Below are 222,428 nucleotides of genomic sequence, written 5' to 3' on the forward strand. Positions count from 1 at the left end.
CCCGGGAAATTGTCGGATGCCGGCCCGCTGGGGGCTATGATATGGAAGCAGGCGCTATATAGAAACCAGGCTCGGAAAAGCAACGATTGCGAACATGGCCTCCGATTTCATCTACCTAGACCACCAGGCGACGACGCCGCTCGCCCCCGAAGCCCTGGCCGCCATGCTGCCCTGGCTGTCCGGGCCGGAAGCGCCGGGCTTTGCCAATCCGCATTCGATGCACCGCGCAGGCCGCGCGGCGGCCTCTGCCGTGGAGGTGGCGCGCGAACAGGTCGCGGCGCTGCTGCCCAAGGGCGGCCGGGTGATCTTCACCAGTGGCGCGACCGAGGCGATCAACCAGGCGATCCGCGCCAATCCGCGGGGCGATGTGGCCTGTTCGGCGATCGAACATTCCGCCGTGATCAATGCCGCCGTGGCGACCGGGGCTGCGCTGCACGAGCTGCCGGTCAGCGCTGAAGGGCTGGTCGATCCCGAAGTGGACCTGCCCCAGGGCGTCGGCCTTGTCGCGGTGATGCAGGTGAATAACGAAATCGGCACGATCCAGCCGGTCGCCCGCCTCGCCGAGCGCGCGCACGATGCAGGGGCGCTGTTCCTGTGCGATGCGGTGCAGGGGGCAGGCAAGATCGCCCCGCCGGAAGGCGCGGACCTGATCGCGATCACCGCGCACAAGCTTTACGGCCCCAAGGGGATCGGCGCCCTGTGGGTGCGCGACGGCGTGGCCATTGCGCCCTTCATGGCCGGTGGCGGGCAGGAAAGCGGCCTGCGATCGGGAACGCTCAGCCCGGCGCTCTGTGCCGGGTTCGGCGCGGCGGCGGCCCTGGCGAAAGAGCGCATGGATACCGATTTCCAGCACCTTTCCGGACTTGCCGGCCTGGCCCGTTCCATCCTGCATCGCTGGACGGTGAACGGCAGCGAGGAAGCGCGCTGGCCGGGCAACCTCAACCTGCGGCTCGATGGCCTGAACTTCCCGCGCCTGCTCAGCGATTGCCGCGATATCGCCTTTTCGGCAGGCTCTGCCTGTGGCAGCGGCACCGGGGCGCCCAGCCGCGTGCTTTCCGCCATCGGCCTGCAGCCGGCGGAAGCGCGCAATTCGATCCGTATCGGCTTCGGCCGCTATACGACGGCGCAAGAGGTTGAAACCGCATGCCGGGCGCTGGAAGCCGCCGCGCAGGCACAGGGAGTTTGACGTTCATGGTCCGCGTAACCTTCATCACCCCCGAAGGCGATCAGGTGAAAGCCGAAGCGGCGGCAGGCACGCGCCTGCTTGAGGTGGGCCAGGCCGCCGGCATGCCGCTGGAAGGCACTTGCGAGGGCCAGATGGCCTGTTCCACCTGCCACGTCATCGTGGGGGCAGACTGGTTCGACAAGCTCGACCCCGCCAGCGAGGACGAGGAGGACATGCTCGATCTTGCCGCCGGTGTCGCGCGCACCAGCCGGCTTTCCTGCCAGATCACGCTGAGCGAGGCGCTCGACGGGATCGAGGTGCGGATACCGGGCGAAAGCCGCGACCTGCAGCGGCTGTGAAGCCCTAGCTGATGATCGCGATCACAATCAGCGCGATCACCAGGGCATGGGCCGCGAACAGGCCCACGCCCTTGACGAAGCCGTGATACAGTTCCTCGTGGTAGTGGCGGTCCTTCACCGATTGCATGGCATTTCTCCTCTGGCTGGAGCGATCGGGCCCGCCGGTGAAAACAGATGGCGGAAAATCCTGTTCCCGAGGTGGTTCGCAGTGCAGCAGGTTGCTAAGGCTCTGGCGCAATGACCACCGAGACCACCGAACCCGATCCGTTTGACGCCATCGTCGATGCGCCGTTCGATTCCGCGCTTTCCGAGCGCTACCTGGTCTATGCGCTGTCCACCATCACCGCGCGTTCGCTGCCCGACCTGCGCGACGGGCTGAAGCCCGTGCACCGCCGCCTGCTTTGGGCCATGCGGCAACTGAAGCTCAACCCCAACGACGCCTTCAAGAAATCGGCGCGCGTGGTGGGCGACGTCATCGGCAAGTACCACCCGCACGGCGACCAGTCGGTCTATGATGCGATGGTCCGCCTCGCGCAGGATTTCTCGCTGCGCTATCCGCTCGTCGAAGGGCAGGGGAACTTCGGCAACATCGATGGCGATAATGCCGCCGCCTATCGCTATACCGAGGCGCGGCTGACGAAGACAGCAATCCAGCTGATGGCCGGGCTGGATGAAGGCACGGTCAACTTCATTCCCACCTACAACGGCGAGGAAGAAGAGCCCGAGATCTTCCCGGGCCTTTTCCCGAACCTGCTGGCCAACGGTTCTTCCGGCATCGCGGTCGGCATGGCGACGAGCATCCCCAGCCACAACGTCCATGAAATCATCGATGCCACCCTGCTGCTGATCGACAACCCCCATGCCGAGCACAGCGCGCTGATGGAAATCTTCCAGGGGCCGGATTTCCCGACCGGCGGCGTCGTGGTGGATAGCCCGGCGGTGATTTCCGCCGCTTACGAGACGGGCAAGGGCGCCATCCGCGTGCGCGGCCGCTTCTCGACGGGCAAGGACGCGGAAGGCAACTGGGAAGAGACGGGGATCGAAAAGCTGCACGGCGGGCAGTGGCAGCTGGTGATTTCCGAAATCCCCTACATGGTCGGCAAGAGCAAGCTGATCGAACAGGTTGCCCAGCTGATCGCCGACAAGAAGCTGCCGATCCTGGAAGACGTGCGCGATGAATCGGACGAACAGATCCGCATTGTCTTCGTGCCCAAGAGCCGCAACGTCGATCCCGAACTGCTGAAGGAATCGCTGTTCAAGCTGACCGACCTTGAAAACCGGTTCAGCCTCAACCTCAACGTGCTGGATGATAGCCGCACCCCCGGCGTGCTTTCGCTGCGCCTGCTGCTGCTCGAATGGGTCAAGAGCCAGATCGATATCCTGGTGCGCCGCAGCCAGCATCGCCTGGCCAAGATCGCCGACCGGCTCGAACTGCTCGAAGGCTACATCATTGCCTATCTCAACCTCGACCGGATCATCGAGATCATCCGTACCGAGGACGAGCCCAAGCCGATGATGATGGCCGAATTCCTGCTGACCGACCGGCAGGCCGAAGCGATCCTCAACATGCGGCTGCGTTCGCTTCGCAAGCTTGAGGAAATGGAGCTTCGCCGCGAACGCGATGACCTGCTGGCCGAGAAGGAAGAGCTGGAAAAGCTGCTGGAAAGCCCGGCCCGCCAGCGCACCCGGCTGAAGCGCGATCTGGCGGCCCTGCGCAAGGACTATGCCGAGGATACCGCGCTGGGTCGCCGCCGCACCACGATTGCCGAGGCCGCACCGACGGTCGAATTCAGCATGGACGCGATGATCGAGAAGGCGCCGGTCACGGTAATCCTTTCGGCCAAGGGCTGGATCAGGGGCGCCAGCGGGCACGAGGCGCTCGACAAGGAATTCAAGTACAAGGAAGGCGATGGCCCTGCCTTCGCGCTCCACGCGCAGACCACCGACAAGCTGCTGGTCGCCTGCGACAACGGGCGGTTCTACACGCTGGGCTGCGACAAGCTGCCTTCCGCGCGCGGCTTTGGCGAGCCGATCCGCACCATGGTGGATATCGACGCCGGGGCGGAGATCGTCGGCCTGCTCGTCTACAAGCCCAAGGCGCAACTGCTGCTGGCATCCACCATCGGCCGGGGCTTTGCGGCAGAAGCCGATGAACTGCTGGCCGAAACACGCAAGGGCAGGGGGGTGATGACCACCAAGCCCGGCGTGAAGCTGGCCGTGGTCCGCGAAATCCCGGCCGAGCACGATCACGTCGCCGTGGTGGGCGAGAACCGCAAGCTGGTGATCTTCAGCCTTGAAGAGCTGCCGGTGCTCGCCAAGGGCCAGGGCGTGACCCTGCAACGCTACCGCGACGGCGGGCTGGCCGATGCGACCACGCTGAAGCTCGATGAAGGCCTGTCATGGAAGATGGGCGGCGAAACCGGGCGCACCCGCACCGAAAGCGACATGCGCCTGTGGAAGGTCGCCCGCGGCGCAGCCGGCCGCCTGCCGCCCACAGGCTTCCCGCGCGACAACAAGTTTTAGGCCGGGTCTGCCGGGCTCGCGGCCTGCGGGTTTTTCGGTTCCAGAACCAGCGTGCGGCCTTCCACGCGCCAGCCCTTGAGGCGCGAGAGGAAGTTCATGCCCAGCACGTTGGTCTCGCCCAGGCCGGGGGCGATCACCGCGTCGAGATCGCGCGCGACGATATTGCCGAAGCGCAGCTCACCGATTGTCGCAAGTTCGGCCATGGCCTGGCCGTTGGCGGTGCGCAGCACGATCGGTGCGCGCATCGGCTGCCTTTCCAGCCTTGCCTGTTCGGCCACGCCGGGGGACAGGGCGGTCAGCGTCGCGCCGGTATCGACCATGAAGCGCACCGGCGTGCCGTTCACGCGCGTGCGGATCCAGAAATGCCCGTCGCGCGACATCTGCACGCGGGTTTCGCGGCCTTCGACCACCTGTTCGGGCATGCCGACGCCGGGCAGGGTGATTTCCGCACCGGGATTGAGCCGCGCCACCTGCGCGATCGTCAGCAGCAGCGCCGCGACAAGTCCCAGGTTGCCGATGCCGCGAACGAAGCCACCGAAACGGGGCAGGCTGCGGCGGATCATGCCGCCCAGCACGGTGACGAACACTGCCGCCAGTGCAAGGCTGAGCAGCGGCTGCGACTTGAGGAATTCGAGCAGGCCGGCCGGGGTCATCGTGCCATCCTGCCAGACTGCGGCTTTCGCTTAGCTGACCGAGGCAATCGCGGCATCGAGCAGGGCTTCGATCCGGTCGTCGGCAAAGCCGGCGGCAACCCACTGCGCCTCCACGCCGCGCAGGATGCGGGCCACCTCCGGCCCGGCCTTTACGCCTCGGGCAACGATCTCGCCGCCTTTCAGCGGGAAGACGGGAATGGTCCAGCCCTCGAGCGGCTTCGCGTCAGCCCCCGCAAGCAGCAGCCGGTCAAGCGCGCTGTCCATGCCGAGGCGATAGGCCAGCGCGCGCGCATCCTGCACCGCGCCATCGCGCGCCGCCGCGGTTGCCAGCCGCTTCTTCTGCGCGCCCGACAGGCGGAACCGGCTTGCCACCTGTTCGGACAGCGCCGCATCGGCGGGCAGCAGCGCGGCAAGGCGGCGCACGGGATCGGGGGCAATGGACTGGCGAGCCTCTTGCGCCACCAGTGCGGCAAGCGCGGGAACATCTGCTTCGGGCAGGACGACCGCCAGCACCCCCAGCTCTGCCATGCGCGCAACGGTCGGTGCCGGATCGGGCAGGCCGAGCAGGTTCAGCATCTCCATGCCGATCCGCTCGCGCGACAGGCCCTTGAGTGTTGCCGCCAGTTCCGCACAGGCTTCTTCTGCTTCCTTGTCAGCCGGTTGCGAACCAAACCTCGCCTGGAAACGGAAATAGCGCAGGATGCGCAGGTGGTCCTCGCGGATGCGCTGGCGGGCATCGCCGATGAAGCGCAGACGGCGCGCTTTGAGGTCGGCGACGCCGCCGAACCAGTCAAAGATCTCAAGCGTAGCGGGGTCGGCGTAAAGCGCGTTCATGGTGAAGTCGCGCCGCGCGGCATCGTCCTGCCAATCGCTGGCAAAGGCCACCGTGGCGCGGCGGCCATCGGTGCTGACGTCATGGCGCAGCGTGGTGATTTCCACCGGGCCAAAGGGCAGGACGGCGGTGATCGTGCCATGTTCGATCCCGGTCGGCACATTGCGGATGCCGGCGGCGGAAAGGCGGCGGATCACCTCGTCGGGCAGCAGCGGCGTGGCGATGTCCACGTCCTTCACCGCGATCTCCAGCAGGGTATCGCGCACCGCTCCGCCGACATAGCGGGCATTGCCTTCGCCCAGCACGGCAACCAGAGCGGCGATGTCGTCGCGCCGGGTCCATCCGGCAGGGGGCAGCCGCTCACCCATGCCAGCGCAGCCGCTTGGCGAGGTTGACGATGATCGCCGCCGTCACGCCCCAGGTGTTATGGTCCTGCCAGGGAATTTCGTAATAGGGCCGCATGCCGCCTTCCCATTGCACCCAGCGTTCAAGGTGGTTGTCGTCGTGCAGCATATGCGAGACCGGCGCTTCGAACCACTGCGCGACTTCGGTGGGGTTGGGGACAATTTCGATATCGGCGGGAACGGTTGCCAGCACCGGGGTGATCTCGAAACCGGAATGGGCGCGATAGACATCGCCCTTGCCCACCACCCGCACCTTTTCCGGCCGGATGCCAAGCTCTTCCCACGCTTCGCGCAGGGCGGCTTCCTCGGGCGTCTCGTTGCCGTCGATCTTGCCGCCGGGAAAGGCGATCTGGCCGGGATGGGCGCGCATGTTCGAGGGGCGGTGCAGCAGCAGCATGCCGGGCTCATCCCGCTCGGTCATGGCGACGAGGACGGCGGCGGGGCGGAACTCCTCCACCACCACGGCGCTCCAGTCCTCGAACAGCCGGGGCGGCGGCGATCCGTCGTAACCGGCGCGATAGAGCGCCGAGAGCCGTTCGTGCACCCGGCTCATGCCGGCACCAGCGAAAAGCGCTGCCCCATGCTGGTCACGCTGAGGTCATCACTGGCGAGGGCGAGGTCGACCAGCTGGGCATAGGTGGAACGGTTCAGTCGCGCCTCGCAGCCGTGGCGCACACCAAGGTAAAGCGCGGGCACCTCTGCATCGCCGCGCGCGATGATCGGATGGGCGGCATCGGCAATCACGGTATCATCGCTATTGAGCCGGAAGGCCAGCGCCTCTCCCTGCTGCACAAGGTCAACCGCGATGAAGGCGGCATCGTCCACCGCGATGGTCAGCATTTCCTGCGGCGTGACCAGCCAGTGCTGCCCGTCCGCATCGCGGCGCAGCAGGGTGGAAAAGGCGCGGACCATGGCCGGGCGGGTGATCTCTCCGCCCTGGTGGAACCAGCGGCCGTCGGCGGCGATCCGCATTTCGCTGTCGCCGCGCTTTTCCGGCTGCCATTGGTCGACCGGCGGCAGCTTGCGCTCGGCCACCAGCGTCGCGATCTGCGTCAGGGAAAGTCCGGCAAGTTCTGGCGGCGGTTCGTAGGGCATCTGCAAAAACCGATGCCAGATCGCGTCAGCCGAGCCAAGGCCCCAGCATGCCTTCGCGCGGCAGCACGGCGTGGTTTTCGCAGCGGGCCAGCAGGCGGTGCTGTTCGAACGGGCCGGGAAGCTTCCAGCCGCCGGTCGCCTCGTTGGAGAAGCCCCAGAACCGGCCGTAATATTCGGGATCGCCGATCATCACCTGCGGCAAGGGCGCGCGCGGGTCGATCGCGGTCAGGCTGGCCGTCATCAGCGCCTTGCCGAAGCCGCGCCCCTGGTGTTCGGGAAGCACGGCCACCGGGCCGACCATGATCATCGGCACCTTGCGCCCCTCGGGCGTGGTCAGCGCCACGGGCCAGCACTGGATCGTGCCCGCCAGCAGGTCGTTATCGTCCAGCGCCGCGAAGGAAAGGCCGGGCAGCCACTCGGTCCCCTCGCGCACCTTGTAGGCGGTGCGCGTCTTGCGCTCAGGCTCGAAGGCCCGGTCGAGCAGTTCCTCGACCAGTTCGGGCGCAACATCGGCAAGGGGAATGAGGTTTGCCATGAAGCGCGGGCCGATAGGGCCAAAGTGCACAGGTTGCAATTGCGGAATGGCGCTATCGCCCTAGCGCGGCAGCAGCTCCAGCAGGCGGCCGCCGGGGCCATCCTCGATCATCCACAGGCTGCCGTTGGCGCCTTCGGCAATCCCGCGCATCCGGTGCTCCATGTTAAAGCGCTCTGCCTCGCGCGCCGTTTCGCCATCCAGGCTGACGCGGACAAGGCCCTGCGCACCCAGCGCGGCGATCAAGGCATTACCCCGCCAAGCGGCAAACTTCGTGCACTTGCAGACGATCATGCCGCCCGGCGCGATCACCGGGTTCCAGCTGAGCGCGGGGGCGGCAAGGTCAGGCCGCGAGGCATGGCGCGCGATGGCGCGGCCATCGTAATGATCGCCGTTGGATACCAGAGGCCAGCCATAGTTCTTGCCGGGCTGCACCAGGTTCAGCTCGTCACCGCCAGCGGGGCCGTGTTCAAGATCCCACAGCCGGCCCGATCCGTCGAAAGCCATGCCCAGCGGGTTGCGATGGCCGTAAGACCAGATTTCCGCCGATACGCCGCCTTTGTCGGCAAAGGGGTTGCCCGGCGCGGGCTTGCCGTCGCGGGTCAGCCGCAGCACCTTGCCCAGCGTCACCGAAAGGTCCTGGGCCGGGGTCATCTTCTGGCGATCGCCCGAAGTGAGGAACAGGTGCTGGCCATCGGGCGAAAACACGATGCGGTGGGCATAGTGGCCGCGGCCGGTCACCTTGGGGCTTTGCCGCCAGATCACCTCCAGCCCCTCGATCCGGGCGGAGCCGCCCTCGCGCACCAGCTTGCCGCGACCCATCGCAGCACCCCGCGTATCGCCATCGCCCGCTTCGGCCCATGTCAGGTAGACCAGGCCATCGCGCACGAAATCGGGCGACAGCACGACATCGCCAAACCCTCCTTGCCCGGCATAGGCGACCTGCGGCGCACCGGAAACCTCGCTTACCGCGCCAGAGGCCAGGTCAACCAGCTTGAGCTTGCCCATCTTTTCGGTAACCAGCGCCTTGCCGTCGGGCAGCAGGGCAAGGGCCCAGGGCTCGTCGAGCTTCGCCACCTCCCGGGCGGTGAAGGGGTTGGCCTCGGCAAAATCGGTCGATCCCTGGATGGTGCTATCCCCAGCGGCGGTCGCGCCGCAGCTTGCGAGGGGGACGAGCAGGGGCGATAGCATGAGGATGAGGTTCTGACGTTTCATGGACACGAAGATGGGCCAGCCAATCCTGCTTGCCAAGACCGGCTCGACGAATGACCGGCGCGGGCCGCTGATCGGCGTGGACGAGGCCGGGCGCGGTCCGCTCGCCGGGCCGGTGGTTGCCGCCGCAGTCGTTCTGTGCAGCCCGCGTCCGGCGGGGCTGGACGATTCCAAGAAGCTGTCCCGCGATGCCCGCGCCGTGCTGGAAGAGCGCATCAAGCGCCGCTGCCGCTGGGCCGTGGGCGTGGTCGATGTGGAGGATATCGACCGGCTGAACATCTTCGGCGCAACCATGCTGGCGATGACCCTGGCGGTGACGGCACTGTGCGAGCAGCTGGACGAAGACCCGCACGAGGTGCTGGTCGATGGCAACCTCACGCCGCATGGCCGCCGCCCGGAATGGCGCTGGCCGGCACGGGCCATCGTTGGCGGCGATGCCATCGAACCGTGCATTTCCGCCGCGTCGATCATCGCCAAGGAGCACCGTGACCGGCTGATGCGCGAAGCGGCGCAGCAGCACCCGCATTACGGGTGGGAGCGCAATGCCGGCTACGGCACCCCCGAACACCTCGCCGCGCTGCGCCTGCACGGCCCCACGCCCCTGCATCGGCGCAGCTTCGCCCCCGTTGCGCAACTGGAATTGGCGATTTAACCTGACGGGAAAGAGCTCTGGGTTAAATAGTGCTTCTTCTTCTGGAGAGAAAAAAGGGAGTATAGCAATGCTCAGGGCTGCGATCACGACAATGATAGTCAGCGCATGTTTCACGCCTGCGGTTGCCCAAGTTAACCTTTCCGGCGATTGGCGTCCGACTGGCAAATTTGCCACAGAGGAAAAATATATTGACGTAGCCTCCATTGACTATGCCAAATCGGAAGTTCGAGTTGCGAGACTGGAATCTTCACCTCGAGCACTCGTTACGGTATGGATCGACGTCAAACACATCGACTGTGCGGCAAAGACCCATGCCACAACATACGGGCTAATGATGTATCCTGGCAGTACCGAGATGCGGGGCATGAACGTATTCGACCCCCAATATCCAATAAATTTCGCTCCACGCGCTGGTCTTGTTGGACAAGATGTCGAGATTGCAGCGTATAGAGCTGTCTGTTTACGTAAGTTGCCATCGAAGGATGTCAGCTTTCCTGATTTTAGCACGCTTTATTGGGATTGGCGACGTCGAAATCCATGACGAACTGACAAACTTGGAGGGGATGAGTGTCAGGATTTACCGAGGCCGACGTGCCCAGCCAGCAGGGCCGCACGATCATCGTCACCGGATCGAACACCGGCATCGGTTTCGAAGCCGCGCGGGCGCTGGCGGCGAAGGGCGCACGGGTGCTGCTGGCCTGCCGCAGCCGCGACAAGGCCGAAGCGGCGATGGCGCGCATCGGCGCGGTCGTACCGGGGGCGGACCTTGCGTTCCTGCCGCTCGACCAGTCGGACCTGGCATCGGTGCGCAAGGCGGCGGACCTGGCGGCGCGGGAAGCGCGGCTGGATGTCCTGCTCAACAATGCCGGTGTCATGATGCCACCGCTATCGCTTTCGGCGCAGGGGCTCGAGCTGCAATTCGCCACCAACCACCTCGGCACCTTCGCGCTGACCGGGCTGCTGCTGCCCAAGCTGGCGGAAACCGCAGGATCGCGCGTGGTCATCACCGCCAGCCTCGCGCACAAGCGCGGGCGGATCGATTTCGGCAACCTCGATGCCGGCAAGGGCTATGGCCGCGGCCGTTTCTACGCCCAGAGCAAGCTGGCCAACATCCTGCACATGTTCGAGCTGGACCGGCGCCTGCGGGCGGCAGGCTCGCCGGTGACGGCCGTGGGCTGTCATCCCGGCGTGGCGGCGAGCGAACTGGTGCGGCACATCCCCATGGGCAATGCCATCGGCGGCTGGTTGCTGTCGAAATTCCTCAACTCGTCAGCCAAGGGGGCCTGGCCTGCCTTGCAGGCGGCGACCGATCCGGCGGTGCAGGGCGGCTCCTACTGGGGGCCGCAGTTGCGTTCGGAAATGGCTGGCCCTTCCGGCCCGGCAAGCCGCTCTGCCGGCGCCACCGATGCGGCAGTTGCCCGGCAGCTGTGGGACAGGTCGATCGAACTGTCCGGCGTCGATCCGGGCCTGCCGCCAGCCGATTGACGCGGCGGCAGGCCGGACAGGGTCAGCGCATCCAGCGGCGGCACTTTTCCGCGCCGTGGACCTCGAGTGGCGCCACGCCCGGAGGCGCGAAGGCGATGCACAGGCCGTCACCGTAACCGGCGCTGTCACCGGCATCGTGGCCGCCGGTATCGTCCAGCATGTCGGCCAGCAGCTTGTCGGTGGCCATGGCCGATCCGACACTGGCGGAAGGACGCAGCTTCAGACCGTTGACCGGCGAGCGGCGGGCCGAGAACCAGTTGTAGAAGTCCCTCGCCATACCGATGCCCTTTTCGCGCAGTGCAGGGTTCTTCGGAGCAGAGCTTTCGTTGGACTGGCCCGAGCGGATGCCGTCCTTCGGCCAGACGCTGTAATGGAAGCTGTGATACTGCGTGTTGCCGGCCAGCGGGCAATCCTGCGCGGCAAGACGATAGACCGGGCTGTAGATGCGCGTCTTCCAGTTGTCCTGCATGTCATCCAGCTGGACCTCGTACTGGATGAGGCAGTCCTTGGGGCTCTTCGCCCGCTTGACCGGATCCATGCGCAGTACCTTGAAGGCGGCAGGCTCGGCGGAATTGCACGACCAGACGCTGTTGCTGCAGGTGGCCGCGCCGCCGGCATAGCTGGAGCATTCCGAAGCTGCGCGGGCCTCTGCCGCAGCCTGCGTCGGCGCGGCACCCCAGCCATAGGCGGAACCGTTCTTCGCATCGATCGTGCGATAGGCGGCGCAGCCCGGACCGGAAAACGCGATGACTACGGCACAGTTGTCTTTGTGTTATAACTGTTTGACTTAAAACCTCTGAAATTACTTTAAGTTATGAGGCCGCGGCTTGCGCAATCGCGAGGAAGGCCATCGCTCGGCGGGCCGGGCGAAAAAAAATTCGCCGCCGAGTCCTGACAGCCACACCACTACATCTGGAGTCCCGGTTGAATCGACGGACTCCATATCCTGTGCCGGACTCCTTTCGTTCCGCTTTCGCAAGCCGCGCGAAATCCATGAATCGCAAGGATTCCCGGCGAGTCGCGGGTTGACGTGGGCCTGTGGATAACTCACCCTAGGGGTTCGTGTTCAGGATCAGGGGCAAGGAATTTCATGGCGCAGGCATTGTTGAGAAGGCGCGCGGAGCCGCAGTTGAAGGCCGATGTGCGCGCATCGCTGCCGCTCGGCCAGATCATTCCCGGCGATTGCGTCGAGGCCATGCGCTCGCTCCCGACCGCCTCGGTCGACCTCGTTTTTGCCGATCCGCCCTACAACCTCCAGCTTGGCGGCGACCTTTCGCGCCCCGATGGCAGCCATGTCGATGCTGTGACCGATCACTGGGACCAGTTCGACAGCTTCGCCGCCTATGACAAGTTCACCCGCGAGTGGCTGACCGAAGCGCGCCGCGTGCTCAAGCCCGATGGCGCGATCTGGGTGATCGGATCCTATCACAACATCTTCCGCCTGGGCGCGATGATGCAGGACATGGGCTTCTGGATCCTCAACGACGTGGTCTGGCGCAAGGCCAACCCCATGCCCAATTTCAAGGGCACCCGCTTTACCAACGCGCACGAGACGCTGATCTGGGCGAGCATGGGGGAAAAGGCGCGCTACACCTTCAATTACACGGCGATGAAGACGCTCAACGACGAGCTGCAGATGCGCTCTGACTGGGTGCTGCCGATCTGTTCGGGGCAGGAGCGGCTGAAGAAGGGCGGGCACAAGGTCCACCCGACGCAGAAGCCCGAAGCGCTGCTCTATCGCGTGATGCTGGCAACGACCAACAAGGGCGATGTCGTGCTCGATCCCTTCTTCGGCACCGGCACCACCGGCGCGGTTGCCAAGCGCCTCGGGCGCGAATGGATCGGTTGCGAGCGCGAAAGCGACTATCGCGAAGCTGCGCTTGAGCGCATCGAGATGGCCCTGCCGCTCGATGAATCGGCGCTCAAGACGATGCAGAGCCCGCGCGCCGCGCCAAAGGTGGCCTTCGGCACCCTGATCGAAACCGGCTGGATCCAGGCGGGTACCGTGCTGACCGACAAGAAGCGCCGGATGAGCGCCACGGTCCGCGCCGATGGCTCGCTCGTCTCGGGTGAACACACCGGCTCGATCCACGGCGTCGGGGCCAAGCTGCAAGGCGCGCCCAGCTGCAACGGCTGGACCTTCTGGCACATCGAGCACGAGGGGCAGGTCAAGCCGCTCGATGCGATCCGTCAGCTTTACCTGCTGGCGACCGAGGACTGATCCGGGCTGGCGGGCTGCGGGGAGGCGCTCTCCGCAGCCGCGCCGCCATCAGGCGATGCTGCGGGCGTTTCCGGCCGGGCTGCCGGCACCGGCAGTGCCGGGACCGAAGGGGCGTCGGGCGGCGTCTTCTTCGCATCGGCGAGCGGGCCGCGACCGTGCAAGGCCTCGATCTCGTCGCGCCGCTTGCCCAGATACCATTCGCGCTCGGCGACATAGGCATCGCCGGTTGCGCGAAATTCCTGGAACTTCTCGTCCAGCTCCACCCGGTCGTCGAGCGATTTGACCACGCCGGTGCCCAGCGCATAGGCCGAATTGGCGAAAGGCTCGCCCACGGCCGCAGGCAGGAATGACTTGTCGAGCACCCAGCCGACAAGGTCGCGTGCCGAGGTCGGGCCGATCACCGGTAGGAACATGTAGGGGCCGGCCCCGATCCCGTAATAGCCGAAGGTACTGGCAAAGCCGTTGGCGCGATAGGGCAGGTTGATCGTCGGGGTCTTGGCGACATCGATCAGCCCGGCAACGCCCACCGTGGAATTGATGCCGAACCGCCCCACCGTTTCGAAGGCCTTGCCGGGTTTGAACTGCAGCATGAAATTGAGGAAGTTCACCGGTTCGGTGAGGTTGCGCAGGAAGTTCCTCAGCCCCGTCCGCGCCGGGCTCGGCAGGGCCTTTTTGTAACCCATGGCCAGCGGCGCGACGACGGCATCGTCCACGGCCGTGACGGCTTCGAATGCGGCAACATTGATCGCCTGGCCCGGGTCTTCCGGCACGTTCTGGCGGGCGGTAACGACAATCGCGTCCTGGCCCTGCGCGGCAGTGTCTTCCGGCGTTGCGGTGGCAGGCGGGGTGGCCGGGACAGGCGCTTGCGCCTTGGCTTCCGGCGCGGTCGAGGGCGCAGCGGCTTCAGGCTGGGAGGCGGCGGCCTGGGCCGTGCCAGCAGGACTGGCCGATGTCAGCAGCAGGGCAACCAGAGGGGTATTAAGCAAGCCGGCATCCTTCCAATCGCGGCGAGATAAACGCGCGCCGTCTCGTGGCGCAGCGGGCGTTGAATGTCCACGCAATGCCATAAATAAATTGAGAGAATCGCGCGTTTCCCATCCGGGTTTGTCCACCGTCTGCGAGGCATCAGGAACGGGCGTGCGCGCCGCTGGTTATCCGTGCAAACAAGCTGACGGAGATGGATGGATGCAGCGGCTGTTTGCGCGCATCGCTTCGAAAAGTGCATTCCTGATGGGCCATCCCGCCGCCTTCCTTGGCGCTTCGGCGGCCTGTCTGGTCTGGGCCGTCACGGGGCCGCTGTTCCATTATTCGGATACCTGGCAGCTGGTGATCAACACCGCCACCACGGTGCTGACCTTCCTTGCCGTGTTCCTGATCCAGAACAGCCAGAACCGCGATGGCGCGGCGATCCAGGCCAAGCTGGACGAGATCCTGCGCGCCGTGGCCGATGCCCGGTCCGGCTTTGTCGGTATCGAGCGGCTTACCGAGGAGGAAATCGAGCAGATCAGGAGCGCGCTGGAGCGCGAAGTGCTCCAGACATCGGGGGGTGAACCGGATAGCGAGCACCCCTCTGTCGACGAACTGCTCGATCACCGTCCGGAGGATTGCTAGGCGGCGGAACGGCTGTCCTACAGGCGGCGGGGCTGATACCCTGCGCGCATGCACGTTCCATCTCATCCGCACGCCTTTGCGCTGCCCGCCATGCGGCACCGGCCTTGCGGCTTTGCGCAGCTTTTTTATTTTTTCCGCCGCCGGCAAGCTTGCCAAACCCCTGCAAAGGCGCAGAATTGCAGCGCTGCACGACCTCGACGCGAGGTTTACACCGTGTCAACCTTGTCAACCTCAATCCAGCCGCGGAAGGCCTGAATGTCCCAGTCGATCTACCTTCGCCCCATTGCCCTTGCCGAAAGCCCGCAGAGCGAGGAGGGCGATGCCGTGCGGCTCGGCGGGGCCATGGTCTGGGCCAGCCGCTTTGCCGTGATCGAGCGCGAAGGCACCCGCGTGGTGCGGCGCGAGCGCTATGGCGTGCGCGAGCTTGAGGCGGCGCTGCCCGGCCTGCCCGCCGAAGCGGCAGAGCAGTGGGAGAACCTGAAGCGGGCCCACGCGCCCCTGCAATGCGGCAGGCGGACGGTGCGGCTCGATCAGCCGCAGGTCGTGGGCATCCTGAACGTCACGCCGGACAGCTTCTCCGATGGCGGGGAATTCCTCGACAAGCCCGAAGTGGCCAATGCCCACGCCGCCCGCATGCTTGAGGCAGGCGCGGCGATCATCGACGTTGGCGGCGAAAGCACCCGGCCCGGCGCGGCGGCGGTGTGGGAAGGGGACGAGGTGAAGCGTGTGGTCCCGGCGGTAGAAGCGCTTGCCGCCATGGGCGCTGCAATCAGTGTCGATACCCGCCGGGCCGGGGTAATGGAGGCGGCGCTGGAAGCCGGCGCCCACGTGATCAACGACGTGTCCGGCCTGCGCCACGATCCGCGAGCCATGGAACTCGCCGCAGCGGCCGCCGCACCCGTGGTGCTGATGCACGCGCCGGGCGAGGGCGAGAACCTGCACGAGGGCGGCACCTATGGCGATGTCGTGCTCGACGTGTTCGACTGGCTGAAGGCCCGGCGTGATGCGGCGCTGGCAGCGGGCATTGCGCGCGAGCGGATCGTGCTCGACCCCGGGGTCGGCTTTGGCAAGACGCTGGCGGAAAACCTGGCGCTGATCAATGCCCTGCCGCTGTTCCACGCGCTTGGCCAGCCGCTGCTGGTGGGAGCCAGCCGCAAGCGGATGATCGGCGCGCTGTCCAACGAGGCACCGGCGCACCAGCGGCTGGGCGGCTCGCTGGCACTGGCGATGAAGGCGATGGATGCCGGCGTCCACCTGCTGCGGGTCCACGATGTGCCCGAGACGGTGCAGGCGCGCGATGTGTGGCGCGGGATGCGCGATGCGGCGCTGACCGATTTCGCGCAGTTGCCGGCCTAGGGCGGCACCCGGCGCAGCGATCAGGCGGCGCTGTCTATCCCGAGGTCGGAGAGCTTGCGGTAAAGCGTCGAGCGCCCGATCCCCAGCCGCCGGGCAACCTCTGTCATGCGGCCGCGATAGTGGCCGATGGCAAGGCGGATGACGTCGGCCTCGATCTCTTCGAGCGGGCGCAGGTTGCCGTCCGGCGTATAGAGCAGGACGCCCGAGCCTTCCTGCATCGGGTTGAGCGGCGCATGCGGCTCGCTGCCGATGAGGTTGGACAGCTGGGGAAAGTCCTCGCTGGTCAGGGCATCGCCATCGCAGAACACGGCGGCGCGGAACAGCACCGCCTGGAGCTGGCGGACATTGCCGGGCCAGTCAAAGGCGGCCAGCAGCGCCAGCGCGCTGTCGGTAATGCCCAGCGGCCGCAGCCCCGGCTGCTCGCCGATGCGGGCCAGGAAGTGGCGAGCCAGTGCCGGGATGTCGCCCGCGCGCTCGCGCAGGGGGGGCAGCACCACCGTGGTGTGGGCCAGCGCCTGGTGCAGTTCGGGCAGGAAGTGGCCGGCCGATACGAGGTCGCGCAATGGCAGGTTGCTCGCCGCGATCAGGCGCACGTCGACGCGGAAGGAGTGGCGGGCACCGATCGGGCGCACGTCGCTGCGGGCGATCGCTTCGGCCAGCCGCTCCTGCACGTGATCGGGCAGGCGGTCGATCTCGTCGAGCACCAGCGTGCCCCCGTCGCAATGCTGCAGCGCGCCGATCTGGCGGTCGAAGGCGCCGGGAAAGGCCCCGCGCTCGTGCCCGAAAAGGACGGATTCGACCGAGTTGGCCGGCAGACCGCCCACGTTGACGATCCGCATCGGCATCCGGGCGCGCGGAGAGGCGGCGTGCATGGCGCGCACCAGCATCTCCTTGCCGGTGCCGCTCTCGCCCTCGATCAGCACGGGGGCATGGCCGCGCGCCGCCTTGGCCGCAACGGCAAGCGCGGCGCGGAAGGTGGGAGCGGCGCCGATCATCGAATCGAAGTCGAGGCTGGCCGCCATCTTCTCGGTCAGCGGGGCCAGCTCGTCCTGGGGCGTCTCGCGCGTGGTCGCGGCGCGCAGGGCCTGCATCAGCCGGTCTGGCGCGACCGGCTTGATCAGGTAGTCGGTTGCCCCTGCGCGCATGGCCTCGACCGCGAGCAGCGGCGATGCGCTGGTGGTCAGCATCAGGATCGGCAGGGCGGGGCGGCGGCTCTTGAGTTCGGCGATGAGTTCGCAGGCATCATCCCCCGGAACCCACTGGTCGAGGATGATGGCATTGAGCTGCATCCCCTGGCGCGTACCGAGCGTGGCGATGGCCGTCTCGCTGTCGCGCACGACGATCGTGCGCCAGCCTTCCCGCGCGGCAAGCGCAGAGATCAGCCGGCACTGCGCCGGCTCGTCGTCGATCAGCATCAGCAGGCGCTGCTCGATCTCGGCCATTCGTTCCCCGTGCGTAACCCCACGCGCGCAGGACCATACCCGCACGCTCGTTCGGCACCGACTTAACGCGTGTGGGTAAAGAGCCGATTAAGCCTGTTAGCGCTTGAGCCCTGAGTGCAGGGGCGATAGAGGCAGGCTCTCAATTCAATAGCCCGTCACGGGCGGCAAACATGGGGATTGGCTGGAAAATGGCATCCGGTAACAACATGAAGGCTCACGAAGCGACCTACGGCAGCTTCCTGGGCATGCTGAAGGTCTCGATTCCGGTACTCACCGTAATCACCATCATCGTCATCGCGCTGGTCGCCTGATCCGGACATGGCCGAAGCCTTGCGGATCGCGGTTCTGAAGGAACACGCGAACGGGGAAACCCGCGTCGCGGCAACGCCGGAAACGGTGAAGAAGTTCATCGCCCTGGGGGCCGCGGTCGCCGTCGAGGCGGGCGCAGGCGCGGGGGCATCGATCCCCGATGCCGACTATGCCGCTGTCGGCGCCGAGGTGAAGTCCGGTGCCGTGACCGGCGCGGACATCGTGCTCGGCGTGCAGGGGCCGGAACCCAAGGACCTTTCAGGCGTGCGCGCCGGGGCCTGGATCGTCGCCACGCTCGATCCGTTCCGGGAACGGGCACGGGTCGATGAATATGCCAGCCTCGGGCTTGAAGCCCTGGCGATGGAGTTCATGCCGCGCATCACCCGTGCGCAGTCGATGGACGTCTTGTCCTCGCAGTCGAACCTTGCAGGCTACAAGGCCGTGATCGAGGCAGCGAACCTTTACGGTCGCGCCTTCCCGATGATGATGACCGCCGCAGGCACGGTGAGCGCCGCCAAGGCCTTCGTCATGGGTGTCGGCGTTGCCGGCCTCCAGGCCATCGCCACCGCCCGCCGCCTTGGCGCGCAGGTATCGGCCACCGACGTGCGCTCGGCCACCAAGGAACAGATCCAGTCGCTCGGCGCCAAGCCCATCTTCGTTGAGAACGTGGCAGGCATCGAGGGCGAGGGCGCAGGCGGCTATGCCACCGAGATGTCGGAAGAGTACCAGAAGGCGCAGGCCGAGCTGGTCTCAAGCCATATCGCCAAGCAGGACATCGTCATCACCACGGCCCTGATCCCGGGTCGCCCCGCTCCGCGCCTGATCTCCGACGCGCAGATCGCCTCGATGAAGCCCGGTTCGGTGATCTTCGACCTCGCAGTGGCGCAGGGCGGCAACGTGGAAGGCTCGGCCGCGGACCAGGTCGTCGAGAAGCACGGGGTGAAGATCCTCGGCTATTCGAACACCCCGGCCAAGCTGCCGGCGGACGCCTCGGCGCTCTACGCCCGCAACCTCTACAACTTCCTCTCCGCCTTCTGGGACAAGGAACAGGGCAAGCCGGTCCTCGACGAGGAAATCGGCGATGCCGTGCGCCTGACGCGCGACGGCAAGGTGGTGAACGAGAGGCTTCTGGGGGCGTAACATGGACTTCATCTCAATCCTCTCGATCTTCGTCATGGCCTGCTTTGTCGGCTATTACGTCGTCTGGTCGGTTACCCCGGCGCTGCACACGCCGCTGATGGCGGTGACAAATGCGATTTCCTCGGTGATCGTCGTCGGCGCGCTGATTGCTTCGGCGGCGGCGGGCTCTGCGACCAGCAAGTGGCTCGGACTGCTTGCGGTGGTGCTGGCAAGCGTCAACATCTTCGGCGGCTTTGCCGTGACGGCGCGCATGCTGGCGATGTACAAGAAGAAGGAGCGCAACTGATGAGCCTTGCGCTTCTGGCTGCTGCCGCTGCCGATGCGGCCCATGCGGTGAACCCGTGGGTGGCGCTCGCCTACCTTGCCTCGGGCGTCCTCTTCATCCTCGCCCTGCGCGGGCTGTCGAGCCCCTCCACCAGCCGCGCGGGCAACCGCTATGGCATGATCGGCATGCTGATCGCCGTGGTCACGACGCTCGTCACGCACGAGATTGCCAGCCTGCCCGAGATCGTCGGCGCGCTCGCCATCGGTGGCGCGATTGGCTGGATCATCGCGCGCAAGATCGCGATGACCGACATGCCGCAGCTCGTCGCCGCGTTCCACAGCCTTGTCGGCCTTGCCGCAGTGCTCGTCGGCTGGGCGGCATACCTCAACCCCGAGGCTTTCGGCATTGCGGGGCCTGACGGAGCGATCAACCCGGTCTCGCGGCTGGAAATGGGCCTTGGCATCGCCATTGGCGCGATCACCTTCTCTGGCTCGGTCATCGCCTTCCTCAAGCTCGCCGGCAAGATGAGCGGTGCGCCGATCCTGCTGCCGCTGCGCCATGTGATCAACCTTGGCACCCTGATCGCCATCGTGGGGCTTACCGGCTTCTTCATGACCGACCAGAGCCTGTGGGTGATCGCCACGATCACGGCACTCTCGTTCATCATCGGCTTCCTGCTGATCATCCCGATCGGCGGCGCGGACATGCCGGTGGTCGTCTCGATGCTCAACTCGTACTCGGGCTGGGCAGCGGCGGCGATGGGCTTCACGCTGCACAACACGGCAATGATCATCACCGGCGCGCTGGTCGGCTCGTCGGGCGCGATCCTCTCTTACATCATGTGCAAGGCGATGAACCGCGGCTTCCTTTCGGTCATCGCTGGTGGCTTCGGAGCCGAAGCGGCAGCGGGCGACGGCGCGGCGCGTGAACAGCGCCCGTGGAAGCGCGGCTCGGCCGAAGACGCGGCCTACATGCTGGGCGAGGCCGAGAAGGTCATCATCATCCCCGGCTACGGCATGGCGGTTTCGCAGGCCCAGCACGCGCTGCGCGAAATGGCTGACCTGTTGAAGGCCAGGGGCGTCGAGGTGAAGTATGCGATCCACCCGGTCGCGGGCCGCATGCCGGGGCACATGAACGTGCTGCTGGCCGAAGCCAACGTCCCCTATGACGAGGTGTTCGAGCTGGAGGATATCAACTCCGAATTCGCCACCGCTGACGTTGCCTTCATCATCGGCGCGAACGACGTGGTGAACCCCGCCGCCAAGACCGACAAGTCATCGCCGATCTACGGCATGCCCGTGTTCGACGTCGACAAGGCCAAGCAGGTGTTCTTCATCAAGCGTTCGATGGGCGGCGTGGGTTATGCCGGGGTCGACAACGACGTTTTCTACATGGACCAGACGCTGATGCTGCTGGCCGATGCCAAGAAGATGGTGGAAGACATCAACAAGGGTCTGGCGCACTGAAGCCGGCGCTCATTGCGGGTTCAGGCTCCGCCCTGCATGGCGGGGCCTGAAGGCTTGAATTGTCGAAGGTATCCATGAAGCGCATTCTGATCCCGGTCCTGGTCCTTTCCCTCGCGGCCTGCTCCACTGGCAAGCTCGGCGAGGGGCGGGTGCGGTCGGCGCTGATGGATGCGGGGCTGGACCAGGCGAATGCCTCGTGCATGGCCGAACGGATGAGCGACCGCCTTTCCCTGGGCCAGCTCAAGCGGCTGGAAGCGCTCAAGACCGAGAAGCGCAGCCTTTATGATTACGTCGCGGCCGTGAAGCGCCTGTCCGACAGCGAGCTGTTGCAGGTGACGAGCAGTGCCGCCGCCCTGTGCATGACCGGCTTCGCCAAGGAAAAGCGGTAAGCAACCCTTCATAGGCGGTGGAATGCGCCCGGCCATGGCTGGACGGGTGGCGCACCTTTGCCTAATGCCCGCCCGCAACGGGGGGCTATCCAATCAGCCCTGGGAGAATTGGCGTTGCGCAAACTCGGCCTTATTGGCGGCATGTCGTGGTTCTCGACCCGCACCTATTACGAACACATCAACCGCATCGTGCAGAAGCGCGCGGGGCAGCGCCATTCCGCGCCGCTGCTGATCGAAAGCCTCGATTTCGCAGACCTGCAGCGCCTGTCCACCGCCGATGAATGGAAGCGCGCCGCAGAAGTGCTGGCAAAGTCCGCGCGCCGGCTGGAAAAGGCCGGCGCGAGTGCCATCGTCATCGGCGCGAACTCGATGCACAAGGTCTATGACCAGGTAGCCGCCGCCGTCGAAGTGCCGGTGATCCACATCGCAGAATGCGTTGCCGATCGCGTAGCGCGCGATGGCCGGCGCAAGGTGGCGCTGATCGGCACGCGCAACGTCATGCTGGAAAGCTTCTATCGCCAGAAGCTGATCGAGCGCGATATCGAACTGCTGCCGCCGGAAATGGCATTCGTCGATACGCTCGATCACGTGATCTACGATGAACTGGTGCTCGGCAAGGCAAGCCGCAATGCGCAGCGCGAGCTGAAGACGATCCTTACCAACCTGGGCCAGGATGGCGCGCAGGCCGTGGTCCTGGGTTGCACGGAACTGGAAATGCTGGTTGACGTCGATGCCTCGGTCCTGCCGGTCTACGATTGCACCCGCATCCATGCCGAGGCGGCGGCGGAGTGGATCCTGGGAGGGGAATGAGCCAGCGCGCGCCCTATGCCTGCGATCCGGCGCATAGCCGGGGTCGCGAATTCGCTGCGGCGGATGGGCTGACGCGCGGGCCGCGCGGGCCGTTCCAGCGCGACCGCGACCGGATCATCCATTCGATCGCCTTCCGCCGGCTGCGGCACAAGACACAGGTGTTCATCGCACCCGATGGCGATCATTACCGCGTCCGTCTTACGCACAGCCTGGAAGTGGCGCAGATCGGCCGCACCGTCGCGCGTGCGCTCGGCGTGGACGAGGACCTGACCGAGGCGCTGTGCCTTGCCCATGATATCGGCCATCCGCCTTTCGGGCATTCGGGCGAGGACGCGCTGGACGAGGCGTTGAAGGAGCACGGCGGCTTCGATCACAACGCCCATTGCCTGCGCACGCTGATGCGGCTGGAAAGCCCCTATTGCGAGTTCGACGGGCTGAACCTGACATGGGAACTGCTTGAAGGGCTGGCCAAGCACAACGGCCCGGTTAGCGAGCCGAACTGGGCCCTGGCCGAGCTGGATGCCGCATTCCCGCTGGGCCTTTCGGACTGGTGCGGCCTTGAAGGTCAGGTGGCGGCGCTGTCGGACGACATTGCCTATGACAACCACGATATCGACGATGGCCTGCGCGCTGGCTTTCTCGAGCTTGACGACCTGCTGACGCTTGATTTCGTGGCCGACCACTGGCGCGCGGTCGAGGCCCGCTATCCCGGTGCCCCGCGCGACCGACAGCTGCGCGAACTGGTGCGTAGCCAGATCGGCTGGATGGTAAACGATCTTGTCGCGACCACGCGAGAGAACGTGAAGGGGCTTGAATCGGCCGATGCCGTGCGCAAATCGGGCAGGATGCTCGCCTGCTTCTCACCCGAGGTGGCCGAGCAGGAACGGCAGCTGAAAGAGTTCATGTACCAGCGTCTCTATTACCACCCCGAACAGATCGAAACCGCAGAGCGCGCCCGCCGCGTAACAGCCGGTCTGTTTGCCGCCTATTCCGCCGATCCGGCGCTGATGGGCGCTGCCTGGGCGCAGCGCAGCCACGAGGCCGAGCCCGATCGCAGCCGCCATATTGCCGACTACATCGCCGGCATGACCGACCGCTTTGCCATTTCCGCCTATGCCCGCATCTTCGGCGAGACCCCGGAGGGCCTGAGCAATGTCTAGGCAGGTGCGCATCTGTCTGGTCGGCGCGACGGGGCTTGTCGGATCGGCGCTGATCGAAGCCTGTGTCGGGCGCACCGACGTGCGGCTGGTGGCCGTATCGCGCAACGAGGCGGATCTGCCCAAGGGCGCGCGGATGGAAGTGCTGCTGGCGCCCACGACCGGCTGGCAGGACGCCATTGCCGCGGCCCAGCCGGACGTGCTGGTGATCGCGCTGGGCACGACCTGGAAAAAGGCCGAAAAGAGCGAGGCGCAATTCCGCCTGGTCGATGAAAAGCTGGTGCTCGATTGCGCCCGCTGGGGCCTTGCCGCCGGTGCGCGGCAGGTCATCCTGGTTTCCTCGGCGGGTGCGGCCCGCAATGCGAAGTACCTTTACCCGCGCGTGAAGGGCGAAGTGGAAGACCAGCTGGCCCGCATCGGATTCCATCGTGTCGACGTGCTGCGCCCCGGCCTGCTGATCGGTCCGCGCAAGGAATTGCGCCCACTGGAACGGATCGCGCAGTTCCTCAGCCCTGTTCTCGATCTGCTGTTGCAGGGCAAGTACCGCCGCTTCCGCTCGATCCACGTCGATGTCCTGTCGCAGGCCATCCTGGCCCTGGCTCACCAGAAGGTGCGCGGTCGTTTCATGTACGAACATGACGAGATCCTGCGCGCGATCCGCCGGCAGGCGCTGGAGCAGAGTGTGCGCCGCGCGGTCCACGGGGTGGCTGTGGAATAGGCCGGCGCGCGGTTGACTCTCACCGCGCGGGAAGCCAGAGCCGGTCCGTCGCTGGACGCGCGGGAGAGATCCTGTGATTCGTCACCGGACGCCGAAGGAGCAACCGCCCCGGAAACTCTCAGGCACAAGGGACCGCGCCGGCCAATAGCGACGCTCTGGAAAGACCCCGGACCTGATCCGGGGCGCCGAAGGGGTAATGCTCTCAGGCTTCCGTGACAGAGGGGGCACCGAATGGTGTGCTGACTGTTGCGGAGCCGTGTCTTGAGCGAAGCTAACGATAACATTGATGAAGATGCGGTCGAAGTACTGACCCTGCCGCTCGATGCCTGGCATCGCGACAAGGGCGGCCGCATGGTCGAATTCGCCGGATACTGGATGCCCGTCCAGTACGAAGGCATCATCGCCGAACACCTCTGGACGCGTGAAAACGCCGGCCTGTTCGACGTTTCCCACATGGGCCAGCTGCTGCTCTCGGGCGAAGGCCTTGAAGCCGCCGTGGAAGCGGTGCTGCCGATCGACCTTTCGACCCTGAAGCTTGGCCAGCAACGCTACTCGCTGCTGCTCGACGAGGAGGGCGGGGTGCTTGACGACCTGATGGTCCAGCGCTGGCCCGACAAGCTGTACATGGTGGTCAACGGGGCGACCAAGTGGGACGATATCGGCACCCTGCGCGAGGCCCTGCCGGACGAAGTCACGATCAACCACCTGGACGAGCAGGCGCTGCTGGCGCTGCAGGGGCCCAAGGCCTCCGCAGCGCTGGAACGCCATGCTCCCGGCGTTTCGGCGCTGACTTTCATGAAGCTTGGCCATTTCACCATTGCCGGCCATCCCGCCACGATCAGCCGTTCGGGCTATACCGGCGAGGACGGGTTCGAGATTTCGATCCCGGCCGAGGCGGCAGCAGAAGTGGCGGGCCTTTTGTGCGGCGAGCCGGAAGTGAAGCCCATCGGCCTTGGTGCGCGCGACAGCCTGCGGCTTGAGGCTGGCCTGCCGCTCTACGGCCATGACCTTGGGCCGGATACCTCGCCGATCGAGGCAGGGCTGATTTTCGGCATCAACAAGCGCCGCCGTGCCGAGGGCGGTTTTCCCGGCGCGGAGCGCATCCAGCGCGAGCTGGCCGAAGGCACTGCGCGCCGCTGGGTCGGACTTGCGCTTGAAGGCCGCCAGGCCGCGCGCGAGGGCGCGGAGGTTTATGCCGGCGGCGAGCTTGTCGGCAAGCTGACCTCGGGCGGCTTTTCGCCCAGCCTCAACCACCCCATCGCCACCGCCTATGTCGCCAGCGAATTCGCGGCCGAGGGCACGGCGGTGGAGATCGACGTACGGGGCAAGCGCCTGCCTGCCCGTGTCGTTCCCATGCCTTTCGTACCCCATCGCTATCATCGCTGAGGAGCAGTTCCATGGCCCGCTATTTCACTGAAGAACACGAATGGATCGACGTTGTCGGAGACCTCGGCACCGTTGGCATCACCGATTACGCGCAAGGCCAGCTTGGCGACATCACCTTCGTCGACCTGCCCGAAGAGGGTGCAAGCTTCGCCAAGGGCGACAGCGCCTGCGTCGTCGATTCGGTGAAGGCGGCGAGCGACGTCTACACGCCGGTCAGCGGCACGGTCAGCGCGGTCAACGGCGCACTTTCCGATGCGCCCGAACTGGTCAACGAAGATGCCGAGCAGGGTGGCTGGCTGTTTCGCCTGACCCTGTCCGATGCTGCCGAGCTCGATGGCCTGATGGACGAGGCCGCCTACAAGGACTTCATCAAGGGGCTCTGAGCCAATGCGTTACCTTCCCCTGACCCCGGCCGAACGCGCCGAAATGCTGGGCGTGATCGGCGTGGACAGCGTCGATGCGCTGTTCGAGGATGTTCCAGCCGCCGCGCGCCTTCCCGGACCCGTGCCCGGGCTTCCGCTCCATGCCAGCGAGATGGCGGTGGAACGGCACATGTCGGCCCTTGCGGCGAAGAACCTTTCGGCCGGCGCGGCGCCGTTCTTCCTGGGGGCAGGGGCCTATCGCCACCATGTGCCGGCTTCGGTGGATCACCTGATCCAGCGCGGTGAATTCCTCACCGCTTATACGCCCTACCAGCCGGAAATCGCGCAGGGCACCTTGCAGGTGCTGTTCGAGTTCCAGACCCAGGTCGCGCGCCTGCTGGGCACCGATGTGGCCAATGCCTCGATGTACGATGGCTCGACCGGGTGCTGGGAAGCCGTGGCCATGGCCGCCCGCGTCACCCGGCGCAGGAAGGCCGTGATCTCGGGCGGACTTCATCCGCATTACGTCGAAACTTGCCGCACCATGGCGCACTTCACCGGCGACGTGATCGATGCCCGTGCGCCGCAGCTTTCAGGCTCGGCCGACGATGCCGAGGTGATCGCCGCGATCGATGGCGAGACAAGCTGCGTCGTCGTCCAGTATCCCGATGTGCTGGGCCGCATTCCCGATCTCGCCGCGATTGCCGCGGCTGCCCAGGCCAAGGGTGCGCTGCTGATCGCTGTGGTGACTGAGCCGGTCGCCCTCGGCCTGATCGAGGCGCCGGGCCATATCGGAGCTGATATCGTCGTGGGCGAGGGGCAGTCGCTTGGCGTCGGGCTTAATTTCGGCGGACCTCACCTTGGCCTGTTCGGCTGCCGCGAAAAGTATGTCCGCCAGATGCCCGGGCGCCTCTGCGGCCAGACTGTCGATGCCGAGGGCAAGCGCGGCTTTGTCCTGACGCTCTCGACGCGCGAGCAGCATATCCGCCGCGAAAAGGCGACGAGCAACATCTGCACCAACGCGGGCCTCTGCGCGCTGGCGTTCAGCATCCACATGACCCTGCTGGGCGGAGAAGGGCTGGCGAAGCTGGCCCGGCTCAACCACCAGGCCGCGCGCCGCACCGCCGATGCGCTGGCGGCGATTCCGGGCGTGAGCGTGCTCAACGATGCCTATGTCAATGAATTCACCGTCGTGCTGCCGCGCGATGCGCGTGAAGTGGTGCGCGAACTGGCGGATCGGCGCGTCCTGGGCGGCGTTTCGCTGGGTCGCCTCTATCCCGGGGAGACGTCGCTGGCGAACGGGCTGGTCGTCTGCGCCAGCGAGCTGACCACCGATGAAGACATTGCCGCGCTGGCCTCGGCGCTCAGCGAAGTGCTGGAAGGAGTCCCCGCATGAACGCCGTGAATGCATCCGGCTGGCGCCCCGAGATGGGCGCAGCAGGCGAAGACCTGAACCTTGCCACGGCGAGCGGGGACAGGGGCCTTGCGCTTGAGGAAAAGCTGATCTTCGAACTAGGCCGCCCCGGCACCTGCGGTGTCGACATGGACGAGCCCCGGGGCGAAGTCCTGCCCGGGCTGACCAGGTTCCTGCGCAAGGCGGCACCCGCGCTGCCCGGCCTGTCGGAGCCGGAAACCGTGCGCCATTACACGCGCCTTTCCCGCCAGAACTACGCCATCGACCTCGGGCCGTTCCCGCTCGGTTCGTGCACGATGAAGCACAACCCGCGCCTGAACGAGAAGATGGCCCGCCTGCCGGGCTTTGCCGACGTTCACCCGCTGCAGCCGCAGCAGACCGTGCGCGGCGCGCTTGAGGCGATCAACGAGTTGGCCCACTGGCTGATCGAGCTGACCGGCATGCACGGCGTTGCCATGACGCCCAAGGCCGGCGCGCATGGCGAACTGTGCGGGCTGCTGTGCATCAAGGCCGCGATCGAGGCGCGCGGAGAGGACCGCAAGCTGATCCTCGTGCCGGAAAGCGCGCACGGCACCAATCCGGCGACTGCCGCTTTCGCCGGCTTCTCGGTGGAGAGCATCCCGGCGACCGAGGATGGCCGCGTTGACCTGCAGGCGCTGATCGGCCGCCTCGGCCCGGATGTTGCGGGGGTGATGATCACCAACCCTAACACCTGCGGCCTGTTCGAGCGCGACATGAAGGCGATCTCCGACGCGGTCCATGCGGCCGGCGGCTATGTCTATTGCGATGGCGCGAACTTCAACGCGGTGGTCGGCAAGGTGCGCCCCGGCGACTTGGGCATCGATGCCATGCACATCAACCTGCACAAGACCTTCTCCACCCCGCACGGCGGTGGCGGTCCGGGTTCGGGGCCGGTGGTGCTGTCAGAAGCCCTCTCGCCTTTCGGACCGCTGCCGTTCACCGCGAAGACTGCCGATGGCGTGGTCCATCTCGTCGAGGAAGAGGACGCGGAAGGGTTTGGCCATTCGCAGGCATTCGGGCGCATGGCTGCTTTCCACGGGCAGATGGGCATGTTCACCCGCGCGCTGACCTATATCCTCGGCCACGGGGCCGATGGACTGCGGCAGGCGGCGGAAGACGCGGTGCTTAACGCCAACTACGTTCTGCGCAGCCTGGAAGATGTGCTGAATGCCCCCTTCGCCAAGGCGGGGCCATGCATGCACGAAGCGCTGTTCAGCGACGATGGCCTGCCCGAAGGATTCACCACGCTCGACATCGCCAAGGGCCTGATCGACGAGGGCTTCCACCCGATGACGGTCTATTTCCCGCTGGTTGTCCACGGCGCCATGCTGGTCGAGCCGACCGAAACGGAAAGCAAGGACGGGCTGGATCGCTTTATCGGTTCGATGCGCAGCCTTGCCGCTCGCGCACGCAACGCCGATCCGAGCCTGAAGAGCGCGCCGCACCATGCCCCGCGCCGCCGACTTGACGAGACGCTGGCGGCGCGTAAGCCTGTGCTGACTTGGAAGGAGTCGGCGGGGGAATAGCGGCGCATGGACAAGCACCAGATTCTGCGATCGCTGATACCGCTGGTGATTGCCGCTTTTGTGATGATCCTTCGCTGGCGCAGCATCAAGACGCCAGTGCCACTGCATCCGCAGCGAATGTGGCTGGGGCCGGTCGTCTTGGCTGCTCTGGTCGGTTTCGCGCTCTATGTCGTGCCGCCGGGAGGGCAGGGCTGGGCGGTCTTCGCGCTCGGCATCGTGCTGGGGCTGGCGGTGGGCTGGCAGCGCGGGCGGATGATGCGGATGGAGGTTGATCCGGGTAGCGGTCAGATCATGGTGCGGCAGTCACCCGCGGCCTTCCTGTTCATCCTAGCGCTGTTCTTTCTCAAGCGGCTGTTCCTGCCGCAGGGAGGTGGTCAGCCTTCTGGCGCCTACGCCGGGCCGCCGGCGCTGCCGCTGTTTACCGATGCCCTGCTGGGCTTTGCCCTGGGCATGGTAATCGGCATGCGGCTGGAGATGTGGCGCCGGGCAGTGGCCCTTTCCGCCAATCGCTAATCCGAAAGGGCCGACGGTTCGTCCGGCCGCCGCTTGGCCAGACGTTGTTCGCGAAAGGCGATGATTGCCCCGGCAGCGATGATCAGCGGCGCGCCCAGGAACAGCGTGGCATTGGGGAACCGGTCCCAGACAAGCCAGCCATAGATCGTTGCCCAGATCAGCTGGCTGTAATCCATCACGATCACGCTGGCGACCGCGCCGTGACGCAGCGATGCCGTCAGCAGCATTTGGCCGATTGCCCCGGTTACGCCCATCGTCAGGACCAGGAACCACTCGAAGGGTGTGTAATCGGTCATGAAGAAAGGCATCAGCGGCGCCATGAGCAGCGTGCCGAACAGCGAAAACCAGAAGACGATGCAGGCAGAGCTTTCGGTGCGGGCAAGATCGCGGATCTGGAAATTGATGATGGCGATCAGGAAAGCGCCGGTCAGCATCAGCCCGACGCCCAGCGAGGATACCGGCTCGCCCCCCGGTTGCGCGACGATCACCACCCCGGCAAACCCGAGCAGGACGGCCGACCACCGCCACGGGCCGACCTTGTCCTTGAGGAACAGGGCGGCGAGCAGCACGGCGAACAGCGGCGAGGCGAAGCTCAGCGTTGTCGATTCGGCCAGCGGCAGCAGGACGGTGCCGGTGAAAATCAGCGACATGTTGGTCATGCCCACCATTGCGCGCCCGGCGTGATTGCCGATGCGATTGGTGCGGATTTCGTGGAAGTGCCCCGTCAGCCCCAGCCACAGCGCGATCACCGGCAGGCAGGCGGCCTGCCGCCAGAACATGATCTCGGGCACGGAAATGCCGGCCTCTCCGGCATATTTGATGACCATGAACATCGTGCCGAAGACGAAGGCCGCCCCCAGCCGCAGGACAAGGGCATAAAGCGGGCGCTGCGGACGTTCCATGGCCCGGCCATAGCGGCACGGGCCTGCGAAGCAAATTCGCCCGTCGCAATTCCCTGTGGCGCACCGGCCCGTGCTGGTGCAGGGCGCTGGCATGGTGCCTGACTGGCTGGATGATGATCGCGTGCGCTGGCTGCTGTTGCCCGGCCTGCTGGCGCTTGGCCTCGCTGCCTTTGCATGGTGGCGCGATTACCGGCGTCGGCACCGGACCAATCCCGATGCCGTCGGCGTCATCGATTGGACAACGCTGTTCTTCTGGACGCTGCTGATCGGCTGCGTCCTGCTGGTTGCCGCGCTGAAAAGCTGGCTCAGGCCTTAGAGGCAGGCCTCCAGGTAAGCCTGGTCGAAGCCGAACTGGCGGGCCTTTTCCAGCGTGTAGGGGCGCAGGCCCGAACTGCGGAATTCGCCAATGATTTTGCCGTCTTCGGATTCGTCCAGATACTCGAACTTGAACAGTTCTTGCGTCACGATCACATCGCCTTCCATGCCGATAACCTCGGTCACGTTGGTCGTGCGGCGCGAGCCGTCGCGCAGGCGCTTGACCTGCACGATGAGGTCTACCGATTCCGCGATCTGGCGGCTGATCGCCTCCTTCGGGATCTTGATGTCGCCCATCATGATCATGTTTTCCATACGGCCAAGGCATTCGCGCGGGCTGTTGGCGTGCAGCGTACACATCGAACCGTCGTGACCGGTGTTCATCGCGGCGAGGAGGTCGAAACACTCCGCGCCGCGGATTTCGCCCAGGATGATGCGGTCAGGACGCATACGCAGGGCGTTCTTCACAAGATCGCCGATGGTGATCGCGCCCTGGCCTTCAAGGTTCGGCGGGCGGGTTTCGAGCGGCAGCCAGTGCGGCTGTTGCAGGCGAAGTTCGGCCGCGTCTTCGATCGTCAGCACGCGCTCGCCCGGGTCGATCATCTTCGACAGGGCGTTAAGCATGGTCGTCTTACCCGAACCGGTACCGCCCGAGATGACGATGTTCATGCGGCACGCGCCGGCAATCTTCAGCGCCGTGCACATCTTCTCGTTCATCGAGCCGAAGTCCTTGAGCATATCAAGGGTGATCGGCTTCTCGGAGAACTTACGAATAGAGATGGCGGTGCCGCGCAGCGACAGCGGCGGTACGATGACGTTGACACGGCTGCCGTCCTTGAGGCGGGCGTCGGCGAGCGGCGTGGTCTGGTCGACACGGCGGCCGACCTGGTTGACGATGCGCTGGGCGATCTGGAACAGGTGCTGTTCGTCGCGGAAGCGGATGGTCGAAAGGGTCAGCTTGCCCTTCTTTTCGATGTAGGTCTGGTCCGGGCCGTTGACCATGATATCGGACACGTCCGGATCGTTCAGCAGCTCTTCCAGCGGTCCGAAGCCAAGCAGCTCGTCGATCAGCACCTTTTCCAGCGCGAACTGTTCGCGGCGGTTGAGGGTGATCTTCAGTTCCGCGAGCACCTCAAGGATGATCGGGCGGAATTCTTCGGAAAGCTCGTCCTTGGTTAGCGTGGCCGCCGCCTCGGGATCGACGCGTTCGAGCAGGCGCGGCAGCACCTGTTCCTTGATCTTGTGGACCGAGGCCTCGAAGCCTTCGAGCTGGGACTGGTTCTCGACAATGCCGTTGGCGCGATCGGCCAGGCGCGTCATCGCGTCTGCCTTCAGCGATCCAGTATCGGCAGGGCGCGATTCTTCCGCAGAGGGCAGGGGCGGGAACTGATCGCCACCGGGCAGGCCACCCGGCATCGGCACCGAACCCATGCCTCCGGGGCCGCCGGGCACGCCGCCCATGCCCGAATCGGGCATTCCGCCGGCTCCGCCGCGCATCGGCTTGGCCACGCCGAACTGGGGCCGCGCCCCAGGCGACATCGCGCCTACACCAGTTTTCCGCCCGAATGCACTCATCTGCCCGTCCTTGCTGCCTGCCGGCACCACCGCGCACGGGGATGCAGCAAGCCCATATGATGGGTGGCGATATATGGTTGAAACTTTGAAAACTTCCTAAATGCCCGGCCAAAGAGTTGCCCGATATGGTTTGCTGGCTGTAAACGGGTGAAAATTTGGGGGCCCCGGGCCTCCGGGAGATTGCCGATTAGCCTGCACCATACCGAACGCAGCGGCCTGGCCTGGGCGCTGGCCGGCTTCGTCCTGCTTTCCACCGGCGATGCCGTGATCAAGTCCATCGCGGGCGCCTGGGCACCCACGGCGATCGCGGCGACGCGCTATGTTCTGGGGGCCGCTGGGCTGGGCCTGCTGCTGGCCTGGCGTGAGGGGCGCGAGGGGTTCGCCATGCCAAGCCCGGCGCTGCAGGCGCTGCGCGGTTTTGGCGTGGCGATTGCGACCCTGGGGTTCTTTTCGGCGGTTTTCCTGATGCCGCTGGCCGAGGCAACGGCAATCACCTTTACCAGCCCGATGATCACCGCCTTGCTCTCCGCGCTGTTCCTGGGCGAGCCCGCCCGCCGCGAGACGTGGCTGGCGAGCGTCCTGGCCTTCGTCGGCATGCTGATCGTGCTGCGGCCGAATCTCGCGGAATTGGGTCTGGCGGCGCTGCTGCCCCTGCTCAGCGCCATCGGCATGAGCCTGCTGATGATCGGCAACCGGGCCGTGGCGGGCAAGGCGAGCGCGCTTGCCTCGCAGTTCTTCGTTGCGATCATGGCCGCGCCGCTGCTTGTCGTGGCGACCTTCCTGGGCACCTTCACCAGCGAGCCGCGGCTGGCCGTGGCCGTGCCTGACTGGACCATCCTTGCCCGCTGCGCCGTGGTTGCCGTTTCCGCCAGCGCGGCGCACTGGGCGATTTTCAAGGGCACGGCAAGGGCAGGGGCTGCGGCGATCGCACCGATGACCTACGTGCAGCTCCTCGTCGCCACCGTGCTGGGCATCGTGCTGTTCAACGACTGGCCTGACGGACCCACCCTGTTCGGTTCTGCCCTGATTGTCGGGGCAGGGCTGTGGCTGTGGCGGGCAGGAGCGCGGCAGGCGGCGCATGAAGCCCGGTGATCGCCGGGCGGATCCCGCGCGCTGCTGGCTCTGCAACCGCGACCTAGGCCACCGCATCGAATGGCACCACCCGGTTCCCAAGAGCAAGGGCGGGCGCGAAACGGTGGCGTTGCACCCGATCTGCCATCGCACGCTCCACGCCACCTTCAGCAATACCGAACTTCAACGCATGGGCGCAGAGCGCGCCTTGCTGTGCCTCAATCCGGCAATCGCCGGCTTCCTCAAGTGGATCGAGAACAAACCGCCAGATTTCCACGCGCGCACTTCTCCCCGTCGTTAAGGCCGGGTTTATCGCCGTGCCCGCAGTGCCTATGTTCCTGCCATCTGTTTCAGGGGGATGCCGATGAAAACCGGTTCGATGATCGCAGCGCTTGCCGCCCTGGCCCTGGTTCCGGCCGGTCCCGCGCTGGCGCAATCGGCAGACGATGGCCTGCCCGAATGGATGGCCGGTACCTGGACGATGCAGGATGGATCGATATGGGGGGACGAGGTGTGGATGTCTCCGCGCGGCGGCGTGATGATCGGCATGGCCCGCATCGGTTTCGGCGCGCAGCTGGACACCTGGGAAGTCACCCGCATCCAGCGCAAGAAGGACGGCACGATCGCCTTTTTTGCCCAGCCGTTCGGCCGCCCGCCCTCGGAATTTCCCTTGGCGGTGAAAAGCGAGAATGCGATCGAGTTTGCCAACCCGGCGCACGATTATCCCCAGCGCATCCGGTATTGGCGGCAGGGCCAGTTGCTGATGGCCGAAATCTCGAAGATCGACGGATCGAAGGCCGTGCGCTTCAATTACCGCCCGGTTGCGGCCCCCGTGCTTGAAACGCCGCCACCGGCTGTGCCCTGATTCTTGCCGCAAAGGCCGGGAGGCCGGGACACTGAAAACGAAAAAGGCGGCCCGAGAGCCGCCTTTTCCCTATCCCGTGCTGTCTGAGGGATCAGCCCTCGACGTGCTCGGCAAGAACCGTCAGGCCGGTGTCGCCAACTTCGGCGAAACCACCCTGAACGCGGATCTCTTCAGGCGCGGCGCCGGCGGTCTTGTAGACCAGCAGGGCACCGTCGCGGATCGTGGACATCACCGGGGCATGGCCTTCCAGCACGCCGAAGTCGCCCTCGGAACCGGGGACGACCACCATGTGGACGTCCTCGGAGCGGACGAGCTTTGCCGGGGTGACGAGTTCGAAGTGCAGGGACATGAGTGATTACGCCTCTTCGGCCAGCTTCTTGGCCTTTTCGATCGCTTCGTCGATGCCGCCGACCATGTAGAAGGCGTTTTCGGGAAGGTGATCGTATTCGCCATCGACAACCGCCTTGAACGAGCGGACCGTGTCTTCGATCTGCACGAACTTGCCGGGGATGCCGGTGAAGACTTCGGCGACGTGGAACGGCTGCGACAGGAACTTCTGGATCTTGCGCGCGCGGGCAACGGTGAGCTTATCTTCTTCCGAAAGCTCGTCCATGCCGAGAATGGCGATGATGTCCTGAAGCGACTTGTACTTCTGCAGCGTTTCCTGAACGCGACGCGACGTCTCGTAGTGCTCCTGGCCGACGACGGCAGGGGTGAGCACGCGCGAGGTCGAGTCGAGCGGGTCGACGGCCGGGTAGATGCCCAGTTCCGAGATGGCGCGGTTCAGCGTGGTCGTCGCGTCAAGGTGAGCGAACGAGGTAGCCGGCGCAGGGTCGGTAAGGTCGTCGGCCGGCACGTAGATGGCCTGAACCGAGGTGATCGAGCCCTTGGTGGTCGAGGTGATGCGTTCCTGCAGCGCGCCCATGTCGGTCGACAGGGTCGGCTGGTAACCCACGGCCGAAGGAATGCGGCCGAGCAGAGCCGACACTTCCGAACCCGCCTGGGTGAAGCGGAAGATGTTGTCGACGAAGAACAGAACGTCCTGGCCTTCCTGGTCGCGGAAGTATTCGGCCATGGTCAGGCCCGAGAGAGCGACGCGAGCGCGGGCGCCCGGGGGTTCGTTCATCTGGCCGAACACGAGCGCCACCTTCGAACCTTCCGAAACGGCGTTGCCGTCGGCGTCCGAGGCGATAACGCCGGCTTCGAGGAATTCGTGGTAAAGGTCGTTACCTTCACGGGTACGTTCACCGACACCCGCGAAGACCGAGACGCCGCCGTGGCCCTTGGCGATGTTGTTGATCAGTTCCTGGATGAGAACCGTCTTGCCCACGCCGGCGCCGCCGAACAGGCCGATCTTGCCGCCCTTGGCATAAGGCGCGATCAGGTCGATGACCTTGATGCCGGTGACGAGGATCGAAGCTTCGGTCGACTGGTCGACGAAGGCCGGTGCCTCGGCGTGGATCGGCGCGGTCATGTCGGTGGCGATGGGGCCACGCTCGTCGATCGGCTCGCCGATGACGTTGAGAATGCGACCGAGCGTCGCCGGACCGACGGGGACCGAGATCTGCGCGCCGGTGTTGACCACCGGCTGGCCGCGGGTCAGGCCGTCGGTCGAGTCCATGGCGATGGTGCGCACGGTGTTCTCACCGAGGTGCTGCGCCACTTCGAGAACCAGGCGCGAGCCATTGTTGTCGGTTTCGAGCGCCGAAAGGATCGCCGGCAGTTCGCCTTCGAAGGTCACATCGACGACGGCGCCGATGACCTGGCTGATCTTGCCGGTGGCAACGACGTTCGCGGCAGCCTTGGTGGCGGCCTTCTTGGCCGGAGCCTTGGCGGCGGGGGCCTTGGTGGTCTTGGTCTTGGCTGCGGTGGCCATGGTCTCTTCCTTGCCTTGAAATGCTTAGAGCGCTTCAGCGCCAGCGATGATTTCGATCAGTTCGGTGGTGATCGCGGCCTGGCGGCTGCGGTTGTACTGGATGGTCAGCTTGTTGATCAGCTCGCCCGCGTTGCGCGTGGCGTTGTCCATCGCGGTCATCGAGGCGCCCTGTTCGGAAGCCGCGTTTTCCAGCAGCGCGCCGAACAGCTGGGTGCGCAGGTAGCGCGGCAGCAGTTCGGCGAGGATTTCCGCTTCGCCCGGTTCGTATTCAACCGATGCACCGGCGGATGCAGCCGCTTCCGCCTTGGGGGCGGGGACGGGGATGATCTGCTGTTCGGTCGGTTCCTGCACCAGCGCCGAGCGGAACTTGGCGTAGAACAGGTGTGCGACGTCGAACTTGCCTTCGTCGTACATCGCCATCAGTTCGGCAGCGACCGAGCTGGCTTCCTCGAAGCCGGGCTCACGCACGTCGGAGGTGTCGAACATGGCCGCGATATCCTTGGGGAATTCGCGGCGCAGCACGGCGCGGCCCTTCTTGCCGACGAGGTAAAAGAGCACGGTCTTGCCCTCGGCCTTCAGGCTGAGAGCCTTGGCCTTGGCGGCCTTGACGATGTTCGAGTTGAACGCGCCGCACAGGCCCTTGTCGCTGTTGGCGACGACGAGCAGGTGCACCTGGTCCTTGCCGTTGCCGGCAAGCAGCTTGGGCGCGCTGTCCGATCCGGCGACCTTGCCGGCGATCGAAGCCATGACCGAAGCCAGGCGGCCCGAATAGGGGCGCGCAGCCTCGGCAGCGGCCTGCGCCTTGCGCAGTTTCGCCGCCGCGACCATCTGCTTGGCCTTGGTGATCTTCTGGGTCGACTTGACCGAGTTGATCCGGCCCTTGAGTTCCTTCAGCGAGGCCATGACGGCTCCCTAACTTAGTTCTTCAGGGCTCAGGCGAACTGCTTGGCGAAAGCGTCGAGCGCGGCGACCGTCTGCTTCTTGGCATCGTCACCGAAATCGCGGCTGTCGCGGATCAGCTTCAGGACGTCGGCGTGCTTGTCGCGCATGAAGCTGAGCATTTCGGCTTCGTAGCGGGTCACGGCGTCGGTCGGGATGTTGTCCAGGTAGCCGTTGGTGCCGGCGAAGATCGACACGGTCTGCTCTTCGAAGGGCAGCGGCGAGAACTGCGGCTGCTTGAGCAGCTCGGTCAGGCGCGCACCGCGGTTGAGCAGCTTCTGGGTCGAAGCGTCGAGGTCCGAACCGAACTGGGCGAAGGCCGCCATTTCGCGGTACTGCGCCAGCTCGAGCTTGATCGAGCCCGAAACCTTCTTCATCGCCTTGGTCTGCGCGGCCGAGCCGACGCGCGACACCGACAGGCCGACGTTGATGGCCGGACGGACGCCCTGGTAGAACAGGCCGGTTTCAAGGAAGATCTGGCCGTCGGTGATCGAGATCACGTTGGTCGGAATGTAGGCCGAAACGTCACCTGCCTGGGTTTCGATGATCGGCAGAGCGGTGAGCGAACCGCCACCCAGCGAACCGTTCATCTTCGCGGCGCGCTCAAGCAGGCGGCTGTGGAGATAGAACACGTCGCCCGGGTAAGCTTCGCGGCCCGGAGGACGACGCAGCAGCAGCGACATCTGGCGGTAAGCAACGGCCTGCTTGGAAAGGTCGTCGTACACGATCACGGCGTGCATGCCGTTGTCGCGGAAGTATTCGCCCATGGTCACGCCGGTGTAGGGCGCGAGGTACTGCAGCGGAGCCGGTTCCGAAGCGGTTGCGGCGACGACGATGGAGTATTCCATGGCGCCGTTTTCTTCGAGCTGGCGCACGATCTGCGCCACGGTCGAGCGCTTCTGGCCGACGGCGACGTAGATGCAGTACAGCTTCTTCGATTCGTCGGTGCCGGCGTTCGCTTCCTTCTGGTTGATGAAGGTGTCGATGGCGACGGCGGTCTTGCCGGTCTGGCGGTCACCGATGATCAGTTCGCGCTGGCCACGGCCGACGGGGACGAGCGCGTCGAGAGCCTTGAGGCCGGTCTGAACCGGTTCGTTGACCGACTGGCGCGGGATGATGCCCGGAGCCTTCTTTTCCACGCGCATGCGGGCTTCGGCCTTGATCGGGCCCTTGCCGTCGATCGGGTTGCCGAGCGCGTCGACGACGCGGCCGAGCAGGCCCTTGCCGACGGGGACGTCCACGATGGTCTGGGTGCGCTTGACCGTGTCGCCTTCCTTGATCTCGGCGTCCGAGCCGAAGATCACGACGCCGACGTTATCGGCTTCGAGGTTGAGCGCCATGCCCTTAACGCCATTGGCGAATTCGACCATTTCACCGGCCTGGACCTGGTCAAGGCCGTGGATGCGGGCGATACCGTCACCGACCGAGAGCACCGAGCCCACTTCCGAGACCTGGGCTTCATTGCCGAAGCTGGCGATCTGGTCCTTGATGACCTTCGAAATTTCTGCCGCGCGGATTTCCATGTTCAGCCTTTCATCGCGTTTGCGAGAGTGTTCAGACGGGTGCGGATCGAGCTATCGATCTGGCGGGAGCCGATGCGCACGACGAGGCCGCCGAGGATGGCGGGGTCGACGCTGGCCTTGAGCTTGACGGCCTTGCCCTCACGCTCCTTCAGCTTGGCGGAAAGCGCCTTGAGCTGGGCATCGGAGAGGGGGTGGGCGCTGGTCACTTCGGCGGTCACTTCACCACGCTGGGCAGCAGCGATCGCACCGAAGGCGCGGACGATCTCGGGCAGTGCGCCAAGGCGGCGGTTGCCGGCGAGAACGCCGAGAAAGTTCTGGGTGAGCGGCGAAAGCTTCAGTGCCTTGGCCAGGTTGGCCATGGCCGCCGCTGCCGCTTCGCGCGTGACGCGCGGATTGCGAATCAGTCCGGCGAGTTCAGGGGAGACCTTCACAGCCTCTCCCAGCTTGTCGAGGTCGCCCTCGACCGCGGTTACCTTGCCCTGTTCGCTGGCCAGGTCGAACAACGCAGAAGCATAGCGCCCCTGCAAGCTCGCCGTAATGCCGCCGGAATTTTCCACGCGCGTCGGTTCCTTCATACCGGGTGACGGACAGGGAGCGATAACGAGCACCCGCGAGAGGCGAACCCCCTGTCGACGGGGGCGCGCATAGCATGAAATTGCTGCGATGCAAGGTGGCGGCGGCGCGAAGTGGGCCAGCAAGTGCGGATCACCGCACTGGCGGGGGAAATCCTTGCGTAATCCTGCCGGTTTCGTGGCGCAATCGCTGCTGCGATTGCTGGACCTCCGCCGACCGCGCGAATCACGGCTTGCCCCAATCGTGGCTGCTCCGGCAATCCTTAACGCCCGTGACCGCACTGTCCGGCGTCGCTATGCCTGTTCACTCAATCTTGGATGCGGAGAGTCATATGGTCAGGGTGTTCGGTCAGGTCGCGTTGTTTGCCGGGTTCGCCCTCCATGGTGCCGTGGCCATGGCGCAGCCGGTCGATTCTGCCGATCCGGCGCGGCACGATTTCAGCATTGGCACCCAGAATCTCACCCTTCCGGTGCCGGCAGGATACTGCAAGCCCAGCGGACTATCCGCGGAAGTGGCGAGGCAGACGGCCCTGGCGGACGAACAGAACATCACGCTCGCAACCTTCTATCGGTGCAACCAGGCGGGCACGATCTCGGCTGAGGAATATGTCCTGATCAAGGTGCCCAAGATGTTCATGTCGGTCGAAAGGGAAAAGCAGTCGGCGCTTGCCGCGCTGAGCGAGGTGATGACCGCGCCTAATGCCCCGAAGTTCGATGGTCCCGCACAGCGGGAGGCCGAGAAGGGCATCAGCAAGGTGATCGGGAGCGAAGCGAAGATCGGCGGCCAGATGGGCTACATGGGCACCGATGCCGATTGCGTTTACATCGGCGGGACCGTCACGGTGTCTGCCGCCCAGGGCTCGGTAAACGGAGCCTGGACGGGCTGCATGACGGTTGCCGCGAAGCGGATGTTTGCCGTTTATGTATACGACTTCCGCGCCAAGCCGGCTTTTGAGGATCTGAAGACGAAGGCGGGCCTCATCGCGGCCAGCGTCCGCGCGCTGTAAAGGCGGTTTGAACGCAAGCATCGGGAAGCGGAACCGGCGGCCACCTGCCAAGGCTTGTCTTCGCTAGGAGACCTGCCATGAACCATGCAATGGACGCCGCCGCAAATCCGCTTGCCGATGACGAATGCTGGACGGCGGTGCTCGCCCGCGATCGCGCCTATGACGGGCGCTTTGTTACCGGCGTTCTTTCAACCGGTATCTATTGCCGGCCATCCTGTGCGGCGCGGCACCCGCAACGAGGCAATGTCCGCTTCTTTGCCGATGGCGCGGCCGCCCGGCAGGCGGGACTGAGGCCGTGCAAGCGCTGCCTGCCTGACGATGTCAGCCGCGACGAAAAGGCCGTGCTGGCGGCCATCGAGACGATCAAGGCCAGCGAGGAGGTGCCCGCACTGGCCGGGCTGTCCGCCGATGCCGGCTATTCGGTGTCGCACTTCCAGCGGATATTCACCCGGATGACCGGCCTTTCCCCTGCGGCCTACAGCCGTGCCCTGCGGCTTGAGCGGGCACAGGCCGCGCTGACGTCCGGCGAACGTGTGACCGATGCCATCTATGATGCAGGATTTTCCGCCCCGTCCCGCTTCTACGATGCGAGCGAAAGACTGGGCATGGCGCCTTCGGCCTGGGCCAACGGGGGCAGGGGCGTGACCATCCGCTGGGCGCAGGTTGAAACCTACCTTGGCACCATGCTGGTCGCGGCGACGGCCAGGGGCGTGTGCCGGCTTTCGTTCAACGAGGGCGTCGATGATCTGGCCGCGCGCTTTCCGCAGGCAGAGCTCGTTGAGGGCGGTGACGATTTTGCCGCCTTGCTCGCGCAGGTGGTGGCCGCAGTTGAGTCACCGGGCCAGCCGCATTCGGTGCCGCTCGACGTGCGCGGAACGGCGTTCCAGGAAGCGGTCTGGCGGGAACTGCGGCGCATTCCGGCGGGCGAGACGCGATCCTACTCCCAAATCGCCGCCGCCGTGGGCGCACCGCGCGCAGTGCGGGCCTGTGGTTCGGCCAACGGGGCGAACAATGTTGCCGTGCTGATCCCCTGCCACCGCGTGGTCCGCAGCGATGGCAGCCTGGGCGGCTATGCCTGGGGGCTCGACATCAAGCGCAAGCTGCTGGCGCGCGAGGGCAAGGAATAGGCGCCTCTCGACATTTTGGCGCCGCTCGACAAGACTGCGGCCAAGGGGAGGGCCATGACCATGCCGCAGATCGATCATGTCCAGCCGCAAGGGGCCAGCCGCTCCATCTGGCGCGCCATCTGGGATTTCCCGCTCGTGGCGATGATCGTTGCGCTGGGCCTGCTTGCCGGGGTGATTGTCGGCGTGGGCAAGCTGCTTTCGGGGATGCCTGCGGTTGCCAGCCCGGCGGTTGCCATGCTGGTCCAGACGATCACCGCAGTGGGGCTGGTGTTCTTCGTCACCAAGTTCATGATTGCGCGGCTTGGCGAGCGCAAGCACGATGACCTGCCGCTGGCCCCGGCGCTGGGCGATCTAGGCCGGGGCGTGGCGCTGGGCTTTGGCCTGATGGCGCTGGTTGTGGGCATCGCGGCCGTGCTGGGCGCCTACCGGATAACAGGCTGGGGCAGCAACGAGGACGCGGTGCGGATCCTGTTGCAGGCCGGGCTGTTCGCCGCCTTCGTCGAAGAGGTGATCTTCCGCGGCGTCCTGTTCCGCTGGATCGAGGAAATGCTCGGGTCCTGGGCGGCGCTGGCGATCACTTCGGCGCTGTTCGGCATCGCGCATCTGGGCAATGCCAATGCGACAGTGTTTTCCTCGGTCGCCATCGCGCTCGAAGCCGGCATCCTTCTTGGCGCCTGCTATATGCTGACGCGGTCGCTGTGGCTGGTGATCGGGGTGCACATGGGCTGGAACGTGACCCAGGGCTACCTGTTTGCGGTTCCCGTTTCCGGCCACCCCGTGCGCGGGCTGGTTGAATCGGAACTGAGCGGGCCGGAACTGCTTTCCGGCGGCGCTTTCGGGCTTGAGGCATCGGTGATCGCATTGTGCGTGGCCTCGCTGGCCGGGCTCTGGCTGCTGCGCAAGGCAATCGCGCAGGGCCAGTTGCGCCGGCCGATGTGGGTGAAACCGGGGCGTTAAGCCGCCCCGGAATTGCCCGACAAGGAGTTAGTCCTCGCCGCCCTTGTCCTTCCCTTTGTCCTTATCCTTGTCATCGTCCTTGGGTTTGCCCTTTTCGTCGACAAGCCCTTCCATCTTGTCGATCTCCTTGTTCAGGATCTTGAGGCCCTCGGCCGCTTCGTTGGCCTGCAGCTTGGCCATCACCTTGCCGGGAATGTTGCGTTCCTGGTCGCGCCCGTCGAACGAATAGGCGAGCGGTCCCAGCACCTGAATGGCCTGCGGAACGCGACCCTCCTCAAGCAGCTGGCGGGTGAGGATCATGCGGAAGTAGGAATCGTGCCGGGCAAGGTCATAGGCATTGTCCAGCGCGGCTGCGGCCGAATCCGGGATCGGACGCTCCGGCGCACGGCGGTACGAGGCATAGTACTGGATGAGCGGACGCGGATCGTCCTTGTCCACCCCGCGCGCCTTGACGAGGTAAGAGCGCGCCTGCTTGAAGCGTTCGGCCGGGCCTTCCTTGGGTTCGATAAGGGTGCGGGCTTTGTAGATCAGCGCTTCGATCGAGTTGGGATCGATGGCAAGCGCGCGATCGGCGGCCTGTGCGGCTCCGACAAAATCCTCGGCATCGAGCCCGGATTCGGCGGCGAGCAGCTGTGCCGGCAGGCTTTTTGGTTCTGCCGCGGCGGTGGCAAGCAGGTCCGGTGCCAGCTTCTTTGCCTGCGCGCGCGACACGCCGCGAGCCAGCTGGATGCGCTTGAGGACATATTTCTCCTCGATCGCGTCCAGTCGCCGCACCTTCACATCGGGCATGCGCGTGTTCGCCGGCACCACGCGGGCGGCGGGCATGTTGGTAGTCTTGTACTTGATCAGCTCTGCATTGAGCTTTTCGAGATCGCCGAAGGCCTGTTCTGCCGCTTCGAGGCCCGGCTTGCCCTCGCCCAGCAGGCGCAGGTACGTCTTGAGCTGGCCGCTGCGCGACTTGTTGAAGGTCAGGTAGTGGGTCAGCAGCCAGCCGACGCTGTACTTCTGGACGACGGCGATGAAGTCTTCGTACTTGAAGTTCGGATCGAGCAGCTTGCGTACGTGCAGCTGCGGCAGGCGGAACAGCTCGGTCGAGCGGTGGTTCGCCGGCAGGCCGACCATGAAGGTGCCGTCCGGGTTGAGGTCGATCGTGGCGTTCACCTCGGCGAAGCCCTCGATATACCAGCTCGGATAGGTAGCCGGGAACGTGTGCAGCATGAAATGGTGCGTGTATTCGTGGAACAGCACGGTTTCCGGCTTCAGCTTCGTGCGCTCGTTCCCGCGTTCGCGGCGGCCCGGTTCGAAATATTCGCGCGCCGGCGTGAAGGCCACGGGATAGGCCGCGCGCGGGATGTAGAAGCCCGCGACGCCCATGCTGCCCGCCAGGTTGCCGATCGTGCGCGTGTCGCCATAACGATAGACCATGACCTTGCTGGCGTCCGGCACGGCCTTGTCGGCGGGCAGGTTCTGCAAGTTGCGCAAGGCATTGTCGAAACGTTCGAGCCGCTGCGCGAAAGCGACCGTCTCGGTCTCTGTGCCTTCGGAAATGATGATGAAGTGGTTGGTGCGTGCCTCGTACCATTCCGCGCTTGCTGCGCTTGAAAGCAGTGCAGCTGTGGCGACGACGGCAAATTTCATGAGCTTCATGCTGGACAACCCCGATGCGATAACCCTGCAGCAGGTTCTAAGCAGGTTTCCAGTTTAAACAAAGCTGTAAGGATCGATATCCACCGCAACTCTTACGTCGCGGGAAAACCGCAGCGGCTCAAGCCATTGGCGGATCACGTGCTGCAATTCGGCCGATCGGCGCGCGTTGATCAGCAGGCGATAGCGATAGCGCCCGCGCAGCAGGCTGAGCGGGGCTGGGGCGGGGCCGAGGATCAGAACGTCGGGCAGGTCTGGCCGCGATGCGCCGATGGCCCGGGCGGCATCGCGCGCCTCTGCCTCTTCCTCGGCGGATACGATGATCGAGGCCCAGCGACCGAACGGGGGTGCCATGGCATCGCGGCGCGCCTCGGCCTCTGCGGCGTAGAAGGAATCGCGATCGCCGCTGGCCAGGGCTTCGATCACCGGTGCATCGGGATGGCGCGTCTGGATCAGGACTTCGCCCGGCTTTTCGCCGCGGCCCGCACGCCCGGCAACCTGGGCGATCTGCTGATAGGTCCGCTCGCCTGCCCGCAGGTCGCCGCCTTCCAGCCCGAGATCGGCATCGACCACGCCGACCAGCGTCAGTTCGGGGAAGTGATAGCCCTTGGTGACCAGCTGGGTGCCGACAATCACGTCGATCATCCGGTTTTCGGCTGCCTCGACGAATTCGGCGATCTTTGCCGGGCTGTTCAGCGTGTCGGAGGTTACCACGGCGATGCGGGCCTCAGGCAGCAGTTCGCGCACCTCATCGGCAATGCGTTCCACGCCGGGGCCGCAGGCAACCAGGCAATCGGCCGTGCCGCATTCCGGGCAGGCTTCGGGAATGCCGGTTTCATGGCCGCAATGGTGGCAAGCCAGCCGCCGCGACAGGCGATGCTCGACCAGCCAGGCCGTGCAGTTGGGGCACTGGAAGCGATGGCCGCAGTTGCGGCAGAGCGTCAGCGGCGCATAGCCGCGGCGGTTGAGGAACAGCAGGCTCTGCTCACCGCGTTCCAGCCGCTCCTTCAGTTCCTTGACCAGCCTGGGCGCCAGCCAGCGCCCGCGCTCCGGCTGTTCGCTGCGCAGGTCGACGATTTCGACATGGGGCAGGGTCGCGCCGCCGAAGCGGGCGGGCAGGTCGATCTTCTCGTAAATGCCTGCCTCTGCCAGCTGCATCGATTCAAGCGCCGGGGTTGCGCTGGCAAGGATTACCGGGATCTGTTCGAACCGGGCGCGGATCACCGCCACGTCGCGCGCGTTATAGCGCACCCCGTCATCCTGCTTGAAGGAAACCTCGTGCGCTTCGTCCACGACGATCAGGCCCAGCCGCGCATAGGGCAGGAACAGCGCCGAACGCGCGCCGATCACCACCTGCGCCTCGCCCGAGACGATCGCCCGCCAGGCGCGCCTGCGCTCGGTGCTTTTCAACGAGGAGTGCCACAGGACAGGAGGCACGCCGAAGCGCGCTTCGAAGCGGCGCAGGAAGTTCTCGGTAAGCGCGATTTCGGGAAGCAGGACCAGCACCTGCTCGCCCCGCCGGATGGCTTCGGCAACGGCCTCGAAATAGCACTCGGTCTTGCCCGATCCGGTTACACCGTCGAGCAGGAAGGGCCGGAACCCGGCGGAGCGAATGGCCCCGATGAAGCGATCGGCGGCAGCCTGCTGGTCCGGGCTGAGCACCGGCTCGGCAAATTCCGGGCGGGCGCGGGGGTAGGGGCGGTCAAGATCGACGACGACCGGTTCAAGCAGCCCGGCACCTGCCATGCCGCGCAGCACGCCTTCGGAAACGCCGGCCTTCTCCGCCAGTTCGCGGATCGTTGCCTGCTCTCCCTCCAGCGCTTCGATCGCGGCGGCGCGCTGCGGGGTCAGGCGCGCGGGCACTTCGCCGGTGAGCCGGTATTCGGTCATCGTGCCGCCGCCGCGCAGGGCAGCCGCCGAGCCCAGCGCCATGCGGGCAACCGAGGTGAGCGAGGCGCAGTAATAGTCTGCTATCCACTCTATCAGGCGGCGCAGGGGCGCGGGCAGGGGGGGCACCGGCAGCACCTCGATCAGCGCGCGCAGCCGGCTTTCCGCAACCTGGTCGCCGGGCAGGCGTTCGGGTTCCCAGACGATTCCAAGCACCTGCCGCGGTCCCAGCGGCGCGACGACTACGCTGCCGGGTTCCACCACCATGCCATCGGGCACGCGGTAATCGAGCACCGGCAAGGCCTGGTTGAAGACAAGGAGGCGAACGCGAGACATCGGCATCCCCTATATGGGGTGGCGCGAGGCTGCGACAGGGCTATAGGCTCATCCACAAGATTCGAGACGATGGAACCTGCGCCATGAAATTTTTCGCCGACACCGCCGAAATCGCCGACATCAAGGAACTGGCTGCTACCGGCCTGCTCGATGGCGTGACGACCAATCCCTCGCTGATCATGAAGTCGGGCCGCGATTTCATGGAAGTGACCAAGGAGATCTGCGGCATCGTCGACGGCCCGGTCAGCGCCGAAGTGGTTGCGCTGGACCACGAAGGCATGATGCGCGAGGCGGAAGTGCTGCGCAAGATCGCCGACAATGTCTGCATCAAGGTGCCGCTGACGATTGACGGCCTGAAGACCTGCAAGGCGCTGACCTCGGACGGCACCATGGTCAACGTCACGCTGTGCTTCTCTGCCAGCCAGGCGCTGCTTGCCGCCAAGGCGGGGGCCACCTTCGTTTCGCCCTTCGTCGGTCGTCACGATGACAACGGCTTCGACGGCATGCAGCTGATCAGCGACATCCGCCTGATCTATGACAACTACAACTTCGGCACCGAAATCCTTGTCGCTTCGGTCCGTCACGGCATCCATGTTCTCGAAGCCGCCAAGATCGGCGCCGATGTGATGACGGCGCCCCCTTCGGTCATCAAGGGGCTGGTGAAGCACGTCCTGACAGACAAGGGCATCGAAGGCTTCCTGGCCGACTGGGCGAAGACCGGGCAGTCGATCTAAGGGACGACCTTGGCAGACGAATCCCCTCTCGACCGGTTCAAGTCCGTCCTTACCGGCGCCAGCCGCGCCATCGCGCGCGAGCCGGAGCTGGAAGTTGCCTGGACGGCCGACAATCCCGTCATGGCGGGCAATACGATGCGCGTGCCCATGCCCGGACGCGCCTTGCCCAAGGGGCAGGTTGCCGAAGTGCGCGGCTTTGCCGACAGTTTCGCGCTGAAGCTGAGGCACCACAACGAAGTGCTGCACGCACGCGCTGCGCCTTCCGAGCCTTCAGCCCGCGCCTGCTACGATGCGATCGAAGCGGTGCGGTACGAGGCGCTGGGCGCGCGAGCCTATCCGGGCATGCGCGCCAACCTTGATGCCGCACAGGCCGTGCGCGTGGGCAGCGATCCGATCACCCGTGCCACGGCATCGTCCGAAGTGCCGATCCAGACCGCGCTTTCGCTGATGCTGCGCGAGCACCTGACCGGCCAGCCCGTGCCCGATGCGGCGCGTGGCGGCGTGGAAATGCTGCGTGCCTGGATCGAGGAGAAGACCGGCGGCGATTTCGATGCGCTCGCCGCAACGCTTGATGATCAGAAGGCCTTCCAGGGCCTGGCGCTGGACATGCTCCAGCATCTCGAACTCACCCGCGCCGAACCGCTCGAACAGGAACCGAACGAGCCTGATGACCAGGATGGCGAGGACGAGACCGAAGATGAAGAGGACGGCGGCGAAAGCGGTGCCGAGCAGCAGCCGCAGGAAGTCGCCGCCCAGCCGAGCGAGGGCGAGGACGAGAACGAGAGCGATTCGCAGCGCGAGGAAGGCGACCAGCCCGAAGAAGCCGAACCCGGCGACGAGGGCGAGGAAGGCATGCTTCCCGTTCGCCCCAACCGGCCGTGGACCGAAGATCCTTCGACCTTCGATTACAAGGTGTGGACCGACAAGTTCGACGAGGTGATTGCCGCCGGCGAACTCTGTGACGAGGAAGAACTGACCCGCCTGCGCGCCTATCTGGATGCGCAGCTGAAGGGCCTGCAATCGGTGGTCACGCGCCTCGCCAACCGCCTCCAGCGCCGCCTGATGGCGCAGCAGAACCGCTCTTGGGATTTCGACCAGGAAGAGGGCCTGCTCGATGCCGCGCGGTTGGCGCGCGTGGTGATCTCGCCCGGATCGTCGCTGTCCTACAAGGTGGAACGCGATGTCGAGTTCAAGGACACCATCGTCACCCTGCTGATCGACAATTCGGGTTCGATGCGCGGGCGCCCCATTTCCATCGCCGCCATCAGTGCCGACGTGCTCGCCCGCACGCTGGAGCGCTGCGGCGTGAAGACCGAGATCCTCGGCTTCACCACCCGCGCGTGGAAGGGCGGGCAAAGCCGCGAGGCATGGCTGGCCGGCGGCAAGCCCGCACAGCCCGGCCGCCTCAACGACCTGCGCCACATCGTCTACAAGAAGGCGGACGAGCCCTATCGCCACGCCCGCCGCAACCTTGGCCTGATGATGCGCGAAGGCCTGCTGAAGGAAAACATCGACGGCGAGGCGCTGCTGTGGGCGCACACCCGGCTGCTCGCCCGGCCCGAGGATCGCCGCATCCTGATGGTCATCTCCGATGGCGCGCCAGTGGACGATTCGACGCTGAGCGTGAACTCGGCCGGCTACCTTGAGGCGCACCTGCGCAAGGTGATCGACTGGATCGAGCGGCAGTCACCCGTGCAGCTGGTCGCCATCGGCATCGGGCACGACGTGACCCGCTATTACCGCCGCGCCGTGACGATCATGGACGTGGAGCAACTGGGCGGCACGATGATCGAACAGCTGGCTGGCCTGTTCGAAAGCGATTGACGGTTGTTGGCTGGCAGGTCGGGAAATCACCAGTCATACAAGCACTTGCTCTTGCATTGAACGGGGCGTCTGGCAGACTGCCAGAGGGAATGATCGGGGGGGCAGGGGTGCACAGGTTTGCCATCGGCGCGGTTCTGGCCGCATTGGCCGTGGACGCGGGCAGCGTGCAGGCATCGGCTGATCCTTCTGCCGTATCCTGCACGGACTGCGTCCCTGCACTGACCCCGGTCGAACTGATGATCGACGCGCACCTGGGCAGCAAGCTGAGCACCACGGGCGCGGTTTTTCCGCTGCATCTGGCCAAGCCGATTGTCATCGCCGGTCGCGAAGTGGTCGCCGCCGGGGCAGTGGGCGAGGGCGAGGTGATCCACGCCAAGAAGGCCGGGGGCATGGGGGCTGCGGGCGAGCTGGTTCTGGCCGCCCGCTTCATCACGGTCGATGGTCGCCCGCTCAGGCTGCGCTCGATGCGCATGGCCATGGCCGGCAAGGATGCAATCCATACGGTGGATACGATCAATGCCGCTTCGGCGGCGAGCCTGCTGCCAATCGGGCTCGTCGGGTTCTTCATGAGCGGACGCAATGTCGTGGTGACCAAGGGAACGGTGGCCGAGGCCAAGACCGCGGCGGACTTTCCGCTCTCGCCACCGGGGCCTGACGCCACTGCGGCGCCAAAAATCAATGCGGAACCGGCGCCTGCCGATCCCGCCAAACAAGGGGAATGAAGGATATGAGGATGCTGGGCATTTCGGCGGCGGTTGCGCTGCTTGCAGGGGGGCTGGTTTCCGCCCCCGCGCTTGCCGGAGACAAGAAGGAGCCAGTCGTCATCCCTAAGCCGCCGGCGGGCAAGGGCCAGATTGTGTTCTATCGCACCGGCACGATCATGGGCGCGGCCATGGGCTGTTCGGTCAATGAAAAGGGCCAGAAGATCAGCTCGCTGGGCGCAGGGCGCTATTTCATCCTCGTCACCGATCCGGGCCGTCACGAATACATGGTGAAGAGCGAAGCCAAGGATTTCCTGGCACTCCAGGTCGAGCCGGACGAGACCCAGTACGCTATGTGCAAGATCAAGATGGGCATCATGGCGGGCCGGCCCGACCTGCAACCTTCGACCGAGGCCGATTTCATCAAGGCGGGCACGGACAGGCTGGTCGATGCGGAAGACATGGGCCCCGGGCCGGGTGCTCTGCGCCCTGACGAGGTGAAGGCAGCGCTGGCCGCACAGGCACCGGCCGCCAACTGATCGAAGAGCGAGCCGGGCGGGGTGCTGGTCTTCGATGGCAGCGCCCCGCTTGACCTTTCGCGCGCCTGCCGTAATCCGGCGCCGCCATGACCGATCCAGCACCTCTCCGCCTGTTCAACAGCCTCACACGCCAGGTTGAACCGTTCCAGCCCGTCCATCCCGGAGAGGCGCGGGTCTATTCGTGCGGGCCGACGGTCTATAACTACCCGCATATCGGCAACATGCGCGCCTATGTCTTTGCCGACGTGCTGGGCCGCACGCTCAGCTTCAAGGGCTACAAGCTCACCCATGTCATCAACATCACCGATGTCGGCCACCTGACCGACGACGCCGACGCCGGCGAGGACAAGATGGAGAAGATGGCGGCGGCGAGCGCGAAGTCGATCTGGGACATCGCCGAGCATTACAAGCAGGCCTATTGGGCAGACGTGCGCGCGCTCAACATCCGCCAGCCGGCGCAGTGGACCGTCGCCACCGATTACGTTCCGCAGATGATCGAGTTCGCCAAGGGCATTGCCGACAAGCACTGCTACGAGCTGGAATCGGGCCTCTATTTCGATGTCTCGACCGTCGCCGATTACGGGCGCCTTGCGCGCGCCGTCACCGAAGAGGGCGAGGGCCGGATCGACGAGGTGGAAGGCAAGCGCAACGCGGCTGACTTCGCCATCTGGCGCAAGACCCCGGCGGGCGAGAAGCGGCAGATGGAATGGGATTCACCCTGGGGCCGGGGCGCGCCGGGCTGGCATCTGGAATGCTCGGTCATGTCGGGCGAGGTGCTGGGCTTCCCGTTCGACATCCACACCGGCGGCATCGACCACCGCGAGATCCACCACCCCAACGAGATCGCCCAGAACCAGGCGCATTGCTGCACCAATGGGCTGGACGAAGCCGCCAATTCCGGCGCGAAGATCTGGATGCACAACAACTTCCTGGTCGAGCGCTCGGGCAAGATGAGCAAGTCGTCGGGCGAGTTCTTGCGGCTGCAACTGCTGATCGACAAGGGCTATCACCCGCTCGCCTACCGCATGATGTGCCTGCAGGCGCATTACCGCAGCGAGCTGGAGTTCAGCTGGGAAGGGCTGCAGGCGGCGCTGGTGCGGCTGAAGCGCCTGCTCATGGCTGTTGCCGGGCTGCGCGCCCAGACTGTGCCCGCCGACGTGGCCGGAGCGAAGTTCACCCCGTTCCTCGAACGCTTCGATGCCGCTGTTGCCGACGATCTGAACACCGCCGTTGCGCTTACGGTGCTGGAAGACGTCGTTTCGCTGAAGAAGGTGGACGCGGCTGAAAAGCTCGCTGCAATTGCGGCGATGGATGCCGTCCTGGGCCTGAACCTGATGGCCACGGCGCGTGAAGACCTGCGCATCCGTCCCAAGTCTGCCACCATAGACGAAGCCGAAATCGAGGCCACGCTCGCCGCCCGCAAGGAAGCGCGCGCGGAGAAGGACTTTGCCCGTTCCGATGCCCTGCGCGACGCGCTTGCCGCCCAGGGGGTCGAGGTGATGGACGGCGATCCGCTGGGCTGGGAATGGAAGCTGGGGTGAGGGGGCAATGACCGTCGCGGTGCTCAATGGCCTGATCCGCCCGCTGCTTGAAGGGCGGCTGCCGGACTGGGTCGAACCGCGCTGGTTCCTCTCCACCAAAGAGCTGCTCGCCCTCGCGCCCGAGGCGGAGATCGGCTGGTTCGATACCTATGACCTGCCGGCCCGCGCCGAATCCGCGCGGCGGGCAGTGAAGCTCAGATGGATGAACACCCTGGGCGCCGGAGTGGAAGAACTGCCGCTCGACGTGTTCCGCACCAATGGCGTGATTCTGACCAACGGGGCGGGGATCAACGCGGTGACCATCGCCGAATATGCGGTCATGGGAATGCTGGTGATGGCCAAGGGCTACCGCCAGGTGATCCGCGCGGCTGACCGGCAGGAATGGCTGACCGATTCACCGGGCAAGGCCGAACTGCAGGGCAGCAAGGCGCTGGTGATCGGCGCGGGGGCCATCGGCGGCGGCATTGCCGAACGGCTTGCGCCCTTTGGCGTCGCGGTGACGAAGGTCCGCCGGCATCCCGGCGAGGGAGAGCTTGGCCCGGACGACTGGCGCCCCCACCTTGGCGAGTTCGACTGGGTAATCGTGACCGCGCCTTCCACCGCCGAAACGCGGCACATGATCGGCGAAGCGGAACTGGCCGCGATGAAGGCCACCGCCGTGCTGATGAACTTCGCGCGCGGCGATCTGGTGGATCAGGAAGCGCTGGTTGCGGCGCTGAAGGGCAGGCGCATCGGCGGGGCATGGCTGGACGTGACCGATCCCGAACCGCTGCCGCCGGGCCATGAGCTGTGGACCGTGGAGAACGCGCATATCTCCATGCACCTTTCGGGCCGGGCACAGAACATGATGTTTATCCGCAGTGCAGAGCGGTTCCTTGCCAATCTTGATCGCTGGCACCGCGGCGAACCGCTGCACCATGTCGTGGACCTGGCGGCAGGCTATTGAGCCTGCCCGCGCGGGCGGTGGAACCAGCAGTTCACGGCAAAGCGCGCATCTTCGAAACGGTCACCCTCCGGCGTCGAGATCGGCTTTACCTCGTGCATGGCAAAGCTGGGGAAGGCGACCAGCCGGTTGTCGGCGGGATCGATCACCAGCGGCTCTCCCGGGCCGAAGGGATAGATCGCAATCTCGCCCCCGGTGAACCGGCGCGGCGCGGCATGGAAATAGTAGACCATGGTCAGCACGCGGTCGCTCTTCTGGTCCGCCCGGTCGGCGGCGGTGAAGGTGTCGAGATGCGGCAGGAAGAACGACCCCTGCCGGTGCGCGACCAGTTCAAGCTCTGACCGGCGCAGTTCGAACGAGGGGATGCCCAGCTGCCCGCACAGGTCTTCGCGCTGCGCCTCGAAAATGGTCGCGAAGCGTTCCTTCAGCGGGCCGAGGCCGGCTTCGCAGGCCCATGACTGGCGCGTTCCCGGCTTGTAGCCATCGCCGCCCGCATTGCGCACGCTGGTCGGCAGGAACCGGTCCTCGCTGGCAAGGGTATGGGCCAGCAGCCGATCGTGCAGGTCCTGCGGCAGGAACCCGTCGATCACCAGGTGCGGGGGATATTTCGCCACGGAACCTCCGGATGCGCTTGCGGAAAAATGCCTAGCAGCGCGCCTGCATCGCCGCAATCGGGCGGTATCACACCTCGTCCAGCAGCAGGAATTCCACCTCGATCTCGCACTGCGGCACGGGCAGCATGGTCATCCGCACCTCGGTGACGGCGGCATCGGCGACGAGCACGCCCGAGATGTCGAATTCGTGCTCGGGAAGGGCCTCGATGAAATGCTCGGCCGCAACGATTGCTTCTGCGCCATCAAACAGCAGCGCGGCGGTGTGGCGCGATCCGCAGAAGGTGGCGCTGGCCCAGGGCCGCTCAGCATGGCGAAGCAGCTGCGCATGGCGGCCGGCCAGCGTGATCGTGCTGTCCAGCAGGCGCACCCAGGGGCCGCGCCGACGCTGGCGGCCGATGGTTTCCTGCATGCCGCGCGCCGCGTCGAGATCAATTTGCATTGGCCGATTCTCCATAAGTGTTCATGAAATGTTCCACCCGTTTTTCCGTTTCCGGCCGGGGTGTGCGACCATTGCGCAGGTCGCTGACGAAACGCGGATCGTGGGCGGCAAGGCGCCCGAACTTCGTCCAGGGCATGCCCGTCTGGCGAAGGAATTTTTCGATCCGGCGTATCAGCATCACTTTCTCCTGCGACGAGTCGGTGTAGGAATAATCCTGTAGCTGCCGGTCGAAATCCTACTTGTCTAGGAAAAATACATCGTCTAGGAAAAATCGCATGAACAGCGTCGATCCCCGCAGGCGACTGCTTGAACTGGCCGAGGCTTCGGGCACCAGCCTTTCGGCGCTTTCCGCAATGCTGGGGCGTAACACTACGTATTTGCAGCAATTTGTTCGCAAGGGCAGTCCGCGCAAGCTGGAGGAGAATGACCGGCGCAAGCTCTCCGCCTATTTCGGCGTGCCCGAATCGGAGCTTGGCGCGCCAGAGGAAATTTCCCGTCCCGCTCCTGCCGCCAGCCGGTCCGCCGCTTCAGTCGCCAGCCACGTTGCCGTGCCGCGCCTGCCGCTCGATGCATCGGCGGGGCAGGGGGCTTTCGTGGGCGAGGAAGTGCCGGTGGACACGATCTTCTTTTCCACCCGATGGCTGCGGGCGCAGGGCTTCGATCCGGGCAAGCTCAGCGCGATCGCCGTGGTCGGCGATTCGATGGAGCCGTTGCTGCGCGACGGAGACGATATTCTTGTCGATCATACCCCGCGCCCGCTACACGATGGCATCCACGTGGTTCGCGTGGGAGAATCGCTGCTGGTAAAGCGCGTGCAGACTGGGGCGGGGGGGAAAATCGTGCTGGAAAGCGTCAATCCCGCCTATCGCCCGATCGAGCTGTCGCTTGACGAGGTGGAAGTGGTCGGTCGCGTCGTCTGGAAGGGCGGCCGGATTTGACCGCGCCGCGCACCCGCACCCGGGCAGCCGTCTGGATGGTGCTGGTTGCCGCTTTTCTCGACATGATGGCCATGGGCATCGTCATGCCCGTGCTGCCCGGCCTGATCGAGGATCTGACCGGATCGGTTGCCGCAGCGAGCGTCTGGACGGGGATCGTCGGCAGCCTGTGGGCGTTGATGCAGTTCCTCTGCGCGCCGGTGCTGGGCGGCCTTTCCGATCGTTTCGGGCGCAGGCCGGTCATTCTCATTTCCACTGCCGGACTGTCGCTGGACTGGGTGCTGATGGCGCTGGCGCCAAATCTGTGGTGGCTTGTCGCAGGGCGCATCATCGGCGGGATTACCTCCGCCAGCGCCACCGCCCTGTTCGCCTATATGGCAGACGTGACCGCGCCGGAGCAGCGCGCCCGCGCCTTCGGGCTGATCGGCGCGGCCATCTCGGCAGGCTTTGTCCTCGGCCCTGCGCTGGGCGGCGTTCTGGGGGATATTTCTCCGCGCCTGCCGTTCTGGGTCGCGGCCGGTTTTTCCGCGGCCGCCTTCGTCTACGGCCTTTTCGTCCTTGGCGAATCGCTTGAGCCGGCGCGCCGCAAGCCGTTCGTCTGGCGCGCCGCGAACCCGTTGGCCGCGCTGCACATGCTGGGCTCCCGCCGCGAGCTTTCGGCGCTGGCGCTCAGCGTGCTGCTGCTGACCTTTTCGCATCGCCTGTTCTTGACCGTTTTCGTGCTGTTCGCCGGGCACCGGCACGGCCTTTCAACGCTGGAAGTCGGCGTACTCCTCACCTTTTCGAGCTTGCTCGACCTCGCCATGCAAGGCGGTGTCGTCGGCCCGGCAACGGCGCGCTTCGGCAACCGGCGGGTGACCATTGTCGGCCTGTGCGGCGGCGCGTTCAGCTTCCTGGCCATGGGCCTTGCGCCCGGCCCGGTGTGGTTCGTTGCCGCCATGGTGCCAGCCGCCCTGATGGGGCTGGCGGAGCCGACGCTGAAGGCCACGCTTTCCGGCCGTGTCCCGGAGAACGAGCAGGGCCGCTTCCAGGGCGCGATGCAAAGCCTTGCCAGCATCGCCGGGATCACCGGGCCGGTATTCTTCGGCTGGGTCTACGCGCGCTCGGCGGAAAGCGTGCCGGGGCTCAGCTTCTTCATTGCCGCAGCGATCCTGTCAGGCGCGGCTGTAGCAGCCGCCATCGGGGCAAGGGAGCCCGCGCAGGCCAACGGGGCAGGGGCCGCACCTTCGGGCAATTGACGGCTTGCCCTGCGGCCCGAGCGACGGCAGAGCAGGTGCATGACCAGTCCTGATGCAAGCCAGCCGCCGCTTCGTGCCGCCATCGTTCCCGTCACGCCGTTCGAGCAGAACTGCTCGCTGCTGTGGTGCACCAGCACGATGCGAGGGGTGCTGGTCGATCCGGGAGGCGATCTTGACCGGCTGAAGGCAGCCGTGGCGAAAGCCGGCATCGCGGTGGAAAAGCTGCTCGTGACGCATGGCCACATGGATCACTGCGGCATGACCGGCGTGCTGGCGCGCGATCTTGGCGTGCCGATCGAAGGCCCGCACGAGGATGACCGGTTCTGGATCGAAAGCCTCGACGATCCTTCCAAGCGCTATGGGCTGGAAGGGGAAAGCTTCGAGCCGGACCGCTGGCTGGTCGACGGTGACACGGTGAGCTTCGGCGAGATCGAATTGCAGGTGATCCACTGCCCGGGGCATACGCCGGGCCATGTCGTGTTCTTCCACGAGCCGTCGCGGCTGGCGGTGGTTGGCGATGTGCTGTTCCAGGGATCGATCGGCCGTACCGATTTCCCGCGAGGCAACCACGATGACCTGATCGCCTCGATCACCGAAAAGCTCTGGCCACTGGGCGGGGATGTCACCTTCATCCCCGGTCATGGCCCGACGAGCACCTTCGGCCACGAAAGGCTGACGAACCCCTTCGTGGCCGACAAGCGCTTCGGCTGACCTACATCTTGCCCAGCGACGCCATCACGGCGACGACGACGAGAACAATGCTCATCAGCATGGCGGTGATTACGCCGATGGGGCGACCAGCCTTAAACGGGCCATCCATGCCGATGGCGTGACAGATGCGCCCGATCATGAAGACCGCGCCTGCCGGGGCGAGCCAGGCGCCGCCCTTGCCGGCCAGCTCCACCAGGCCGATGCCAATGAGAATCAGCGGCGTCTGCTCGACGAAATTCAGCTGCGCGCGCATCCGGCGCATGATCATTTCATTGCCGCCATCGCCGACCGAGACATTGTGGGCGTGGCGCAGCTTGCCGATGCGCATGCCCAGCCAGAAATTGACGACCAGCGCGGCAGCCGCAAGGCACAGCGTGGTCGGAAGCAAAACGTTCATGGATATTCTCCCCCTTAGTCGTTACCCGAAAGGTCGCTCGAACCTAGCCCAATCCAAGCGGGTTGCAACGGCGCTGAAATAGTCTATAGGCGCGCCTTCGCTGTCGCCGGTCCTTTGGTCCACGGGCGGCAAACCGACCCATATTCGTATTTGCAGGAACAGGTGCCGCAATGGCTGTCCCCAAAAGAAAAGTTTCGCCGTCCCGCCGGGGCATGCGCCGCAGCCACGATGCGCTGAAGGCCGAAGCCTTCCACGAATGCGGCAACTGCGGTGAGCTGAAGCGTCCGCACCACATGTGCAATGCTTGCGGCCACTACAACGGGCGCGAGATCGTCGCTGCCGGGCTCTAAGCCCGAAATCCGGGGGGAATTCCGCACATGAGCCTGCCGCGTATCGCCGTCGATGCGATGGGCGGCGATGAGGGCGTGCGCGTGATGGTCGAAGGCGCGGCACTGGCCCGTCGTCGCCACGAAGGATTCAAGTTCCTGCTGGTGGGTGATGAGGTGCGGATCAAGGCCGCGCTTGAAAATCACCCCAACCTGCGCGCCGCCAGCGAAATCCTCCACGCGCCCGAGACGATCTCGGGCGAGGAAAAGCCCAGCCAGGCGCTGCGCCGCGCGAAAAACACGTCGATGGGCATGGCGGTGAACGCCGTGAAGGCCGGCCATGCCGGCGCCGCAGTCAGCGCCGGCAATACCGGCGCGCTGATGGCCATTTCCAAGCTGGCGCTGCGTACCATGCCGGGGATTGACCGGCCCGCGCTTGCCGCCCTGCTGCCGACCCTTGGCGAAAACGACGTCATCATGCTCGACCTCGGCGCCAATACCGAGTGCGACGCCCGCAACCTGGTCCAGTTCGCGATCATGGGCGCGGCCTATTCCCGGATCGTCACCGACCTCGACAGCCCGCGCGTCCGCCTGCTCAACATCGGCACGGAAGAGACCAAGGGCACCGAATCGCTGCGCGAAGCGGCAGCCATGCTGAACCGCGCCTCTGACGAACTGGCGATGACCTTCGACGGCTTCACCGAGGCCGACAAGATCTGCCGGGGCGATGTCGATGTCGTCGTCAGCGACGGCTTTTCCGGCAATATCGCCCTTAAGGCAGTGGAAGGTACGGCCCGCTTTGTCGGTGACCTGCTGAAGCGCGCCTTCACCAGCTCGCTGCGTTCGAAGTTCGGCTTCCTCGTCTCTCGTCCGGCGACCGAGCTGCTCAAGGGGCATCTCGATCCGAACAATCATAACGGCGCGGTATTCCTCGGCCTCAACGGGGTGGTGGTGAAAAGCCATGGCTCGGCTTCGGCGCTGGGTGTCGCCAATGCCGTCCACGTCACCGCGCGCCTGCTTGAGGAAAACCTGATCGAGCGTATTTCAGGTGACCTGGCCAGGCTCGGCGCCGATAACCTGCGTAATGGACACGCACCGAAGGGAGTGAGCGAATGACCCGGCTGTCGGTCATCACCGGAACCGGATCGGCGCTGCCCGCGCGCCGCGTCGATAACGATGAAATGGCGCGGATCGTCGATACCAGCGACGAATGGATCAGCACGCGATCGGGCATTCGCAGCCGCTATTTCGCGGGCGAGGGCGAGACCACCGGTTCGCTGGCGACCGAGGCCGCCCGCAAGGCGCTTGAAGCGGCCGGCATCAAGGGCTGCGACATCGACCTGATCGTGCTGGGCACGACCACGCCGGACCAGACCTTTCCCGCCACCGCTACCACCGTGCAGCAGGCGCTCGGCTGCAATGGCGGCGTGGCTTTTGACGTTCAGGCCGTCTGCTCGGGCTTTCTCTATGCCCTGGGCGTTGCCGATTCGATGCTGCGTTCGGGCATGGCCAATCGCGCGCTGGTGATCGGCGCGGAGACGATGAGCCGGCTGCTCGATTTCGAAGACCGCGCGACTTGCGTGCTGTTCGGTGACGGGGCCGGGGCCATCGTGCTCGAAGCGCAGGAAAACGACGGGGAAAAGCCGCGCGGCATCCTGGCGACCAAGCTGCACGCCGATGGCGCGCACAACGAACTGCTGTTCACCGATGGTGGTGCATCCACAACGGGCACGATCGGCAAGATTCGCATGTCGGGCAACCAGGTGTTCAAGCACGCCGTCCAGAACCTTTCCTCGGTTCTCAAGGAAGTGCTGGATATGTCCGGAACGGATGCTTCCGAAGTGGACTGGGTCGTGCCGCACCAGGCCAACGCCCGCATCATCGAAGGCACGGCCAAGAAGCTCGGCCTGCCGATGGACCGCGTGGTGATGACCGTGGACCAGCATGCCAACACTTCGGCGGCCTCGGTTCCGCTGGCGCTCGACGCGGCAGTGCGCGATGGCCGGATCAAGCCGGGACAGCTGGTCGTGCTGGAAGCGATGGGTGGCGGCTTTACCTGGGGCGCCAGCCTGGTTCGGATGTAGAACCACCATTTCGAAATCGATTTTCTGCTAATCCTCCAAGCGATTGCGTTGCATTTCGCATGATTTGGCGTATCGTCCGACTCGTGGGGGTCGCACATCACAAGGGGAAAGGAGCAGATGCGCTCCATGAGCACTTTGACGCGAGCTGACCTGGCCGACGCCATCAACCGCAAGATGGGCCTGTCCCGAGCGGAATCGCTTGGACTGGTCGAATCGATTCTCGGCCATATGAGCGATGCTCTGGCCGGGGGTGAAAACGTGAAGATTTCCGGTTTCGGCACTTTCCTGCTGCGTGACAAGGCGCAGCGGATCGGTCGCAATCCGAAGACCGGCGTGGAAGTGCCGATCACGCCGCGCCGCGTGATGACCTTCCGTGCGAGCCAGATGCTCAAGGACCGCGTCGCCAAGGGATGAGCGACGCCGGCGATACCTTGGTCCGGGATGGCAAGGCGCCTGACGCGCTGCGCACGATTGGCGAGGTCGCCGCGGCGCTGGGCATCCGGCAGCACGTCCTGCGCTATTGGGAAGAGCAGTTTCCCATGCTCAAGCCGCTCAAGCGCAGCGGCGGGCGGCGCTATTACCGGCCCGAGGATATTGCCCTCGTCGAGACGATCGACCGGCTGGTCCACAAGGAAGGCTATACCCTGAAGGGCGCCAAGGGCGTGCTTTCGGGCAAGGGGGCTAAGGTGGCTCTGGCCGCAACGCCCGTCACCATTTCGAGCGAAGCCCCGGCAATCCCGCTTGCGCCGCAGCCTGCGGAAGGCGGCGTGCCGGTTGAACAGCTGGTGGCAATCCGCGACAGGCTGGCAGCGGCGCTCGACGCCTGATTTACCAGTCCGCCGGCTCCGGCCCCAGTTCAGGATCGAGATCGCGCGGCCGCACAAGGTGCACCAGCCGCGCGCAGCCGTCTTCCAGGTCTGCCCAGCGATCGATATCGCACTCAAGCACGGCATAGGCAGCGGTGGGGAACTTTTCCTCGACGATGGCCCGCAGCGGACAGGATCCGTCATCCGGAACAAGATCGAAAATCAGGTCTTCAAGGCCGGGATTGTGGCCAACCATCAGCACGCTGTCGATGCTGTCGGGTACCTCGTGCAGGACTTCGGCAAGGATGACCGAACTGGCAAGGTAGATGCGCCGGTCCCATACCACCGGAACGTCGCGCCCTGCGGCCTTGCCCGCCAGTTCGATCGTTTCGGTGACGCGCACGGCGGGCGAGGCGAGGATGCGCTGCCAGCCCACGCCGTGTTCGACGATGTGCTTGCCCATCAGCGCCGCGCCCTTGCGGCCGCGTTCGTTCAGGCCGCGGTCGAAATCGCGGGCGCGGGCATCGTGCCAGTCCGATTTGGCGTGGCGGAACAGTCCGAGCAGTTTCATTCGCAGCGCTTCATTCGATCACGGGCTCGCTATCTTGCTGCACGCCTGAAGCACGCACAGCGACCCGTTGTAAAGCCTCGTCCAGCGTCAACCGCGTGACAGGCGTGCCCGGCGGGAAGGCCGAGAGCAGGCGGCTGGGAAAGGCGGCGGAGAGCACCACGAAGGCACCGTGGTCCTGCTTGCTGCGGATCAGGCGGCCGAAGGCCTGCGCCAGCTTGGCGCGGATGATCCGGTCATCATGGGCAGAGCCGCCGTTTGCCGCGCGCCGGGCGCGATGCAGGATCGAAGGCTTGGGCCAGGGCACCTGTTCCATCACCACCAGCCGCAGCGAATGGCCGGGCACGTCCACCCCGTCGCGCAGGGCATCGGTGCCGAGCAGGCTGGAGCGGGGATCGTCGCGGAAGATATCGACCAGCGTGCCGGTATCGATCGGATCGACGTGCTGGGCGTAAAGCGGCAGCCCGCCGCGAGCCAGGCGATCGGCGATCCGGCCATGCACCGCGCGCAGGCGGCGGATCGCGGTGAACAGGCCCAGCGCGCCGCCCCCCGACGCCTCGATCAGCCGGCCATAGGCCCCGGCCAGTGCGGCGATATCGCCTTTGGGTACGTCGGTAACGATCAGCACCTCGGCCTGCCGGGCATAGTCGAACGGGCTTTCCGCCAACGAAAGGTGCGGCTGGACATCGACATGGCCCGCGCCAGACCGGCTGATCGCGGCTTCCCAGTCATCCCCATCGCGCAGGGTTGCGGAGGTGAGCATCACCCCGTGCGAGGGTTCGAGTACCACACGCGCAAAGGGCTTCATCGGATCGAGGTAATGGCGATGGATGCCGACATCGAATTCGCGCGCATCGCCCCGCTCGACCGCGAGCCAATCGACAAATTCGGGGTCTGCCGGCCCGCCCAGCCGCTCAAGCAGGGCTTCCCATGCGCCAAGCAAGTCCACCCGCCAGGCAAGCGAATGGCGCGCGCCCTCGATCCGGGCCCGGCCGGGGCCGTCCAGCCAGTCGGGCGGTTCGGCGAGCATCGCTTCGAGCCGCACGCCGAGCCGGATCAGCGGGCTGCGCAGTTCCGCCAGTGCGGACTGCGCCGCCCCGGCCAGTTCGATGAAGGACCCGTCAAGCTGCGCCGCCTCGGTTTCCAGGCCATAACCGGCTTCCTGGCCGCCGCTCTCGTCGCGGGCGTAAGTCACGGTGCGGACCGCGTTGAGCAGCTCTTCCAGCGGACCCGAAGGCATCGAATCGTTAAGCCGCTGCAGCCAGCCATCTCCTGGCAGGGCTTCTGCCGCATGGCGGGCGGCGGCAATCGCCTTGCCCCCGGCTTCGTCATAGCTGGCAACATCGGCAAGACGTGCGGAAAGCCCCCGGCGGCGGCCCTTCGACCCGCGCTCAGGGCCGATCACCCAGCGGCGCAGTTCGATCAGCTCGCTTCCCGTGAGGGCGGCGGCAAAGGTGGAATCGGCTGCTTCGAACACGTGGTGGCCTTCGTCGAAGACCAGCCGGGTGGGCCGCTGGGCATGGTCCCGCCCGCGCGCTGCGTTGACCATGACCAGCGCGTGGTTGGCGATCACCAGGTCTGCCTGCGCCGAGGCCCGGGCCGCGCGCTCGATGAAGCATTTGCGGTAATGCGGGCACCCGGCATAGACGCATTCGCCGCGCCGGTCGGTAAGGGCGGCGATGCCGCGCTGGCGGAACAGGGTGCCGAGCCAGCCCGGCAGGTCGCCGCCGATCATGTCGCCGTCCTGGCTGAAGGCCGCCCAGCGCGCCACCAGCTGCGCCAGGATTGCCGCGCGGCCGGAAAAACCGCCCTGAACGGCATCTTCAAGGTTCAGCAGGCACAGATAGTTTTCGCGCCCCTTGCGCACCACCACAGGGCGGCTGCCGTCACTGCGCGTTGCCGGCCAGGCGCGCGCACTTTCGCGCCGCAACTGGCGTTGCAGGGCCTTGGTATAGGTCGATACCCAGACCGTTCCGCCCGAAAGTTCGGACCACAGCGATGCCGGGGCGAGATACCCCAGCGTCTTGCCGATGCCGGTGCCGGCCTGGGCCAGCAACAGGTGCGGGCGTCCTTCGCGCTGGCGCGGGGCGAAGACGCGGGCGGCATTGGCGGCATAGGCCTGCTGGCCGGCGCGCACTTCCGCCCCGCTGCCGGTGAGCTGCGCCAGCCGGGCAGTCACCGCATCCTCGGCAAGCTGGACCTGGCCGGGCTGAGGCCGCTCGGGCGCTTCGTCCCATTCCGGCAGGCGGGCAAAGAGGCCGCGCTCGTTGCGTTCGGGCCGGACAACGCGCGGGGCAAGCAGGGGCGCCCAGGGCCAGCGCAGTCGGGTGAGCGATTGCAGGGCAGACCACGCGCCTTCTCGCTCACGCCATTCGGCGGATTCGCATGTAGCGAGCAGCACTCCCGCAGCCTGTTGTAGCAGGGCAGGCACGCCATCGTCGCCGGCCGGCTCGGCAAGGCCGAGTGCGTGGGCAAGCCCCTTGGGCGTCGGCACCATGAACCGTGCGGGATGGATGAAGGCGAACAGTTCCAGCAGGTCCAGCCCCGAAAGGTCGGGATAGCCGAGGCGGCTGGCCACCAGCGGGGCATTGAGCATGATCAGCGGCGTATCGGCCGCCGCCATGATCGCCTCACCCTTGGCCGCAACCCGCGTGGTTCCGGCACCATCGCGCAGCCAGCAGCCGGAGTGGCTGGCGTGAATCGCGGGCAGGGGAAGCGGTTCGGGCATCTCGGCCCCGCTTAGAACGGAAATGGAACAGCGGGCAAGCGCGCGCCGATGATCAGGCGGGGGAACCGGCCCTGGCAGCGGCGGCGTCGATCAGCAGACGTTCGAGAGTGGCGACCTCGGGCACGCCTTCAACCATGAAGCGTTCGGTAATCCGGTCGCCATCGCTATCCACATAGCTGTGCGTCTGGATCGACAGGTGGCCCCAGCCATCCGGGCCCGCAGTGCGGCTGACAGGCCCGATCTGGTGGATAAGCACGGTCTCAACCGCGCGCGTCCTGCCATCGACCAGACGGATCAGCCGCTTGTCCGTCAGGCCATAGGCGGTCTGACGGGCCTGGCGCATCGCCTTGATCGGTCGCCACAGCATCCATAGCCCGATCGTGACGAACGGCAGGCCGAAGATCGGAAAGACGATGCCGAAACCGATCTGCGCGGCATCGGGCGTTTGATCGTCAAGGAACCAGGGCAGCAAGGTGGCCGATTCCCAGAACAGGGCAAAGACGGTCCAGGGGATGGCGAACAGCCATAGGCTTAGTCCGCGCGTAAGCTTGCCAGCGCTGGGGCTGGCGCTCCACAGCAGGCGTTCTCCGACGAGCAATTCGCGCCTCAGGGCTTGGTCGAGCGACGGCTCCAGCATGGTCTGGGTTTTACCGGCTTCAGGTTACCATCGGGTTCACCTGCAGGCACTCCGTGCCGCTTCGCACTTGCGAAAAGGGCGCAAGTCCGCGAAAGGCCACGGCATGACCGATCAAGCCCTTCTCGCCGCCGCACAGGTATCCAAGGCATGGCCTTTCGAAGAAGCCCGCAAGCTTCTGAAGCGCTATCCGGACGGCAAGCCCGATGGATCGCCGGTGCTGTTCGAGACGGGATATGGTCCTTCGGGCCTGCCGCACATCGGCACCTTCCAGGAAGTGCTGCGCACCACGCTGGTCCGCCGGGCATATGAAGTGCTCACCGATGGCGCGCCGACGCGGCTGGTGGCATTTTCGGATGACATGGACGGCCTGCGCAAGGTGCCGGACAACGTGCCCAACCAGGGCCTGCTGACGGCCTATCTTGGCCATCCGCTCAGCCGCATTCCCGATCCGTTCAACAAGTACGAAAGCTTCGCGCACCATAACAACGCGATGCTGCGCGATTTCCTCGATCGCTACGGGTTCGATTACGAATTCGTCTCGGCATCGGATCGCTACAATTCCGGTGCCTTCGACGAGGCGCTGCGCGGCGTGCTGCGCAATTACCAGGCGATCATGGACATCATGCTGCCGACCCTGCGCGAAGAACGTCGCAAGACCTATTCGCCAATCCTGCCCGTCAGCCCGCGCACGCACCAGGTGCTGCAGGTGCCGGTGGAAGTGGTCGATGCCGAGGCGGGCGTGGTCCGCTTCGAAGACCACGGCGACATGGTCGAACATTGCATCTTCGGCGGGCAGGCAAAGCTGCAGTGGAAGGTGGACTGGGCCATGCGCTGGGTTGCGCTGGGCGTCGATTACGAGATGTGCGGCAAGGACCTGACCGATTCCGTGCGCGAAAGCGGCAAGATTGCCCGCGCGCTCGGCGGGCGCCCTCCCGAAGGCCTGATCTACGAGCTGTTCCTTGACGAGAACGGCGAGAAGATTTCCAAGTCCAAGGGCAACGGCCTGACCATCGACCAGTGGCTGACCTATGGCAGCGAGGAGAGCCTTGGCTTCTACCTGTTCCGCGAGCCCAAGAGCGCCAAGTCGCTTCATGTCGGTGTCGTGCCGCGCGCGGTCGATGAATACTGGCAATTCCGCGAGAAGCTCGCGACGCAGCCGGTGGAGCAGCAACTGGGCAATCCGGTGTGGCACTTGCTGCGCGCCAACGGCTACAAGGGCGGCGATGGTGATCGCCTGCCGGTAACCTATGGCCTGTTGCTGAACCTCGTTGGCGTGCTCGGCCCCAAGGCGACGCGCGACCAGGTGTGGTCATACCTTGCCAATTACGTGGCCGATGCGCGACCCGAGGCCCATCCCGAAGTGGACGTTCTGGTCACCTCGGCGCTGGCCTATAACCGCGATTTCATTGCCCCGACGCTCCAGCGCCGCAAGCCGGACGAGAGCGAGGCCAAGGCCCTGGCCGCGCTTGACGAGGAACTGGCGAACGCGTCTGCCGAGGCGACTGCGGAAGAATTGCAGAACATGGTCTACGAGATCGGCAAGGATCCGCACTTCGGCTTCGAACAGCTGCGCGACTGGTTCAAGTGCCTTTACGAGACCCTGCTGGGATCGAGCCAGGGGCCGCGCATGGGCAGCTTCATCGCGCTCTACGGCGTCGAGAATACCCGCAAGCTGATCGCCGAAGCCCTCGGCGATTAACGCCGGAACAAGGCGAGCAGCCGGCTGACAAGGCGGCTGAGCAGTCCTTCGCCGGGTTCCGGCTCGTCTTCTGCCACGCTCAGGCGTGCGCGCAGGCTGTGGCCCTGGTGCTCCGGCGCCGGTGGCGGCGGCGCGGCAGGGGCGACAGCGGCTTCTGGCACCTCGAACAGCTCCGGCAGCGGCTGGACTTCAGGCTCTTCGGGCCGGGCGGGCCATTCGGTATCGCCCATTGCGCGTTCCGGCTGCGCGGGTGCAACCGGCAGGTCCGGTTCCCAGGTGTCGGGATCGAAGGCGGCAGGCTGGGCCTGGGCCTGGGCCGTTTCCTCAAAGGACGTGATTTCGGCGGCTGTCTCTTCAGCCGGTTCCCCAGCATCGGGTTCGATGTCGTTCGCCGGTTGCACAGCGAAGCTCACCGACTCCTCTTCCTCAGACGCTTCAGGCGATGGCTCGGGTGCCTGATCGAGAGCGGGTTCGGGCTCCGGCTCGACTGCGCTGGCGGGTGCGGCTTCGATCTCGACGAAGCTTGCGGGGTCCTCGAATACGTCGGCGGGCGCCGGCAGGGGATCGTATTCGGCAGGCTCCTCGTCCCACTGCGGCGACAGCGGCGAAACAGGCGGCGGGCTTGCTGTGCCGCCCAGCGCGGCGCTGGCCATGGCATCCATGCCGGAATCGGCCTCTCCCTCGGCGAGCGCGAGGACCGGCTGCTTGGCCGTGCGCTTGATGCCGATGCTCAGCAGGCTGGCCTCTTCGACCGCTTCTACCCCGTCTTCGTCAGCGCTGACGTGGGCATGGGCAATGCTGTCCTCTGCCACCGGCTGGGAGACATGCGTCGCCGGAACCGGCACGATCTTGCCTCCGGCCAGATATTCGTCGCAGCTCAGCACGGGGGCATCGAACGAGGGATAGACACCGTTGTTGGCCGTCATCACGCAAAGCGGGCGGCCAAGGCGCCGCCGGGCGGCGGTATCGCGCAGGGCCTGGTGGAACAGCACCGAAAGATAGCAGGATGCGATGGTGCCGGCCTTGATCTCGTCCGGATCGGGGCTGGAGGTGGAAAGCAGGCGCTGCTCAAGCCCGGCAAGGGCGCCGTAAAGATCGTCCACGCCGCGGAAGGAAAGCGCGTGGTCCACCCCTTCGCAGTCTCCTGCCCACTGGCAGCCGAACGAGGAATAGCCGTCGAGCAGGTCGTTCCTGTCCGATTCGGAGAAGGGGAATGCTTCGTCGGAGAAGTAGCTGGTTTCCACCGTCAGGCTGAGCAGCCCCGCGCCGTCGGGCGCCGGGCCGCCACCTTCCGGATCGCCGAAGGACAGGCAGATCGCGGTTACCGGCTGTTCGGCGCGGTCGTATTTGCGGAAGCCCTGATCGAGCTCTTCCCAGCCGGAAATCTCGATATCCTCGTGCGATACATGAAGAAACCGCGCAGGCAGCATCTTGTGGTCGCCGGCAAAGGGCTCGATCAAGGTCCGCAGCCGCCGCGCTGCCGTATCGGCATAGCCCCGGCGCAGCTGGTCTTCGATGGCCAGCCGGAATGCGTCTTCGTGCAACCCGTCGATGGTGATGGAATCCACCCGTGATACTCCCGCACAATTGCAGGGGTACCCTAGGTAACATTGGTTTACCGCCGGTTAGCGAACGGAGAAACCTTGCAGCCTTTTGCCGCAGCGGCATAAGCAAGGGCCAAGAGGCACAGGGACAGGGAATACGATGGCAAACAGGTTGGAAGCGCTGGAACGGTTGCAGGCGCTGCATGCTTCGGGGGCACTGACGAAGCAGGAGTTCGAGGCGGAAAAGCAGCGCCTGCTTTCGGGCGCAGAGGATGCAGGCGGTTCGACGAACTGGGGCCTGATCGCCGGCATCGGCATTCCGGCGGCGCTGGTCGTGGCGCTGGGCGGCTGGTGGTATGCCAGCCAGCTTGGCGAAAAGGCGGATGCCGCGCTTGCCGAAGCGAGCGCATCGGCTTCGGCAAGCGCAGAGGCCAGCGAGGCCGCATCCGCCGCGCCCTCGGCCGCCGCCGATCCCTATGCCGGGGCCGAACTGGTCCAATGCCGCCAGGGCGAATGCTCGTGGGAAAAAGTGCTTTCGGTTCGCACGATCCAGACGACGGCGGATGGCGAGCTGAAGATCACCGAAAGCTACGTCGGCTCATCGCGCGATGATGGCACGGGCACGGGGGCCTATTCGCCGAAGCTGGCGATTTCCTGGGAAAAGCCGGTGGTGCAGACCTACGTGTTCTGTTCGCTCAAGCAGCCGGGCCTTGCCTTCAAGGACCGCTGGGGCGAGGGCGGGTGGATCGGCCACCTGATCGATCCCTACGATACCTACGGCTACAACACGTCGTCCGTGCGCACCTACATGAAGGCGTGCCATGGCCTCGATTTCTATCGCAAGGACATCACCAAGGTGCTGCAGCGCATCGGCTATCGCCCGGGAACGCGCAACGAACAGGTCGAGCTGGCCTCGCCCAAGGACCTGTCGATCGTTCCCTTCGAATAGAGCTCAGCGGCTGGTAGCGATCCAGCGGTCGATCTTCGCTTCCAGCACGGGCAGGGGCAGGGCGCCCGATCCCAGCACCTGTTCATGGAAGGCGCGCAGGTCGAATTTCGGCCCCAGGTCAGCCTCCGCCTTGCGGCGGAGGCGCTGGATGGTCAGCGCGCCCACCTTGTAGGCCAGGGCCTGGCCGGGCCAGGCGATATAGCGTTCCACCTCTGCCGTGGCATCGGTGCGGCCCATGCCCGAATTGGCGAGCATGTATTCGATGGCCTGTTCCCGGCTCCAGCCCTTGGCGTGGATGCCGGTATCGACAACCAGCCGCATGGCGCGCAGCATCTCGTCATCCAGCGTGCCCCAGTGCTGCATCGGGTCCTTGTAGAGTCCCATCGAATAGCCCAGCGTCTCGGCATAAAGCGCCCAGCCTTCGACGAAGGCCGTGTTGCCGCCGAAGCGCTGGAAATCGGGCAGTGAGGTGTTTTCCTGCGCAAGGCTGATCTGGAAATGATGCCCCGGCGCGCCCTCGTGCAGGTAGAGCGTCGCCATGCCGGTCAGGAAGCGGCTGGGCAGGTCATAGGCGTTGTAGAAGAACACGCCTGGCCGGCTGCCGTCCGCCGATCCCTGGTTGTAGGAACCGCCGGCCTCGTACTTCTCGCGGTAAGCGGGATAGGGCTGGATCTCCAGCCGGGTCCGCGGAACCTTGTAGAAATAGTGCGGGATCTGCGCATCGACGGTCCTGGCGATCAAGGCGAACCCTTTGGCCAGCTCCTCGCGCGATTTGGGGTGGTATCGCGGATCGGTGCGCAACACGTCGAAGAACTGGCGAAGGCTGCCGGAGTTGCCGAGGCGGACCTTCACATCCTCCATCTCGCGCTGGATGCGGGCCACTTCCCCAAGTCCGAGCCTGTGCACTTCCTCCGGATCGAGCGAGAGCGAGGTGTGGACCTTGATCAGCTTGCGGTAAAGCCCCGCGCCGCCCTTCATGGCCGAGATGCCCGGCTGCGTGCGGGCAGCGGGCAGGTATTCGTTGGCGAGGAAGTTCCGCAGGCGGCGATAGGCCGGATAAACCTCATTGAGGATGGTATCGGCATAGGCCCTGGCCAGTTGTGGCCGGGCGCTTTCGGGCACCGCCTTGGGGAATTCGAGGATCGGCGCGTAGAACGGGGAATCTTCCAGCTTCTGCGCCAGCAGCGCGTCGATCTGGGCAATCATGTTGCTGGTGGTCAGCCTGGAATCGACCACGCCGCTGGACAGTCCCTCGCGGAACTTCGTCACGGCCTGGTCAAGCACCTTCGGCATGACCTTTTCGAGCGCAAGGGCGGCGCGGTAATCAGCCTCGTTGCGGAAGGGCAGGGCCCCGGCGACAAGCGAGGGAAACTCCACGTGCAGCCCGCCGAAATGGGTGAGCGGTCGCACCGAGGTGAGCGCCAGCACATCGGGCTGGAGCATTTCCAGCTCGGTGCGCTTGTCGCCCTGGAACACGTCGAAGGAAATCTGGCGTTCGGGGCTCAGCCGGCGACGGTCGATCCGGGAGAGGGCAGAAAGGCTCAGCCGGACTGCGGCCAGTTCGCGCCGGTCCAGCGCATCGGTAAAGGTCTGTGCCACGAGCGCCGGATCGGCTGCCTCGCCGCGATAGATCGCCTGCAACGGGTTCAGCTGCCGGTCGCGCTTGGCATCGTGCGCGAACAGCAGCATCAGCTTCTGGTCCTCGCTGCGCGCGGTGACCGACGCTGTCGCCATCGGCGCAGTCGCAAGGCGCGGAGCCTCCTGCGCCAGGGCAGATGGGGCAATCGCCGAACTGGCCAGCAGCGCGATCAGGGGGGCAATCTGCGCCCGGTTCAGCCCCATCGACGTGTCCGGTACCACTTGGTGATCACGTACTTCACCCCCTTGATCACCGGCGTGCCGGCATGCAGCGTATCGGGGTTCGGCGTGCCATCGGGCAGCGCATTGTTCCACACCAGCAGCACCCCGGGCTGCGGCGGAACCGATAGGCCGATGCGGGTGAAATCGGTCGTCCCGCCTTCTTCCACTTCGTTGAGGTAGACCATAGTCGTCCAGCTTCGCTGGCCGCCCCGCTCGGCTTCGCCTTCCCAGTATCCGCCCTTGGTCCAGAACCAGTCGTTATGCTCGCGGAACTGCTGGCCCACCCGGTAGCGCTGGCCTTGCACAGTCTCGCCGAATTCGGGCTTCATGCCCAGGCAATCGTCGATCCGCCGTTCGATCATGCGGACGAAGGAATCGCTGCGATCGACATCGCCGGAATAGCTGGTGCGGTATTCCTCGGTATAGCCGTGGTCATAAAGCGTGGAAGGCCGGGCGACGGAATCGATCAGGTCAATCATCCGCTGGCATTCGGCCGGGCTGAGGAAGTTCTGAATACCATAGATTTCCGCCCGATCGGTCGGGATGCGGTGCGCGCCGGGATCGGCATCCAGCCTTCGCCGCACGGCTTCGCCTACGCGCTTCAGGGCCAGCTTGTCGGGATTCGGGGCGTCTTGGTAAGGATCGGGGGCAGAGGCCATGGCGCTGATTTCAATTTAGGTTCCAGCGCTTGCCTATCGCGCTTGCCGCCAAGGGCAAGCACAAACCGACGAAGGGCCCCCGCCTGCATGGAAGCGAGGGCCCTCTTGCCGGTCCACTCGACCGGAGACGAATGCTTACCAGAAGAAGTTGTGGATCACGTCGACAACTTCGCCGGAGTAGATGTCGACGAGCAAGGCATCGTCATAATACCGGATCCAGCGATAGGGTCCGTAGGCATCCGGCAGGCGGTACTGCCACGGATCGTTGATCCAGTAGTTCGAACCGAAGAACAGGCTGTCGAGGAAGAAGCCGACAGACAGGCGCCGGTACGAATAGTTCCGGTAAGGCGGGTTGTAGTACCCCCAGCGGAACACGTCGCGGTTGCTGTTGCGCCACGAGTACCAGTTGTAGCGGTTGTCCCGTCGCCAGTCGCGATTCCAGCGGCGATAGTCGCCCGAATAGCCCCAGCGCTGGGTGTTGTTGTGGTTGCGCCAGCGATCGTTCGAGCCGGAGTTGCGGTCCGTCCAGCGGTTGTCGCGCCGGTCACGATCGTTGTCGCGCCAGTTGCGATCGTCTTGCCTGCGGCCTTCCCAGCTGGGCCGGGTCTGCCTTGTCTGAGCGGTCCAGTTGTCGTTGCGGCGATCACGATCGCGCGCATCGCTGTTGCGACCGCCCCACTGGCCCTGGGCGACCGGGGCTTGCGGCGTGGTGGTGGTGGTAGCCTGTCCGCCATTGCCGCTCCGGCGCTGTTGCCAGGTGCTGCGTCCGTTCCAGCTACCCGCAGCGGGAGCCTGTGTCTGGACCTGAGCCTGAGTCTGAGCCTGGGCCTGCGGGGCAGGTTGCGCGCGCGGCGTCCACTGGCGACGGTATTCGCCCGCACCGGCGGTCGCTCCGCCGTTCCAGCTGCCGCGATTGCCGCCGCCATTCCAGCTGCGCTGCGCGGGTGCGGCAGGCGCTGCCTGAACCTGCGCCTGCGCCTGAACGGGGACCTGCGCCTGCGGGGCAGACTGCTGGCGCTGGCCCCAGCTGCGGCTGTTGCCGCTGCCGCCCGACCAGCTTCCGCGGCGGCCTTCGCTGTTGCTGCTGCCGATCGTGCCTGCTGCCTCGCCACTGCGACGGCCCCAGCCGCCTTCCTGTGCGTCGGCCGAGGCCGGCAGGGCGAACAGCGACATCGAGGCCGCAAGCGCGGCCAGTCCGCTCGTCTTCATGAACTGCTTTACGGCCATGGCCGTCACTCCAGAACCCGCACCGCGACCCTTCGCGGCGACCATGACTCAGGAGTTAACCCTATTCGACTGTCGCCAAACTGAATGGACTTGGTAGCCTTCCATTCAGGTTTGGCGGCAAGTTCCTGAAGGTCAGCGCGTCAGCTTCTTGTAGGCCAGCCTTGTCGGGCGGTCGGCAGCGTCGCCCAGGCGGCGGCGCTTGTCTTCCTCATAGGCTTCGAAGTTGCCTTCGAACCATTCGACGTGGCTGTTGCCTTCGAAAGCGAGGATGTGGGTGGCCAGACGGTCGAGGAAGAAGCGGTCGTGGCTGATGACCACGGCGCAGCCGGCGAAGTTTTCGATGGCTTCTTCCAGCGCCGCCAGCGTTTCCACGTCAAGGTCGTTGGTCGGTTCGTCGAGCAGCAGCACGTTGCCGCCGGTCTTCAGCATCTTGGCGATGTGGACGCGGTTGCGCTCACCGCCGGAAAGCTTGCCGACGTTCTTCTGCTGATCCTGGCCCTTGAAGTTGAAGGCACCGACATAGGCGCGGGTCGAGGTATCCTGCCCGTTGACCTTCATGTAATCAAGCCCGTCGGAGATTTCCTCCCAGACGTTCTTCTTCGGGTCGAGGTGATCGCGGCTCTGGTCGACATAGCCAAGGCGCACGGTCTCGCCGATCTCGATGGTGCCGCTGTCGGGCTGTTCCTGGCCGGTGATCAGGCGGAACAGCGTGGACTTGCCCGCGCCGTTCGGTCCGATTACGCCGACGATGCCGCCGGGGGGCAGGGTGAAGCTCAGGTCCTCGAACAGCAGCTTGTCGCCATAAGCCTTCGAGATGTTCTTGGCCTCGATCACCTTGCCGCCAAGGCGCTCGGGCACCTGGATGACGATCTGGGCCTTGCCGATCGGGCGGTTGTCCTGCGCGTTCTGCAGTTCCTCGAACTTGCGGATACGTGCCTTGGACTTGGTCTGGCGGGCAGCCGGGGTCTGCCGGATCCATTCGAGTTCGCGCTGCAGGGCCTTCTGCTTGCCGCTTTCCTCGCGATCCTCCTGCTCAAGGCGCTTGGCCTTCTTTTCGAGGTAGGTCGAATAGTTGCCCTCGTAGGGGAAGTACCGGCCGCGATCGAGTTCGAGGATCCAGCCGACCACGTGATCGAGGAAGTAGCGGTCGTGGGTGATCATCAGCACCGCGCCGGCATAGTCCTTGAGGTGGTTTTCCAGCCACTCGACGCTTTCCGCATCGAGGTGGTTGGTCGGTTCGTCCAGCAGCAGGATATCGGGCTTCTGGATCAGCAGGCGGGTCAGCGCGATGCGGCGCTTTTCACCGCCCGACAGGTTGTCCACCGACCAGTCGCCCGGCGGGCAGCGCAGGGCCTCCATCGCCACTTCGAGCTGGTTGTCGAGCGTCCAGCCGTCAACCGCGTCGATCTTGTCCTGCAGTTCGCCCATTTCGGCGCCCAGGGTGTCGAAATCGGCGTCCTCTTCGCACATCAGGGCGCTGATCTCGTTGAACCGGTCAACCATGTCGGCGATGTGGCGGGCACCGTCCTTGACGTTTTCGAGGACGGTCTTGCTCTTGTCGAGCTCCGGCTCCTGCGGAAGGTAGCCGACGGTGATGTTCTCGCCCGGCCAGGCCTCGCCGGTGAAATCGGTGTCGATCCCGCCCATGATCTTCATGAGCGTGGACTTGCCCGCACCGTTCGGGCCGACGATGCCGATCTTCGCACCCTGGTAGAACTGCAGGTTGATGTTGCTCAGCACCGGCTTCTGCGCGCCGGGGAAAGTCTTGGTCATGTCCTTCATCACGAAGGCGTATTGAGCGGCCACGGGGAACCTCTTTGATCGTGCGTGCTGGAAAGTTGACGCGCCTCTACAGGGCGCGGGCGCGCCTCGCAAGCGCGGCCTGCGACAGCTCGCCTACCGCGCGCGGCAGGAAGGCGAAGCCGATGAACCAGGCGGGCAGCAGCAGGCAGGCCCAGTAGAAATTGTCCGGGCGGGAAAACAGCGCAATCATCGCCGCCATGCCCAGGCAATGGAGCAGGCCGAACAGCGCCGTGCCGCGCGGCGCGGCGGCCCAGCCGAGCAGGGCAAGCGGGATCAGCGCAAAGGCGATTGGCTGGGGCAGGCGGTTAAGCAACGAATTGTCGGTCAGGTCGGCAAGCACCCCGGCAATTCCTCGCAGCCCGGTCCATGCCAGCGATTGCTTGTCACCGGGTGCCAGCACGGCGTGTACGGCCTCGGCGTGAAGCCACATGGCGACCGCGAAAACCAGCAATAGGCCGATCCAGCCCAGCGCCTCGCCCCGCCGTCGCTCCAACAGCGCGAAAGCCAGCGCGAGGAAGACGAAAGGCACGGCAATCTCGCGGATCAGGATGGCGCAGCCCGCGAGCAGGAGTGCCCATGGCCAGCGCCTTGTGCCGCGCAGGGTCATGGCCGCGCTGGCAAGCACGCCGGCCCACAGGTCATGCATGGCGACCAGGCCGATCTGGGTGACCATCATGCCGCCCGCAAGGATCGCCAGGGCAACCAGCACCGGCTCAGCCTTTGCCAGCCCCCCCGCGCCATTGGCACGCGTGGCGGCAAGGCGATACCACTGCACCACTGCAAGCAACAGCACGGCGGCGAGCAGCGCCTGAAGCGCAGGCCAGCCAAGCGCCGCCGCCACGTGCGCGAGCGTTGGCAGGCGTATCGTCACGAAGGGGCTGGTCGGATAGTCATGCGCGCGTTGCAGGTCATGCGCGGCCTGATGATAGGGGGTCCCCGCGCTCACCTGCCGGGCGATGTCGTGATAGAGGTCGATGTCCGAATAGCTGCTGCTCGTCACCACGACCTGCGGCGCGGGCTGGGCGGTCTGCGCCGCGCACCAGCCAGCAAACAGCAGCACGAAGGCGATCAGCAGGCGGGCTTGCAGCGGTGACAGCGTGCGGAGCATGGCAAGCTGTTGCCAGCGCTTGCCATTTTCCGCAAGTTCAGGCCCGGATCAGTCCACTGCTGGCTTTGCCGGTAGCGCCGGGAAAACAGGTGGCCAGGACGCGAGCAGGGTCCACGCCGAAGTGCCCGCCCAGCGCCCCGGCGAGCGCGGCATCGATCGGCAGGGTGGGCTTCAGGTCTCGCCCCTCGAACAGCTGCCGCGGGGCAAGGCCCGGCCAGTCGGCCACGACCCGCCCGCCGTCGACCGTGCCGCCCAGCAGCATCAGCAGCGATCCGGTGCCGTGATCGGTGCCGCCCGTGCCATTGGGCGCCACGGTGCGGCCAAACTCTGTCGCCACGACCACCAATGTCTCGCTCCAGGCAGGCCCGAGACCGTCGCGCAGCGCGCCGATCATCGTATCCAGCCCTTTCAGGCCGCGCTCCAGCCGGCCTTTCTGGTTGATATGGGTATCCCAGCCGCCCGTCTCGATCATCGCCACACGCGCGCCTTGCGGTCCGGTGAGCAGGCTGGCCGCAAGCTTGCCGGTGGCGGCGGGATCGGCCCCGGAATCGTCATTCCCGGCCGCCATCTGGCGTGCCTGCATCGAGCTTTCCCACAAACCGTGCAGCTGCGGATCTGCTGCATAGAGCTGCGAGACGCGCTGCATCAGGTCTTCGGTGGCATCGGGCAGGCGCGAATTGGCATAGCTGGCCACTTCGCGCGGGCCGCGCATGGCGGCGGGCACGGTTGGCGCAACCGCCATGGCGCGGGTGCCGCCGGGCAGCAGGCCAAGCAGCCTGTTCATCCAGCCATCGGGGTGCTCATAGGGCTTGGTGCCGCCGGTTTCGAGCACGTTCTGCGCATCGAAGTGCGACCGGTCGCGATAGGGAATGCCGACGCCGTGCACGAACAGCGCCTGCCTTGCTGCATAGAGCTTGCCCATGCCGGCAAGCGATGGGTGCAGGGCAAACATCCCGTCAAGCTTGTTCAGCCCGGCGAACTCTTCCGCTAGTGCGCCGCGGGCACTGGCAAAGGCCGGATCGCCAATGGGCGCGAGCGTGGCCAGCCCGTCCGCCGCGCCGCGCTGGATGATGAACACCAGCCGCCTTTCGGTCTGGCCGGCCGCAGCGAAGGCGATCCGCGCGGGCAACAGGGCGCTGGCTCCCAGGGCTCCGAGCAGGTGGCGGCGATCGAAGGAAAGCAGGGTCATCGCATTACCTCCGCAGCATTTCGGGTGAGACAAACAGCAGCGCCAGCGCCTGCTGCCCGGAATCGGCCCGGGCGATGGCTTGTCGGGTGGCCTCGCTCAGCGAATCGGGAAACAGCTTTGGCGCCAGCGCCCGGGCATCAAGCGCGGTGAGCGAGCGGGCATAGCGGTTCGCCACTTCCACCCGGCGCAGCAGGGCATCGGGTGCGGCCCAGCTGGCAGCAATATCGTCCCACCCGGCAGGCGATCCGGGCTTCCACGGGCTCTGGCCAAGCTGGTTGAGCGTGAACACCGTTGCCTGGGCAGGGAAGGGGACGCCGCTGGCCCGCTGGACGGCGGTCAGCCATTCCCAGGGTTGGCGAAACTTGCTGCCCTTTGCCTCCCAGATCTCGGGCGCGTCGATGAGGATGCGGTAAAGTGCCGGCAAGTCTCCGCCGGTTTTCAGGAACGCCTGTTCCAGCCGGGCAACCAGCGGTGCGGGCGGATCGTCGGCAGCGAAGTGGCGCGCCAGCTTGGTGGCGATATGGCGTGCGGTGGCGGGGTGGGCGGCAAGGTCCATGAGGATGGCCTGACCCATCTTCTCGCCATCATCGGCATAGCGCTTTCCGGCGACCGTGCGCGGACCCGGTTCGTGCAATTGGGGCACGAAGGCATATTCCCCGCTGGTGTAGGGCAGCAGGCGCGCGATCCTGCCAAGGCCGGTCACGGTCCAGCCGGTCAGCGCCTTGGCAAATTCGGTGACGTCGGCCTGCGAATAGCCGCTGCGGACCCCCAGCGTGTGCAGTTCGAGAATCTCGCGCGCGAGGTTCTCGTTAAGCCCCGGCTGGCGCTGTGCACCGCGGCGCTGGGCGGCCTCGGCGAGCTTGCTGTTTGGCCCGATCGACTGCGCCTGATCGAGATAGAGCAGCATGGCCGGGTGGCGTTCGACCGCGAGCAGCATGGAAGAAAACTTGCCCATTACGTGCGGCCGGATCGCCTCGTTCTCGAATGCACCGGCCAGCCCCAAAGTCGCCGGCTTGTCGATCGAGACGGCAAAATGGTTGGACCAGAAGGCAACCAGCCGCTCCATGAACGGCGTGGCAGAGGCAAAGGCGGCCATGTTGCGCGCGGCAGCGGCCTCTACATAGCTCTGGCGCAACGGACGCAGGATTTCCCGCTCGGGATTGTCCGCCTGGGCTGCCATTTGCTGGCCGGACTGCTCCGCCATGGCCTTTTCGCGCTCCTGCCGGTCTAGGCGCACGGCGGCCAGTTGTGTGACGAGCTGGCGGCTGCCCGGCAAAGAGGCGACGGCGGCCGGTGCGGGATCGTACCTCTCCAGCTGGTCCAGCAGCCAGCGGCGCGGATCGGCAGGCGGTGTTTCCCCGGCGCGAATGCCCAGGCCGAAGCGATTGAGAGCTATCTGGATTTGCGGCATCGCGTCCTCCCTCGCGCCATCCAAACGCCTCGAACCTGATCGCAGGCTGAACGAATGTCACGCAGGAATTTCCGGCCTGCGTGGAGCGGGATTGAAGTGCCGCGCGCGGGCAGCTAGCAATGTTGCCCATGAAACCAACTGCCTGTCGTGCGCTTGCCAGCGCTGCCGCCCTTGTCCTTTCCGTTTGTGCCGCCCACGCCGATGAAAAGTCGGTAGGCAAGGGCATGGCCTGGACCATCATGGAAGACCTGACGGTCGAAACCGGGCAGCGCCTTGCCGGATCGCCCGAGGAGGCGGCGGCGCGCGAATGGGCCGTGACGCGATTGAAGGCGCTGGGCTTCCAGAACGTGAAGAACGAACCCTTCACGATCCGCGGCTATGTTCGCGGCCATGACAGCGCCTGGCTGACTGCTCCTTATCCGCACAAGCTGGCGATAACCGCACTGGGCTATAGCGGCACCACGCCCGAGGGCGGCGTTTCGGGCGATGTTGTCTATTTCCCGACGCTCGATGCGATCAAGGCTGCGCCAGCCGCTTCGCTCACGGGCAAGATCGCCTTCATCGACCATGCCATGAAGGCCAATCAGGACGGTTCGGGATATGGCCCTTATGGCAATGTCCGCCGGCAGGGGCCGGGCATCGCTGCCGCAAAGGGCGCGATCGGGGTGGTCATCCGCTCGATCGGCACGGACAACCACCGTAACCCGCATACCGGCGCGATCAGCTGGCCGGCGGGTGTTTCGGCCATTCCGGCGGGCGCGGTTTCCAATCCGGATGCAGACATCATCGCCCGGGTCGCCCGCAGCGGCAAGCTCATGCGGCTTTCGCTGACGCTGACAGGACGGACGCAGGAAAACATGCCGTCGGGCAACGTGATTGCCGACCTGCCGGGTCGCGATCCCTCGCTGCCGATGATCATCGTCGCCTGCCATCTCGATAGCTGGGACCTGGGCATGGGCGTGATCGATGACGGCGCGGGCTGCGCCATCGTCACCGCCGCAGCGCTGAAGGTGCAGGAAGGCGGCAAGCCCCTGCGCACGATCCGCGTGCTCTGGGCGGGAGCAGAGGAACTCGGCGGACTGGGCGGCCAGGCCTATGCCAAGGCTCACGCAAAGGAGCCGCACGCCCTTGCCATGGAGAGCGATTTCGGCGCTGACAGGGTGTGGAACGTCAAGTTCACGCGCCTTGCCCCGCAAGTTGCGGAAAGCATCAAGACGGCGCTCAATCCGCTTGGCATCGTGCCGAACGCCGGTGCCGCCGATGGCGGGGCAGACGTCGATGCGATCATCAAGGCGCAGAAGCTGGCTGTGATCGATCTTGCCCAGGACGGCACGCGCTACTTCGACTTGCACCACACACCCGACGATACGCTGGACAAGGTTGACCCGGCCCAGCTGCAGCAGAACGTCGATGCCTGGACGGCCGTGCTGAAGATCGTTGCCACCGAAGGCGGCGCGCTGATCGCGCCCTAGGCTGGCGTCACACCATTGCCATCAGGCTGGCGTTGCCCCCAGCCGCAGTGGTGTTGATCGAGGCGGAAACCTCTTCCACCAGCCAGTCCGGGCGATAGTGTCCGTCGCTCCCGGCAACCTGGGCGATCGGGATCGGTCCCGCCATGGCGGCGAGTTGCCGGGCGATCTCGCCAAGCCCTTCGGCGCGCGGTTCGACCAGCACGGCTGCGAAACGGGACATGGCCGGTATCTTGTCGAGCCATGCGATCCTGCTCGCTACTTCGGCGGGCAGGCCGTCATAGCTGCCGGGCCGCCCACCTTTCCAGACCACACTGGCGCGGTTTCCGGCAGCCAGCGCCGTGCCGATCTGCACTGCCATGCCCTGCTCGCTGGATGGCACCAGCAGCACCTCGCCACGCGGGTGCAGGGCATAGAGGTTCCGCTCGCCCACCGGTCCCGGCAGTTGACAGGCAAGGCCGTTCATCTGGCTTTGCGCAGCCCGGCGCACCATGGCGGCGGTGCTGGCTTCGCCCTGTGACTCGAGCCATGCGGCGAAGGATCGGCACGCGGCATCCTCCATGCGTGCACCGCCGATTTCCACCTGCGGCATGGCTTGCACCAGCCGCCCGAGGTACAGCGGACCGCCCGCCTTGGGGCCGGTGCCCGAAAGCCCGCGCCCGCCAAAAGGCTGCACCCCCACGACCGCGCCGATAACGTTGCGATTGACATAGACGTTGCCCGCTGCGGCCATGGACGTGACGTGCTCAACCGTATCGTCCAGCCGGGTGTGCAGCCCGAAGGTCAGTCCGTAGCCGGTGGCATTCACGGCTTCGACCAGCGCGCCCATTTCTTCCCGGCGATAGCGCAGGACGTGGAGCACCGGGCCGAAAACCTCGCGCCCGATCTGGGCAATATCCTCGATCTCAATGATCGTCGGGGCCACGAAGGTGCCGTGCTTCGCAGCCTCGGCGAGAGGCGCGCGGTGGATCGCGCAACCGACCTGCCGCATCCGATCGACGTGGGACTCGATGGCATCGCGCGCCTCGGCGGTGATGACCGGCCCGACATCGACGGAAAGGCGATCCGGGTTGCCGATGCCCAGTTCGGCAAGCGCGCCCTTCAGCATGGCCAGCTGGCGGTCGGCAATGTCCTCCTGAAGGCACAGGATGCGCAGTGCCGAGCAGCGCTGCCCGGCGCTGTCGAAAGCCGAGGCGATGACATCGGCCGTGACCTGTTCGGCAAGTGCCGAGCTGTCGACGATCATCGCGTTCTGCCCGCCGGTTTCCGCGACCAGCGGCACCAGCCGGTCAATGCTGCGGCTGGCCAGTTGCGCCTGGATCAGGCGCGCAACTTCGGTAGAGCCGGTGAACAGCACTCCGGCAATATCGGGGCTGGATACCAGCGCGGCGCCGATCGTCCCGTCGCCCGGCAGGAGCTGCAGCACGTCGGCGGGAATGCCGGCGGAATGGAGGATGCGTACGGCCTCTGCTGCGATCAGCGGCGTTTCCTCGGCCGGTTTGGCGAGGACGGTGTTGCCGGCAGCCAGCGCCGCAGCAATCTGGCCGGTGAAGATGGCAAGCGGGAAATTCCACGGGCTGATGCAGGCCACCGGACCGAGAGGCTGGTGCGAAGCGTCGAGCGACTGCCGAGCCTGATCGGCGTAGTAGCGCAGGAAGTCCACCGCCTCGCGCACTTCGGCAACGGCATTGGTGATCGACTTTCCTGCCTCGCGCACGATCAGGCCCAGCAGGCGCGGCATCTGCTGTTCCAGCCTGTCTGCGGCAACCTCAAGCAAGCCTGCGCGCTCTACGGCTGGCCTTGCGTACCAAGCGGGCAGGGCGTCCTGCGCAGCGCGGGTGGCATGGCGCACGTCGCTGTCCAGCGCGAAGGCCACATGGCCCACCACATCGCGCCGGTCAGCGGGATTGCGGACTGGCATCATCTCGCGGTGATCGGTGAGCCCGGCAAGGCTTGGCGCGGCAGACCAGTCCTGCGCCACGCTTTCGCGCAGGTGCTGCGACAGGTCTTCGAGTACCGCCTCGTTCGCCAGGTCGATCCCTTGCGAATTGCGCCGCGTGCCGAAAAGGTCGCGGGGGAGGGCGATCGCTTCATGTGCTGCGCCGACCGGCACGATGGCGCGCGCGGCCGTGACAGGGTCCTGCGCCAGTTCGCCAACCGAAACCTGCTCATCCCAGATGCGATGGACGAAGGAAGAGTTCGCGCCGTTTTCCAGCAGGCGCCGCACCAGGTAGGCCAGCAGCGTTTCGTGCGTACCGACCGGGGCATAGATGCGGCAGGGACGGTCAAGCTTTTCGAAGCCCACAACCTCCTCGTAAAGCGCCTCGCCCATGCCGTGCAGGCATTGGAACTCGTAATCGCCGACCGTGAAATCAGGCCCTGCCATGTGGTAGATCGTCGCCAGCGTCTGGGCGTTGTGGGTGGCGAACTGGGGAAACACCGCCTCGCGGGCTGCGAGCAGCTTTCGTGCGCAGGCGATGTAGGAAACATCGGTATGCACCTTGCGGGTGAAGACGGGAAAACCGTTCTGCCCCTCAACCTGCGCGCGCTTGATCTCGCTGTCCCAATAGGCACCCTTGACCAGCCGTACCATCAGCCTGCGGCCCGACCGGCGCGCGAGGTCCACCAGCCAGTCGATGACCATGGGGCAGCGCTTGCCATAGGCCTGGACCACGAATCCCAGGCCATTCCAGCCGGCAAGGTCATCGGCAAGGGCAAGGCTTTCCAGGATGTCGAGCGACAGCTCCAGCCGCTCCGATTCCTCGGCATCGATGTTGAGCCCGATGCCATAGCCGCGCGCCAGCATGGCGAGCGAATGGACGCGAGGCAGCAGCTCACCCATCACCCGCGCGGCCTGTGCGCGGGAATAGCGCGGGTGCAACGCCGACAGCTTTATCGAAATTCCCGGCCCCGCATAAAGGCCGCGCCCGTCCGCCGCCTTGCCGATGGCGTGGATCGCGTTTTCATAGTCGGCGTAATAGCGGTCGGCATCGGCCTGCGTGGTCGCCGCCTCGCCCAGCATGTCATAGCTGTAGGCAAAGCCGCGCGCTTCCAGACGGCGGGCGCGGTGCAGGGCTTCACCGATGGTCTCGCCGGTGACGAACTGTTCGCCCATCATCTGCATGGCCATATCGATGCCGCGGCGGATCACGGGTTCGCCGGCCCGTGCAATCAGGCGGGTGAGGGCGGCGGCAAGGCCATCCTCGGCATGGCTGGCGGCGAGCTTGCCGGTAACCATCAGCCCCCATGTCGTGGCATTGACGAACAGCGAATTGCCCTCGCCAAGATGGGCGCGCCAATCGCCTCGGGCAATCTTGTCACGGATCAGCGCGTCGCGCGTCTCGCGGTCGGGAATTCGCAGCAGTGCCTCGGCCAGGCACATCAGCGCGACACCCTCGTGGCTGGACAGCGAATATTCCTTCACCAGCGCCTCGACGCCACCCCGCTGGCCCTTGCTTCGCAGCGCGGTGACAAGCTGCCGCGTAGTCGCGGCGATTTCCTGCGCGAGGGCAGGGTCGATCTCGGCCTGCGGCAAGAGGCGCGCCACTGCGTCCTCTTCGGGCAGGCGTGTCGCGGCGCTGATCTGCCGGCGCAGGGTCGATTGCGGACGCACCGGTGGAGCGAACTGCGCGAAAGGAATGGTCGGGTCGGACATGGCTTGGCTTCCTGCTTGGCCGGGAAGCGCAGCATAACTCGACACGGCAGGTCGTTCAGACTATTTTTCAGATCAAGGCAGACAAAAATGCCTGTTTAAGATCGGAAAGGCAGGAAAGATCATGCATTCTTCGAACGGAATTGGTCAAATGGACCAGATCGACCGCAGGATCGTGGAAGTTCTGCAAGCGGACGGTCGCATTACCATCACGGAACTGGCCAGCCGCGTCGGCCTGTCGAAAACGCCCTGCCAGATCAGGCTCAGGCGGCTGATTGCCGATGGCATCATCCGCGGCTTCCGCGCGGTGATCGATCCGGTGCGGCTTGGCCTTGGTCACATCGCCTTTGCCGAAGTGAAGCTGTCCGACACGCGCGAGCCGGCACTGGCGGAATTCCGCAAGGCCGTGCTGCAAGTGCGCGAGATCGAGGAATGCCACATGATCGCCAGCAGCTTCGACTATCTGCTGAAAGTCCGCACTGCCGACATCCACAGCTATCGCCGGGTGCTGGGCGAGAAGATTTCCAGCCTGCCGCACGTGGCGAGCACATCGACCTTCGTGGTGATGGAATCGATCGTCGATGCCGGCGCCTGATGGCGGAAAAATGGTCGTGGATAGCAGCCCGATAGCGAACTGTCTCCAGTAAAAAGTTCAATAATAACAATGGTGTAATAAAATTAACCGTCTGGATTGTAGCCAAGAGATAGGCATGCCCGTGTTAGTGCAGGCAGTGAGAAGGTTCTGGTGCCCTGACTGGCCGGCCCTAACGCAGTAGTTCTGCTACCAACGATGGCTTCTTCTCAATCATGGCTAGCAGCACCTGGGCCGGACCAGTCGGGCGACGTCGGCCATGCTCCCAATTCAGCAATGTGCCCTTGGCTACACCAATGCTCCGGGCGAATGCGCCTTGCGACAGCCCTGTTCTCGCTCTGATGGCGGCGACATCGACGGCAGGCACCTCGACGTGATGGACATTCGAGCCGACATGCTGGCCTTGGGTAAAGGCAAGAGCCTCATTAAGACCCTGCATAATGCTGTCATGTGCGTTCATTGGCTGCCTCCATGGGTATCGACTAGGATCTTGCTTAGCTGGATCGCTGCTGCCTGTTCGGCCTTGGTCAAATTGTCTTTCTCGTTTTTGGCGAACACTGTGACCAGAAATATGGGCATGTGCGTGCCGCCAAAAACGTAGATGGTCCGGTATCCGCCGCTCTTGCCACCGCCTTCGCGGGGGATCCTTACCTTGCGCAGGCCACCGCCCAAAGACACTCCCGCATTCGGGTTTGCCGCGATATAGTTCACAAGACCAAGGCGTTCGGCCTCGGTCATGATGGCCTTCGCCCGTCGAAGGAACTCGGGCAGCTCCACGACGGTCTGTAAAGTGGTCATGAGCCCTTGTTTATACGTCAATGAACCATACGTCAATGACGTATGGTTGGACGCGCTGTCACCTCATTCCAGCATTACATACCGTCCCAGGCGACGCGATCCGACAAAGATGATTCTACCGTTGTCCCGCAACACCCCTATGTCACGTTTCGCGGTTCTCAGTGTGACCTCCCAATGGTTGGCGAGGTCCTCGGCGGTGCATTTCCCATTTCGTGCGACTCGCTCCAGAAACCATTCCTGTCTCGGGTTAAGTCCGGAAAACTCGGCACAATTTATGGTGACATCGATGTCACCATAAATGTCACCAATAATGTCACCATAATCAGTGCCGGTTTCGACCTCTGTGCCCGGTCGATCATCGGTTCTAAGATCAATCCTAGCGGCCACTTGCGGCGTTGGCGGCTGGGCGCTCGCATCGGTAATAAGCTCCAAAACCAGTGCCTGGACGGCCGCCGATTTTGCGAAAAGTCTCATCAAGAAATAACCGCTTGGCCCGGATTCGCCGCTCAGCCAATTCTTGACGCTGCGCTCACTTGCGTTGGTCCAGCGCATGATCGTTTTGACTGATCGATGCGTGTCGCCATGCTCCTCTTTCAAAGCGTCCGCGATCAACTCGGCATAGTCCTTTGGCGACTTCGCCAGCCCCACCCACAGGTGCAACATCTTGCCCTTTTTCGGCAACATCCTCCGTCCTTTCCCCCGTTACATTCGCGTGTGTGCGGAACGGTAGGCAGAGGCGCTGATCGGACTGCAGCTGGTGGACGCCCTGGACTGCTGCGGCGGCTGAATTTGAAAGGGCGTGAGTTGAGCGACTGGCACTACGAGGACGGGGGGAAGCGCCCTGAACAAACAGGGCGCAATGTAAGGGCGGCTGAATATGTCCGTATGTCCACGGACCACCAGAAATACTCGACCGAGAACCAGGCAGATGCGATCCGCCACTACGCCACTGCGCGGGGTATCGACATTGTTCGTACCTATGCGGATGCGGGTAAGAGCGGCCTGAAGATCGAAGGGCGCGACGCCCTTAAGCAACTCATCGATGATGTTCAGTCTGGCTTAGCCGACTACACCATGATTCTCGTTTACGACATTAGTCGCTGGGGGCGTTTCCAGGACGCGGATGAAAGCGCCTACTACGAGTACATCTGCAAGCGCGCTGGGATCGCAGTCCAGTACTGCGCGGAGCAATTCGAGAACGATGGCAGTCCAGTTTCGACTATCGTCAAAGGCGTCAAACGCGCCATGGCAGGGGAATATAGCCGAGAGCTCTCAACCAAGGTGTTCGCTGGGCAGGGCAGGCTGATCGAGAAAGGCTACCGCCAGGGTGGCCCTGCGGGCTTTGGACTTCGCCGAACCCTGATCGACGAGAGTGGAGCAATCAAAGGCGTTTTGGGGCGCGGCGAGCACAAGAGCATCCAAACCGACCGGGTTATTTTGACGCCGGGCCCAGAAGAGGAAACAGATACTGTTCGTCAGATCTATCACGCCTTCGTGCATGGAGGCCGCAGTGAGCGCGAGATCGCGGAAGACCTCAACGCCAGGGGAATCCTGACCGACCTCGACCGCCCATGGACCCGCGGTACCGTTCACCAGCTACTGATCAATGAGAAATATGTCGGCGACAACGTTTGGAACCGCCGCTCGTTCAAACTGAAGAAGAAGCGCGTACAGAATGCGCCCGAGATGTGGATTCGGTCTCAGGGTGCGTTCGAGGGCATCGTAGAGCGGGATCTGTTTGAAGCTGCCCATTCGATCATTGCGGCGCGTTCGTTCCGACTGTCAGATGATGAAATGCTGGAAGCCTTGCGCGGGCTCTATGCCAGCAAAGGCCTGCTCTCGGGGATCGTCATCGACGAGTGCGATGGTTTGCCCTCCAGCAGTGCTTATAGCTCCCGTTTCGGCAGCCTGCTGAGAGCCTATAGCCTGGTGGGGTTCACGCCAGACCGGGACTACCGGTACGTCGCGATCAATCGAACCCTGCGCCAGATGCATCCCGATGTTTTGAGGCAGGTCCTGGACGGGCTGCGTGGGCAGGGCAGCGATGCCTGGCAGGATCTCACTTCCGACAGCGTCATCGTCAATGGCGAGTTCAGCCTGTCGATCGTCATAGTCCGATGCCTGGTCACGCCAACGGGCCTGCTGCGCTGGAAGATGCGCTTCGACACATCAGCCATGTCAGACATCACGATCGTGGTGCGCATGGACATAGACAATAGGGCGCCGCTCGATTTCTACCTGTTCCCGCGGATCGACGTAACCTCCGAGCGGCTAAGGATGGCCGAAGACAATGGCCTGAGCCTCGACGCCTATCGTTTCGACACCCTGGACTACCTCTATGAAATTGCCGCTCCAGTCAGCATTGCGGAGGCTGCCTGATGACCGAAGTGGGCTCGCAACAGATCGAGATGATCCCGATTTCAAGGATCAACGTGCTCAACCCCCGTTCCCGCAACAAGCGGCAGCACCGCGAAATCGTGAACAATATCGAGGCAATCGGTTTGAAACGGCCGATCACAGTCAGCTTGCGGCAGGGGCCGGGCGGGCCAAGATACGACTTGGTCTGCGGGCAAGGGCGCCTTGAGGCGTTTCAGATGCTCGGACAGGAGGAAATCCCAGCCGTCGTGATCGAGGCGGCAGAGGACGAGTGTCTCGTCATGAGCCTAGTCGAGAATATTGCACGACGGGTGCAACGACCGATCGATGTGATGCGCGAAATCGGCGAACTCAGGAAACGCGGCTACAGCGAGGCTGATATCGCCCGGAAGATCGGTGTCCATAACTCTTGGGTCAGCATGGTCGTATCGCTGCTCGAGCGCGGCGAGGATCGACTTTTGTCGGCAGTCGAAACTGGTCTGATACCGATAACAATGGCCATGGAGGTAGCAAAGGCTGAAACAGAAGAGGCTCAGAACCTTCTGCTCGAAGCCTATGAAACGGGGAAACTGAAAGGCAAAAAGCTCGCATCTGTACGACGCTTGCTTGATCGGCGTCTGCGGAGCAGGAATAAAGGAATTCATTCAGGCCGGTCGGCTTCGCGTGGTGGCAACCGCCGCATAACGGCAAACGACCTGCTGCAGGTCTATCAACGCGAAGCCGAGAAACAGCGCCTGCTCGTGAAGAAATCTGACTTCACCCAGACCCGCCTTCTTTTCGTTGTCGAGGCTATCAAAGATCTCCTGAGCGACGAGGGGTTTACCACCTTATTAAGGGCTGAGGGTCTGGAAACCATGCCCCGGGCGCTAGCTATCAAGATCGCGGGAGGCTTGGATGGCTGACTGGCTCCCTCAGCACGTTATCGAAGCTTCTGACGATCCAGACGTTCATCTGGCTTTTGAGCGCCAGACCGTTTCGGTCCCGATTTCTGTAATTGTGCCATTGAAATCGCTCCGCGAAGGTATTCGCGAGAGCAAGAAATATGCCCAAATCGTAAATTCGATCAAAGCGATCGGGTTGGTTGAAGCGCCAGTCATCATCGCTGACACGCAGCATTCTGGGCGGTATTTCCTGCTCGATGGGCACTTGCGCCTCGAGGCACTCAAAGAGCTCGGCGCCGAAATGGTCGATTGTCTCGTGGCGACCGACGATGAGACTTACACCTACAACAAGCGTGTAAATCGCCTGCCGCCTCTTCAGGAACATCGCATGATCGCGCGAGCAGTAGAGCGAGGGGTGGCGCCGACCGTGATAGCCGAGGCTTTAGGGCTTGATGTCGCGTCGATACACCGCAAATTTCGCTTACTGGATGGAATCTGCCCCGAGGCCGCGGAGATACTGAAAGACACCATCTGTCCTATGAACGCTTTCGACATTTTGCGCCGCATGTCACCCACGCGGCAAATCGAAGCGGCAGATCTGATGGTCGGTCAGAACAATTTCAGCCTGATGTTCGCAAAAGCTCTTCTGGCCGCAACGCCGGACGATCAGCTCGCGAAGCAACCGAAGAAAGATAAGAAGGCCAATGCGAATGGCCCGACGGCCCAGCAGATCGCCCGAATGGAGCGGGAGCTCGCAGCCCTGCAGACGCAGGTGAAATCGGTCGAGGACAGCTACGGCATCGACAACCTGCACCTTACCGTAGCGCGCGGATACATAGTCAAGCTCCTAAGTAATGCCCTCATCGTTCGGTGGCTTTCTCAGCATCACCAGGAATATCTCAGCGAGTTCCAGCGGATCGCGGAAATGGAGTCGATCGCGCCGGCCTCAGCCACGCTGGCAATTCAAGATTGAGTGTGATGGGGACCCGGACCCGATAAGCGCGGGGACCATGGGAGAAGCCGCACTGTGGGGCGGATCGAGCATGGGTGTGGGGATGGCGGCGAACCCGCTCGGAGCCCACTAGGCCGGCCGTCATAAGGACCGGCCGCATGCGCGGTGTTGCCGCGCATGATGTATGAATGGGCGTGCCGGTTATGTGGCGAGCCGGCACGCCCCAAGAGATCGCGCTGATATGATCAAGAATGCTCCGCTGACTTTTTCAGCATTCGAGCAACGCCCTTGGCCAATATTTCACCGACCTCAGCCAGCCTCTCCTTGGCGGTCATTTCGTTGGGGTCTGGGCTGCCGGGGGTCCAATGAAGCGTCTTTGGGCGGGGCGCTGGATACAGATCACCCACAAGAGAGGGCTTCTTTGCAAGCAATGCGAGCAAAACCTTGGCGGCTCCTGTCGGCTGTCGGCGGCCTTGTTCCCAGTTTATCAAGGTGCCCAGAGGCACCCCGATGCTTGCCGCGAAAGCGCTTTGTGACATTCCGGCCTTGGCCCTAATCGCGGATACGTTGACAACTGGCACGTGGGCACGAGGCGGGCGGGTTATCAGATCGTCAGGTGATGCGACGCTTACAGAGACCTTCAGGGCTTTCCATGGTTTGCGCTTTTGCTTCATTCCCGATTGCTATTTTGCGTCCCAAACTACGTCAATGGCGTAGTAACATTGCCTGTGCCCGCCACTGTAATTGCAGCACTTTTCCCCGCTAGCTGACGGGAGGCAATAGCAGTCTGAAGTCTGGGGTCAGCCGTCGCGTTTTGGAAACTGTGATTGCCCGTTCCGGGTTCTAGAAACAGCAGAATTCTGTGACCTAGCCCATCTCCGGTCCAGAGGTTGTGGAAAAAATATTGGCTGTTTTGGGGGTGAAATTGGAAAATCTCCAAATTTCTCCGTTCTGAAAAACCCCAGAATTCTGCCGTTTTTCGGCCCCCTTGGGGCAGTTTTGAATTCGCGCGTATTGAATGGTCGGGGAGACAGGATTCGAACCTGCGACCCTCTGCTCCCAAAGCAGATGCGCTACCAGGCTGCGCTACTCCCCGACCGGGGTTTTCCTGCGGTGGTGGGCCCGGCAGGACTCGAACCCGCGACCTAGCCGTTATGAGCGGCCAGCTCTAACCAACTGAGCTACAGGCCCGCCCGCAGGAGGCGCGGGTTAGCTTGGCGGGGGCGATTAGGCAAGCGCGACGGAATCCATCACGCCGGCAAGGCCGGTGGGAAGGATATTGCGCTTGGCAAGATAGTCGAACACCGTCCGCCACCAGTCGTAGAACGCATCCAGATCTTCCTCGCTGCGGACATAGGGCGTGTAGCCGGGCGCCAGCGAAGGGCTGTGGAACGAGAAGACCAGCACGGGCACACCTTCATCGATGGCGATATCGATGCCCTTCAGAACCTCGTCCAGCGCGACGCCTTCGGGGGTGAGCGGAATGCGCTCAAGCATGCCGACGCGGGCGAGGGCGCCGCGCAGGCGCGGGGCGCGCCACATGCGGGGATATAGCCAGGGACCCTGCCTTCGCAGCAGGCCCCAGAACAGCGTGGTCAGCGGCAGCTCCATCAGCGTGCGCTCTTCGTCGATCCACCAGGGATCGAGCGGCAGGTCACGGAAATTTGCGCCGCCGGTGGCGCTGTAGTCGAAGCGGCTGCGGGCCGAGGTATCGATCGGTACGCCGAACTCCTTGAGCACCTTGTGCGTGTTCGGACCCACGCCGTAACGGCCCGCGCGATAGCCAAGCGGCGCGGCCTCGAAGTTGCGGGTGATCGCCTCATGCAGGCGGGCAAATTTCTCGCGCTCCAGCGCAGCAGGAAGATTGCCGGAGAAGGAATTGAATTCGCCCAGTTCTTCTTCGAAAGGCGGGCTGACCCAGGGATGCAGCTGCACGCCAACTTCGGCCCGGCCCATGGCCAGTGGCTCCTTCAGGATTTCGGCGGCGCGGGGGCAGGTGGCGATGGGATAGTCAACGAGGTAGATCGGGACGATGCCGTAGCCTTCGCAGAACTGCTGGAACTTGGCGAGCCGGGGGACGTGGTTGAGGCCGTGGCTGGTCCGGTCGAGCGGGCGGCGCCAGTCGAACTCTTCCTCGGTATCGATTGTCACGACGAAGCGCTGGCCAAAGCCGGGCGCGAATTGCACCCTGCTGGCCAGTGTCGGCTGGTCGGTTATCTGCCGTTCGGCCAAACGCTTGCGCCTTTCCCCGTTACTCTGCGCGCCCCGTTGGACCTTCCTTAAACGGCAATTCCTTTACTTTCGGTGTTATCCGGCTCGCCGATGCCATCGAGGGCCAGCGGCAGTTCCAGCCGCAGCAGGTTGCCCAGCCGCTCAAGCCGCCCGCCCGCCGCGCGGGCTTCGCTGGCGGCAAGGCGCAGCGCGAAGCCGGAACCGAACATTCCTGCGCTGATCGGCGTGGAGCCCTGCGAGGCGGCGGCGTGGAACACGTCCGTCTGGTCGGCCAGCGACTTGGGCAGGGCAATGGTCAGGATTGCCGACTGGCCATGCTTCTGCAGGCCGAGCGCCAGCCGCTCGCCGGGCGCGGCCGCTGCCGCCAGCGTCGCCATCATCCGCCAGGTCAGGCGCTCAGCCTCCTCGCGCGCCAGGTCGACCGGCAGGGCAGGCGCTTCCTCACCCAGGGCAAAGCCGCAGTCGCGGGTCGCCGTGTGCGGCTCAAGATGCTGGGCGATAACGAGGGCCACTTCGCCAAGGTCGCACTCGCCCGGCTCCAGCTGCATGGCGCCCGTGGTCAGCTTGGCCAGCCTTTCGAGATCGTCAAACCCGGCGAGCATCCGCGCTGCATCGCCGGCGATGGCGGCGGCGTGGGCGCGGTACTCGTGCGGGGTGGGGCCGAACAACTGCTGCTGGATAACCTCGGCAAAGCCCTGGATCGCATTCACCGGGGTGCGCAGTTCGTGAAGCAACTGGCGCAGCCGGTCCGCCTCGCCATGCTGCGGGACGGCCGGAACGAGATCGGGCGGGCAGGCCCGGCGCAGCCGGCCTTCGTAGCCGGTGAAGCGGCCATAGGCGTCGAAGCGCGGATAGGCATCCATCTGCCATTCGCCGCTGATGGCGGGAGCGCCGCTGACCGTGACCGCCTCGCCCCGGATCGGCACGCGGCGACGGAAGGCATCGGCAACGCCCGGCGCGCAGGCGGCGGCGCTGGTACCATCGCGGGAAATCAGGTGGATACCGGTCAACCCCGGTGCCGCAGCAGGCTCGGCCCAGGTGACGAACCCGCGTTCATCGCAGGCGAAGGCCGTGGACAGGAGCGGTGCTTCCGAGCGGACCGGGGCGGGCGCGCCATGTTCCACCAGTTCGGCGCGGCGCTTGCGGTAGGCTTCGATGCGCTGGACGATCGCGCCGATGCCTTCGCGCGGTTCGGGCAGTCGTTCGCCATGGGTGTCGTTTGCAGGATGCCGCGCGGCGCTGCCGGCGGGCGGCAGGCTCTGCCGGGCAATCCCCAGCCGTTCGAGCATGGTATCCACCCGCTCGCCCAGATCGGCGCGCCGGCGCAGCAGCAGGCGAGCCTGCGGGGGCAGGGCGGGGACAAGGTCCAGCCATTCGTCTTCGCCAAGCTGGGCAGCGGCCAGGGCAGCCTCGGCCACGCGCAGATCGGTGCGGGCCAGTTCCGCCACCAGACGGGCCGACCGCAGCCTGAGGCCCGATTCGGACAGCACGGCGGCACGGTCCTCGGACGGAATGACCTTCGAAAGTTCTGCCAGCCGCACCCATGCCGCGTCCACTTCCGCACCCCGCGCGGATACGGGCAGGGTGCCAAGCAAATCAATCAATTGCCGGAACTGCGTGCGCGCAATCGCATCGCTGCCCGCGCGGACGCGCAAGACGGTGGCGAGGCGGTCATCGAACTGCATGGATCTGCGCTGCACTTCCCTTAACGGGACGAAGGGGGGAGGCCTCCATACCGTCAATCCCTGGCTAGCAGGATCGTTCCACGGAAAAAGCGCTGTGGACAACTGCGTCGCAAAGCGGGACGGTTGCTTAACGAAACAATAATATTGCCATCTCTTGCGTCGGGCGGCAGGTTAATTGCCGAATCGGCGGCTTCTGTTTCAAGACTCGGCAATTCCAGAGGGCAGGCTATGGCAAATCTCGACCAGATCGACCGGCGGCTGCTTGCCGAATTGCAGGAGGATGGCCGCATTACCAATGTGGAGCTGGCCAACCGCGTCGGGCTGACCGCGCCGCCCTGCCTGCGCCGCGTGCGCGGGCTTGAGGATTCGGGCGTCATCCGCGGCTACCATGCCGATCTCGATGCTTCCAAGCTGGGCTTTGCCATCACGGTCTTCGCCATGGTCAGCCTCAAGAGCCAGGCGGAGGATTCGCTGCGCCAGTTCGAAGACGCCATGCGTGCCCTGCCTGAAGTGCGCGAATGCCACATGCTCAACGGCGAGATCGACTTCATCCTGAAGATTGTCAGCAAGGACCTGCAGAGCTTTCAGGAACTGCTCACCAGCAAGCTGACGCCTGCGCCCAACGTGGCCAGCGTGAAGACATCGCTGACCATCCGCACTGCCAAGCAGGTGCCGGGCGTTCCGCTCGACTGAGCGGCTCAGACCGAAAGCCTGCGCCGGTCGATCGGCTTCGAGCGGGGCGAGCCGTTAAGCAGGTCGTCGAAGGTTGCGGGATGCAGCGGCTCGACGAATTCGCAGCCGGCGAGGTGTCCGTTCGACCAGCTGATCCGTGCGCTGAGCGGGGCAAGGCCCGGAAGCGTCAGCCAGAAGGTTTCTCCCGGCGTCAGCTTGTGGAACAGGCTGAGCCTTGCGCCGTGGCAGGAAAGATCGAGCAGCCGCACCCGCGTGCGCCGGCCCTTCTGGCCGAATTGCACCTCTGCCTGCACGTACTGACGCGGGCTGCGCCGACGGCCTACGCGGTCGTCGGTATCCTGAAACAGGGCTGCAGGCCGTTCATAGGTCATGGGCAGAGTATGGCTCCAACCCTACCCAAGGACGATGAACGATCCTGGTTTATCGCAGGTTAGGAATACGGAGCGGGCCTTTGCATGCCGGGCAGGTCCGCCGCGCGGCGGTTTAACCGTCGCGGCTGGCCAGCCACTCCTCCAACCATTTGATAGTATAGTCTCCGTGGATGAAATCCGGCTCCTTCATCAGGGCCTGGTGCAGCGGGATCGAGGTCTTGACGCCGGCCACCACCATCTCTTCCAGCGCACGCTTCAGGCGCATGATGCAGCCTTCGCGGGTGCGGCCCTTAACGATCAGCTTGGCGATCATCGAATCATAGTAGGGCGGGATTCGGTAGCCGGTGTAGAGCCCGGAATCGACGCGCACGTTCATGCCGCCGGCCGCATGGTACATCTCAACCAGGCCGGGGGAGGGGGCGAAGGTCCACGAATCCTCGGCGTTGATTCGGCATTCGATGGCGTGGCCGGAAAACTCGATATCGTCCTGCGTGACGGAAAGCGGCTTGCCTTCCGCAATGCGGATCTGTTCGCGCACCAGGTCAACGCCGGTGATCGCTTCGGTAACCGGGTGTTCCACCTGCAGGCGGGTGTTCATCTCGATGAAGTAGAACTCGCCGTTCTCCCAGAGGAACTCGATCGTGCCGGCGCCGCGATAGCCCATGTCGGCCATGGCCTTGGCCACGATGCCGCCCATGCGCGCCCGTTCCTCGGGACTGATGACGGGGGAGGGGGCCTCTTCCAGCACCTTCTGGTGGCGGCGCTGGAGCGAGCAGTCGCGCTCGCCCAGGTGAATGGCATTGCCTTCGCCATCGCCGAACACCTGGAATTCGATGTGGCGCGGGTTGCCAAGGTACTTCTCGATATAGACCGTGGCGTCGCCGAAAGCGGCCTTGGCCTCGCTGCCCGCCTGCTGCATCAGCGTTTCCAGCTGGTCGGGGCTGTTGCACACCTTCATGCCGCGGCCGCCGCCGCCCGATGCCGCCTTGATGATCACCGGATAGCCGATTTCCTCGGCGATCCTGGCGGCAATCGCGGGATCGGAAACCGCCCCGTCACTGCCCGGAACAAGCGGCAGGCCCAGCGCGCCGGCGGTGCGCTTGGCCTCCACCTTGTCGCCCATGGTGCGGATGTGTTCGGGCTTGGGGCCGATCCAGGTGATGCCGTGCGTCTCGACGATCTCGGCGAACTGGGCGTTCTCGGAGAGGAAGCCATAGCCGGGATGGATCGCGTCGGCATGGGTCACTTCCGCTGCCGAAATGATCGCGGCAATGTTGAGATAGCTGTCACGCGCGGCCGGCGGGCCGATGCAGACGGCATGGTCCGCCAGCCGGACGTGCATGGCATCGGCATCGGCGGTGGAGTGCACGGCCACTGTTTCGATGCCCATCTCGTGAGCTGCGCGGTGGATGCGCAGCGCGATTTCGCCGCGGTTGGCGATCAGCAGGCGGGTAATGGCCATGGCTTAGGAGATCACCACCAGCGGCTGGTCGTATTCGACCGGCTGGCCGTTTTCGATCAGGATCGCGGAAATCGTGCCGCCCTTGGGCGCGGTGATGGGGTTCATCACCTTCATGGCCTCGACGATCAGCAGGGTATCGCCTGCCTTCACCTGCTTGCCGACGGAGACGAAATCGTCCGCGCCGGGTTCGGGCGCGAGGTAGGCGGTGCCGACCATCGGGCTCTTCACGGCGTCGACCGGTGCGGCGGCTGCGGCGGCGGGCGCTGCCTCGGCCGTGGCAGCTGCTGCCGGAGCGGCGGCAACCGGTGCCGGCGCGACAGCCGGTGCGGCATAGACCGTGCCGACAGATGCAGCGCGTGAGACCTTGATCTTGCGATCGCCGTCTTCCACCTCGATTTCGGTCAGACCGGTGTCGGCCAGCATTTCCGCCAGCTCGCGCACCAGTGCGGTATCGATATTCATGCCATTGCGGCGCGCGGCGGCGCCTTTTTCATCGCCCATGCGGGCCCCCTTGCAAGTTCACGACCGGAGGCCGCCCTATCGCCGGAGCGATGCGGCTGGCAAGGGGCTAAGCGGACTTTATGGGGATTACCGATGCCGCAGCGGCCGGCGATCAGCCTTCCGGGCTGCCGACGCTGTTATCGAAATAGGCGGAATTCGGGTCCATCGAGGCCTTTTCGTCAGCCCGTTCGGCCTCCGATGGCGGGTTGTCGTCCGGGCCGAAGCCGCCGCTCTTGGAACCGAAGGCAACGGCCTTCTGGGCGGCCGTTTCTGCCGCTTTCTGGGCAGCCTCGGCGCGCTGGGCGGCCTGTTCGGCCCGGGCAAGCTTCTCTTCCAGATCGCCGGAGCGGCCGGAACCGCAACCGGCGAGAAGGGCCAGCGAAAGACCGGCAAGGGTCATGCGAAGAATATGCGACGGGCGCTGGATCATGGTTTCCTGCGTTCTCTCGAGGTTCGGACGCCGGGATAGCGCAGGATGCTTTACCGATCCCTAACCGCCTTTGTTCAGCGATCGCTGCCCGCGATCTTCCCCCACTGGCGGGCGGCGGTATAGCCCAGATAACCGGTGCCGAAGAGCGCATAGAGCGGCTCCGGCAGCCCGCCGAGGTAGGAATTCATGCCCGCGGCGATCGAAGCTGCCGCATCCGGGCGGAAGGCCGCGATCAGCCCCATGGGCAGTGCCCACAGGATCATGGCGTACATAACGTAAAGGAAGCTCGGGCGGGCGCGGCTGGTCCATGGATCGTGCGAATTGGCCTCGGCGACGATGGCGGAAAGGCGCGTTTGCAGCATTTCCATTTCCTGCGTGCCTTGCAGCTTGATGAGTTCGAGCTTGGCAGCATCGCGCGCCTTGGGATCGGGGATGATGTTGTCTACGATGGCGGTAAGCGGGCCGAGCAGGGTATCGAGAATGGACATTTCGGTTCTCCAAAAACAATTTTGCTAACCAAAATGGCTCATGTAGGAAAGCAACAACTGGCGAATTCCCGCGCTCTGGCGATTATCGGCGAGCTTGCTGGACAGGACTGTTGATTGCGGCAAATTGCGCGCAACGAATCGATACCGATCGGGAGAAACCATGACCTGCGAATTGACCGACCTGCCGCCGGCGGATGAAATCGACATTCCGGCGATGCGGGCCCGCTATTACGCGGAACGCGACAAGCGCCTGAATTCCAGCCTGGGCGACCAGTACCTGCAGGACGGCCCCGGCGACCTGCACGATTTCTACAACAAGGACCCCTATATGGCGGTCCAGCCGCGCGACCCCGTGGTCGAGGAACTGGACGTTGCCGTGCTCGGCGCGGGCTTCGGCGGCGTCATGGCCAGCTATCACCTTGTCCAGCAGGGCGTCACCAATATCCGCAACATCGACCATTCGGGCGATTTCGGCGGCGTCTGGTACTGGAACCGTTACCCCGGCATCCAGTGCGACAACGAGAGCTACTGCTATCTGCCGCTGCTGGAAGAAACCGGCTTCATGCCCTCGCGCCGTTTCGCGCCCGGGCCGGAGATCATGGGCTATATCCGCCTGATCGCCGAAAAGTTCGGTTTTGCCGACAAGGCGCTGTTCCACACCCTGATCACCTCGCTGAAGTGGGATGACAGCATCCAGCGCTGGCGCATCGCCACCGACCGCGGCGACGAGATCCGCGCCCGCTTCGTCGTGATGGGCTGCGGCGTGCTCAACATGCCCAAGCTGCCCGGCATCCCCGGCATCGCCACCTTCAAGGGCAAGATGTTCCACACCAGCCGCTGGGAATACGATTACACCGGCGGTTCGTGTGCCAACCCTGTGCTCGACAAGCTGAAGGACAAGCGTGTCGCCATCGTCGGCACGGGCGCCACCGCGATCCAGGCGGTTCCGCACCTCGCCGAATATGCCAAGCACCTCTACGTCGTGCAGCGCACGCCGAGCTGCGTCGATACCCGTCCCAACCCGCTGACCGATCCCGACTGGATCAAGAGCCTTGAGCCCGGCTGGCAGCAGGAACGCATCGCCAATTTCCAGCGCCACGCCATGGAAGTGCCCAAGCCCGGCGAGCCCGACCTCGTCTGCGATTTCTGGACCGAGATCAACCGCAGCCTCTTCGCCGAGCTTGAAGCCGAGGGCTGGCCGCAGGAAACCCCTGAACAGTTCATGGCCCGCCGCGAGGTAATCGACTATCGCGTGATGGAACGCTTCCGCCGCCGTGTGGACACCCTGATCAACGACCCGGACCTGGCCGAGCGGCTGAAGCCTTACTACCGCTTCCTCTGCAAGCGCCCGCTTTCGAGCGACACCTACTACCCGGCCTTCGAGAAGCCCAGCGTCACGCTGATCGACACCTCGGAAACGCAGGGCCTGGAGCGGATCACCGAGAAGGGCTTCATGCAGAACGGCGTGGAGTACGAGGTCGACTGCATCATCTTCGCTTCGGGCTTCGAGGTTTCCTCGAGCCTCGAACGGCGCTGGGGCATCGATGCGATCGAAGGGCGCGGCGGGGTTTCGCTTTACGACCACTGGCGTGAAGGCCCCAAGACCATGCACGGAACCATGACTCACGGGTTCCCGAACATGTTCTACATCGGCTACATCCAGGGTGGCCTGAACGGTTCGGTTACCGAGCAGTTCGGCCGCCAGGGCGAGCATTCCGCCTGGGTGATTGCTGAAACGCTGCGCCGCGGTGCCAAGGTGGCGGAAACCACCGAAGAAGGCATGAACGCCTATTGCAATCACTTCGCCGAGATCGAGGTCGATACCTCTGCCTTCCAGGCCGAGTGTACGCCGAGCTACTTCAACAACGAAGGCCAGAAGAAAGCCCCGTGGGCGCTGTTCCGCGCCTATGGCCATGGCTGGGACGCCTGGCTGAAACTGCTTGCCGACTGGCGCGAAGCCGGCAAGTTCGAAGGCATGAAGCTGGAAAGCTGAGACAGGTCGCAGGAGACGATACGTGAGCAAGCAACCGATCACCGACAAGGACATGGATGCCGAGGTCCTCTCGACCTACGGCACCGAAGCCTTCCTCAGCCGGGAATACCTTGAAGCCGAAAAGAAGCTGCTGTGGCCCAAGGTCTGGCAGATGGTCGAACGGCTCGAGGATTTCCCCGATGTCGGCGACTGGATCACTTACAACGTCGCCGATGAATCGATCGTCGTGGTGCGCGTGGCCGAGGGCGACCAGCCCGAGGCCTTCCGCGCGTTCCACAACGTCTGCCCGCATCGCGGTCGCCAGCTCGTCTCGGTTCCGGATCACCTGCCGGGGCTTAACAGCCATGAGCGGGTCCATTCGGTCCGCGGCAAGAACCGCAAGAACTTCATCTGCGGCTTCCATGGCTGGACCTTCAACACCGAAGGCGAGAATACCTACATCCTCGACCCGCAGGACTGGGACAATCGCCTGACGCCCGAAATGACCTGCCTCAGCCAGGTCAAGGTGGGCATCTGGGGCGGCTACATCTACATCAACATGGATCCGGATTGCGAACCGCTGAAGGAATTCATGGGCCGCGCCGGTGAAATCCTCGATCACTTCGATCTTGCCGGAATGCGCTACAAGTGGCGGCAGTGGGCAGTCTATCCGTGTAACTGGAAGACCGCGATCGAGGCCTTCCTCGAGCCTTACCACGTGGCCGGAACACACACCCAGCTGCTGGCCTATGGCGATTACTACGCCCTGTCCAAGCAGTATGGCTGGCACTCGGTTTCCAGCTACGACACGCGTGACGACAAGTTCAAGATGAGCGAAAGCGCCGGCACCACCCGCGCCGGCAAGGGCGATGACGCGCGCGTTTCGACCTATGAGCTGATCCGCGAAAACTATGAGACGGTGAACTATTCCGCCTCTACCGAAACGCTGGTCAAGGCTGCCAGCCGGCTGGTCGACGAGCTTCCGGAAACCGCCACTCCCGCCGAAATCATCGCCCACTGGCTCAAGAGCGCCAAGGCCGACGACGCGGCGCGCGGCGTGATCTGGCCAGAGGTTCCCCCTGAGATCAAGCAGGAATCGGGCCTCGCCTGGGGACTGTGGCCCAACCAGAACATCTTGCACGGCGAGACCTTTGCGCTGTGCTACCGGGTGCGCCCCTATGGCGACGATCCCAACAAGTGCGTGTTCGAAAGCTATGCGCTTGAGCGCTTCCCCGAGGGCGAAGTGCCGCAGACCGAGTGGACCTATGCCGATCCCACGGGTGACAACTGGGGTTCGGTCCTGGCGCAGGACTTCTCGAACATGGAATTCGTCCAGAAGGGCATGAAGTCCAGCGGGTTCCGCGGCACGCTGCCCAATCCGCATCAGGAGCAGAAGGTGATCAACCTGCACCGCAACCTGGCGCGGGTGCTGGAAGGACGCGGGGCGCCGGTCAAGCTGCTTGACTGAGGCGTCCTAGCCGGGCTGCTGCAGCCGCTCCTTCACGGCCGGCAGGTGTTCTGCCACCAGTGAGCCGTAGAGGGAGAGGCGCAGCAGCTCGCGCGAGAAGCGTTCGGCCGAGGCCTTGCGCTGCGCTTCGTCCATTTGCGTTGCATGGGCCCAGACGGGCCACAGGAACGTGCCGGCCAGCCCGATCAGCGACAGGACTTCCGCATCGATGCCCGGCTGCGCCAGCCGCGTTTCGGTAAACAGGCGCAGCGAGCCGACATATTTCTTCCAGAACACGTCCTCGGCGGGATTGTCGGAGGCGAGCACCTGCATCAGCCAGACCCGGCACAAGTCAGGGTTCTGCATGGCGAACTGCGCCAGGTTCTCGGTCAGGGCGACCTGGTCGATTTCCTCGACCGGGGCATCGCCAAGCGCGGTTTCGCCGCCATAAACTGCCTTGAGCAGGATTTCCGAGACCGAGGAAATGGTCAGGGCGACGAGTTCTTCGCGGTTGGCGAAATGCATGTAGGCCGTGCCGCGATTGACGCCGGCCGCTTCGGCAACGGCGCTGACGCTCAGTCCTTCGATTCCGTCCACGGCAAGGATGCCGCGCGCTGCCTCAAGGATTTCCTCGCGGGTTGCTTCCGGGTTGCGCCGCCGACGTTTTGGCAGTTCGTCCATGCTTGCCCGCCCAGTGCGACAATTGATCGAAGGCGGCAACTCGATGCCTTCCTTCAGGAAAATGGTCGGGACGAGAGGATTCGAACCTCCGACCCCCACACCCCCAGTGTGATGCGCTACCAGGCTGCGCTACGTCCCGACCGGTTCCTTCAAGGCAGAGCTGTGTCTGCCGGGGAGAGGCGGCCTATAGGCAGGCTGACCGGCGGATGCAAGCGGGCTTGCACCGCCTTTTTCATTCCCCTTGGGGACTTGCGGCGCGCGTTGCCCTTTACCATCTTTGCTGCTAACCCGCGCGCCACCACGGGTCCGGTGGCTTCGGGAGGGCGGCAAGATCGTCGCCGGGGCAAGAGGACCGTCTGAACAGAAAGCGAAAATTCCTTCCATGAGCAGCGCAACCCTTTCGCTCCTGGCCGCCGGTTCGGCCGCTTCGGGGCCTCCGGCCTGGACCAGCTTCCTGCCGCTGGTGCTGATGTTCCTGATCTTCTGGTTCCTCATCCTGCGCCCGCAGATGCGCCAGCAGAAGGCCCTGCGTGACAAGATCGCCGCGGTGAAGAAGGGCGACCAGGTGGTTACCGGTGGCGGCTTTGTCGGCAAGGTCGTCAAGGCGGACGAAAACTACCTGGAGATCGAGCTTGGCCAGAACATGAAGGTGAAGGCCCTGCGCAATTCGATTCTCGACGTCATCGCGCCTCCCGGCGCGGCGAATGACTGACAAGCGGCGGAAACGGACCGATGCTGGATTTCCCGCGCTGGAAGCAGGCGTTTTACTGGTCGCTGACAGCCATCGCGCTGCTGGCGGCCATGCCTTCGATGTTCTCGCTCGGGAACCTGGACTGGCCCAAGGCGCTGCCCGCGCCGCACATCAACCTGGGTCTCGACCTTGCCGGGGGCAGCCATATCCTGCTTGAGGCAAACCCGGAACAGGTTCGCCGCCAGCGGCTCGACAACATGGAGGAGGATGTCCAGAATCGCCTCCGCCGGGCCAATCCGCAGATCCGCATCGGCGACATTTCCACCCGCGACGGCACAGTGAATTTCCTGCTCGCCGACGCGTCGCAAGTGGACAAGGCGCGCGCAGAGATCGAGCCCCTGTTGAACGCCAACGCTTCGGGTGCGCGCGAATGGGACTTCCAGGTTGTCGAAGGCAACCGCATCGTCCTGAGGCCGACCAAGGGCGGCATCGACAATGCCATTGCCCAGGCCATGGACACGGCGGTCGAAGTGGTCCGCAAGCGTATCGACGCGCTCGGCACGCGCGAGCCGACGATCATCCGCCAGGGTGCGGACCGCATCGTCGTGCAGGTGCCCGGCCTGAAAGACCCTGCCGCGCTCAAGAGCCAGCTGGGCCAGACCGCCAAGCTTGAATTCAAGCTGGTTGACCAGAGTGCGCTTGCCGACGACCTGCTCAAGGGCATTGCCCCTCCGGGCAGCCAGTTCGTGCCCTATGCCGATCCCTCGAAGTACGGCGCCCCCGGGCTTGCCGTGAAGCGCTATGGCGGCATCAAGGGCGACCAGCTCACCAATGCTGTCCAGTCGAACGACCAGCAGACCAACGAGGCGGTCGTCTCGATCACCTTCGACCAGCAGGGCGGCGCCAAGTTCGCCAAGCTGACCAGCGAGAACGTCAACAAGCCCTTCGCCATCATCCTTGACGGCAAGGTGCTCTCGGCACCCAACATCAACGAGCCGATCCTTGGCGGAACCGCCCAGATTTCCGGCGGCTTCACCACCGAAACCGCCAACCAGCTGGCGATCAACCTGCGCTCCGGTGCCCTGCCGGTCGATCTCAAGGTGGTTGAAGAGCGCACCGTCGGCCCGGACCTTGGCGCGGACTCGATCCGCAAGGGCCTGATCGCCTTCATGGTGGGCACTGCGGCGCTGATGGCCTTCATGATCGCAACCTATGGCCGCTTCGGCATCTATGCCTGCGTCGGCCTCGTGATCAACACGCTGATGATCCTTGGCGTCATGGCTCTGGCCAATACCACGCTGACGCTGCCGGGCATCGCCGGCTTCGTGCTGACCATCGGTGCGGCGGTGGACGCCAACGTGCTGATCAACGAACGTATCCGGGAGGAACGGGCAAGGGGCCGGCGCGTCGTCCAGGCGGTCGATGCCGGTTACAAGGAAGCCAGCCGCGCCATCTTCGACGCCAACGTCACCAACGTGATCGCGGCGGTGCTGATGGGCTACTTCGGCAGCGGCCCGATCCGTGGCTTCGCGATCGTGCTGATCATCGGTATCGTCACCTCGGTCTTCACCGCCGTCACGCTGACCCGCATGTGGGTCGCGGGCTGGCTGCGCAAGGCGCGGCCGGCGGACCTGAACCTGTAAGGAACGGCAGACATGAAACTCCTCAAGCTCGTTCCCGACAACACCAATATCCGCTTCCTGCGGTGGCGTGTGCCGTTCTACGTGATCTCCTCGCTGCTGATGGCGGCGAGCCTGTTCCTGGTATTCACCAAGGGCCTGAACATGGGCGTCGATTTCATCGGCGGCCAGATGATCCGCGTAACCTTCGTCCAGACGGCCGAAGCGCCGGTGGCGCAACTGCGCGAGCAGGTGGGCGCACTGGGCTATGGCGAACCGACCATCCAGCAATACGGCAAGCCCAACGAGGTTTCGATCCGCATGAAGCTGCCCGAAGGCGCGGAAGCCGATCCGGGCATTTCCGATGCGATGGCAAAGCGGATCACTGCCGATATCCGGGCAAAGCATCCCGATGCGCGGATCGACGGCATCGATTCGGTTTCCGGCAAGGTCTCGAAGGAGCTGGGCTGGATCGCATTCCAGGCACTGGGCTTCGCCGCGCTGGCGATTGCGGCCTATATCTGGTTCCGCTTCGAATGGCAGTTCGGCGTGGGGGCCTTGTGGAGCCTCGCGCATGACGTGACGCTGACGCTGGGGCTTTTCGCCGTTACCCAGATGGAGTTCGACCTCAACATCGTGGCGGCCCTGCTGACGCTGATCGGCTATTCGCTCAACGATACGATCGTCGTCTATGACCGCATCCGCGAGAACATGAAGAAGTATCGCAAGATGCCGATCCCGGAGCTGCTGGACCTTTCGGTGAACGAAACGCTCTCGCGCACGATTGTCACTTCGCTGTCGGTGCTGATCACGCTGCTTGCGTTGCTGCTGCTTGGCCCGAACGTGATCTTCGGTTTCACCGCCGCGATCACGCTGGGCATCTTCGTGGGCACCTACAGCTCGATCTACATGGCCGCGCCCATCCTGATCTGGCTGAAGGTCACTCCGACCAGCTTCATCCCGCAGGAAACTGCGCTCGACCGGCAGGAACGCCTCGCCCGCGAACAGGGATGAACGCCCGGAATGTCAGGGCCGGGCGATCCGCCGGTAATGCGCGGATAGCCCGGCAGCATTTACTTCCCAGCTGAAGCGCGCCGCATGGGCGGCGACAGTGGCCTGCGAGGGCGGATTGGCGAGCAGTTCGCGCACGGCTTCGGCAATCGCTGCGGGCGTGCGCTGCGCCAGTCGGCCGGCGTCCGGCCCCGTCACCACCTCGCGCGCGCCGCCCACGTCGGGAATGACAATGGGCGTGCCGCAGGCGATCGCCTCGACCCAGGCGTTGGCCAGTCCCTCGCGCTCCGACGGCAGGACCATGACGTCTGCCGCCGAGAGCAGCGTGGCGAGTTTCCCTGCCGGAACCGATCCCGCGAATTGGACCCGCTCTTCAAGGCCAAGGCGCGATGCCAAGGAGGCAAAGTTCGCCCGTTCCGGCCCCTGTCCGGCAAGCACAAGTCGCGCCTGCGGAATCGCTGCAAGCGCCTCGATCACCAGGGCCTGGCCTTTCAGCGGGATCAGGTTACCCACGGCAACGAGCAGCGGGCCTTCGCAGGGTATCGCCAGTTCGGCATCGGCGGCGACCTGCTGCCGCGCTTCGCGCCTTGGAACCGGCTTGAAGCGTGTGTGGTCAAGCCCGGTATGATACACCTCGATCCGGTCTCCGGGCAGCCCCAGGTCGATCATGTCGGCGCGCAGGGCAGCGGAGACAGCCCGCATGCCTGCCGCCTGCTGTCCGGCGGAGAGGATCTGCGGGCGCGCCGATGCGGCCTTGCCCCACAGGTGGATGTCCGAACCGCGCGCCGTGATGCTCAGCGGCAGGCCAAGCGCGTGCGCCACTCGGGCCGCGGCCGGACCCTCCGGATAGAAGAACTGCGCGTCGATCACGTCGAACGGCCGTTCGGCATGGAGCCGCCGCGCCAGTGGCAGCACGGCGCGGGCAAGCAGCGCCGGGTTCCACCGCGCGCTGATGCCCGGCACATAGGCAAAGGGCACGTAATGGACGGGGAAGGGGGGATTACGATCTGCCGGCAGGGCAAGCGCGCCTGCCGGCAACCTGCGCAGCAGCGAGAGCGGCCAGACAGGCCGGGCGACCGGGCAGACAAGCGCAAGCTCGATATCGCCTCGGGCCGCCAGCGCATCGAACTGGCGGGCGACGAACAGGCCGAAGCCCGGCCGCGCGGCAGATGGGAACAGCGTCGAAAGCGAAAGGACGCGCAAGCTCACAACTTGCGCACCAGCATTTCGGCGACGGCGAGCCATGCAGCATTATCGACGACCACTTGCCGCTGGCCGGCACCCGGCGGGAACAGGGCGACACGGCGGGCATCGCGATCGATCATGCGGCCGAAAGCAAAGCGGCCGCCGGGGCGCGGCACCAGCACATCGCGATTGATGCAGCGCGGCCAGTCCTCCTCGGAAACCTGGCGGAACCACACCTGGTCTCCGGCGCGATATTCGCCGCAGGAAGCATCGACCGCCATGGCCATCAGCGGACCATCGCCGCCAAGCGCCGTCGGCAGGATGGCATCGCGCGGGGCGGGCAGGGCTTCTGCCCCGGCATCGGTCAGGCGCGCCACCATCTGCGGCTGGGCGCTTTCTTCCCCGCGCACCAGCAGTTCCGGATCGACGCCGAGCGCCAACGCGATGCGGTTCATCCAGGTCAGCGACAACTGCCGCGTTCCGGTTTCCAGACGCCCGATGGTCTGCGCCGTGGTTGGTGGCGAACAGCGTTCGGCCACATCGGCAAGGGTCAGCCCCTTTTCGCGGCGGATGTCTCGGATGCGGTTGATCATGGCAGGGTTCCGGTAACCAAATTGGTTTTTCCGCTTTCCTACACACAACCACTTTTGGCAAGCCGGATTCGCAGCAGGAACAGGAGAACGGCAATGCAGCGGATTCTGGTCGAACGCGAACTGACGAGCGAAGGCCCCAGCAGCCGGCCGCCCCGCCGGGGGCGGCGCAGTGCTACGGTGAACCTGGCCGAAAGTCCGCTCTCGTGGCTTCATGCGCGCGGCCACCTATGTGACCGGCAGTTCGCGGCCGCGGAACAACTCCGTGCGGATTGGGAACGGGCGCAGCTTTCCGCCGGTGTCACCATGCGGTGGGACCCCGTGCGGATCAAGGGCGGGCCGGATGCCGGCCTGACCCGCAGCGAGCGGCAGATCGCCGCAAGGCAGCGGTTCGATGGGGCGGTCGCCGCCGCGGGGCCGGGGCTTTCCGACGTGCTGTGGCGGGTGGTCTGCGCCGGAGAAACCCTGCCGACTGCCGAAAAGGCGCTCGACTGGCCGGTGCGGAGCGGCAAGCTGGTGCTGAAGCTGGCGCTGGATCGGGTCGCCGGCTTCTATCGCATCGGTTAGCCGTGCAGGCTCAGCCTTCGACCTGTTCCGCCAGTTCGAGCCAGCGTTCCTCGGCTGCATCCTTTTCGGCCCGCGCCGCCTCGATTGCCTTGGTCAGGGCCGCGAATTTCGCCGGATCGCGGGTGTAAAGCGCGGGATCGGAAAGCGCGGCTTCATCGCGGGTGATCGCGGCCTGCAACTCCTCAATGCGAGCGGGCAACAGCTCGTAATCGCGCTGGTCCTTGTAGGAGAGCTTGCCCTTGCGCGGCGGCGGGGGCGGGGCACTTTGCTGCTCGTCGCCGGACTTTGCCGCCGGCTTGACCGCGGCTGTCGCCGGCTTCTTGCGCTTTGCTTCCCAATCGGCATAGCCGCCGGCGACCACATCGACCTTGCCGGAGCCATCAAGGCCCAGCGTGACAGTGACCGTGCGATCAAGGAAATCGCGGTCGTGGCTGACGATCAGCACCGTGCCGTCATAGTCGGCGATCACTTCCTGAAGCAGGTCCAGCGTCTCGAGGTCGAGGTCGTTGGTCGGTTCGTCGAGCACCAGCAGGTTGGAGAAGCGGGCGAACTCGCGGGCGAGCAACAGCCGGCTGCGCTCACCACCCGAAAGCGTGCCGACGCGGGCATCGACCAGGCCGGGATCGAACAGGAAGTCCTTGAGATAACCCTGCACGTGCTTGCGAACGCCGCGCACGTCTACCCAGTCGCCGCCTTCGGCCAGCACGTCGCGAATGCGCTTTTCCGGACTGAGCAGGCTGCGCTGCTGGTCGATCATCACGCCGGACAGCGTCTTGGCGAGCGTGACCGTGCCTTCGTCCGGCTCCAGCTCGCCGGTCAGCAGCTTGAGCAGCGTGGTCTTCCCGGCACCGTTCGAGCCGACGAGGCCGATCCGGTCGCCACGCTGGATGCGCAGGGAAAAGTCCTTGATGATCGTCCGATCGCCAAAGCGCTTGGTCACGTGTTCGGCAACGATGACCGACTTGGTCTTGTTGCCGTCCGCCACCAGCTTCATCTTCGATACGCCCTGCGGAGACAGCATGGCGGCACGCTGGGCGCGCATCTCCCACAGCTTTTCCAGACGGCCCTGGTTGCGCTTGCGCCGGGCGGTGACCCCGCGTTCGAGCCAGTGCGCCTCGATCTTCAGCTTGGCATCGAGTTTGTCGGCGGCACGCGCCTCTTCGGCATAGACCTGCTCTTCCCACGCCTCGTAGCCGCCAAAGCCGACATCCTTGCGCCGCAGGGTCTTGCGGTCGAGCCACCAGGTAGAGCGGGTAAGGCGCGTCAGGAACGTACGGTCGTGGCTGATGACCACAAAAGCGCCGGTGAAACGGTTGAGCCAGGATTCAAGCCAGTCGATCGCGGCAAGGTCGAGGTGGTTGGTCGGCTCGTCGAGCAGCAGCAGGTCCGGATCCTGCGCGAGGGCGCGGGCGAGGGCGGCGCGGCGCCGTTCGCCGCCGCTGGCGCTGTCAGCGGGGCGGCTCATATCGATGCCCAGCTGCCCGGCAATCGCTTCCACCTCGTGCCGGGGGGGCGCATCCTTGCCATGCAGGGCGAAGTCCATCAGCGTGGCATGGCCGGTGAAGAACGGGTCCTGCTCAAGCATCACGATGTTGAGGCCCGGGCGCACGGAGCGCTTGCCCTTGTCCGGCTCGATCTGGTTGGCGATCAGGCGCAGCAACGTGGTCTTGCCGGCGCCGTTGCGGCCGATGAGGGCCAGCCGGTCGCGCTCGCCGATGAACAGGTCAAGGTCGCTGAACAGCCAGCCCGAGCCCTGATGCAGGCTGACGCCTTCGTAAGATAGGATCGGTGCGGCCATGGTGGGCGCGCCCTATTGGCTGCGGCCCGCGTTGACAAGGGCGGCATGGCGCGGGAAGGGGGGGCATGCGCAGCGTATGGATCAATGGCGAATGGTTCCCCGAAGCCGAGGCGAAAGTTTCGGTCTTCGATCGCGGACTGCTCTTCTCGCAAAGTGTTTACGAGGTCGTGCCGGTCATCGCCGGACGGCTGTGCAACATGGCCTACCATCTTGCCCGGCTGGCCCGCTCGCAAGCCGTTGCCGGGATCGCCGACACGACGGATTGGCAGGCCGTGTTCGAAGAGGCCGTGGCCCGCAACGGCGTGACCGAAGGGCGCGTCTACCTGCAGGTGACTGGCGGATCGGCCGGGGACCGGGACTTCCTTTCTCCGCGGCCGGCACCGCAGCCCACGCGCATCGTATTCACTCAGTCGGGCGCGGTGGTCGATCACCCGCAGGCCCGTTCCGGTCTCAGGATCGCGCTGAAGCCTGACCTGCGCTGGAACCTGCGCTCGGCCAAGACAACACAGCTGCTCTATGCCGTGCTGATGAAGGAAGAGGCGCGCGCCGCCGGGCTGGACGATGCCTGGCTGGTCGAAGATGGCCGTGTCACCGAGGGGACCAGTTCCAACGCCCATATCATCGATCAGCGCGGCGTGCTTATCTCGCACCCGGTTGACCGCGGTGTGCTGCCCGGCGTCACGCGGATCTGCGTGATGGAGATTGTTCGCGGCATGGGGCTGACGGTTGAGGAGCGGCCGTTCACGCCCGACGAGCTTTATGCCGCGCGTGAGGCCTTCTGTTCGGCGGCGAGCGCGCTGGTCCTGCCGGTGGTCGAGGTGGACGGGCGCACGATCGGCGACGGTCTGCCGGGAGAGCTGACCAGGGCCATCCGCGCGGCCTATGTCGAACGCCTGTTGCAGGCGTGACGGCTCTGCCGGTGCGCGCCCTGCATTCACTTGCTGTTCAAACGGGCTTTTTTAAGAGAACTGCATGATCCGTACGTTTTTCATGGTTCTTGCCACCATTCCCGCCTTCGCCGCGCCGATCGCCTCGGCCAAGCCGGCGGAGGAGCAGGGCCAGGCTCGCAAGGAAATGCGCGCCGGCAACATCCTCAAGAGCAGCGAGATCGAACGGATTGTCACGCCCCAGATGCCCGGCTGGCAATACCTGGGCTTCGCCTATGATCCCGTAGCCTTCGCCTATCGCCTGAAGTTCATCAAGGACGGGCGGGTAAGCTCGCTTGATGTCGATGCGCGTTCGGGAACAATCCTGGCGCGGCATTGACGGAAGCTTCCGCAAGCCGCATCTCTGCGGCTGGCACGGATTAACAGGGAACCGTTATGCGCATCCTTATCGTCGAGGACGAACCCACTCTCGGCAAGCAGCTCAAGGCCACGCTGGAGCAGACCGGCTATGCCGTCGATCTTTCCACCGATGGCGAAGACGGGCACTTCCTGGGTTCGACCGAGGAATACGATGCAGTGATCCTTGATCTTGGCCTGCCGGAGATCGACGGGCTGACCGTGCTGGGCATGTGGCGCAAGGAAGGCCGCAAGTTCCCGGTGCTCGTGCTTACCGCCCGCGACAGCTGGTCGGACAAGGTTGCCGGGCTCGATGCCGGGGCCGACGATTACCTGGCCAAGCCGTTCCAGACCGAGGAACTGATCGCCCGCCTGCGCGCGCTGATCCGTCGCGCATCGGGCAACACCTCCAGCGAACTCACTGCCGGCGACGTGCGGCTGGATACGCGCTCGGGCCGCGTCACGCTGAATGGCGAGCCGGTGAAGCTGACGGCGCAGGAGTACAAGCTGCTGTCCTACCTGCTGCACCACAAGGGCAAGGTCGTCAGCCGCACCGAATTGATCGAGCATATCTACGATCAGGATTTCGATCGCGATTCCAATACGATCGAGGTGTTCGTCACCCGCATCCGCAAGAAGCTGGGTGCCGATGTGATCACCACGATCCGCGGTCTTGGCTATAGCCTCGACGATCCTGCCGAGGGCACGCGCGGATAGTGTCCGGCCTTCCGGAGTCGAAGGCAGAAGAACGCCCGCCCGCGCCGCATACCGGCAGCCTGGGGCGGCGGATGATGCTGATCGCCGCAGGGTGGATCTTCATCCTGCTGGCCTTCGGCGGATTCGCGCTCGACCGGACGATCAACAGCCTCATCGAACGCAACTTCGATGACCAGCTATCCTACATGCTCAACGCCATGATCACCTCGGCGGAGATCGATCAGTACGGCGAGGTCTATTTCAACCGCCCGCTGGGCGACCAGCGCTTCCTTGAGCCGAACTCGGGCCTTTACTGGCAGATCAGCGGCAAGGGGCATGAGGATTTCCCCTCGCGCTCCTTGTGGGACCGCACCTTGCGGGTTCGCGGGGACCACTTCGACAACGAGCCGCATTTCCGCGACAGCACCGAGTTCGCCGGCGAGCCGCTGCGGGTGCTCGAACGGTCGATCATCCTGCCCGGCAGCGAGACGCGCTGGTGGTTCGTCGTCGCGCAGAGCCGCAGTTCGCTCGATGCCCAGATCCTGCGCGTGCGCTCGATCCTGCTGTGGTCCTTCGTCGTGCTCGGCATGGGGCTGTTCCTCATGGCCGTGTTGCAGACCTGGTACGGCCTGGGGCCGCTGCGCCGCGTGCGCATGGCGATCAAGGACCTGCGCACCACCGGCGCCAATCGCCTGACGGAGCCGCTGCCGCTCGAGGTCCAGCCGCTGGTCGAGGAACTCAACGCGCTGCTCGCCCATACCGAGAAGCAGGCGGAAGAGGCGCGGACCCATGCGGGCAACCTTGCCCACGCGCTGAAGACACCGCTGACCGTGGTGATGAACGCCGCAACGGCCAAGGCGCCGGACCTTGCCGATACGGTGATCCGCGAGGCGGCGGTGATGCGCCGCCAGGTCGATCACCATCTTGCCCGTGCGCGGGCGGTGGGGCGGCGGGCGGTCGGCCATTCGCGCGCCTCGGTGGGCGAGAGCGTGGAGGCAGTGCTGCGCGCCGTTACCCGCCTCTACGAGCGGACCCGCTTCGACCTTGACGGCAACCGCGAGGCGCTGGTCGCCATCGAGCGGCAGGACCTCGACGAGATCCTGGGCAACCTGATCGAGAACGCGGCCAAGTATGGCGGCGGCTCGGTCTTCGTTACCATCGATGCAGCACCCCAGGCAGCGGACTGCGAGATCTGGGTCGAGGATGACGGCATGGGCATCCCCGAGGAAGAACGCGTGCGCATCTTCGATCGCGGGGCGCGGCTGGATACCGGCAAGCCGGGTACCGGGCTCGGCCTCGCCATCGTCCGCGACGTGGCCGAGATCTACGGCGGGTCGGTGGAGCTTGCCGAAAGCGAGGATCTGGGCGGCCTGCTCGTCAAGCTTCGCCTGCCGCGCGCCCGGGTCTGACCGCTGGCGCCCGCCTTATTTGCGGCTTCCCTTGCCGAGCTGAGATTCCGGCACGCCCATAAGCTGAGCCAGGCGCTTGCGCTCTGCCGGGCTGAGCTCGGCCGGGGTCTTCATTTTCGGCAGATCGGCCATGGCGGCCTCTGCCGTTTTCAGGATGCCGGGCATTTCTTTCATCATGATGGGCATGAATTCCATCATCTTGCTCATCACCGCCGGGTCCATCATCAGGATCAGCGAATCCGCAGCATAGGCACTGCCCGCCGGCGTGGCGAAGAAGCGGTTCATCTCGGCCAGTTCGCCCGCGCTGAAACGCTTGGCATAGGCCTGGGCGAGCCCTTCGCGGTAGCCGGGCTCGATCGGCGTCATGATCCGGCCCATTTCCTTCATCATAACGCTGGTCATCGTCAGCATCCGCTGTTCGAACACCGGGTCGAGGATCGCCATCATCTCGTTGAGGCTCGCCTTGGGCAGCTTGGCGAGTTCGGCTTCGGGGATGCCGCCGATCCTTGCGAAATCCGCAACCGGGATCTGGTCCATCTGGCCCATCATCGACTTCATCATGCCGTCGGTGCTGGCCATCATGCGCACGAAGGTGCCGTCAGGGAACAGGCGTGCAGCGGCAATGCGTGCGGCTGCGAGCCGCTCGGGATCGAGCGCGGCGGCCTCTGCCGCCGGGGCGGTGGCCGCGCTTGTGCCGGCGCTGTCCTGTGCGATGGCCGGAGCATTGAGCGACACGATCAGCGCCGCCGAACCAGCAATTGCCTTCAAGTTCATGTGCAGACCCCCCAGTTGACCGGCGACTAGCCGCCGGATTTTGCCTTTTCGTGATGTCGGATGACTTCCTCGATCACGAAACGGATGAACTTTTCGCCGAAATCCGGGTCGAGCTGCGCCTCTTCGGCAAGCGCGCGCAGACGGGCGATCTGGCGTTCCTCGCGCCCCGGGTCACTGGCGGGCAAGCCTTTTTCCGCCTTGTAGGCGCCGACGGCCTTGGTGATGCGGAAGCGTTCGGCCAGCATGTGGACGAGCGCGGCATCGATATTGTCGATGCTGGAGCGGAATGAGGCGAGCGCGGGATCGGGTGCGTTTTCGGACATCGCGGCTGCGCTAGCATGCGAAAATGGCAAACGCCAAGAGCCGGTTTGCACTTGCCTTGCAGGCCGCGCAATCGCTAGGGCCGCTGCATGACTGCCGATGTCGTCCCGCTGCGTCCGCGCAATGCAGAACCCTCGCTGGCCCCGCTGTTGGCCCTGACGGCACCGGGCATGAACGCGGTCAACGCGATCATCCTTGATCGCATGCAGAGCGAAATCCCGCTGATCCCCGCGCTGGCCGGCCACCTGATTGCCGGCGGCGGCAAGCGGATGCGGCCGATGCTTACCGTCGCGGGCGCGGAACTGTGCGATTACCACGGCACGCGCCACCACCTGCTGGCCGCCTCGGTGGAGTTCATCCACACCGCCACGCTGCTGCATGACGATGTTGTCGACGGATCGGACCTGCGCCGTGGGCGCGAAACGGCCAATATCGTCTTCGGCAATCCGGCCACCGTGCTGGTGGGCGATTTCCTGTTTACCCGCGCTTTCGAGCTGATGGTCGAGGACGGCAGCCTGAAGGTGCTGAAGATCCTGTCCAAAGCCAGCTCGGTGATCGCCGAGGGCGAGGTGGACCAGCTGACTGCCGCCCGCCGGATCGAGACGAGCGAGGAGCATTACCTCCACATCATCGGCGCCAAGACGGCCGCGCTGTTTGCCGCCGCTACCCGCATCGCCGCCGTGGTCGCCGAGAAGTCCGAGGCGGAAGAGCTGGCGCTCGATGCCTATGGCCGCAACCTTGGCGTGGCCTTCCAGCTTGTCGACGATGCCATCGATTACGATTCGGACGCCGCCGAAATGGGCAAGGGGCAGGGCGACGACTTCCGCGAAGGCAAGATGACCCTGCCGGTGATCCTGGCCTATGCCCGCGGCAATGCCGAGGAACGCCAGTTCTGGCAGGATGCCATCGCCGGCTTCCGCAACACCGATGCCGACCTTGCCGAGGCGCGCCGCCTGTTCGCCAAGTACGATACGGTTTCGGCCACGCGCGATCGCGCCCGCCACTTCGCGCAGCGCGCCATCGATTCGATCGCCGGCTTCCCGGCCGGTCCTGCGCGCAGTGCCATGGCGGAAGCCGCCGAATTTGCGGTTTCGCGCCGCTTCTGAGGCCGTTGCGGCCCCTGCCTTGTCATGGGTTGAGGTTGACAAGGTTGACACCGTGTAAACCTCGCGTCCAAATCCCATCACGCTGAATTCACACGCAAAAACGCCGGAATTGCGGCCAGGGGTTCGCGGTAAATAAAAAAATCCGGCCCGGATGCACGAAGGCCGCGCTCTGGGCGCGGCCTGGGTGTGGGCGGGGGAAATGGTTTGGCTGCGCACCGCGCTGCCGGGAGGTCGAGGCATGTCCGCAGTGTGACAGAAGCGCGGCCCTGTAGGAAAGCCCCTCCAGACCGGATGCCGGACAGGTGACACGGCTTGACAGCGCCTCTCATTTCGATATTTCGATAATCATAGAAATATCGAAAGCCGAATCATGGAAGCAGCCACCGTTATCCAGGCGCTTGCCGCGCTGGCGCAGGAAAACCGCCTCGCGGTATTCCGCCTGCTGGTCCAGGCCGGGCCGGAAGGTATGCCGGCAGGCGCACTGGCAGAAGCGGTTGGCGCGCCGGCTTCGTCGATGAGCTTTCACCTGGCCCAGCTGGCCAATGCCGGCCTCGTCTCGCAGCGGCGGCAGAGCCGTTCGATCATCTATTCGGCGGACTATGCCGCGATGAACGACGTGCTTGCCTATCTGATGGAAAATTGCTGCGGCGGCGGCGAATGCGCGCCGGCAGCCTCCTGCGTTCCTCCCGTTTCCCAAGCAAAGGATGCAGCATGAAGCGCTTTCACGTTCACGTCGGGGTGGCGGACCTCGATAGCTCTATCGCTTTCTATTCCGGCCTGTTCGGCGCGCAGCCGACGGTCACCAAGGCGGACTATGCCAAGTGGATGCTTGACGATCCGCGCATCAACTTCGCCATTTCCCGGAAGTGCGGAGCGGCGAAGGGGATCGAACACCTGGGACTGCAGGTGGACGATGCCGGGGAACTGGCAGAGGTCTATGGCCGGCTTAAGACGGCCGGCGGCCCGGTCATGGAAGAGGGCGCAACCACCTGCTGCTATGCCCGCTCGGAAAAGAGCTGGATCGCCGATCCCGATGGCGTGGTCTGGGAAGCCTTCCACACCACCGGCGACAGCACGGTCTATGGCGAAAGCCCGGACTTTGCGGGGCTTGCATCGGACAATGCTGCGGCAGACGCCTGCTGCGCGCCGCAGGTGGCCCAGCCCGCCAAGTCATCCTGCTGCTGAAAGGCCGCCAGCATGACCGGAAGGCCGTTCAGCGTGCTGGTGCTGTGCACCGGCAATTCGGCGCGCTCGATCCTGGGTGAAGCGATTCTTGGCCAGCTTGGCGGGGGCCGTATCGTCGCGCACAGCGCCGGCAGCCGTCCGAAGGGCCAGCCACATCCCGGCGCGCTGCGGCTGCTGGCGCGCAAGGGGATCGATGGTTCGCCATTTCGTTCCAAGAGCTGGGACGAATTCACCGGGCCCGGTGCCCCGCCGGTCGATCTGGCGATCACCGTCTGCGGCAATGCGGCGGGCGAAAGCTGCCCGGTGTTCATGGGCGCGCCGCTGAAGGCCCATTGGGGTTTGCCCGATCCGGCCGATGTCGAAGGCGATGAAGCCGAAGTCGACGCCGCCTTCGAACAGACCTGGCGCTGGCTGGAAATGCGTGTGCGGGCCCTGCTGGACCTGCCGTTCGAAACGATGGAGCGGCCTGCGCTGGCCGCCGAACTTGCCCGCATCGGGCAGATGGAAGGAACTGACTGATGGCTAGTCTCGCCCTGGAGGCGCCGCGCGCGCGGCTCTCGTTCCTTGACCGCTATCTCACGGTTTGGATCTTCGCCGCGATGGCGCTGGGCATCGCGCTCGGCTCGCTGGTCCCGGCAGTGCCGGTCGCGCTTGGCGCAATGTCGGTGGGATCGACCAGCCTGCCGATCGCCATCGGCCTGATCCTGATGATGTTCCCGCCGCTCGCCAAGGTCCGCTACGAGGAACTGGGGCAGGTTTTCCGGGATCGCCGCATCCTCGCCCTCTCGTTCTTCCTGTGCTGGATCGTTGCCCCGGCCTTCATGTTCGCGCTGGCCGCGCTGCTGCTGCCCGACAAGCCGGAATATTTCACCGGCCTGATCCTGATCGGCATCGCACCGTGCATCGCCATGGTCCTGGTGTGGAACCAGCTGGCGCGGGGCAGCGCCGAATATGTCACCGGGCTGGTGGCCTTCAATTCGCTGTTCCAGATCGTGTTCTACGTGCCTTACGCGTGGTTCTACCTCTCGGTACTGCCGCCGCTGTTCGGGCTGGAGGCGCATGTCGTGAACATCGAATTCGCGACGATTGCCAAGGCGGTGCTGACTTACCTTGGCGTGCCCTTCTTGGCCGGGTTCCTTGTGCGGCGCACCCTGGTAAAGGCGCGCGGCGTGGAATGGTACGAGGGCCGCTTCCTCCCGGCCATCGGGCCGCTGACGCTCTCTGCCCTGCTGTTCACCATCGTTGCCATGTTCAGCCTGAAGGGGGGAGAGATCCTTGCCCTGCCGCTCGATGCCCTGCGCATCGGCCTGCCGCTGGCGCTGTTCTTCGTGGTGATGTTCGTCATCGCCTTTGCCTGCGGGCGGGCGATCGGGGCAGGCTATCCGCGCACCGCCGCACTCTCCTTCACGGCTGCATCGAACAACTTCGAACTGGCGATCGCGGTGGCCATTGCCGCCTTCGGCCTATCCTCGCCGGTGGCCTTTGCCGCGGTGATCGGGCCGCTGATCGAGGTTCCGGCCCTGATCGCGCTGGTCAACCTCGCCCTGTGGTTCGAACGGCGCTGGTTCACCGCCCCGGCCTGACCGCCCGGGCGTGCCCGCACCTTATCGCCGCAAGGCCTCGGACCGGCGCAAACCGTGGGTTTTGCGCGATGGTTCGCGTGGCGAATTGACTCAATCTTAACCACGAAAACGGAAGGTCGGAAGTGCTCAGGGGGACCCACAGACCAACAGTCGAAAGTCCGAGCACATGATTGAATACCACAACTCCCGTCCCACCGGCATCGTCGGACCCGACAGCCGGCTCCTTACACCCGACATGCTTCCGCCGGCCGATACCACCCGCTGGGTGGCTCATCGCAAGGCGCAGGTCGTCGCGGCGGTGGAAAGCGGCATGCTGACCATCGACGAGGTGATCGAACGCTATGGCCTCAGCCTCGAGGAATTCTCGGGCTGGCAGCGCGCGATGGACCGGTCCGGCGTGGCAGGGCTGCGGATCGCCGCCTTGCAGAAGGATCGCGAAGGCTATCGCCGGGCGAGCCGGAAAATCGCCGGCCGGCACCTGCGGCTGGTCACGCACTGATCGCATGGCGTGAAGGGCGGGTCGCGGGCAGGTCTTCCCCGCGGCCCGTCCGGTCGCTTTCCACGCGCCATTGCAGGCGCTAGGGCGGGCGGGTGAGCCTGCCGATCCATGCCGTGCTGCCCCGCCTGCTTGCCGCCCTTTCGGCGGGCAGCAGCGCCGTGCTCATCGCCCCGCCGGGTGCGGGCAAGACCACGGCCGTTGCCCCAGCCCTGCTGGGTGAGGCGTGGTGCACCGGGCAGGTCATTGTCCTGTCGCCGCGCCGGGTCGCCGCACGCGCTGCGGCGGAACGCATGGCGGAACTGCTGGGCGAGAAGGCGGGCGAGACGGTGGGCTACCTTACCCGGCTCGACAGCAGGCGATCGGCCCGCACGCGGGTTCTCGTCATGACCGAGGCGATCTTCGTCTCCACGATCCTCAAGGACCCGGAGCTTTCGGGCACCTCTGCCGTGCTGTTCGACGAGGCGCACGAGCGGCACCTCGATTCGGACCTTGGCCTGGCGCTGGCCATCGAAAGCCAGCAGGTGTTGCGCAACGACCTGCGGCTGGTGGTGATGTCAGCCACGATAGACGGCACCCGGTTTGCCAGCCTGCTGGGCAATGCCCCGGTGGTGGAGAGCGAGGGCAAGGCCCACCCGCTGGCCATCCGCTGGCTGGGTTCGCGGCCCGAACTGCGGATCGAAGATGCCATGTCCTCCGCCATCCAGACCGCCTGGCGCGAGGAGGCGGGCGACGTGCTGGCCTTCCTGCCCGGCGTGGGCGAGATCGAGCGCACGCGCGAGCGGCTGGCCGAGCGCTTGCCATCGGCGCTGGTGCTGCCGCTGCATGGCCAGTGCGAGCCCGCCGCCCAGCGCGCCGCTATCCGCCGTGACCCGGAAGGACGCCGGCGCATCGTGCTCGCCACGGCGATTGCCGAAACCTCGCTGACGCTCGATGGCGTCTCGGTCGTGGTCGATGCCGGGCTTTCGCGGCGGGCAGAGTTCGACAAGGCTGCGGGTGTGACCCGGCTGGTCACGCACACCGCCTCGCAGGCGGCAGCGGCCCAGCGCGCCGGTCGTGCGGCTCGGCAGGGGCCGGGCACGGCCTATCGCTTGTGGGAGGAGGCGGCCCATGCCGGTCGGCCCGCCTTCGATCCGCCGGAAATCCTCGTCTCCGACCTCGCGCCGCTGGCACTGACGCTGGCGCAGTGGGGCGCGGGCGATCCGGCGGCGATGGCCTGGCTCGATCCGCCGCCCGCTGCCGCCATGGCCGCAGCGCACGGCTTGCTGCAAAGCTTGGGCGGCATGGATGGGGAAGGGCGCATTACGCCGCATGGCCGGGCCATGGCCGCCCTGCCGCTGGAACCACGGCTGGCGCACATGCTGCTCAGCGCGGCCGGCTTTGGTGCCGAGGACGAGGCGGCGCAGCTTGCCCTCCTGCTGCAGGAACGCGGCCTTGGCGGGCGGGGAGAGGACCTTGCCCTGCGGCTGGAGCGCTGGCAGCGTGATCGTTCGCCCCGTGCCGAAGCCTCGCGCAAGCTGGCGGCTCGCTGGGCGGCACAGGTATCTGCACAGGGCAGCGGCGAGGCGCCGCCGCTCGGTGCGATCCTGGCGGAAGGCTTTCCGGACATGATCGCCCGCCGCCGCGATGCTTCCGGTGAACACTGGCTGGCAGCGGGCGGCAGGGGGCTGCGGCTCGATCCGGCATCGTCGCTGGTCCGCGCCGAATGGCTTGCCGTGGGCGAGGCGCAGGGCGAGGCGAAGGGCGCCCGCATCACCGGCGCCATCGCCCTTTCCGGCGAAGAGGTGCAGCGCTGGCTGGGCCACCGGATCGAGCGGCGCACCACGTTGCGCTGGGTCGATGCGGACCGGCGCGTGGAGGCCCTGCTGGAACAGCGGCTGGGCGCGATCACCCTGGCCAGCGGCCCCGATCCTTCGCCCGATCCCGCCGCAATCCGCCGGTTCCTGATCGACCGGCTGCGCGAAGGGGGGCTTTCGCTGTTGCCGCTCTCGCGCGCCAGCGAGAGCCTGCTGCGCCGCGCGCGTTACGCCGGTATCGAGGTGCTTTCGGACACGGCTCTGTTGCAAGACCTCGATGACTGGCTGGGCCCGCTGTTGGGCCGGCGGCTCGACCAGCTCGATCCCGGGAAGCTTCACGACGCCCTGCGCGCGCGGTTGGACTATCCGGCGCAACAGGCGCTTGAGCAGCTTGCCCCGGCCAGCTTCGCCAGCCCTGCCGGGACCAGCCATGCCATCGACTATGACGATCCCGGCGGCCCATCGGTGGAACTGCGCGTCCAGGCACTGTTCGGGCTGGAGCGCCACCCCACCTTCGGACGCCCGCCGCAGCCGCTGCTGCTCAAGCTGACTGACCCCGGTGGCAAACCGCTCCAGACCACGCGCGACCTGCCCGGTTTCTGGCGCGGATCGTGGCGCGATGTGGTCAAGGACATGAAGGGCCGCTACCCCAAGCACCGCTGGCCCGACGAGCCCTGGGCGGAAAAGCCGAGCCTGAAGACGAAGAACGCGTTTAACCGGTCTTGATTCCGCCGCCGATTCGACGCAGGGCATTCGCCATGCCCGCACGTATCTATCAGCGCCCGAAGAACGCCATGCAGTCTGGCAAGGCCCTGCTTGACCAGTGGATCCTCGATTTCGTGCCTGCCGAGGCGAAGCGACCCGATCCGTTGATGGGCTGGGCCGGTTCCGGCGACACGCAAACGCAGGTGACCCTGCGCTTCGACAGCCGGGAAGAGGCCGTGGCCTATGCCGAAAAGCACGGCATTGCCGCCACCGTCCACGCCACTCCGCCGCGCCGCCTGAAGCTTCAGGCCTATGCGGACAACTTCCGCTGATCGAATTGAGGCTTGCGTAATCGCAGGCCTCTAGCCATATGCGCCTCCGGGAGTCGGTCGGACGCTTGCGTCCGCCAACCTGGTCAGGTCCGGAAGGAAGCAGCCACAACGGGTTGCGGCGGGTCGGCCGGCTCCTTTTTCATCGGCCTGCGGAAAGCGGCGGATTCACCCTTCGACAATCCGGCGGCGAATGCCTAACTAGGCAGCGATGACCGATTCCACCGACATCTTCGGCGAAGAGCCTGAAGGCGAGGCCGCGCCCTCTGCCGCCGAGCTGGAGGCGGCGGGACAGGAATCGATGTTCGGCGCCCCGGAACCTGCGGCAGCCGCCCCCGTGGCCTCGGCTCCCGCCGCAGCGACCAGCACCACCACCAGTGCCGCGCAGCCCTATCGCGTGCTGGCGCGCAAGTACCGTCCGCAGACTTTTGCCGAACTGATCGGCCAGGATGCCATGGTGCAGACCCTGGCCAATGCCATCCGGCGCGACCGGCTGGCCCATGCCTTCCTGATGACCGGTGTGCGCGGGGTGGGCAAGACGTCCACCGCGCGCCTGATTGCCAAGGCACTCAACTGCGTGGGCCCGAATGGGCAGGGCGGGCCGACTATCGACCCTTGCGGCCAGTGCGAGCCCTGCACGGCGATTGCCGAGGGGCGGCACATCGACGTGATCGAGATGGACGCCGCCAGCCACACCGGCGTGGACGACGTGCGCGAGATCATCGAGGCGGTGCGCTATGCCGCCGTTTCGGCGCGCTACAAGATCTACATCATCGACGAAGTCCACATGCTGTCTCGCAATGCATTCAATGCCTTGCTGAAGACACTTGAGGAACCGCCGGCACACGTGAAGTTCCTGTTTGCGACGACCGAGGTGGACAAGCTGCCGGTCACGGTGCTGAGCCGCTGCCAGCGCTTCGACCTGCGTCGCATTCCGGCGGAACTGCTCGCCAGCCACTTCGCCCGCGTCTGCGAGGCCGAGGGCGTGGCCGCCGATCCCGAAGCCCTGTCGATGATTGCTGCCGCTGCCGAAGGTTCGGTGCGCGATGGCCTTTCCATCCTCGACCAGGCGATTGCCCATGCCGATCTTGGCGGTTCGGGGAGGGTAACGCCGGATCAGGTGCAGGACATGCTGGGCCTGGCAGACAAGTCGGCGCAGCGCCGCCTGCTGGGGGCATTGCTCTCTGCTGATGCCAACAGCCTGCTGGACCTGGTCGACGCGCAGTTTGCGCTGGGGGTCGAACCGCTCTCGCTGATGCGCTCGCAGATGGACCTCGTCCACCGGATCACCGTGGCGCAGGTTGGCCGCACCGGTGCCGATGCCATTTCGCCCGAGGAACGTGCGGCGATCGAGGAATGGGCCCAGGCGCTTTCGCCGGGCCAGTTGCACCGCTTGTGGCAATTGCTGCTCAAGGGGCATGACGAGGTGCGGTCCGCGCCCGATCCGCTCGCTTCGGCGCAGATGGCGCTGTTGCGGGTGATGCACGCTGCCGACCTGCCCGATCCCGGCACGCTGGCGCGCCATCTGCAGGATGCCGTGGCCCGCGGCGCTGCTGCCATCGCCGCACCTGCCGGAGCCGGTGGCGGTTCTGCCCCTGCCGCCGCCGCTCCCGCAGCCTCGACCGACTGGGCCGGGCTTTGCGACAAGGTGGAACAATCCGGCCAGCTGCGGATTGCCCAGATCATGCGCGATTGGGTGCGGATCATCGCCTTTGCCCCGCTTTCGCTGACCTATGCTCTGGTAGAAGGCTATCCCGGTGACCCGACCAGCGAACTGCGCGACGGGCTGCTTCGTGCGACGGGTGAGCGCTGGGAAGTGACGCGCGGGGAAGGGGAGGCCATGCCCTCCATGCGCGAGATTGCCGAGGCCGCGCGCGAGGCGGAAGACGCCGCGATGCGCGCTTCGCCGCTGGTGGAAGCCGCTCTCAAGGCTTTCCCCGGCGCGGAATTTGTTGAAGAGGACCAGCCCCGCGACCATCGCGGGCGGGCAAACCGGAGCCGTTACGCATGAAGTCGATGGAAGAGATGCTCAAGGCCGCGCAGCAGGCTGCCGAGACCATCCAGAAGCAGATGACCGAAGCCCAGACCAAGCTTGACCAGATCGAGGTCGAGGGCGTTTCCGGCGGCGGTCTGGTGAAGATCCGCTGCACGGCCAAGGGCCGCGTGGTTGGCGTTTCCGTCGATGACAGCCTGATGCAGCCGAGCGAAAAGCAGATGCTGGAAGACCTTGTCGCCGCCGCCTTCAACGATGCGCGGGTCAAGGCCGATGCCGCCAGCGGCGCGGAAATGGAGCGCATCCAGGGCTCGATGGGCCTGCCGCCGGGCTTCAAGCTTCCCGGCATGGGCTGAACCGGGCGGGAAATTCCGGTTAAAGTTTACAACAGGTAACTCGGGGTTTTTACCCGGTATTCACCACTGGAACGCATTGCTGGCCTCCCCACCGGAGACGTGAGCAATGACTGGAATTTCTTTTCTGGCGATGGCCGGCGGCCTCGTCGTTCTGGGGCTGATGCCCCTGCCTAAGGACAAGCAGCTGGCCAAGGCCTCGCAGGGTGCGGGTGCCGCGCTGTTTGCCGGGGGCCTGCTGGGAGTTTTGTGGGAAATCGTGCCCGCCGTGGCGTGAATTGCGCCCCCATCCACAAGCCATCGCCTTCGCGCCATTGCGTGACAGGGGGGGCAATCCCATATCCCTCGCCAAGCTCCGGTTCATGAGTGATCCGGCACAGGTATGGATATGGAAATGAATCTGCTCCCCTTGCTCCCGCTGCGCGACATTGTCGTTTTCCCCGGCATGGTCGTGCCGCTGTTCGTCGGTCGCGAAAAGTCGGTCGCGGCGCTGGAATCGGCCATGGCCGGCAACAAGGACATCTTCCTCGTCGCCCAGCTCGACCCCGGCTGCGACGATCCGGCGGACGAAGACCTTTACGATATCGGCGTGATCGCCACGGTGCTGCAGCTGCTCAAGCTGCCCGATGGCACGGTGCGTGTGCTGGTAGAAGGCCAGCAGCGCGCGCGGCTCGAACGTGTCGGCGAAGAGGGTGACATGATGGTCGCCCAGGTCGAAAAGCTCGAACCGGTAAGCGCCGCCGGCAGCGAAGCCACGGCGATGATGCGCACGGTGGTCGAACAGTTCGGCGAATATGCCAAGCTCAACAAGAAGCTTTCGGCCGATGCCGGGGCCAACTTTGGCGAAATCACCGATGCCGCCTTGCTCGCCGACGGCGTCGCCGCGCAGATCGGCGCCAAGGTGGCCGACAAGCAGGCGCTGCTTTCCGAAGAAGACCCGATCAAGCGCATGGAAATGGTGCTGGCCTTCATGGAAGGCGAGCTTGGCGTGCTGCAGGTGGAACGAAAGATCCGCGGCCGCGTGAAGCGCCAGATGGAAAAGACCCAGCGCGAATATTACCTCAACGAACAGCTCAAGGCGATCCAGAATGAGCTGGGCGGCGGCGAGGGTGACGACACCAACGAGATTGCCGAGCTTCAGGAAAAGATCGACACGCTCAAGCTGTCGAAGGAAGCGCGCGCAAAGGCGCAGGGCGAGCTGAAGAAGCTCAAGACCATGCAGCCGATGAGCGCCGAGGCAACCGTCGTGCGCAATTACCTCGATGTCCTGCTCGGCCTGCCCTGGGGCAAGAAGTCGAAGCTGAAGAAGGATATCGCCCGCGCCCAGACGATCCTCGATGCCGATCACTATGCGCTCGAGAAGGTGAAGGACCGCATCGTCGAATACCTTGCGGTGCAGGCGCGGACCAACAAGCTGAAGGGGCCGATCCTGTGCCTCGTCGGCCCTCCGGGTGTCGGCAAGACCTCGCTGGGCAAGTCGATCGCCAAGGCCACCGGGCGCGAGTTCATCCGCCAGTCGCTGGGCGGCGTGCGCGACGAGGCGGAAATCCGCGGCCACCGCCGCACCTATATCGGCTCGCTGCCGGGCAAGGTGATCACCAACCTGCGCAAGGCGGGCACCAGCAACCCGCTGTTCCTGCTCGACGAGATCGACAAGCTGGGCCAGGACTATCGCGGCGATCCGGCATCGGCCCTGCTCGAAGTGCTCGATCCCGAACAGAACGCGAAGTTCCAGGATCACTACCTCGAGGTCGATTTCGACCTGTCGGACGTGATGTTCGTCTGCACGGCGAACAGCCTGAACCTGCCGCAGCCGCTGCTCGATCGCATGGAGATCATCCGCCTCGAAGGCTATACCGAGGACGAGAAGGTGGAGATCGCCGAACGGCACCTGGTGGCCAAGCAGGTGGAATCGCATGGGCTCAAGCCGGGCGAGTTCACCCTTACCACCGAAGGCTTGCGCGACCTGATCCGCTATTACACCCGCGAATCCGGCGTTCGCACGCTGGAACGCGAGATCGCGCGGCTGGCCCGCAAGAGCCTGCGCCGCATCCTTGAAGGCAAGGAAAAGTGCGTGACGATCACGCCCGAGAACCTTGCCGATTTCGCCGGGGTGCGGAAGTACCGCTTCGGCGTTTCGGAAGAGGAGCACCAGGTCGGTGCCGTTACCGGCCTTGCCTGGACCGAGGTTGGCGGCGAGCTGCTGACGATCGAAAGCGTCACCGTTCCCGGCAAGGGCGCGGTGAAGACCACCGGCAAGCTTGGCGAAGTGATGAGCGAAAGCGTGCAGATGGCCTTCAGCTTCGTGAAGGCGCGGGCCCCGGCCTATGGCATCAAGCCCTCGATCTTCAATCGCAAGGACCTGCACATCCACCTGCCCGAAGGCGCAGTGCCCAAGGACGGTCCCTCGGCCGGCATCGGCATGGTCACGGCCATGGTCTCCACGCTCACCGGCATTCCGGTGCGCAAGGACATTGCCATGACCGGCGAGGTGACGCTGCGCGGCAGGGTGCTGGCGATCGGCGGCCTGAAGGAAAAGCTGCTGGCGGCCCTGCGCGGCGGCATCAAGACGGTGCTTATCCCGGAAGAGAACCGCAAGGACCTTGTCGAGCTGCCCGCCAACATCAAGGAAGGGCTGGAAATCATCACCGTGTCCCATGTCGACGAGGTGCTGGCCCTGGCGCTCACCGCCAAGCTTGAGCCGGTGGAATGGACCGAGGAAGACGACCTCGCCAGCCAGCCCGCAGCCGCCCATCCGACGGCGACCCGGACCGCGCACTGACCGGCCTTCGGGCCGATTGTGCCATGCAACTGATTCTTGCTGCAATGCGGCGACTCACGCCGGATTGCAGCAATTTCGGCCCTCTGCGGCATTGCAAGACCCCGATTGGCGCAAAATTGGCGTTTTTTCGGGGATAATGGCGGGTCAGGACAGCGCTTTCGCTTTGACAGCGAGGGCAAAAATCGCTCAATTCCGCCGCACTTCGAGGCGAAATCCAAGAAGCTCAGGTTTCAACCAGAAAAGGTAGGGGGTTCCCGAAATGAACAAGAACGATCTTATCGGTGCAGTTGCTGATGCCAGCGGCCTGACCCGCAGCGACGCCACCAAGGCTGTCGAAGGCGTCTTCGACGCCATCACCGGTGCCCTCAAGAAGGGTGACGAAGTTCGCCTCGTCGGCTTCGGCACCTTCTCGGTCGCCAAGCGCAAGGCTTCGACCGGCCGCAACCCCCGCACCGGCGAGCCGATGTCGATCAAGGCTTCGTCGCAGCCGAAGTTCAAGGCTGGCAAGGGCCTCAAGGACGCCGTCAACTAAGACGCGTTCGCAGGCCCGTCGCCTCGGCCTGCACACAAGGATCGGGCCGCAATCGGGTAAACCGGTTGCGGCCTTTTTCTATGCCCGCTCGCGCTGTCGCCAAGCCGGCCTGGCGCCAGCAGTCACCTTCCGGCGCAAGCCAGAGCCGCCGTCAACCGGCAATGCAACAGGGCAGGGGAAGGGGCGGTTGAGCCCCCTCAATTCGCCAGCTTGACCAGCGCGGTCGGTGTCGCGGTCGTCCGGACGTTGACCTTCCATTCCAGCATTTGCCCGGTCGTGCCCGGCTTCGCGCCCTCATCGGTATTGTTGGCGAGGATCTGGCCGTTGGTGGTCAGGGTGAAGGTGCCCTCCATCTCCGGGCCCTTGGGCATCTTCTCGGACTTGCTGAGCGTGCTCAGTGCGCCCATGCCCATGGCCTGGGCCATCGGGTTGGTCGTGCTGCCCGGATTGAAGCCCGGCGCGTCGATCCGCACCGTGCCGTCATTGCGGCGCAGTACCTGAACGAAGGTATTGGTGGTGGGGAACTTCTCGATGATCGGGAAGATGAAATCGTGGTCCACCTTGCCGGCAATGGCGTAGTCGACGTCGAACAGGCCGTCGCCCTTGTAGGTCACGGCCTTCCAGCCGGCCTGACGGCGCAGGCGTCCGGCAAATTCCTCGATCGACTTGGGATCGGTCGGATCAAGGCCGCCAAGCGCCGCCTTCATCTCTTCAAGGTCCTTCTTTTCCCGTGCCGCGCTTTCCTTGCGCGCTTCTTCCCAGTCGAGCTTCTGTTCGGCCAGTTCCTCCGCCGTACAGGGCCGTTCCTTGGGTTCGGCAAAGGTGTCGTCTTCCTCTTCCGCGCCCTTTTTCTTCGACTTGGCCGGGGCGGGCGATTCGTAATCGTAGCAGGGCGATTCCTTGAACTCGCTGTTGCGCTTGTCCATCGCGGCCAGCTGCGCCAGCCCGAACATCGAAATCTCGCCCTTGTAGGTAAAGGTGAACTGCCCGTCCTTGCGCAGGTCGAGCGCCGAGACGAACCGGCCCGGCGTGAGCAGGCAGGCCGAAAGGGTGAGGGCAAGGGCGACAATCGCCCCTACTGCGCCGATGCGCTTCATCATGCCTGTTTTCACCCTGTTCCCTCCTGCCTGTGTTCGGCGCAGCCTATCCTCTTGTTGCCACGGCATAAAGGGCAATTGCGGCAGCGTTGGAAACATTCAGGCTTTCCATCGCCTCGCTGATCGGCAGGCGGGCCAGCGCATCGCAGTGCTGCTGCACATTATGCCGCATGCCTTCGCCTTCGGCGCCCAGCACCAGGGCGACCGGCCCGGCGGGCAGGGCCTCTGCCAGGGTATCGCGCGCTTCGCCGGCAAGGCCGATGCGCCAGTAGCCTGCCTCGGCCACTTCCTCCAGCGCGCGGGAAAGGTTCACCACCCGCACCCAGGGCACCACTTCCAGCGCGCCCGATGCGCTCTTGGCGACGACACCCGATTCGGGCGGGGCGTGCCGGTCCTGCGTGAGGATGGCGCAGGCGTTGAAGGCCGCCGCCGAGCGCAGGATGGCGCCGACGTTGTGCGGATCGGTCACCTGGTCGAGCACCACCAGCGGCCGGGCCGGATCGCCATCGAGCACTTCGTCGAGGAACAGTTCGGGCAGCGGTTCGCATTCCAGCACAAGGCCCTGGTGCGGCGCATCGCGCGCGACGAGGCGGGCAAGATCGAGCGGCTGGGCCCATTCCACGGGAAAGTCGCTGGGCAGTTCGCCATCGAGCGAGGCAACGCCTTCGCGCGTGGCCCAGAGCTTGCGGTGCTGGCGTTCGGGGTTCTTCAGCGCGGCTTCCACCGCGTGGCGACCCCACAGGCGCACCGCGCCGCTTGATGCGCGGCCGCTGCCGCGTCCGCCCTGCATCCGTCCGGCCCGGCCCCGCAGCGCCCGCTTGTTGCGACCGGCATCCGGCCCGCCTTTTGCCCTGTTCATTTGTCCCTCTGTGTGAAATTCCTGCCGCTCATGCCCGCAGGGCCATTGACAGGCAAGCCTTGCTTGGGCATTGGCGCGGCCTCTCGGCCGGACAGCCCCTTGCGGGGATGAATTAACGGGGAAACCCGTCACCGGCGGCACTGGTGTGGACAGGTGGCCGAGTGGTTAAAGGCAGCAGACTGTAAATCTGCCCGTGCAAGCGTACGCTGGTTCGAATCCAGCCCTGTCCACCACCGCCCTCCAGCGAACCGACACCAAGGTCCTTTCCCGGCATTCGACAGCTATGGGTTGTTACATTTGTCCATAGCGCCTAGATGAACGCCAATGTCTTCTAACCTGACTGACAATCGCGGCCGCGGTGAAGCATCGTGGCAATGGCCGAGCGTTCACCCCGAAGGTCGCAAGTTCGCCCTTATTGCCGGGGCCGCCTCGGTGTTCGCCGCCTTCATGGCCTGGGAAACCGTGGCCTGGCCGCTCGGCGCGCTGGTGCTGGGCATCCTCGCCTTCTTCCGCGATCCCCCGCGCGTCACGCCGCAGGGCGACGGGCTGATCGTTTCGCCGGCTGACGGGCTGGTCACGCTGATCCGCAAGGTTCCGCCGCCGCCCGAACTGGCCCGCACCGACGGCACGGGCGAGGGGCTGGGCGAAGCGCCGCTGACGCGCATTTCGATCTTCATGTCGGTGTTCGATGTGCACATCAACCGTTCGCCGATCAGCGGCACGGTGCGCCGCGTGGCCTATATTCCGGGCCGTTTCCTCAATGCCGATCTCGACAAGGCGAGCGATGAGAACGAGCGCCAGCACTGGCTGGTAGAACGCAGCGACGGGCTTGCCATCGGTTTCACCCAGATCGCCGGGCTGGTGGCGCGGCGCATCGTGCCCTTCCTCAAGCCGGGCGAGCAGGTTGCCGCCGGCGGCCGCATCGGCCTGATCCGCTTTGGCAGCCGGGTTGACGTTTTCCTGCCCGAAGGCACCGAATCGCGCGTGCTGGTCGGCCAGAAGGTGATCGCCGGCGAGACCGTGCTGGCCGAAGTCGGCTCGCAGGCACTGATCGAAGGGCAGCGCCAGTGAACGGGCCCGGGCAGGGGCGCGACAAGCTCGTGCGCCTGCCGCGTGGGCTGACGGTCCGCACGCTGGTTCCCAATGCGATTACAGCCGCCGCGCTGGGCTTCGGCCTCACCGGCATCCGCTTTGCCATCACCGGGCAGTTCGAGCAGGCGGTCCTCGCTGTGCTGCTGGCCGGACTGCTCGACGGGATCGACGGCCGCATCGCCCGCCTGCTCAAGGGGCAATCGCGCTTCGGTGCCGAGCTGGACAGCCTGGCGGACAACGTTTCCTTCGGTGTCGCTCCGGCGCTGATCCTGTTTCTGTGGTCCTTGCAGGACCTGCCGCGCCTCGGCTGGTTCGCCAGCCTGGTCTTCGCCATCTGCTGCGCGCTGCGGCTGGCCCGGTTCAATGCCCGGATCGATGTGGAAGAGCAGCCGCACAAGTCTGCCGGCTTCCTCACCGGCGTTCCTGCACCGGTCGGGGCGGGGCTTGCCCTGCTGCCGATGTTCCTGTGGTTCGTGACCGAACGCCCCGAACTGCGCGAACCGGCGGTCGTCGGCATCTGGCTCGTGGCGATCGCCTTCCTCATGATCTCCAGCGTCGCCACGCTTGGCTGGGGCAAGCTGCGCCCGCGCCGCGGCATCCGGTTGTGGCTGGTCATGGCGCTGGGCATGATTGGCGTTGCCCTGCTGACCGAACCCTGGCTCACCCTGATCGGGATCTGCGTGATCTACCTTGCGCTGCTGCCCTATGGCATCTGGTCCTATTCGCAGGTCAGGCGGCGGCGCGCCACGACTGCGGCACCAGAGCAGCCTTCCGCCTGACCGGCAGCACGCTGACCGGTGCCGGCAGGCGCCGCACTTCAACCGTCGTAACCCGCCAGGTCACTTCCCGCATCGGATCCCCTGCGGCCATTTCCGCGCGCAGTGCCCGCAGGCGGGGCAGGGCCTGCGCGATGCTGGCGGCGATCACGGCGAGGGCGAAGCCGCCGGTGGCGACAAACAGGGCGGAAAGCAGCAGCTGGGCAGTCATGATCACTTCACCTCTTGCCTGTTCGCCATGCTGTGGCGAGACTATTGAAAGCCTGTGGACAACCTGGTGATTCGCTTTGGCGGATCGGCGGTTTTCCGTGTTCTTGAAAGCAATGTTCTCTATTTGTTCCATCGTGTCAAGCGATTTGTTCCGCTTGCCTCTCTGCGCGCCGTTCCCGCCGGGTGGCTGCCAGCGCCTGCACATGCGCTTTTGCGCTGGATTTGCGCGGCCAATGACGCTAAGGGCGCGGCCGTTCGCAGGGAATCGCGGCCATTCGGGCCGGGAGGACAGGCGGGCTAATCCACACGGGATGCACACATACCGGTGCCTTGGCGGGAGCTCCGCCTGGTTCCAGCGTCCCGGAGGTTCGAACCGGAAAGGAATTACCTATGGCGGCTCCTGTCGTCACCATGCAGCAGCTTATCGAGGCCGGCGCTCACTTCGGCCACCAGACCCACCGCTGGAACCCGCGCATGAAGCCCTACATCTTCGGCGCGCGTAACGGTGTCCACATTCTCGACCTGTCGCAGACCGTGCCGCTGATGGCCCGCGCGCTCGACTTCATCGACGCCACCGTCCGCGCTGGCGGCAAGGTGCTGTTCGTCGGCACCAAGCGCCAGGCTCAGGAGCCGATCGCCCAGGCCGCGCGCGCTTCTGGCCAGCACTTCGTCAACCACCGCTGGCTGGGCGGCATGCTCACCAACTGGAAGACCATCTCGGGCTCGATCAAGCGCCTGAAGTCGATGGAAGAGCAGCTTTCGGGCGACACCTCGGGCTTCACGAAGAAGGAAGTCCTGCAGATGACCCGCGAGCGCGACAAGCTTGAGCTGTCGCTCGGCGGCATCCGCGACATGGGCGGCATTCCGGACGTGATGTTCGTGATCGACGCCAACAAGGAAGAGCTGGCGATCAAGGAAGCCAACGTCCTGGGTATCCCGGTCGTCGCCATCCTCGATTCGAACGTCTCGCCCGATGGCATCGCGTTCCCGATCCCGGCGAACGACGACGCCAGCCGCGCGATCCGCCTGTATTGCGAGGCCGTGGCCGCCGCTGCCCGCAAGGGTGGCCGTGAAGCCGTGGTCGATTCGGGCGTCGATGTCGGCGCGCTGGAAGTGGCACCGGTTGAAGAAGCCGTGGTATCGGTCCCGGCCGAGGAAGCTCCCGCAGCCGAAGCCTGATCTTCGGATCGGCCTCGTCACACAAGTGTAGCGCGCCGGGCCCATGGGCCCGGCCGCGATATTCCAATTCAAGAGGACTAGTCATATGGCTTACACCGCCACTGACGTGAAGAACCTGCGCGAGCGCACCGGCGCCGGCATGATGGACTGCAAGAAGGCGCTCGACGAATCGAACGGCGATTTCGAAGCCGCGGTTGACGCTCTGCGCGCCAAGGGCCTTGCCGCCGTCGCCAAGAAGTCGAGCCGCACGGCTGCCGAAGGCCTCGTCGGCGTTGCCGTCGAAGGTACCAAGGGCGTCGCCGTCGAAGTGAACTCGGAAACCGACTTCGTCGCCAAGAACGACCAGTTCCAGGACTTCGTGCGCAAGACCACCCAGGTCGCGCTCGGCCAGTCGTCGGACGACGTGGAGGCACTCAAGGCCGCAGCCTATCCGGGCGGCGGCACGGTTGCCGACACGCTGACCGCCAACGTTGCCACCATCGGTGAAAACCAGCAGGTCCGCCGCATGAAGACCGTTTCGGTCGCGAACGGCGTTGTCGTGCCCTACATGCACAACGCCGCTGCGCCGAACCTCGGCAAGATCGGCGTGCTCGTCGCGCTCGAATCGGAAGCTCCGGCTGCCGTTCTCGAACCGCTTGGCAAGCAGATCGCCATGCACATCGCGGCGGCTTTCCCGCTGGCGCTGTCGGCTGACGACCTCGATCCCGAACTGCTCGCCCGCGAGCGCAAGATCGCTGCCGAAAAGGCCGCTGAATCGGGCAAGCCGGCGGAAGTCCAGGCCAAGATGGTCGACGGTGCGGTTTCCAAGTACGCCAAGGAAAACGCCCTGCTCAGCCAGATCTTCGTCATGGACAACAAGACCCCGATCCAGCAGGTCGTTGACCAGGCCGGCAAGGAAGCCGGTGCCAAGATCGTGCTGAAGGACTACGTCCGCTTCCAGCTCGGCGAAGGCATCGAGAAGGAAGTCAGCGACTTCGCGGCCGAAGTGGCTGCGGCTGCCGGCCTGAACTGATCGTTCGGCACAGCAGGATTGCGGGGCTCGGAACTTCGGTTCCGGGCCCCGTTGCTATTTGGGCCCGCGCACCGTCACCAGCCACATGTCGGGCACGGCGAGGAAGCGGAAGGGCAGCACGCTGGTGCCAAGGCCGGCGGTGACGATCACCGTCTTGCGCCCCTCGACGATCCTGCCGCAGGCATAGCGATCGCCATAGTTCGACATATAGGCCGGTGATCCGCCCCACGGCCACTGGATCTGCCCGCAATGGGTATGCCCGGCGAGGGTGAGGGGGATGTCATCCGGCAGGCTGGGGACAACATCCGGCCCATGGCTGAGCGCGACGATGGCGCCGTGATCGGCGGGTGCCTTCGCGAAGGCGCGGGGATAATCGGAGTGCTGGCTCATGTGATCGCCGACGCCGACGATGTGCAGCGGGCCGATCTGCGCCGATTCGTTCAGCAGCACCCTCGCGCCGATGTGGCGCAGTTCGCGGATGCCCTCTTCGGCATTGCGCCAGTGATCGTGATTGCCCAGCACCGCGATCGTCGCGATCCGCGGCTTGAGCGCGGCCAGCGGGGCCAGCGCGTCGCGGTATTGGTAATGGTGCAGGGCGAGCGTCCGGTCGGTGATGAAATCGCCGGCCAGCATCACGTAATCGGGCTTCAACGCATTCACCTGGGCGACGATGCGCGCCAGCCGGCTGGGCGGCATGTCGGGATCGGCAACGTGAAAGTCGGAAAGCAGGGCGATGGTCAGCGGCGGAGCATCCTTGGCCAGCCCGGGCAGCACCACTTCGGTGCGCCGCACGACCGGATCGGCCATCGTATCGCGCCAGGCAATGATCGAGCAGGGAATGCCGACCGCAAGCACCAGGTACCTGAAGGCGCGCATCTTGTTGTTTCGCACCCAGCCAAGTGCCTTGCGCACAGTCACTCCCTTTACCTCGCATCACCTAGGCGGTAACGCCGCCGCACTCGTAGGAAACCGGAATCACCATCGCAATGGCCACTGGCAAATACAAGCGCGTCCTGCTGAAGCTTTCGGGCGAAGTGCTGATGGGCAACCAGCAGTTCGGCATCGATCCCGAATTCGTCGCCGAGCTGGCGAAGGAAGTTAAGGCGGCCAAGGACAGCGGGCTGGAGCTTTGCCTGGTCATCGGCGGCGGCAACATCTTCCGCGGCATGGCCGGTGCCGCCAAGGGCATGGACCGCGCCCAGGCCGACTACATGGGCATGCTGGCCACGGTGATGAACGCGCTGGCCATGCAGAACGCGCTTGAGCAGCTTGGCGTGCCAACCCGCGTGCAGTCCGCCATCGAGATGGACAAGGTGTGCGAACCGGTGATCCGCCGCCGGGCAGAACGCCACCTTGAAAAGGGCCGCGTGGTGATCTTCGCCGCGGGCGTGGGCGCGCCCTATTTCACCACCGATTCCGGCGCGGCGCTGCGGGCTGCCGAAATGCAGTGCGATGCGCTGCTGAAGGGGACTTCGGTCGATGGCGTCTATGACAGCGATCCCAAGTCGAACCCGCAGGCCAAGCGTTACGATACAGTCGATTACGACACGGTCCTGGCAGATAACCTGAAGGTTATGGATGCCAGCGCCGTGGCGCTTTGCCGCGATAACAACATTCCCATCGTCGTCTTCTCGATCCGCGAAAAGGGCAACCTCGCCCGAGTGCTGGCCGGAGAAGGCACGCAAACCATCGTGAAGAAGGGGTAAGGCCATGGCCAAGTACGACAAGGCGGATCTGGAACGCCGCATGCAGGGAGCGGTCGAATCGCTGAAGCACGACCTCGCCGGCCTGCGCACCGGTCGCGCGAACACCACGCTGCTCGAGCCGATCACGGTAGAGGTTTACGGCGCGCATACGCCGCTGAACCAGGTCGCCTCGATCTCCGCGCCCGAACCGCGGATGCTCTCGGTGCAGGTCTGGGACAAGTCGAACATCGGCCCGGTAGAGAAGGCGATCCGCTCGGCCGGTCTCGGGCTCAACCCGATCAACGATGGCAACACCCTGCGCCTGCCGATCCCCGACCTGACCGAGGAACGCCGCAAGGAACTGGCCAAGCTGGCCGGCCAGTACGCCGAAAAGGCGCGCATCGCGATCCGCAACGTCCGCCGCGACGGCATGGAGAACCTGAAGGCCGATGAAGCCAAGAAGGAAATCTCCGAGGACGATCGCAAGCGCGCCGAAACCGAGGTGCAGAAGCTTACCGACGACATGATCAAGGCTGCTGACGAGGCGGCGGCGGCCAAGGAAAAGGAAATCCTCGGCAAGTGAGTTCGTCGCGCGCTTCGGGCGAAAGGCGCGCGGATCATGGCGCCCGTCATGTCGCCATCATCATGGACGGCAACGGGCGGTGGGCGAAGAAGCGCATGCTGCCGCGCGCCATGGGCCACAAGAAGGGCGTGGAAGCCGTGCGCAAGGTCGTGCGCGCGGCCAAGGACCTCGGGCTCGAGGCGCTGACGCTCTATGCCTTCAGCACCGAGAACTGGCGCCGCTCCGAAGAGGAAGTCGGCGCCCTGATGGGGCTGATGAAGGCCTTTATCATCGCCGACCTCGATGAGTTCGCAGCCAACAACGTGCGTTTGCGGATTATCGGCGATTACAATGCCTTTCCGCCGGATGTTGTCGAACTGGTTGAAAAGGCGCTGGCGCGCACCGCGGCCAATACCGGGACGACGCTGGCCGTGGCGCTGAACTACGGCGCCCAGGACGAGATTGCCCGCGCGGCCACCAAGGCTGCCGCCAAGGGGCCGATCACGCCGGAAACCATCGAGGCTGAACTCGACACGGCCGGGATGCCGCCGCTGGACCTGCTGATCCGCACGTCGGGAGAAGTGCGCCTGTCCAACTTCCTGCTGTGGCAGGCGGCCTATGCCGAAATGATGTTTGTCGATACGTTGTGGCCCGATTTCACGCCCGAGCATCTGGCCGGGGCGCTGGAACAGTTCGCACAGAGGGAGCGGCGCTATGGCGGGCGTTGAGGCGAAGAAGAGCGACCTGGGCGTTCGCACGGCATCGGCCGTGGTCATGGTTGCGGTCGCCGGTGCGGCCTTGTGGCTGGGCGGATGGCTCTGGGCGCTGTTCGTCGGCGCAATCGCCACGGGCGTGCTGTGGGAATGGCGCGGGCTGGTGCGCGGCTTTGCCGCCACGCCCATGCAGCAGACGCTGTGGAATATCGGCGGCATCGTCTACATCGGCTTTGCCACGGCCATGCTGCTGTTCCTGCGCAGCGAGTTCTTCCCGGTTATCGCCCCGGTTTCGGTCATCCTTGGCGTGATCGCCACCGATGTCGGTGCCTATTTTGCCGGACGGACGATCGGCGGGCCGAAAATTGCCCCTGCGATCAGCCCGTCGAAGACCTGGGCCGGGCTGTTTGGCGGCATGACCGGAGCAACACTCTCTTTTGCCACGCTCATGGCCTATCGGTCCGAAGCCGGCCTTGGCGGCATTGCCACCATCGCCTGGAGCGAGGCCGTGTTCTTCGGCTGCTTCACTGCGGTGATCGCGCAGGCCGGCGACTTCTTCGAAAGCTGGATGAAGCGCCGCGCCGGCGTGAAGGATTCGGGCAAGTTGATCCCCGGGCACGGCGGCCTGTTCGACCGTGTCGATGGACTGCTTGCGGTTGTTTTCATTGGCGGGTTGCTGATGGCGGGCGCCGGATTGCTGGGCCTCAACTGATGACCCGTTCGATTTCCATCCTTGGCGCGACCGGCTCGATCGGGGCCTCGACGCTCGATCTGGTCCGTCGCAACCGGGATGCGTGGAAGGTCGTGGCGCTTACCGCCAATGGCAATGCGCGGGAACTGGCAAGGCTGGCGGCTGAATTTTCCGCCGAGATTGCCGTTGTAGCCGATGAAGGCTGCCTTCCCGAATTGCAGGCCGCTCTCGCCGGGTCGCGGATCGAGGTTGCTGGCGGGAAGGCAGCCCTGACCGCTGCCGCCACCCGCCAGGCGGACATCACCGTTGCCGCGATCGTCGGCTGCGCCGGCCTTGAGCCGACCATGGCGGCAATCGAGCAGGGCAGGACCGTGGCGCTGGCCAACAAGGAGGCGCTTGTCTCTGCCGGCGACGTTATGATGGACGCGGTTAAGCGCCACGGCACCACGCTGCTGCCGATGGACAGCGAACACAACGCCATCTTCCAGTGCCTTGCCGGCAATTCCTATGACCATGTCCGCTCAATCACCCTGACAGCCAGCGGCGGTCCGTTCCGCGACTGGTCGGCGGATCAGCTCGCCACGGCCACCCCGGCCCAGGCGGTGAAGCACCCTAACTGGGACATGGGCGCGAAGATCAGCGTCGATAGCGCCACCATGTTCAACAAGGGCCTTGAACTGATCGAGGCGCATCACCTGTTTCCGGTAGGGCTGGAGCGGCTGCGGATCATCGTCCACCCGCAATCGATCATCCATTCGATGGTCGAATACCGCGACGGATCGACGCTGGCCCAGCTTGGCCCTTCCGACATGCGCGTGCCCATCGCCTCGTGCCTGGCCTGGCCGCAGCGCATGGATACGCCCTGCGCCCCGCTCGACCTTGCCGCCATCGGCGAGCTGACCTTCCGCGCGCCCGACGAGCAGCGCTTTCCCGCCACTCGCCTGTGCCGCGAGGCCGCCGAAGCGGGCGGGGCGGCTCCCGCCGTTCTCAATGCCGGAAACGAGGTGGCCGTGGCGGCTTTCCTTGCCGGTAAGCTGGCGTTCACCCGCATCGCGGTAGAGGTTGGCCGACTGATGGACCGTTTCTCCCCCGCCGCGCCTGCTTCCCTTGGCGATGTGATGGCTGTAGATGCCGAAGCGCGGGCGCTCGCCACGCAGATGCTGGAGCCTGCCTGACTTGTTTCAATTTCCTCCCCTGATCCAGTCGATCATCGGATTCCTGCTGCTCATCGGCCCGCTCGTCGTGCTGCATGAGCTGGGCCACTACCTCGTTGCCCGCTGGCTGGGCGTGAAGAGCGACGTCTTCTCGATCGGTTTCGGCAAGGAGCTGTGGGGCTGGACCGACAAGCGCGGCACGCGCTGGCGGCTCGCGGCGATCCCGCTGGGCGGCTATGTCCAGTTCGCAGGCGACGGTAACGCCGTCAGCCAGACCGACGAGGACAAGATCGGGGCCATGAGCGCCGAGGAACGCAGCCATGCCTTTGCCACGCAGCCGCTGTGGAAGCGCGCGCTGATCGTTGCCGCAGGGCCGGTGGCGAACATCCTTGTCGCCGTGGTCATCTTTGCCGCGTTCTTCATGGCTTTCGGCAAGATTGCCGCGCCGCCGGTGATCGGTGAATTCGGGGAAAATGCAGCGGCACAGGCCGCGGGCCTCAAGCTGGGTGACCGCATTGTCGCCATCGACGGCGCGAAGATCGAGGAATTCCCCGATATCGCCGAACGGGTTGCCCCCTATCCCGGCCAGGAAGTGACGCTGGTGATCCGGCGCGACGGGCAGGAGTTCGAGCGCAAGGTCCGCCTGCAGGACTTCGTCAAGCGCGACAAGTTCGGCAACGAGACGCACATCGGCCTGCTGGGCATCCGCCCGACGACGATCGAGGTGATCGAGGTCGGGCCGGTCAAGGCCGTTGCCCTGGCCTTCGAGGAGAGCTGGGGAATCGTCCGCACGCTCACCGTCGGGCTCAAGCAGATCATCACTGGCGAACGATCGCTCGACGAGCTGGGCGGACCGGTGAAAACCGCGAAATTCTCGGGCGAACAGCTCAGCCTCGGCTGGCTCAGCTTCGTCTCTTTCATCGGCTTCATTTCGATTAACTTGGCATTCATCAACCTCTTGCCAATTCCCACCCTCGATGGCGGGCACCTGGCATTCTACGCTGCGGAGGCCGTGCGCCGTCGCCCGGTCGATGCCAAGGGCCAGGAATGGGCGTTCCGCACCGGGCTGGCCTTCGTGCTTGCCCTTATGCTGTTCGTCACAATCAACGACATCGCTTCGCTGCTGCCGATCGGCAAATAGCCGGTGGACGGCAGCGGAAAAGCGGGGGCGGGAAGGGACTGATTGCTTGATAACCGGCATTTCATCGGGCAGAGGGCTCGCTTGGGATTTAATGGGCTTGCGCTTGCGTCTTGTGCGCCTGACTGCGGCCACAATTGATCGGAATACGGCGTGTCGATGATGGGACGGACTATGGCATTGAACTCGAATTTCCGTCGCAACTCGACGCGTCTGGCGGCCCTGCTGGCAACCACTGTCCTCGCCGGACTGCCCGCCGCCGCGATGGCCCAGTCGGCTCCGGCAGCTGCGCCTGCCCCGGCCCCGGCAGCAGCCCCCGCTGCGGCTGAGCCCGCGCCGCAGCTCGTCCGCTCGCTCGACGTTGCCGGCAACCAGCGTCTCGAACGCGATACCATCCTGTCCTACATCCGTATGCGCCTTGGCCAGCCCTATACCCAGGCCAGCGCCGACCAGGCCCTGAAGGACCTCTACGCGACCGAGCTGTTCTCCGACGTGCAGGTGCGCAGCGACGGCAACGGCAACGTGGTGATCCAGGTCAAGGAAAACCCGGTCATCAACCGCATCATCTACGAGGGCAACAAGCGCCTCAAGGAAGAGAAGCTGGCCCCCGAAGTGAAGCTGGCCCCGCGCCAGATCTTCACCCGTTCGAAGGTGCGCGCCGACGTTGCCCGCATCATCGAGCTTTACAAGCGCCAGGGCCGCTTCGCCGCGACGGTCGAACCGAAGATGGTCATGCTTGACCAGAACCGCGTCGACATCGTTTTCGAAATCAACGAGGGCCCGCGCTCGAAGGTTCGCCAGATCAACATCATCGGCAACGAAAAGTTCGACGATGGCGAGCTGCGCAGCGAGATGCTGACCAAGCAGAGCCGCACCTGGCGCCTGTTCTCGTCGAAGGACAGCTACGATCCCGATCGCCTGGCCTATGACCAGCAGAAGCTGCGCCAGTTCTACCTGACGCAGGGCTATGCCGATTTCCGCGTCGTTTCCGCCGTGGCCGAACTGACGCCGGACAAGAAGGACTTCATCATCACCTACGTGGTGGAAGAAGGCCAGCGCTACAAGTTCGGCGACGTGAAGGTGGAAAGCCAGCTTCGCGACTTCGATGGCGACGTGCTGGCCAAGCAGCTGCCGATGAAGAAGGACGACTGGTATAATGCCAAGCTCGTCGAAGACACCATCGACAAGCTGAACCAGACCGCCGGCGCCTTCGGCTATGCCTTCGCCGATGTCGAACCGAACTATGACCGCAGCAAGGAAGACCTCACCATGGGGATTACCTTCCGCATTGCGGAAGCGCCCCGCGTCTATGTCGAAAAGGTCGAGATCAACGGCAACACGCTGACGCAGGACAAGGTGATCCGTCGCGAATTCCGTCTTTCGGAAGGCGATGCGTTCAACTCGCTGCAGGTCAAGCGTTCGACCAACCGCATCAACTCGCTGGGCTATTTCCAGGAGAAATTCGAGGTCAAGCAGGAGCAGGGCTCCGCGCCTGACCGCGTGGTGCTGAAGGCCGATATCGAGGAAAAGCCCACCGGCGAACTCCAGCTTTCGGCCGGTTTCTCCTCGATCGAAAGCTTCATCCTCCAGGCCTCGGTCCAGCAGCGCAACTTCCGCGGCCGCGGCCAGACGGTCGGTGCCTCGGTCAGCTATTCGCGCTACTCCAAGTCGGCGCAGCTGAGCTTCACCGAGCCTTATGTGTTCGACCGCAACATCTCGTTCGGTGCCGACATCTACCGGCGCGATTACAACAACTTCAACTTCTCCGGCCAGGATCGCAACACGCTCTACGGCCAGACGACGACCGGCTTCCAGATGCGCGCGGGCGTGCCGCTCAGCGAATATACCAGCCTGGTCGGCCGCTATACCTTCAACGTCGACAACGTGACGCTGGACGAGAACCAGTTCTACACCGGCGGTGCCTGCGACCCGCTGCTCGCCGGCCGCTACCTGTGCGACGCCATCGGCAAGCGCACGACCTCAAGCCTCGGCCTGACCTGGATCTACGACACGCTGGACAACCGCGTACGCCCCAGCCGTGGCCACACCGTTTCGCTTACCGGTGAATTCGCCGGCCTTGGCGGCTCGGTGAAATATGCCCGCTTCTCGCTGAATGCTGCCAAGTACTGGCCGCTGGGCAAGGGCTGGATCTTCTCGGTCTCGGGCGAAGGCGGCATCATCAAGGGGCTGAACAACGGCGGCGACGTGCGCCTGACCGACCGCTTCTACCTCGGCGAACCGCAGATCCGCGGCTTCGACATCCGCGGTGTCGGCCCGCGCGTGCTGCGCAAGCCCTATGTCGATACGCCCGGTATCTTCACCTCGGGCAGCTATTGCTACGTGCCCGAAGTGCCCGCGACCTCGACCACTGCGGCGATCCCGGCAGTTCGCACGGCGGCCAATTCGATCAAGGACTGCGCCGAGAACCAGACCTTCCTCGAAGCGGGCGGCGTTACCGGCGATCGCGATACCTGGCAGGACGACGCCATCGGCGGCCGGTACTACTACCTTGGCCGCATGGAGCTGGAAATCCCGCTGGGCTCGGGTGCACGCGAAATGGGCATCCGTCCGTCGATCTTCCTCGACGCTGGCGCGGTCTGGTCGATCCGCAGCCCGCAGCTGACCGATACGGCTGACCTCAATGGCGATGGCGTGATCGACAACCCGACCGGGCAGGTGTTCATCGCCTCGCGCGATCCGCAGTCGGGCCTGCCGCTCTACACCGTCACCTGCAACGGCACGCCGACCACCTCGGGCAGCGCCACGGCGCCCAGCCTGCCGAGCACCTGCACCGGCACGGGCGATGGCGTGATCGCGCTGGGCAGCAACACCGCGTTCAAGGAATTCTTCCTTGGCAATTCGTGGAAGCCGCGCGTCGCCATCGGCATCGGCTTCAACTGGAACTCGCCGTTCGGTCCGTTCCGCCTCGATTTCGCCAAGACCCTGCTCAAGCAGCCGGGCGACGATACCAAGTCCTTCACTTTCAACGTAGGAACCCAATTCTGATGAAGACCACTCTCAAGGCTCTCGCGCTTGCTTCGCCTGCCGCGCTGCTGCTGGCGGCTCCTGCGCAGGCGCAGGTTGCCGGCATCGCCACTGCCAACCCGACCGTCGCGGTTGGCCGGACCAAGGCCTTTGCTGCGGCGAACCAGAAGATCGACACGAATTACAAGTCGGCGTTCGAACAGATCGACGCGCGTCGCAAGTCGGCCCAGGGGATCATCCAGCCGCTGCTCGCCCAGCTTGATACCAACAAGGACAAGAAGGTCGACGATGCCGAACTGGAAGCGGCAAACAAGGCCAACAATCCGGTGCTGAAGCAGATCGACGATGCCGAGAAGGCCGCCCAGGCTGATATAAGCCGCCTCAGCTCGCCCGTCGTGCGTTCGCAGGCCTATGCCATCGAACAGCTGCTGGCGCAGTACAAGGCCGCGCAGGACCGCGTGGTTGCCGCGCGTCGCGTGTCGGTGATCCTGACGCCGGATTCGTTCATCTATGCGCCGCCGGAAGCAGACCTGACCCAGGCCATTGCCGCGGAACTCGATACGCTTGTGCCGAACCCGTCGATCGATGCCCCGACTACCTGGGCTCCCCAGCAGCAGACGCTCGAACTGCAGCAGCAGCTTGGTCGTCTCATGCAGATCGACATGAGCCGTGCCGCCCAGGCTGCGCAGGCCCAGGGCGCCAATGCCCAGGCTCCGGCGGCCCAGCCGGCCGCCAATGCCAAGCCGAAGAAGCCTTCGGGCCGCTAAGAGCCAGCACGGGGGCAGGGCATGAGCGAGGAAACCGGCACCGCCGTTGAGGCGAAGTCGATGGACATCACCGGCATTCTCGCGGCCCTGCCGCATCGGTATCCGATGCTGCTGGTCGACCGCGTGGTCAGCCTCGTCCCCGACGGGCAGATCCACGCGGTGAAGGCGGTCAGCTTCAACGAGGGCTTTTTCCAGGGCCACTTTCCGGGCCGCCCGATCATGCCGGGCGTGCTGCAGATCGAGGCGCTGGCCCAGGCTGCCGGCATCCTCGCCATCGAAACGCTCGGCCTCGCCGGAACCGGCAAGCTGGTCTATTTCATGGCGATCGAGGATGCCAAGTTCCGCGCTCCGGTGGAACCGGGCGTCCTGCTGAACCTGGAAGCGGGCTTCGTCCAGAAGCGCGCCCGCGTCTGCAAGTTCTGGGGCAAGGCCTCGGTGGACGGCAAGGTGACCTGCGAGGTGAACTTCACGGCGATGATCGCCGGTTCCTGACGGGTGCGGCAAGGGCGTCCGTCCTTGCCTTGCTATTCCGCCCCGCTCCCCCGGCCCGACCACCCGACAGTATACCCTATGGGTGGTCGGGCCGGGGGAGCGGGACGGAACAGAAACCAGCCGAAAGGCTGGACAAACAGGCGCAGCATGGCTATGCGCGCGCCTTCCATTTCAGGCCGGTCGGAACCGGCCATAGCGAAAGTGTGAGACTATGAAGGCCGATGTCCATCCCGACTATCACATGATCAAGGTGCAGATGACCGACGGCACCGTGTTCGAAACCCGCTCCACCTGGGGCAAGGAAGGCGACACGCTGGTACTGGAAATCGATCCCACCTCGCACCCGGCGTGGACCGGCGGTACGCGCCAGCTGGACACCGGCGGCCGCGTTGCCCAGTTCAACAAGCGCTTCGGCGGGCTTACGCTCAAGAAGTAAGTTGGCCCCGCAAGGGAAAAGCAAAAGGGCGGCCGATTGGTCGCCCTTTTTCGTTGCTGTTAGCGAATCTGCCCCGGCGGGCTTACCATTCGTCCTGCATGGCGATCTGGTCCATCCAGTCCTGCCGGTCGCGGGTGAGGGGGCGCAGGAATTCGATACCCGCCGCGCCGTCGCGCGTCCAGCGCACGATGCCATCCACCGGCTTGCCGCGTCCCAGGCTGATCGAGACGATCCCGCCGGTCCGAACCCAGTCCGCTTCCGAACGGATCGCGCAGCCGAGCGTCGATATGTCGCGCAGACGGGCGCCTTCGCGCTTGCCGTCCACGCTGGTGATGCTGGCGATTGCGCGCACCTTGCTGCGCGCCGCCTTGCGTTCGACGAAAGCGCGGCTCGAAGCCGACTTGCCCCTGGTTGCCGTTGCCCGTGTTGCCATAGCGCGTGATCCGGTCACCCGGAATTCCCCATAGTTTCACGCTCAGGGCTAGCGAACACCGGTAAACAAGCGGTTTATTGACCGAAGGTGAAGTCCGGCAGTTCATGGAACGCGCGGCGCAGCGCTTCGCCCCAGCCAGCGGAGACGGCGCGGAAATAGGGATCGTCCGCCGTGATGCGGCGCTGGTGCAGCGGCTCGAACTTGTCACGCTCGATAACCAGCAGGTCGAGCGGCAGACCCACCGAGAGGTTGGCCTTGATCGTCGAATCGAAGCTGACCATCAGCAGCTTCACCGCATCCTCGAAGCTCATGTCGCTTGAATAGCCGCGCACCAGGATCGGGCGTCCGTACTTGGTCTCGCCGATCTGGAAATAGGGCGTGTCGAAACTCGCCTCGATGAAATTGCCTTCTGGGTAGATCAGGAACAGGCGCGGCTCCATGCCGGCGATCTGGCCCGCCACGATGATCGAGGCGTGGAACATGTCGGTGCTGGCCTGTCCGCTCTCCGCCTTCTGCGCGACGATAGTATCATTGAGCAGCTTGCCAACCTGGGTTGCCACCTGGAACATGGTCGGCGCTTCGAGCAGCGAATTGTGCCGTTCCGATGGGGCCTTGTTGCGCTCTTCCAGCTGGCTGATCACCGATTGCGTGGTGGCAAGGTTGCCGGCGGTCATCACCGCGATCACGCGCTCGCCAGGGACCGACCACTGGAACATCTTGCGGAAGGTGGAAACGTTGTCGATGCCCGCATTGGTGCGGGTGTCGCTCATCATCACCAGCCCCTTGTCGAGCAGCATTCCCACGCAATAGGTCACGGCAATTCCCCTTCGCCTGCCGCTTACTGTTCGGCGATCTGCTGTTCAACCGCCAGGCTCACCGCCAGGGCGGCTTCTCCCGCGCCGAAGGATATGCCGGTGATCGGCGCTGCCTCGCGATAGTCGCAGCCGCTGGCGACGCGGACATAGCGGGCATCGGGGGAGATGCCGTTGGACACGTCGAAGCCCACCCAGCCCAGCCCATCCACGTGGGCCTCTGCCCAGCCGTGGCCCGCCTCCTGGTCGATGCGGTCATCCATCATCAGGTAGCCGCTGACATAGCGGGCCGGCACCCCCAGCGCGCGGGCGCAGCCGATGAAGATGTGGGCGTGGTCCTGGCAGACGCCGCGGCCGGCGGAAAAGGCTTCTTCCGCGCTGGTCGTCACGTCGGTGTGGCCGATTTCATAGCGCACCGCCTGCAAGACCGCGCCGGACAATTCATGGAGCATGGCGAGGCGGTCTGCCTTGCCCCCCTGAAGCGATCCGGCCAGCGCCCGCATCCGCGCGCCTGGGCGGGTGAGGGCGGTCTGCTGCTGGAAAAGCCACAGCGGCACGTGGCCGGTATGCGGCCCTAGCACGCCCGCCCGGTCAACCGTTTCGACAAGGCCCGCGCAGGTAATCGACAGGACGCTTGCCCCCGGCTCGATGGAAACCAGCGCGGTGTGGTTGTGATTATGGTCGTCGTACTCCGACTCGACGCGGGCACCTTCAAGCACCATCGACCAGTCCAGCACTTGCTGGCCGTGGGTTGGCTTGGGCCGCAGCCGCAGGCGCTGCAGGCCGTGCGCCACGGGTTGGCTGTAAAGGTAGCGGGTGGTGTGCCGTATCGCGAGGCGCATCAGTCGGTGAACCTGTAATCGGCGGCGATGGCATCGGCCGCCTGCCGGTTGCGGGCGATGAAATCGGCGATGAATTCGTGAAGGCCGAATTCGAGGATCGTGTCGATCGTCGCCTTGCGCAGCAGCATTGCCGTTTCGCTGACAAGAGCCTGTGCCGGTCCGGAGCGGCGATATTGCCGCGCGAGGCCTTCGATGTTGCTCTCCAGCTTGGCGTAGCACGAGGAAAGGCTGCGCGGAAAACGGCTGTCGAGGATCAGGAAATCGGCAATGCCGCGTGGATCGAGCTCACCCGCATTGAGCCAGCGATAGGCACGCTCGCCCGACACGGATCGCAGCACCGTTTCCCACTGCACATTGTCGAGGCTGGAGCCGACCCACGAGATCGAGGGCAGAAGGACATAATACTTCACGTCGAGAATGCGGGCCGTGTTGTCTGCCCGCTCCACGAAGGTGCCGATGCGCGCGAAGTTGTAAATGTCATTGCGCAGCATGGTGCCGTCCATCGCGCCGCGTACCAGGGTGGACTGGCGGCGGATTGCGGCGAGCACATCGCCCAGCGTGCTGGCCTTGATAGGCCGGGCAAGCTCGGCGCGCAGCACCATCCATGCCTCGTTCGTCGCTTCCCAGACCTCGCGGGTCAGGGCCGTGCGCACGGCGCGGGCGTTGGAGCGGGCCTGCTCGATCATGGCGAGGACCGAACCGGGGTTCCCCTTGCCGCGCAGGATCCAGTCCGTCACCAGCGGCCCGTTGACCTCGTCATGGACGGCGTGAAAGGCCTGGTCCTGCCCGATGGTGACAAGGACGGACTGCCACTCGCTGCTCGCCGCGCTGTGGCCGCGGGTCAGAGCGAGGCGGAAGCCGGTTTCGAGCAGGCGTGCGGTGTTCTCCGCCCGTTCGAGATAGCGGAACATCCAGAAGATGCCATCTGCGGTCCTGCCGAGCATCAGTCCTCCAGCACCCAGGAATCCTTGGTCCCGCCGCCCTGCGACGAATTGACCACCAGCGATCCCTTCTTCAGCGCAACGCGGGTCAGGCCGCCGGGGGTGATGTCTATCCCCTCTGGCGAGACGAGCACGAAGGGGCGCAGGTCCACGTGACGCGGCGCAAGGCCTGCCTTGGTGAAGATCGGCACGGTCGACAGCGCGAGCGTGGGCTGGGCGATGAAGTTTTCCGGCCGCGCCCGCAGCTTCCGGGCGAAGGCGGCAATCTCCGCCTTTGACGAGGTCGGGCCGATGAGCATGCCGTAACCGCCCGAACCGTGCACTTCCTTCACCACCAGCTCGGCCAGGTTGTCGAGCACATAGGCCAGCGAATCGGGTTCGGCGCAGCGCCAGGTGGGCACGTTCTGCAGGATCGGCTTCTCGCCGGTGTAGAACTCCACGATCTCGGGCATGAAGGAATAGATCGCCTTGTCGTCGGCAATACCGGTGCCCGGCGCATTGGCGATGGTGATGCCGCCGGCGCGGTAGATGTCCATGATGCCCGAGACGCCCAGCACCGAATGCGGGTTGAACGTCAGCGGATCGAGGTATTCATCGTCGACACGGCGATAGAGCACGTCGATCGGCTGGTAACCGCAGGTCGTGCGCATGGCGATGCGCCCGTCGATCACCCTGAGGTCGCTTCCTTCGACGAGCTCGGCGCCCATCTGGTCTGCCAGGAAGGCATGCTCGAAATAGGCGGAATTGTAGATGCCCGGCGTGAGCACGGCGACGGTCGGCCGGTCGCCCGCGATATCGGGCGCACAGGCGGCAAGGCTGCGGGCGAGGCGGCGCGGATAGTCCGAAACCGGGCGGACCTGCACCCGGGTGAACAGTTCCGGGAACATCGCCATCATCGTTTCGCGGTTTTCCAGCATGTAGGAAACGCCGCTGGGGGTGCGGGCATTGTCTTCCAGCACCATGAATTCGCCCGGGCCGGTGCGGATCAGGTCAATCCCGACGATATGGGTATAGACGCCGCCCGGGGGCGTGAAGCCCACCATCTCGCGCAGGAAGGCGCTGTTCCCATCGAGCAGCCGCTGCGGCAGCTTGCCGGCGCGGACGATTTCCTGCCGGTGGTAAAGGTCGTGAAGAAAGGCGTTGAGCGCCCGAACGCGCTGTTCGATGCCGCGCGAAAGCTGGCGCCATTCAGCCGCGGTGATGATCCGCGGGATCATGTCGAAGGGGATCAGGCGTTCTTCGCCGGCATCGTCGCCATAGACGTTGAAGGTGATGCCGGTGCGGCGAAAGAAGGTCTCGGCCTCTGCATCCTGGCGTCTCAGCCAGGCCGGGTCCTGTTCGTCGTACCATTGGCGAAAGGCCGTGTAGGCAGGACGGATAGCACCGGATTCGTCCAGCATCTCGTCGTAATTCACGGGCTTAGGTGACGGCATTGCGACTCCCTGTTGACACGATTGATGCCGCATTGCCGGACAAATGCAATCGAATTTATGCTGCACCTGCGAAAAGAATGGCCGAGGGCAGATTCGCGGGCAAGGCCGGGGCACCTTGCGGGGGCGCGTAATAAAATTACGCCGTTCCACCTCAGGCCAAATTTTCGCTTCCCTATCGGCCCCGCTTGTGCAAGAGGCCGCGCCTGCGCCGGAAGACGCTTGTCAGCTTCCCCGGTGCTGCCTAACAGCGCCGCCGCAAGGCACGCGCTGGCGGCTATGGCGATCGTAGCTCAGTTGGTTAGAGCGCCGGTTTGTGGTACCGGAGGTCGTGGGTTCGAACCCCATCGATCGCCCCATTTCCCCAGTCCGCCCGCGTCCTTCGCTATGGAGGATCGGCGTGAGTGCATTCTGGGAAGAACCCGATTTCGATGATCACGAAATGGTGCAGGTGGTGCGCGATCGCGCATCGGGCCTGACCGCGATCATCGCCCTGCATTCGACTCACCTTGGCCCCGGTGCGGGCGGAACGCGCTTCTGGCACTATGCCGAGCCGGCCGCCGCAATGCGCGATGCGCTGCGCCTGTCACGCGGGATGAGCTACAAGAACGCCATGGCCGGCCTGCCGATGGGCGGGGGCAAGGCAGTGATCCTGGCCGATGCCAATCGCAACAAGTCCGCCGCGCAGATTGCCGCTTTCGGCGATGCGATCGAGGCGCTGGGCGGGCGCTATGTCACGGCCGAGGATGTCGGCATGACCGAGGCCGACATGGTGGCGATCCACCAGCGCACCCGGCACGTCTGCGGCCTGCCGGCCACGGACCCCGATCTTGCCGGTGGCGATCCCGGCCCCTTCACCTCGCGCGGCATCTTCCACGGTGTGAAGGCGGCGGTGCGGCACAAGCTGGGGCGCGATGACCTTACAGGCGTCCACGTCGCGGTGCAGGGCACGGGCAGTGTCGGCGGCGGCCTTGCCCGCCTGCTCGCAGCGGAAGGCGCGCGCCTGACGCTTGCCGATGTCAATGCCGACCGGGCCAAGGCGCTTGCCGCCGAACTGGGCGCGACGGCGGTCGATGCCGCTACCATCATGGATGTCGAATGCGACGTGTTCAGCCCCAATGCGCTCGGCGCGATTCTCGACGATGCGGGAATCGCGCGGCTGAAGGCACCGATCGTCGCGGGCGGGGCGAACAACCAGCTTGCCCGGCCGGAACACGGCCCGATGCTGCACGAGCGCGGGATTCTCTATGCTCCGGACTATGTGATCAACGGCGGCGGCATCATTGCCGTAGTGCTCGAATACCTTGCGCGCGAGCGGGGCGAGCCGTGCACGCGGGCCGAAGTGATGGGCCGGCTTGAGGAAATTCCCCGCCGGCTCGAAGCCATCTGGCAGGAGAGCGAAGCGACCGCGCGGCCTGCCGATCAGGTGGCCGATGCCATGGCCCAGCGGCTGATCGGGCGCTGCTGATACAAGTCGGTGCAAGCTAGCTCTTGCCGAGCGCCGCGCACCCTGCCAAATGGCCGGAAATTCAAGACCGCGGACCCATGCACGGCTTTGCCAATCCCGCCCGTTTCCTGCGCCTCGCCCGGTGGTTGACGCCGCTGTTGCTGGTCACAGGCCTGTTACTGGCTGGCGGGGCCATGGCCTGGGGCGTTTTCGTCGGCCCGGCAGACGCCTTGCAGGGTGATTCGGTCCGCATCCTCTATCTCCATGTCCCGACTGCCTGGCTGGCCATGGGCGGCTGGACGGCGATTGCCATTGCCAGCCTGACCGAGATCGTCTGGCGTCACCCGCTTGCTTCCATCGCGGCGCGGGCCACGGCGGCGCCGGGTGCGGTTTTCGCCGCGATCTGCCTGGCTACCGGTTCGATCTGGGGGCGGCCCGCCTGGGGCACCTGGTGGGTGTGGGACGGCCGGCTGACCTCCATGCTCGTCCTGCTGTTCCTCTATTTCGGCTACATGGCGCTGTCCTCGGCTGCCGAGCAGGACGGTGCCGGCGGGGAATCGCGCATTCCGGCGATCTTCGGGCTTGTCGGTGCGGTGAACATCCCGGTGATCCATTATTCGGTCCTGTGGTGGAACAGCCTGCACCAGCCGCCCAGCATCTCGATGGGCAAGTCGGCCATGGCGGCGGACTTCCTTGTGCCGCTGCTGGTGGCGACGATCGGCTTCTCGCTGCTGTTCGGCGGCATCGTGCTTGCCCGCATGCGCGCCCTGCTGGCCGACATGCAGGCGCAGGCACGGCTGCGCCGCAAGGCAATGGCGTTCGACTGATGCAGGAAAACCTTGACCACTGGAGTTTCGTGATCGCCGCCTATGCGATCGGGCTTGTGGGCGTGCTGGGGCTTACCGCCTGGGCATGGATTTCGATGCGCCGCGCCGAAGCGCGCCGTGACAGGAGCCGCGAGAAATGAACGCCGCCTTGAAGCCCAAGCACCAGCGCCTGGTCCTGGTCCTGCTGGCAATGGTGGCGCTGATCGGCGCGGCCCTGCTGGCGATCTGGGGGCTGCGCAGCAACGCCTCCTATTTCTACCTGCCGGCAGACATCGCCGCCAATCGTCCCGCTCCTGACCAGGCCGTGCGGCTGGGCGGCATGGTGGAAGCCGGCAGCTATCGCCGCGAGGCGGATGGCGTGACCATCGCCTTCGTCGTCAACGATACCAAGGCCCGCGTGCCGGTGCGCTTCAAGGGCATCGTGCCCGACCTGTTCAAGGAAGGCTCGGGCGTGGTGGCAGAGGGCAAGCTGGGGGCCGATGGCGTCTTCGTTGCCGATAACCTGCTGGCCAAGCACGACGAGAAATACGTGCCGCGGGAAATGAAGGACATGACCGAGGCTCAGGCCCGCCAGACGGTGGAAGAAACCAAGTGACCGCCGAATTCGGCCTTGCCGCCCTCTGGCTCGCGGCCGCGCTGGCGGCGCTGCAACTGTTTGCCGGTGCCCTTGCCCTGACCCGCAAGGGCGAGGCACTGGGCGGAGCGGTTCGCCCCGCGGCCGTGGTTCAGGGCCTGCTGGCGCTCGCCTCGTTCATCGCGCTGGTCATCGTCTTCGTGCAGACCGACCTTTCGGTAAAGCTGGTGCATAACAACTCGCACTCGGCCAAGCCGATGCTTTACAAGCTGGCCGGTGCCTGGGGTAACCACGAAGGCTCCATGCTGCTGTGGGTGACGGTGATGGGCCTTGCGGGCAGCATTGTCGCCCTGGTTGAGCGGCGCCTGCCCGAAAAGACCATGCTGGCAACGCTTGCCGGGCAGGCCTTTGTCAGCCTGGGCTTCTATGCTTTCCTGCTGTTCTCTTCCAATCCCTTCACCCGCATGGCTCCGGCGCCAGAGGGCAGGGGCCTTAACCCGCTATTGCAGGATCCCGGCCTCGCCTTTCACCCGCCGACGCTTTACATTGGCTATGTCGGGCTTTCGATTGCCTTTTCCTTCGCCATCGGCGCGCTGATCACGCGGGAAGTCTCGCCCGCCTTCGCCCGCGCCATGCGTCCCTGGGTGCTGGGCGCCTGGATCTTCCTGACGCTCGGCATCGTGGCCGGTTCCTACTGGGCCTATTACGAGCTGGGCTGGGGCGGCTGGTGGTTCTGGGACCCGGTGGAAAACGCCTCGCTGATGCCGTGGCTGGCGGCAACGGCGCTGCTCCATTCCTGTTCGGTGCTTGCTGCGCGCAATGCCCTGCGCGCCTGGACGGTGATGCTGGGCGTGGTCGCCTTTTCGATGTCGATGGTGGGCACCTTCCTCGTCCGCTCGGGCATCCTCACCTCGGTCCACGCCTTTGCCGTCGATCCCGAGCGCGGCTCGTTCATCCTTGCCCTGCTGGGGATCTACATCGGCGGCGCGCTGACCCTGTTCGGCCTGCGCGCCTCCACCGTTACCGAGGGTGAGCGTTTTGCCGTTGTCAGCCGCGAAAGCGCGCTGGTGTTCAACAACGTGATGCTTTCGTGCACGCTGGGCATCGTGCTGGTCGGCACGCTCTATCCGCTGCTGGCTGAGGCGCTGGGCCAGCAGGTTTCCATCGGCCCGCCCTATTTCAACCCGTTCACCGCGATCTTCGTCGTGCCGATGCTTCTGGTCATGGCGGTGGGGCCGCTGCTGCGCTGGCGGCGTGACGAGTTCGGCCGGGTGCGCAAGGGGCTGATACTTCCTGCCCTGGCCGGACTGCTCGTCCTGGGCCTGGCGATCTCGTGGAAGCCTGCGCACGTGCTGCCGGTCATCGGCCTGGCGCTTGCCCCCGCCATCGGTATTGCCAGCCTGTTGCCCCTGCGCGGGCGCAAGCTCAGGCAGGTGAAGCTGCCGCTTTGGGGCATGGTCTTTGCACACTTCGGCGTGGCCCTTTCGCTGTTCGGCATGGCCAGCGACAGCGCCTTCACCTCGGAAAAGCTGGTTGCCGTCAATGTCGGCGAAAAGGTCGCGGTCGGCCCCTGGCAGATCGGGCTCAAGTCCATCGATCCGGTTGCCGGGCCGAACTGGACTGCGCTCGAGGCGGTGATGGAAGCGCGCTACCACGGCGGAGATGCGATCACGCTGCATCCGCAATCGCGTTCGTTCTGGTCGCCGCCGCAGCAGACGAGCGAAAGCGCGCTCGTTACCCGCTGGAATGGCCAGCTTTACGCGGTGCTGGGCGATGAGTCGGAAGACGGACGCTGGCAGCTGCGCCTGTGGTGGAAGCCGTTCGTGCCGATGATCTGGTTCGGCGGCATCCTCATCGCCTTTGGCGGTTTTCTTGCCCTTCTGGGCCGGGTGGCGAGCGACCTTCGCCGCATCGTTGCACGCAACAAGATCAGCTATCGCCGGCAAAGGCAGGGCCGATGAGCGAAGCGCCGACCAAGGGTGCGCGCTGGGCGATGTGGCTGCCGCTGGGCCTGTTCGCGGGATTCGCGGCGCTGCTCGTCGTCGGCCTGATGTGGCCGGCGGACAAGACGGTGAAAAGCCGCTTCGTTGGCCAGCCCCTGCCGGAATTCAACCTGGCGGCGGCAAGCGATGACCGGCCGGGGCTTTCGCGCGCCGATTTCGTCGGCGGCAAGCCGCGCCTGCTCAATGTTTTCGCCTCGTGGTGCGTGCCCTGTGCGGCAGAAGCACCGCAGCTTGAAGCGCTGCGCCAGGCCGGGGTGGAAATCCACGGCGTGGCCCTGCGCGATCACAAGCCCGAACTGGCGGCCTTCCTGGCCCGCAACGGCAACCCCTTCAGCCGCATCGGGGCAGACAACCTTTCGGTCGTGCAGGTCGGCATCGGATCGGCGGGCGTGCCGGAAACCTTCGTGATCGACAGCAAGGGCGTCATCCGTCACCAGCACATCGGCGTGATCATGGCCGATGACGTGCCCAAGCTGCTGGCAAAGCTGAGGGAGGCGGAACAGTGAAGCGCCTGCTGATCGCCTTGATGCTCCTGTTCTCCGGCCCGCTGCTGGCCGACGATACGATGCCGCCGGCGCCTTATGCCAACCGCCAGCTCGACGATCCGAAGCTTGAGGCCAAGGCGCACGAGCTGATGCTGACGATCCGCTGCCTGACCTGCCAGAGCCAGTCGATCGCCGATTCCGATGCCTCGATGGCGGGCGACCTGCGCAACCAGATCCGCCAGCGCGTGGCGGCGGGCGAGGAGCCCGAGACGATCCGGCAATGGCTCGTTGCGCGCTATGGCGACTATATCAGCTATGCCCCGCAGGTGACTTCGCTCACCTGGCCGCTGTTCGTGCTGCCGGCGGTGCTGCTGCTGCTGGCCGCACTGATGTTGCGGCGGCGTTTTACCCGGAAGGAACCGTAATGGGCTGGGTGCTTGCCGGTCTGCTTGCCGTGCTGGCCTTCATCGGCATGGCGCTGGTGATGAAGATGCCGCGGCGGACGTGGGAGATCGGCGCGGCGGCGCTGGTGCTCGGCCTTGCGGGCTATGCCTTGCAGGGGCAGCCGGGCATGAAGGCCGCGCCGAAGGAAGCGGCCCAGAAGATTGCCTCGGGCGATGCCGCCGAAGAGGTGAAGGCACGCCGCGCGCTCGCGGGTGGTTCGTCGATGACGGACAAGTACCTCACCCCCGCTGACGCCATGTTCCGCCATGGCCAATATGCCGATGCCGCGGAAATGCTGCGCGGTGCGGTGGCTGAAGATCCGAAGAACGGCGAGGCCTGGCTGGCGATGGCCAACGCGCTTGTTGCCCATGCCGACAACAATCTTTCGCCCGCCTCCGTCCTCGCATTCCGCAAGGCGGAGCAGACGCTTCCTGGCCATCCGGGGCCGCCGTTCTTCCTGGGCCTGGCCCTGGCGCGATCGGGCCGGCTTGAGGAAGGGCGCGCGATCTGGGCGGAACTTCTGGCGCAAAGCCCGGCCGATGCACCCTGGCGGCCAGAGCTCACGGCCCAGCTCCAGGACCTCGATGCCTTCATCGCCCGGCAGAAGGCCATGCCCCGCCCGTAAATTCGTAAGCGATTGCGTTGCGGCGGCAATGCGCGGATGCTAGGCGCGCGCAGCCGAATCGGCAGCGCAAATAGGGGCATGCATCTGCATGGCTGAATCGCAGAATTCCGGCGCGGCCATTTCGGCCGACGCCAATATCGCATCCCACCATCCCGGCGGTCATCACGGCGGCCTGGCCAAGCTGGCGATCGGCGCGATCGGTGTCGTCTTCGGCGATATCGGTACCAGCCCGCTTTACGCCTTCCGCGAAACCTTCGCCTCGCATCATGGTGCGCCGGGAATCCAGGTCGATCCGGTGCACATCCACGGTGTGCTCAGCCTTGTCTTCTGGTCGATGATGATCGTCGTGACGTTCAAGTACGTCCTGACCATCATGAAGGCGGACAACAAGGGCGAGGGCGGCAGCCTGGCGCTGCTGGCGCTGATCAACCGCAAGTCGGAAAACGCCAAGTGGACCGGCCCCTTCGTGCTGCTGGGCGTCTTTGCCACGGCGCTGTTCTATGGCGATTCGATGATCACCCCGGCCATGTCGGTGCTCTCTGCGACCGAAGGCCTGCAATACGTCCATCCCGGTTTCAAGGACTGGATCGTTCCCCTTGCGGTGACGATCCTGTTCGGCCTCTTCGCCATCCAGTCGCGCGGGACGGAAAAGGTCGGCCGTCTGTTCGGGCCGATCATGATGGTCTATTTCATCACGCTCGCCGTGCTGGGCGTGACGCACGTTACGGCGATGCCGGGGATCATCCTTGAGGCGATCAACCCGCTCAACGCGGTCAATTTCTTTCTGACCGACGGTTTTCGCGCCTTTGTTGCCATGGGTTCGGTGGTGCTCGCGGTGACCGGTGCCGAAGCACTCTATGCCGACATGGGCCATTTCGGCCGCAATCCCATCGGGGTCAGCTGGCTGGCCTTCGTCCTGCCGTGCCTGCTGCTCAATTATGTCGGGCAGGGCGCATTGGTCCTTTCGCAGACCAGCCCCGAGGCGGCCGCTGCGCTGATCAAGGATCCGTTCTTCCTGATGATCCCGGACATGGTGCGCATTCCGGTGATCGTGCTTGCCCTGCTGGCGACGATCATCGCCAGCCAGGCGGTGATCTCGGGTGCGTTCAGCCTGACCCAGCAGGCCATCCAGCTCGGCTTCATGCCGCGCATGCAGATCAAGCACACCAGCGCCGCGGCTGCCGGGCAGATCTACATTCCGGTAATCAACTGGGGCCTGATGATCATGGTGCTGGTGCTGGTGCTGTTCTTCGGCTCCTCGACCCGGCTGGCGGCTGCCTATGGCATCGCGGTTACGGGCGCGATGTTCATCGATACGCTGCTGCTGGCAGCCGTGCTGATCTCGCTGTGGCACTGGCCGCTGTGGAAGGCGCTGCCGCTGGTCTTCGTGTTCATCGTCGTCGACATCGCTTATTTCGGGGCGAACCTGATCAAGGTGCCGCAGGGCGGCTGGGTGCCGCTGGCAATGGGCTTCTTCATCTTCACCCTGCTCACCACCTGGTCCAAGGGCCGCAAGCTGATGCGCGCCGCCATGGCCGAGGGAACCATTCCCTTCGAGGTCTTCGCCAAGAGCGCCCATTCCAGCGCCCAGCGCGTGCCGGGGACGGCGGTGTTCATGGCCTCCAGCGCTGCCGGTGTTCCTTCGGCCCTGCTGCACAACATTAAGCACAACAAGGTGCTGCACGAACGCGTGGTGATCCTTACCGTGTCGATCGAGGACGTGCCCTATGTCGATCCCGCAGAGCGGGTGACGTGCAAGCAGTTCGGCGAGGCCTTCTACAAGCTGAAGCTGCGCTATGGCTTCCTTGAGGAAACCGACGTGCCCGCGGCGCTGAAGGAAGCTAACGTCTGCGGCGAGCCTTTCACCATGATGAAGACCAGCTTCTTCCTCTCGCGCCAGACGCTGATCGCCTCGGCCCGGCCGGGAATGGCGATCTGGCGCGAAAAGTTGTTTGCCTGGATGCTGCGCAACGCGGCCAGCGCCATGGAATTCTTCCGCCTGCCGTCCAACCGCGTCGTCGAACTCGGCAGCCAGGTGGAGATCTGACGCTGCCGGGCGGGGCACCGCTGCCGGGTCTGGCCGATACCGGCCTGGTCTTGCTGCCCCGCCACGGAGCACGCTCGCTGGCCCTTGCTGCCGGCGCTGGCCTGACCTTCGGTGCCTGGATGGCGCTTGCCGATGCGACGCTGTTTTCCACCATCGTCCCGCAAGTGCAACGCGACATGGTGGCAGAGGCTGGGCCGCTGGCGCGCATTGCCTGGTTCGCGCGCGGTGCCCTGATCGACGAGTTGCAGCTGCGGCTGGTGGCGCTGACCGGCATCACCTGGAGCGTCATGGCGCTCACCGGCAGGCGCGGCCCTGCGGTGCACTGGCTGGCCATTCTGCTCACGGCTTTCGTTGCCTACCCGCTGGTCGCACGGGGCTATTTCACCGGGCTGGAATGGTCGGCCCTGACCGTGATCCGCGAGCTTTCGCTGCATGGCGCAGCGGGCGTGCTGTGGGGCTGGCTGTGCTGGCGGCACGGCTGGCTCGCCGGATTGACTGGCCACATTGCTGCCCACGCCAGCCTGCAACCATTGCTTTCCATGGGCTGAAACGAGAACGGCGCCCCCGAAGGAGCGCCGTTCGGCTTCAGGCGTTTCTCCCCGCCTCAGCCAAGATTTGCCGTGACCATGCAATAGAGCATCGGCAGCGACAGCAGCAGGTTGGTGCGGCTGGCAGCAAGGGCCACCGGCGCAGCCTTGGCCTTCGCCTCGTCCGAAGCTTCGACCAGGCCGAGGATCTTCTTCTGGGCCGGCCAGATCAGGAACCACACGTTGGCGGCCATGATCAGCGCCAGCCACATGCCCAGGCCGATCATGTTTTCGGCGCGGGTGGCACCGGCAAAGCTCAGCGCGCGGTGGCCGTAGCCGTTGACGAAAGCAATCACCAGGCCGGTGATCACGGTCAGCAGCGCGGCATAGCGGAAGAAGAAGAACACCTTGGGCGCGATATAGCCCGTCACGCCCTTCTTCAGTTCGGCCGGGACCGACGGCATGGTCGGAACCTGGACGAAGTTCAGGTAATAGAGCAGGCCGATCCACAGGATGCCGAAGAAGGTGTGCAACCAGCGGAACAGCGAGTTCGTGGTCACCGGCGCAATGCCGTCATAACAATACATAACTCCGATCGCGGCGGCGAGGCCGACGAGCAGAACCAGGTGCAGGTTTCCGAAAAACTTGGCCATAGCTTCCCCCTTGTTGTCCTTTCGTTTGACGCCGGACGTTACGGTACGGCGCTCTAAATGCGTTAATTGCGAACGATTGTCACCGCTTTTTGCGGAAAATCCCCAGCGCCATCACTCGTGCGGCGTTGTCGCCTCGGCCTCGTCCTTCGCCTCGCTGGCCAGTCCGTGACGCAGAAGCATGGGCATGTGGGCGAAAGTGAAGACGAACGAAAGCGGCAGGAACAGCCACAGCTTGGCCTGCAGCCACTGTTCGAAAGTGAACCAGTCGCGATTGGCTAGAACTTCGTTGATCGCGGCGAGCGCGATGAAGAACAGGCCCCAGTTGCGCGAAAGCTTCATCCAGCCGGCATCGTCCAGGCCTTCGAAAGCCGCGCCCAGCAGAATCTTCAGCAGCGCCTTGCCGCGCAGCCAGCCGCCCAGCAGCATCACCGCGCCGAACAGGTAGACCACCGTGGGCTTGTGGCTGATCCACGCCGGGTCCTGCGTCCACACGGTCAGTCCGCCGAAGAACAGGATCATCGCCGTTGTCAGCCACAGCATGGGCGAAACGTGCCTGAAGCGGATCAGGCTGACCGCGAAGGCGACGATGGCTCCGCCCATGAAGGCAATCGTGCCGCGAACGACCGCGGCAATCTCGCCGATCATGTCGCCGCGATCGCTGGGCGAGTAGTACTTGTAGACCACGAAAAACAGCAAGATCGGGCCGTAATCGACCACCAGTCCGAGCCAGCCGGGCTTCTGGGCCTTTGCCTCAGTCATCATGCCACTCCTGCGATGACGCGCGCGACAAGATCGGGGTCGAAGGGGCGCAGGTCGTCGATCTTTTCGCCAACGCCGATGGCGTGGATCGGCAGGCCGTATTGTTCGGCGGCGGCAACCAGCACACCGCCGCGCGCCGTACCGTCAAGCTTGGTCATGATCAGACCGGTCACTCCGGCAACCTCCTTGAACACTTCGATCTGCTGCAAGGCGTTCTGCCCGTTCGTGGCATCGAGCACGAGGACAACATCGTGCGGCGCCTCGGGGTTCAGGCGTCCGAGCACGCGCCGGATCTTGGCGAGTTCGTCCATCAGCTCGCGCTTGTTCTGCAGGCGGCCCGCCGTATCGACGATCAGCGCATCGGTGCCCTTGTCGGTCGCCAGCTTGACCGCATCGAACACGATGCTCGCCGGATCGCCGCCTTCGGGCCCGCGCACGATTTCGATGCCGAGCCGGCCGGCCCAGACGCCCAGCTGCTCGATGGCGGCGGCGCGGAAGGTGTCGCCCGCGGCAAAGAGCACGCCATAGTCCAGCTCCTGGAACAGGTGGCCCAGCTTGGCGATGGTGGTTGTCTTGCCCGATCCGTTGACGCCGATCACCAGGATCACCTGCGGGCGGGGGAAGGCGACGATGTCCAGCGGCTTGGCAACCGGGCGCAGGATCGCAGCGATCTCTGCCGCAACCGCTTCTTTGATCGCGCGCTCGTCTGCGCCGCGCTCAAAGCGTTCCTCGGCCAGCCGGTCACGGATGCGGCGCGCGGCGCGTGGGCCGAGGTCGGAAAGGATCAGCGCATCTTCCAGATCGTCCAGCTGCGCTTCGTCCAGCCGGGTCTTGCTGACGATGCCGGAAAGGTTCTCCGTCAGTCGCTCGGACGTCTTCTTGAAACCGCCGAAAATGCGGTCGGTCCATGAGCTTTCGCCGCTCATGCCAGCAGGCCTTCGGTGACGCGTTCGGGTACCATGGTAACGATCGATCCGGGTTGGGTTGCGGGGGGCAGCTGCACCCTCGCGAAGTTTTCCGCATGGCCGGTCCCGTCGCGTTCGGCAAGCACCTTCAAGGACTTTCCGACCAGCGAGGCAAGCCAGGCAGTGCGTTGCGCGGTAACGGCGGTGCGCAGTTCGGCGGCGCGTTGCCGGATTGCCTGCGGGGCAACCTGCGGCATCCGCGCGGCAGGCGTACCGGGGCGCGGCGAATAGGGGAAGACGTGACCGTGCACCACGCCAAGCTCGCCGATGATCGACAGGTTGGCCCGGTGCATCGCCTCGTCCTCGGTCGGGAAGCCGGCGATCAGGTCTGCACCGATGGCGATTTCGGGGCGGCGGTCGCGCAGGCGGCTGACAAGCGAAAGGGCATCGGCGCGGCTGTGGCGGCGCTTCATGCGCTTCAGAGCCAGATCGTGCCCGTGCTGCAGTGAAAGGTGCACGTGCGGCATGACGCGCGCTTCGCCCGCTATCAGGTTAAACAGGTGATCGTCGATCTCCACACCGTCGAGCGAGGAGAGGCGTAGGCGATCGAGCGAAGGGAAGGCGCGAAGGATCGCCTCGACCAGCGAACCGAGCCGCGGCGCGCCGGGCAGGTCGCTTCCCCATGAGGTGAGATCGACCCCGGTAAGCACGACTTCGCGCACCCCGTTGGCAAGGTGGCGGTCTACCTCTGCCAGAACTTGCGGAACCGGCAGGGACCGGCTTTCGCCGCGGCCCTGCGGGATCACGCAGAAGGTGCAGGCATGGTCGCAACCGGTCTGCACGGTAACATAGGCGCGGGTGTAGCTGGCCGACGGTGCGGGCCGCGCGGGCGGCACGTTCCAGGCACGGGGATCGAGCTTGGCGCGGTTGGCAATCAGGCCATCGACCTCGGGCATGGCGGAAAGGGCGTCGCGTTCCACTTCGGCGGCGCAACCGGTGACGATCAGCCGGGCATCAGGATGGGCACGGCGGGCGCGGCGGATCGCCTGCCGGGTCTGGCGCACGGCCTCTGCCGTGACCGCGCAGGAATTGACCACCACCATGTTTCCGGCATCGGCCAGCAGGCCGCGCAGCGCCTCGCTTTCGGACAGGTTCAGCCGGCAACCCAGCGAAACGACTTCGACCGTCACCCGGCCACTCCGTAGTCCGCCGCATCGAACGTGCCGCGGAAGCTTTCGACGGCAGGGCCGGTCATGGTGATGCGGTTGTCCGCGCCCCAGCCGATGGCAAGATCGCCCCCGGCGAGCGAGACGGTAACCTGCCGGTCGACCAGTCCCCGGCGCATGGCGGCGATGGCCGTGGCGCAGGCGCCGGTCCCGCAGGCGCGAGTTTCACCGGCACCGCGTTCCCACACACGCAGGCGGATGTGGCTGCGGCTGGCGACCGTCGCGATGTTGACGTTGATCCGGGCGGGAAACAGCGGGTCGTGCTCGATCAGCGGGCCGAGCCGTTCGACTTCCACCGCCCCGCAGTCAGGCACGAAGAACACGACGTGCGGGTTGCCCACGTTGACTGCCGCCGGGGCATCGAGGTCTTCCCAGCCGACCGGCATGGTCAAGGTATCCATGGCGTAGGCCAGCGGGATGGCCTGCCAGTCAAACCGCGGCTCGCCCATGTCGACGGCAATGCCGCCATCGGCGGGCGCGGCCTTCAGCAGTCCGCCAAGTGTTTCGATCGTCGCTTCCGCACCGTGCAGCAGGCCCACCGCGCGGGTGGCGTTGCCGCAGGCTTCCACTTCGCTGCCGTCGGCGTTGAAGATGCGCATCCGGAAGGTGGCAAGTTCGGACGGTTCGATCAGGATCAGCTGGTCGCAGCCGATGCCCGTCTTGCGGTCAGCCAGGGCGGCGGCGAGGCGCGCATCCATTGCCGGCACGCCACCGGCACGCGCATCCAGCACGATGAAATCGTTGCCCAGGCCATGCATCTTAACGAAGGGTACGCGCATGCCCGGCATCTAGGGACGCGCGGGGGCAAGGTCCAGCCTTATGCCGTTCCTGCCCGCTGTTCGGCGTTCGTGGGCGAGGGGAAGGCCAGCGTCTGCGCCTTGCGCAGCAGGCCCAGTTCGGCGAGCCGCTTTTCGATATCGGGTGCGGCGGCGGGGCGGCCATAAAGATAGCCCTGCGCCTTGAATTCCCCCATGCGGCGCAGTTCGTCCACCACTTCGGAATCCTCCACGCCTTCGGCCGTGATCGGCAGGCCGAGGCCGCTGCCGAGCGAGGCGATGGCCTGGACGATGGTCATCGAATCGCTGTTGCTGGCGAGCGTGGAGATGAAGGATCGGTCGATCTTGATGCGGTCGAACGGCAAGGAGCGCAGCTGCGCCAGCGAGCTGTAGCCGGTGCCGAAATCGTCAAGGCTGATGCGCACGCCCTGGTTCTTCAGGCTGACAATCAGCGACCGGACAAGGCCGAGGTTTTCGTGCAGGCAACTTTCGGTGATCTCGATCTCCAGCCGGTTGGCGGGAAAGTTGGCCTCTACCAGCAGCTTGAGCAGCTTTTGCGCGAACCACGGATCGCGCAGCTGCACCGGCGAGATGTTGACCGAAAGCGACAGCGCCGGGTCCCATTCCTTGGCATCCTGCAAGGCTTGCCGGATGACGCTTTCCGAAAGGTCGCCGATCACGCCGATTTCCTCGGCAATGGGGATGAACAGGTCGGGGCCGACCAGGCCCAGTTCCGGGGATTGCCAGCGAGCCAGCATTTCGAAGCCGGAGATCGTGCCTGTCTTCAGGTCCACCTGCGGTTCGTAGAAAGGAACGAATTCGCCGTGGGCCACGCCGTGGCGGATCCCTGCTTCCAGTTCGCTGCGAAAGCGCAGTTCGCTTTCCATCTGCGGCTCGAACCAGAAGTAGCGGTCCTTGCCGGCCTTCTTGGCGTGATACATGGCGATATCGGCCATGTGCAGCAGGTCTTGCGCGGTCACCGCCTTGCCCGTGGCGATGTCGAACCGCGCAAGGCCGAGCGAGATCGAGAGGCCCTCCAGCTTCACGCCCGCCGATTCGACCGGCGCAGAAAGCGTTTCGAGCAGTTGCGCGGCAATGCGTTCGACCACTTCGGGTCGCGCTGGGTCGAAGGGAATGGCGCAGGCGAATTCATCGCCACCCAGCCGCGCGGTCAGCGAACCCTGGGGCAGGACTGCCTGCAGCCGCCGCGCCGATTCGCGCAGGACAGCATCGCCGGCGGCGTGGCCGTTGCAGTCATTCAGGCGCTTGAAATTGTCGAGATCGAACACGAGCACCGCCACCTGCTCCCCGCGGCGGCCAGCGGCGTTGCGCAGTTCCTCGATTGCCGCACAGACGGAGCGGCGGTTGAGGCAACCGGTGAGCGGGTCGGTTTCCGCAAGAAGGCGCGCGCGCTCCTCGGCCCGCGAGCGTTCCTGCACCTGATCGGTCAGATCGCGATAGCGCCGCCAGCCGAAGATGATCAGCGCAATGTTGAGCAGCAGCGCGTTGCTGAGCACTCGGTCGGGCGGCAGGCCGATGCCCTGGAGCCAGCGGATCGCCTGCGGGATGACCGTGCCACCCGTGCCGACAAACAGCACCAGCGCGACGAAGCTGATGGCCAGGACGACGACATCCCTGCCGGTCCGTTCCAGCTGCTTTTTCGCGTCTGAGTTACGGCCCGCGCCGGCACCTGCATGATCGCCGACACCCCTGTTGCCGGATGAATGAGCGATCATGCAGTCTTCGCGATGAAATATTGGTTAAGTTCCAGCGGAGAGCGGGCCGCGGGAAAGTCCTAGGCCTTCTTTTTCAGCCCGATCTCGATCAGCCGCTGCTGAAGGAATTCGTCCGCGGTGATCGGCTCGGGATAGCGATCGGGATTTTCCGCGCTGATGCACTGGGGCAGCGTCTTGATGGGGAAATCGCTGCGCAGGTGCAGGAAGAACGGCATCGAATAACGGCTGAAGCGCGCGCGTTCGGGATCGGGGTTGCGCACGCGGTGAATTGTGGAAGGCAGCATGTGATTGGTCAGCCGCTCCAGCATGTCCCCCACGTTGATCACCAGCGCGCCCTTGGGCGGCGAGGCGGAAATCCAGCGTTCGCCCTTGTAGAGCAGTTCCAGCCCGGCTTCCTCGGCACCCAGCAGCAGGGTGATGAGGTTGATGTCGCCATGGGCACCGGCGCGGATTGCCTCTCCCGTCACGCCTTCGAGCGGGGGATAGTGCAGCAGCCGCATCACCGAGTTGCCGTCCTCGATCGCCGGATCGAACCAATGCTCGTCCAGCCCCAGATGGACGGCGATCCGCGAAAGGATGGTCGCGCCGGTGGCGTCGAACTGGCGGTAAAGCTCCTGGAACAGGTCCTTGAACCCCTCGGGCCGGGTCGGCCAGACGTTCGGCGGCATCGAGGCATCGGCGAGCGGGCTGCCGGGCGGCAGGTCACGTCCGATGTGCCAGAACTCCTTGAGATCGTGAGCCTTTGCGTCCTTCGCGATTTCGGTGCCGAACGGCGTATAGCCGCGTGCGCCGGCGATCCTGGGATCGTGGTAGCTGCGCTTTTCCTCTTCGGGCAGGGCGAAGAACTGTTCGGTAAGCTGCCAGGCGCGGTCAATAAGGTCGGCATCGATGCCGTGGTCCTTGACCATGGCGAATCCGAACGTCCTGAAGCTGTCACCGATCGCGGCCGAGAAGCTGGCGGGATCGTCAGCCAGCGAAAGCACCGGCAAAGTTGTAAGTGGCATGTGGCGTGTTCCGCAAATTTGGGTAATGGCGCGCGGCATAGACCCTTTTCCGGTGAAGTTCATGACCAAAATCAATCCGACCAAGCGCTACTGGCTGATGAAGAGCGAGCCCGACGTCTATTCGTGGGACGACCTCGTGTCGGAGGGCGAGGGGACGTGGGATGGCGTGCGCAATTACACCGCCCGCAACAACCTGCGCGCGATGCAGCAGGGGGATGAGGTTTTCTTCTATCATTCCAACATTGGGGTGGAGATCGTGGGCATTGCCCGGATCAGCGAGGAAGGCTTCCAGGACCCCACGGACGAGACCGGCCGCTGGACCGCGGTGAAGGTGAAGCCTGTGCGCAAGCTCAAGCGGGCGGTGACGCTGAAGGAAATAAAAGCCGATCCGGCACTCGCCGAAATGGACCTTTTGACGAAATTCCGGCTTTCCGTTTCGGAAGTCCGTCCATCGGAGTGGGAATATATCCTCAAGCTTGCCGAAGGCTAAGGGGAAACACGGGGAAGGGTTAATGTGCCGAAACGGGAAGCGCGGATAAATCGGCGATTCCCGGGCTGGTGCGATGGTGAAGGACTTCTTAACGCAAGTGCCAGTCGCAAGGGAGATTGGCCCCGTGAGAAGAGCCCTGGTGTTAACCGACGAAACCGCCCGTCACCCGTTCCTGATGCGCCTGCCGCCCCATGTGCGGCGCGGCTCCGATGCTAAGCCCGCCCGTCCGCAATGGCGCCTTTCCAGCGAGGACGTGAAGCAGTTCCTGATGGCCTACAGCGCCTGCTTCCTGGCCGTTTCAGCCTGGCTCGGCTGACTTCGCCAAGGCCGCACGCTCGCTGCGATAGAGCTGCGCGCCGAGCAGGGCGGAAATCACGCACATCACCGCGCTCAGCAGCACCTGTTCCTTGAGCGGGACGCCAATGGCGCTGAGTCCCATGGCGACGAGCGAGCCGATCACCATGGCGCCCGAGTTGACGATGTTGTTCGCGGCAATGGTGCGGGCCGTCTGCGACTTGTCGACGAAAGTGGTGAGGAAGGCATAGAGCGGAACCACGAACATGCCGCCGGCAATGGCGATCCCCAGCAGGGTCAGCAGCAGCGGCACGGCCAGCGGCTGGGCCAGGAACGCGCCGACATCGAGCAGCCCGTTGCCGAGTTCGGGCCAGGAGTGGCAGACAAGGTAAAACGCCACGACGAACAGGGCCATGACGATCACGGAGGGTGCCGACCAGCGCGCCGAGACCGTGCCCTTGAGCAGCATGTTGATCGAAACCGAACCGATGGCGATGCCGACCGAGAATATGACGAGGAACAGGCTGGCCACTTCCTTGCTGGCGTGAAGCACGTTCTTGGCCAGCGGCGGGAACTGGATGAACAGCACGGTGCCGACCGCCCAGAAGAAGCTGATCGCCATGATCGCCTCGAACACACGGGCATCGTGGGTGGTCTGGCGGACCAGGTTCACCGAACTGCGCAGGAAGTGGAAGTCGATGGGTTCGGCGGCGGTCTGCGGCGGGGCAGGGGGCACCTGCCGGCCGGAAAGATAACCGACACAGGCCGTCAGCACGACGCCAAGCGCCGCCCATTCCACGCCGATCCATCCTGCCAGGATCGTACCGGCAAGGATGGCGATATAGGTGCCGGCTTCGACCATGCCGGTGCCTGCCAGCACTTCCTCGCTCTTCAGGTGTTGCGGCAGGATGGCGTACTTGATCGGCCCGAAGAAGGTGGAATGGACGCCCATGGCGAACAGCGCTGCCAGCATCAGCGGGATGGCGATCGTCGTCACCGCCATGCCCTGCCAGGCGAGCACCAGGCCCGCGCCGCCGACCAGCATGATCAGGATCTCGCAGAACTTCACCACGCGGATGATCCGCGCCTTGTCGCGCATGTCGGCAAGCTGGCCGGCCAGCGCCGAAAGGACGAAGAACGGCAGGATGAACAGCGCCGAGGCAATGGCGGAAAAGCGCGCTTCCGCAGCTTCGGAATTGTACACCGAATAGACCACGAACAGCACCATGGCGTTCTTGAACAGGTTGTCGTTGAACGCGCCCAGCAATTGCGTGATGAACAGCGGCAGGAAGCGCCGCTGGCGCACCAGATGTGTGGAAGTGGTCATGCGCTGCTTGAAAGCTCCCCCGTTTGGCGGCAGACCCTAGCGGGCAAGATGCGATGGGCAAGCCTGTAACGCACCGCCTCGGCGTTGGCTTGTGGACAGGGGGAGGCGGCTAAGGCTATCGGCCGCAGGAAAGTGAGTGCGAATTTGCTGACGCTGCCCAACATCCTGACCTTGTCGCGCATCCTTGCCGTGCCGGTGCTTGTTGCCCTGATGTGGTGGCCGGGCTGGCATACGGGCTATCTCGCTGCGTGGTGTGTCTATTCCCTGATGGGGATCACCGACTATTTCGATGGCTACCTTGCCCGATCGCGCGGCATGGTGAGCAAGCTGGGGCAGTTCCTCGATCCCATCGCCGACAAGATCATGATCGCCTCGGTCATTGTCGTGCTGGTGGCCAACCATGATGTCGAAGAGGTCCACGTGATCGCCGCGCTGGTGATCCTCCTGCGCGAGATCGCCGTATCGGGCCTGCGCGAGTTCCTTGGCGGGCTCAGTGTTTCCGTTCCGGTTTCCAGACTCGCCAAGTGGAAGACGACCTTCCAGATCCTCGCGCTCGGCTCGTTCATCCTGGCAGGCGGACTGCCGGGGTGGATGATCCCCGGCACGGAGCAGAACCTGCCGCAGGCCTTCGGGCTGGTCACCCTGTGGGGCGCAGCCGTGCTGACGCTGATGACGGGCTGGGATTACCTGCGGGTCGGCCTCAAGCACATGGACTGAAGGCCGCGCCGTCGCCGCTCATTCGCCTTCTGAGGGAGGCAGTTCGGTCGAGGCGACAGCAGGCTGCGATCCGCCCAGTTCCTTCGGAAGCGAGGTATCCGGCGCGCCCGCCTGGCCCATCGCCATCGCCTGAGTGGTGATTCCCATGGCTGTGGGCACAGGTTCACGCGATTCGGGCATGAACTGCGCGGTGATGGCCGGCGCAGCGCTTGCCAGCGAGCCACTTGCCGTGGCCACCGAAACCTCCGGCGCGGCAAGGCCGGCAAAGACCTTGCTGAACGAGGCGCGCTTGCGAACCGGGGCGGCGAGCTTCGGCTTGGCCGAAGCGAGGACCACCGACGGCGCGGCAACCTTCTTCGCCGAGGGGGCAACCGGGGCCTGGAGGCGCGGAGCAGGGATGGTGCGTGCCGCGAGTGCCGCGCGCGGTGCTTCGGCCTTCGGCCTTGCCACAACGGGTGCAGCGGCAAGGGCAGGAGCGGCCACCGGCTTTGCCACGGCTGCCGCTTTCGCCGCGACCGGGGCCGGCTGCGGTGCGGCGGCAAGCTTGGCCTCTTCCTGCCCGAAGGCGGGCTTGGGAAGCTCGCGGGCGAGGGCAGGGGCTTCCGGCTGCTGGACCTGCGGCTTGAAATCCACCTTCGCTGCGGCGGCGATCATTTCGTCATCGATGGTCGAAGCGCCACCGCTCGTCGGTTGGGAAAGGCGGCTGTGCAGATAGTAAATACCGGCCGCGTCTGCCACGACCATGGCCAGCACCAGGTTGCGAACAAGGTTCTTGCGCGATTTGAGCATGACGAATCCCCCTGACAATTACCTAGAAGATGTCATGGAGAGGCGCAGGCAACAATGGTAAATTCTATCCCGCGCGCAGTTCCTCTGCGAGCAGGCGGAATTCTTCGGAACGAGGACTGTTGCGGCGCCAGACAAGCGCGATTTCCCGGTTCGCCGTATCCGACCGCAAGGGGCGCGCCACCACGTCGGTACCGTTGAGGATTCCGGCATCCACCGCCATTTCCGGCAACATGGTCAGGCCAAGGCCATTGTCCACCATCTGCACCAGCGTGTGCAGCGAGGTACCGATCATCGTGGCAGAGGCGCGCAGTTCCGGCCGGTTGCAGGCGGCAAGCGCGTGATCCTTCAGGCAATGCCCATCTTCCAGCAGCAGCAGCCGGTTCTCGTCGATCAGTTCGGGCGGCACTTCGCTTGGCGGGTCGCGCGGATCGTCCTTGGGAAAGGCGACGTAAAGCGCGTCGAGCTCGATCGTCTCCTTCTCCACCTCGCCCGTCGGGAAGGGCAGGGCGAGCAGCACGCAGTCCGCACGCCCGTGGTGCAGCGATTCGATGGCCTGTGCGCTGGTCTCCTCGCGCAGGTAAAGCTTCAGCGCAGGCCGCTCGCGGCGCAGGCGCGGCAGCATCCGGGGCAGCAGGAACGGGGCGATGGTGGGGATCACGCTCATCCGCACCTCGCCCGAAAGCGGCTGGCCGGCGCTTTGCACCATGTCGGAAAGCTCTTCGGCTTCGCGCAGCAGGCGGTGCGCCTTGGCGACCACGGCATTGCCCAGCGGGGTGAAGCGCACGGCGCGCTTGGTCCGTTCCACCAGCACCACGCCGAGCAGCGTCTCAAGATCGCGCAGGCCCGCCGAAAGCGTGGACTGGCTGACGAAACAGGCATCGGCCGCCCGCCCGAAGTGGCCATGCTCGTGCAGGCTGACGAGGTACTGGAGCTGTTTCAGCGTGGGGTGATAGACGGTCATCGGCAGACCTTAGGCGTGCTTGGCGAGGTTGACAAAGTTGACACTGTGTAAACCTCGCGCGCGGTCACTTTTATGACGAAATTCTGCGGTTTCACGCCGGCTATCCCTATTGGTGCGCGCGAAGAAAACAAAAAAGCGGAGGCGTGGGGTGGGCAGCGGGCGTGGCTGCTGCCGGAAGCGAAGGGGGCCGTCTTACCATCCGCCCTCGATGCCAGAGACCGGCAGTTTAGGAAATGCCTTGCCGGTGCGTGAGCACGGCATTTTCCAGACGAAGGGGTGTTCCTGAAGACCTGGCACCGGATTTGCCTATCTGTTCTGGCAGTTGCTTTCTCATTGAATTATGCAAGGTTCAGGCAGATTTCGCGCAGGAGGGTCAATGATGTTCGGAACCACAGGCGGGCGAATTTGCGTGGCAGGCATGGCTATGGCGGCCTTCGCGATGGTGTCATCCCCAGCATTTGCGCGCGGACCCCTGCATCCCTGGATCTGCAAGAACTTCAAAGGGCCTTTCAATGCATTCGCCGCAGCGGCCAGCTTCCCGCTGGAAAAGTTGCCGAAAGCGGAGCCGGGCTTCGGCTTTCCGCTGACGATAGGCGCGGGCGGGGCGGATTACCTGTTCATCTATGCCGAAAAGCCGGAACAGGCCGGGGTCATGAACCTGATGTCGATCGGCGCATATAGCGTGCGATCGGACCGAAAGCCGATCGACCCTGCGGTGACCGCGCGAATTGCTGCCACGATGAAGGCGCAGATCGGCGATTGGGGCACACCGAAGCCCCTGCCTCATCTGTATCGTGGCCCGAACGGCGCCCAGGGCGAAGGTTTCGAGATCAAGCGGCCCGATGGACGGTATTTTGCGCTTTACCGGACCAGCTCTTCGCTGGTGGCAAAATGGAAACCCGGTTCGGAAGCGCTTTCGGCTGAGCTTTGCCGCTAGTCGGCAAAACGGCCTTCACCCGTCGCAAGCGCAAGCCATCCCCTGATGGCAGCCCGGCGCAGGGTTATTCCGTTGCTTCGTCTGCTTCTACTTCGCCTTCTGCCAGCGCAGCCGCAGCCTCTTCCTCCACGTCATCGACGTGCGTCATCTTCAGCTTGCCGTTGACCACGGCAAAGGCAAGCTTGCCTTCCACCAGGTCGACCGCGTCGCGTCCGAAGGTCTGGTAACGCCAGCCTTCGAGCAGCGGGATGTTCTTGCGAATGCCGGCGGCAAGCAGTTCGAGGTCATCGCTGCGCGCCAGGAGCCGGGCGGCGACGTCGATCTCGCGGGCGCGGATCTTGAGCAGCAGCTTGAGCAGGTCTGCCACCAGCGCGCCTTCCTTGCCCAGCGGTGCGCCGCGCGGGGTGCGCGGGGGCAGCTCTGCATCGGTCAGCGGCGAAGATCCCTCGATCGCCGCCATCAGGCGCCTGCCGATTTCGTTGTCCTTCCATGCCGGCGAAAGGCCGCGAACCTTGGCAAGGTCGGACTGCTGGCGCGGAGGGTGGCTGGCGATATCGGCCAGCGTTTCATCGCGCGCGATGCGGCCGCGCGGGATGTTCTTGTCCTGCGCCTCGATCTCGCGCCAGCGGGCGATAGCCTTGAGCCGTCCGAGCATGGCCGGATTGCGCCCCGCCGCCCGGATGCGCTGCCAGGCCTGATCGGGATCGTTGCGGTAGTTTTCCGGATCGGCGAGCTTTTCCATCTCGGCATCCAGCCACTCGCCGCGGCCCGTCTTGATCAGGCGCTTCAGGATCTTGGGGAAGATCTTCGAAAGGTGGGTAACATCGCCGATGGCGTAATCGATCTGGCGCGCATCGAGCGGACGGCGCGACCAGTCGGTAAAGCGGGCGCCCTTGTCGATCGTCAGGCCAAGCCAGGATTCGACGAGGTTGGAATAGCCGATCTGCTCGCTCTGGCTGACCGCCATCATGGCGATCTGCGTGTCGAAGATCGGATGCGGGGTGCGGCCGGTAAGGTTGTAGATGATTTCCACGTCCTGCCCGCCGGCGTGGAAGACCTTCAGCACGTCCTCGTTATCCACCAGCAGGTCGAGCAGCGGCGACAGATCGATGCCTGGAGCCAGCGGGTCGATGGCCGCGGCTTCCTCGGTATCGGCGATCTGGATCAGGCACAGTTCCGGCCAGTAGGTGTTCTCCCGCATGAATTCGGTGTCGACGCAGACGAATTCGGCCCGGGACAGACGCTCGCACAGTTCGGCAAGCGATTTGGAATCGGTGATGAGCTTGTGTATTTGCATGTTTCTTATCTGTAAGTGAGCCCGTGCGGGCTCGCGGCTTGACAACGGTGCGGGTTTCGCCTGTTAGCCCGCGCTTTCGCCCCTGCCCGATTGGCGGCCGATTGGAAAGAGTTTCGATGCATATTTATCGTTCCCACACCTGCGGCGCGCTTTCCGCAGCCGAGGTTGGCCAGACAGTCCGGCTTTCTGGCTGGATTCACCGCAAGCGCGACCACGGCGGCGTCCTGTTCGTCGACCTGCGCGACCATTACGGCATGACGCAGATCGTTGCCGATGCCGACAGTCCGGCGCTGCCCGTACTGGAAGGCCTGCGCGTGGAATCGGTTGTCACCATCGATGGCGATGTGAAGAAGCGCAGCGATGCGACGGTGAACACCAACCTGTCCACCGGCGAGATCGAGGTTTTTGCCCGCGGCGTGAACGTGCTCAGCCGCGCCGAGGAACTGCCGATGCCGGTGGCGGGCGAGCAGGAATATCCTGAGGAAATCCGCCTCAAGTACCGCTTCCTCGACCTGCGCCGCGAAACGCTGCACGCCAACATCATGAAGCGCACCGCGATCATCCGCGAAACGCGCCGGCGCATGGAAGACATCGGCTTTACCGAATATTCGACGCCGATCCTGACCGCATCGTCGCCCGAAGGCGCGCGCGACTTCCTGGTGCCCAGCCGCATCCACCCGGGCAAGTTCTTCGCGCTGCCGCAGGCGCCGCAGCAGTACAAGCAGTTGCTGATGGTGGCCGGCTTCGACCGCTATTTCCAGATCGCGCCGTGCTTCCGCGACGAAGACCCGCGCGCCGACCGCCTGCCGGGCGAGTTCTACCAGCTTGACCTGGAAATGAGCTTCGTCACCCAGGAAGAGGTCTGGGAAACGATGGAGCCGGTCATGGCCGGCATTTTCGAAACCTTCGCCGATGGCCGCAAGGTGACCCCGGCGGGCGAGTTCCCGCGCATTCCGTATGCCAAGGCGATGCTCGACTACGGTACCGACAAGCCGGACCTGCGCAACCCGCTGGTGATCCGCGACGTGACGAGCGAATTCACCAGCTCGGGCTTCGGCCTGTTCGAAAAGATCGTCGGCAGTGGCGGCACGGTGCGCCTGATCCCTGCGCCGAACACGGCCGGGCTGAGCCGCAAGTTCTTCGACGACATGAACGACTGGGCCCGCTCCGAAGGCCATGCCGGCCTGGGCTATGCCACCCGCAAGGGCGGCGAGTTCGGCGGGCCGATCGCCAAGAACCACGGGCCGGAAAAGATGGCCGCGCTGTGGGACGCCCTTGGCCTTGGCCCCGATGACGGTGCCTTCTTCGCCGCCGGCAAGGAAGACCAGGCGGCCAAGCTGGCCGGCCAGGCGCGTGTCCGCGTGGGCGAGCAGCTCGACCTGGTCGAAAAGGACGCCTTCCGCTTCTGCTGGATCGTCGATTTCCCGTTCTACGAATGGAGCGAGGAAGAGAAGAAGCTGGACTTCGCGCACAACCCCTTCTCGATGCCGCAGGGCGGGCTGGAAGCGCTGGAAACGCAGGATCCGCTGACGATCAAGGCCTTCCAGTACGACATGGTCTGCAACGGCTATGAACTCGCCTCGGGTTCGATCCGCAACCAGCATCCGGACCTGATGGTCAAGGCCTTCGAACTGGTCGGCCTGTCCAAGGCCGATGTCGAAGCGCGCTTCGGCGGCATGTACCGCGCCTTCCAGTACGGCGCTCCGCCGCACGGGGGCATGGCGGCCGGTGTCGACCGCATGGTCATGCTGCTTTGCGGTGTGCAGAACCTGCGCGAGATCACGCTGTTCCCGATGAACCAGCGCGCCGAAGACCTGCTGATGGGCGCGCCCTCGCAGGCCGAACTGAGGCAGCTCCGCGAACTGCACCTGCGCGTTGTCGAACCTCAGAAAGGGTGAGGCAAACCGTAGCGCCCCCCTTGCCAGCGCGCGCGCCGTTCTCTAGGGGCGGGACTGAAAGTTTCATCTATCGTTCACAAAAGGACTGACCCATGAGCGACACCGCCGACCGCGTTAAGAAGATTGTCGTCGAACACCTCGGCGTTGAGGCTGACAAGGTCACCGAAGACGCAAGCTTCATCGACGATCTGGGCGCTGACTCGCTCGACATCGTCGAGCTGGTCATGGCTTTCGAAGAAGAATTCGGTGTCGAGATCCCGGACGACGCAGCTGAGAAGATCAGCACCGTCACCGACGCGATCAAGTACATCGACGACAACAAGGGCTGATCGGGCCCCATCCCGCCGCGCCCCGGGCCTGTCCAAGGCGCATGGCGGGAGGTTCAGGAAGCAATTTGAAGACAGGCTCAGTCCCGCTTGGGTCTGGGCCTGTCGCATTTTCGGATCTGAGAGGCTCTAAATGCGTCGTGTCGTTGTAACCGGTCTTGGTCTTGTCACCCCGCTGGGGGCCGATGTCGAAACCACCTGGGCCAATATCCTCGCCAGCAAGTCCGGTGCCGGACCGATCACCCGGTTCGATGCCTCCGACCAGAAGTGCCTGATCGCCTGCGAGGTGAAGCCGGCGGACCACCCCTATGGCTTCGATCCGAACAAGCGCGTCGATCACAAGATCCAGCGCCAGGTCGATCCGTTCATCGTCTACGGCATCGATGCCGCCGGTCAGGCGCTTGAGGATGCCGGTCTGGTCGACATGGACGATGACCTGAAGATGCGCACCGGCTGCTCGATCGGTTCGGGCATCGGTGGCCTGCCGGGGATCGAGAGTGAATCGATCGTGCTGCACGAAAAGGGCCCCGGCCGCGTTTCGCCGCACTTCGTTCACGGGCGCCTGATCAACCTGATCTCCGGACAGGTCTCGATCAAGTACGGCCTGATGGGCCCGAACCACGCGGTGGTTACGGCCTGCTCCACCGGCGCGCACTCGATCGGCGATGCCGCCCGCATGATCCGCGACGGCGATGCCGACGTGATGCTGGCCGGCGGTGCGGAAGGCACGATCAATCCGCTGGGCGTTGCCGGCTTTGCCCAGGCCCGCGCGCTGAATTGCAGCTTCAACGACCGCCCCGAACAGGCAAGCCGCCCCTATGACAAGGACCGCGACGGTTTCGTCATGGGCGAGGGCGCCGGCGTTGTCGTGCTCGAGGAATACGAACACGCCAAGGCGCGCGGCGCGAAGATCTACGCCGAAGTCGTCGGTTATGGCCTTTCGGGCGATGCCTACCACGTCACCGCGCCGCACCCGGAAGGCAAGGGCGCCGAACTGGCCATGCGCATGGCGCTGAAGAAGGCCGGCATGGGCCCGGGCGACATCGACTACGTCAACGCCCACGGCACTTCGACCATGGCCGACACGATCGAGCTTGGCGCGGTCAAGCGCGTGCTGGGCAACGACCTTGCCGGCGCTTCGATGAGCTCGACCAAGTCGGCCATCGGCCACCTGCTCGGCGGTGCCGGCGCGGTCGAGACGATCTTCTGCATCCTCGCCATTCGCGACCAGATCGTGCCGCCCACGCTCAACCTCGACAATCCGGACGAGGGCACCGAAGGCGTCGATCTTGTCCCCAAGGTGGCGAAGAAGCGCCGCGTGCGTGCCGCGCTCAACAACTCGTTCGGCTTCGGCGGGACGAATGCCTCGGTGATCGTCAAGGAAGTCGAATAACCCGATGATGCGTCGCGGCTGCCTTCTGGGCATCATCGCCGCCATTGTCCTGGCCCTCGGCAGCCTCACCTGGCTGCTGGGTGGCTGGTACTGGGGTGGGCCGCTGGAAAAGGATGCATCGTTCCTGGTGCCCGATGGCGCATCGCTGAAATCGGTATCGGAAAAGCTTGAGCGGGAAGGGGCGGTCTCGTCCGCTTCCGGCTTCTACATGCGCGCGCGCATCTTCGGTGCCGGCGGATCGATCAAGGCGGGCGAATTCAGCCTGCCGGCGGGGGCCAGCCCCTCGCGCGTGCTGTCGATCCTGCAGGGCGGGGAAGCGGTGCGCCGGTTCGTCACCGTGCCCGAGGGCATGCCCTCGATCATGGTTTACGAGCGGGTGATGGGCCAGTCGCTGCTCACCGGATCGGTCGCCGTGCCGCCGGAAGGCTCGATCCTGCCCGATACCTACGATTTTGAACGCGGCGAAAGCCGGCAGGCCGTGCTGCTGCGGATGCAGACGGCGATGCAGCGCACGTTGGCGGAACTGTGGGAAAAGCGTTCGCCCGATACGGTGGCCAAAACCCCGCAGGAAGCCCTGATCCTCGCCTCGATCGTCGAGAAGGAAACCGGCAAGCCTTCGGAGCGGCGGCTGGTTGCCGGGCTCTATTCCAACCGGCTGCGGCAGGGGATCATGCTCCAGGCCGATCCGACGATCATCTACCCGATCACCAAGGGCAAGCCGCTTGGCCGCCGCATCCGGCAGTCGGAAATCCAGGCGATCAACGATTACAACACCTATTCGATGGTCGGCCTGCCCAAGGGGCCGATTACCAACCCGGGGCGCGAATCGATCGAGGCGGTGCTGAACCCGGCGAAGACCGACGCGCTCTACATGGTGGCGGATGGCACAGGTGGCCATGCTTTTGCCTCGACTCTGGCCGAGCACAACGCCAACGTCGAAAAGTGGTACACGCTCCGCAAGGCGCGCGGCGATTTCTAGGCCGGACTGAAAATCGTCAAATCCGATCACAGTCAATTTTTTATTCGGTTTTGCCAATGAAACCGGATTGGCTAAACGGCGTTTATCCCAACCAAGGAGGAACCCCGTGCTCAATCGTGAAATCCCCGATGTTACCCTGAAGACGCGCGTGCGCGACGAATCCATCGAGGGACCCAACCCGTTCCGCTGGCAGGACGTGAATGTCCGCGACGAATTCGCCGGCAAGACTGTCGTCGTCTTTTCGCTGCCGGGTGCTTTCACGCCCACCTGCTCGAACGAGCAGTGCCCGAACTACGATCGCCTCTATGATGCCTTCAAGGGCCTCGGCGTGGACGAGGTCTACTGCATGTCCGTCAACGATGCCTTTGTCATGTACCAGTGGGGCCAGCATCTGGGCCTCAAGAACGTGAAGTTGCTGCCCGATGGTTCGGGCCAGTTCACCCGCCGCATGGGCATGCTGATCAACAAGGATCACGTAGGCTTCGGCCAGCGTTCCTGGCGCTATGCCATGATCGTGCGCGACAACAAGGTAACGCACTGGTTCGAGGAACCGGGCATCAACGACGATGGCCTTAACGGCGATCCCTATGGCGAGACGGCCCCTGAAAAGCTGCTTGCCGCACTGACCAACGAGACCGCCGAAGCGGCCTGATCCCACCAGACCGTTCCGGCTCGCGGGCGGCGGCAAGCATCCCCCCGCTCTTCAATGCCGCCGCCCGCATCGCTATGACGACCTGAATGGCCTTCGAACCCTTCATCGTAACCGCAGAGCTGCCGCGCGATATCTTCGCGTGGGCAAATGGCCTGCGCCGCGCGCATTTCCCGCCCGAGCGCAACCACCTGGAGGCGCATGTCACGCTGTTCCATGCCCTCGCGCCCTCGCTGCGGGAAGAGGTGCTCGGTTTCCTGCCGCGGATCGCGGGCCTTTATGCTGCCCCGGATGCTAGCATCACGGGCCTGATGGACCTGGGGAAGGGCACGGCACTGCGAATCGAGAGCCCGGCCATGGTCGCGATCCGCGATGAGATCGCCGATCACTTCCACGGCACCCTGACCGCGCAGGACAGCCACCCGATTCGCCTGCACATCACCGTGCAGAACAAGGTCGCTCGCGAAGCGGCGAAGGCGTTGCAGCAGGAACTGGCCGGGCAGCCGCTCGAACGGCATTTCCGCTTCACCGGCCTTGGCCTGCACCTCTACAAGGGCGGTCCGTGGGAAGCGTTGGGACGATGGTCATTTCGCCGCACGTGAGGTGTTGACCGCCAAGCCCGCACACCCTATGTGCGCCGCCTGCCCGGACGAAATGCCGGGCCAGGCCCTTGGGGCGGAGTAGCTCAGCCGGTTAGAGCAGCGGAATCATAATCCGCGTGTCGGGGGTTCGAGTCCCTCCTCCGCTACCATCTAAAATCCCGAAAACCTGCGGTTTTCCGACCCATGCGGGTCGCCTGGTGCAACTTCTCATTGTTGCATTTTGTTGCGCGGTTTTCCTCGGATTTCCACACGTTACATTGTCGTGACAGCAACTCCGTGCAACAAATCTGCTACAGCGCAGGTGCTGCGATTCCACCTTCAATGCTGCCGTGGAATTGCGAGCAGCGCGTGTCAGAAGCGGCATTTGGGGGAAGCTCAACGATGAAATTACCGGGCTCGCGACTTCTGATTGCCGCTGCAATGGCGCATCTCGCTTCACCTGTTGCGCAAGCGCAAGATAAGAATGCTCTAAAGACGGACGCCAAGGCCGCGATCGCGCAGATGCAGAAGCTGGGCGAGCCTATGAGTCGCTGTTCGATTTCCGCGTATATCGAGCAAGGGCCGATTGTTAGGCGCACCTTTGCCTCGACCCCCCTTCGTCCAGGCGACGAACTGCTGACGTTGAACAACGTCAATGTTGCCGGGAAGAGTGCAGAGGACGTTGTCGCTTTGCTTCGCGGCATTGCACCGGGCACGGTTATTCCTGTCACTCTGGAACGAAATGGTGAACCCATGAGGTTGGATCTGACCTGTTCCGACGCACGCCCGGTGACTGAAGCTGCCGTGGGTTATTTGAAAGCGGTTTCTCTTGGCAAGTTTGATGATTGCGTTTCGGCGATCCGGCAGCGCTCGGACATGGGGTCAGGCGGTGCCGCGACGATGCTGCAATGCGCGGCGGTGTCTAAGAATGCGGCAAATTATAACATCGCACAGTTGACCTTCGACTTCATGCGCATGTTCATTGAGGATGCGCACTGGGTGCCAGCTTTGAGAGGCGAGGCGATCCAGTCGCTGCGCTCCTCAGAAGCAACGATCAGTCAGAATTTGGGATCATCTCGGTTCGAAGAGCTTGTGTCCGCTACGAAGGCATGGCCAGGCGGAGAGCGGATGTTTGATGCGACTGCGCCAAACTGGGGGCTCTTCCGCAGGAACGCGGAAGCGGCTCTAAGGGCACGGCTCATCGATCCTGAGTCAGCGCGAATCGAGTGGCCTTATGGCTTTGTCCTCGGCAGCTGGAAGCCCGTCCTATCGAAACGGATCAATGGGTATTGGACCTGCGGGTCTATCAACGCCCGGAACCGTATGGGCGGCTATACTGGCAGTAGCTCCTTTGTCGTGGTCTTGGACCCTGTTGGGAACGTCCTGCATACGGAAATGGGGCAATCAAGAGATTTTGATTTGATCAGCGCGCAATGCAGTCAGGCCGTTAAGCTGCTGCCACCGCCCCAATTCGACACGTCAAAGCCAATCCAGACGACGCAGGGCAGCTCGCTTGCCGACGAACTTAGGAAGCTCGTAGAGCTCAGGGAGAGCGGAGCTCTTAGCGAAGAGGAGTTCCAGCAAGCAAAAAGGCGTTTGCTCGGGTCGACGAACTAAAGGAGCCAATGGCTCCGCTTTTGATCGCGGATGGCTACAGCTAACTTTTCAATTGATTTAGGAAAAACGCCCGGCGCACCGTTGGCGGCTGGCGCGGGCCGGTCTAGCATTGCGCCAGTCGCACCATCTGGGGGTAGAATGACAACGCCGCTTCGCCAATTGCTCACCCAGTATCGCGCTGCTTCGCGCAATGAGCGGGACAAAGGGACTTATTTTGAGCGGCTGATCTTTTCCACTATACCTATGGCCTCCTGCACAGCGAGGACTACCGCGCCCGCTTTCCGGCCACCTCCGCTCCAAGCAAATGGGAGATCCAGTTTTGGAATACCGGCAACTTGGCAGGACGGACCTCAAGGTAAGCGCCTTCGGGCTGGGCGTCATGACATTTGGCGGTCAGACCGCTGAAGACGACGCCTTCCGTCAGCTCGACATGGCGTTCGATGCCGGGATCACTCTGTTCGATACGGCGGAGAACTATCCCACCCCGCTCAGCGCAGATACCCAGGGGCAGTCGGAGTACATTCTTGGCCGCTGGGTCGAAGCCCGGGGCATTCGCGACAAGGTGGTGATCGCAACAAAGGTGGCTGGACCCGGCAATAATGCGGGCGGTCTCGAATACATCCGTGGCAAGGATCGGCGGCTCGACGCGGCGAACATTCGCCAGGCGGTGGAGGACAGCCTGCGCCGTCTCGGCACGGACGTGATCGATCTTTATCAGGTCCACTGGTCCGAAAGAGCAATCACGACACTGGGCCGCTCCCGCTTTTCGCTTGTCCCCGATGCTCCTGGTACAGTCCCGATTGCCGAAACTCTGGGTGCCTTGGGCGACATGGTCCGGGAAGGGAAGGTCAGGGCCATTGGCGTCTGCAATGAGTCTCCCTGGGGCGTCATGGAATACCTTGCCGTCAGCCAGAACGAAGAACTGCCGCGCATTGCCTCGGTGCAGAACGGGTACAGCCTGCTTGACCGCTCATTCGAACTGGGACTGGCCGAGGTCGCAATGCGCGAGCAGACTGGCCTGATTGCCTATTCTCCGCTGGCCGGAGGAACCCTGACCGGCAAGTACGGGGACAAGCCGGAGCCAATTCCGGGCAGCCGCTCTGCCAACTCACCGGCTTTCGCCAGCAGGTTTTCCGAAGCCAGATTGCAGGCGATCAAGGCTTACGGTGATCTGGCGCGAAGCCGAGGAATGGAGCCCGCCCACATGGCTCTGGCCTTCGCAAAGCAGCAGCCGTTCACCACTTCGGTCCTGATGGCGGCCAGCCGCGCGGAGCAGCTTGCAGGCAACCTGGGCGCAGTGGATCTGTCGCTCGACAAGGAACTCGTGTCCGCGATCAATGCGATTCACGACAAGCTTCCCAACCCGCGCTGACGACGCGCGCCCCATGAACTCCGGCCAGATCGACGCCCCCATGTCCGAAGCTCGACACTGCTTGTCAAACAGGACGGCCCCGTCCTCATCGCAACCCTGAACCGGCGAGAGAAGCTGAACGCGATCAGCCGCGCAGGGCCTTTGCCGTCCTCCTCCATCCCGACTGCGTGATTCTTCGGCCCCCTAGTGGCCTGTCCGGCGGAGTTCGCGCCCGGCCTTCACTCTTGGACATGTTGACTGCAATTGCCCTCTCCGGCCCGGAAAGCCTGTGCTAGGGATCGGAATTGCAATGAAACTGACTCGCCGACAGACCATTTTCGCGATCCTTGGCCTTCTGGTGCTGGCCGCCGCTGCCTACTGGCTGTTTGCCCCGCGCGATAAGCAGGTCGATACGATTACCGCCGAGCTGGCCCCGGCCAGCCGCGTTCTTGCCGTGAATGGGCGGGTGCGGCCAAGGCTTCAGGTTGATGTCCGCCCGCAGCTGGGTGGCACCCTGATCGCGCTGCCTTACGATGTCGGGGACCGGGTCAGCGCCGGGCAGGTTCTGGCGCGGATCGATGACGGTCCGGAAACCGCAGCGATTGCCGAGGCGGAAGCGTCGGTCATGGCGCAGCAGGCGACGCTTGCCCAGGCCCGGCGCGACCTGGCCCGGTTCGAGGCGCTCGGCCAATTTGCCACCAAGCGCGAGGTCGAGCAACGCCGCCTTGCCGTGGAGGAGGGCGCGCGGGAATTGAACCGCCGCCGCGCCGGCGTTGTCCAGGCGCGCGAGCAGCGGGACCGCCGGGTGCTGCGCGCACCCTTTGCCGGTGTCATCCTTGAACGGCCGGTGGACCCCGGGCAGATTGTGGGGCTCGACAGCATCGTTTACCGGCTGGCAGACCTCTCCGCACCGGAGGTGACGGTGGAGGTGGATGAGATCTATGCCGCCGAAATCCGCCCCGGAATGGAAGCGCGCGTCAGCTTGCCGGGAACCGCGAAAGAGCTGCGCGCCCAGGTGGTCCACGTCGAGCCCAGGGTCGATTCGGCGACGGGCGCGCGCGACGTGCGCCTGAACCTGCTGGACGGATCGGTCGACGCGCCGTCCGGCCTTACCGTCACCGTGAACCTGGTCATCGAAAAGCGCGATCGCGCGATCAGCGTGCCGCGCAGTGCCCTGATCCTGTCCGGCGGCGGTGCGCGCGTTCGCATCGTCGGCACCGATGGCGAGGTGAGCGAGCGACCCGTGAGCTTCATCGACTGGCCTGCCGAGGAAGTCATCGTCACCAGCGGCCTGCGCGCAGGCGACCGTCTGCTGGCAGACCCCGAGGCGGCGAAGCCGGGCGAGAAGGTAAGGGCGCGCCGCTAGGATGAGCCCCTATGCGGTAAAGCTGGCCACCCGGCACCTGCTGGCCCACCCCGGCCAGTCGGCCCTGCTGATGGCGGGCGTGGCGTTGGGCGTCAGCGTGTTCATCTTCATGAGCGCGCTCATCGGCGGGCTGGCAACGCTGCTGACGCTGCGCACGGTGGGCAGCATTCCGCATATCGTGCTGGAAATGCCGGATCGCGACCCGGCAGTACTGCCCGTTCCGGGCGGTGCCCAGGTCGTCCTTCAGAAGGACCTGAGCCGGCGCAACCAGATCGCCATCTGGCAACCGGCGATCCCGATCATCGAGAAAACATCCGGCGTTACCGCAGTATCGCCGCAGATCCGGGGGTCGGCCTTTGTCGAGCGCGGGCAGGCCGTTGCCCCGGTGGGCATCATCGGCGTGCAATCGGGCAAGCTTTCCGCCATCGCCGATATCGAAGGCGCCATTGTCGAGGGCAGCAGCAGCCTGCCCGCTGATGGCATCCTGATCGGCAGCCGGCTTGCCAGCGATCTTGGCCTGCGGGTCGGGCAGGTTGTCCGGCTCAGCTCCGATCGCGGCCGGGCGCGCAGCTTTCGCATCGGCGGCGTCTTCACGCTCGGCGTCGCCAGCGCAGACCGGCAGGCGATCTACATGAACTTCACCGCTGCGCGTGCGCTGTTCGATCTGCCGACCGGTATCTCGCGGATAGAGATCAAGGTGCAGCCGGCAACCGATGCCCCGCGCATTGCCGAGCGCCTGCGCCGCTCTACGGGGCTGAAGGCCACGGCCTGGACCGAGGACAATACCCAATTGTTCGAAGGACTGGATGCACAGGCGCGTACCGGCACGATCATCAAGGCCTTCTCACTGATCACCATCGTGGTCGGCATCGCGAGTGCCATGCTGCTCTCGATTGTCCGCCGCAAGGCAGAGGTCGGCATCATGCGGGCGATGGGGGCGAGCAAGCGGCTGGTGATTTCGGTCTTCGTGCTGGAAGGCACCCTGATCGGGCTGATCGGCGCGCTTGTGGGTGCTCTGGCGGCCTGGGCTGCGCTTCTGCCCCTGCCACCGGTGACAGAGGTGCGCAGCGGCGGCCTGCCGATTGACCGCGGGCAGGGGGATTACCTGCTGGCCATCACGCTGACCACGCTCGCCGCCATGCTCGCCTCGATCCTTCCGGCCCGCAACGCCGCGCGTATCGACCCTGTCGAGGCCATCGGCCAATGAGCGCGGACCCGGTCTTTTCCGTCACCGGCCTCACCAAGTCCTTCGGCGAGGGGGAGGCGGCGGCGCAGGTGCTCAAGGGCATCGACCTTGCGTTGAACGCCGGAGAAATGGCTGCCCTGCTCGGTCCCTCCGGATCGGGCAAGAGCACGCTTCTGACGATCCTGGGCACGCTCATGCGCGCCACGGGCGGGCAGCACGTGATGCTGGGCACGGACCTGATGGCAGCGAGCGATGCCGAACGGACCGAGTTCCGCAGCCGCTACCTGGGCTTCGTGTTCCAGTTCCACCACCTGCTCTCCGATCTTTCCGCCCTTGAGAACGTGATGATGCCGGCGGCAGCGGCACAGGGCAGGGAGACGGCGGAAATGCGCTCTCGGGCGATGGAGCTGCTCGATGCAGTGGGGCTGGCTGACCGGCGCGACTACCGCCCTTCGGCCATGTCGGGCGGGCAGCGGCAGCGGGTCGCCGTGGCGCGAGCCTTGATCAACCGTCCGGTGCTGGTCCTGGCAGACGAGCCGACGGGGAACCTCGATCGGGAATCGGCCGATCACGTGATGGACCTGATCCGCTCGATCAACCAGTCGATGGCCACCAGCTTCCTGATCTCCACGCATGATGAGCATATCGCGGCCCAGTGCCCGCGGCGGATCGAACTGCTGGACGGCCGGATCGTCCGCTCCTGACAGGGCCCGCGCTAGCGGTGGAGGGGTTTTCCCGGCCTAGTAGCCGGCTTCCACGGCGATGCGGATGGCATCGGCAGAGGCGGGCACGTTCAGGGCCTTCAGCACGGCGGCACGATGCATCTTCACCGTCCGCTCCGTGATGCCCAGCACATGGGCGATCTGCTTGTTCAGCTTGCCGGCTGCCATCTGCACCAGCACCTCGCGCTGGCGGATCGAGAGCTGTTCCACCTTGGCGCGTGACTGGTTCTGGCGGATCTTCGAGGCTTCCTCGTCAACCGACTGGATTTCCATCTGCGAGCCCAGGAAATACTCCAGCTCGCCATTGGTATCGAAGATCGGCGCCACCAGCACGGCATTGCGGAACGGCGTGCCGTTCTTCTTGTAGTTGAGGATTTCGACCAGCACGGGCCGCTTTTCGCGCACGGCCTGGACGATCTGTGCTGTCAGTGCCGGTTCGGTGTTCGGCCCGGCAAGGAAGCGGCAATTGCGCCCGATGATCTCGTCGCGGCCATATCCGGTCAGCGCTTCGAACGCGGCGTTGCATTCGACAATCGGGTTGTCCGGCAGGCGAGGATTGCTGATCACCGCGGCCACGGCGCTGTGATCGATCATGGCGGAAAGTGACATTGGCGTTCGGTTCTTCCCAGCAGCTTCTACGTGACCCTTTGGTCATGTTGTGCCGAGGATCGCAGCGGCCCATCGATGGGGCAAGCTAACGGCAAGGCATTCGACGATGAATTACATGGCCAGTGATATGCATTGCGATGAGGAAGAGAACAAGCTTCCTGTTCCGCAGCCCGTGCAGGAGGCGATCCGCACGCTGATCGAATGGGCGGGCGATGACCCGACCCGCGAGGGCCTGGTCGATACGCCCAAGCGCGTCGCGCGTGCCTGGCGCGAATACTGCCTGGGCTATGACGAGGATCCCGGCCTCCACCTGCGCCGCACTTTCGAGGAAGTTGGCGGCTATAACGAGGTGGTGCTGCTGAAGGACATCCCCTTCCAGTCGCACTGCGAACATCACATGGCACCGATCACCGGCACGGCATCGATCGCCTATCTGCCGAATGACCGCGTTGTCGGCATTTCGAAGCTGGCGCGCGTGCTTCACGGCTATGCCCGCCGCCTGCAGGTGCAGGAACGCCTGACGGCCGAAGTGGCGCAGGCGATCTGGGACCACCTCAAGCCGCAGGGCGTGGCCGTGGTCATCAACGCGCAGCATGGCTGCATGACCGGGCGCGGCGTGCGTACGCACGGTGTCGGCATGGTCACCAGCCGCATGATGGGCTGCTTCCTGCACAATGACAGCAGCCGCAAGGAAATCCTCGCCCTGATGGGCTTCTGAACGCAAAACGCTCGGCACCTCCCGCCCTCTTGCCGAGCCGCGGCGGTGCACCTCTCTCCTGCACCGCCGCCTTGCGTTCCGCATACCGACCCCGAATTTCGAAGCCAGGTCCATGCAAGAGCAGATGAAAATCGCGATCATCGGAGCCGGAATGGCGGGCCTTTCCTGCGCCGGCGGGCTGGCCGAAGCGGGGCACGAGGTTATCCTGTTCGACAAGGGGCGCGGGCCGGGTGGCCGGATGTCCACCCGCAGGATGGCAACGCCGCTGGGAGACATGCGTTTCGATCACGGCGCCCAGTACTTCACCGCGAAAGACCCTGCCTTCCGGGCGCAGGTCGATCTGTGGACGGATCGCGGCGTTGTCGCGCTCTGGCCCGCAGTGGAGCATGAGGCATGGGTCGGCGTGCCGGCCATGAACGCCGTGATCAAGGACATGGCCGAACGCCACGATGTGCGCTGGAACGTGCATGTCGACCGCGTGGAGAAGGCAGGCGACCGGTGGCTGGTCCGTGCCGGGGACGCAAGTTTCGCCGGTTTCGATGTGGTGGTCCTCGCCGTGCCTGCCGAGCAGGCGCTGCCCTTCCTTTCGCTCCACGATTTCGACATGGCGCGACAGGCCATGCTGGCCCGATCCCAGCCATGCTGGACGGGGATGTTTTCCTTTGCCGAACCGCTCGCGACAGCGGAGCAGATCGTCCGCGACCGCGGCTTTGTCGCCTGGGCGGCGCGCTCTGCCTCGAAGCCCGGACGCGAGGCGGCGGAAGGCTGGGTGGTGCAGGCCAATCCGCTCTGGTCCGCAAACCATATCGAAGACGACAAGGACAGCGTGGCGCAGGCCCTGTTGCGCGGCCTTGGCACGGCTCTGGGCCTTGCCGGGCTGCACCCGGTTACGGCGACGGCGCACCGCTGGCGCTATGCGATGAGTGCGGGGCTGGGCATCGGTTCGATGTGGAACCCGCGCGCGCGGATCGGCGCCTGTGGTGACTGGCTGATCGGCCCGCGCGTGGAATGCGCCTGGCTTTCCGGCAGGGACATCGCGCGAAAGATCGGGGCCGATCAGGCCGCGCTGCAATCGGACCCGTGCTGATCAAGGTGATGCAGGAACCGGTCGGCCCGCGCCAATAGCGCCCGCCGGTGTTTCTCATCCATGCGGTCCCAGGTGCGATACATCTGGGCCATGCGCGGATTGCCGGCAAAGCGCTGACGGTGCCGGTCGAGGAAGTGCCAGTAGAGCGCGTTGAACGGGCAGGCACGATCGCCGGTTTTCTCGCTCACGGTGTAGTGGCATGACCGGCAATAGTCCGACATCCGGTTGATGTAGGCGCCGCTTGCCGCATAGGGCTTGGATGCAAGCAGGCCGCCGTCCGCATGCTGGCTCATCCCTACGGTGTTCGGCACCTCCACCCATTCGAAGGCATCGGCATAGACTGCCAGATACCATTCGTGCAGCGCATGGGGATCGATGCCGGCGAGCAGGGCGAAGTTGCCCGTGACCATGAGCCGCTGGATATGGTGCGCATAGGCTTCTTCCCGGGTCTGGCCGATGGCCGCCGCCATGCAGGCCATGCGCGTCTTGCCGGTCCAGTAGAGGGAAGGAAGGGCGCGGCGGGCCTCAAGCGCATTGCGGCGCGCATAGTCCGGCCCTTCGCGCCAGTAGATGCCGCGCACATATTCGCGCCAGCCGATGATCTGGCGGATGAAGCCCTCGGCCGAATTGAGCGGAACCTTGCCGGCGCGATAGGCCGCCTCGGCCATGCGGCAGAGCTCTATCGGATCGAGCAGGCCGACATTGATCAGCGGCGATAGCAAACTGTGGAACAGGAACCTGTGCCCCAGCAGCATGGCATCCTGATAGTCCCCGAAGGATGGCAGGGCAGCGTCGATGAACTGCCGGGCGGCGCGCTCCGCCTCCGTGCGGGTTACCGGGAACCAGAAGGGTTCCAGATCGCCGAAATTGCGGGGGAAATGGCGTTCGACAAGCTCCAGGACCTGCTGCGTAATCGCATCGGGAGCGACCCGCAGCGGCTGGGGCATGAACAGGCTGGCGCTGGCGGGCTTGCGGTTTTCGTGGTCGAAATTCCACTGGCCGCCTTCGGGGGCGTTGCCCGCCATGAGGAGGCCGGTCTTCTGCCGCATGAGGCGATAGAAGTATTCCATCCGCAGCGATTTGCGCCCCTCGGCCCAACTGGCGAATTCCTCGCGGCTGCACAGGAACAGGTCGTTGGGAAGAACTTGCGCCCCGCAGGCCTCCAGCTCCGCCAGCACCCGCCACTCGCCCGGTTCTGTGACCACCAGCTCGCCGGTGCCGTGCCGCGTCTGCGCCCTGCGGATTTCGCCGGCCAGAGTGCTGGAGTTGGCGGGATCGTCCAGCGTGACATAGTCCACCGTCCAGCCAGCCTCGCGCAGTTCGGCGGCGAAATGGCGCATGGCGGAAAAGATGAAGGCGATCTTCTTCTTGTGGTGAGGAACGTAGCCAGCCTCCGCAGCGACCTCTGCCATCAGGACAATGGTGCCAGCCTTGTCGCTCGCCCGCAGCGAGGAAATGCGCGGTGAAAGCTGGTCGCCCAGCACGAGGACCAGTCGCTTGGCCATGTCGTCAGGCGAGTGCCGCTACCGCCAGCGTCAGCAGGCCAAGGCCCGATGCCATGGCCACGCGAAGGCGCAGCCATGCGGGCGGCAGGGCTATGTCGCGGGCAAGGAAGCCGTCGACCAGCGGGCTCGCCAGCAACAGCAGGCCCAGCACGCCAAGCGAGGGCGCCGGCCAGCTCCAGCCGAGCGCCCAAGGCAGAAGGCCGGCCCAGCCCGAAAGACTGGCGACAACCGCAAGCAGGTAGGCTGCAGGCTCCTTGCGGCCAGCCATCAGCCCGGCCATCCACCACATTCCGCCAAGGAACGAGAGGATGATCGCCGCATAGAAACATGCCGCAGCCATGGTGAACCAGCGGGCATCGGGCCAGACCAGCATCAGGGCAAGGCAACCTGCCTGAGGCAGCAGGCCAGCCAGTCCGAAGACCACAAGCGGACGGGGGAGGGTGGAGAACGCCATCCCGGACACAAGTCGGATCTGCCCCGCCGCTTCAATCTGTCCTTTCAGACAGGCAGCGCGTCCGCTCAGTCGTCGAGCGCGGTGAAGCGGAAGTCGCGGAACCGGGCCTCGCCGGGGCCAGCGGCGTAAAGGCCGGGGCGCAGCATAAGGAACCCGCCGCGCACGTTGTGGTGATAGCCGGACACTTCCATGCCGCGATCGAACCGCTGCCAGGTCTGCCCGCCATCGCCGCTGGTGTGGAACGAGACGATATGCTCGCGATTGGTGACGCGCATCCTCATGCGGCGGCCGTGCGGATTTGCCGGTCGCCCGCGCTCTATGCCGTACTGGTGGGTGACGAAGCGCTTTTCGTCGAAGCCGAGCCCGCAATAGAGCTTGTCGTCATAGAACAGCACCAGTCCCGCCGTTCCGCCGGCCGGGATTTCGATATCGCATTCGAAGCGATAGGAACGATCACCGGCGATCAGCAGCAACGGCGATCCGCTCGACGGTGCCAGCCCCTTTCCGGCAAGGTGCAGCGCGCCATCGGCGATCCGCACGCGCGATGCCTCATCCGGGGCAGGGCGGAAGAACGACCACTTGCTTCCCAGCGCCAGCGGGGCGGAGAAGTCGTCCGACAAGGCCATGCCGTGCGGCAACCGCTCGCCGCCGCGCGGCGAACGGATCGGGCGGGAGAGATCGCCGCCGGTCATGCGGAACCAGCCGTCGCGGGTCCATTCGACGGGGTCGAGCAGACATTGCCGGCCCAGCGTCCAGAAGCCGTTCTCGAAGCCGTGGTAAAGCGACCACCACGATCCGTCCGGTCCCTCGACAAGGCTTGCGTGGCCGCGCGACCACCAGGCCTCGCCAAGCCGCGTGGTGCGGACCAGCGGATTGCCGGGGTGATGTTCCCACGGGCCGTGGATAGATCGGCTGCGCGCGGCGATGACCATGTGGCCGGTCGGCGGGCCTGCCGTGCCGCCAACCGCAGTGATCATGTAGAACCAGCCGCCGTGGAAGTGGATTTTCGGACCTTCGGGGCTGAAGCCTTCGACGTCCCAGGTGTCGGGGTAGCGCCAGGGATCGTAGACATGCTCCACCTTCCCGGCGAGACTGAGGCCATCGTCCGAAAGACGCACGCGGTCTCCGCCTGAAAGGAACAGCCAGCGCGATCCGTCCTCTCCCACGGCGTGGCAGGGATCGATATGGTTGTGCAGGCCCAGCGGCACGGGATCGCTCCACGGGCCGTCGATATGGTCCGCCCAGATAACGAAAATGTCGTTCGGCGCGGCTTTCACCGGGATGTAGAGGAAATAGCGGCCCTTGTGCTTTTCCAGGCTTACCGCCCAGACCGAACCGATGTTGCGGTTCAGCGCGGCCTTGCGCGGCTGCCAGTTCACCAGGTCGCGGCTGTGCCAGATGGTGAGACCGGGATAGGAATCGAAGCTGGAAAAGGTCAGGTAATAGTCCCGACCGTCCTTCAGGATCGCCGGATCGGGATGGTCGCCCGAAAGCACCGGGTTGCGGAACGTGCCCTTGCCAAGATCGGCAATGCGCTGGTTGTCGTAACCGCGGCCCCACTTGCGCCTTGTCGCGCTGGCGAGGGCCGGGGACGCATTGAGCGCCAGCGCGCCAATGCCGCCAACCCCGCCCAGCTTCATCAGGTTGCGCCGATCCACGCTCATCCCAGCCCCGCAGTCCGCGCCCAGGCGCGCCAGAGTTCGGGCCAAGCCTCCACCGGCTTGCCCAGCGATTTGCGCAGGCCGAAGCCATGTCCGCCATGCGCGAAAAGGTGCATCTCCACCGGCACGCCGCGCGCCTTCAGCGCCGCGCGCAGGCGCAGGGTGTTCTCGACAGGAACAACATCGTCATCCTCGGCATGAAGCAGGAAATGCGGCGGTGCATCGGCGGGCACGGTCTGGTCCGGCGACCATGCCATGGCCTGTCCGGGTGAGGGATTTTCTCCCAGCAGCAGTCGGCGCGATCCGGGATGGGCAATGGCCGGGTCCATGCTGATGACCGGATAGATCGGCGCGGCACAGACGGGGCGGGCGGAAAGCCGGTCTGCCGCATCGACCGGCTGGTAAACCGGCACGGCAAAACGCGTCGAAAGGCTGGCGCAAACGTGGCCGCCCGCCGAGAAACCCATGGCGGCGACACGTTCCGGGTCGATGGCAAAATCGCGCGCGCGGTGGCGGATCAGCCGCATGGCGCGCTGCGCATCGACCAGCGGGACGTCGGGGCCTGCTGCCCACCTTTCGCCCGGCAGGCGATAGAACAGGACAAAGGCGGTAAAGCCGCGCGCCGCCAGCCAGCGGCCCATTTCATAGCCTTCCTTGTCCACCACCACCCAGCGATAGCCGCCACCCGGGGTGATCAGCACCGCGCCGCCATTGGGCCGATCGGGCCGGAACACTGCCATGCGCGGGCGGGTGATGCCGTAAACCGCGCGGTCCGTAACAAGGCTGTCGGTCGATCGCTCGTCCACCTTCTCCGCCAGTGCGGGGGAGGGTACACCCGGCGCCCCGGCAGGCCAGAGGTCGATTGTCTCGGTCGGCTGCGGCAGGCCCGGCGCCTGCGCCTTTTGTGCCTGCGGAGGCGGCGTCTGCGCGCGAAGGGTGCCGGCGGCAAGGCCGGTGGCCAGGCTTGCGCCCAGCAGGCTGCGGCGGTCGATGGTCATGGCCTGGCCCCCAGGTCCGGCCAGCCGCCGACATCGTCCTGACTGTCGATGATCCTGCCGCTCCGGTTCCGAACCGAGGAGACGACACGCTGGTCAACTGCATCGCGCGGGCCTGCACCGGCGCGGGCGAGCACTGCCTCGCAGCCGCCGGGGGCCGGATCGGCGCGGACGGGTGCGATTTCGGGCGCGGCGGGGAGGGGGTTCCACAGGCCGCCGACAAGCGATTTCTGCTCGGCCGGGATCACCCCGTCCATGCTGTTTCCGGCAAACCAGCTGCGCGCCAGCGGGTTCTCCTCGCGGAAGGCCAGGCGGCCCTTGCTGTCAGGTCCGCTGACATAGCAGTTGTCGATGAAGGCATAGGTTGCCGCGCTGTCCTTGTCGGCATTGTATCCCGATGCACCCGCGCCCCAGTTGTAGAACACGTTCGAGCGGAACTCGATCATCGGGCCCTGCGGATCGCGGCTGGCGGGCGTGTAGTTGCCCGGCCTGGGCATGCGCTGGACATGATGCGCCCAGAGGTTGTGATGAAAGCTGAAGCGCGATCCTTTTCCGCCCCGGATCAGGCTGCCATAGCCGTGATTGCCCTTGGCGTGGCCGGCCGAGCGCAGCGATTCCGAAATGATCGACCACTGCACGGTCAGGTCGAATATCCCCGGCTCCTTCTCGTAATTGGCCGATGCCGAGAGGGTTTCATCGATCGACCAGCTGGCTGATACGTGGTCGAGGATGATGCGCCTGCCGCTGGATATGGAAATCGCATCGCCCTCTCCGCCAGCGCGGTTGCCAAGGCGCGAGCGCAGGTGCCGGATCACCACGTCATCCGCCTTCACCACCAGCCCGTGGTCGGCAATGGCGATGCCGCCAGCGGGCGCGCCTGATCCATCGATGGTGATGCGCGGCTCGCGGATGACCAGTTCGCTTTTCAGGCGGATCGTACCGGCAATGCCAAAGCGGATGATGCGCGGCCCTTTTGTCTCGACGGCGGCGCGCAGGCTTCCCGGGCCGGCATCGTCGAGCGTGGTCACGGTGAATACCTTGCCGCCGCGCCCGCCGGCGGAAAACCTGCCAGCGCCCTCGGCCTCGGGGAAGGCGAGCCGGGGTTCGACCGGCTTCGCCTGGCTTGCTTCAATCGGGCCGGACAGCGCGAGAAAAGCCATGATCGCCAAATGCCTTCGCACGCATCCTCCTCACCCCGGATCCGCAGTGGTAGCGACCGCTCGGTCCTCCCATGCGCCTTTTTGGTAACCGGTGTCATTTTTCTATTGCTCCGCTCCTGCGGCTCTGTCAAGAAATGCTGAAAGGGAGTCCGGGGCAACGGCACGGTTGCGATTCGTGCAGCAGATCTGGCCACAGCCAGCCAAACGTTCCGACAAGGCTTCCTGAGATTTGACACCGGTTTCCTAAAGGTGCCGGAACATGGGAGGTTAAGGATGCGCAAGGCTCTCTCTGCTCGCCAGTTGCTGATTGGCAGCTCTGTCACGGCCATGCTTTGGGGCGCACTTGCGGCGCCTGCAATGGCTCAGGAGGCCGCTCCGGCATCGGGCGACGCGGCGGCAGAGGAAGAGGCGGTCGACGCCATTGTCGTCACCGGCTTCCGCGCCGTGCTGCGCAACGCGATCAACGAAAAGCGCGAGGCGGTGACCCAGGTCGATGCGATCACGGCCGAGGATATCGCCGACTTCCCGGACAGCAACCTGGCGGAATCGCTCCAGCGCCTGCCGGGCGTTTCGATCGACCGTGACAACGGGGACGGCCGCGGCATTACCGTCCGTGGCCTGGGTGGCGATTTCAACCGCACCCGCCTGAACGGCCTTGAGGCGCTGGCGACTGCGGGATCGAACGATTCGGGTTCCACGCCCAATCGCAGCCGCTCGTTCGACTACAACACTTTCGCATCCGAACTGTTCTCCTCGCTCAAGGTGCAGAAGACGCCGTCCGCCAGCACCGACGAAGGATCGCTGGGCGCGACGATCGACCTGCAGACCGGCCGTCCGTTTGATTACAAGGGCAGGGCGCTCGCGCTGTCGGCGGAAGGGTCTTACGGCGAGAACTCAAAGAAGTGGAACCCGCGCCTTGCCGGCCTCGTCTCCACGCGCTTCCTCGACGATTCGATGGGCATCCTCGTTTCCGGTGCCTGGTCGAAGAGTGACAACACGATTGACCAGTATCGCCGCCAGGCGGGCCAGTCCGACTATCTCTATCGCCAGTCGGACTTCACCGGCAACGAGAACCCGCAGCGCGGCGGTTTTGCCGCTCCCACGGGCACCAGCTTCGGCGCGGCAATCACCAACCCGCAGGTGATCGACCTGCTGACCGGCTCCGACGCGGCGGCCTATGCCAAGCTCTATCCGGGCGCACCCTACAACACGCCGGGCCGCTTCGATAATTCGCTGGTCCGCATTCCGGCACTCGCCAATATCGAGCAGCAGGATGTCCGGTCCGAGCGGCTTGGCATTACCGCCAGCTACCAGTGGCAGATCGGTGACCGCACCCGCCTGTCGATCGACGGCGTCTATTCGCGGTTCGAAAACGAAAGCGCCTATAACCAGCTGCAGACCGTCGGCCTGAACCGTAACAACACCAATGCCACGCTGAACACCGCCAGCAACACGCTGACGCCAGTGGCTGCGCGCGCGCTCTATCCCGGCCTGTGCACGCCCAATGCCGGATCGGACCTGGTTCCGGCGCAGGACTGCGGCACCTCGCTGTTCGGAACCAATCCGGCATTCGCCACGGCGCTGAATTCGAGCAACGTTTCGACCGCCTCGATCCTCGGCCTGGCTGCCGTTGCGGCGGGAGGGGTAACCCCCAGCAACGCCAACATCTTCTCGTCCAATCCGAACAACCTCGATCCCTACGATTACTACAACAACCCCAATTCGGTGGGCTATGTGCCTTCCACCAACCGCCTGGCATTCCGCGGGGCGCTGATCGGGCGTCCGTCGGTCGAAGTGCTCGATGCCAACGTCACCAACGGCCTGGCCGATTACCTGAAACTGCGCGGCGTCGATTGGCGGTCGGCCGTGGACTATTCGTCCTACGTGACCAAGTTCAAGCAGGCTTCCGGCCAGCTTGACCATGAATTCTCCGATCGCCTGAAGGTTTCCTTCGTCGGCGGCCTTTCGGAATCGCGGAACGATTCTGTCGGCAAGCTCGTCGAATTCAACCGCATGGATACGCCCGAGGTGTTCACTTATGACGAACGCGGCGGCGGCGACATGCCGGTCTATGACCTGGGCTTCGATGCGACCGATCCCACCAAGTGGGAAGTGGTCAAGGGCTTCTCGGGCATCCGCTATTACAAGCGCAACGTCACCAACACTTACCGGCAGATCAAGGGCGATCTCGCCTGGAAGGTCAATGACCAGTTCACGCTGAATGTCGGTGCAAACTGGCGCAAGTACAAGTTCACCACCAACTTCTTCGAACGCAACAACGACCTGCTGAACCCGACGCTGAAGGAACTGGGCGTCACCACGGCATCGGTCGCGAGGACGATCCAGTTCGGCCAGGGCCTGAATGTGCCTGCCGGCACGACGAGCGCCTTCATCGTGCCCGACCTGCAGAAGTTCGAGACGCTGTACGGCTTTACCTGCGATTGCATCAACAAGTACGGCGACTGGCGCCTGACCAACAAGCGCAACGGCGGCGCGCAGAACTATGCCGTTACCGAAGAGGATACCGGCGTCTATTTCCAGGTCGATTTCAACATGGACCTGTTCGGCCGTCCGCTGCGCGGCAACGTGGGCGAACGCTATGTCGAAACCTCGGTTGTATCGGTGGGCAATTCCACCTCGGGCCGTCCGCTTACCGGCGTGAACAAGTATGCCGACTGGCTGCCCTCGCTGAACCTGTCCTACGAGCCGATCGACAACGTGATCACGCGCTTCTCGATCTCGCAGGTCATGGCGCGGCCGCTGCTGGGGAACCTGTCGCCGACGATCTCTGCGCTCAGCGTGCCGAGCTTCACCGGCACCACCACCGGCGGCACGATGACCATCGGCAACCCCAAGCTCAGCCCGTTCCGTGCAACCAACATCGATGCCAGCGTCGAATGGTATTTCGCGCCGGGCGGCCTGGTCAGCCTGGCCTTCTTCGACAAGCAGATCGGCAGCTTCCCGCAAACGGTGATCTACGAAGGCGCGCTTTCGGAATTCCTCGACAAGGACGCCATCGATTCGCTGAAGCTCCAGCTCACGCCGCAGCAGATCCAGTACATCGACGCCGGCGGCACTTTCGCTGCCCGCCAGTTCCGCGATGCGCCGGGCGGCTATGTCCGCGGCATCGAGGCATCGTTTCAGATGGACTTCACCTTCCTGCCGGGCTTCCTCAAGAACTTCGGCGTGCAGGCAAATTACACGCGCATCTGGTCGCAGCTGAACTACATCCTCGATCCGGGCACGACGACCGTGGCGCCGACCTATGGCACCGCGCCATTCCTCAACGTCTCGCCGCAGGCGTTCAACGCCACGCTCTATTATGAAACCAAGAAGTTCCGCGCTCGTGTTTCCGCCGCGCAGCGCAAGGGCTTTTCCACCACCTACCCGATCGCGGCGGGCGCCTGCAGCCCGGGTCTGACCAACAGCCCGGCCGATCCCTCGGTCGCGGGAACGCTCTGCAACTCGCCGCTGATCAACGACTTCGCCTACAGCCGCTCGACCTTGAACGTCGATGCGTCGGTAAGCTGGAATATCCTGCCCTATGCCACGCTGACGCTGGAAGGCCTGAACCTGACCAACCAGCGCACCCAGCGCTATGCCTATCAGGGCCAGGAAGCGGTCACGAACTATGCCAGCACCGGCCGCATCCTGCGCGCAGGCGTGCGGGTGAAGTTCAACTGAGGTACGCAGGGAAGCCGGCCGCTGGATGGGGGTAGTGGCCGGCTTCTTGCCTGATGCACGGCAAAGCGGCAGCATGGCTGCGTGCGGCAAGTCCCGCCGAGAGAGGAACTGGTTGATGAGGCACCTGCTTGTCGCGACCCTGGCTGCAACCATGGCGCTCGCCGCGCCTGTCGTTCCCCTGGCGGCCGGGCCGGTGCCGGGCCAGCCAGCCTATGCCCATCCAGCCGATCCCACCAGGGGTGGGGCAGGGGGGCGGATCATCCGCGTCACCACGCTGGCCAAGGACGGGCCCGGTTCGCTGCAGGAGGCGGTAAACGCCAAGGGCCCGCGCATCGTCGTTTTCGAAGTCGCAGGCGTGATCGACCTTGGCCGCGATACGCTGGAGATCAAGGAGCCCTTTCTCACCATTGCCGGCCAGACAGCCCCTTCGCCGGGCGTCACCCTGATCCGCGGCGGCATCGATCTCAAGACGAACGATGTCATCATCAGTCACCTGCGCGTGATGACAGGGGCTGACGGGCAGGCCAAGCGTTCGGGCTGGGAAGCCGATGCCTTCGCCACGGTGGGCGCGCGCAATGTCGTGGTCGAACATTGCAGCTTTCTTTGGGGCATCGACGAGAACATGTCGGCCTCCGGCCCCCGCTTCAACGGCAAGACGCTTGCCGAATGGCGCGCCAATACCAGCCACAACATTGTCTTCCGGGAAAATCTTGCGGCCGAAGGGCTGGCGGATACGAGCCACCCCAAGGGTGAGCACTCCAAGGGTTCGCTGATTCACGACAATGCCACCAACATCACGTTCTACCGGAATGTCTGGGCGCACAATGTTGAACGCAGTCCGCTGATCAAGGGCGGCGCGCAGGCGCTGATGATCAACAACCTGATCTACAATCCCGGCCACCGCGCGGTTCACTATAACCTGATGAACCTGGAGTGGGCCGGCTATCCCTATGTCACCGGCGAGATAACCGCTGTGGGCAATGTCATGCGCGGGGGCAACGATACCAATCCCGGCCTGCCGTTCCTGATGCTGGGCGGCGACGGTGACCTTGCCTACTACGGCCGCGACAACCGCGCGGTGGACCGGCATGGCGTTCCGCTGCCGCAGTTCGGTCGCTATGGAGAGACCAGGGCCAAGCTGCTTCCTGCCAAGGCACCGCTTGCCAGCCTTGCCGGCTACACCGTGCTGCCTTCGGGCGAGGTTGAGACCAGCGTCCTTGCCACGGTCGGCGCGCGTCCCTGGGACCGGGCACCGGACGATATCCGCGTGCTGTTCTTCATCGCCGAGGGCAGGGGCGAGATCATCGACGATGAGCACGAGGTCGGGCCGGGCTACCCCGCGATCAAGGAAGTGCGCGCGCCCTTTGTCGAAGCTGACTGGGATCTTGCCACCATGACGCCCAGGACGGGCCGCTATCCGGGGCAGAAAGCCGGCGCGCAGGAAGTGCTGAGCGGGCGCGATGCGGCGATGCGGGCAACTCCGAAGAACTAGGGCGGGCCGGCAGGCCCACGATCACGGCAGGATCAGCCGCCGCGCTTCGGGCACGGCGCGAACCAGTTCATCGGCCACGACGGTTGCGAACAGCACCGCGCCGCGCTCACCCAGGTGGGTATAGTCGAACGGGCGGTTCATATGGGCCACGCGCAGGGCGGGCTGGCCGCTGAGCGGAGCGGGGAACCCGGTGGACGAAGGCAGGCTCTGCCGGTCTATCGCAGCGGCGGCGGCGATTTCCGCTGATGGTGGCACTTCCGCCAGCAGGTTGCCGACAGATGGCCCCATCGCCTCGACTATTGCAGCGCTGCGGGCGTTGAGATCGACCAGCGGGGTGCCCGTTTCGCGGGCGACCCGGCGCACCGCCTCGGCCCAGGGGTCAAGATCGCGGTCCAGCCGGCCTTCCTTCCACATCCGCCGGGTCAGGGGCGTCACCAGCACGGGTACGGCCCCGGCCGCACGTGCTTCGGCGACGTATCGGGCAAGGTTGGCGGGAAACTGGGTGGCAAGATCGGTCGACCGTCCGGGCTTGCCCGGCTGGTCGTTATGCCCGAACTGGATAAGCACGTAGGTCGCGCGGTAGCCTTTCACCTTCATCTCGCCCAGCGCGAGGTCCCACGATCCTTCCGCACGGTAGGACGAGGACGATCGCCCCCCACGCGCGAGATTGAGGCAGGCGGTGCCATGGGTCACCCGCTCGGCGCAGAAAGCAGAACCCCAGCCGGATCCGACTGCCGTGGTCGAATCGCCGACAAGGATGATCTTGGTGGCAGTGATCGGCTGGGCAACTTCCGTGCGGACGGCTTCCGCAGCGGGTGCGACAGGCGCGGCAGCAGCAGCGGCAAGCAAGGCGATTACGGATGCAGGCATGTCAGGTTCCCGGCTGGATATAAGGCACGCGGGCAAACAGTTCGCGCTCCCACTGGCGCGGGCTGCTCACCACCCGGCTGTCCTGGTCGAACACCATGGTGCTGCGCTGCTTGAGGTCATAGGCTGGCCAGCCGGGATTGCCCGTGCGGGCGAAGCGGACGAAGGCGTCCATGACCCGGTCGCTCATGGCCTGCCGCGCGGGCGTGGGGTTTTCGAAGGTGCCGAACGACAGGCCGATGTCGTCGGTGTGCTTGGCCTGTTCGAAATCGAGCTGGTAGACGAACGTGTTGCCACGCCCGTTTCTCGCCCGTGCCTCGGCTTCTTCCACTTGCCCCCGCCAGGATCGACCGGCCGTAACGATCCGGTGGAACAGCTCGACCGGATCGGCATTCGGATATCGCTCGCGGAACCGGGCGACGACCCAGTCGGGGCTAATGTCCACGCGCATTTCCGGCCCTGCGCGCTCGGCCAGGTTCGACCAGTCGAGCCCCTGAATCAGCCGGTGGCCGGAGCCATAGAAGGCGCGCGTTTCCATCACCGTGTTGCCCAGCATCATCGGAATCGCGTTCCCCTGCGGCGCGGCATCGGGCCAGAAGGGGTGGCGGTGGAGGTGCTTCATGTCGAGCACCGGCCCCATGTAAACGCCGCCGCCAAGGATCGGATCGGTGGCCGAGAGCGCGGCGACGATCTGCTCCTGCGAGGCCTTCGCCGGATCGCTGCCAAGCTTGGCGAGAAACGCCTCGGCGCGCTTGCCAGCGTTGAGCGGGCCGGAAGCTGTCACCTGCTGGCCGCTCATGGTGATGGCCTTGTGGAACAGGCCCTTCGCCTCGGGCATGGCCATCAGCGTCGCGATCTTGGCACCGCCGCCGGACTGGCCGAACAGCGTGACATTGCCGGGATCGCCGCCGAAGCTGGCGATATTGCGCCGGACCCACTGGAGCGCGCAGACAAGGTCAAGCTGGCCGTTGTTGCCGCTGCTGGGGAAGCGATCGGGCAGGTAAAGATAACCGAAGGCGTTGAGCCGGTGGTTGATCGTGACCACGACGACATCGCCGCGCGCCGCCAGCTTCGCTCCGTCATTCAGCGGATCGGTGACAGAGCCGGTCGTGTAGGCGCCGCCGTGGATGTAGACCATGACAGGTCGGGGCCGCGCAGCCGTGGTCGCAGGTGTCCAGACATTGAGGAACAGGCAGTCTTCGGACTGCGGGCGATAACGGTCGCCGGGTTGGGGGCAGACCGGCCCAAAACCTGCTGCCTGCTCTGCCATCGGTGCGGTTGAGGTGACTGCCAGCGGAGGCTCGAAGCGCGCGGCGCGGGCATAACGGATTCCGGCGAAGCGATAGGCGCGCACGGTAACCCTGTCGGCGGGGTCGTAGATAAAACTGCCGACATATTCGCCGGAAGGGCTACGCACCTGCGGGCTGAAAATGGTCGTGGCACCAGATCGCACTGCCAGCGCGCCAAGAGCCAGTCCGCCCCCCGCCAGAACGGCGCGGCGGCTGAAGGCGTCAGCGGCGGACATCGCCCCCGCTGGCGGAAAAGGCGTCGAGCTCCGCCCGGCCGAACAAGCACATGTCGCCCGGCAGCGTGTGCTTCAATGCGGTGAGGGCAAGGCCGCTTTCCGCCATTGCCTGGACGTTCCCGCCGAGTAGCCACTGATGCAGCACGCCGGCGGCAAAGGCATCGCCGGTGCCGATCCGGTCGACAATGGCGGTGACGTCGATCTCGCCGGTCTGGTGGGCAACATCGCGCGCATCGACCCGCGCGGAAATGCGATGGTGATCGCTGGTGACAAGGTGCCGCGCGGTCGAGGCGATGAGTTCAAGCTTGGGGAAAGCGGCGAAGGCGGCCTCTGCCGCCTCCCGTCGCCGATCCTCGCCATCGCCGGAGAATGCCTTGCCCAGCAGCAGCGAAATGTCGCGGTGGTTGCCGATCAGGATCGTCGCGTCGCTCACCAGAGCGCGCAGCACTTCTGCAGGGTTCGAATCCCACGCCGACCACAACTGGCCGCGGTAATTGCCGTCGAAACACACCGGCACCCCTGCCGCCACCGCCGCAGCATTGGCTGCCTTGGCGAGGGCAACGCCCTTCGGTCCCAGTGCGGGAGTGATGCCCCCGGTGTGCAACAGGCTGGAGCCAGCAAGCGCGCCGGCGAAGTCGATGCTGGCGGGATCGGCCTCGGCAAAGGCGCTGCCGGCGCGGTCGTAGGTGATGGCGGCTGGGCGCGGCCCGGCGCCTGCCTCCATGAAATAGAGCCCCATCCGGCCCGGCGCGCGGGCGAGGTGGCGGGTGTCCACCCCGGTGCTGCGCAGAGCCGATACCGCCCGGTCTCCCAGGGCATTGTCGCTCACCAACCCGGCAAAGCGCACATCGTGGCCCAGCGCAGCGAGGCCCGAAGCCACGTTGGCCTCTGCCCCGCCGACGATGAGGTCAAGGCTCTGCGCCTGCACCATGAGCTGCGAGCCGGGCGGAGTGAGGCGGATGAGGAGTTCGCCGAAGCAGGTAACAGTTTTGGTCATGCCAATCGTCTAGCGTGCCAGCCAGCCGCCGTCGACTGCCAGCACGTGCCCGGTCACATAATCCGATGCCGGCGAGGCGAGGAACACCGCCGCCCCGGCAATGTCTTCGGGCCGGCCCCAGCGACCCGCCGGAATCCGCTCAAGAATCTGGCGGTTGCGCGTTTCGTCCTCGCGCAGGGCAGTGGTGTTGTTGGTGCTGATATAGCCGGGCGCGATGGCGTTTACCTGCACGCCCTTGGCGGCCAGTTCGTTGGCCATGGCCTTGGTGACGCCGCCAACCCCGGATTTCGCTGCGGCATAGCTCGGCACGCGGATACCGCCCTGGAAGGTGAGCAGGCTGGCAATGTTGATGATCTTGCCGGACCCGCGCCCTGCCATGTGCCGCGCGGCGGCCTGGCTGAGGAAGAACAGCGTCTTCAGGTTGGTGTCCATCACCGCGTCCCAGTCCTCTTCCGAGAACTGGAGCAAGTCGTCGCGCCGGATGATCCCGGCGTTGTTCACCAGCACGTCGATCCGGCCAAGTCCGGCCAGCGCCTCATCGACCACGCGCTGGACCGGTTCGGTCGAGGAGAGGTCCGCCGTGATGTTAACGGCCCTTCGCCTCGCCGCCTCGATGGCGCGCAATGTCTCGCCGGGTTCGGAGCGTCCGGCCAGGGCGACATCTGCCCCGGCCTCGGCAAGGGCAACGGCAATGGCCTGCCCGATGCCGGTGTTCGCCCCGGTGACCAGCGCGGCCTTGCCTTCGAGCGAGAAGGAGATCGCCATGTCAGCCCCTTTCCCGATCAGAGCGAGCGCAGGTAATCGGCGATCGCCTGGTCCTTTGCGTTCGGATAGAACAGCTCGGCAAACTTCTCACCCGCGATGGCTGCCTTCAGCAAGCCCTGGTCGACCGACTTCAACACGGTCAGCATGTCGCGGCACGAAGCTTCCTTGAGCCCGCGCAGGATGCCGCGGTTGGTGCGCATGATCTCGGCTCGTTCCTTGGGGTAGCCGGCGCCGCCTTCGTTCTCGAATATCTTGCGGTAACAGTCCTGCAGGTTGAGTTCCGCCGCCCAGCCGAAGCCCTTGGAATAGGGCATGGAGATGGCGTTGCCATCGTTGATCTGGCTGAACAGGAAGGCATCGGTCGGGTCGATCACCAGTCCGCAGAATACGCCGGGCATGGCGTTGGCCGCCAGCATCGAACCCATGCCGGTGCCGCAGCCGGTGACGACGAAATCGGCGGCTCCGGAATTGAGCAGGATGCCGGTCAGCAGACCGTTCATCACATAGGTGAGCGAGGCCTTATCCTCGGGCGAATACATGCCATAGTTGAACACCTGATGGCCAAGCGGTTCGGCGACGGAGGTCAGCGCCTCGTGCACGATGGCGTTCTTTGCGGCCTGGCTGTTCTCGATGATGAGGGCGATCTTCATGACATTGTCTTTCGCATGGGGAAGGGCGGTCTGGCGTCTTTGGTAACCGGTGTCATGGCGCAGATCAAGCGCGAAGCGGCCAGGCGATGCGCTGGCTCAGTTTCGCGGTGGGGAGACCGAGGCGCGGGGGACGAATTCGGTCGGGAACAGCGATTGCTCGCCTTCCGCCGCCTCGGGGAAGATCAGCTTGCGCGCGGCGGAGCGGGCCATGGTCCGGATCGGCCAGCGCACCGTCGTCAGAGGCGGCCAGATGGTCGCGGCGATGGCAGTATCGTCGAAGCCGACAACCGACAGGTCGCCCGGAACCTCAAGCCCGCGCTCACGCGCGACGTGAACGACACCTGCCGCCATCACGTCGTTGCTGGCGAAGATGGCGCTTGGCGGCTGGGGCTGGTCGAGCAGCTGCGCACCGGCGGCCTTGCCGGTCTCGAAGGTATAGTTGCCGCGTGCGACAAGGTCCTGCCCGGCAGGCAGGCCGTGCGCGGTTACGGCATCGCGCCAGCCTTCGCGGCGTTCGTGCGCGGAGCGGAAGCCTTCGGGCCCTTCCACCAGGCCGATCCGGCGGTGTCCTTGCGCGACAAGGTATTCCACCGCATCGCGCACGGCCTGCCGGTCGTTCGACTGGACGAGGTGGGCCGGATCGTCGAGCTCCGCCGAACCCATGCGCACGTAATTGCAGCCCAACTCGTCGAGCAGTTCGAAGAAGGCATCGTTTTCTGAAAGCGGCGGCAACACCAGCACGCCATAGAAGCGCTGCTGTTCGATGAACTTGCGGACCTGGGCGAAGAGGCCGGGATCATGGCGATCGACCGGGTGGATAACCAGCGCGAATTCGGTTCCCCTGATCGCGTCGAGCACGCCTTCCTGGAAGTTCAGCACCATCTGCGCATTGGGGTTGTCGTAGATCATGCCCAGCGAAAAATTGCGCCGCAGCGCAAGCGCGCGGGCCTGCGGGTTGGGCACATAGCCCAGCTCCGCAATGACCTTCTCGACCTTCTCGCGCGTGGCCTCGTTGAGCAGGGGGGAGCGGTTGATCACCCGGCTGACGGTCTTCTTCGATACGCCCGAAAGGCGCGCGACATCGTTGATCGTCGGCTTCCCTTCGCGACCGGAATTGCCCGTCATGCCTGCCCCTTGTCATGCCCGGTTCAAGTGCGGGCCTGTTGTCTCTTGCCTTCGACTGATTGCAAAGGCAATGCTGACACCGGTTACCATAAGGTACGCATCCATGCCGCACAAGCTCCCGACCCTGCATCGGATCCATCCCGCCGATTCCGTGGCCGTTGCCTTGCGTCCGATCGAGGCGGGCGAGGTGGTAGAAGGTCTCACCATGCTCGATGCTATAGCGCAGGGGCACAAGGTGGCATTGGCCGCGATTGCGGCGGGTTCGCCCGTGGTGAAATACGGCCAGCCGATCGGCCTTGCGGCCCGGCCTATCGCCGCAGGTGAGCATGTGCACAGCCATAACCTCCAGACGGCTCTGGCGGGGGAACTGGCCTATCGCCCGGGCCTCGCCCTGCCGGCCGGTGTCTCTGGCGCCGCGCTGCCCCGCTGGCAGGGCTACCGCCGAAGCGATGGCCGGGCGGCAACGCGAAACGAGATCTGGGTGCTGCCGACTGTCGGCTGCGTCGGCATCACGGCAGAGGCAGTCGCGCGCGAGGCGTCTGCGCTTCATGCCGGAAAGCTGGATGGCATTCACGCCTTTACTCATCCGCACGGCTGTTCGCAGCTGGGTGACGATCTTTCCGGGACGCGAGCCTTGCTGGCGGGCCTCGCCGCCAATCCCAACGCGGCAGGGGTCTTGCTGCTGGGGCTGGGCTGCGAATCCAATCAGCTGGACAGCCTGCTTGAGGCGGTGCCGCCCGATATGCACGGCAAGGTTCGCCTGCTTTCCAGCCAGTCCGCCGGCGACGAAATGGCGCTGGCTGCCTCGCTGATCGACGAGTTGGTGGAAGAGGCGGCGCTTGCCCGGCGCGAGGAGCTTCCCTTTTCCGCCTTGACGATCGGCCTGAAATGCGGCGGGTCGGACGGGTTTTCGGGCCTCACCGCCAACCCCCTGCTCGGGCGGTTGACCGACAGTCTCTGTGCCGCCGGTGGCCGCGCCATCCTCACCGAGATTCCCGAGATTTTCGGCGCGGAGCAGGCTCTGCTCGATCGCGCCATCAATGCTGCGGTTTTCGACGAGGCAGCGGAACTGGTGAACCGCTTCAAGCGGTATTATCTCGACCAGGGCCTGCCGGTGTCCGAGAACCCGTCGCCCGGCAACCTTGCAGGCGGCATCACCACGCTTGAGGAAAAATCACTGGGTGCGGTGCAGAAGGGCGGCAATGCGCCGCTCTGCGATGTCATTTCCTATGGCCAGCAGGCGCGGCATTCCGGGCTGACACTGCTGGAAGCGCCGGGGAACGATGCCGTTTCTTCCACGGCACTGGCCGCCGCCGGGGCAACCATGGTCCTGTTCACGACGGGAAGGGGCACGCCGCTCGGCTTTCCCGTGCCGACCGTGAAAGTCGCATCCAACGCGGCGCTTGCAGCGAACAAGCCGCACTGGATCGACTTCGATGCATCCTGCGTACTGCGCGATGGGCCCGAGGCTGCCGATATCGCCTTTGCCAGCCGGATCGCGGCGATTGCCAGCGGGGAATCAAGCTGCGCCGAACGCGCCGGGCAGCGGGCAATTGCCATCTGGAAACGCGGCGTCACGCTTTGAAACGGTGCGGCGCACTCTACCGTCTCTTGCCAATGACACCGGTTTCCATTAGCCAGCAGGGGAAGTGGCCGGCAAGGCCAGGCACATCCTGATTCTAGGGGCAGAGTTTGACTGAGCAGGCCCAATCCGTTGCCAAGGCGTTCGTTTCCGCACGCCGTGCTGCGCAGGCACTCCCCGTCTATCCCGGGCAGGCCCCCGGTGACCTTGCCGGGGCCTACCGGATCCAGGATGCGGCAATAGCCTTCGATGGAGGTGCCATTGCCGGATGGAAGGTGGGCCGCATCAACGCTCCGCTCGATGCCGTGCTTGGCGCCAACCGCCTGTCCGGCCCGATCTTTGCCGACAGCGTGGTTGCGATCGCCGAGGGCGAGATTCCCGACATGCCGGTGTTCGATGGTGGCTTTGCCGCTGGCGAGGCGGAGCTGCTGCTGCACGTTGCCGCGGGCTGGAATGGCACGATCCCTGCGGACGATGCTGGAACCCGGGCCATCATCGATGACGTTCGCCTGGGCATAGAGATCGCCAGCTCCCCCTATCCCGGTATCAATGCGGACGGCCCGCTCGTCACCATTTCGGACTTCGGGAACAATCACGGCGTGGTGATGGGCGCGCAGTTGCCCGATTGGGCGGCGCTCGATCTGTGCGCGATCAAGGTGCGGACCGAGGTGGATGGTGAAACCGTTGGCGAGGCAACCGCAGCGACCATGCTCGACGGGCCTTACGGTGCGGTCCGCTTCCTGTTAGGCAACCTCTCCGCGCGCGGATACGATCTTTCCCAAGGGCTATGGGTTTCAACAGGGGCCATCACCGGGGTTCACCCGGTGCGGCAAAGCCAGCTTGTTACCGTTACCTTTGGCGACTATGGCGCGCTTTCGTGCAGTATATCGGTCGCGAAGCCGCGTTAGCGTTTCGCGCAAAAGGATAAGGGCGGTTCGCAATTGACGGCCGCAGACGGGAGAGAAAGATGGTCGATGCTTCCACTTCTGCGGGCGCAGCTGTCGCCAAGCCGGCGGGAAGGCGGCGCTGGCTGATCATCGCGCTGCTCTTCGTGGCAACGACGATCAACTATATCGACCGCACCATGCTTGGCCTTCTGGCACCCTCGCTTGGCCAGGAAATGGGCTGGAGCGAAAACGACTACGGCACCATCGTCACGGCCTTCCAGGCGGCCTATGCGGTCGGCTTCCTCATCATGGGCAGCCTGATTGACCGCTTCGGCCCGCGCATCGGCTATGCCATTGCCATCACCATCTGGACGGTCGGGCATGTCGCCCACGGCTTTGCCTCGTCCGTGGCCGGGTTCATGGCGGCGCGCGTGGTGCTGGGCGTGGGCGAGGCGGGACACTTTCCGTCCATCGTCCGTTCCAGCAGCGAATGGTTCCCGCAAAAGGAACGCGCGCTGGCCATCGGCTGGGTCAATTCCGGCACGACCATCGGCGTCATCCTCACCGCGCCGACCATCGCCCTGTTCATGACCTACCTGGGCCTTGGCTGGCGCGAGACATTCATCTGGTCGGGCCTGTTCGGCGTGCTGCTGCTGGTGCTGTGGTGGAAATTCTATTCCAATCCGCGCGAAAGCGGCAAGGTGAGCGAGGAAGAGCTGGCCTGGATCGAGCACGATCCGCCGGAAAAGGTCGAACAGGTCGGCTGGGGCAAGCTGATCACCCGGCGCGAGGCATGGGCATTTTCGGTCGCAAAGTTCCTGACCGATCCGGTCTGGTTCCTCATGCTGTTCTGGCTGCCCAAGTACTTCAGCACGACCTACGGGGTCGACCTGAAGGTGGTGCTGCTGCCGATGATCATCATGTATCTGCTCTCGGACATCGGTTCGATCGCTGGCGGCTGGCTTTCATCGCGCCTGATCCAGCGCGGCCACACCCCGAACTTTGCCCGCAAGATTACCCTGCTGATTTCGGGTGCTGCCGTTCTTCCGCTGCTGTTCGTCACCGGCCTGTCCAACATGTGGCTGGCGGTGTTCCTGATCGGCCTTGCCCTGGCCGGGCACCAGTCGTTCAGTTCGAACCTGCTCTCGATCCCGCCGGACATGTTCCCCAAGCGCGCCGTTGCCTCGGTCATCGGACTGGGCGGATTTGCCGGCGGCATCGGCGGAATGATCATGGCGAAGTCCACCGGGCTGGTGCTTGAGGCGACCAACGGCAACTACACGGTGATCTTCATGGCCTGCACGGCGGTCTATTTCCTTGCCGTGGCGGCGATCCACCTGCTTTCGCCGGGGCTCAAGCGGATCGACCTCTGAACCGCATTTTGCCGCATTGCTGCTGATTGACCGGGCCGGTTGCCGAGAGGCGGCCGGCCCGACGCGCGTCGCCCCAAATTCGTTGTGCATGGCGAGCACCTTGCAGCCGATGAGGGCTTGCCCGAGGCCCATCGGCAGACCTACGAGCTTCCGGCGGGAGCCTTCTGTGCGCTTTCGGGCGGAAAGATCGATCGGGTCACCGTCTATTGCAACCTTGCAGGCTGGACCGCACAGGTATCGGGCTGATTGCTGAGGGAAACGGGAATGCGGGCAAGGGCATGGATCGCGGCACTGGCGGCAGCACTTTTTGTGGCCGGGTGCGCCCCGCAGCCGACCGGTCCGGCGCGCGAAGGCATAACCGATGCGATGCTGGCCAACCCGCCGGAAGGTGAATGGCTCTCCTATGGCCGCGACCTGGCCGAGCAGCGCTTCTCGCCCCTGACGCAGATCACTGATGCCAATGTCGGCGATCTCGGCCTGGCCTGGTCGCTCGACCTTGAAACCGCGCGGGGGCAGGAAGCAACGCCGCTGATGCATGACGGCACGCTCTACGTCAGCACGGCGTGGTCGATCGTCAAGGCGGTGGACGCGCGCACCGGCCGGCTCAAGTGGTCCTATGACCTGAAGGTGCCGCGCGAAACGCTGGCCCGCGCCTGCTGCGATGCCGTGAACCGCGGCGTCGCCCTGTACGGCACCAACCTTTACGTCGCGACGCTCGACGGGCGGCTGGTGGCGCTCGACCGCGCAACGGGCGGGCTGAAATGGTCGGCGCTGGTCGTGCCGAACATGAAGGATTACACCATCACCGGCGCGCCGCGCATTGCCAACGGGCTGGTCTTGATCGGCAGCGGCGGGGCCGAGTTCAAGGCGCGCGGGTTCATCGCCGCCTATGATCACAATACCGGCCAGCAGATCTGGCGCTTTCACACCGTACCCGGCGATCCGGCCAAGGGGCACGAAAGCGAAGCGATGGAGAAGGCGGCGCGGACCTGGTCGGGCAAGTGGTGGGAACTGGGCGGCGGCGGAACGGTGTGGGATTCGATCACCTACGATCCGCGCACCAACCTTGTCCTGTTCGGCACGGGCAATGCCGAACCGTGGAACCCGGCAGCAGCCGGACGGGAAGGGGATTCGCTCTACACCTCGTCCATCGTCGCGGTGCACGCCGATACCGGGAAATATGCCTGGCACTTCCAGGAAACGCCGGAGGATCGCTGGGATTACGACAGCAACGCCCAGATAATCCTGGCCGACATGGAGATCGGCGGGCGGATGCGCCACGTTGCGCTCCACGCGCCGAAGAACGGCTACTTCTACGTGCTTGATGCGGCGACGGGGGAGTTCCTTTCCGCAGGTCCCTTCGTGCCGCAGAACTGGACGACCGGGATCGATCCGAAGACCGGGCGTCCGGCGATCAACCCCGAAGCGCGTTACGAAAAGACGGGCAAGCCGTTCGTCGGCCTGCCTGGCGTGGCGGGTGCGCATTCCTGGCAACCGATGAGCTACAGCCCGAAGACCGGACTGGTTTACCTGCCGGCCAACCTCACCGGTTTCCCCTATGCCGCGGCAAAGGACTGGAAGGCTTCCGAGGTCGGTTTCCAGGTCGGGCTGGACAGTGCCGTGGTGGCCATGCCCGCCGATCCGCGGGTTCGTGCCGGCGCGCTTGCCGCGACCACCGGGGCACTGATTGCCTGGGATCCGCGCCTCCAGAAGGCGGCCTGGACCGTGCCGCAGACAGGGCCGTGGAACGGAGGCACGCTGGCGACAGCCGGCAATCTGGTGTTCCAGGGCGATGCGGCGGGCAATTTTTCCGCTTACAGTGCCGACAAGGGCGGCAGGCTGTGGAGCTTCCCGGTCCAGACCGGCGTGATGGCCGCGCCGATGACCTATGCCCTGGATGGCGAGCAATATGTCGCCGTGCTGGTCGGCTGGGGCGGCATGTGGGATGCGACGATGGGCACGCTGGCGCACAAGAGCGGTGCCGTGCGCAACATCAGCCGCCTGCTGGTGTTCAAGCTCGGCGCCAAGGGCCAGCTGCCTGCGCCCAAGCCACTGAACCGGCTGCCGCTCGATCCGCCAGCCTTTACCGGCACGGCGCAGCAGGTCGCCAGCGGCGCGGCGCATTACGCCCGTTATTGCGCGGTCTGCCACGGCGACGCGGCCGTGGCTGGAGGCATCAACCCTGACCTGCGCCGCTCAGGCGTGCTCAATGATGCGGCAATTATGAAGGCCGTGGTGATCGACGGAGCCCTGTCGCCCCGCAACGGAGGCAACGGCATGGTCGCTTTCGGCAAGGTGCTGAAGCCGGCCGATGCCGAGGCGATCCGCCAGTACCTTATCAAGCGCGCAAACGAAGACAGGGCGCTCGGCGAGAGATAGCCGGGCGCCCTGCCTGCAGTTCCAGCAGTCTGGCTTATCCGCGCGTGCGGGGCAGGCCGAGGTAGCGTTCCGCAACCATCGAACGGTGCACTTCGCTGGTGCCGCCGTAGATGGTCGTGCCGTGCGCGTGGCGGAAGCACTGGTTGAGCAGCTGCGCCGGGCCCGAACGCTTCGACAGCGAAAGCGGCGCGGTCAGGTCAAGCAGGTCGCGCGAATCGCTGAGGAACTTCTCCGATGACCACATCTTCGCCATCGGACCGAAGCCGGGGTTCGGCTTCTTTTCGACGCTGGCCCACTGGGCGCGATAGGTCATCATTTCGGAGATCCACAGATGCGCGACCGAGCGCGCCAGACGGCGCTGGGCATTGACCGTACGGGTCAGGCCAAGCTCATCGCACAGTTCTTCCGCGGCATGGACCATCTGCTTCATAACCTTGCTGAAGCCGCCGCCATGTTCCAGCTCAAGCGCTGCCGACATGGTCTTCACGCCGCCATCGACATCGCCCAGACGCCAGGAATCCGGGATGCGGACGCCATCGTAGAAGGTGATGTTGGTGCGCTCGTTCATGAAGGTGTGCACCGCCTGAACAGTCACGCCTTCGTTCTTGAGCGGGACGATGAACATGGTCAGCCCCTTGTGCTTGGGCACATCGGGGTTGGTGCGGCAGAGCATCAGCACATAGTCGGCCAGGTTGGCGCCGCTGGTCCACATCTTGGTCCCGTCGATGCGCCAGCCGTTGCCTTCCGGCGTCGCCTTGCACTGGGCGGCGAAGACGTCCGAACCGCAGCTCGGTTCGGAATAGCCCAGGCTGGTCAGGACTTCGCCGTTGATGATCTTGGGCAGCACATCGCGCTTCAACTCGTCGCTGCCGTACTTGTGGATCATCATGGCGACCATCGCCGCAACATTGGCGCCGGGCGTGTTGTAGCCCTGCCGCTCCAGCTCGCCCATTGCAGCGATCTTGGCATAGGGGGTGATGCTGCGGCCCGAGAGTTCCTCGGGAAGGCCGGGGAACAGCAGCTTGTTGTCGGCCAGCATCTTGTGCACTTCGGGGACGTAGCCTTCCCACGAATAGTGGAAGCGGGCGCGCATTTCCGGGGTCACCTTTTCCTCGAACAGGCGCGCAAGCTCTTCGCAGACGGCACGGGCTTCATCGCCCAGGTCGAAGTCGATCGGCACTTCGCCGGCATCGGGCAGCGGAGCCGTCTCGCCTTCGTAAAGGCGGCGGCCAGCCTCGTCGAGGAACTGGTCGGGATCGCCGAACACCAGCGGCCATGCCTTGGCGCGCAGTACGAAGAGGTGAATGTCGTATTCGGTGGTCAGGCCATAGCCGCCGAAGGTGTGGAGAGCCTGGCTGGCCGCATCGACGACATACTTGCTGGCCCACCACATGGCGAGGCTGATGCCGGGGGCAGCTTCGTTCGATCCGTCATAGATGTCGCGAATGGCCTTCCAGACAAGGAACTTGGCTCCGTCGACTTCGCACAGGCGGTCTGCCAGCGGGTGCGAAATGCCCTGGAAAGTGCCGATCAGCTGGCCAAAGGCCTTGCGCTCGTTGGCATAGGCAGAGGCAAGCTTCAGCGCTTCGCGGCCGATGCCGGCAAGCCCGGCCGCGATCAGCAGCTTCCATTCCTCGACCGCTGCGGCGAAGGTGGAGAGCGCGTCCGGTCCGCTGGCCAGCACCACCGCGTCAAGCGCGCCAAGGTCAATCTCGGCAATCGGGGTGGAGGCGAGAGTTTCTTCCGCCTTGCGGGCGCTTTCCGGTACCGAGACGAGAACCACGTCATCACCGCGGCGGGCAATCACGGCTTCGGCAACCAGACCGCCGGCAATCCACTGGAGGGGCCTGGCGGCAAGGTCATGAAAGGCGAGGGTGACGACCGCTTCGCCCGCGACGGCGCGGCCAAGCAGGTCGGCCTGCGATTCCGCGGCAAGCTGGGCCAGCAGGCGGTTCGCTACCAGGGCTTCGGCCAGCGGACCGGCAACGAGCGTGCGCCCGGCCTCGTCCATCAGCACCGCCGCGTCAAGCAGGCCAAGGCCAAGCCCGCCTGCTTCTTCCGGCACACGCATGGCAAAGGCGCCAAGTTCGCCAAGGCCCTGCCAGAGGGCTGGGTCGAAGCCGGTGGGATCGGCGGCGCGCACCCGGATGGTGGAGCTGTTCTCGTCAAGGAAACGTGCGAAGGTATCGCGCACCATTTCCTGTTCTTCGGTGAGATCGAAGTTCATCGGGTATCCTCAGCCATGGCTATGATCGGCGTTGAACGCCCGGTATCGGGCGCAGCACTGCCGCGATCAATGGCGAAGATACCATAATCGTCCGCGCGATTGCTCCGATACGGAGAATCGCGCGGTACGATCCAGATAACGGCCTCAGCGCGAGGCCTTCTTTTCCTGGCGGAAGCGGTGAAGCAGCGGCTCGGTATAGCCGTTGGGCTGTGCCAGCCCTTCGAACACCAGAGCCCGCGCAGCTTTCAGGGCCACGCTGTCGCCTTCCAGCTTTTCATAAAGCGGATCGCCCGCATTCTGGGCATCGACCTTGGCCGCCATCTTGGCGAAGGCGGCATCGACCTGGTCCTTCGTGCAGACGCCGTGATGCAGCCAGTTGGCCATGTGCTGGCTGGAGATGCGCAGCGTCGCGCGATCTTCCATCAGGCCGACATCGTGGATGTCCGGCACCTTGGAGCAGCCGATGCCCTGATCGATCCAGCGCACGACATAGCCCAGGATGCCCTGGGCGTTGTTTTCCAGTTCCTCGCGCACTTCCTCGTCCGACCAGTTGTGGCCCTTGGGCGCGGCGGGAATGGTAAGCAGGGCATCGAGCGCGGGTGTCGGCTGGCTGGCAAGTTCCTGCTGCACGTCGAACACGCTGACCTGATGGTAATGCATGGCGTGGAGCGTTGCGGCGGTGGGCGAGGGGACCCAGGCCGTGTTGGCGCCGGCCTTCGGATGGCCGATCTTCTGCGCCATCATGTCCTTCATCATGTCGGGCGCGGCCCACATGCCCTTGCCGATCTGCGCCTTTCCGGAAAGGCCGCAGGCAAGGCCGATCTGCACGTTGCGCGCTTCATAGGCCTGGATCCACGCGCTGGACTTCATGGCCGCCTTGCGGATCATCGGGCCGGCATGCATCGCGGTGTGCATTTCGTCGCCCGTGCGGTCGAGGAAGCCGGTGTTGATGAACACGATGCGGTCCTTCACCGCCTCGATACAGGCGGCGAGGTTGGCGCTGGTGCGGCGTTCCTCGTCCATCACGCCGACCTTCACCGTGTGGCGCGGCAGGCCGAGCACGTCTTCGACGGCATCGAACAGCTCGTTGGTGAAGGCGCACTCTTCCGGGCCGTGCTGCTTCGGCTTGACGATGTAGATCGAACCGTTGCGGCTGTTGCGCCAGGTGCCCAGCCCCTTGAGGTCATGCATGGCGCACAGCGAGGTGACCAGCGCATCGAGCATGCCTTCCGGGATTTCCGAACCATCGGCCAGAAGGACTGCCGGATTGGTCATCAGGTGGCCGACATTGCGGACGAACAGCAGCGATCGGCCATGGAGCGTGGTTTCGCCCCAGGTGCGGTCTGCCTGCACGGCGCGGGTCATCACCTTGCCGCCCTTTTCGAAGCTGGCGGTCAGGTCGCCGCGCATCAGGCCCAGCCAGTTGGAATAGCCAAGCACCTTGTCCTCGGCATCGACGGCAGCGACCGAGTCCTCAAGGTCGATGATCGTCGTCAGCGCCGCCTCAAGGACGACATCGGCGACATGCAGCGGATCGTCCTTGCCAACCGGGTGCTCGGCATCGATCACGATCTCGATGTGCAGGCCGTTGTGGCGGAACAGGAGGCCGCCCGGCTTGCGTGCGACGAGTGCGGCGTGTTCGCCGCCGGCAACCGCATCTTCCCACCCGGGGATGGTGCTGTTGAGGAACTGGCGCGCCGCCTCGATCACGGCAGCGCCGCGCACGGTGTCATACCCGCCGCCCTGCGCCGGCGCGGCATCGAGCGCGTCGGTGCCGTAGAACGCATCGTACAGGCTGCCCCAGCGGGCGTTGGCGGCGTTGAGCACGAAGCGGTCGTTGAGGGCAGGGACCACCAGCTGCGGCCCGGCCATCGTGGCGATTTCATCATCGACGTTCTGCGTGCCGATGGTGAAGGGGGCAGGCTCGGCCACAAGATAGCCGATTTCGCGCAGGAAGGCCTGGTAGGCAGCCATGTCGGCAATCGGACCGGGATTGGCCTTGTGCCAATCGTCAAGCTTCGCCTGGATGGCATCCCGCTTGGCCAGAAGGGCGCGGTTTACCGGCACGAAGCGATCGGTAATCCCCGCAAGGCCCGACCAGAAGGCATCGGGAGCCACACCGGTTCCGGGCAGGGCCTTGCCTTCGATGAATTCGGCGAGTTCGCTGGCGATCTTCAGTCCGGCGCGATCGACGTATGCAGACATGTCTGTAACTTCCTCACATGAATCACCGGGCGCCAGCACGGACTGGCGGCCAGAATGCAATGATCTTTTCCGGGGAGGAACGGCGCGCCTATGCACCAAGCGCGCCCGCTTTTCTAGGCCCTATTCGCCGCGGAATTGCCCCGGCCGCTTGTTGAGAAAGGCATCGACAGCCTCGTGATGGTCTGCTGTGTGGTGCGACAGTGCCTGGAAGGCCGAGGACATCTGCTGGAGCGTATCGAGCTTCACGTCCGCGCCTTCGCGCATCAGCCGCTTGGCAAGGCGCGTGGCATGGCCGGGGTTGGCAGCGATGCGGCCCGCCAGCGCCAGCGCGCGGCTGCGCAGGTCCGCTGCCGGAACCACTTCGGCAACCAGCCCGTATTCCAGTGCGGTTGCGGCATCGATGGCGTCGCCGGTCAGCGTCATCAGCGCGGCGCGCTGCGGGCCGATCAGGCGGGGAAGCAGCCATGCCCCGCCGCCGCCGGGAATGATGCCCAGCTTGACATAGCTTTCGGCCACCACGGCACTATCGGCCATGATCCGCACGTCCGCCATGCAGGCAATGTCCAGCCCGAGGCCGATTGCCGGTCCATTGATCGCGGCGATGACCGGCACTTCCAGTTCGGTAAGGGCCGGTCCGATCATCTGGAAACTGGTGCGATAGTTGTTGCGGATCTGGTAGGGAGACCCGGCAAACATGCCGCTGCGCGATGCCATGTCCTTGACGTTGCCACCGGCGCAGAACGCCTTGCCGGCCCCGGTCAGCACGATGGCCCGGACAGAGGGATCACGCGTCATCGCATGGCAGAAGGCCACAACCTCGTCCGCCTGTTCCGGCCGGGTGATGGCATTGCGTTCCTCGGGGCAGTTGAAGGTGGCGATTGCGACGGGGCCGTCACGTTCGACAAGCAGGAAGGGTTCCATTGCGCGATGCTTTCCCGATTCGAGTAGTTTCCGGTCGATAGGCCATTGCCCGCAGGCTGCAAGGCACTGCGGCCGCACCCCTTTGCTTTGCGGCGGCCTTGCGGCATTGTTGGGGCATGTCTGCCCTACGCCTGCTCGTCACCCGCACCATGCCGCCGCCTGTCGAGCAGCGCCTTCGCACGATGCCGCTGGAGGTGGAGTTCAGGCCGGGCCCGGTGCCGCGCGAGGAACTGGCCGAGGCGCTTGGCCGGTTCGATATCCTGCTGCCGACCATTACCGACCGGATCGACAGTGAACTGATCGCAGGCGCTGCCCGCACCCGCCTGATCGCCAACTTTGGCGCAGGGGTGGAGCACGTCGATCTGGATGCCGCCCGCTCGGCGGGGATTGCCGTGACCAACACGCCCGATGCGCTGACCGATACCACGGCGGAACTGGCAATTACCCTGATGCTGATGGCCGCCCGCCGTGCCGGGGAAGGCGAACGACGCCTGCGGGCAGGACAGTGGAAAGGCTGGGGCCCCACCGCGATCATGGGGCAAGGGCTTTCCGGCAAGCTCCTCGGGCTGGTCGGCTATGGCCGGATTGCCAGGGCAACAGCTCGGCTTGCCCGCGCTTTCGGCATGCGGATAGCCTGTTTCAGCCGCTCTCCCGTCAGCGCTGACGATATCGAGACCTTTGCCAGCCTCACCGAACTGGCAGAGGTGGCGGACGTGCTTTCGCTGCATGTCCCCGGTGGCACTGCCACGCGCCATCTTGTCGATGCGGGGCTGCTTGCCCGCATGAAACCGACGGCGATCCTGATCAACACCGCGCGCGGCAGCGTGGTCGACGAAGGCGCATTGGCCGATGCGCTGGCAGCAGGCCGGATCGCTGCGGCTGGCCTCGATGTCTATGAGCAGGAGCCGAAGGTTCACCCCGGCCTGCTGACTTGCGAAAACGCGGTACTGCTGCCGCACCTGGGTTCGGCCACGCTGGAAACCCGCACGGCGATGGGGATGCAGGCCCTGGACAATATCGCGGCCTGGCTGGCCGGTGCAGAATTGCCCAACCGGGTCGCCTAGTCCGGTTTCCTGTGCAGCCAGTCGGCGTGACGGGGGGCCTTCCTGGTGCGGCTCCACTCCTCGAGCATCGGCGCGGCGACCCTTTCCAGTTCGGCATATTGCTCGGGCGTGCCGATGTCCGCGGCCAGTTCGATGCGGTGGCCGTTCGGATCGAAAAAGTAGATCGACTGGAAGATGCCGTGCCAGGTCGGCCCCAGAACCTCGATGCCCTGCGCTTCGATATGGGCCTTGGCGGCAAGCAGCGCCTCGACATTCGGCACACGGAAAGCGAGGTGCTGGACCCATTGCGGGGTATTGGCATCGCGCCCCATCTCGGGCTGGTTCGGCAGTTCGAAGAATGCCAGCACGTTGCCGTTACCGGCATCGAGGAAGACGTGCATGTAGGGATCGTATGCACCCGTGGAGGGCACGTGATCCTCGGCAAAGGCCGTTACGTATTTCATCCCGAGCACGCGCTCGTACCAGGCGACCGTTTCCGCCGCGTCGCGGCAGCGGTAGGCAACGTGGTGGATGCCGCCGAGCTGGACGGGGTGGACGCTCATGATGCCTGCTCCTCCAACTTCAGCGTGCCGCGGCGCAGCTGGTCGGCCTCCATCGACTTGAACAGGGCGGTGAAATTGCCTTCGCCGAAACCTTCGTCCTTCTTGCGCTGGATGAATTCGAAGAACACCGGGCCGATCGCCGGCTGCGAAAAGATCTGCAGCAACAGCCGCGGGTCGCCGGCCTGGGTTGAGCCATCGAGGAGGATGCCCCGCTTTTGCAGCTCTTCCACGGGCTCGCCATGGCCGGGCAGCCGGCCTTCCAGCATTTCGTAATAGGTTTCCGGCGGAGAGGGGACGAAGTCTGTGCCGATCGCCTTCAGTCGATCCCAGGTGGCGTAGAGGTCATCACAGGCAAAGGCGATGTGCTGGATCCCCTCGCCATTGTAGGCGCGCAGGTATTCCTCGATCTGGCCGCCGCCGCCTGCGCCTTCTTCGTTCAGCGGGATGCGGATCAGTCCGTCCGGTGCGGTCATCGCCTTGGACGTGAGGCCGGTATATTCGCCCTTGATGTCGAAATAGCGGATTTCGCGGAAGTTGAAGACGCGCTCGTAGAAGCCCGCCCAGTGCGCCATGCGCCCGCCATAGACGTTGTGGGTGAGGTGATCGATGATCTGCAGCCCCGCGCCCTGCGGATGCCGGTCCACGCCTTCTTCATAGCGGAAGTCGATGTCATAGATCGAGAGGTCGTCGCCATAACGGTCGATCAGGTAGATGATCGAGCCGCCAATGCCGCGGATGGCAGGCAGGCGCAGTTCCATCGGGCCGGTGCGGACTTCGACCGGTTCGGCCCCGCGCTCGAGCGCCAGCTTGTAAGCCAGCGGCGCGTCCTTCACCCGCCAGCCCATGCCGCAGGCGGAAGGGCCGTGTTCGGCAGCGAACCACGAGGCCGGGCTGCGAGGCTCGTAATTGGCGATCAGATTGATCCCGCCTTGTCGCCACAACTGGACATCCTTGGACCGGTGGCGGGCGATCAGGGTGAAACCCATTGCCTGGAAAACCGGCTCCAGCACGCCCTTTTCGGGAGCGCAGAATTCGACGAACTCGAATCCTTCGAGGCCGAGCGGGTTGTCGAAAAGGTCAGGCATGGGGCAGGCGTCCGATAAGGTTTCTTATGAAACTATATCGGACGCCCGCAAGGACTGTCAAGGATGCGCGGTCAAAGCGGCTTGCCGGTCGCCGCAGTCAGGAAGGGTTCTGCCGCAGAGCGCAGCCGGGCTGCGCCATCGTCTCCGGGAAGGATATCGCGCAGCAGGTTGGTATCCTTGGCCAGCAGCGGGGCGCCCTGGGCAAAGGCGGCGGGCGAGGGCAGGCGGGCGAACACTTCGAAACCGAAGCTGCGCCCGCTCGACGCCTTGACCAGGTCGGCAAGTGCGGCACGGTCGATCCCCAGCGCTTCACCCGCCGAAAGAGCGGCCTGCGCCAGGCCCATGTTCGCTGCCATCAGCGTGTTGTTGACGATCTTCGCCCGCTGCCCGGAGCCTGTCGGGCCGAGATGGACATTCTTGCCCGCGAAGGTTTCGATCACCGGCCGGGCCTGTTCGAAGGCTTCGGCGGTTCCCCCGCACATCACGGTCAGCGTCCCCGCTGCCGCTGCACCGCCGCCGCCGCTGACCGGCGCATCGAGAAAGGCAATGCCGCGTTCGGCGCAACGCGCGTCGAGCGCCTCGCAGCTTTCGGGCAGGATCGTGGAGTGAATGGCCAGCAGGCTGCCTGCGCGCATGGCGGGGATCAGTTCGTCGCAGATCTGCGCCACCCCGGCATCGTCGACAACGCAGATGCCGATATGGTCGCAAACCGCGGCGAGATCCGCCACCGATGCGGCGGCCTGCGCGCCCTGTGCCACGAAGGGCTCCAGCGCTTCGGGCCGGCGCGCCCAGACGGCAAGCGGATATCCGCCCGCCAGCATCCGTTCCGCCATCGGGCCGCCCTGGCTGCCAAGGCCGATAAAGCCGGTGCGCTTGGTCATCCTGCCGTAATCCCTGCGTCGATGTTGATGCAGGCGCCGTGGAACCCGCGCCCGGCATCCGAAGCCAGCAGGGCGATCATGTCTGCCACGTCGTCCACTTCGACCACGCCGCGCAGGCCGGAAAAGCGCTTGATCAGCTCGAAATCGCAGCCCTCCGGCGGAACGAAATTGGCCGCGATGTTGGTCACCATGCCGCCGGGCGCGACCGCGTTGATGCGGATCGGCTTCTTGGAATATTCCATCGCCATCGCCTTGGTCATCCCGACGACGCCCCACTTGCTGGCGCAATAGGCCGCGGCATAGGCCTCGCCGATGAAAGCGGCCGACGAGGCGACATTGACGATGGCGCCGTTCACTTCGAGCAGGTGCGGGATTGCCGCCGCCGAAAGGTGGAAAACCGCATTGAGATTGACCGAGATCGTCCGCTCGAACTGGTCCAGCGGCATCTGCGGCGTGTTGGCAAGGTAGATCAGCCCCGCCACGTTGCACAGGGCGTCGAGCCTGCCGAAGCGGCCATGCGCCTCTGCCACGGCGGCACGACAGGCGGCTGGGTCGGACAGGTCGACCGTCCGCACTTCCACGGCAACTCCGCTGGAAGCGAGCATCCCGGCAGTTTCCGCCAGCCCTTCTGCGTTCACGTCCAGCAGGAACAGGTCCGCCCCGGCTTGCGCCAGCCGCAGGGCCGTGGCGCGGCCCAGCCCGGAAGCCGCGCCGGTAACCAGCGCAGCTTTGCCCTTCATGTCGATTGTCGGCATCGTCTCACCCGTTCCAGCCGAGGCCGGCCTCGAAGTTGCGGATCATGGCGAAAACGGCGCTCTGGATGACAGAGGCCTTCGGCCAGCCGGCGTGGATGCCATAGGCCAGGACGAATTCCTGCATTTCCGCCGGCTTGCAGTTGCCGCTCGCCATGGCGGCATAGACGTGGCTCTTGATGGGCACTTCCGCGCAGCTTTCACAGACGCCGACCAGCGTGAGCCAGCGGCGCGAGCGTTCGTCGAGCGCGCGGCGGTTCCACATCTCGCCGAACACGAAGTTGCGGATCGCCTCGAGATAAGGCGTCTCGCCGCCGCCGCCCGCGAAGGTCATCACCTTCATGAACTCGCTGCCGCCGATGTCGCCACGGGCCTTCTGGTCCCAGGGCTCGGCGCGGATGGGGGCGCAAGGCTCTTCGGCAATCTTGAGCGCCTTGACCGCCTTGGTCACCGCAGCGTCGATATCGCCGCCCTTGGACCAGCCGCCATAGACCGAAACGTGGAGCGCCGCCTCGCGCAGTTCGGCCGTGGAGAGCGTTCCCGATTTCAGCGCGCCGTGGACATAGCCATAGAGGTGTTCTCCGGCGCCACTGCAAAGGGCTGACCCGGCAATGGCGATGAGGTAACGCGCGCGGCGATCAAGCCCCGGGCGGCTCCACACTTCGGCGAAGATGAAATCCCGCCAGCTTTCCTCATAAGGGGTGGCGGCCCTGGCAGGTTTCTTGCCGGTCACGTCCTCATGCAGGGCAGCTCCGCGAGCGGAGCGTTCCGCCGGATCGAGCAGGGCGGTAGGCTGGTTCATCGTTCTCTCCCGAAAGGCGATTGCGGATCGGGATAGCGTGACGACCAAAGGTGAAGCAAAGGCAAATCCGCGCGCGGGCGCGATGTAATTCTATGCCTAGTATTTGCCTTCGAGCTTGCTGTGATCCCAGCTTATCAGCCGTTGCGGCGTAAGGCGGATCACGACGCGCTTGGTATAGGATGCGGTGATCTGTTCCTGCGCTTCTTCGGTATGCGGGCGCGGATTGGCGCTGCGGATGTACTGCATCGCCTCGCGCACTTCGTCATATTCGCGGATGATCTCTGCCGAGCACTGCGCCATGACCGACTTGATCTCGTGATATGTGTCGCCACTTTCGACCGAGATCGTTGCGCGCGGATCACGCTCCACGTTCACCACCTTCTGCGCCTTTGCAAAGGAGGTGACGACGATCCGCCCCTGCGGATCGACGCCGTAATAGAGCGTGACCATGTGCGGCATGCCGTCCTTGCCGATCGTACCCAGCACCGCCTTGCACTCTGATCGCAGGAAGGCGATCGCCTCCTCGTCGGTCATGCGGATCAGGTCGCGGCGGCTGGGCATCAGCCGGCGGCGGGCGAGGGCTTGAGCAGGACGGTGCGCGTCATCGACAGCGCCACTTCACCGCGCTGGTTGGTCAGCTCGTGCTTGAACACGACGATGCCCTGTCCGGGGCGCGACTTGCTCTCGCGCTTTTCCAGCACCTCGGTGTGGCAGGTCAGCGTATCGCCGATGAAAGTCGGCTTCGGCGTCACCACCTTGTCGAAGCCGAGGTTGGCGACGAGAGTGCCGACGGTCGTGTCGGCAATCGACAGGCCGACCGCGAGGCTGAAGGTGAAGGTCGAATTGACCAGTATCTGGCCGAATTCGCTGGCCTTGGCATATTCCGCATCAAGGTGAAGCGGCTGCATGTTGTGCGTCATGGCCGAGAACATCAGGTTGTCGGTTTCGGTCACGGTACGACCGGGCTGGTGGGTGATCCGGTCACCGACCTGCCATTCGTCGAAATAGCGTCCGGGCATGTCTTATTCCTCTACTGCTTCGATGCGCGCCAGCAGCGCTTCCACCTGAACCTGCGCCCCGGCAATGGCCTTCAGCTCGGCCACGGTACCGTCGAACGGCGCGGTCAGGGTGTGTTCCATCTTCATGGCTTCGAGCGTGAGCAGCTTCTGGCCCTTGGTCACGCTTTGGCCTTCGGTCACGTCGACGGCGATGATCTTGCCGGGCATGGGCGAGACGATATCGCCATCATGCGCGCCGTGATTGCCAGAGCCATCGACGCGCCAGGGCTGGAGCTGCCAGACCTTGCCGTTTTCGGCGATCAGCACGGACGTTTCGCCGGTACCGCTGCCTTCGCCCTCGATCTCGATATCGACCGGCTCGCCATCCAGCAGGAACGATGCGACCCGGCGCGGCGCGGCATTGAGCCGCAGGCCGGGGGCGAGGGTGGCGGGCACGAGCGACATGGCGGCATCCAGCAGCATTTCGTCCGAAGGTTCCGGATCGGCGGCCATGGCATCGCCATCACGGCCGATCAGCCCGGTATCGACCTTGCCTGCCGCGAAGTCCTGATGCGCCAGGGCGTTGATCAGGAATGCGGCGTTGGTCTTCACCGGCCACACGGCGCTGTCATGCAGCATGTCGGACAGCCGCTCGCGCGCTTCGTCGCGGGTTTCGCCCCGTGCGATCAGCTTGGCGATCATCGGGTCATAGAACGGCGTGACCGCGGCGCCTTCGTAAACGCCGGTGTCGATGCGGCCGCCTTCAACCTCGCCAAGCTCGAACAGTTCGAGCGTGCCGATCGAGGGCAGGAAGCCCTTGGCAGGGTCTTCCGCATAGAGGCGGGCTTCCATGGCCCAGCCATTGATCGAAAGCTCCGCCTGCTTCTTCGGCAACGGTGCACCCGATGCGACGCGAATCTGCCATTCGACCAGGTCCTGCCCGGTGATTTCCTCGGTCACCGGGTGTTCGACCTGCAGGCGGGTGTTCATTTCCATGAACCAGATCTTGTCGGCGGAAAGCTTGCCTGAACCGTCGGCGATGAATTCGATGGTACCGGCACCTTCATAGTCCACGGCCTTGGCGGCGCGAACTGCGGCCTGGCAGACGGCTTCGCGGGTTGCCTCGTCCATGCCGGGGGCGGGGGCCTCCTCGATCACCTTCTGGTGACGGCGCTGGAGCGAGCAGTCACGCTCGAACAGGTGGACGACATTACCGTGGCTGTCGCCGAATACCTGCACTTCGATGTGGCGGGGCGAGAGGATGTACTTTTCGATCAGCACGACATCGTTGCCGAAGGATGCAGCCGCCTCGCGCTGGCACGAGGCGAGGGCGTCGGCAAAGTCTTCGGGCTGTTCGACAAGGCGCATGCCCTTGCCGCCACCGCCGGCGACCGCCTTGATCAGCACGGGATAGCCGATCTTTGCTGCTTCTGCGGCCAGGTGCGCCGGATCCTGGTTGTCGCCAAGGTAGCCGGGTGTCGTCGGCACGCCGGCTTCCTGCATCAGCTTCTTGGCGGCATCCTTCAGGCCCATGGCGGTGATGGAATGCGGCTTTGGCCCAACCCAGACGAGGCCGGCGTCAATCACGGCCTGCGCAAACTCAGCATTCTCGGACAGGAAGCCGTAGCCGGGGTGGATCGCCTCGGCCCCTGTCGCCTTGGCCGCGGCAATGATCTTTTCGCCGACCAGATAGCTCTCGCGCGCAGGAGCCGGGCCGATATGCACGGCCTCGTCTGCCGAGCGCACGTGCAGGGCATTGGCATCGGCATCGGAATAGACGGCGACGGTGCGGATGCCGAGCCGCCGGGCGGTGCGGATCACGCGGCAGGCGATTTCGCCGCGGTTGGCGATAAGAATAGAGGAAATCATCGGTTCAGTCCGTTGTCGAGGCGCTGATAACGATCAGGCGCCGGGTAGATGGGTGATGGATGGTGAAGAGGAACACGCCCCAGTATTCCAGGCCGGCAAGGAAGTGTTCGCACACGCCGCCGAGTGCCTTGCTGCTCCAGTCCGTGATGATCTCGTCACCGCTATAGGGCAGCAGCATGGCGACGATCTGCCGGAACAGGATCTGCACCTCCAGCTTGGGCATCTGCAGGGGATGGATGGCGTGGGCAAAGGCGTAGGAATAATTCCCGTTCCAGACGCTGTCCGGCTCGTAATGCTTCAGCTTCAGCGGATCGGTGGCATCCCAGAGCGGATCGGCCACCATCTCGCCGGATTCGGTCAGTCCCGTGCCCGGCCAGATCAGCGCCTCGCGCTCCATGTCGTAGTAATCGCCCAGGAAGGTCCGGCGGTCGATGACCTCGCGCTCAAGCGCCGGCAGCTTGCGGGAATCGAGCCAGCCGGTGCCATATTCGTGATCGATCAGCCGCGCGAGGTGCCAGGTAATGGCGGCGTACAGCGATTCATCGTCCCCATCGGCATCGAAGAAGAAGCTGTGGTGGATCACACCGCCAGCTTCCTCATAGCGCCAGATTTCAGAGGGTTTGATGTCGCTGTGCATCGCGCGATTACATCCGGAACACGCCGAACTGCGGCCTTTCGGGGATCGGGGCCTCAAGGCAGGCGGCCAGCGCCAGACCCAGCACGTCGCGCGTCTGGACCGGATCGATCACGCCATCGTCCCACAGGCGGGCCGTGGCGTAATAGGGATTGCCTTCGTCCTCATACTTCTGGCGTACGGGTGCCTTGAAAGCTTCCGCCTCTTCGGGAGACCACTTGGCGGCATCGCGATGGACGGTGGCGAGCACCGAGGCGGCCTGTTCGCCGCCCATGACCGAGATGCGCGAATTGGGCCAGGTGAAGAGGAAGCGCGGATCATAGGCGCGGCCGCACATGCCATAGTTGCCCGCGCCGAAGCTGCCGCCGATCAGGACGGTCAGCTTGGGCACGTTGGCCGTGGCGACAGCCGTCACCAGCTTGGCGCCATGCTTGGCGATGCCTTCGGCTTCGTACTTGCCGCCGACCATGAAGCCCGAAATGTTCTGCAGGAACAGCAGGGGAATGCCGCGCTGGCAGGCCAGTTCGATGAAGTGCGCGCCCTTCTGCGCCGACTCGGAAAACAGCACGCCGTTGTTGGCCAGGATTGCCACCGGCATGCCCCAGATATGGGCGAAACCGCAGACCAGCGTGGTGCCGTAGAGGGCCTTGAATTCGTGGAACTCGCTGCCGTCGACAATGCGGGCGATCACTTCCTTCACGTCGTACGGTGCGCGCACGTCTTCGGGGATGATCGAATAAAGTTCCTCCGCCGCATATTTCGGCGCGCGCGGTTCCTTCAGTGGCAGGTTGTGCCGGTGGCCGCCGCCAAGGTGTGAAACGATATCGCGAACGATGGTCAAGGCATGCTCGTCGCTCTCGGCCAGATGGTCCGTCACGCCCGACTTGTGGCTATGCAGGTAGCCGCCCCCAAGGTCTTCGGCAGAGATGACTTCGCCCGTGGCGGCCTGGACCAGCGGCGGTCCGGCAAGGAAGATCGTGCCCTGTTCGCGCACGATCACGCTCTCGTCGCTCATCGCCGGTACGTAGGCACCGCCCGCCGTGCACGACCCCATGACCGAAGCGATCTGCGGGATGCCCTGCGCGCTCATCTGGGCCTGGTTGTAGAAGAACCGGCCAAAGTGATCTCGGTCGGGGAAGACTTCGGCCTGGTTGGGCAGATTGGCGCCGCCGCTATCCACCAGGTAGACGCAGGGCAGGCGATTGGCCTGGGCGATCTCCTGGGCGCGGATGTGCTTCTTCACCGTCATCGGGAAGTAGGTGCCGCCCTTGACCGTCGCATCGTTGGCGAAAACCATGCACTGACGCCCGGAGACGCGGCCGATGCCCGTGATTATGCCGGCAGCGGGAACCTCGTCGTTGTAGAGGCCGTTCGCCGCAAGCTGGCCGATCTCGAGGAAGGGCGAACCCGGATCGAGCAGGCGTTCCACGCGATCGCGCGGAAGCAGCTTGCCGCGGCTGACATGCCGGTCGCGGCTGCGTTCGTCACCGCCCAGGGCGGCCTTCGCGACCTTTTCCCGCAGTTCCGCCGCCAGCGCACGATTGTGCGCCGCGCGGGCCTGCGCCTGTTCGGAAGTGAGGTCGATATTGCTAGTCAGTACTGGTGCGCTCATGCCCCGATCAATTCCCGTCCAATCAGCATACGCCGGATTTCGTTAGTGCCTGCGCCGATGTCGAGCAGCTTGGCATCGCGCAGATACCGCTCCACCGGCCAGTCTTTCGTGTAGCCTGCGCCGCCCAATGCCTGAACCGCCTCTCCGGCAACACGGAAAGCGGACTCGCTGGCCAGAAGGATCGCTCCGGCGGCATCGAAACGCGTCGTCTGCCCGGCATCGCAAGCCTTGGCGACGGCGTAGACATAGGCACGCGCCGATTGCAGCGCCACATACATGTCGGCGACCTTTGCCTGCATCAGCTGGAACGCGCCGATGGGCTGGCCGAACTGCTTGCGCTCGCGCACGAAGGGGATCACCGTATCGAGGCAGGCCTGCATGATGCCCAGCTGCAAGCCGGCTAGAACGACCCGTTCATAGACCAGCCCGCTCATCAGCACGCCGACACCGCCGTTCAGCGGGCCAAGCACGTTCTCTTCCGGCACGAAGCAATCGTCGAAGACCAGCTCTGCCGTGGGTGAACCGCGCATGCCCATCTTGTCGATCTTCTGCCCGATGGAAAAGCCGGGCATGCCTTTTTCGATCAGGAACGCCGTGATCCCGCGAGACTTCGCCTCGGGGCTGGTCTTGGCATAGACCACCAGCGTATCGGCATAGGTTCCGTTGGTGATCCAGAACTTCGTGCCGTTCAGGCGAAAACCGCCTTCCACCGCATCGGCCTTGAGCTTCATCGAGACGACGTCAGACCCGGCACCCGCTTCCGACATGGCCAGGCTGCCGACG

221 protein-coding genes, 6 tRNA genes, 1 other RNA gene, 1 pseudogene and 2 riboswitches (1 of these 231 only partly in view) are annotated in these 222,428 nt (G+C 65.0%); of the genes and pseudogenes, 127 read left to right on the plus strand and 102 right to left on the minus strand.

All coding sequences use genetic code 11. The features are described 5' to 3' along the window. The first annotated feature begins 94 nt into the window (after nt 1-94). Nucleotides 95-1,186: a cysteine desulfurase family protein gene (locus C0V78_RS00640; RefSeq protein WP_101795967.1), complete on the plus strand. Its 1,092-nt coding sequence runs from the start codon at nt 95-97 to the stop codon at nt 1,184-1,186. A 5-nt stretch (nt 1,187-1,191) separates the two neighbouring features. Next, the gene (locus C0V78_RS00645; RefSeq protein ID WP_101795968.1) at nt 1,192-1,524 is read left to right on the plus strand and encodes a 2Fe-2S iron-sulfur cluster-binding protein; all 333 of its coding nucleotides are present in this window, start codon (nt 1,192-1,194) and stop codon (nt 1,522-1,524) included. Nucleotides 1,525-1,528: 4 nt separating this feature from the next. Here the strand turns inward: C0V78_RS00645 and C0V78_RS15195 are convergent, their stop codons facing one another. Further along, entirely contained in the window at nt 1,529-1,651 is a 123-nt protein-coding gene (locus C0V78_RS15195) for a hypothetical protein (protein ID WP_256385655.1), read from the minus strand. 110 nt (nt 1,652-1,761) lie between these two features. On the opposite strand from C0V78_RS15195, the gene parC reads away from it, so the two are divergent. Beyond that, a complete protein-coding gene (gene parC / locus C0V78_RS00650) occupies nt 1,762-4,047 on the plus strand; it encodes a DNA topoisomerase IV subunit A (RefSeq protein ID WP_101795969.1) in 2,286 nt (761 codons plus the stop codon). On the opposite strand, the gene C0V78_RS00655 is transcribed toward parC, so the two are convergent. Genes C0V78_RS00655 through C0V78_RS00680 form a run of 6 tightly spaced genes read right to left on the minus strand, consistent with a single transcriptional unit; the run spans nt 4,044 to nt 8,778 of the window. Then, the gene (locus tag C0V78_RS00655; protein WP_101795970.1) at nt 4,044-4,700 is read right to left on the minus strand and encodes a TIGR02281 family clan AA aspartic protease; all 657 of its coding nucleotides are present in this window, start codon (nt 4,698-4,700) and stop codon (nt 4,044-4,046) included. The two genes, parC and C0V78_RS00655, sit on opposite strands and share 4 nt — an antisense overlap. Before the next feature lie 30 nt (nt 4,701-4,730). Further along, entirely contained in the window at nt 4,731-5,900 is a 1,170-nt protein-coding gene (locus C0V78_RS00660; RefSeq protein ID WP_101795971.1) for a CCA tRNA nucleotidyltransferase, read from the minus strand. After that, nucleotides 5,893-6,489 carry a CoA pyrophosphatase gene (locus C0V78_RS00665; protein ID WP_101795972.1) on the minus strand — a complete coding sequence of 199 codons (597 nt, stop codon included), beginning with the start codon at nt 6,487-6,489 and terminating at the stop codon, nt 5,893-5,895. The genes C0V78_RS00660 and C0V78_RS00665 overlap by 8 nt, the downstream gene beginning before the upstream one ends. After that, nucleotides 6,486-7,031: a DUF1285 domain-containing protein gene (locus C0V78_RS00670; protein WP_101795973.1), complete on the minus strand. Its 546-nt coding sequence runs from the start codon at nt 7,029-7,031 to the stop codon at nt 6,486-6,488. The genes C0V78_RS00665 and C0V78_RS00670 overlap by 4 nt, the downstream gene beginning before the upstream one ends. Nucleotides 7,032-7,056: 25 nt before the next feature. Beyond that, the gene (locus C0V78_RS00675) at nt 7,057-7,566 is read right to left on the minus strand and encodes a GNAT family N-acetyltransferase (RefSeq protein WP_101798111.1); all 510 of its coding nucleotides are present in this window, start codon (nt 7,564-7,566) and stop codon (nt 7,057-7,059) included. A 60-nt stretch (nt 7,567-7,626) separates the two neighbouring features. Beyond that, nucleotides 7,627-8,778 carry a PQQ-dependent sugar dehydrogenase gene (locus tag C0V78_RS00680; RefSeq protein ID WP_101795974.1) on the minus strand — a complete coding sequence of 384 codons (1,152 nt, stop codon included), beginning with the start codon at nt 8,776-8,778 and terminating at the stop codon, nt 7,627-7,629. A 10-nt stretch (nt 8,779-8,788) separates the two neighbouring features. On the opposite strand from C0V78_RS00680, the gene C0V78_RS00685 reads away from it, so the two are divergent. From C0V78_RS00685 to C0V78_RS00690, 3 genes are all read left to right on the plus strand, one after another. Beyond that, on the plus strand, nt 8,789-9,427 hold the full coding sequence (locus C0V78_RS00685) for a ribonuclease HII (protein WP_101798112.1): 639 nt from the start codon (nt 8,789-8,791) through the stop codon (nt 9,425-9,427). 67 nt (nt 9,428-9,494) lie between these two features. Continuing rightward, nucleotides 9,495-9,968, plus strand: a complete 474-nt coding sequence (locus tag C0V78_RS14705) for a hypothetical protein (RefSeq protein WP_144039812.1) — start codon at nt 9,495-9,497, stop codon at nt 9,966-9,968. Between the two features lie 26 nt (nt 9,969-9,994). Beyond that, complete coding sequence (locus C0V78_RS00690; RefSeq protein ID WP_101795975.1) at nt 9,995-10,912, plus strand: oxidoreductase; 918 nt, start codon at nt 9,995-9,997, stop codon at nt 10,910-10,912. Between the two features lie 22 nt (nt 10,913-10,934). Here the strand turns inward: C0V78_RS00690 and C0V78_RS00695 are convergent, their stop codons facing one another. Beyond that, nucleotides 10,935-11,450 carry a hypothetical protein gene (locus C0V78_RS00695; RefSeq protein WP_101795976.1) on the minus strand — a complete coding sequence of 172 codons (516 nt, stop codon included), beginning with the start codon at nt 11,448-11,450 and terminating at the stop codon, nt 10,935-10,937. A gap of 48 nt (nt 11,451-11,498) precedes the next feature. Then, a pseudogene (locus C0V78_RS15270) lies at nt 11,499-11,669 on the minus strand (hypothetical protein); the annotation flags it as partial. 333 nt (nt 11,670-12,002) lie between these two features. On the opposite strand from C0V78_RS15270, the gene C0V78_RS00700 reads away from it, so the two are divergent. Next, a complete protein-coding gene (locus C0V78_RS00700; RefSeq protein ID WP_101795977.1) occupies nt 12,003-13,133 on the plus strand; it encodes a site-specific DNA-methyltransferase in 1,131 nt (376 codons plus the stop codon). On the opposite strand, the gene C0V78_RS00705 is transcribed toward C0V78_RS00700, so the two are convergent. Then, nucleotides 13,109-14,119 (minus strand): VacJ family lipoprotein, encoded by a 1,011-nt coding sequence (locus C0V78_RS00705; RefSeq protein WP_101795978.1) that lies wholly within the window; start codon nt 14,117-14,119, stop codon nt 13,109-13,111. The two genes, C0V78_RS00700 and C0V78_RS00705, sit on opposite strands and share 25 nt — an antisense overlap. A gap of 199 nt (nt 14,120-14,318) precedes the next feature. Between C0V78_RS00705 and C0V78_RS00710 the strand changes: the two genes are divergently transcribed. Both C0V78_RS00710 and folP read left to right on the plus strand, forming a co-directional pair. Beyond that, on the plus strand, nt 14,319-14,744 hold the full coding sequence (locus tag C0V78_RS00710; RefSeq protein ID WP_101795979.1) for a low affinity iron permease family protein: 426 nt from the start codon (nt 14,319-14,321) through the stop codon (nt 14,742-14,744). Between the two features lie 255 nt (nt 14,745-14,999). Beyond that, on the plus strand, nt 15,000-16,100 hold the full coding sequence (gene folP, locus C0V78_RS00715) for a dihydropteroate synthase (protein ID WP_101795980.1): 1,101 nt from the start codon (nt 15,000-15,002) through the stop codon (nt 16,098-16,100). Nucleotides 16,101-16,120: 20 nt separating this feature from the next. Here the strand turns inward: folP and C0V78_RS00720 are convergent, their stop codons facing one another. Then, on the minus strand, nt 16,121-17,542 hold the full coding sequence (locus C0V78_RS00720; protein ID WP_101795981.1) for a sigma-54 dependent transcriptional regulator: 1,422 nt from the start codon (nt 17,540-17,542) through the stop codon (nt 16,121-16,123). A 206-nt stretch (nt 17,543-17,748) separates the two neighbouring features. Between C0V78_RS00720 and C0V78_RS00725 the strand changes: the two genes are divergently transcribed. The 13 genes from C0V78_RS00725 to C0V78_RS00785 all read left to right on the plus strand — a co-directional run bounded on the left by C0V78_RS00725 (nt 17,749) and on the right by C0V78_RS00785 (nt 29,018). Beyond that, a complete protein-coding gene (locus tag C0V78_RS00725) occupies nt 17,749-17,853 on the plus strand; it encodes an aa3-type cytochrome c oxidase subunit IV (RefSeq protein ID WP_158241444.1) in 105 nt (34 codons plus the stop codon). Between the two features lie 7 nt (nt 17,854-17,860). Beyond that, on the plus strand, nt 17,861-18,991 hold the full coding sequence (locus tag C0V78_RS00730) for a Re/Si-specific NAD(P)(+) transhydrogenase subunit alpha (protein WP_101795983.1): 1,131 nt from the start codon (nt 17,861-17,863) through the stop codon (nt 18,989-18,991). Between the two features lies 1 nt (nt 18,992). Continuing rightward, the gene (locus C0V78_RS00735) at nt 18,993-19,277 is read left to right on the plus strand and encodes an NAD(P) transhydrogenase subunit alpha (protein WP_101795984.1); all 285 of its coding nucleotides are present in this window, start codon (nt 18,993-18,995) and stop codon (nt 19,275-19,277) included. After that, the gene (locus C0V78_RS00740) at nt 19,277-20,722 is read left to right on the plus strand and encodes an NAD(P)(+) transhydrogenase (Re/Si-specific) subunit beta (protein ID WP_101795985.1); all 1,446 of its coding nucleotides are present in this window, start codon (nt 19,277-19,279) and stop codon (nt 20,720-20,722) included. The genes C0V78_RS00735 and C0V78_RS00740 overlap by 1 nt, the downstream gene beginning before the upstream one ends. Nucleotides 20,723-20,796: 74 nt before the next feature. After that, nucleotides 20,797-21,111 carry a hypothetical protein gene (locus C0V78_RS00745; protein WP_101795986.1) on the plus strand — a complete coding sequence of 105 codons (315 nt, stop codon included), beginning with the start codon at nt 20,797-20,799 and terminating at the stop codon, nt 21,109-21,111. A 114-nt stretch (nt 21,112-21,225) separates the two neighbouring features. Further along, entirely contained in the window at nt 21,226-21,921 is a 696-nt protein-coding gene (locus C0V78_RS00750; protein ID WP_101795987.1) for an aspartate/glutamate racemase family protein, read from the plus strand. After that, nucleotides 21,918-23,081, plus strand: a complete 1,164-nt coding sequence (locus C0V78_RS00755; RefSeq protein WP_101795988.1) for a deoxyguanosinetriphosphate triphosphohydrolase — start codon at nt 21,918-21,920, stop codon at nt 23,079-23,081. Before C0V78_RS00750 ends, C0V78_RS00755 begins: the two co-directional genes overlap by 4 nt. Next, the gene (locus tag C0V78_RS00760; RefSeq protein ID WP_101795989.1) at nt 23,074-23,796 is read left to right on the plus strand and encodes an NAD(P)H-binding protein; all 723 of its coding nucleotides are present in this window, start codon (nt 23,074-23,076) and stop codon (nt 23,794-23,796) included. Before C0V78_RS00755 ends, C0V78_RS00760 begins: the two co-directional genes overlap by 8 nt. 50 nt (nt 23,797-23,846) lie before the next feature. Continuing rightward, nucleotides 23,847-23,941, plus strand: a riboswitch (glycine riboswitch). Further along, nucleotides 23,942-24,025, plus strand: a riboswitch (glycine riboswitch). Between the two features lie 32 nt (nt 24,026-24,057). Continuing rightward, nucleotides 24,058-25,182, plus strand: coding sequence for a glycine cleavage system aminomethyltransferase GcvT (gene gcvT, locus C0V78_RS00765; protein WP_101795990.1), 1,125 nt, complete (start codon nt 24,058-24,060; stop codon nt 25,180-25,182). Between the two features lie 11 nt (nt 25,183-25,193). Then, a complete protein-coding gene (gene gcvH, locus C0V78_RS00770; RefSeq protein WP_101795991.1) occupies nt 25,194-25,565 on the plus strand; it encodes a glycine cleavage system protein GcvH in 372 nt (123 codons plus the stop codon). A 4-nt stretch (nt 25,566-25,569) separates the two neighbouring features. After that, complete coding sequence (gene gcvPA, locus C0V78_RS00775) at nt 25,570-26,940, plus strand: aminomethyl-transferring glycine dehydrogenase subunit GcvPA (RefSeq protein ID WP_101795992.1); 1,371 nt, start codon at nt 25,570-25,572, stop codon at nt 26,938-26,940. Then, on the plus strand, nt 26,937-28,505 hold the full coding sequence (gene gcvPB / locus C0V78_RS00780; RefSeq protein WP_101795993.1) for an aminomethyl-transferring glycine dehydrogenase subunit GcvPB: 1,569 nt from the start codon (nt 26,937-26,939) through the stop codon (nt 28,503-28,505). The genes gcvPA and gcvPB overlap by 4 nt, the downstream gene beginning before the upstream one ends. Nucleotides 28,506-28,511: 6 nt before the next feature. After that, complete coding sequence (locus C0V78_RS00785; protein WP_101795994.1) at nt 28,512-29,018, plus strand: CcdC protein domain-containing protein; 507 nt, start codon at nt 28,512-28,514, stop codon at nt 29,016-29,018. Here C0V78_RS00785 and C0V78_RS00790 read toward each other — a convergent pair. Beyond that, nucleotides 29,015-29,920 (minus strand): DMT family transporter, encoded by a 906-nt coding sequence (locus C0V78_RS00790; protein ID WP_254049766.1) that lies wholly within the window; start codon nt 29,918-29,920, stop codon nt 29,015-29,017. The two genes, C0V78_RS00785 and C0V78_RS00790, sit on opposite strands and share 4 nt — an antisense overlap. A 55-nt stretch (nt 29,921-29,975) precedes the next feature. Here C0V78_RS00790 and C0V78_RS00795 point away from each other — a divergent pair, with 55 nt between their 5' ends. Beyond that, nucleotides 29,976-30,236, plus strand: coding sequence for a hypothetical protein (locus C0V78_RS00795; protein ID WP_254049767.1), 261 nt, complete (start codon nt 29,976-29,978; stop codon nt 30,234-30,236). Here the strand turns inward: C0V78_RS00795 and C0V78_RS00800 are convergent. Continuing rightward, entirely contained in the window at nt 30,233-31,810 is a 1,578-nt protein-coding gene (locus C0V78_RS00800) for a CpaF family protein (RefSeq protein WP_173843311.1), read from the minus strand. The genes C0V78_RS00795 and C0V78_RS00800 overlap by 4 nt on opposite strands. A gap of 180 nt (nt 31,811-31,990) precedes the next feature. On the opposite strand from C0V78_RS00800, the gene C0V78_RS00805 reads away from it, so the two are divergent. The 3 genes from C0V78_RS00805 to C0V78_RS00815 all read left to right on the plus strand — a co-directional run bounded on the left by C0V78_RS00805 (nt 31,991) and on the right by C0V78_RS00815 (nt 33,746). Further along, on the plus strand, nt 31,991-32,902 hold the full coding sequence (locus C0V78_RS00805; RefSeq protein WP_254049768.1) for a DMT family transporter: 912 nt from the start codon (nt 31,991-31,993) through the stop codon (nt 32,900-32,902). Then, nucleotides 32,889-33,182 carry an HNH endonuclease gene (locus C0V78_RS00810; RefSeq protein ID WP_101795998.1) on the plus strand — a complete coding sequence of 98 codons (294 nt, stop codon included), beginning with the start codon at nt 32,889-32,891 and terminating at the stop codon, nt 33,180-33,182. The genes C0V78_RS00805 and C0V78_RS00810 overlap by 14 nt, the downstream gene beginning before the upstream one ends. A gap of 63 nt (nt 33,183-33,245) precedes the next feature. After that, nucleotides 33,246-33,746: a DUF6265 family protein gene (locus C0V78_RS00815; protein ID WP_254049769.1), complete on the plus strand. Its 501-nt coding sequence runs from the start codon at nt 33,246-33,248 to the stop codon at nt 33,744-33,746. Nucleotides 33,747-33,837: 91 nt separating this feature from the next. Here the strand turns inward: C0V78_RS00815 and C0V78_RS00820 are convergent, their stop codons facing one another. From C0V78_RS00820 to C0V78_RS00840, 5 genes are read right to left on the minus strand one after another with little or no spacing between them, the layout of a single operon-like run. Further along, nucleotides 33,838-34,095, minus strand: a complete 258-nt coding sequence (locus C0V78_RS00820; protein WP_101795999.1) for an ATP synthase F1 subunit epsilon — start codon at nt 34,093-34,095, stop codon at nt 33,838-33,840. A gap of 6 nt (nt 34,096-34,101) precedes the next feature. Further along, nucleotides 34,102-35,622, minus strand: a complete 1,521-nt coding sequence (atpD, locus tag C0V78_RS00825; RefSeq protein WP_254049770.1) for a F0F1 ATP synthase subunit beta — start codon at nt 35,620-35,622, stop codon at nt 34,102-34,104. 24 nt (nt 35,623-35,646) lie between these two features. Beyond that, nucleotides 35,647-36,525, minus strand: a complete 879-nt coding sequence (locus tag C0V78_RS00830) for a F0F1 ATP synthase subunit gamma (protein WP_101796000.1) — start codon at nt 36,523-36,525, stop codon at nt 35,647-35,649. A 29-nt stretch (nt 36,526-36,554) separates the two neighbouring features. After that, on the minus strand, nt 36,555-38,084 hold the full coding sequence (atpA, locus tag C0V78_RS00835; RefSeq protein WP_101796001.1) for a F0F1 ATP synthase subunit alpha: 1,530 nt from the start codon (nt 38,082-38,084) through the stop codon (nt 36,555-36,557). Between the two features lie 2 nt (nt 38,085-38,086). After that, complete coding sequence (locus C0V78_RS00840; RefSeq protein WP_101798116.1) at nt 38,087-38,641, minus strand: F0F1 ATP synthase subunit delta; 555 nt, start codon at nt 38,639-38,641, stop codon at nt 38,087-38,089. Nucleotides 38,642-38,988: 347 nt separating this feature from the next. On the opposite strand from C0V78_RS00840, the gene C0V78_RS00845 reads away from it, so the two are divergent. The 3 genes from C0V78_RS00845 to C0V78_RS00855 all read left to right on the plus strand — a co-directional run bounded on the left by C0V78_RS00845 (nt 38,989) and on the right by C0V78_RS00855 (nt 41,747). Beyond that, complete coding sequence (locus tag C0V78_RS00845; protein ID WP_101796002.1) at nt 38,989-39,663, plus strand: hypothetical protein; 675 nt, start codon at nt 38,989-38,991, stop codon at nt 39,661-39,663. A gap of 77 nt (nt 39,664-39,740) precedes the next feature. Continuing rightward, entirely contained in the window at nt 39,741-40,790 is a 1,050-nt protein-coding gene (ada, locus tag C0V78_RS00850) for a bifunctional DNA-binding transcriptional regulator/O6-methylguanine-DNA methyltransferase Ada (RefSeq protein ID WP_254049771.1), read from the plus strand. A gap of 54 nt (nt 40,791-40,844) precedes the next feature. After that, on the plus strand, nt 40,845-41,747 hold the full coding sequence (locus tag C0V78_RS00855; RefSeq protein ID WP_101796003.1) for a CPBP family intramembrane glutamic endopeptidase: 903 nt from the start codon (nt 40,845-40,847) through the stop codon (nt 41,745-41,747). A gap of 27 nt (nt 41,748-41,774) precedes the next feature. On the opposite strand, the gene C0V78_RS00860 is transcribed toward C0V78_RS00855, so the two are convergent. After that, nucleotides 41,775-43,394: a hypothetical protein gene (locus tag C0V78_RS00860; RefSeq protein ID WP_101796004.1), complete on the minus strand. Its 1,620-nt coding sequence runs from the start codon at nt 43,392-43,394 to the stop codon at nt 41,775-41,777. A 54-nt stretch (nt 43,395-43,448) separates the two neighbouring features. Then, complete coding sequence (locus tag C0V78_RS00865; RefSeq protein WP_101798118.1) at nt 43,449-45,614, minus strand: primosomal protein N'; 2,166 nt, start codon at nt 45,612-45,614, stop codon at nt 43,449-43,451. A gap of 83 nt (nt 45,615-45,697) precedes the next feature. Here C0V78_RS00865 and fsa point away from each other — a divergent pair, with 83 nt between their 5' ends. From fsa to C0V78_RS00895, 6 genes are all read left to right on the plus strand, one after another. Next, nucleotides 45,698-46,348 carry a fructose-6-phosphate aldolase gene (fsa, locus tag C0V78_RS00870; RefSeq protein WP_101796005.1) on the plus strand — a complete coding sequence of 217 codons (651 nt, stop codon included), beginning with the start codon at nt 45,698-45,700 and terminating at the stop codon, nt 46,346-46,348. Between the two features lie 9 nt (nt 46,349-46,357). After that, on the plus strand, nt 46,358-48,172 hold the full coding sequence (gene cobT / locus C0V78_RS00875) for a cobaltochelatase subunit CobT (protein ID WP_101796006.1): 1,815 nt from the start codon (nt 46,358-46,360) through the stop codon (nt 48,170-48,172). Nucleotides 48,173-48,261: 89 nt separating this feature from the next. Beyond that, nucleotides 48,262-48,894 carry a hypothetical protein gene (locus tag C0V78_RS00880; RefSeq protein ID WP_101796007.1) on the plus strand — a complete coding sequence of 211 codons (633 nt, stop codon included), beginning with the start codon at nt 48,262-48,264 and terminating at the stop codon, nt 48,892-48,894. Then, nucleotides 48,891-49,412, plus strand: a complete 522-nt coding sequence (locus C0V78_RS00885) for a DUF2846 domain-containing protein (protein ID WP_101796008.1) — start codon at nt 48,891-48,893, stop codon at nt 49,410-49,412. The genes C0V78_RS00880 and C0V78_RS00885 overlap by 4 nt, the downstream gene beginning before the upstream one ends. An 86-nt stretch (nt 49,413-49,498) precedes the next feature. Further along, nucleotides 49,499-50,953 carry a cysteine--tRNA ligase gene (gene cysS, locus C0V78_RS00890; RefSeq protein ID WP_101796009.1) on the plus strand — a complete coding sequence of 485 codons (1,455 nt, stop codon included), beginning with the start codon at nt 49,499-49,501 and terminating at the stop codon, nt 50,951-50,953. A gap of 7 nt (nt 50,954-50,960) precedes the next feature. Further along, nucleotides 50,961-51,899, plus strand: a complete 939-nt coding sequence (locus C0V78_RS00895; RefSeq protein ID WP_101796010.1) for a D-2-hydroxyacid dehydrogenase — start codon at nt 50,961-50,963, stop codon at nt 51,897-51,899. Here C0V78_RS00895 and C0V78_RS00900 read toward each other — a convergent pair. The 3 genes from C0V78_RS00900 to C0V78_RS00910 form a co-directional block, all read right to left on the minus strand. Beyond that, nucleotides 51,893-52,510: a 2OG-Fe(II) oxygenase gene (locus C0V78_RS00900; RefSeq protein WP_158241445.1), complete on the minus strand. Its 618-nt coding sequence runs from the start codon at nt 52,508-52,510 to the stop codon at nt 51,893-51,895. The genes C0V78_RS00895 and C0V78_RS00900 overlap by 7 nt on opposite strands. 67 nt (nt 52,511-52,577) lie before the next feature. Then, a complete protein-coding gene (locus C0V78_RS00905; RefSeq protein WP_101796012.1) occupies nt 52,578-52,949 on the minus strand; it encodes a hypothetical protein in 372 nt (123 codons plus the stop codon). Next, nucleotides 52,939-53,127, minus strand: a complete 189-nt coding sequence (locus C0V78_RS00910) for a hypothetical protein (protein WP_101796013.1) — start codon at nt 53,125-53,127, stop codon at nt 52,939-52,941. The genes C0V78_RS00905 and C0V78_RS00910 overlap by 11 nt, the downstream gene beginning before the upstream one ends. A gap of 97 nt (nt 53,128-53,224) precedes the next feature. Here C0V78_RS00910 and C0V78_RS00915 point away from each other — a divergent pair, with 97 nt between their 5' ends. The 3 genes from C0V78_RS00915 to C0V78_RS00925 are packed head-to-tail and all read left to right on the plus strand — an operon-like array spanning nt 53,225 to nt 55,833. After that, nucleotides 53,225-53,887, plus strand: a complete 663-nt coding sequence (locus tag C0V78_RS00915) for a S24 family peptidase (RefSeq protein ID WP_101796014.1) — start codon at nt 53,225-53,227, stop codon at nt 53,885-53,887. Then, nucleotides 53,884-55,122, plus strand: coding sequence for a TCR/Tet family MFS transporter (locus C0V78_RS00920; RefSeq protein WP_144039813.1), 1,239 nt, complete (start codon nt 53,884-53,886; stop codon nt 55,120-55,122). Before C0V78_RS00915 ends, C0V78_RS00920 begins: the two co-directional genes overlap by 4 nt. Before the next feature lie 39 nt (nt 55,123-55,161). Further along, complete coding sequence (locus C0V78_RS00925) at nt 55,162-55,833, plus strand: MBL fold metallo-hydrolase (RefSeq protein WP_101796015.1); 672 nt, start codon at nt 55,162-55,164, stop codon at nt 55,831-55,833. Nucleotide 55,834: 1 nt separating this feature from the next. Here the strand turns inward: C0V78_RS00925 and C0V78_RS00930 are convergent, their stop codons facing one another. Then, nucleotides 55,835-56,230, minus strand: a complete 396-nt coding sequence (locus tag C0V78_RS00930; protein WP_101796016.1) for an MAPEG family protein — start codon at nt 56,228-56,230, stop codon at nt 55,835-55,837. A 170-nt stretch (nt 56,231-56,400) separates the two neighbouring features. On the opposite strand from C0V78_RS00930, the gene rpmF reads away from it, so the two are divergent. From rpmF to C0V78_RS00955, 5 genes are all read left to right on the plus strand, one after another. Beyond that, nucleotides 56,401-56,580 (plus strand): 50S ribosomal protein L32, encoded by a 180-nt coding sequence (rpmF, locus tag C0V78_RS00935; RefSeq protein ID WP_101796017.1) that lies wholly within the window; start codon nt 56,401-56,403, stop codon nt 56,578-56,580. Nucleotides 56,581-56,607: 27 nt separating this feature from the next. After that, complete coding sequence (gene plsX / locus C0V78_RS00940) at nt 56,608-57,672, plus strand: phosphate acyltransferase PlsX (RefSeq protein WP_101796018.1); 1,065 nt, start codon at nt 56,608-56,610, stop codon at nt 57,670-57,672. Continuing rightward, a complete protein-coding gene (locus C0V78_RS00945) occupies nt 57,669-58,640 on the plus strand; it encodes a beta-ketoacyl-ACP synthase III (RefSeq protein WP_101796019.1) in 972 nt (323 codons plus the stop codon). Before plsX ends, C0V78_RS00945 begins: the two co-directional genes overlap by 4 nt. A 117-nt stretch (nt 58,641-58,757) precedes the next feature. Next, on the plus strand, nt 58,758-59,054 hold the full coding sequence (locus C0V78_RS00950) for an integration host factor subunit alpha (RefSeq protein WP_101796020.1): 297 nt from the start codon (nt 58,758-58,760) through the stop codon (nt 59,052-59,054). Further along, the gene (locus C0V78_RS00955) at nt 59,051-59,467 is read left to right on the plus strand and encodes a MerR family transcriptional regulator (RefSeq protein WP_101796021.1); all 417 of its coding nucleotides are present in this window, start codon (nt 59,051-59,053) and stop codon (nt 59,465-59,467) included. Before C0V78_RS00950 ends, C0V78_RS00955 begins: the two co-directional genes overlap by 4 nt. Before the next feature lies 1 nt (nt 59,468). On the opposite strand, the gene C0V78_RS00960 is transcribed toward C0V78_RS00955, so the two are convergent. Genes C0V78_RS00960 through C0V78_RS00970 form a run of 3 tightly spaced genes read right to left on the minus strand, consistent with a single transcriptional unit; the run spans nt 59,469 to nt 63,379 of the window. Continuing rightward, nucleotides 59,469-60,017, minus strand: a complete 549-nt coding sequence (locus C0V78_RS00960; RefSeq protein ID WP_101796022.1) for a histidine phosphatase family protein — start codon at nt 60,015-60,017, stop codon at nt 59,469-59,471. Between the two features lie 10 nt (nt 60,018-60,027). Next, nucleotides 60,028-62,742 (minus strand): ATP-dependent DNA helicase, encoded by a 2,715-nt coding sequence (locus C0V78_RS00965; RefSeq protein ID WP_101796023.1) that lies wholly within the window; start codon nt 62,740-62,742, stop codon nt 60,028-60,030. A 52-nt stretch (nt 62,743-62,794) separates the two neighbouring features. Beyond that, nucleotides 62,795-63,379, minus strand: coding sequence for a hypothetical protein (locus tag C0V78_RS00970; RefSeq protein ID WP_101796024.1), 585 nt, complete (start codon nt 63,377-63,379; stop codon nt 62,795-62,797). A 103-nt stretch (nt 63,380-63,482) separates the two neighbouring features. Between C0V78_RS00970 and C0V78_RS00975 the strand changes: the two genes are divergently transcribed. After that, nucleotides 63,483-65,078 (plus strand): lysine--tRNA ligase, encoded by a 1,596-nt coding sequence (locus tag C0V78_RS00975; RefSeq protein WP_101796025.1) that lies wholly within the window; start codon nt 63,483-63,485, stop codon nt 65,076-65,078. Here the strand turns inward: C0V78_RS00975 and C0V78_RS00980 are convergent. Continuing rightward, nucleotides 65,075-66,646 (minus strand): hypothetical protein, encoded by a 1,572-nt coding sequence (locus C0V78_RS00980; protein ID WP_101796026.1) that lies wholly within the window; start codon nt 66,644-66,646, stop codon nt 65,075-65,077. The genes C0V78_RS00975 and C0V78_RS00980 overlap by 4 nt on opposite strands. A gap of 136 nt (nt 66,647-66,782) precedes the next feature. Here C0V78_RS00980 and C0V78_RS00985 point away from each other — a divergent pair, with 136 nt between their 5' ends. Further along, nucleotides 66,783-67,571: an SHOCT domain-containing protein gene (locus C0V78_RS00985; RefSeq protein ID WP_101796027.1), complete on the plus strand. Its 789-nt coding sequence runs from the start codon at nt 66,783-66,785 to the stop codon at nt 67,569-67,571. Between the two features lie 3 nt (nt 67,572-67,574). Here C0V78_RS00985 and C0V78_RS00990 read toward each other — a convergent pair whose 3' ends face one another. The 7 genes from C0V78_RS00990 to C0V78_RS01020 all read right to left on the minus strand — a co-directional run bounded on the left by C0V78_RS00990 (nt 67,575) and on the right by C0V78_RS01020 (nt 76,828). Then, nucleotides 67,575-69,413 carry a DUF885 family protein gene (locus C0V78_RS00990; protein ID WP_101796028.1) on the minus strand — a complete coding sequence of 613 codons (1,839 nt, stop codon included), beginning with the start codon at nt 69,411-69,413 and terminating at the stop codon, nt 67,575-67,577. Then, nucleotides 69,404-70,090 carry a 2OG-Fe(II) oxygenase gene (locus C0V78_RS00995; protein ID WP_101796029.1) on the minus strand — a complete coding sequence of 229 codons (687 nt, stop codon included), beginning with the start codon at nt 70,088-70,090 and terminating at the stop codon, nt 69,404-69,406. Before C0V78_RS00995 ends, C0V78_RS00990 begins: the two co-directional genes overlap by 10 nt. Nucleotides 70,091-70,225: 135 nt before the next feature. Then, nucleotides 70,226-71,362, minus strand: coding sequence for an RcnB family protein (locus C0V78_RS01000; protein ID WP_254049772.1), 1,137 nt, complete (start codon nt 71,360-71,362; stop codon nt 70,226-70,228). Nucleotides 71,363-71,449: 87 nt separating this feature from the next. Then, nucleotides 71,450-73,123 carry an energy-dependent translational throttle protein EttA gene (gene ettA / locus C0V78_RS01005; RefSeq protein ID WP_101796030.1) on the minus strand — a complete coding sequence of 558 codons (1,674 nt, stop codon included), beginning with the start codon at nt 73,121-73,123 and terminating at the stop codon, nt 71,450-71,452. 43 nt (nt 73,124-73,166) lie between these two features. After that, nucleotides 73,167-74,228, minus strand: a complete 1,062-nt coding sequence (locus C0V78_RS01010; protein WP_101796031.1) for a hypothetical protein — start codon at nt 74,226-74,228, stop codon at nt 73,167-73,169. 37 nt (nt 74,229-74,265) lie between these two features. Next, entirely contained in the window at nt 74,266-75,417 is a 1,152-nt protein-coding gene (locus C0V78_RS01015; protein ID WP_101796032.1) for a DUF1501 domain-containing protein, read from the minus strand. Between the two features lie 4 nt (nt 75,418-75,421). Continuing rightward, entirely contained in the window at nt 75,422-76,828 is a 1,407-nt protein-coding gene (locus C0V78_RS01020; RefSeq protein WP_101796033.1) for a DUF1800 family protein, read from the minus strand. A 128-nt stretch (nt 76,829-76,956) separates the two neighbouring features. Between C0V78_RS01020 and C0V78_RS01025 the strand changes: the two genes are divergently transcribed. Continuing rightward, nucleotides 76,957-78,300: a M28 family peptidase gene (locus C0V78_RS01025; protein WP_101796034.1), complete on the plus strand. Its 1,344-nt coding sequence runs from the start codon at nt 76,957-76,959 to the stop codon at nt 78,298-78,300. A gap of 7 nt (nt 78,301-78,307) precedes the next feature. On the opposite strand, the gene putA is transcribed toward C0V78_RS01025, so the two are convergent. After that, complete coding sequence (gene putA / locus C0V78_RS01030; protein ID WP_101796035.1) at nt 78,308-81,952, minus strand: trifunctional transcriptional regulator/proline dehydrogenase/L-glutamate gamma-semialdehyde dehydrogenase; 3,645 nt, start codon at nt 81,950-81,952, stop codon at nt 78,308-78,310. A 148-nt stretch (nt 81,953-82,100) separates the two neighbouring features. Between putA and C0V78_RS01035 the strand changes: the two genes are divergently transcribed. Then, nucleotides 82,101-82,544, plus strand: a complete 444-nt coding sequence (locus tag C0V78_RS01035) for an Lrp/AsnC family transcriptional regulator (RefSeq protein WP_254049773.1) — start codon at nt 82,101-82,103, stop codon at nt 82,542-82,544. Nucleotides 82,545-82,713: 169 nt separating this feature from the next. Here the strand turns inward: C0V78_RS01035 and C0V78_RS01040 are convergent, their stop codons facing one another. The 3 genes from C0V78_RS01040 to C0V78_RS01050 form a co-directional block, all read right to left on the minus strand. Continuing rightward, the gene (locus C0V78_RS01040; protein WP_083234626.1) at nt 82,714-83,001 is read right to left on the minus strand and encodes a DNA-binding transcriptional regulator; all 288 of its coding nucleotides are present in this window, start codon (nt 82,999-83,001) and stop codon (nt 82,714-82,716) included. Next, the gene (locus tag C0V78_RS01045; RefSeq protein ID WP_101796037.1) at nt 82,998-83,339 is read right to left on the minus strand and encodes a type II toxin-antitoxin system RelE/ParE family toxin; all 342 of its coding nucleotides are present in this window, start codon (nt 83,337-83,339) and stop codon (nt 82,998-83,000) included. The genes C0V78_RS01040 and C0V78_RS01045 overlap by 4 nt, the downstream gene beginning before the upstream one ends. Before the next feature lie 63 nt (nt 83,340-83,402). After that, nucleotides 83,403-84,023, minus strand: coding sequence for a DeoR family transcriptional regulator (locus C0V78_RS01050; RefSeq protein WP_101796038.1), 621 nt, complete (start codon nt 84,021-84,023; stop codon nt 83,403-83,405). Nucleotides 84,024-84,143: 120 nt separating this feature from the next. Between C0V78_RS01050 and C0V78_RS01055 the strand changes: the two genes are divergently transcribed. Genes C0V78_RS01055 through C0V78_RS01065 form a run of 3 tightly spaced genes read left to right on the plus strand, consistent with a single transcriptional unit; the run spans nt 84,144 to nt 87,569 of the window. Beyond that, nucleotides 84,144-85,718, plus strand: a complete 1,575-nt coding sequence (locus C0V78_RS01055) for a recombinase family protein (RefSeq protein WP_256385657.1) — start codon at nt 84,144-84,146, stop codon at nt 85,716-85,718. Continuing rightward, nucleotides 85,718-86,617, plus strand: a complete 900-nt coding sequence (locus C0V78_RS01060; RefSeq protein ID WP_173843312.1) for a plasmid partitioning protein RepB C-terminal domain-containing protein — start codon at nt 85,718-85,720, stop codon at nt 86,615-86,617. Before C0V78_RS01055 ends, C0V78_RS01060 begins: the two co-directional genes overlap by 1 nt. After that, the gene (locus tag C0V78_RS01065) at nt 86,610-87,569 is read left to right on the plus strand and encodes a plasmid partitioning protein RepB C-terminal domain-containing protein (RefSeq protein WP_101796039.1); all 960 of its coding nucleotides are present in this window, start codon (nt 86,610-86,612) and stop codon (nt 87,567-87,569) included. Before C0V78_RS01060 ends, C0V78_RS01065 begins: the two co-directional genes overlap by 8 nt. A 224-nt stretch (nt 87,570-87,793) precedes the next feature. Here the strand turns inward: C0V78_RS01065 and C0V78_RS01070 are convergent, their stop codons facing one another. From C0V78_RS01070 to C0V78_RS01090, 5 genes are all read right to left on the minus strand, one after another. Further along, nucleotides 87,794-88,222 carry a DNA-binding transcriptional regulator gene (locus tag C0V78_RS01070; protein WP_101796040.1) on the minus strand — a complete coding sequence of 143 codons (429 nt, stop codon included), beginning with the start codon at nt 88,220-88,222 and terminating at the stop codon, nt 87,794-87,796. Between the two features lie 345 nt (nt 88,223-88,567). Beyond that, a tRNA-Pro gene (locus tag C0V78_RS01075) sits at nt 88,568-88,644 on the minus strand. 18 nt (nt 88,645-88,662) lie between these two features. Further along, nucleotides 88,663-88,739: transfer RNA gene (locus C0V78_RS01080), tRNA-Ile, on the minus strand. A 36-nt stretch (nt 88,740-88,775) separates the two neighbouring features. Then, entirely contained in the window at nt 88,776-89,780 is a 1,005-nt protein-coding gene (locus C0V78_RS01085) for a polysaccharide deacetylase family protein (protein WP_101796041.1), read from the minus strand. Nucleotides 89,781-89,827: 47 nt separating this feature from the next. After that, on the minus strand, nt 89,828-91,480 hold the full coding sequence (locus C0V78_RS01090) for a histidine kinase dimerization/phospho-acceptor domain-containing protein (RefSeq protein ID WP_254049774.1): 1,653 nt from the start codon (nt 91,478-91,480) through the stop codon (nt 89,828-89,830). Nucleotides 91,481-91,693: 213 nt separating this feature from the next. On the opposite strand from C0V78_RS01090, the gene C0V78_RS01095 reads away from it, so the two are divergent. After that, a complete protein-coding gene (locus C0V78_RS01095; RefSeq protein WP_101796043.1) occupies nt 91,694-92,158 on the plus strand; it encodes an Lrp/AsnC family transcriptional regulator in 465 nt (154 codons plus the stop codon). Between the two features lie 5 nt (nt 92,159-92,163). Here the strand turns inward: C0V78_RS01095 and C0V78_RS01100 are convergent, their stop codons facing one another. The 5 genes from C0V78_RS01100 to C0V78_RS01120 all read right to left on the minus strand — a co-directional run bounded on the left by C0V78_RS01100 (nt 92,164) and on the right by C0V78_RS01120 (nt 95,410). Continuing rightward, complete coding sequence (locus C0V78_RS01100; RefSeq protein WP_101796044.1) at nt 92,164-92,529, minus strand: PilZ domain-containing protein; 366 nt, start codon at nt 92,527-92,529, stop codon at nt 92,164-92,166. A 112-nt stretch (nt 92,530-92,641) separates the two neighbouring features. Then, on the minus strand, nt 92,642-93,991 hold the full coding sequence (gene accC, locus C0V78_RS01105; protein WP_101796045.1) for an acetyl-CoA carboxylase biotin carboxylase subunit: 1,350 nt from the start codon (nt 93,989-93,991) through the stop codon (nt 92,642-92,644). Nucleotides 93,992-93,994: 3 nt separating this feature from the next. Continuing rightward, on the minus strand, nt 93,995-94,492 hold the full coding sequence (accB, locus tag C0V78_RS01110) for an acetyl-CoA carboxylase biotin carboxyl carrier protein (RefSeq protein ID WP_254049775.1): 498 nt from the start codon (nt 94,490-94,492) through the stop codon (nt 93,995-93,997). 112 nt (nt 94,493-94,604) lie between these two features. Next, nucleotides 94,605-94,922, minus strand: coding sequence for a hypothetical protein (locus C0V78_RS01115; RefSeq protein ID WP_101796046.1), 318 nt, complete (start codon nt 94,920-94,922; stop codon nt 94,605-94,607). A gap of 74 nt (nt 94,923-94,996) precedes the next feature. Next, entirely contained in the window at nt 94,997-95,410 is a 414-nt protein-coding gene (locus C0V78_RS01120; RefSeq protein ID WP_101796047.1) for a holin family protein, read from the minus strand. A 160-nt stretch (nt 95,411-95,570) separates the two neighbouring features. On the opposite strand from C0V78_RS01120, the gene C0V78_RS01125 reads away from it, so the two are divergent. Together C0V78_RS01125 and C0V78_RS01130 are read left to right on the plus strand one after the other, a co-directional pair. Then, on the plus strand, nt 95,571-97,403 hold the full coding sequence (locus tag C0V78_RS01125) for an NAD(P)/FAD-dependent oxidoreductase (RefSeq protein WP_101796048.1): 1,833 nt from the start codon (nt 95,571-95,573) through the stop codon (nt 97,401-97,403). Nucleotides 97,404-97,455: 52 nt separating this feature from the next. Beyond that, a complete protein-coding gene (locus C0V78_RS01130) occupies nt 97,456-98,850 on the plus strand; it encodes an SRPBCC family protein (RefSeq protein ID WP_101798123.1) in 1,395 nt (464 codons plus the stop codon). Between the two features lie 6 nt (nt 98,851-98,856). Here the strand turns inward: C0V78_RS01130 and C0V78_RS01135 are convergent, their stop codons facing one another. Together C0V78_RS01135 and C0V78_RS01140 are read right to left on the minus strand one after the other, a co-directional pair. Next, complete coding sequence (locus C0V78_RS01135) at nt 98,857-99,510, minus strand: TetR/AcrR family transcriptional regulator (RefSeq protein ID WP_101796049.1); 654 nt, start codon at nt 99,508-99,510, stop codon at nt 98,857-98,859. 62 nt (nt 99,511-99,572) lie between these two features. Then, a tRNA-Pro gene (locus C0V78_RS01140) sits at nt 99,573-99,649 on the minus strand. A gap of 243 nt (nt 99,650-99,892) precedes the next feature. Here C0V78_RS01140 and yajC point away from each other — a divergent pair. The 3 genes from yajC to secF are packed head-to-tail and all read left to right on the plus strand — an operon-like array spanning nt 99,893 to nt 102,834. Then, complete coding sequence (gene yajC, locus C0V78_RS01145) at nt 99,893-100,222, plus strand: preprotein translocase subunit YajC (RefSeq protein WP_101796050.1); 330 nt, start codon at nt 99,893-99,895, stop codon at nt 100,220-100,222. A 20-nt stretch (nt 100,223-100,242) separates the two neighbouring features. Continuing rightward, nucleotides 100,243-101,844, plus strand: a complete 1,602-nt coding sequence (secD, locus tag C0V78_RS01150) for a protein translocase subunit SecD (RefSeq protein ID WP_101796051.1) — start codon at nt 100,243-100,245, stop codon at nt 101,842-101,844. A gap of 12 nt (nt 101,845-101,856) precedes the next feature. After that, entirely contained in the window at nt 101,857-102,834 is a 978-nt protein-coding gene (secF, locus tag C0V78_RS01155) for a protein translocase subunit SecF (RefSeq protein ID WP_101796052.1), read from the plus strand. Between the two features lie 12 nt (nt 102,835-102,846). Here secF and C0V78_RS01160 read toward each other — a convergent pair whose 3' ends face one another. Together C0V78_RS01160 and C0V78_RS01165 are read right to left on the minus strand one after the other, a co-directional pair. Beyond that, entirely contained in the window at nt 102,847-104,040 is a 1,194-nt protein-coding gene (locus C0V78_RS01160) for a glycosyltransferase (protein WP_371514410.1), read from the minus strand. Further along, nucleotides 104,037-104,609, minus strand: a complete 573-nt coding sequence (locus tag C0V78_RS01165) for a helix-turn-helix domain-containing protein (RefSeq protein WP_101796054.1) — start codon at nt 104,607-104,609, stop codon at nt 104,037-104,039. The genes C0V78_RS01160 and C0V78_RS01165 overlap by 4 nt, the downstream gene beginning before the upstream one ends. 93 nt (nt 104,610-104,702) lie before the next feature. On the opposite strand from C0V78_RS01165, the gene C0V78_RS01170 reads away from it, so the two are divergent. Continuing rightward, nucleotides 104,703-105,173, plus strand: coding sequence for a DUF6456 domain-containing protein (locus tag C0V78_RS01170; protein WP_101796055.1), 471 nt, complete (start codon nt 104,703-104,705; stop codon nt 105,171-105,173). Between the two features lie 10 nt (nt 105,174-105,183). On the opposite strand, the gene C0V78_RS01175 is transcribed toward C0V78_RS01170, so the two are convergent. Next, nucleotides 105,184-106,971 carry an ABC-F family ATP-binding cassette domain-containing protein gene (locus tag C0V78_RS01175; RefSeq protein WP_101796056.1) on the minus strand — a complete coding sequence of 596 codons (1,788 nt, stop codon included), beginning with the start codon at nt 106,969-106,971 and terminating at the stop codon, nt 105,184-105,186. A gap of 65 nt (nt 106,972-107,036) precedes the next feature. Here C0V78_RS01175 and C0V78_RS01180 point away from each other — a divergent pair, with 65 nt between their 5' ends. The 4 genes from C0V78_RS01180 (at nt 107,037) to C0V78_RS01195 (ending at nt 110,359) form a co-directional block, all read left to right on the plus strand. Further along, entirely contained in the window at nt 107,037-107,879 is an 843-nt protein-coding gene (locus C0V78_RS01180) for an aminotransferase class IV (RefSeq protein WP_101796057.1), read from the plus strand. A gap of 64 nt (nt 107,880-107,943) precedes the next feature. After that, nucleotides 107,944-108,237 carry a hypothetical protein gene (locus C0V78_RS01185; protein ID WP_101796058.1) on the plus strand — a complete coding sequence of 98 codons (294 nt, stop codon included), beginning with the start codon at nt 107,944-107,946 and terminating at the stop codon, nt 108,235-108,237. 56 nt (nt 108,238-108,293) lie between these two features. Further along, nucleotides 108,294-108,971 (plus strand): response regulator transcription factor, encoded by a 678-nt coding sequence (locus C0V78_RS01190; RefSeq protein ID WP_101796059.1) that lies wholly within the window; start codon nt 108,294-108,296, stop codon nt 108,969-108,971. 71 nt (nt 108,972-109,042) lie between these two features. Then, nucleotides 109,043-110,359, plus strand: coding sequence for an ATP-binding protein (locus tag C0V78_RS01195; protein ID WP_101798124.1), 1,317 nt, complete (start codon nt 109,043-109,045; stop codon nt 110,357-110,359). A 15-nt stretch (nt 110,360-110,374) separates the two neighbouring features. On the opposite strand, the gene C0V78_RS01200 is transcribed toward C0V78_RS01195, so the two are convergent. Next, on the minus strand, nt 110,375-111,133 hold the full coding sequence (locus C0V78_RS01200; protein WP_101796060.1) for a DUF2059 domain-containing protein: 759 nt from the start codon (nt 111,131-111,133) through the stop codon (nt 110,375-110,377). Between the two features lie 26 nt (nt 111,134-111,159). Further along, on the minus strand, nt 111,160-111,456 hold the full coding sequence (locus C0V78_RS01205; protein ID WP_101796061.1) for a chorismate mutase: 297 nt from the start codon (nt 111,454-111,456) through the stop codon (nt 111,160-111,162). A gap of 87 nt (nt 111,457-111,543) precedes the next feature. Here C0V78_RS01205 and C0V78_RS01210 point away from each other — a divergent pair, with 87 nt between their 5' ends. The 14 genes from C0V78_RS01210 (at nt 111,544) to C0V78_RS01270 (ending at nt 124,314) form a co-directional block, all read left to right on the plus strand. Further along, nucleotides 111,544-112,560 carry a polyprenyl synthetase family protein gene (locus tag C0V78_RS01210; protein WP_101796062.1) on the plus strand — a complete coding sequence of 339 codons (1,017 nt, stop codon included), beginning with the start codon at nt 111,544-111,546 and terminating at the stop codon, nt 112,558-112,560. A 370-nt stretch (nt 112,561-112,930) separates the two neighbouring features. Continuing rightward, entirely contained in the window at nt 112,931-113,275 is a 345-nt protein-coding gene (locus C0V78_RS01215; RefSeq protein ID WP_101796063.1) for a helix-turn-helix transcriptional regulator, read from the plus strand. Then, nucleotides 113,272-113,745 (plus strand): ArsI/CadI family heavy metal resistance metalloenzyme, encoded by a 474-nt coding sequence (locus C0V78_RS01220; protein ID WP_101796064.1) that lies wholly within the window; start codon nt 113,272-113,274, stop codon nt 113,743-113,745. The genes C0V78_RS01215 and C0V78_RS01220 overlap by 4 nt, the downstream gene beginning before the upstream one ends. Nucleotides 113,746-113,757: 12 nt before the next feature. Continuing rightward, the gene (locus C0V78_RS01225; RefSeq protein ID WP_101796065.1) at nt 113,758-114,264 is read left to right on the plus strand and encodes an arsenate reductase ArsC; all 507 of its coding nucleotides are present in this window, start codon (nt 113,758-113,760) and stop codon (nt 114,262-114,264) included. Further along, nucleotides 114,264-115,328, plus strand: coding sequence for an ACR3 family arsenite efflux transporter (arsB, locus tag C0V78_RS01230; RefSeq protein WP_101796066.1), 1,065 nt, complete (start codon nt 114,264-114,266; stop codon nt 115,326-115,328). The genes C0V78_RS01225 and arsB overlap by 1 nt, the downstream gene beginning before the upstream one ends. A 166-nt stretch (nt 115,329-115,494) precedes the next feature. Then, nucleotides 115,495-115,827, plus strand: a complete 333-nt coding sequence (locus C0V78_RS01235) for a DUF1153 domain-containing protein (RefSeq protein WP_101796067.1) — start codon at nt 115,495-115,497, stop codon at nt 115,825-115,827. 92 nt (nt 115,828-115,919) lie between these two features. Then, complete coding sequence (gene hrpB / locus C0V78_RS01240; protein WP_101796068.1) at nt 115,920-118,346, plus strand: ATP-dependent helicase HrpB; 2,427 nt, start codon at nt 115,920-115,922, stop codon at nt 118,344-118,346. Nucleotides 118,347-118,378: 32 nt separating this feature from the next. Continuing rightward, a complete protein-coding gene (locus C0V78_RS01245) occupies nt 118,379-118,657 on the plus strand; it encodes an ETC complex I subunit (protein WP_101796069.1) in 279 nt (92 codons plus the stop codon). 46 nt (nt 118,658-118,703) lie between these two features. Next, nucleotides 118,704-118,798, plus strand: an RNA gene (gene ffs, locus C0V78_RS01250) — signal recognition particle sRNA small type. A gap of 67 nt (nt 118,799-118,865) precedes the next feature. After that, a complete protein-coding gene (locus C0V78_RS01255; RefSeq protein WP_101796070.1) occupies nt 118,866-120,665 on the plus strand; it encodes a DNA polymerase III subunit gamma/tau in 1,800 nt (599 codons plus the stop codon). Further along, the gene (locus C0V78_RS01260; RefSeq protein ID WP_101796071.1) at nt 120,662-121,003 is read left to right on the plus strand and encodes a YbaB/EbfC family nucleoid-associated protein; all 342 of its coding nucleotides are present in this window, start codon (nt 120,662-120,664) and stop codon (nt 121,001-121,003) included. Before C0V78_RS01255 ends, C0V78_RS01260 begins: the two co-directional genes overlap by 4 nt. A 106-nt stretch (nt 121,004-121,109) precedes the next feature. Next, the gene (locus C0V78_RS14825) at nt 121,110-121,277 is read left to right on the plus strand and encodes a hypothetical protein (RefSeq protein WP_158241446.1); all 168 of its coding nucleotides are present in this window, start codon (nt 121,110-121,112) and stop codon (nt 121,275-121,277) included. A 111-nt stretch (nt 121,278-121,388) separates the two neighbouring features. After that, entirely contained in the window at nt 121,389-123,782 is a 2,394-nt protein-coding gene (lon, locus tag C0V78_RS01265; RefSeq protein ID WP_101798125.1) for an endopeptidase La, read from the plus strand. A gap of 259 nt (nt 123,783-124,041) precedes the next feature. Then, complete coding sequence (locus tag C0V78_RS01270) at nt 124,042-124,314, plus strand: HU family DNA-binding protein (RefSeq protein ID WP_101796072.1); 273 nt, start codon at nt 124,042-124,044, stop codon at nt 124,312-124,314. 197 nt (nt 124,315-124,511) lie between these two features. On the opposite strand, the gene C0V78_RS01275 is transcribed toward C0V78_RS01270, so the two are convergent. After that, a complete protein-coding gene (locus tag C0V78_RS01275) occupies nt 124,512-125,414 on the minus strand; it encodes a hypothetical protein (RefSeq protein ID WP_254049777.1) in 903 nt (300 codons plus the stop codon). Between the two features lie 43 nt (nt 125,415-125,457). Further along, nucleotides 125,458-126,270 carry a 23S rRNA (guanosine(2251)-2'-O)-methyltransferase RlmB gene (gene rlmB, locus C0V78_RS01280; RefSeq protein WP_101796073.1) on the minus strand — a complete coding sequence of 271 codons (813 nt, stop codon included), beginning with the start codon at nt 126,268-126,270 and terminating at the stop codon, nt 125,458-125,460. Nucleotides 126,271-126,417: 147 nt separating this feature from the next. Between rlmB and C0V78_RS01285 the strand changes: the two genes are divergently transcribed. From C0V78_RS01285 to pssA, 3 genes are all read left to right on the plus strand, one after another. Beyond that, a tRNA-Tyr gene (locus C0V78_RS01285) sits at nt 126,418-126,503 on the plus strand. 91 nt (nt 126,504-126,594) lie between these two features. Next, nucleotides 126,595-127,341 (plus strand): phosphatidylserine decarboxylase, encoded by a 747-nt coding sequence (locus C0V78_RS01290; protein WP_101796074.1) that lies wholly within the window; start codon nt 126,595-126,597, stop codon nt 127,339-127,341. Next, on the plus strand, nt 127,338-128,141 hold the full coding sequence (gene pssA / locus C0V78_RS01295; protein ID WP_101796075.1) for a CDP-diacylglycerol--serine O-phosphatidyltransferase: 804 nt from the start codon (nt 127,338-127,340) through the stop codon (nt 128,139-128,141). The genes C0V78_RS01290 and pssA overlap by 4 nt, the downstream gene beginning before the upstream one ends. Here the strand turns inward: pssA and C0V78_RS01300 are convergent. Beyond that, on the minus strand, nt 128,092-128,349 hold the full coding sequence (locus tag C0V78_RS01300; RefSeq protein ID WP_101796076.1) for a hypothetical protein: 258 nt from the start codon (nt 128,347-128,349) through the stop codon (nt 128,092-128,094). The genes pssA and C0V78_RS01300 overlap by 50 nt on opposite strands. Before the next feature lie 389 nt (nt 128,350-128,738). On the opposite strand from C0V78_RS01300, the gene rpsB reads away from it, so the two are divergent. Both rpsB and tsf read left to right on the plus strand, forming a co-directional pair. Further along, nucleotides 128,739-129,527, plus strand: coding sequence for a 30S ribosomal protein S2 (gene rpsB / locus C0V78_RS01305; RefSeq protein ID WP_101796077.1), 789 nt, complete (start codon nt 128,739-128,741; stop codon nt 129,525-129,527). An 85-nt stretch (nt 129,528-129,612) separates the two neighbouring features. Next, nucleotides 129,613-130,539, plus strand: coding sequence for a translation elongation factor Ts (gene tsf, locus C0V78_RS01310; RefSeq protein WP_101796078.1), 927 nt, complete (start codon nt 129,613-129,615; stop codon nt 130,537-130,539). Nucleotides 130,540-130,593: 54 nt separating this feature from the next. On the opposite strand, the gene C0V78_RS01315 is transcribed toward tsf, so the two are convergent. Continuing rightward, on the minus strand, nt 130,594-131,451 hold the full coding sequence (locus C0V78_RS01315) for a metallophosphoesterase (RefSeq protein WP_101796079.1): 858 nt from the start codon (nt 131,449-131,451) through the stop codon (nt 130,594-130,596). Between the two features lie 74 nt (nt 131,452-131,525). Here C0V78_RS01315 and pyrH point away from each other — a divergent pair, with 74 nt between their 5' ends. From pyrH to rpmE, 10 genes are all read left to right on the plus strand, one after another. Continuing rightward, entirely contained in the window at nt 131,526-132,245 is a 720-nt protein-coding gene (gene pyrH / locus C0V78_RS01320) for a UMP kinase (RefSeq protein ID WP_101796080.1), read from the plus strand. A gap of 4 nt (nt 132,246-132,249) precedes the next feature. After that, nucleotides 132,250-132,807: a ribosome recycling factor gene (frr, locus tag C0V78_RS01325; protein WP_101796081.1), complete on the plus strand. Its 558-nt coding sequence runs from the start codon at nt 132,250-132,252 to the stop codon at nt 132,805-132,807. A gap of 62 nt (nt 132,808-132,869) precedes the next feature. Further along, complete coding sequence (gene uppS, locus C0V78_RS01330) at nt 132,870-133,514, plus strand: polyprenyl diphosphate synthase (RefSeq protein ID WP_254049921.1); 645 nt, start codon at nt 132,870-132,872, stop codon at nt 133,512-133,514. Next, entirely contained in the window at nt 133,501-134,211 is a 711-nt protein-coding gene (locus tag C0V78_RS01335) for a phosphatidate cytidylyltransferase (RefSeq protein WP_101796083.1), read from the plus strand. Before uppS ends, C0V78_RS01335 begins: the two co-directional genes overlap by 14 nt. After that, nucleotides 134,211-135,365, plus strand: coding sequence for a 1-deoxy-D-xylulose-5-phosphate reductoisomerase (locus tag C0V78_RS01340; protein WP_101796084.1), 1,155 nt, complete (start codon nt 134,211-134,213; stop codon nt 135,363-135,365). Before C0V78_RS01335 ends, C0V78_RS01340 begins: the two co-directional genes overlap by 1 nt. Before the next feature lies 1 nt (nt 135,366). Beyond that, a complete protein-coding gene (gene rseP, locus C0V78_RS01345) occupies nt 135,367-136,485 on the plus strand; it encodes an RIP metalloprotease RseP (RefSeq protein ID WP_254049778.1) in 1,119 nt (372 codons plus the stop codon). A 171-nt stretch (nt 136,486-136,656) separates the two neighbouring features. Beyond that, nucleotides 136,657-139,488 (plus strand): outer membrane protein assembly factor BamA, encoded by a 2,832-nt coding sequence (gene bamA / locus C0V78_RS01350; RefSeq protein WP_101796085.1) that lies wholly within the window; start codon nt 136,657-136,659, stop codon nt 139,486-139,488. Continuing rightward, the gene (locus C0V78_RS01355; protein WP_101796086.1) at nt 139,488-140,234 is read left to right on the plus strand and encodes an OmpH family outer membrane protein; all 747 of its coding nucleotides are present in this window, start codon (nt 139,488-139,490) and stop codon (nt 140,232-140,234) included. The genes bamA and C0V78_RS01355 overlap by 1 nt, the downstream gene beginning before the upstream one ends. Nucleotides 140,235-140,255: 21 nt before the next feature. Next, nucleotides 140,256-140,726 carry a 3-hydroxyacyl-ACP dehydratase FabZ gene (gene fabZ / locus C0V78_RS01360; RefSeq protein WP_101796087.1) on the plus strand — a complete coding sequence of 157 codons (471 nt, stop codon included), beginning with the start codon at nt 140,256-140,258 and terminating at the stop codon, nt 140,724-140,726. Nucleotides 140,727-140,937: 211 nt separating this feature from the next. Beyond that, nucleotides 140,938-141,162, plus strand: a complete 225-nt coding sequence (rpmE, locus tag C0V78_RS01365) for a 50S ribosomal protein L31 (protein WP_101796088.1) — start codon at nt 140,938-140,940, stop codon at nt 141,160-141,162. A gap of 82 nt (nt 141,163-141,244) precedes the next feature. Here the strand turns inward: rpmE and C0V78_RS01370 are convergent, their stop codons facing one another. The 5 genes from C0V78_RS01370 to C0V78_RS01390 form a co-directional block, all read right to left on the minus strand. After that, nucleotides 141,245-141,595, minus strand: coding sequence for a PilZ domain-containing protein (locus C0V78_RS01370; RefSeq protein ID WP_101796089.1), 351 nt, complete (start codon nt 141,593-141,595; stop codon nt 141,245-141,247). A gap of 74 nt (nt 141,596-141,669) precedes the next feature. Next, nucleotides 141,670-142,410 (minus strand): proteasome-type protease, encoded by a 741-nt coding sequence (locus C0V78_RS01375; protein WP_101796090.1) that lies wholly within the window; start codon nt 142,408-142,410, stop codon nt 141,670-141,672. 23 nt (nt 142,411-142,433) lie between these two features. Next, on the minus strand, nt 142,434-143,249 hold the full coding sequence (locus tag C0V78_RS01380; protein WP_101796091.1) for a transglutaminase family protein: 816 nt from the start codon (nt 143,247-143,249) through the stop codon (nt 142,434-142,436). Next, nucleotides 143,249-144,193 (minus strand): alpha-E domain-containing protein, encoded by a 945-nt coding sequence (locus C0V78_RS01385; RefSeq protein WP_101796092.1) that lies wholly within the window; start codon nt 144,191-144,193, stop codon nt 143,249-143,251. Before C0V78_RS01385 ends, C0V78_RS01380 begins: the two co-directional genes overlap by 1 nt. Beyond that, nucleotides 144,193-145,623 carry a circularly permuted type 2 ATP-grasp protein gene (locus tag C0V78_RS01390; RefSeq protein ID WP_101796093.1) on the minus strand — a complete coding sequence of 477 codons (1,431 nt, stop codon included), beginning with the start codon at nt 145,621-145,623 and terminating at the stop codon, nt 144,193-144,195. The genes C0V78_RS01385 and C0V78_RS01390 overlap by 1 nt, the downstream gene beginning before the upstream one ends. A gap of 279 nt (nt 145,624-145,902) precedes the next feature. Between C0V78_RS01390 and C0V78_RS01395 the strand changes: the two genes are divergently transcribed. The 11 genes from C0V78_RS01395 to C0V78_RS01440 all read left to right on the plus strand — a co-directional run bounded on the left by C0V78_RS01395 (nt 145,903) and on the right by C0V78_RS01440 (nt 154,620). Beyond that, nucleotides 145,903-145,979 (plus strand) — tRNA-His (locus tag C0V78_RS01395). A gap of 41 nt (nt 145,980-146,020) precedes the next feature. Continuing rightward, nucleotides 146,021-147,088 carry an amino acid dehydrogenase gene (locus C0V78_RS01400; RefSeq protein ID WP_101796094.1) on the plus strand — a complete coding sequence of 356 codons (1,068 nt, stop codon included), beginning with the start codon at nt 146,021-146,023 and terminating at the stop codon, nt 147,086-147,088. 77 nt (nt 147,089-147,165) lie between these two features. Continuing rightward, entirely contained in the window at nt 147,166-147,894 is a 729-nt protein-coding gene (ccmC, locus tag C0V78_RS01405) for a heme ABC transporter permease CcmC (RefSeq protein WP_101796095.1), read from the plus strand. Next, nucleotides 147,894-148,034: a heme exporter protein CcmD gene (gene ccmD / locus C0V78_RS14710; protein WP_144039814.1), complete on the plus strand. Its 141-nt coding sequence runs from the start codon at nt 147,894-147,896 to the stop codon at nt 148,032-148,034. The genes ccmC and ccmD overlap by 1 nt, the downstream gene beginning before the upstream one ends. Beyond that, a complete protein-coding gene (ccmE, locus tag C0V78_RS01410) occupies nt 148,031-148,489 on the plus strand; it encodes a cytochrome c maturation protein CcmE (protein WP_101796096.1) in 459 nt (152 codons plus the stop codon). Before ccmD ends, ccmE begins: the two co-directional genes overlap by 4 nt. Beyond that, on the plus strand, nt 148,486-150,429 hold the full coding sequence (locus C0V78_RS01415) for a heme lyase CcmF/NrfE family subunit (RefSeq protein ID WP_101796097.1): 1,944 nt from the start codon (nt 148,486-148,488) through the stop codon (nt 150,427-150,429). The genes ccmE and C0V78_RS01415 overlap by 4 nt, the downstream gene beginning before the upstream one ends. Further along, nucleotides 150,426-150,977 carry a redoxin family protein gene (locus C0V78_RS01420; RefSeq protein WP_101796098.1) on the plus strand — a complete coding sequence of 184 codons (552 nt, stop codon included), beginning with the start codon at nt 150,426-150,428 and terminating at the stop codon, nt 150,975-150,977. Before C0V78_RS01415 ends, C0V78_RS01420 begins: the two co-directional genes overlap by 4 nt. Beyond that, nucleotides 150,974-151,381, plus strand: coding sequence for a cytochrome c-type biogenesis protein (locus C0V78_RS01425; protein ID WP_254049779.1), 408 nt, complete (start codon nt 150,974-150,976; stop codon nt 151,379-151,381). The genes C0V78_RS01420 and C0V78_RS01425 overlap by 4 nt, the downstream gene beginning before the upstream one ends. Beyond that, nucleotides 151,381-152,025: a tetratricopeptide repeat protein gene (locus tag C0V78_RS01430; protein WP_101796099.1), complete on the plus strand. Its 645-nt coding sequence runs from the start codon at nt 151,381-151,383 to the stop codon at nt 152,023-152,025. Before C0V78_RS01425 ends, C0V78_RS01430 begins: the two co-directional genes overlap by 1 nt. A gap of 88 nt (nt 152,026-152,113) precedes the next feature. Beyond that, on the plus strand, nt 152,114-154,072 hold the full coding sequence (locus tag C0V78_RS01435) for a potassium transporter Kup (protein ID WP_101796100.1): 1,959 nt from the start codon (nt 152,114-152,116) through the stop codon (nt 154,070-154,072). Nucleotides 154,073-154,122: 50 nt separating this feature from the next. Next, nucleotides 154,123-154,620, plus strand: a complete 498-nt coding sequence (locus tag C0V78_RS01440) for a hypothetical protein (protein WP_101796101.1) — start codon at nt 154,123-154,125, stop codon at nt 154,618-154,620. Between the two features lie 56 nt (nt 154,621-154,676). On the opposite strand, the gene C0V78_RS01445 is transcribed toward C0V78_RS01440, so the two are convergent. From C0V78_RS01445 to C0V78_RS01475, 7 genes are all read right to left on the minus strand, one after another. Then, on the minus strand, nt 154,677-155,252 hold the full coding sequence (locus C0V78_RS01445) for a urate hydroxylase PuuD (protein WP_101796102.1): 576 nt from the start codon (nt 155,250-155,252) through the stop codon (nt 154,677-154,679). Between the two features lie 111 nt (nt 155,253-155,363). Further along, nucleotides 155,364-156,014 (minus strand): inner membrane-spanning protein YciB, encoded by a 651-nt coding sequence (locus C0V78_RS01450; protein ID WP_371514411.1) that lies wholly within the window; start codon nt 156,012-156,014, stop codon nt 155,364-155,366. Beyond that, the gene (ftsY, locus tag C0V78_RS01455; protein ID WP_101796103.1) at nt 156,011-156,937 is read right to left on the minus strand and encodes a signal recognition particle-docking protein FtsY; all 927 of its coding nucleotides are present in this window, start codon (nt 156,935-156,937) and stop codon (nt 156,011-156,013) included. The genes C0V78_RS01450 and ftsY overlap by 4 nt, the downstream gene beginning before the upstream one ends. Beyond that, nucleotides 156,934-158,106: a MiaB/RimO family radical SAM methylthiotransferase gene (locus C0V78_RS01460; protein ID WP_101796104.1), complete on the minus strand. Its 1,173-nt coding sequence runs from the start codon at nt 158,104-158,106 to the stop codon at nt 156,934-156,936. The genes ftsY and C0V78_RS01460 overlap by 4 nt, the downstream gene beginning before the upstream one ends. Further along, nucleotides 158,103-158,921, minus strand: a complete 819-nt coding sequence (dapF, locus tag C0V78_RS01465) for a diaminopimelate epimerase (protein WP_101798130.1) — start codon at nt 158,919-158,921, stop codon at nt 158,103-158,105. The genes C0V78_RS01460 and dapF overlap by 4 nt, the downstream gene beginning before the upstream one ends. A gap of 38 nt (nt 158,922-158,959) precedes the next feature. Beyond that, nucleotides 158,960-160,654, minus strand: coding sequence for a bifunctional diguanylate cyclase/phosphodiesterase (locus C0V78_RS01470; protein ID WP_101796105.1), 1,695 nt, complete (start codon nt 160,652-160,654; stop codon nt 158,960-158,962). A 59-nt stretch (nt 160,655-160,713) separates the two neighbouring features. After that, a complete protein-coding gene (locus tag C0V78_RS01475) occupies nt 160,714-161,658 on the minus strand; it encodes an isopenicillin N synthase family oxygenase (protein ID WP_101796106.1) in 945 nt (314 codons plus the stop codon). A gap of 61 nt (nt 161,659-161,719) precedes the next feature. Here C0V78_RS01475 and C0V78_RS01480 point away from each other — a divergent pair, with 61 nt between their 5' ends. Both C0V78_RS01480 and C0V78_RS01485 read left to right on the plus strand, forming a co-directional pair. Further along, nucleotides 161,720-162,148, plus strand: coding sequence for an EVE domain-containing protein (locus C0V78_RS01480; RefSeq protein ID WP_101798131.1), 429 nt, complete (start codon nt 161,720-161,722; stop codon nt 162,146-162,148). A gap of 139 nt (nt 162,149-162,287) precedes the next feature. Further along, entirely contained in the window at nt 162,288-162,464 is a 177-nt protein-coding gene (locus tag C0V78_RS01485; protein ID WP_254049780.1) for a hypothetical protein, read from the plus strand. Here C0V78_RS01485 and C0V78_RS01490 read toward each other — a convergent pair. After that, nucleotides 162,447-163,769: an MFS transporter gene (locus C0V78_RS01490; RefSeq protein ID WP_101796108.1), complete on the minus strand. Its 1,323-nt coding sequence runs from the start codon at nt 163,767-163,769 to the stop codon at nt 162,447-162,449. The two genes, C0V78_RS01485 and C0V78_RS01490, sit on opposite strands and share 18 nt — an antisense overlap. A gap of 144 nt (nt 163,770-163,913) precedes the next feature. On the opposite strand from C0V78_RS01490, the gene pgsA reads away from it, so the two are divergent. Then, on the plus strand, nt 163,914-164,486 hold the full coding sequence (pgsA, locus tag C0V78_RS01495) for a CDP-diacylglycerol--glycerol-3-phosphate 3-phosphatidyltransferase (protein ID WP_101796109.1): 573 nt from the start codon (nt 163,914-163,916) through the stop codon (nt 164,484-164,486). Nucleotides 164,487-164,504: 18 nt separating this feature from the next. On the opposite strand, the gene C0V78_RS01500 is transcribed toward pgsA, so the two are convergent. Both C0V78_RS01500 and C0V78_RS01505 read right to left on the minus strand, forming a co-directional pair. Continuing rightward, nucleotides 164,505-165,275, minus strand: coding sequence for a hypothetical protein (locus tag C0V78_RS01500; RefSeq protein WP_101796110.1), 771 nt, complete (start codon nt 165,273-165,275; stop codon nt 164,505-164,507). A gap of 64 nt (nt 165,276-165,339) precedes the next feature. Further along, complete coding sequence (locus C0V78_RS01505) at nt 165,340-166,236, minus strand: hydrogen peroxide-inducible genes activator (protein WP_101796111.1); 897 nt, start codon at nt 166,234-166,236, stop codon at nt 165,340-165,342. A gap of 424 nt (nt 166,237-166,660) precedes the next feature. On the opposite strand from C0V78_RS01505, the gene C0V78_RS01510 reads away from it, so the two are divergent. Then, nucleotides 166,661-167,173: a hypothetical protein gene (locus tag C0V78_RS01510; RefSeq protein WP_101796112.1), complete on the plus strand. Its 513-nt coding sequence runs from the start codon at nt 166,661-166,663 to the stop codon at nt 167,171-167,173. A 64-nt stretch (nt 167,174-167,237) separates the two neighbouring features. Here C0V78_RS01510 and rnd read toward each other — a convergent pair whose 3' ends face one another. Beyond that, entirely contained in the window at nt 167,238-168,470 is a 1,233-nt protein-coding gene (gene rnd, locus C0V78_RS01515) for a ribonuclease D (RefSeq protein ID WP_101796113.1), read from the minus strand. Between the two features lie 116 nt (nt 168,471-168,586). On the opposite strand from rnd, the gene aspS reads away from it, so the two are divergent. The 12 genes from aspS (at nt 168,587) to C0V78_RS01575 (ending at nt 180,520) form a co-directional block, all read left to right on the plus strand. Beyond that, nucleotides 168,587-170,368, plus strand: coding sequence for an aspartate--tRNA ligase (gene aspS, locus C0V78_RS01520; RefSeq protein WP_101796114.1), 1,782 nt, complete (start codon nt 168,587-168,589; stop codon nt 170,366-170,368). A gap of 92 nt (nt 170,369-170,460) precedes the next feature. Continuing rightward, nucleotides 170,461-170,697, plus strand: coding sequence for an acyl carrier protein (locus C0V78_RS01525; RefSeq protein ID WP_101796115.1), 237 nt, complete (start codon nt 170,461-170,463; stop codon nt 170,695-170,697). 130 nt (nt 170,698-170,827) lie between these two features. Continuing rightward, complete coding sequence (fabF, locus tag C0V78_RS01530) at nt 170,828-172,087, plus strand: beta-ketoacyl-ACP synthase II (protein ID WP_101796116.1); 1,260 nt, start codon at nt 170,828-170,830, stop codon at nt 172,085-172,087. 4 nt (nt 172,088-172,091) lie between these two features. Then, nucleotides 172,092-173,066, plus strand: coding sequence for an endolytic transglycosylase MltG (mltG, locus tag C0V78_RS01535; protein ID WP_101796117.1), 975 nt, complete (start codon nt 172,092-172,094; stop codon nt 173,064-173,066). 106 nt (nt 173,067-173,172) lie between these two features. Then, complete coding sequence (locus C0V78_RS01540) at nt 173,173-173,718, plus strand: peroxiredoxin (protein ID WP_101796118.1); 546 nt, start codon at nt 173,173-173,175, stop codon at nt 173,716-173,718. A gap of 86 nt (nt 173,719-173,804) precedes the next feature. Beyond that, complete coding sequence (locus C0V78_RS01545; RefSeq protein WP_101796119.1) at nt 173,805-174,317, plus strand: 2'-5' RNA ligase family protein; 513 nt, start codon at nt 173,805-173,807, stop codon at nt 174,315-174,317. A 72-nt stretch (nt 174,318-174,389) separates the two neighbouring features. Then, a tRNA-Met gene (locus tag C0V78_RS01550) sits at nt 174,390-174,466 on the plus strand. Nucleotides 174,467-174,500: 34 nt separating this feature from the next. Next, on the plus strand, nt 174,501-175,913 hold the full coding sequence (locus tag C0V78_RS15025; RefSeq protein WP_216822151.1) for an SHOCT domain-containing protein: 1,413 nt from the start codon (nt 174,501-174,503) through the stop codon (nt 175,911-175,913). A 319-nt stretch (nt 175,914-176,232) separates the two neighbouring features. Then, nucleotides 176,233-177,285 (plus strand): aldo/keto reductase, encoded by a 1,053-nt coding sequence (locus C0V78_RS01560; protein ID WP_101798133.1) that lies wholly within the window; start codon nt 176,233-176,235, stop codon nt 177,283-177,285. A gap of 289 nt (nt 177,286-177,574) precedes the next feature. Next, nucleotides 177,575-178,630 (plus strand): efflux RND transporter periplasmic adaptor subunit, encoded by a 1,056-nt coding sequence (locus C0V78_RS01565; RefSeq protein WP_101796120.1) that lies wholly within the window; start codon nt 177,575-177,577, stop codon nt 178,628-178,630. A gap of 1 nt (nt 178,631) precedes the next feature. After that, nucleotides 178,632-179,837 carry an ABC transporter permease gene (locus C0V78_RS01570; RefSeq protein ID WP_101796121.1) on the plus strand — a complete coding sequence of 402 codons (1,206 nt, stop codon included), beginning with the start codon at nt 178,632-178,634 and terminating at the stop codon, nt 179,835-179,837. Further along, the gene (locus C0V78_RS01575; protein WP_101796122.1) at nt 179,834-180,520 is read left to right on the plus strand and encodes an ABC transporter ATP-binding protein; all 687 of its coding nucleotides are present in this window, start codon (nt 179,834-179,836) and stop codon (nt 180,518-180,520) included. The genes C0V78_RS01570 and C0V78_RS01575 overlap by 4 nt, the downstream gene beginning before the upstream one ends. Before the next feature lie 36 nt (nt 180,521-180,556). Here the strand turns inward: C0V78_RS01575 and C0V78_RS01580 are convergent, their stop codons facing one another. Beyond that, the gene (locus C0V78_RS01580) at nt 180,557-181,147 is read right to left on the minus strand and encodes a PAS domain-containing protein (protein ID WP_173843315.1); all 591 of its coding nucleotides are present in this window, start codon (nt 181,145-181,147) and stop codon (nt 180,557-180,559) included. A 115-nt stretch (nt 181,148-181,262) separates the two neighbouring features. On the opposite strand from C0V78_RS01580, the gene folE reads away from it, so the two are divergent. Further along, nucleotides 181,263-181,865: a GTP cyclohydrolase I FolE gene (gene folE / locus C0V78_RS01585; RefSeq protein WP_101798134.1), complete on the plus strand. Its 603-nt coding sequence runs from the start codon at nt 181,263-181,265 to the stop codon at nt 181,863-181,865. 124 nt (nt 181,866-181,989) lie between these two features. Continuing rightward, entirely contained in the window at nt 181,990-182,952 is a 963-nt protein-coding gene (locus C0V78_RS01590) for an NAD(P)/FAD-dependent oxidoreductase (RefSeq protein WP_101796124.1), read from the plus strand. Here C0V78_RS01590 and C0V78_RS01595 read toward each other — a convergent pair. From C0V78_RS01595 to C0V78_RS01615, 5 genes are all read right to left on the minus strand, one after another. Continuing rightward, complete coding sequence (locus C0V78_RS01595; protein ID WP_101796125.1) at nt 182,922-184,457, minus strand: cryptochrome/photolyase family protein; 1,536 nt, start codon at nt 184,455-184,457, stop codon at nt 182,922-182,924. The genes C0V78_RS01590 and C0V78_RS01595 overlap by 31 nt on opposite strands. Before the next feature lie 4 nt (nt 184,458-184,461). Further along, entirely contained in the window at nt 184,462-184,911 is a 450-nt protein-coding gene (locus tag C0V78_RS01600) for a DUF3429 domain-containing protein (protein WP_101796126.1), read from the minus strand. Between the two features lie 65 nt (nt 184,912-184,976). After that, nucleotides 184,977-186,575, minus strand: a complete 1,599-nt coding sequence (locus tag C0V78_RS01605) for a family 43 glycosylhydrolase (RefSeq protein WP_101796127.1) — start codon at nt 186,573-186,575, stop codon at nt 184,977-184,979. Then, nucleotides 186,572-187,570, minus strand: coding sequence for an alpha/beta hydrolase (locus C0V78_RS01610; RefSeq protein WP_101796128.1), 999 nt, complete (start codon nt 187,568-187,570; stop codon nt 186,572-186,574). The genes C0V78_RS01605 and C0V78_RS01610 overlap by 4 nt, the downstream gene beginning before the upstream one ends. After that, nucleotides 187,567-188,727 carry a polysaccharide lyase family 1 protein gene (locus C0V78_RS01615; RefSeq protein ID WP_101796129.1) on the minus strand — a complete coding sequence of 387 codons (1,161 nt, stop codon included), beginning with the start codon at nt 188,725-188,727 and terminating at the stop codon, nt 187,567-187,569. The genes C0V78_RS01610 and C0V78_RS01615 overlap by 4 nt, the downstream gene beginning before the upstream one ends. Before the next feature lie 273 nt (nt 188,728-189,000). Here C0V78_RS01615 and C0V78_RS01620 point away from each other — a divergent pair, with 273 nt between their 5' ends. Together C0V78_RS01620 and C0V78_RS01625 are read left to right on the plus strand one after the other, a co-directional pair. After that, the gene (locus tag C0V78_RS01620) at nt 189,001-192,411 is read left to right on the plus strand and encodes a TonB-dependent receptor domain-containing protein (protein ID WP_101796130.1); all 3,411 of its coding nucleotides are present in this window, start codon (nt 189,001-189,003) and stop codon (nt 192,409-192,411) included. Nucleotides 192,412-192,526: 115 nt separating this feature from the next. Further along, entirely contained in the window at nt 192,527-193,903 is a 1,377-nt protein-coding gene (locus tag C0V78_RS01625; protein WP_173843317.1) for a polysaccharide lyase family 1 protein, read from the plus strand. A 21-nt stretch (nt 193,904-193,924) separates the two neighbouring features. On the opposite strand, the gene C0V78_RS01630 is transcribed toward C0V78_RS01625, so the two are convergent. The 6 genes from C0V78_RS01630 to C0V78_RS01655 all read right to left on the minus strand — a co-directional run bounded on the left by C0V78_RS01630 (nt 193,925) and on the right by C0V78_RS01655 (nt 199,832). After that, nucleotides 193,925-194,773, minus strand: a complete 849-nt coding sequence (locus tag C0V78_RS01630; protein ID WP_101796131.1) for a rhamnogalacturonan acetylesterase — start codon at nt 194,771-194,773, stop codon at nt 193,925-193,927. Between the two features lies 1 nt (nt 194,774). Then, nucleotides 194,775-196,295 (minus strand): carboxylesterase/lipase family protein, encoded by a 1,521-nt coding sequence (locus C0V78_RS01635; protein ID WP_101796132.1) that lies wholly within the window; start codon nt 196,293-196,295, stop codon nt 194,775-194,777. Next, entirely contained in the window at nt 196,282-197,292 is a 1,011-nt protein-coding gene (locus tag C0V78_RS01640) for a sugar kinase (RefSeq protein WP_101796133.1), read from the minus strand. The genes C0V78_RS01635 and C0V78_RS01640 overlap by 14 nt, the downstream gene beginning before the upstream one ends. Before the next feature lie 9 nt (nt 197,293-197,301). Beyond that, nucleotides 197,302-198,057: a 2-dehydro-3-deoxy-D-gluconate 5-dehydrogenase KduD gene (gene kduD, locus C0V78_RS01645; protein ID WP_101796134.1), complete on the minus strand. Its 756-nt coding sequence runs from the start codon at nt 198,055-198,057 to the stop codon at nt 197,302-197,304. Between the two features lie 17 nt (nt 198,058-198,074). Next, nucleotides 198,075-198,707, minus strand: a complete 633-nt coding sequence (locus C0V78_RS01650) for an RpiB/LacA/LacB family sugar-phosphate isomerase (protein WP_101796135.1) — start codon at nt 198,705-198,707, stop codon at nt 198,075-198,077. A 96-nt stretch (nt 198,708-198,803) separates the two neighbouring features. Further along, a complete protein-coding gene (locus C0V78_RS01655) occupies nt 198,804-199,832 on the minus strand; it encodes a LacI family DNA-binding transcriptional regulator (protein ID WP_101796136.1) in 1,029 nt (342 codons plus the stop codon). Nucleotides 199,833-199,935: 103 nt separating this feature from the next. On the opposite strand from C0V78_RS01655, the gene C0V78_RS01660 reads away from it, so the two are divergent. The 5 genes from C0V78_RS01660 to C0V78_RS01675 all read left to right on the plus strand — a co-directional run bounded on the left by C0V78_RS01660 (nt 199,936) and on the right by C0V78_RS01675 (nt 206,053). Continuing rightward, entirely contained in the window at nt 199,936-201,417 is a 1,482-nt protein-coding gene (locus tag C0V78_RS01660; protein ID WP_101796137.1) for a UxaA family hydrolase, read from the plus strand. A gap of 107 nt (nt 201,418-201,524) precedes the next feature. Continuing rightward, the gene (locus tag C0V78_RS01665; RefSeq protein WP_101796138.1) at nt 201,525-202,322 is read left to right on the plus strand and encodes a 2-keto-4-pentenoate hydratase; all 798 of its coding nucleotides are present in this window, start codon (nt 201,525-201,527) and stop codon (nt 202,320-202,322) included. Between the two features lie 59 nt (nt 202,323-202,381). Beyond that, nucleotides 202,382-203,674: an MFS transporter gene (locus C0V78_RS01670; RefSeq protein ID WP_101796139.1), complete on the plus strand. Its 1,293-nt coding sequence runs from the start codon at nt 202,382-202,384 to the stop codon at nt 203,672-203,674. 117 nt (nt 203,675-203,791) lie between these two features. Beyond that, a complete protein-coding gene (locus C0V78_RS15200; protein WP_256385659.1) occupies nt 203,792-203,920 on the plus strand; it encodes a hypothetical protein in 129 nt (42 codons plus the stop codon). Between the two features lie 18 nt (nt 203,921-203,938). Continuing rightward, nucleotides 203,939-206,053 carry a PQQ-dependent dehydrogenase, methanol/ethanol family gene (locus C0V78_RS01675; protein WP_101796140.1) on the plus strand — a complete coding sequence of 705 codons (2,115 nt, stop codon included), beginning with the start codon at nt 203,939-203,941 and terminating at the stop codon, nt 206,051-206,053. 34 nt (nt 206,054-206,087) lie between these two features. Here C0V78_RS01675 and C0V78_RS01680 read toward each other — a convergent pair whose 3' ends face one another. The 3 genes from C0V78_RS01680 to C0V78_RS01690 all read right to left on the minus strand — a co-directional run bounded on the left by C0V78_RS01680 (nt 206,088) and on the right by C0V78_RS01690 (nt 211,406). Further along, nucleotides 206,088-208,280, minus strand: a complete 2,193-nt coding sequence (locus C0V78_RS01680) for an acyl-CoA dehydrogenase family protein (protein ID WP_101796141.1) — start codon at nt 208,278-208,280, stop codon at nt 206,088-206,090. Between the two features lie 144 nt (nt 208,281-208,424). Next, nucleotides 208,425-210,485 carry a malate synthase G gene (locus tag C0V78_RS01685; protein ID WP_101796142.1) on the minus strand — a complete coding sequence of 687 codons (2,061 nt, stop codon included), beginning with the start codon at nt 210,483-210,485 and terminating at the stop codon, nt 208,425-208,427. A 120-nt stretch (nt 210,486-210,605) separates the two neighbouring features. Continuing rightward, nucleotides 210,606-211,406: a crotonase/enoyl-CoA hydratase family protein gene (locus C0V78_RS01690; protein ID WP_101796143.1), complete on the minus strand. Its 801-nt coding sequence runs from the start codon at nt 211,404-211,406 to the stop codon at nt 210,606-210,608. Between the two features lie 116 nt (nt 211,407-211,522). Here C0V78_RS01690 and C0V78_RS01695 point away from each other — a divergent pair, with 116 nt between their 5' ends. Then, on the plus strand, nt 211,523-212,470 hold the full coding sequence (locus C0V78_RS01695; RefSeq protein ID WP_101796144.1) for a D-glycerate dehydrogenase: 948 nt from the start codon (nt 211,523-211,525) through the stop codon (nt 212,468-212,470). Here the strand turns inward: C0V78_RS01695 and C0V78_RS01700 are convergent. From C0V78_RS01700 to C0V78_RS01750, 11 genes are all read right to left on the minus strand, one after another. Next, on the minus strand, nt 212,467-213,012 hold the full coding sequence (locus C0V78_RS01700) for a VOC family protein (protein ID WP_101796145.1): 546 nt from the start codon (nt 213,010-213,012) through the stop codon (nt 212,467-212,469). The two genes, C0V78_RS01695 and C0V78_RS01700, sit on opposite strands and share 4 nt — an antisense overlap. Next, nucleotides 213,009-214,097, minus strand: coding sequence for a 4-hydroxyphenylpyruvate dioxygenase (gene hppD / locus C0V78_RS01705; RefSeq protein WP_101796146.1), 1,089 nt, complete (start codon nt 214,095-214,097; stop codon nt 213,009-213,011). Before hppD ends, C0V78_RS01700 begins: the two co-directional genes overlap by 4 nt. 71 nt (nt 214,098-214,168) lie before the next feature. Beyond that, nucleotides 214,169-214,978 (minus strand): NAD(P)-dependent oxidoreductase, encoded by an 810-nt coding sequence (locus C0V78_RS01710; RefSeq protein WP_101796147.1) that lies wholly within the window; start codon nt 214,976-214,978, stop codon nt 214,169-214,171. Further along, nucleotides 214,975-215,733 carry an SDR family NAD(P)-dependent oxidoreductase gene (locus tag C0V78_RS01715; RefSeq protein WP_101796148.1) on the minus strand — a complete coding sequence of 253 codons (759 nt, stop codon included), beginning with the start codon at nt 215,731-215,733 and terminating at the stop codon, nt 214,975-214,977. The genes C0V78_RS01710 and C0V78_RS01715 overlap by 4 nt, the downstream gene beginning before the upstream one ends. A gap of 4 nt (nt 215,734-215,737) precedes the next feature. Then, nucleotides 215,738-216,532: a carboxymuconolactone decarboxylase family protein gene (locus C0V78_RS01720; protein ID WP_101796149.1), complete on the minus strand. Its 795-nt coding sequence runs from the start codon at nt 216,530-216,532 to the stop codon at nt 215,738-215,740. Nucleotides 216,533-216,628: 96 nt separating this feature from the next. Then, on the minus strand, nt 216,629-217,093 hold the full coding sequence (locus C0V78_RS01725) for a pyridoxamine 5'-phosphate oxidase family protein (protein WP_101796150.1): 465 nt from the start codon (nt 217,091-217,093) through the stop codon (nt 216,629-216,631). After that, a complete protein-coding gene (locus C0V78_RS01730; protein WP_101796151.1) occupies nt 217,093-217,551 on the minus strand; it encodes a MaoC family dehydratase in 459 nt (152 codons plus the stop codon). Before C0V78_RS01730 ends, C0V78_RS01725 begins: the two co-directional genes overlap by 1 nt. 3 nt (nt 217,552-217,554) lie before the next feature. Next, entirely contained in the window at nt 217,555-219,399 is a 1,845-nt protein-coding gene (locus tag C0V78_RS01735; protein ID WP_101796152.1) for an acetyl/propionyl/methylcrotonyl-CoA carboxylase subunit alpha, read from the minus strand. Nucleotides 219,400-219,403: 4 nt separating this feature from the next. Then, entirely contained in the window at nt 219,404-220,036 is a 633-nt protein-coding gene (locus tag C0V78_RS01740) for a hypothetical protein (protein ID WP_101796153.1), read from the minus strand. A gap of 7 nt (nt 220,037-220,043) precedes the next feature. Further along, complete coding sequence (locus C0V78_RS01745; RefSeq protein WP_101796154.1) at nt 220,044-221,645, minus strand: carboxyl transferase domain-containing protein; 1,602 nt, start codon at nt 221,643-221,645, stop codon at nt 220,044-220,046. Continuing rightward, a protein-coding gene (locus tag C0V78_RS01750) for an acyl-CoA dehydrogenase family protein (protein WP_101796155.1) crosses the window boundary here: on the minus strand, nt 221,642-222,428 show its 3' portion. 374 nt of this gene lie beyond the right edge of the window; the window shows 787 of its 1,161 coding nt (coding positions 375-1,161); its start codon lies off the right edge, out of view; its stop codon occupies nt 221,642-221,644. Before C0V78_RS01750 ends, C0V78_RS01745 begins: the two co-directional genes overlap by 4 nt.

Origin of the sequence: Novosphingobium sp. TH158 (assembly GCF_002855555.1) — a bacterium.
Classification (GTDB): domain Bacteria; phylum Pseudomonadota; class Alphaproteobacteria; order Sphingomonadales; family Sphingomonadaceae; genus Novosphingobium.

Coding starts and splice junctions, on each gene's coding strand:
- C0V78_RS00655 (WP_101795970.1), bottom strand. CDS start 4,700: ATGACCCCGGCCGGCCTGCTCGAATTCCTCAAGTCGCAGCCGCTGCTC.
- C0V78_RS00725 (WP_158241444.1), top strand. CDS start 17,749: ATGAAGGCTCACGAAGCGACCTACGGCAGCTTCCTGGGCATGCTGAAG.
- C0V78_RS01615 (WP_101796129.1), bottom strand. CDS start 188,727: ATGGCTTTTCTCGCGCTGTCCGGCCCGATTGAAGCAAGCCAGGCGAAG.
- ccmD (WP_144039814.1), top strand. CDS start 147,894: ATGCAGGAAAACCTTGACCACTGGAGTTTCGTGATCGCCGCCTATGCG.
- C0V78_RS00885 (WP_101796008.1), top strand. CDS start 48,891: ATGAAGGATATGAGGATGCTGGGCATTTCGGCGGCGGTTGCGCTGCTT.
- C0V78_RS01590 (WP_101796124.1), top strand. CDS start 181,990: ATGAAAATCGCGATCATCGGAGCCGGAATGGCGGGCCTTTCCTGCGCC.
- C0V78_RS01505 (WP_101796111.1), bottom strand. CDS start 166,236: ATGACCGTCTATCACCCCACGCTGAAACAGCTCCAGTACCTCGTCAGC.
- ccmE (WP_101796096.1), top strand. CDS start 148,031: ATGAACGCCGCCTTGAAGCCCAAGCACCAGCGCCTGGTCCTGGTCCTG.
- C0V78_RS01200 (WP_101796060.1), bottom strand. CDS start 111,133: ATGAACTTGAAGGCAATTGCTGGTTCGGCGGCGCTGATCGTGTCGCTC.
- C0V78_RS01450 (WP_371514411.1), bottom strand. CDS start 156,014: ATGATGACTGAGGCAAAGGCCCAGAAGCCCGGCTGGCTCGGACTGGTG.
- C0V78_RS01135 (WP_101796049.1), bottom strand. CDS start 99,510: ATGGACGAACTGCCAAAACGTCGGCGGCGCAACCCGGAAGCAACCCGC.
- C0V78_RS01225 (WP_101796065.1), top strand. CDS start 113,758: ATGACCGGAAGGCCGTTCAGCGTGCTGGTGCTGTGCACCGGCAATTCG.
- C0V78_RS15025 (WP_216822151.1), top strand. CDS start 174,501: ATGCGGGTCGCCTGGTGCAACTTCTCATTGTTGCATTTTGTTGCGCGG.
- C0V78_RS01710 (WP_101796147.1), bottom strand. CDS start 214,978: ATGACCAAGCGCACCGGCTTTATCGGCCTTGGCAGCCAGGGCGGCCCG.
- rpmE (WP_101796088.1), top strand. CDS start 140,938: ATGAAGGCCGATGTCCATCCCGACTATCACATGATCAAGGTGCAGATG.
- C0V78_RS00815 (WP_254049769.1), top strand. CDS start 33,246: ATGAAAACCGGTTCGATGATCGCAGCGCTTGCCGCCCTGGCCCTGGTT.
- C0V78_RS00830 (WP_101796000.1), bottom strand. CDS start 36,525: ATGGCCTCGCTGAAGGAACTCAAGGGCCGGATCAACTCGGTCAAGTCG.
- C0V78_RS00845 (WP_101796002.1), top strand. CDS start 38,989: ATGGTCAGGGTGTTCGGTCAGGTCGCGTTGTTTGCCGGGTTCGCCCTC.
- C0V78_RS01120 (WP_101796047.1), bottom strand. CDS start 95,410: ATGTCCATTCTCGATACCCTGCTCGGCCCGCTTACCGCCATCGTAGAC.
- C0V78_RS01235 (WP_101796067.1), top strand. CDS start 115,495: ATGATTGAATACCACAACTCCCGTCCCACCGGCATCGTCGGACCCGAC.
- C0V78_RS01650 (WP_101796135.1), bottom strand. CDS start 198,707: ATGAAGATCGCCCTCATCATCGAGAACAGCCAGGCCGCAAAGAACGCC.
- C0V78_RS00970 (WP_101796024.1), bottom strand. CDS start 63,379: ATGCTGGAGCCGTCGCTCGACCAAGCCCTGAGGCGCGAATTGCTCGTC.
- C0V78_RS01045 (WP_101796037.1), bottom strand. CDS start 83,339: ATGACCACTTTACAGACCGTCGTGGAGCTGCCCGAGTTCCTTCGACGG.
- C0V78_RS01430 (WP_101796099.1), top strand. CDS start 151,381: ATGGGCTGGGTGCTTGCCGGTCTGCTTGCCGTGCTGGCCTTCATCGGC.
- C0V78_RS01095 (WP_101796043.1), top strand. CDS start 91,694: ATGGCAAATCTCGACCAGATCGACCGGCGGCTGCTTGCCGAATTGCAG.
- C0V78_RS01605 (WP_101796127.1), bottom strand. CDS start 186,575: ATGAGCGTGGATCGGCGCAACCTGATGAAGCTGGGCGGGGTTGGCGGC.
- C0V78_RS01125 (WP_101796048.1), top strand. CDS start 95,571: ATGACCTGCGAATTGACCGACCTGCCGCCGGCGGATGAAATCGACATT.
- C0V78_RS01195 (WP_101798124.1), top strand. CDS start 109,043: ATGATGCTGATCGCCGCAGGGTGGATCTTCATCCTGCTGGCCTTCGGC.
- C0V78_RS01340 (WP_101796084.1), top strand. CDS start 134,211: ATGACCCGTTCGATTTCCATCCTTGGCGCGACCGGCTCGATCGGGGCC.
- C0V78_RS00685 (WP_101798112.1), top strand. CDS start 8,789: ATGGGCCAGCCAATCCTGCTTGCCAAGACCGGCTCGACGAATGACCGG.
- C0V78_RS01070 (WP_101796040.1), bottom strand. CDS start 88,222: ATGAAGCAAAAGCGCAAACCATGGAAAGCCCTGAAGGTCTCTGTAAGC.
- C0V78_RS01660 (WP_101796137.1), top strand. CDS start 199,936: ATGCCGCACAAGCTCCCGACCCTGCATCGGATCCATCCCGCCGATTCC.
- C0V78_RS01100 (WP_101796044.1), bottom strand. CDS start 92,529: ATGACCTATGAACGGCCTGCAGCCCTGTTTCAGGATACCGACGACCGC.
- ada (WP_254049771.1), top strand. CDS start 39,741: ATGAACCATGCAATGGACGCCGCCGCAAATCCGCTTGCCGATGACGAA.
- C0V78_RS00945 (WP_101796019.1), top strand. CDS start 57,669: ATGACCCGGCTGTCGGTCATCACCGGAACCGGATCGGCGCTGCCCGCG.
- C0V78_RS01245 (WP_101796069.1), top strand. CDS start 118,379: ATGCCCGCACGTATCTATCAGCGCCCGAAGAACGCCATGCAGTCTGGC.
- C0V78_RS14705 (WP_144039812.1), top strand. CDS start 9,495: ATGCTCAGGGCTGCGATCACGACAATGATAGTCAGCGCATGTTTCACG.
- kduD (WP_101796134.1), bottom strand. CDS start 198,057: ATGGCGATCTCCTTCTCGCTCGAAGGCAAGGCCGCGCTGGTCACCGGG.
- C0V78_RS01335 (WP_101796083.1), top strand. CDS start 133,501: ATGGCGGGCGTTGAGGCGAAGAAGAGCGACCTGGGCGTTCGCACGGCA.
- gcvPA (WP_101795992.1), top strand. CDS start 25,570: ATGCGTTACCTTCCCCTGACCCCGGCCGAACGCGCCGAAATGCTGGGC.
- C0V78_RS01115 (WP_101796046.1), bottom strand. CDS start 94,922: ATGATCCAGCGCCCGTCGCATATTCTTCGCATGACCCTTGCCGGTCTT.
- accB (WP_254049775.1), bottom strand. CDS start 94,492: ATGGGCGATGAAAAAGGCGCCGCCGCGCGCCGCAATGGCATGAATATC.
- C0V78_RS01700 (WP_101796145.1), bottom strand. CDS start 213,012: ATGAGCGTCCACCCCGTCCAGCTCGGCGGCATCCACCACGTTGCCTAC.
- C0V78_RS00895 (WP_101796010.1), top strand. CDS start 50,961: ATGACCGTCGCGGTGCTCAATGGCCTGATCCGCCCGCTGCTTGAAGGG.
- mltG (WP_101796117.1), top strand. CDS start 172,092: ATGATGCGTCGCGGCTGCCTTCTGGGCATCATCGCCGCCATTGTCCTG.
- pyrH (WP_101796080.1), top strand. CDS start 131,526: ATGGCCACTGGCAAATACAAGCGCGTCCTGCTGAAGCTTTCGGGCGAA.
- C0V78_RS01180 (WP_101796057.1), top strand. CDS start 107,037: ATGCGCAGCGTATGGATCAATGGCGAATGGTTCCCCGAAGCCGAGGCG.
- gcvH (WP_101795991.1), top strand. CDS start 25,194: ATGGCCCGCTATTTCACTGAAGAACACGAATGGATCGACGTTGTCGGA.
- C0V78_RS15195 (WP_256385655.1), bottom strand. CDS start 1,651: ATGCAATCGGTGAAGGACCGCCACTACCACGAGGAACTGTATCACGGC.
- ccmC (WP_101796095.1), top strand. CDS start 147,166: ATGCACGGCTTTGCCAATCCCGCCCGTTTCCTGCGCCTCGCCCGGTGG.
- C0V78_RS00975 (WP_101796025.1), top strand. CDS start 63,483: ATGACCGATCAAGCCCTTCTCGCCGCCGCACAGGTATCCAAGGCATGG.
- C0V78_RS00810 (WP_101795998.1), top strand. CDS start 32,889: ATGAAGCCCGGTGATCGCCGGGCGGATCCCGCGCGCTGCTGGCTCTGC.
- C0V78_RS00800 (WP_173843311.1), bottom strand. CDS start 31,810: ATGAGTGCATTCGGGCGGAAAACTGGTGTAGGCGCGATGTCGCCTGGG.
- C0V78_RS00640 (WP_101795967.1), top strand. CDS start 95: ATGGCCTCCGATTTCATCTACCTAGACCACCAGGCGACGACGCCGCTC.
- C0V78_RS01370 (WP_101796089.1), bottom strand. CDS start 141,595: ATGGCAACACGGGCAACGGCAACCAGGGGCAAGTCGGCTTCGAGCCGC.
- C0V78_RS01035 (WP_254049773.1), top strand. CDS start 82,101: ATGGACCAGATCGACCGCAGGATCGTGGAAGTTCTGCAAGCGGACGGT.
- C0V78_RS01470 (WP_101796105.1), bottom strand. CDS start 160,654: ATGATCGCTCATTCATCCGGCAACAGGGGTGTCGGCGATCATGCAGGT.
- C0V78_RS00990 (WP_101796028.1), bottom strand. CDS start 69,413: ATGGGGCTGAACCGGGCGCAGATTGCCCCCCTGATCGCGCTGCTGGCC.
- C0V78_RS01020 (WP_101796033.1), bottom strand. CDS start 76,828: ATGCCGCAAATCCAGATAGCTCTCAATCGCTTCGGCCTGGGCATTCGC.
- C0V78_RS01060 (WP_173843312.1), top strand. CDS start 85,718: ATGACCGAAGTGGGCTCGCAACAGATCGAGATGATCCCGATTTCAAGG.
- secF (WP_101796052.1), top strand. CDS start 101,857: ATGAAACTCCTCAAGCTCGTTCCCGACAACACCAATATCCGCTTCCTG.
- frr (WP_101796081.1), top strand. CDS start 132,250: ATGGCCAAGTACGACAAGGCGGATCTGGAACGCCGCATGCAGGGAGCG.
- C0V78_RS01290 (WP_101796074.1), top strand. CDS start 126,595: ATGTCTTCTAACCTGACTGACAATCGCGGCCGCGGTGAAGCATCGTGG.
- bamA (WP_101796085.1), top strand. CDS start 136,657: ATGGCATTGAACTCGAATTTCCGTCGCAACTCGACGCGTCTGGCGGCC.
- C0V78_RS01385 (WP_101796092.1), bottom strand. CDS start 144,193: ATGCTCGGCAGGACCGCAGATGGCATCTTCTGGATGTTCCGCTATCTC.
- C0V78_RS01735 (WP_101796152.1), bottom strand. CDS start 219,399: ATGATTTCCTCTATTCTTATCGCCAACCGCGGCGAAATCGCCTGCCGC.
- folE (WP_101798134.1), top strand. CDS start 181,263: ATGGCCAGTGATATGCATTGCGATGAGGAAGAGAACAAGCTTCCTGTT.
- C0V78_RS01190 (WP_101796059.1), top strand. CDS start 108,294: ATGCGCATCCTTATCGTCGAGGACGAACCCACTCTCGGCAAGCAGCTC.
- C0V78_RS00915 (WP_101796014.1), top strand. CDS start 53,225: ATGAACAGCGTCGATCCCCGCAGGCGACTGCTTGAACTGGCCGAGGCT.
- C0V78_RS01215 (WP_101796063.1), top strand. CDS start 112,931: ATGGAAGCAGCCACCGTTATCCAGGCGCTTGCCGCGCTGGCGCAGGAA.
- C0V78_RS00855 (WP_101796003.1), top strand. CDS start 40,845: ATGACCATGCCGCAGATCGATCATGTCCAGCCGCAAGGGGCCAGCCGC.
- accC (WP_101796045.1), bottom strand. CDS start 93,991: ATGGCCATTACCCGCCTGCTGATCGCCAACCGCGGCGAAATCGCGCTG.
- C0V78_RS00675 (WP_101798111.1), bottom strand. CDS start 7,566: ATGGCAAACCTCATTCCCCTTGCCGATGTTGCGCCCGAACTGGTCGAG.
- C0V78_RS00645 (WP_101795968.1), top strand. CDS start 1,192: ATGGTCCGCGTAACCTTCATCACCCCCGAAGGCGATCAGGTGAAAGCC.
- tsf (WP_101796078.1), top strand. CDS start 129,613: ATGGCTTACACCGCCACTGACGTGAAGAACCTGCGCGAGCGCACCGGC.
- C0V78_RS01525 (WP_101796115.1), top strand. CDS start 170,461: ATGAGCGACACCGCCGACCGCGTTAAGAAGATTGTCGTCGAACACCTC.
- C0V78_RS00700 (WP_101795977.1), top strand. CDS start 12,003: ATGGCGCAGGCATTGTTGAGAAGGCGCGCGGAGCCGCAGTTGAAGGCC.
- C0V78_RS00950 (WP_101796020.1), top strand. CDS start 58,758: ATGCGCTCCATGAGCACTTTGACGCGAGCTGACCTGGCCGACGCCATC.
- C0V78_RS00965 (WP_101796023.1), bottom strand. CDS start 62,742: ATGCCCGAACCGCTTCCCCTGCCCGCGATTCACGCCAGCCACTCCGGC.
- C0V78_RS01480 (WP_101798131.1), top strand. CDS start 161,720: ATGACCAAAATCAATCCGACCAAGCGCTACTGGCTGATGAAGAGCGAG.
- C0V78_RS01175 (WP_101796056.1), bottom strand. CDS start 106,971: ATGGCCGCACCGATCCTATCTTACGAAGGCGTCAGCCTGCATCAGGGC.
- C0V78_RS01275 (WP_254049777.1), bottom strand. CDS start 125,414: ATGATGAAGCGCATCGGCGCAGTAGGGGCGATTGTCGCCCTTGCCCTC.
- C0V78_RS01510 (WP_101796112.1), top strand. CDS start 166,661: ATGGCGGCCTTCGCGATGGTGTCATCCCCAGCATTTGCGCGCGGACCC.
- C0V78_RS00735 (WP_101795984.1), top strand. CDS start 18,993: ATGGACTTCATCTCAATCCTCTCGATCTTCGTCATGGCCTGCTTTGTC.
- C0V78_RS01720 (WP_101796149.1), bottom strand. CDS start 216,532: ATGAACCAGCCTACCGCCCTGCTCGATCCGGCGGAACGCTCCGCTCGC.
- C0V78_RS00695 (WP_101795976.1), bottom strand. CDS start 11,450: ATGGATCCGGTCAAGCGGGCGAAGAGCCCCAAGGACTGCCTCATCCAG.
- atpD (WP_254049770.1), bottom strand. CDS start 35,622: ATGGCCACCGCAGCCAAGACCAAGACCACCAAGGCCCCCGCCGCCAAG.
- rpmF (WP_101796017.1), top strand. CDS start 56,401: ATGGCTGTCCCCAAAAGAAAAGTTTCGCCGTCCCGCCGGGGCATGCGC.
- C0V78_RS00665 (WP_101795972.1), bottom strand. CDS start 6,489: ATGAGCCGGGTGCACGAACGGCTCTCGGCGCTCTATCGCGCCGGTTAC.
- C0V78_RS01655 (WP_101796136.1), bottom strand. CDS start 199,832: ATGACGGGCAATTCCGGTCGCGAAGGGAAGCCGACGATCAACGATGTC.
- C0V78_RS00720 (WP_101795981.1), bottom strand. CDS start 17,542: ATGGCCGAGATCGAGCAGCGCCTGCTGATGCTGATCGACGACGAGCCG.
- C0V78_RS01580 (WP_173843315.1), bottom strand. CDS start 181,147: ATGTCACTTTCCGCCATGATCGATCACAGCGCCGTGGCCGCGGTGATC.
- C0V78_RS01545 (WP_101796119.1), top strand. CDS start 173,805: ATGGCCTTCGAACCCTTCATCGTAACCGCAGAGCTGCCGCGCGATATC.
- C0V78_RS00760 (WP_101795989.1), top strand. CDS start 23,074: ATGTCTAGGCAGGTGCGCATCTGTCTGGTCGGCGCGACGGGGCTTGTC.
- C0V78_RS01205 (WP_101796061.1), bottom strand. CDS start 111,456: ATGTCCGAAAACGCACCCGATCCCGCGCTCGCCTCATTCCGCTCCAGC.
- C0V78_RS01185 (WP_101796058.1), top strand. CDS start 107,944: ATGATCCGTACGTTTTTCATGGTTCTTGCCACCATTCCCGCCTTCGCC.
- C0V78_RS01220 (WP_101796064.1), top strand. CDS start 113,272: ATGAAGCGCTTTCACGTTCACGTCGGGGTGGCGGACCTCGATAGCTCT.
- C0V78_RS01490 (WP_101796108.1), bottom strand. CDS start 163,769: ATGACCACTTCCACACATCTGGTGCGCCAGCGGCGCTTCCTGCCGCTG.
- C0V78_RS01685 (WP_101796142.1), bottom strand. CDS start 210,485: ATGTCTGCATACGTCGATCGCGCCGGACTGAAGATCGCCAGCGAACTC.
- C0V78_RS00880 (WP_101796007.1), top strand. CDS start 48,262: ATGATCGGGGGGGCAGGGGTGCACAGGTTTGCCATCGGCGCGGTTCTG.
- C0V78_RS01565 (WP_101796120.1), top strand. CDS start 177,575: ATGAAACTGACTCGCCGACAGACCATTTTCGCGATCCTTGGCCTTCTG.
- C0V78_RS01170 (WP_101796055.1), top strand. CDS start 104,703: ATGCAGCGGATTCTGGTCGAACGCGAACTGACGAGCGAAGGCCCCAGC.
- rpsB (WP_101796077.1), top strand. CDS start 128,739: ATGGCGGCTCCTGTCGTCACCATGCAGCAGCTTATCGAGGCCGGCGCT.
- C0V78_RS01670 (WP_101796139.1), top strand. CDS start 202,382: ATGGTCGATGCTTCCACTTCTGCGGGCGCAGCTGTCGCCAAGCCGGCG.
- C0V78_RS01050 (WP_101796038.1), bottom strand. CDS start 84,023: ATGTTGCCGAAAAAGGGCAAGATGTTGCACCTGTGGGTGGGGCTGGCG.
- plsX (WP_101796018.1), top strand. CDS start 56,608: ATGAGCCTGCCGCGTATCGCCGTCGATGCGATGGGCGGCGATGAGGGC.
- C0V78_RS01610 (WP_101796128.1), bottom strand. CDS start 187,570: ATGACCATCGACCGCCGCAGCCTGCTGGGCGCAAGCCTGGCCACCGGC.
- C0V78_RS01620 (WP_101796130.1), top strand. CDS start 189,001: ATGCGCAAGGCTCTCTCTGCTCGCCAGTTGCTGATTGGCAGCTCTGTC.
- C0V78_RS01420 (WP_101796098.1), top strand. CDS start 150,426: ATGAGCGAAGCGCCGACCAAGGGTGCGCGCTGGGCGATGTGGCTGCCG.
- lon (WP_101798125.1), top strand. CDS start 121,389: ATGGAAATGAATCTGCTCCCCTTGCTCCCGCTGCGCGACATTGTCGTT.
- C0V78_RS01600 (WP_101796126.1), bottom strand. CDS start 184,911: ATGGCGTTCTCCACCCTCCCCCGTCCGCTTGTGGTCTTCGGACTGGCT.
- gcvPB (WP_101795993.1), top strand. CDS start 26,937: ATGAACGCCGTGAATGCATCCGGCTGGCGCCCCGAGATGGGCGCAGCA.
- arsB (WP_101796066.1), top strand. CDS start 114,264: ATGGCTAGTCTCGCCCTGGAGGCGCCGCGCGCGCGGCTCTCGTTCCTT.
- C0V78_RS01595 (WP_101796125.1), bottom strand. CDS start 184,457: ATGGCCAAGCGACTGGTCCTCGTGCTGGGCGACCAGCTTTCACCGCGC.
- C0V78_RS00925 (WP_101796015.1), top strand. CDS start 55,162: ATGACCAGTCCTGATGCAAGCCAGCCGCCGCTTCGTGCCGCCATCGTT.
- C0V78_RS01255 (WP_101796070.1), top strand. CDS start 118,866: ATGACCGATTCCACCGACATCTTCGGCGAAGAGCCTGAAGGCGAGGCC.
- C0V78_RS00740 (WP_101795985.1), top strand. CDS start 19,277: ATGAGCCTTGCGCTTCTGGCTGCTGCCGCTGCCGATGCGGCCCATGCG.
- C0V78_RS01475 (WP_101796106.1), bottom strand. CDS start 161,658: ATGCCACTTACAACTTTGCCGGTGCTTTCGCTGGCTGACGATCCCGCC.
- C0V78_RS00680 (WP_101795974.1), bottom strand. CDS start 8,778: ATGAAACGTCAGAACCTCATCCTCATGCTATCGCCCCTGCTCGTCCCC.
- C0V78_RS00995 (WP_101796029.1), bottom strand. CDS start 70,090: ATGGCCTCTGCCCCCGATCCTTACCAAGACGCCCCGAATCCCGACAAG.
- C0V78_RS01130 (WP_101798123.1), top strand. CDS start 97,456: ATGGATGCCGAGGTCCTCTCGACCTACGGCACCGAAGCCTTCCTCAGC.
- dapF (WP_101798130.1), bottom strand. CDS start 158,921: ATGCGCGTACCCTTCGTTAAGATGCATGGCCTGGGCAACGATTTCATC.
- C0V78_RS01435 (WP_101796100.1), top strand. CDS start 152,114: ATGGCTGAATCGCAGAATTCCGGCGCGGCCATTTCGGCCGACGCCAAT.
- C0V78_RS01745 (WP_101796154.1), bottom strand. CDS start 221,645: ATGAGCGCACCAGTACTGACTAGCAATATCGACCTCACTTCCGAACAG.
- C0V78_RS00905 (WP_101796012.1), bottom strand. CDS start 52,949: ATGCAAATTGATCTCGACGCGGCGCGCGGCATGCAGGAAACCATCGGC.
- C0V78_RS01570 (WP_101796121.1), top strand. CDS start 178,632: ATGAGCCCCTATGCGGTAAAGCTGGCCACCCGGCACCTGCTGGCCCAC.
- cysS (WP_101796009.1), top strand. CDS start 49,499: ATGACCGATCCAGCACCTCTCCGCCTGTTCAACAGCCTCACACGCCAG.
- C0V78_RS00960 (WP_101796022.1), bottom strand. CDS start 60,017: ATGAAACTGCTCGGACTGTTCCGCCACGCCAAATCGGACTGGCACGAT.
- C0V78_RS01015 (WP_101796032.1), bottom strand. CDS start 75,417: ATGACCCTGCTTTCCTTCGATCGCCGCCACCTGCTCGGAGCCCTGGGA.
- C0V78_RS01025 (WP_101796034.1), top strand. CDS start 76,957: ATGAAACCAACTGCCTGTCGTGCGCTTGCCAGCGCTGCCGCCCTTGTC.
- fabZ (WP_101796087.1), top strand. CDS start 140,256: ATGAGCGAGGAAACCGGCACCGCCGTTGAGGCGAAGTCGATGGACATC.
- atpA (WP_101796001.1), bottom strand. CDS start 38,084: ATGGAAATCCGCGCGGCAGAAATTTCGAAGGTCATCAAGGACCAGATC.
- C0V78_RS00790 (WP_254049766.1), bottom strand. CDS start 29,920: ATGGAACGTCCGCAGCGCCCGCTTTATGCCCTTGTCCTGCGGCTGGGG.
- C0V78_RS01675 (WP_101796140.1), top strand. CDS start 203,939: ATGCGGGCAAGGGCATGGATCGCGGCACTGGCGGCAGCACTTTTTGTG.
- secD (WP_101796051.1), top strand. CDS start 100,243: ATGCTGGATTTCCCGCGCTGGAAGCAGGCGTTTTACTGGTCGCTGACA.
- C0V78_RS01355 (WP_101796086.1), top strand. CDS start 139,488: ATGAAGACCACTCTCAAGGCTCTCGCGCTTGCTTCGCCTGCCGCGCTG.
- C0V78_RS01445 (WP_101796102.1), bottom strand. CDS start 155,252: ATGGCCAAGTTTTTCGGAAACCTGCACCTGGTTCTGCTCGTCGGCCTC.
- C0V78_RS00865 (WP_101798118.1), bottom strand. CDS start 45,614: ATGTCTCGCGTTCGCCTCCTTGTCTTCAACCAGGCCTTGCCGGTGCTC.
- C0V78_RS01640 (WP_101796133.1), bottom strand. CDS start 197,292: ATGACCAAAACTGTTACCTGCTTCGGCGAACTCCTCATCCGCCTCACT.
- C0V78_RS01165 (WP_101796054.1), bottom strand. CDS start 104,609: ATGATCAACCGCATCCGAGACATCCGCCGCGAAAAGGGGCTGACCCTT.
- C0V78_RS01740 (WP_101796153.1), bottom strand. CDS start 220,036: ATGCACAGCGACATCAAACCCTCTGAAATCTGGCGCTATGAGGAAGCT.
- C0V78_RS01630 (WP_101796131.1), bottom strand. CDS start 194,773: ATGCCTGCATCCGTAATCGCCTTGCTTGCCGCTGCTGCTGCCGCGCCT.
- C0V78_RS01065 (WP_101796039.1), top strand. CDS start 86,610: ATGGCTGACTGGCTCCCTCAGCACGTTATCGAAGCTTCTGACGATCCA.
- C0V78_RS00910 (WP_101796013.1), bottom strand. CDS start 53,127: ATGCTGATACGCCGGATCGAAAAATTCCTTCGCCAGACGGGCATGCCC.
- C0V78_RS00820 (WP_101795999.1), bottom strand. CDS start 34,095: ATGTCCCTGCACTTCGAACTCGTCACCCCGGCAAAGCTCGTCCGCTCC.
- C0V78_RS01715 (WP_101796148.1), bottom strand. CDS start 215,733: ATGCCGACAATCGACATGAAGGGCAAAGCTGCGCTGGTTACCGGCGCG.
- C0V78_RS00755 (WP_101795988.1), top strand. CDS start 21,918: ATGAGCCAGCGCGCGCCCTATGCCTGCGATCCGGCGCATAGCCGGGGT.
- rlmB (WP_101796073.1), bottom strand. CDS start 126,270: ATGAACAGGGCAAAAGGCGGGCCGGATGCCGGTCGCAACAAGCGGGCG.
- C0V78_RS01390 (WP_101796093.1), bottom strand. CDS start 145,623: ATGCCGTCACCTAAGCCCGTGAATTACGACGAGATGCTGGACGAATCC.
- ftsY (WP_101796103.1), bottom strand. CDS start 156,937: ATGAGCGGCGAAAGCTCATGGACCGACCGCATTTTCGGCGGTTTCAAG.
- C0V78_RS00745 (WP_101795986.1), top strand. CDS start 20,797: ATGAAGCGCATTCTGATCCCGGTCCTGGTCCTTTCCCTCGCGGCCTGC.
- C0V78_RS00860 (WP_101796004.1), bottom strand. CDS start 43,394: ATGAAGCTCATGAAATTTGCCGTCGTCGCCACAGCTGCACTGCTTTCA.
- C0V78_RS01040 (WP_083234626.1), bottom strand. CDS start 83,001: ATGAACGCACATGACAGCATTATGCAGGGTCTTAATGAGGCTCTTGCC.
- C0V78_RS01575 (WP_101796122.1), top strand. CDS start 179,834: ATGAGCGCGGACCCGGTCTTTTCCGTCACCGGCCTCACCAAGTCCTTC.
- putA (WP_101796035.1), bottom strand. CDS start 81,952: ATGTCCGACCCGACCATTCCTTTCGCGCAGTTCGCTCCACCGGTGCGT.
- C0V78_RS01380 (WP_101796091.1), bottom strand. CDS start 143,249: ATGCGCCTCGCGATACGGCACACCACCCGCTACCTTTACAGCCAACCC.
- rnd (WP_101796113.1), bottom strand. CDS start 168,470: ATGCAAATACACAAGCTCATCACCGATTCCAAATCGCTTGCCGAACTG.
- C0V78_RS01690 (WP_101796143.1), bottom strand. CDS start 211,406: ATGGAACCCTTCCTGCTTGTCGAACGTGACGGCCCCGTCGCAATCGCC.
- C0V78_RS00955 (WP_101796021.1), top strand. CDS start 59,051: ATGAGCGACGCCGGCGATACCTTGGTCCGGGATGGCAAGGCGCCTGAC.
- C0V78_RS00660 (WP_101795971.1), bottom strand. CDS start 5,900: ATGGGTGAGCGGCTGCCCCCTGCCGGATGGACCCGGCGCGACGACATC.
- C0V78_RS01260 (WP_101796071.1), top strand. CDS start 120,662: ATGAAGTCGATGGAAGAGATGCTCAAGGCCGCGCAGCAGGCTGCCGAG.
- C0V78_RS00710 (WP_101795979.1), top strand. CDS start 14,319: ATGCAGCGGCTGTTTGCGCGCATCGCTTCGAAAAGTGCATTCCTGATG.
- fabF (WP_101796116.1), top strand. CDS start 170,828: ATGCGTCGTGTCGTTGTAACCGGTCTTGGTCTTGTCACCCCGCTGGGG.
- C0V78_RS01725 (WP_101796150.1), bottom strand. CDS start 217,093: ATGCCCAGCCGCCGCGACCTGATCCGCATGACCGACGAGGAGGCGATC.
- C0V78_RS01270 (WP_101796072.1), top strand. CDS start 124,042: ATGAACAAGAACGATCTTATCGGTGCAGTTGCTGATGCCAGCGGCCTG.
- parC (WP_101795969.1), top strand. CDS start 1,762: ATGACCACCGAGACCACCGAACCCGATCCGTTTGACGCCATCGTCGAT.
- C0V78_RS00670 (WP_101795973.1), bottom strand. CDS start 7,031: ATGCCCTACGAACCGCCGCCAGAACTTGCCGGACTTTCCCTGACGCAG.
- fsa (WP_101796005.1), top strand. CDS start 45,698: ATGAAATTTTTCGCCGACACCGCCGAAATCGCCGACATCAAGGAACTG.
- C0V78_RS01730 (WP_101796151.1), bottom strand. CDS start 217,551: ATGCCCGGACGCTATTTCGACGAATGGCAGGTCGGTGACCGGATCACC.
- C0V78_RS01010 (WP_101796031.1), bottom strand. CDS start 74,228: ATGCTCCGCACGCTGTCACCGCTGCAAGCCCGCCTGCTGATCGCCTTC.
- C0V78_RS00730 (WP_101795983.1), top strand. CDS start 17,861: ATGGCCGAAGCCTTGCGGATCGCGGTTCTGAAGGAACACGCGAACGGG.
- C0V78_RS01680 (WP_101796141.1), bottom strand. CDS start 208,280: ATGAACTTCGATCTCACCGAAGAACAGGAAATGGTGCGCGATACCTTC.
- C0V78_RS14825 (WP_158241446.1), top strand. CDS start 121,110: ATGACTGGAATTTCTTTTCTGGCGATGGCCGGCGGCCTCGTCGTTCTG.
- C0V78_RS01210 (WP_101796062.1), top strand. CDS start 111,544: ATGACTGCCGATGTCGTCCCGCTGCGTCCGCGCAATGCAGAACCCTCG.
- C0V78_RS01635 (WP_101796132.1), bottom strand. CDS start 196,295: ATGTCCGCCGCTGACGCCTTCAGCCGCCGCGCCGTTCTGGCGGGGGGC.
- C0V78_RS00985 (WP_101796027.1), top strand. CDS start 66,783: ATGGCAAACAGGTTGGAAGCGCTGGAACGGTTGCAGGCGCTGCATGCT.
- folP (WP_101795980.1), top strand. CDS start 15,000: ATGTCCCAGTCGATCTACCTTCGCCCCATTGCCCTTGCCGAAAGCCCG.
- C0V78_RS01695 (WP_101796144.1), top strand. CDS start 211,523: ATGTCTGCCCTACGCCTGCTCGTCACCCGCACCATGCCGCCGCCTGTC.
- uppS (WP_254049921.1), top strand. CDS start 132,870: ATGGACGGCAACGGGCGGTGGGCGAAGAAGCGCATGCTGCCGCGCGCC.
- C0V78_RS01500 (WP_101796110.1), bottom strand. CDS start 165,275: ATGCTCAAATCGCGCAAGAACCTTGTTCGCAACCTGGTGCTGGCCATG.
- C0V78_RS01000 (WP_254049772.1), bottom strand. CDS start 71,362: ATGGTCGCCGCGAAGGGTCGCGGTGCGGGTTCTGGAGTGACGGCCATG.
- C0V78_RS01625 (WP_173843317.1), top strand. CDS start 192,527: ATGAGGCACCTGCTTGTCGCGACCCTGGCTGCAACCATGGCGCTCGCC.
- yajC (WP_101796050.1), top strand. CDS start 99,893: ATGAGCAGCGCAACCCTTTCGCTCCTGGCCGCCGGTTCGGCCGCTTCG.
- aspS (WP_101796114.1), top strand. CDS start 168,587: ATGCATATTTATCGTTCCCACACCTGCGGCGCGCTTTCCGCAGCCGAG.
- hppD (WP_101796146.1), bottom strand. CDS start 214,097: ATGCCTGACCTTTTCGACAACCCGCTCGGCCTCGAAGGATTCGAGTTC.
- C0V78_RS01300 (WP_101796076.1), bottom strand. CDS start 128,349: ATGACTGCCCAGCTGCTGCTTTCCGCCCTGTTTGTCGCCACCGGCGGC.
- C0V78_RS00785 (WP_101795994.1), top strand. CDS start 28,512: ATGGACAAGCACCAGATTCTGCGATCGCTGATACCGCTGGTGATTGCC.
- C0V78_RS00930 (WP_101796016.1), bottom strand. CDS start 56,230: ATGAACGTTTTGCTTCCGACCACGCTGTGCCTTGCGGCTGCCGCGCTG.